Source organism: Streptomyces griseoluteus (genome assembly GCF_004784465.1).
Taxonomy (GTDB): domain Bacteria; phylum Actinomycetota; class Actinomycetes; order Streptomycetales; family Streptomycetaceae; genus Streptomyces; species Streptomyces griseoluteus.
Genome location: NZ_SRRU01000001.1, coordinates 449,203 through 675,499 on the forward strand (window position 1 = coordinate 449,203; position 226,297 = coordinate 675,499).

The window sequence follows — 226,297 nt, forward strand, 5'->3', positions numbered from 1 at the left end:
GGCCCGCACCGCGGACCAGCTCGCCACCCGAGAGGCCAGGTAGGCCCATGGATCTGTCCACCCTCGCCCAGCTCACCACCGGCATCACCCTGCTGACCTGCCTCCTCGCCGTCGCGGGTGTCCAGACCTACGCCTCGGGCCGGGCCCGGCACGCCGCCCTGGAGGACCGGCTCGCGCACGCCGACCAGGTGCCGGGAGGCGGCCGCAAGCGTCACTTCCGCGGGCTGGACCGCCGGCTGCGCCGCACCGCGCTGGGCCGCGCACTGCAACTCCGGCTCGCCGCCACCGGACTCGACCTCACCCCCGGCGAGTTCTTCGCCGGGATGCTCACCGCGGTGGCCGCGCTCTGGCTCGTCGGCCAGGCCACCCTCGCGCCCTTCTTCGGGCCCATCGCCGGACTCCTCGGCATCTGGGCGGCCGTGCAGTTCCTCAACTGGCAGCGCCAGAAACGCATCGAGCGCTTCATCAACCAACTCCCCGAACTGGCCCGCATCCTGGCCAACGCCACCCAGGCCGGGCTCGCCCTGCGCACCGCCATCGGCATGGCCGCCGAGGAACTGGAGGCCCCGGCCGGGGAGGAACTCTCGCAGGTGGCGGACCAGCTGGCGATCGGCCACTCCATGGAGGACGCGCTCGGCGAACTCGCCGCCCGGCTGCCCTCCCGCGAACTCGTCGTCCTGGTCACGACCTTGGTGCTCTCCAACCGGGCGGGCGGGCAGGTCGTCTCGGCGCTGCGCAACCTCACCGAGACGCTGGAGGAGCGCAAGGAGACCCGGCGCGAGATCCGTACCCAGCTCTCCCAGGTCACGATGACCTCGTACGCCGTCCCCGCCCTCGGCATCGGCGCGCTCTTCCTGATGAACGGCGTCAAGGACGGCGCCCTGGAACGCCTGACCGGCTCACCGGTCGGCCAGGGCTGCGTGATCGTCGCCTTCGCCCTGTACGCGGTCGGGTTCGTCCTCATCCGCCGCATGAGCCGGATCGACGTGTGAGGGGATGACGTACCGGATGGAACTCCTGCTCGCTCTGCTCGCGGCCCTCGGCGTGTGGGGCGCCTTCGCGGGCGTCCGCATGTACCGTGCCGAGACCAAGCTGCCCGGCGACCTCGCCGTCGCCCTGGAGATCGGCGCCACCCGCACCGGCGCGGTCGGCTCCGTCATCGACCGCATGGGCATGCGGTACGCGCCCCTCGTGCTGCGCCTCATGGGCCCCGGCCTGGTCGCCCGCTACCGCCGCCGCATCGACCTCGCGGGCAACCCCGGCGGCCTCACCATCGACCGCTACGCCGCCCGCCGCGCGGTCTACGGCGCCCTCGGCACCCTCGGCTTCCTGGTCTTCCTGCTGCGCGGCCAGTGGTTCGTCGCCCTCCTGCTGCTCGCCTTCGGCGCCTTCTGGACCGAGGTCGGCATCTGGTCCGCGATCCGGGTGCGCCGGGACGTCATCGAGCGCACCCTGCCGGACTTCCTCGACGTCCTCGCCGTCGTCGTCAGCGCCGGCCTCGGTTTCCGCCAGGCCCTCGACCGCGTCTCCACCCGCTACGAGGGTCCCTGGGCCGACGAACTCCGCATCACGCTCCGCCAGATGGACCTCGGCATGACCCGCCGCCAGGCCTTCACCGAGCTCCGCCGCCGCAACGACTCCGAACAGGTCGCCATGTTCGTCACCGCCCTCCAGCAGGGCGAGGAACTGGGCGCCCCCATCGTCGACACCCTGGTGTCCCTGGCCAAGGACATGCGCCGCACGGATGCCCAGAACGCCCGCCGCAAGGCCGCTCGGGCGGTTCCCAAGGCCACGCTGATGATCACGACGTTCATGGTCCCGGCGACGATGCTGCTGCTGGGCGCGGGCCTTCTGCTGGGGTCCGGGGTGGACTTCGGATCGTTGGCGGGGGAGTAGGGAGGGGAAGGGGTCTGGGGGGAGGTGGGGCCATGTCGCGGAGGTCGAGCGGGCGGGCGCTGGAGGTGCCGGAAGCGGCGGAGACCGGGGCCCCGCACGGCCCGGCGGGGGGTGCCGCCCGGGACCGGCCGGCGCAGGACGCGCACGGGACTCCGGCCGGCGGGTCGGCGGCGGGCCGGGGCGGTGATGCCGAGGGGCGCTCACTGCTCGGTGCGGAGGGCGTTTTGGCGGGCGGTGCTGAGGGGCGTTCGCCTGTGGCCGACCGGGATGGGCCCGAGGGCCGTCCCGGCTCTGCCGGTGGTGGGCCCGCCGTACCCCCCGAGGGGCTGCAGGTGCGGGCTCTACAGGCCGTCGGGCGGCAGGTGTTCGGGTTCCGGCTGGCGATGATCGTGCTGGCCGCGCCGGCCGCGTTGCTGAACGCGGCGCCGGGGCTGGGGGCGCGGCTGGTCGGGGCCGCCGTGGTCGTCACGTTCATGGTGTCGTACGTGCTGTTCCGGGACTGGGGGCGGTTCGGGCCGCTGCTGCTGCGGCATCCGAGCCTGCTCGCCGTCGACACCCTCTTCGGTTCCCTGCTGCTGATCTCCGCCGGGCCGGACACCACCCTCGCCTACGTCAGCGTCTGCACCCCGCTGCTGGCCGGACTGCTCTACGGCTGGCGCGGTGCCGCCTTCTTCGCCTCCCTCCAGTCACTGATCCTGCTCCTCGTCCACGCCACCGTGGACGCCGAACGGCACACCGGGCTCGCGGAGACCCTGCTGCTGCCCGGCCTGTGCGTCATCACCGGGGCGATGGGCTCCACCCTGCGCAACCTGATGCTCCGGCTCGGCACCGCCACCCACGCCCTGACCGCCGTACGCGCCAGGCTCGCCGCGGCGGAGGCCGTACAGTCCGAACGCGCCCGTCTCGCCCGCGAGATGCACGACTCCCTCGCCAAGACCCTGCACGGCGTGGCCCTCGCCTCCGACGCGCTCGCCGTCACCGCCTCCGCCGCCACCCCCGACCCCGCCCGCCTGCGCCGGGAGGCGGAACTGGTCGCCCGCTCGGCCCGCCGGGCGGCGGCGGAGTCCCGCGAACTCCTCTCCGATCTCCGCGAGGAGGTGCCGCAAGCTCCGCTGTGGCCACAACTCAACCTCCAGGCGGCCGACTTCACCACCCGCACCGGCCTCCCCGTCACCTGCCACCGCACCGGTGACCCGCTACCGCCGCTTCCCCCACCCACCACCCGCGCCCTCCTCGCCCTCACCGCCGAGGCCCTCGACAACGCCCACCGCCACGCGAACGCCACCCGGGTCGTCGTGACGGCGGGCGTCCAGGAGGGCCACCTCCGCCTCTCGGTCCACGACGACGGCAAGGGCCTCCCGGCGGGCGTCACCCTCCAGACCCTGCGCGCCGAAGGCCACTTCGGGCTGCTCGGCATGGTGGAGCGGGCCGCGTCGGCGGGGGCGCGTATCCGTTTCGGCCGGGGTGCGCACGCGTCCGGTACCGAGATCGGTGTTGAACTCCCCCTGCCCGGATGAACCCGCGAAAGGAGACTCCGATGCGGTTCCCACCCCCCACCGGCCCGCTGCGTCTCGTGGTCGCCGACGACAATCCCGTGGTCCGCGCCGGCCTCACCGCGCTGCTCTCCGGCCGCGAGGACACCACGGTGGTGGCCGAGGCGGCGGACGGGCGCGAGGCGTACGAGGCCGCGCTGGCGCACCGGCCGGACGTCGTCCTCCTCGACGTCCGGATGCCGGGTGTCGACGGAATCTCGGCATTGCCCCACCTGGTCCGGCTGGCGCCCGTCATGATGCTGACCTACAGCCATGAGACGGAGACCGTGCGGGAGGCTTTGCGGCTGGGGGCAGGGGGATATCTGGTGCACGGGGAATTCGACACCGAGCAGTTGGTACGGGCGGTGCGGGATGTGTGCGAGGGGCGTCCGCATGTGACGCCGGGGGCGGTGCGCGCGCTGTTGCCTCCGGCGGTCGGGCCGGGTGCGAGTGCACACGTGGAACCCGAACGTCCCACTCCCCCTTGGCAGATGTCTGCAAAAGCCCTTTCGCACATGCAATCCTCTGTGGGACAGTCATTCCGGTCGAGTTTTCAACTGAGCACCAGGGAGGCGGAGATCATGGACCTCGTCGCGTCCGGCATGACGAACCATCAGATCGCCGCCGCGTGCTTCATCAGCGAGAAAACCGTCAAGAACCACATCAACCACATCTTCGCCAAACTCCACACCACCAACAGATCCCAGGCGACCGCGAAGTGGCTGGGGGTGGGGTGAGATGGCATTGAGTCGTGCGGAATGGGCCCGGCGCTGGGCCCACGGGCCCTCCACGGGGCGGTACTTACCCCCCTATGGTTCTCGCTTCGATGACTATGGTGGAGGAGAGTTCCGTGAGCGATCTGCTGCTGAAGACGGCCGTGGCGACAAAAGTGCTGGTGAACGGCTGGAAGAACACGACGGTCGCGGCGGTTCAGCGGCGCGCCGGGGACAAGGGGCAGACCGCCGTCGAGTATCTGGGGATCATCGCCGTAGTGGTGGCGATCGTCCTGGCGATCACGGGAACGGATATCGGCAAGACGATTCTGGACAAGATCAAGTCGAAGATCACGGAAATCACCTGATCTTCCGACGCCGACGCGGCGACAGCGGGCAGGCCTTTCCCGTCTACATCACAGTGGCGGCAGGCCTGCTCTTTCTTGCGTTCGCCTACCTTGCCGTCGGGCAGGCCTCGGTCAACAGGAGCGATGCGCAGACAGCGGCGGACGCGGCCGCCCTGGCGGCGGCGCAGGAGCGTCGGGACCTGCTCGCCGGCAAATGGCTGACCGACCTCGCGGACCCCACCACGTGGGACGGCATCCTGCACGGCCTGACGGACGTGCGCCCGTCGTGCTGGAGGGCTGATGAGCTCGCCGCTCAGAACGACGCCCAGGTGCAGCAGTGCGACGAATCGCGGGCGCTCGAGGTCCGGGTCGAGGTGAGGACCAACAAGCGGGTGGGCGATTCGGTCGTTCCGGGTGTAAGCGACATCCGTTCCACCCGGTCCGCCACCGCCGTGATCAAGCCGATCTGTGACTTCGACGTCCCGGACGAGGAAGTGCCGGACGAGGGTGCCCCGCCCCCGGACGAGGAGGCCGACGCCGCGCCTCTGCCCGCGCTCCATTGCGAGGGCAAGATCTGGAAGCTGGACCCGAAGAAACTTGGCGATCTCCCCAAGCCCGAGGACTTGTTCGATGTCCATCTGGCGGATTGACGAGCGGACGATGAGCGGAAAGAGGAAGCGGGCATGAACATCGGGTCCAATGCGAAAGCCCGCACGGGCGTCGCCACCCTCGGCATCACGGTGGCGCTGATGCTCGGGGTCGCCGGCTGCGGTGGTGACGGAAACGGTGAAAAGAAACCGACGGCAGGCACGTCGGCTTCTCGTGGCGGTTCGGCGCCGAGCCCGCAGGAAGGCCAGTCCGCGGAACCGCTCGCGGAGCTGCGGGGCCCCGATGGCCTGACGTTGAAAATCACCTCGGCCGCGCGTGACTCGGGCGGCTTCCTGACGATCAACGCGGAACTCAAGAACGACGGCAGTCATGATGCGGTCCTGTCATCCCAACTGACGGGCAACGAGACCGAGATCATGAAGAACGGGCAGTCGTTCGGAGGTGCCACGCTGGTGGACCCGAAGGGCAGGAAACGCTATTACGTCCTGCGTGACACGGACGGAAGGCCGCTGACCACCGCCGGTGTGCAGAGCGTCAAGGCCGGGGACACCGTGCCGGTCTTCATGCAGTTCCCCGCACCGCCCGAGGGCACGGACGAGCTCACTTTCCAACTGCCCACCTTCCCCACCGCCCCTCTGAAAATCTCCGACTGAGGCCCCCCGTGACCACCACCCGTCTCGCCCGCCTCCTCGTGACCGCCGCCACCGCGGCCCTTCTCACCCCCCTGGCGCCCGCTCACGCGGACGGGCCCAGTGAGCCGCCCGGTGCGGAGCCGAGTGCTGCCGCGCCCGTGGAGGTGGACCCCACCGATCCGGATCTGAAGCTGCCGGAGGGGGCCACCCTCGCGGGAGCGAAGGTGCTGGACATCAAGTCGGTCGTCGAGGACCAGAGCGGGGACGAGCGCCGCGAGGACACCAACGCCGACGTCACCTTCGCCCTCCAGGCAGAAGTCCTCTTCGGCAAGGACAGCGCCAAACTGGGCCCGGAGGCCCGCGCCCGCATCACCGCGATCGCCGAGGAGATCGAGAAGCAGAAGGCCACCCGCGTACGCGTCTTCGGCTTCACCGACAACCTCGGCTCCTCCGCCCACGGCGACGTCCTTTCCAAGCGCCGGGCCAACGCCGTACAGGCCGTACTCGACCAGGACCTCAACGCCCCCGACGTCACCTTCGAGGTACGCGGCTACGGCGAGCAGTACCCCATCGCCGACAACTCCACCGAAGCGGGCCGCAAGAAGAACCGCCGCGTGGAGGTCTCCTTCCCCCGCACCGCCCAGTAGGCCCTACCCCACCGACACCGACACCCCCGCCACCAGCCCCCACCCGGCCATCACCCCGGCCCCGGCCTCCAGTACGTGCCGGGACCGGAGCCGGGGCAGGCCCAGCCGCCCCGGCACCATCGTGCGTACGGCCAGCACCCGCAGCGAACGGTCCAGGTACGCCACGTCGATGGCCATCCGCATCCCGAAGGTGTGCACACTCGCGGCCGGCGACAGCAGCAGGGCCCCCTCCACCGCGTCCCGCCCGAGCAGCCCCCGGGTCCGCGCCCGGTAGGACACCGCCAGCTCCACCGGGACACACACCTCGCCCCCCGGCCGATGCACCGTCAGCATCCCGTGCCCGTCCCGCCAGCGCGCCATCCCGCCCCACCTCCGCCGGGACCGTACCCACCGCCCACAGGCCGCACGCGATTGTCAGTGCCCCCTGCCACACTCCGGACCATGACAGCCGAGCCAGAAGACGTACGCCTGCGTGGCGTGACCGAGGACGACCTCGAGATCTTCCTCGCCTTCGAACACGACCCGGAAGCCGTCCGCAGGTCCCGGTTCACCCCGCGCCCCCGTGACGCCTTCCTCACCCACTGGCGCACCCGCATCTTCCCCGACCCCGACTGCCTGGTGCGGACGGTCACCGTGGACGGCGAGGTCGCGGGCAATGTCGTCTCCTGGACGCAAGGAGGCAGACGCTTCGTCGGCTACTGGCTGGGCCGCCCCTACTGGCGCCGGGGCGTAGGCAGCCGCGCCCTCGGCCGCTTCCTTACCGAGGAGGAGCCCGTACGCCCCCTCTACGCCGACCCCTTCGCCGGCAACACCGCCTCCGTCGCCCTGCTGGAGAAGCACGGCTTCACCCGGGTGGGGGAGCCCGACGAGGAGGGGTTCGTGCTCCTGGTCCTCGACGGCCCGGCCGCGAAAACCCCGTGACGCCCGGCCCCCGGCTCCAGGACCATGCCCTCATGGACAGGACTTTCGAGGAGCTGGTGGCCGAAGGCGCCGCCGTGCCCACCGACGGCTGGGACTTCTCCTGGTTCGCGGGCCGGGCCACGGAGGAGCGGCCGGAATGGGGCTACGCCCGATCGGCGGGGGAGCGGCTGGCGCGGGCGCGGGCGGCGCTCGACCTCCAGACCGGCGGCGGCGAGGTACTCGACTTCGCGCTGAGGCAGGCCGCCCCGGCCCGCCCCACCCTGCTCGCGGCCACCGAGGGCTGGCCCCCGAACGTGGCCAGGGCGACCGCGCTGCTCGCCCCGCACGGAGCGGTGGTCGTCGCCGCACCGGACACCGCGCCCCTGCCCTTCGCCGACGCGAGCTTCGACCTGGTCCTGAGCCGGCACCCCGTGACCCCGGTCTGGCCCGAGATCGCGCGGGTGCTCCGGCCGGGAGGCACCTACTTCGCCCAGCACGTCGGACCGGCGAGCGCGTTCGAGCTGGTCGAGCACTTCCTCGGGCCGCAGCCGGAGGCGGTGCGCGGGGGCCGGGACCCCGAACGGGAGCGGGAGGGGGCGGAGGCGGCCGGGCTGGAGGTCGAGGAGCTGCGGACGGCGCGGCTGCGGATGGAGTTCTACGACATCGCCGCGGTCGTGCACTTCCTGCGCAAGGTGATCTGGATGGTGCCGGGCTTCACCGTCGAGGCGTACGAGGAGCGGCTGCGGACGCTGCACGAGGAGGTCACGGCGGGCGGCCCGTTCGTGGCGCACAGCACCCGCCATCTGTTCGTGGCCCGGAAACCGGCCCCTGAGACCATCGCTTAGCGGAATGGTCAAGTCACCGTTCGTCGGCGGGGTCGTCCGTGGGAGGGACCCCGGACCGGGGCCGCCGGGGTCGCTGAAGTGGCGTAAAAACCTGATGATCGTTCGCTGGAAGGGTGGATCGCCTGGGAATCCGGTGTGAATCGGCCACCGCATACGCCTGAACCAAGCATTCCGCGCTCACCGGGGCGTCGCCGGACGACTCCGCAGCGTAGTTGTGGCGCGCCGGGGCACGCTTCCGCCCTCACGAAGGGTTATGGTGGAAACCCCCCCTCGGGCCGGTCCGTATCCCCCCCACGGACCGGCCCGTTTTTCTCGGGCGTGCGCGGCGCGGGTAGGCTCGGCGTCCGCGGGAACCGCAACCGCGGTGTTTTGGAGGGGCTCTCACGTGAACCTGCGCGACAAGCTGCGCGGCCTGCTGGTCAGGGTCTACGCACGCCGGGTGGAAGGTCACCTGGACCACGCGTCGGTGCCGGAGCACATCGGCGTCATCATGGACGGCAACCGCCGCTGGGCGAAGGCCGCGGGTTCCAGCACGGTCCACGGCCACCGGGCCGGCGCCGAGAAGATCGAGGAGTTCCTCGGCTGGTGCGACGAGACCGACGTCAAGGTCGTCACCCTCTGGCTGCTCTCCACGGACAACTTCGACCGGCCGCAGGACGAGCTGGGCCCCCTGCTCGACATCATCGACGGGGTCGTGCGCACCCTCGCCGAGGACGGCCGCTGGCGCGTGCACCACGTCGGCACCCGCGATCTGCTGCCCGCCGGGATGCAGCAGACCCTCAAGCAGGCCGAGGAGAGCACCGCCCACGTCGACGGCATAGTGGTCAACGTCGCCATCGGCTACGGCGGCCGCCAGGAGATCGCCGACGCCGTGCGCTCCATGCTGGCCGACGCCCAGGACAAGGGCGTCAGCATGGCCGAGCTGGCCGAGTCCGTCGACGTCGACATGATCGGCCGCCACCTCTACACCGGCGCTCAGCCCGACCCCGACCTGGTCATCCGCACCAGCGGCGAGCAGCGGCTCTCCGGGTTCATGCTCTGGCAGACCGCCCACTCGGAGTACTACTTCTGCGAGGTCTTCTGGCCGGCCTTCCGCAAGGTCGACTTCCTGCGCGCCCTGCGCGACTACGCCGCCCGGCACCGCCGCTACGGCGGCTGACGGGCGCCCCGCGCCCGCGCCGGGACACACACCGGGACACACCAGGCACCCCGTCGGCACCAGTCCGGCGGGGTGCTCCTCTGTACCCGGCCTCGCCCGGAAGTAACAAGGAGTTCACCGGCCTGCCGGTGGCCGCTTCTGCATGGTCGTATGAGATCGAGGGCATAACGCTCTCAGGCCGAAACCCGAACCACGGGCGTCGGACTCAGCGGGCGACACGGGGTCGCCCGCCCGGGAGGTCCTTTGCACCAGCCCGACCGTGCCTCGTACGCACGGCAGCAGTGGCGGAGGGCCGGTCTGCGGCCCGCCGCGCGCGGGGATCTCAGACCGGTCCAGTTCCACTTCGTCGCTCCCCGACCTCATCCGAGGGGGTACGTCCTTCCGTGGTGACCAGCACAAAGCGCCACAAGCCCGACCGGCGCACCTATGTTCTCGACACCAGCGTCCTGCTGGCCGACCCCAAGGCCGTGACCCGCTTCGAGGAGCACGAGGTAGTGCTCCCGATCGTCGTGGTCACCGAGCTGGAGGCCAAGCGGCACCATCCCGAACTCGGCTACTTCGCCCGCCAGGCCCTGCGCCTGCTGGACGACTACCGGGTCAGGTACGGCCGGCTCGACGCCCCCATCCCGATCGGGGAACTCGGCGGAACCGTCCGTGTCGAGCTCAACCACTCGGACCCCAGCGTGCTGCCCAGCGGCTACCGCCTGGGGGACAACGACTCCCGCATCCTCGCGGTGGCCCGGAATCTCCAGGCCGAGGGGTTCGACGTCACCGTCGTGTCGAAGGACCTGCCGCTCCGGATCAAGGCGTCCTCGGTCGGCCTGCTGGCCGAGGAGTACCGCGCCGAACTCGCCATCACGGACTCCTCCGGCTGGACCGGCATGTCCGAGCTGACGCTCCCCGGCGAACAGGTGGACATCCTCTTCGAGGAAGGCCATGTGTTCGTCCCCGAGGCGTCCGAGCTGCCCGTGCACACCGGACTGACCATTCAGTCCGAGCGCGGCAAGGCACTCGGCCGCGTCACCCCGGACGGCAACGTCCGGCTGGTGCGGGGCGACCGGGAGGCGTTCGGCATCAAGGGCCGCAGCGCCGAGCAGCGCATCGCGCTCGACCTGCTGCTCGATCCGGACGTCGGCATCCTCTCCATGGGCGGCCGCGCGGGCACCGGCAAGTCGGCGCTGGCGCTCTGCGCCGGCCTGGAGGCGGTCCTGGAGCGCCGCCAGCACCAGAAGGTGATGGTCTTCCGGCCGCTGTACGCGGTCGGCGGGCAGGAACTCGGCTATCTGCCGGGCAGCGAGTCGGAGAAGATGGGTCCCTGGGCCCAGGCGGTCTTCGACACGCTCTCGGCGGTCACCAGCCGGGAGGTCATCGAGGAGGTCACGGCGCGCGGGATGCTGGAGGTCCTCCCGCTCACCCATATCCGCGGCCGTTCGCTGCACGACGCCTTCGTGATCGTGGACGAGGCGCAGTCGCTGGAGCGCAACGTACTGCTGACGGTGCTCTCCCGGATCGGCGCCAACTCGCGGGTGGTGCTCACCCATGACGTGGCGCAGCGGGACAACCTGCGTGTCGGCCGCTACGACGGCGTGGTGGCCGTCGTGGAGAAGCTGAAGGGGCATCCGCTCTTCGCGCACGTCACGCTGAACCGGTCCGAAAGGTCCCAGATCGCGGCGCTGGTGACCGAAATGCTGGAGGACGGCCACATCTGACCTGTCCTCGGACCACCACAGGCGCCGCCCGGAGAAGCCGAAGAGCTTAGCCGGGCGGCGTCTGCGTGCGCGGGTATTTCCTGAATTCCCTTGGGCCAAACGAGGTGTGAGCTTTCACACGCAACTCGGAATTGCCACTCGCCGCCGGGTTACGGCAGAGTCTCAGTCCTGTCAGGCCCCGCATACGACACACCTGTACCCCGAGGCACGTTCCAGCCCCCCGGCAGGCGCGATCCACGGAGCAAGTCGCCAACTCCATAGCGTCGTCGTATGCCGCCCGAGCATCACGCGGCGCTCCCTGTGCGGGAGTTCCCACCGGGCCCGTGTCTCCTGTGACCCTTCAGTTGGGAGGCCAGTGTCGGGGGCACGATTGCGTCCGCCACGGTCACCGAAGCGGGCGATGCTGGAAGGAAACCGTGTGAGCCGGATTTCGGTCCGGGGATTCGCAGTGGCCTCCGCCACCGCGGTCACCGCCGTAGGAAGCGTCGTCGGAGTTGCCTCGGGCAGCGTCGCGCAGAACAACGACGCCGAGCCGACGGCTGCCGACACCACGCTCCTCGCTGAGCTCCCCGCGGATCAGCAGGCGCAGGTTCAGACCGCGTCCCTGACGCAGCAGGCGGACGCGCAGGCCATCGCGGCCGACGCGAGCGCCAAGAAGGACGCGGAGGCAGCGGCCCGCAAGGCCGCCGCCGAGACGGCCATCGCCAAGAAGAAGGACGCCGAGAAGGCGGCCGAGCTGGCGAAGGAGCGGGCCGAGACCAAGGCTGCCGCCGCCGCCAGCCGCAGCGATGTCCGCGACGCCTCCAGCTTCGCTCCCCAGAGCAGCTACTCCGTCGCCCAGATCCAGGCCATGGCCCGTCAGATGGTGGGCGCCGGCCAGTTCCAGTGCTTCAGCAACATCGTCGACCACGAGTCGAGCTGGAACTACCGTGCCGTGAACGCCTCCTCCGGTGCCTACGGTCTCTTCCAGGCCCTGCCCGGCTCCAAGATGTCCTCGGTGGGCGCCGACTGGCAGACCAACCCGGCCACCCAGATCAAGTGGGGCCTCAACTACATGGACAGCCGCTACGGCAGCCCGTGCGAGGCGTGGACCTTCTGGCAGGCCAACCACTGGTACTGAGCGGCTCGTGACACCCGGCCGCGCGCAGCCCCTCCCCCTTCACGGGGTGAGGGGCTTTCGCGCGGTACGGTCGTCCTCGCACGGCTCCCCCGCGTGACGAAGCACGCCGGAGTGGGCCCGGAACGCGGGGGAAGGGTACGGAACATGACGCGAATGCCAGGATGGCTCGGCCGGCTCGGTGCCGGACTGACCGAGATGAGCGAGCGCCTGGACGAGCGCCGCGCCGAGGTGCAGAAGGAGCACGCCGGCCCGGAGGGACCCCCCGAGTCGGTGGCCGTACCCGCGCCGCGCCCGGCTCCGTCCGCCTCGCGTCCCGACCCCGCGCACGCCGTGCCGTGGGGAGTGCGGGTCGCGGCCGAGGCGGGCTGGCGCCTGCTGGTGCTGGCCGGCACGGTCTGGGTGCTGATGCGGGTCATCAGCGCCGTGCAGCTCGTGGTGTTCGCGTTCGTCGTGGCCCTGCTGGTGACCGCGCTGCTCCAGCCGACCGTGGCCCGGCTGATGCGGTACGGCATGCCGCGCGGTCCGTCGACGGCGCTCACCGCCATATCGGGCTTCGTGATCATCGGGCTGCTGGGCTGGTTCGTGACCTGGCAGGTCATGGAGAACATCGACACCCTCTCCAGCCAGATCCAGAACGGCATCGACGATCTGCGCAACTGGCTGCTGAAGAGCCCGTTCCATGTCACCGACAAGCAGATCAACCAGATCGCCAAGAACCTGCGCGAGGCCGTCGGAGCCAACACCGACCAGATAACTTCGGCCGGTCTCGAGGGAGTTCAGGTCGTCGTGGAGGCGCTGACCGGCATCCTGCTGGTCTTCTTCTCCACGCTCTTCCTGCTCTACGACGGCAGGCGGATCTGGGAGTGGTTCCTGAAGCTGGTGCCCGCCGCCGCCCGTCCGGGCGTGGCCGGTGCCGGTCCGCGCGCCTGGGCCACCCTGACCGCGTATGTGCGCGGCACGGTGCTGGTCGCGCTGATCGACGCCATATTCATCGGCCTCGGCATCTACTTCCTCGATGTGCCGATGGCGGTGCCGCTGGCGGTCTTCATCTTCCTGTTCTCGTTCATCCCGCTGGTCGGCGCGGTCGCCTCCGGCGCGCTCGCCATCGTCGTCGCGCTGGTGACGCAGGGTGTGTTCACCGCCCTGATGACGCTGGTGGTGGTGCTCGCGGTCCAGCAGATCGAGGGCCATGTGCTCCAGCCGTTCATCCTGGGCCGGGCGGTGCGGGTCCACCCGCTCGCGGTGGTCCTCACGGTCGCGGCCGGCGGCATGGTGGCCGGCATCGGCGGCGCGGTGGTCGCCGTACCGCTGGTGGCCGTGACGAACACGGTGGTGGGGTATCTGCGGAAGTACTCGGCCGAGCAGGACTGGCCGGCGACGGAGATCGGGGACCCGGCGGCCGCGGCGGCCGGGGACGAGCCCGCCGTCCGGGCCGAGGCGGAGCCGGCCGGCACCGCCCCCGAGGACACCCACGAAACCACCGAAGGCCCCGCTCAGCAGGTGTGAGCGGGGCCTTCGGGCGGGGTACTACTCGGCGAGGACGGCCTCGGCGTCGAGGGTGACGCCGACCGCCTGGATCACCGAGGCGATCTTGAACGCCTCCTGGATCACCTCGCGCTCGACACCGGCCTTGCGGAGCACCTGCTCGTGCGAGTCGAGGCACATACCGCAGCCGTTGATCGCGGAGACTGCGAAGGACCACAGCTCGAAGTCGACCTTGTCGACGCCGGGGTTGCCGATGACGTTCATCCGCAGGCCGGCGCGCAGGGTGCCGTACTCGTGGTCCGACAGCAGGTGCCGGGTGCGGTAGAAGACGTTGTTCATCGCCATGATGGCGGCGGCGGACTTGGCCGCGTCGTACGCCTCGGGCGAGAGAGCCGCCTTCGCGTCCGGCTCCAGCTCACGCAGCACGATGGGGGAGCGCGAGGCGATCGCGGTCGCCAGCACGGTGCCCCAGAGCTGCTGCGCGGGGAGGTCGGAGTTGCCGATGACCGAGCCCAGGTTGAGCTTCAGGTCCTTGGCGTAGTCCGGGACGCGGGACTTCAGCGAGTCGAGCGACATGGGTCACTCACCCGCCAGCAGCGCGACCGGGTCGAGGGTCTCGTCGCCCTTGCTCCAGTTGCACGGGCACAGCTCGTCCGTCTGGAGGGCGTCGAGGACCCGCAGGACCTCCTTGGGGTTACGGCCGACGGAGCCGGCGGTCACCATGGTGAACTGGATCTCGTTGTTCTGGTCGACGATGAAGACGGCGCGCTTGGCGAAGCCGTCCTCGCCCTCGATGCCCAGGTCGCGCATCAGCTCGTGCTTGGAGTCCGCCATCATCGGGAACGGCAGGTCGGTCAGGTCCGGGTGGTCCTTGCGCCAGGCGTGGTGGACGAACTCGGAGTCACCGGAGAAGCCGAGGACCTGCGCGTCACGGTCGGCGAACTCGTCGTTCAGCTTGCCGAAGGCCGCGATCTCGGTCGGGCACACGAAGGTGAAGTCCTTGGGCCACGCGAAGACGATCTTCCACTTGCCCTCGTAGGTCTTGTGGTCGATCGTCTCGAACTCCTTGCCCTTCTCCAGCGAGACGCAGGCGGTCAGTTCGAACTCGGGGAACTTGTCACCGACAGTGAGCACGTGCTCTCCTTGCAGCGCGGGGACACCCCAGCTGGCGGGATGTCTCCCATGGGTTGGACTGGGCCGATGGTGGCACAGGGTGGATTGATTAGTGAAATAGCTACACTCGGTCTGGTTGATCGGAGGTGGCTATCAGTGACCATCAGTAGTGGCAAGCGGAAGCAGCCGACCCTGGCGCAGCTGCGGGCCTTCACCGCGGTGGCCGAGCATCTGCACTTCCGGGACGCGGCCGCCGCCATCGGGATGAGCCAGCCGGCGCTGTCCGGGGCGGTCGCCGCGCTGGAGGAGACCCTCGGCGTGGCCCTGGTGGAGCGTACGACCCGCAAGGTGCTGCTCTCGACCGCCGGGGAGCGGCTCGCGGTGCGGGCCAAGGCGGTGCTGGCCGAGATGGGCGCGCTGCTGGAGGAGGCCGAGGCGGTACGGGCGCCCTTCACCGGGGTGCTGCGGCTCGGCGCCATCCCGACCGTCGCCCCCTATCTGCTGCCGACCGTGCTGCGGCTGGTGCACGAGCGCTATCCGCAGCTCGACCTCCAGGTGCACGAGGAGCAGACCGCCAGCCTGCTGGAGGGCCTGCACTCCGGACGGCTCGACCTGCTGCTGCTCGCCGTGCCGCTCGGCGTGCCCGGTGTGAGTGAACTCCCGCTGTTCGACGAGGACTTCGTGCTCGTCACCCCGCTCGGCCATGAACTCGGCTGCCGCAGCGGCATCCCGCGCGAGGCGCTGCGCGAGCTGAACCTGCTGCTGCTGGACGAGGGGCACTGCCTGCGCGACCAGGCGCTGGAGATCTGCCGGGAAGCCGGCCGGGAGATCCGGGGCGGTGGCGCGGCCCCGGTCACCACGACCGCCGCCGGACTCTCCACCCTGGTGCAGCTGGTCGCCGGCGGCCTCGGCTGCACCCTGCTGCCGCGCACCGCGATACGGCTGGAGGCGACCCGTGGCAGCAAGGTCCTCACCAGCTCCTTCACCGGTCCGGCCCCGAGCCGCCGCATCGCCCTCGCCATGCGCACGGCCGCGGCCCGCTCCGCCGAGTACGAGGAGCTGGCCGCGGCCCTGCGCGAGGCGATGACCCCGCTGCCCGTACGGATCGTGGGCGCGACGGACTGAGCGGTTACTCGGTGCGCAGCCCGTCGGGGCGGGTCATGCGGAGCAGGGGCGGCAGGGTGAGGAGGGTGACCGCGAGGACGACGCCCGCGCCGACGCCGGTCAGCGCCAGGACGTCGGGCCAGACCACGGTCACCTCGGCCGCCGACATCCGCAGCAGCACCGCGCCGAGGCCCATGCCCACCGCCGCGGCCAGCAGCAGGCCCAGCGTGATGGGGAGGGCCGACTGCCACAGCACCGACAGGCCGAGTGTGCGGCGCCGGGTGCCGAACGCGACCAGCGCCGACAGCAGCTTGCGCCGCTCGCGCAACTGCTCCAACTGGGAGACCAGCAGGCTCGCCCCGATCAGCATCAGCACGCAGGAGGCGCCGATCAGCATGCCGGTGCGCAGCGAGGTGTACCGGGCGGACGTCTCGGTCGGCGTCACGGCCATGATGTCCGCGACCGGGTCGACCCGTGCGGCGGTGTTGCGCACGTACTCCTGCACGTCCGGCAGCGCCTGGTCCATCCGTACGAAGACCTCGCCGGACAGCGCCGGTTCGGCCGCCTTGGGCAGCGCGGCCGGGGTGACCAGCAGGCCGTTGGCGCGGGGCATCAGCGAGTCGCCGCGGGCCGTCGCCCAGCGCAGGTGCTCCGGTACCGCGACCGGCACCGAGAGGCCCTGGACGTCGGCGTACCCGGGGTCGATGTAGGCGTCATGGCCGGGACGCAGCACGGCGTCGCGGGAGGCGCGGTCGAACTCGGTGCCGTACTCCGGACCGGCGAGGGCGAAGGTGTCGCCGTCGCGGCAGGACGGCAGGTGCGCCAGCTCCCGCAGCGAGGCGCAGTCACCCACGATCACGTCGAGCGCGGCGTCCGCGTCCCGTGGCTTCTCGCCGAGTGAGGCGGTGGCCAGCCCGACCGAGGCCCGCACCCCCTTGGTCCGGGCGATCGCGGCGGCGGCCGGGCCGACGCGGCTGTGGTCGGAGAGGGCGATCTCCAGCTGGGCGCGGGAGGGGTCCTTTCCGGTGTTCTTCTCGTACTGGCCCTGCACGCCCGCGAAGAGCATCTGGAGCGCGATGGCACCGGCCACCGCGACCGCGACGCCGTTGACCGTACGCGCCGCCGTACCGCTGCTCAACTGGAGCCTGCGCACGGCCAGGTGCCAGGACAGCGGGCCCGGGTCGAGCCGGGCGACGGCGCGTTCCACCAGCCAGGGCAGCAGGGCGGTGACGCCGATCAGGAACAGCAGGACACCGGCGATGACGAGGTACTGGTTGAAGTCGCCGCCCGAGTGCCCCTGGCCGAACATCGGGTAGAGCAGCGCGAGGCCGGCCAGCGGCAGCAGCAGCCGCCACCACAGCCGGCGCCGGGCGGGCACGGCGGTGCGGACCACGCCGAGCGGCTCGATGACCACCCCGCGCATGGCCAGCAGCGTCACCAGCACCGCGCACGCCGGGACCGCGAGCGCGACCAGCAGGGCGAGCAGGGGAGAGGGGTCCAGGTAGGCGGGGTAGAAGCTCTCGCCCATGACCGTCACCGACCCGGCGATCCGGCGTCCGGCCAGGAAGAGGCCGGCCCCGACGACCAGGCCGATCAGCGAGCCGGCCAGCGCCTCGCCCGCCGCGATCCGGCGGGTGGTGCGGCCGTCGGCGCCCACCAGCCGCAGCGCGGCCAGCCTGCGGTCGCGCCGCTCGCCGCCGAAGCGCACGGCGGCGGCGATGAACACCGCGACCGGCATCAGCAGCACCACGAACACGACCAGCACCATCATCAGCAGCACCGGGTCGGCCTGCGCGGTATCCGGCTGCGGGTCGCCGAACGTGCGCAGTCGCTCGGTACGGGCACCCCCGGCCTTCGGCTTCAGTCCCTCGGCGCCCGCGTAGTAGACGAGTTCGCGCGGACCCAGCAGCCCCTTCGCGCCGATGGTCCCGGTGATCCGGTACGGCAGCCGCTCGCGCAGCAGTTGGGCGTCGCCGGAGGCGAGGAGTTCACCCAGCGCGGGGGAGACCAGCATCTCGCCCTTGGCCGGGAAGCGGTCCACGCCCGGTGGCAGCGGGGCCTTCGGGCCCTCGGGTTCGAGGAGGCGGCCGCGAACGGACTTGGTCCGCCACCAGGTGCCGGTGTCCGCCAGCAGCAGGGTGTCGTCGCCCTTGGGGAGCGGGTGCACGGCGAACGTGTAGTCGGCTCGGGCCTCCTCCACCGCGTGGCGCGCGGAGACGACACCGGGCAGCGCGGTGGTGAGCAGCAGCAGCGCCACGCCCATACCGACGCCGACCGCGGTCAGCGCCGTACGGACCCACCCCTCGCGCCCCCCGGTCACGGCGAACCGGGCCCCCATCCCCAGGTCACGGGCGTACTGCCGCGCACTCACGCGCTGCGCTCCATGTCCCGCGACCGGCCGTCGCGCACGACGATCTCGCGGTCGGACCAGGCCGCCACCCGTGCCTCGTGGGTGACGAGGACGACGGCCGCGTCGGTCGAGCGGGCGGCGTCGGTGAGCAGCTCCATCACCCGCTCGCCGTTGAGCGAGTCCAGCGCGCCGGTCGGCTCGTCCGCGAACACCACGCGGGGCCCGGTGACCAGCGCCCGCGCCACCGCGACCCGCTGGCCCTGGCCGCCGGAGACCTCGCCGGGCCGCTTGCGCCGGAGGTCGTCCACCTCAAGGCGCTCCATCCAGGTGAGCGCGGCCCGTTCCGCCTCCTTGCGCGGGGTGCCGTTGAGCCGCAGCGGCAGCGCCACGTTCTCCACGCAGGTCAACTCCGGGACGAGCTGGCCGAACTGGAAGACGAAGCCGAACTCGCCGCGCCTGAGGGCACTGCGCTCGCTGTCGCTCAGGGTGGTCAGCTCGCGTCCGGCGTAGGTGATCGAGCCGGAGTCGGGCCGGACGATCCCGGCGAGGCAGTGCAGCAGCGTGGACTTGCCGGAGCCGGAGGGGCCCATCACGGCGACGACCTCGCCGGGGTGGACGGAGAAGGCGGCGCCGTCCAGGGCCGCGGTGGGGCCGTAGGACTTGCGCAGGTCCCGGGCGACGAGCAGGGAGCCGTCGGGCGGGGTCATGCGACCACCTCCGTGCGAAGTCTGTCCAGGCGTGCCGCGGTCAGTTCCAGCCATCTGAGGTCGGCCTCCAGATGGAACAGGGCGTGGTCGCAGATCAACTGGTCGGCCAGGTCGCCCCTGCGCTTGCGGTCGGTGAGCACGCGCATGGTGCGCAGGTGCTCGGAGCGCTGGGTGTCGAGGACGTCGGCGGCGTCGCGGTGGGTCAGCAGGGCCAGCACGACCTTGGTGTACAGGGTCGAGCGGAGGTAGTCCTCCGGCTTCTCCGGGCTGGCGAGCCAGCGCTCGACGTCCGTGATGCCGGCGTCGGTGATGGCATAGCGTTTCCGGTCGGGCCCGTCGCCCGCCTCGATGCCGTCGACCTCCACGAGGCCGTTCCTGAGCAGCCGGGACATGGTCGCGTAGACCTGCCCGTAGGCGAGCGGCCGGTCGTGGCCGAAGGTGTCGTCGAAGGCCCGCTTGAGGTCGTAGCCGTGCCGGGGGCCGGACTCCAGGAGCCCTAGAAGGGTGTGACCGATGGACATGGCGAGCACACTACACACGGTGTATACCCTCGATGTATAGAGGGGCGCGGAACGGGCAACTCCACTTTTTCGGGCGTTCCCGCGGGCAACCTTGAACCCTTCCTGCCCGTCGGTTCCTTTGGGGTGGGTGCTCATTCTCACGTCCGTAAAAGAGTGGATCGGGCGCTCTTTGTCACATAGGGGGGTGTTAGCTTTCGGAGCTGACCCCGAGACGGAAGCGGAGCCAAGGGACCCATGGGACGAGCGGACGAGAGACGAGCGCGACAGCGCGGCGGCCACCGCGCGGCACCCGGACGCCGTTCGGCAGCCCCGGCCTCCAACCCCTCCGGCGGCCTGGGCGGCAAGCCCGCCAAGGGCCGAATACGCCGGCTCTTCACCTGGAAGAAGATCCTCGGCACGGTCTTCGGCTTCTGCCTGCTGTGCATGGCCGGCTTCGCCGCGCTGTACCTGTCGGTCGACGTGCCCGCGGGCAACGTCGCCGCCCAGCGGCAGAGCAACGTCTACAAGTACAGCGACGGCACGGTCCTCGCCCGCGACGGCAAGGTCAACCGCGAGATAGTCGACCTCTCCAAGGTGCCCCGCAAGGTCCAGCTCACCTTCGTCGCCGCCGAGAACAAGTCCTTCTACACCGACCCCGGCGTCGATCTGAAGGGCACCGCCCGCGGCCTGCTCAACACCCTCGCGGGACGCGGCAAGCAGGGCGGATCGACCATCACCCAGCAGTACGTCAAGAACTACTATCTGAGCCAGGACCAGACCGTCTCCCGCAAGCTCAAGGAGATGGTCATCTCGCTGAAGGTGGAGCGCGAGAAGTCCAAGGACGAGATCCTCGCCGGCTACATCAACACCAGCTACTACGGCCGCGGCGCCTACGGCATCCAGGCCGCAGCCCAGGCGTACTACCGCGTCGACGCCCAGGACCTCACGGTCCAGCAGGGGGCCTACCTCGCCGCGCTGCTCCAGGCCCCGAGCCAGTACGACTGGTCCACCGCCACGCCGACCGGCAAGCGGCTGGTCACCGACCGCTGGAACTACGTCCTGAACAACATGGTCAAGGAGCACTGGCTCGACCCGGGCAAGCGCGCCGCCCTGAAGTTCCCGGTGCCCCAGGAGCCCAAGGGCGCCCCCGGCATGGAGGGGCAGAAGGGCTATCTGGTCCAGCTCGCCAACTCCCAGCTGGAGAACCGGCTCATGAAGCAGGAGGGCATCTCCCGCTCGGAGGCCGAGGCCAAGGTCGAGGGCCAGGGCTGGACCATCACCCTCAACGTCGACCGCAAGAAGCAGGCGGCGCTGGAGAAGTCGGTCAGGACGCAGCTCACCGGCAAGCTGGAGCCGAAGCGGCGGCCCGTCGACGCCGACGTCCAGGCCGGCGCGGCCTCCGTCGATCCGAAGACCGGCCGGATCGTGGCCCTCTACGGCGGCAAGGACTACTACAGCCACTGGGTCGACAACGCGGCCCGCCGCGACTACCAGCCCGCCTCCACCTTCAAGCCGGTCATCCTCGCGGCCGCGCTGGAGCACGGCGCCACCACCCAGAGCGGCACGCTGATCGGCGCCGGCACCGTCTACGACGGCACCAGCCGCCGCCAGGTCCTCGACCACGGCTCCCGCGTCGGCTTCGCCCCGCCCAACGAGGACGACGCCGACTACGGCCCGATCAGCGTCCAGACGGCGATGAACAAGTCCGTCAACTCCGTGTTCGCGCAGATGGGCGTGGACGTCGGCATGGACAAGGTGATGGACACCGCGAAGCGGCTCGGCATGGACACCGAGGGCATGCAGGCGGTGCCCGCGCAGACCCTCGGCTCCATGGGCGCGAGCCCGCTGGAGATGGCGGGCATGTACGCCACCCTCGACAACCACGGCCGCAAGGTCACCCCGAGCATCATCAAGTCGGCCGAGCGGCAGGGCCGTACGGTGCAGCTGCCGAACCCGGTCGGCGAGCGGGTGCTCGACCGCACCACCGCCGACACCGTGACCTCCGTGCTCACCGGCGTCGTCGACGACGGCACCGCCCGGCAGTCCGTGGCCGACAACGCGCTGCGGGCGGGGCAGCAGGTGGCGGGCAAGACCGGCACCTCCGACTGTGACCGCTCGGCCTGGTTCACCGGTTACACCCCCGATCTCGTCACCTCCGTCGGCCTGTTCGGCGAGGCGCACAAGGACGGAGTCATCGGCTGCGAGGGCGAGAAGGCCAAGAAGTTCGCCCATGTCTCGCTCAAGGGCACCATGGGCGGCGGCCGCGTCAACGGCGGCGGTCCGCCGGCCCAGATCTGGGCCGCGTACACCTTCGGTGTGACCCGGCAGGCCGAGTTCGACCTCGACACCACCCAGGGTGCCGCGGTCGCCCCGACTCCGCCGCCGACCCCCAGCGAGACTCCGTCCCGGACGCCCTCCAAGACACCGAGCAGCGAACCGTCCACCTCGAAGGCCCCGTCCGAGACGCCCAGCGAGACCCCGAGCGAGACGCCGACCTCGGCGCCGCCCAGCCAGAGCCCGAGCGAGACGCCGAGCACCCAGCCGCCGTCCGGGGGCCTCACCCCGCGCAACCCGTTCGACCCCGACCAGCGGGACAACGGCCAGTAGGCGTGACACACGCGAAGGGCGCCCGGCATGATGCCGGGCGCCCTTCGCGTCGTACAGGGACGGGCGTCTGACGGCAGGTCAGCCCCCGTGCAGCTCGAACCAGACGACCTTGCCGACGCTCAGCCGGGTCGCGCCCCAGCGCCGGGCCAGCTTGTTGACCAGGTACAGGCCCCGGCCGCCCTCGTCGGTGGCTCGCGCCTGGCACAGCCGGGGGAGCTGCGGCACGTCGTCACCGACCTCGCAGCGCAGCACGTCCGTGCGCAGCAGCCGCAGGGTCACCGGGCGCGTGGTGTAGCGCACCGCGTTGGTGACCACCTCGCTGACCAGCAGCTCGACGGAGTCGGTGAGGTCCTCCAGGCCCCACTCGGCCAGTGCGGTACGCGCCAGCCGGCGGGCCTTGCCGGGCGCCGCGTCCTCCGCGTCCAGCGACCAGTACCGCACATCGCTGGACGCGATCCCGTCGAAGCGGGCCGCGAGCAGGGCGATGTCGTCGTCCCGGTCGCCGGGACCGAGCATGTCCAGCACCTCGTCGCACAGCGCCTCCAGCGGCGGCGGGTGGTCCGGGCCGGTCAGTTGCGCGGTCGCGGTCAGCCGCTCCCGCAACTGCTCTATGCCCGTCCACACGTCCCGCAGCCGGGACTCCACCAGACCGTCGGTGTACAGCAGCAGCGTGGCCCCGGCGGGCGCGTCCAGCTCGACCGCCTCGAAGTCCACCCCGCCCACGCCGATCGGCGCACCCGGCGGCACCCGCAGCACCTCGGCTTCGCCGCCCAGGTGCAGCAGCACCGGTGGCGGATGGCCCGCGTTGGCGATGGTGATGCGGTGCGCGACGGGGTCGTAGACCGCGTACATGCAGGTCGCCATGCGGTCGGTGCCCAGCCGCTGGGCCTGCTCGTCCAGGTGGTGCAGCACCTCCTGCGGGGGCAGGTCGAGACCGGCCAGGGTCTGCGCGGTGGTGCGGAGCTGGCCCATGATGGCGGCCGAGGTCATGGAGTGGCCCATCACGTCACCGACCACCAGCGCCACCCGGCTGCCGGGCAGCGGGATCGCGTCGTACCAGTCGCCGCCCACCCGCGCCGTCTCCGCCGCGGGCAGATAGCGCGAGGCCAGCCGCACACCGGTGGGGTGGGGGAGGGTCTCGGGGAGCATGGTGCGCTGCAGCTCGTCGGCGATGTAGGCCTCACGGCCGTACAGCACCGCCTTGTCGATGCCGAGCGCGCTGTGCGTGGCGAGCTGCGCCGCCACCAGCAGGTCTTCCGCCTCGAAGGCCAGCCGGTCCGGGCGGCGCAGGAACACCGCCGCGCCGATCACCCGGCGCCGTCCGCGCAGCGGCGCGAGGATCGCCCGCTGTCCGGACGGGACGAGTGCCTCGCCGTCCTCGCCGAGCAGCTCGGGCAGCGCGGCGCGGGCGGCCGGGGTGTCCGCGAACACCGGGCGCACCCCGCGCAGCACCTCGTTCAGCGCGCCGCCGGGGCGCACCTCGCACAGCTCGGCGGTCAGCGCGGCCGGGCCCGAGAGCGCGGCCAGCGCCGCCGCCTCGGCGTCCGGCTCCGGGAACGCGGGCGGCAGCAGCAGGCCCTCGGCCTCCCGCTCGTCCGGAATGCGGTCGGTGCGGCGCAGCCGCAGCACCACCGGCCCGGTGGGCCGCTCGTCGCCGACCGGCAGCGGATCGCGCAGGTAGACCAGGATCGCGTCGGAGAAGGTGGGCACGGTGGCGCGGCACAGACCCATGACGATCTCGTCCAGGTCGAGGCCGCGCGCGATGCGCCGGGTGGCCGCGCCGACGAACCGCAGCCGGTCGCCGTCGCGGCGCATCGGCATCGGGCGTCCGGGCGGGCCACCGCGGCCGGTACGCCGCTCCTGGCCGCCCGGGGCGCGCTCCTGCTCGGCGCCCGGCTGGGCGGGAATGGACTCCGGCGCGGGCCTCGGACGGTGTTCCCCCACGCTGGACTTCGCGCGCGCGGGAGGTTCCCCCATGGGCTCGGCGGCGGCAGGCTGCGAGTGCTCAGGGCCGTTGACTGGGCGCTCCTTCTTCTTGTTCTTCCCCGTGCCCGCGCCGCCCCGGGTCTGGGCCGGTGCGCCCAGCAGCGCCCCGCGCACGGCGGGGTCGACGCCCGGCTGGGGGCGTCCGCAGGAGGAAGTGGGCTGCTCCGTCACGCGTGTCGAATCCGTCCGTCCGGGGCTGCGCGCCGGGCGCGCAGGAGATGCCGCCGAAGTCCCGATACCCGGATTACGTGCCCCAGGAACGGAATTCCCGCGTGGTCAGGGGTGGTTTCCGCCGAGCGGGTGAACCCCGCGCCGGCCGCGCCGCCGCCCGCCTCGTACCCCTCGCTCACGTGCTGCCGCCCCTCGGTGACATATGGTCAGGCTCTGCGCAGACTCCGGCAGTTGTATCGCGGTGCCCTTGCGGAGGACGATCCTACGGTTGTGGTCCGGGGGCGCATCAAGGGTCTCATGAGGACACGTGCGCGGGCGTACGGTCCCAGTCCTCCGGGAGGGCGGGCACCGACCAGGACGGATCGGGCCGCCAGTGCTGCCAGCCGTCGGTGTACGGGGAGCCCCACGCCTCGATCACCTCCACCGCCCGCCGTCCCGCCGACTTCACCCGCCCCGCGGTCTCCGCGTCCATCAGGCCGTCCCGCTGAGCCTGGGCGAACTCGTCCTCGTCCCGCCAGTGCCAGGTGCGGTCCGGGTGGACGGAGATGTCCAGGAAGTGGTCCTCGGAGTCGACCCCACCGGCCCAACGGGCCAGCGGCTGCTCCAGGTTGACGTACCAGTTCTTGAAGCGCCAGCCCGGTTCCCAGAACAGCCACACCGACCAGGGCTCGCCGGGCCGGGCCAGCTTCAGCACCCCGGTGCCGAACCAGCGGTCCCGCCGCACCACGCGCGGCTTGGTGTAGCGGGACTCCAGCGGCTCCAGGTGGACCGGAGTGCCGTCGGCCAGCACCGGCTTGACGCACTCGGTGCCGGGGGCCAGCCATACGGCGAGCAGCTCGGCGTCGTCCCGGACGACGGTGACGGGACGCGCGATGTGGAACGCGTCGCCCGCGTTCTCCCGGTACCGCCACAGGATCGGGGTACCGGGGGTCCAGTACGCCGCCGTCGGGCCCGCTTCCGCTCGTCTCACCGCTTCGTCGTCCGTCATGGACAGATATTAGGTGCCGGAAGCACCCGATGCTGCGGTGCGCGTCACCCTTCCGGACAGGTGGCGGGAAATCGCCGGTGCCGTTCGCGGGACGTCACGGGCGCGTCATCCGCAGGACATCCAGCGCCTCGTCCAACTGCTCCAGCGTCAGGTCGCCGCGCTCCACATGGCCCTCCTCCAGCACCACCTCACGGATGGTCTTCCGCTCCGCGAGGGACTTCTTGGCGATCCGCGCGGCCTCCTCGTACCCCACGTAGCGGTTGAGCGGGGTCACGACCGAGGGGGAGGACTCGGCGTACTCGCGGGCGCGTTCGCGGTCGGCGGTGATGCCGTCGATGGTGCGGTCGGCCAGCAGGCGGGAGGCGTTGGCCAGCAGCCGCACCGACTCCAGCACGTTCTTCGCCATGACCGGAAGCATCACGTTCAGTTCGAAGTTCCCGGCGGCCCCGGCCGTGGCGATGGTGGCGTCATTGCCGATGACCTGGGCCGCGACCATCAGCACCGCCTCCGGGACCACCGGGTTGACCTTGCCCGGCATGATGGAGGAGCCGGGCTGGAGGTCGGGCAGGCGGATCTCGGCGAGGCCGGTGCGCGGGCCGGAGGACATCCAGCGCAGATCATTGGCGATCTTCGTCAGGCCGACCGCGATGGTCCGCAGCTGGCCGCTGGTCTCCACGATCCCGTCGCGCGCGCCCTGCGCCTCGAAGTGGTCGCGGGCCTCGGTGAAGGGCAGCCCGGTCGCCCGCGCCACCTCCTCGATCACGGCCGCCGAGAAGCCGGGCGGGGTGTTGATCCCGGTGCCCACCGCCGTGCCGCCGAGCGGGAGTTCGGCCAGCCGGGGCAGCGAGGAACGCAGCCGCTCCACGCCGTACGCCACCTGCGCCGCGTAGCCGCCGAACTCCTGACCCAGCGTCACGGGGGTCGCGTCCATCAGATGCGTGCGCCCCGCCTTCACCACGTCCGTGAACTCCTCCGCCTTGCGGGTGAGGGCAGCGGCGAGGTGCTCCAGGGCGGGGATCAGGTCGTGGACCACGGCGGCGGTGGCCGCGATGTGGATCGAGGAGGGGAAGACGTCGTTGGACGACTGGGAGGCGTTGACCTGGTCGTTGGGGTGCACGTCCCGGCCGAGGCGCTCGCCGGCGAGGGTGGCGATGACCTCGTTGGCGTTCATGTTGGAGGAGGTGCCGGAGCCGGTCTGGAAGACGTCCACCGGGAAGTGCTCGTCCCAGGTGCCGTCCGCGACCTCGGCGGCCGCCCCCTGGATCGCGTCGGCCACGTCCCGGTCCAGCACGCCGAGGTCGGCGTTCACCTTCGCCGCCGCGCCCTTGATCCGGGCCAGCGCCTCGATGTGCGCCCGCTCCAGACGCTGCCCGGAGACGGGGAAGTTCTCGACGGCGCGCTGGGTCTGCGCGCGCCACTTGGCGTGGGCGGGGACGCGGACCTCGCCCATTGAGTCGTGCTCGGTGCGGTACTCGTCGGTCATACCCGGTACAGCGAACGGGGGCGCCGTGATGTTCCTGGACTCGGCCGGACGGGCCGGCTTTTCGGCACACCTGTCCTCTCAGTGCACCGAGAACCCGCCGTCCACGAAGAGGGACTGGCCGGTGACGTAACCCGAGGCGCGGCTCGCCAGGAAGACGGCGGCGCCCGCGAAGTCCCCGGCGAGACCGTTGCGCCCCACCATCGTCCGCGCGGCCAGCGCCGCCACCTTCTCCGGGTCGGACGACAGCCGCGCGTTGAGCGGCGTCATCACGAAACCCGGCACCAGCGTGTTGACGGTCACGCCGTACGGCGACCACTCCTCGGCCTGGGAGCGCGCGAGCGACTCCAGCGCGCCCTTGGACACGCCGTACGCCCCCGAGCGGACGAAGGCGCGGTGTGCCTGCTGGGAGGAGATGTGGATGATCCGTCCGAAGCCCCGCTCGGCCATGCCGGGCCCGAAACGCCGGCTCAGCAGATGCGGGGCCCGGAGGTTCACCGCGAGGGTGAGGTCCCACTCCTCGTCGCTCAACTCGCTGAAGGGGGGCCGCAGATTGATCCCGGCGCAGTTGACGAGGATGTCGGGCTCGCCGAACACCCCGGCCGCCTCCTCGGCGGCGGCCGGCACTCCGTCCCGTGTGCTCAGGTCGGCGCTCACCCACCCGGCACGGCAGCCGAGTTCGGCGAGCTGGGCGCAGGTGGCCTCCAGCGCCTCCTTGCCCCGCGCCACGACCACCACCGAGGCCCCGGCCCGCGCCAGTGCCTCGGCGATCGCCCGCCCGATCCCGGAACTGCCCCCGGTCACGACGGCGACGCGCCCGTCCAGCGCGAACAACCCGGAGAGATAAGCCGCAGAAGTCATGCGGGCACCTTAGGGGGCCGACCGGATCGGCCCCCTGGGAGGGGCCTCAGGCGAGGCCGGGGCCCCGGACCGGGATCGAGGTGAACGTCGGCGCGGGCGCCGGGTCCTGGAAGAAGTCGTTGCCCTTGTCGTCGACCACGATGAAGGCCGGGAAGTCCTCGACCTCGATCTTCCAGACGGCCTCCATGCCCAGCTCCTCGTACTCGAGGACCTCGACCTTCTTGATGCAGTCCTGGGCGAGGCGGGCGGCGGGGCCGCCGATGGAGCCGAGGTAGAAGCCGCCGTGGGCGTCGCAGGCGTCGGTGACCTGCTTGCTGCGGTTGCCCTTGGCCAGCATCACCTTGGAGCCGCCGGCCGCCTGGAACTGCTCGACGTAGGAGTCCATCCGCCCGGCCGTGGTCGGGCCGAAGGAACCGGAGGCGTACCCCTCGGGGGTCTTGGCCGGGCCCGCGTAGTACACCGGGTGGTCCTTGAGGTACTGCGGCATGTCCTCGCCCGCGTCCAGCCGCTCCTTGATCTTGGCGTGCGCGATGTCGCGGGCCACGACCAGCGGGCCGGTCAGCGAGAGGCGGGTCTTGACCGGGTACTTGGTCAGCTCCGCGAGGATCTCGTCCATCGGCTGGTTCAGGTCGATCTTCACGACGTCCCCGGCCTCGTCCAGGTGCTCGTCGGTGGTCTCCGGCAGGAAGCGCGCCGGGTCCGTCTCCAACTGCTCCAGGAAGACGCCCTCGGCGGTGATCTTGGCGACCGCCTGGCGGTCCGCCGAGCAGGAGACCGCGATGGCGACCGGGCAGGACGCGCCGTGCCGGGGCAGGCGCACCACGCGCACGTCGTGGCAGAAGTACTTGCCGCCGAACTGCGCGCCGATGCCGATCTTCTGGGTCAGCTCGAAGACCTTCTCCTCCAGCTCCTTGTCCCGGAAGCCGTGACCGAGCGCAGAGCCCTCGGCCGGGATCTCGTCCAGGTAGTGCGCGGAGGCGTACTTGGCGGTCTTCAGCGCGAACTCGGCGCTGGTGCCGCCGACCACGATCGCCAGGTGGTACGGCGGGCAGGCGGCCGTGCCCAGCGAACGGATCTTCTCCTCCAGGAACTTCATCATGGAGGACTCGTTCAGGACGGCCTTCGTCTCCTGGTACAGGAACGACTTGTTGGCCGAGCCGCCGCCCTTCGCCATGAAGAGGAACTTGTAGGCACCGCCGTCGGTCGCGTACAGCTCGATCTGCGCGGGGAGGTTGGAGCCGGTGTTCTTCTCCTCCCACATGGTGAGCGGAGCCATCTGCGAGTAGCGCAGGTTGAGGTTCAGGTAGGCGTCGTAGATGCCGCGGCTCAGCGCCGCCTCGTCGCCGCCCTCGGTCAGCACGTTCTGGCCGCGCTTGCCCATGACGATCGCGGTGCCGGTGTCCTGGCACATGGGCAGCACGCCGGCCGCCGCGATGTTCGCGTTCTTCAGCAGGTCCAGCGCGACGAACTTGTCGTTGCCGGACGCCTCCGGGTCGTCGATGATCCGGCGGAGCTGGGCGAGGTGGGCGGGGCGCAGGTAGTGCTGGATGTCGTGGATGGCCTCCTCGGCCAGCTTGCGCAGCGCCTCCGGCTCCACCTGGAGGAACGTCCGCCCGTCCGGCCCCTCGACGGTGGACACACCCTCGGAGGTCACCAGCCGGTAGGGCGTGGTGTCCTCTCCCTGGGGGAGCAGATCGGTGTACGCGAACTCAGGCATCTCAGCCCATTCCTTCTTCGACGGACGGCGCCCGCCGACGCTGGCGAGCCTGTCCAGCGTAGAACCCGGCTCGGACAGTGCTGTGGTGAGGTAGGACTCACTTGCCGCCGAGCAGGCCGTGCGGGGCCGTCCGGCAACGTTGTCCGGGAGTCGTCCACAGGCCCTAGTCGCGATCTATCGCGTTTCGGTACTCTGCTGTCGTGGACCTTCAGAAGCACGCGCAGCCCGCGGACACCGCCCCCCGCCCGGCCGACCTGCGCGCCTCGGACGCCGACCGCGACCGGGTCGCCGACATCCTCCGTGACGCCCTGGCCGAGGGGCGGCTGACCGCCGAGGAGCACGCCGAGCGGGTGGAGGGGGTGCTGCACACCAAGACGGTCGGCGAGCTGGACGTCTTCATACGCGACCTGCCCGCCGCGCACGAGCGCCCGGCGGCGCCCGCGTACGCCTCCGTCCCGCACCGCCCGCTGCCCGGCTCGCTCCTGGCCGACGCGGACACCAGCGTGGTCGCCGTCTTCAGCAGCGCCGTGCGCCGGGGCCGCTGGCGCGCGGGGCGCCGGGTGCACGCGTTCGCGGTGTTCGGCAGCGTGGAGATAGACCTCAGCGAGGCCGTCTTCGAGTACCAGCAGGTGGTGATCAAGGCGGTCTCGGTCTTCGGGGACGTCCAGATCCGCGTCCCGGAGAACGTGTCGCTGCGCGGCACCGGCGGCAGTGTGCTGGGCAGCTTCGAGGTCAGCACGCTGGACTCGGTGGAGCCGGACGCCCCCGTGATCTACGTCGACGGCTGGTCGGTGCTGGGCAACGTGGAGGCGCGGCCCCGGCGCGGCCGGTTCGTGGCGGACATCCTCGACCGGGTGCAGGGCACGGTCGAGCGGGCCCACGGCAAGGCCGACCGGAAGCTGCGCAAGTACTTGGGGGACTGACGCCGAACAGGCCGTCGTACGCCGGTGGTTGGGAACGCAGTGCATAGGCGCGCGTACAACGGGTAGGGCTTGCTGCATCGTCTCTCGCTAGCGAATTCGTCGTCAGGAGTAGACCGTGCTGCAACCGCCGCATTCGTCCCTGCAGGTAGCCGCCGTTCCGGCCCAGCGGGGCCCGGCGCGAGACAGGGATCAGGACGCGCCCTGGCACACCGAGGCGGTGTGCCGCCGCGACGAGGCCGGTCTGTTCTTCGCCCCGTCGAAGGAGCCGACCGCCGCGCGTCTGTCCCGCGAGGAGGCGGCGAAGCGGGTGTGCGCCCGCTGTCCGGTGATGATCGAGTGCCGCGAGCACGCCCTGCTCCAGCCCGAGCCGTACGGCGTCTGGGGCGGCCTGACCGCGGCCGAGCGCCGAGTGGTCCTGGCCCGCAGGCGCAGGCGCGAGGTGGAGCTCAAGAAGGCGACGGCAGCGCGTATAGCGGGCTAGCCGAGCGTTTTTCAGGGGCGCGGGGCACTGCGCGACCGGCCACGGCGGACCGGCACCCGCAGAGTGACCCGCGCCCCCCTGGTCCGTTACTTCGCCCGGTCGAAGTCGATCGCGCTGTAGGCCCGCAGCTTGCTGAGCCGGTGCTCCGACTCGATCTTCCGCACGGTCCCCGACTTGGACCGCATCACGATGGAATCGGTGGTCGCGGTCTCCGACCGGTACCGCACCCCCCGCATCAGCTCTCCGTCGGTGATCCCGGTCGCGACGAAGAACACGTTCTCCCCGCTCACCAGGTCGTCCGTGGTGAGCACCCGGTCCAGGTCGTGGCCGGCCGCGATCGCCCGCTCCCGCTCCTCGTCGTCCTTGGGCCAGAGCTTGCCCTGGATCGTGCCGCCCAGGCACTTCACGGCACAGGCCGAGATGATCCCCTCGGGAGTGCCGCCGATGCCGAGCAGTAGGTCGATGCCGGTGCCCTCGCGCAGCGCCAGGATGGACCCCGCCACATCGCCGTCCGAGATCAGCTTGATCCGCGCGCCGGTGTCCCGGATCTCCTTGATGACGCCCTCGTGCCGGGGCCGGTCCAGGATGACGACCGTGACGTCCTCGGGCGTACGCCGCTTCGCCTTGGCGACCCGGCGGATGTTGACCGACACGGGCGCGTCGATGTCCACGAAGTCGGCCGCCTCGGGCCCGGTGACCAGCTTGTCCATGTAGAACACGGCGGACGGGTCGAACATGGCGCCCCGCTCGGCGGCGGCCAGCACGGCGATCGCGTTCGCCATGCCCTTCGCCGTCAGCGTGGTCCCGTCGATCGGGTCGACGGCGATGTCGACCTCGGGTCCCGTCCCGTCGCCGACCTGCTCCCCGTTGAAGAGCATCGGCGCCTCGTCCTTCTCGCCCTCGCCGATGACGACGACGCCGTTCATCGAGACGGTGGAGACGAGGGTCCGCATGGCGCGCACGGCGGCGCCGTCGGCGCCGTTCTTGTCGCCCCGGCCGACCCAGCGGCCCGCCGCCATGGCTGCGGCCTCGGTGACCCTGACCAGTTCCAGGGCGAGGTTGCGGTCGGGGGCCTCGGAGGGGACATCGAGTTCGGACGGCAGATGATGCTCGGTCATCGGAGCGCACCTTTCTGATACGACGACGGCCGGATGGGTATGAGGTGACTCTATCGCCGGGCTTACAAAATGAGCAGGGGGCCCCACGGATGAGCGCGGAGGGCACCTGAGACCATAGGGGACGTGGCAGGTTCGAACGGCAAGCAGAAGACGGTCCGGGACATGATCCTTTCCCTGGCCCTGATCGGTATCGCGGCGGCGGTCATCTACGTCTTCGTCCCGCACGACGACCACGAGCCAGACCTCCCGCGGGTCGACTACACGGTCGAGACGACCACGGCACGCAGGGCCGTGAGCTACCCCGTGGCGGCCCCCGAGGGGCTGCCGGACACCTGGAAGGCGACCTCCGTCCGCTTCCGGGGCGAGGAGTCCGACCGCTGGCACCTCGGCTTCCAGGACCCCGAGGGCCAGTACGTGCAGGTCGAGCAGTCCACCCAGAAGCGCTCCGACTTCATCGAGCAGGCCACCCAGGGCTCCTCGGCGACCAAGAAGACCGAGAAGATCGACGGCCGCACCTGGACCCGGTACTCCGGCGGCCGCTACGACGCCCTCGTCCTGGAGGGCACCCCCGGCTCCACCACGGTGGTCTCCGGCACCGCCTCCTTCGACCGCCTGACCACCATGGCCGCGGCGCTCAAGATGGCGTAGCTGTTTCCTCTCACGATGCGCGAAGGCCCCCGGAAGCGCATTCCGGGGGCCTTCGTGTTCGCCGTGGACCGGCGGAAGAGCGCTGCTCAGACGGTCGTGACGACGTCGTCGTAGGACAGGCGCGGGCCGCGCGGGTGCGAGGCGTCGGCGGCCGGGCGGCCGATGTTGACGATCATCAGCGGGGTGTGGTCGTCCTCCAGGAACTCCTTGCGGACCCCCTCGGCGTCGAAGCCGGTCATCGGGCCCGCGGCCAGGCCGGCGGCGCGGACGCCAACCGTCTCCGGCCCGCTACTCGCCCTCTTCCTCCTCCGCCTCCTCCGCGAGCGCCGCGTCCAGCCGCTCCCGCGCCCCCTCCAGCCAGCGCCGGCACACCTTGGCCAGCTCCTCGCCGCGCTCCCACAGCGCCAGCGACTCCTCCAGCGTCGAACCGCCCGCCTCCAGCCGCCGTACGACCTCGATCAACTCGTCCCGCGCCTGCTCGTACGAGAGCGCCTCGTCCACCTTGCTGCTCATCCGCCCACCCTATTCATCGCCGCCGACATCGACCCGTACGGCGAACTCGCCCGCCGCCACCCGGGCCCGCAGCGGCTCGCCCCCGGTCACCTCGGCCGGATCGCGGACCACATGGCCGTCCTCCTTCTGCAGGACCGCGTAGCCGCGCCGGAGGGTGGCCGCGGGGGAGAGGGCGACCACGCGCGCGTGCGTGTGGGTCAGCTCCGACTCCGCGCGGTCCAGCAGATGGCCCAGCGTGCGCCGGGCGCGGCCCAGCAGCGCCTCCACCTGCTCCTCCCGTTCGTCCAGCATCCGGTGCGGGTGCTCCATCACCGGCCGGGCCAGCGCATGCGCCAGCCCCCGCTCCTCCCGCTCCAGCAGGGAGTGGGCGCACCGCCGGCCCCGGTCGCGCAGCATCCGTACCCGCGCCAGCTCCTCGCCCACGTCCGGGACGACCTTCTTGGCCGCGTCGGTCGGGGTGGAGGCGCGCAGGTCGGCCACCAGGTCCAGCAGCGGGGTGTCCGGCTCGTGCCCGATCGCCGAGACCACCGGCGTGCGGCAGGCCGCCACCGCGCGGATCAGCTGCTCGTCGGAGAACGGCAGCAGGTCCTCCACGCTGCCCCCGCCGCGGGCCACCACGATCACGTCCACGTCGTCCCGCGCGTCCAGCTCCTTGACCGCCTGGACCACCTGCGGCACCGCGTGCACGCCCTGCACCGGCACATTGCGCACCTCGAAGCGGACGGCGGGCCAGCGGTGCCGGGCGTTCTCCAGCACGTCACGCTCCGCCGCCGAGGCGCGGCCGCACACCAGCCCGATGAGCTGCGGCAGGAACGGCAGCGGCTTCTTCCGGCCGGCCGCGAACAGCCCCTCCGCCGCCAGCGACTTCTTCAGCTGCTCCAGCCGCGCCAGCAGCTCGCCCACGCCCACCGGCCGTATCTCGGCGGCGCGCAGCGAGAGCTGGCCGCGCGGGGCGTACCACTCCGGCTTGGCGAGCACCACGACCCGCGCGCCCTCGCCGACCACGTCCGCGACCGCGTCGAACACCTGCCGGTAGCAGGTGACGCTCACCGAGATGTCGTGCGAGGGGTCGCGGAGGGTCAGAAACACCACCCCGGCGCCGGGCCGCCGCGACAACTGGGTGATCTGCCCCTCCACCCACACCGCGCCGAGCCGGTCGATCCAGCGTCCGATCAGCCGGGATACCTCCCCGACCGGGAGCGGGGTCTCGGGCGATGTGTTCACAGCCATGCGGCGAGGGTAACGGCCGCCGCCGACAACGGGGGTGCGCCGGGGACGCCCCCCGGGGGGATCTACGGGGTCCCGCACCCGGCCTTACGATGGGACGCATGACCGCTTCGCCTGGCCGCCGTGTCCTGCTCGCCGCCCCCCGTGGTTACTGCGCCGGTGTGGACCGCGCCGTGATCGCCGTCGAGAAGGCCCTCGAGCAGTACGGGGCCCCGATCTACGTCCGGCACGAGATCGTCCACAACAAGTACGTCGTGCAGACCCTGGAGAAGAAGGGCGCGATCTTCGTCGAGCGGACGGAGGAGGTGCCGCCGGGCCAGATCGTGATGTTCTCCGCGCACGGCGTCGCCCCGGCCGTGCACGAGGAGGCGAAGCGCGGCCGGCTCGCCACCATCGACGCCACGTGCCCGCTGGTCACCAAGGTCCACAAGGAAGCCGTCCGCTACGCCAAGGACGACTACGACATCCTGCTGATCGGGCACGAGGGGCACGAGGAGGTCATCGGCACCTCCGGCGAGGCTCCCGAGCACATCCAGCTCGTCGACGGTCCCGAGGACGTCGCCAAGGTCGAGGTCCGCGACCCGTCCAAGATCGTCTGGCTCTCCCAGACCACGCTCTCCGTGGACGAGACCATGGAGACCGTCGACGCCCTGAAGGCGAAGTTCCCCGGCCTGGTCTCCCCGCCCAGCGACGACATCTGCTACGCCACGCAGAACCGTCAGCTCGCGGTGAAGCAGATGGGCGCCGAGGCCGAGCTGGTCATCGTGGTCGGCTCGCGCAACTCCTCCAACTCGGTACGGCTCGTCGAGGTCGCCAAGCTCGCCGGGTCCCGCGAGGCGTACCTGGTGGACTTCGCCGGCGAGATCGACGAGGCCTGGCTGGAGGGCGTCACCACGGTCGGCGTCACCTCCGGCGCCTCGGTGCCCGAGGTCCTGGTCGAGGAGGTCCTCGAGTGGCTGGCCCAGCGCGGCTACGGCGACGTGGAGCTGGTCAAGGCGGCCGAGGAGTCCATCACCTTCTCGCTGCCCAAGGAACTCCGCCGCGACCTGCGCGAGGAAGCCGCCGCACTGGCGGCCGGGCGTGGCGGAACCGGTACGCCCGGGGCGTGACCGTCAGTCGTACGTCGTAACGTGGGGCCATGCAGATCTTCGGCGTGGACATCGGCGGGTCCGGCATCAAGGGTGCCCCGGTGGACCTGGACAAGGGCGATCTCGCCCAGGAGCGCTGCAAGGTGCTCACCCCGCATCCGGCGACCCCCGAGGGTGTCGCCGACGGCGTCAAGGAAGTGATCGACCACTTCGGCTGGACCGGCCCGGTCGGGCTCACCTTCCCCGGAGTGGTCAAGGACGGCGCGACCATCCTCACCGCGGCGAACGTCGACAAGAGCTGGGTCGGCGTGGACGCCCGCACCCTGTTCAGCGAGAAGCTGGGCGGCCTCCCGGTCACCCTGGTCAACGACGCGGACGCGGCCGGGCTGGCCGAGATGCGGTTCGGCGCCGGGCGCGGGCGGAAGGGCACGGTCATCCTGCTCACCTTCGGCACCGGCATCGGCAGCGCCGTCTTCACCGACGGCGTGCTGGTCGCCAACACCGAGCTGGGCCACGTCGAGCTGAACGGCCACGACGCGGAGAAGAAGGCGTCCAGCAAGGCCAAGGAGGACGCCGGCCTGAGCTGGGAGCACTGGGCGCGCCGGGTCGAGAAGTACCTCGCGCACCTGGAGATGCTCTTCTCGCCCGAGCTGTTCATCATCGGCGGCGGGGTGAGCCGCAAGGCCGACAAGTTCCTCCCGCACATCAAGGGGATCAAGGCCGAGATCGTCCCGGCCCAGCTTCAGAACAACGCGGGCATCGTGGGCGCGGCGATGCGCGCGGAGCAGCGGGCGGCGGCCGAGTAGCGGGACCGGGGGCCCGTCCGGCGTGGTTCGCCGTACGGGCCCCCGGTGCGCTCAGCGTTTGAGCGTGAAGGTGAAGTCGCCGGAGAGCCTCGACTCCAGCCGGACGGCCGAGACGAGGTTCCCCTCCGCGATCAGCCGCCCGACCCCGGCCCGCGACAGACCGAACCCCTCGGCGATCAGCCGCACCGGCCGGACCGGTACCGGCGCCGCGAAGCGGACCGAGACGTCGGCCTTCTCCCGGTCCAGGTGATCCGGACCGCCCGTCTGGAGACGCCAGGCGCCGTCCCAGTCGAGGGCGACACGGTTGCGCCGCCGCAGCACCGGGTCCTGGAGCAGCTCGGCCGCGAGGGCCGGGTCGTTGGCGTGCAGCCGGTCCAGCAGGCCGGGGCGTACGGAGCGGACGTTCGCCCGCTCCAGGACCGTGAGCTTGGCGGTGTCCCCGCAGCCCGTGCAGAGCACGAGCAGCCAGACGTCGATGAGCTTGTGATGGGCGTTGACGCGGAATTTTCCGTTCGCCCGGAAGCGGCCGGACGCGCACGTGTGGCAGCGGCGCCGGACCAGAGGCAGGCAGGTGGGCATGACCACCCAGTCGTGGAGCACAGAAGTACACCGGTTTCAGTGAGAAGTCCGCAGCAGGAAGCGGCGCGGCGCGAGAGCGCGACGCGCGACAGATCAGCTCTCGGGGGGTCTCACACGGTGTACAACGGCACGTCCTTGCCCAGACGACTCGGTCGGGCAGCACGGTAGCGGCGCGCCGGGGCGCCGCTCCAGTGGTTTTCGGCTCTCAGACCCGGCGTCGGCGGCTGCGTACCCAGCGCACCCGGCGTACCAGGACCATCACCCCCGCGATCAGCGTCCCGCCGTACAGCCAGCCCGCCTGGGTGGCGAGGCCGGTGAAGACGCCCATCAGGGAGCCGAGGAAGCCCGCGCTGCCGTCGGCGACGGAGAAGAGCCCGGCGCCGAAGGCGATCGGCAGGGCGACGGGGGCGGTCAGCACGTCGCCGGGGCGCACCCAGAGCGCGGTGAGCACGCACACGGGCAGGAACAGCACGCCGTAGGCGATCAGGGACGAGCCGAACAGCAGGGCGTCCAGCGCGCCGAGCAGCAGCATCACGGCCACGCAGAACAGGCCGCCGCCGAGCCCGGTGAGCCGGGGGTTCGGGAAACGGCGGCCGGTGGGCGCGGGGCCCGGCTCGGCGACGGGGCCGCGTACGGCCTCGGGCCCGCGGCGGACCGCGACGGGCATCCCGGCCGCGCCGCGCATGGCGTCCGGACCGCGCCGGGCCTGGGGCGGAAGGTGCGCGGGCGTGGGTGTGCCGCGTCGCGGCCCGTCTTTCGGAGGTCGCGTTCTGTGTTGCTCCACTGGACCAACTTAGGTCTGTTTATGTGCCGAATCGCCCTTCAGACACGCCGAAGACATGTCCGGGGGGTCAGTCCGGCCGGACGGGGGATGCTCCCGCTAATTGCCCCGCGCGGACGCCGTAAACTGGTGGATCGGCCGGTGTCCCCTGGGCCCTGGCAGCCCCTGGCCCACTCCTCTACGGGAAGTCGCAACGTGTCGCTCACGATCGGAATCGTCGGCCTGCCCAATGTCGGCAAGTCGACCCTGTTCAACGCCCTGACCAAGAACGACGTGCTGGCGGCCAACTACCCGTTCGCCACGATCGAGCCGAACGTCGGCGTGGTGGGCGTCCCCGACGGTCGCCTGGCGCAGCTCGCGTCGATCTTCTCGTCGGAGCGCATCCTCCCGGCGACGGTGGACTTCGTCGACATCGCGGGCATCGTGCGCGGCGCCTCCGAGGGTGAGGGCCTGGGCAACAAGTTCCTGGCGAACATCCGCGAGTCCGACGCGATCTGCCAGGTCATCCGCGCCTTCAAGGACGAGAACGTCGTGCACGTCGACGGCAAGGTCTCGCCGAAGGACGACATCGAGACGATCAACACCGAGCTGATCCTCGCCGACCTCCAGACCATCGAGAAGGTCCTGCCGCGCCTCCAGAAGGAGTCCCGGATCAAGAAGGACGTCGCGCCGAAGGTGAAGGCGGTCGAGGAGGCGAAGGAGATCCTGGAGAGGGGCGACACCCTGTCCTCCCAGGGCATCCTGCAGGGCTCGGAGCGGGCCGAGCTGCTGCACGACCTGCACCTGCTGACGACCAAGCCCTTCCTCTACGTCTTCAACGTGGACGAGGACGAGCTGACCGACGAGGACTTCAAGAACACCCAGCGCGCGCTGGTCGCCCCGGCCGAGGCGATCTTCCTCAACGCCAAGCTGGAGGCGGACCTCGCGGAGCTGGACGAGGAGGACGCGATGGAGCTCCTGGAGTCCGTCGGCGCCGAGGAGCCCGGTCTGGCCACCCTCGCCCGCGTGGGCTTCAACACCCTCGGCCTCCAGACCTACCTCACGGCCGGCCCCAAGGAATCCCGGGCCTGGACCATCCCCAAGGGCGCCACCGCCCCCGAGGCGGCCGGTGTCATCCACACCGACTTCCAGAAGGGCTTCATCAAGGCGGAGGTCATCTCCTTCGAGGACCTCGTCGAGACGGGGTCCGTGGCGGAGGCCCGCGCCAAGGGCAAGGCGCGCATGGAGGGCAAGGACTATGTGATGCGGGACGGGGATGTGGTGGAGTTCCGCTTCAACGTGTGATCAGTGCCGTGCTGTGAGTCGGATGCTGCATCGGATTCGCAGATGACAAGGGGCCGGCTTCCTCGGGGAGCCGGCCCCTTGTCATGTCCGTGGGTGCCTGCTCTGACTGGCGGTGACAGAAGGGTCGACCAGCGGCTCGAAGGCGGGTTCCTCCTCGTCCGGCGTGCGGGGGAGGAATCCGTCGGGGACGGTGCGGGCGGCGGTGGTGAGGAGGCGGTCCAGGACCTGCCGCTCGGTGGCCGGGGGGAGACCGAGCGCGGCGAGGAGGCGGTCCCGGACGGCGGGGTGGTCCGGGTGGTCGTCGAGGTAGTCGGCATTGAGGGCCGGGGGCCGGAACCCGGACAGTGCGTCGTGCCAGCAGGGGAGACGATGGCGAGGGTCAGTGCCTCGGCGAGGGACTCCGCGATGAGGGAGGCCCGGCCCTCGGAGTCGGTGTAGAGGACGGGACGGGCGCTGTCGGGAGCCGCCGGGCCGCAGAGATAGTGGGTTCCGCCCGCGTTGCAGCCGGCGACCGGCTCCACGGGGAGGCCGTTGGGCAGGACGATCGACTCGATGGGGTCGGTGCGGTCCAGGTCGAACTCACCGTCCCCGGCGAGGAACGCGGCTGTCTCCGGCTGGGTGGCGATGCGCTGGAGCAGTGCGTCGTCGGAGAGGGCGGCCGGGTTGAGGGCCAGGGCGGTCGCAGGGGTGAGCGGATGTCCGGCGAGCACGTGCCGGACGGCGTCGACGGGGACCGGGCGCTCGTAGTAGTCCTCGAAGTGGGCCCGGACGGTGTCCGGGGAACGGTCGATGAGGAGACGGAAGAGGAAGTCGGAGCCGTCCGGGTCCTCGGTGCCGTCGGGGAAGGCGATGGCCGATCCGGTGCGCCAGGCGGTGTCACCGGTTTCCCGCCACAGGCAGACGGTGATCCGAGGAGCGTCGATGCCCTCGTCGTAGAAGGCGGGCTCGTCCAGCAGCGGGCGCAGCGTGGCGGGCACGTCGTCGATGACACCGGGCCAGACCTGCTCGTCCTCCGTCCCGTACGGACTCATCTCGGACTCGTGGTCGAACCCGCGTATGAGCACGCCCGCCGGGGTGAAGAGGACGGAGAAATCGTCCCCCGACCCGTTGTCCATCAGGGCTGCCTCTTCTTCAGGGCCCCAGGCGGTGTCGAAGGCGTACTGGCAGAACTGCGGATCGTCGCCGATGGCCGCGTCGAGGACGGCCAGTGCACGCAGGTGCGCACGGAGCTGGGAGGGTTCGGGAAAAAGGGCGGCGATCTCGCGCACGTTGCTCATGACGCCATGAAAGCAGCCGCCTCTGACAGCCCGGCGCGGTCATGTGCCCCGGCGTCGGAGGGTGTTTCATTCGCGGCGCGGTGATCCTGCGGGCGTCGGGCGGCTCAGGCGCGAGCCAGGCTCCAGCACCTCACGCGTGCCTTCCTCAGGAGCAGCAACGCCCCGATGCTGAGGGCGCTTGCCGTCAGGTGGAGGGAGATCGGGCGCTTGGTCATGAGGGGCTCGCCGGGGTGAGGTGCATGGCCGGGTAGGGGGTGGGGGCTGTCACCCAGCCCGAAGTCAGCAGCAGGCGGGGGGAGCGGGTGGTGGTGAGGAAGGCGAAGGGGCGGTCGTAGGTGAGGGTGAGGACCGTTGTGGAGTGCGTGAGCTGGGGTGGGGCGCTGCCCGGGGTGGCCGCCACCGCCGTCACCGCTCCCGCTCTGAAGCCCCTCGCGCTGAACTGGGCCACCGCCGACTGGCGGGCCGCGCCGATCGTCAGGGGGGTGTCCGAGATGCCGGGGAAGTGGGCGTGCGGGGTGGTGGGAAGGCCGAAGAGGGGTGGGCCCGCCAGGAGGTCGTGGTCGGCGCGGACCTCGTAGGCCACCGTGCGGACGTGCAGGGCGATCGGTTCCGGGCTCGCGGACGGGCGTTGCTCCACGTGCAGGCCCGGCCCCACGTGGCCCAGGGGCAGGCGGCCGCCCTCGGTGACCGGGAGCGTGCGCTCGACCAGGCCCACGCCGGCCGTGATGACCTGACCCGGTGTCATGCCCTCCTCGCCGAGGACGAGGTGGATGTCGATGCCGTTGTCGCCGGGGACGGTGAGGGCGGTGACATGGCCGTCCGGGGTCGCGGCCACGCCCACCCGGTCCGGCCGTACCGACCTGCGGAACAGGCCCAGCAGCGTACGGCCCCGCCACGGCCCGTGCTCCGGGCGCAGCGGCATCTCGGTGAAGGGCTGGCGCCACGTCGTCCGCAGGGAGAGGGCGCTTGCCAGCACCACCTGCGCGTCTCTCGTCAGCTTCAGCGGCATCCGCTCGACCAGGCCGCCGGTGCGCTCGGCCGCCCACGCGTCGAGGCGCTCCTGGGCGGTGATCAGGTCGTCCCCGAACGTGCCGTACGTGCCCGCCGGAAGCTCCGCGCGCCAGTCGTCCCGTAGGCGCAGCGACTGCTGGGTCCACAGGCCGAGGGCCGCGTCCAGGCCGGTCACCGAGCCCACTTCGGCGAGGAGTTGACGGGCCGCCGCGGCCGCCACGTCCGCGGGGACGCCCAGTGCTTCCGAGAGTTCCGCCCGTGCCTGGCCGGCCGCGCCGTCCGCCAGGAAGGCCAGCAGTGGCCACACGCCGGCCGCCGAGAACACCGTTCCGTCGTCCGCCGCGACCGTCCGCGCCCACCGCGCGGTGAGGCGGTTGACCGCCCGTATGCCGGCGCCGCTCATTCCGTCCCCCACGCCCCGCCCCCATGTCCGTTCCGCGCGCCGCCCGTTCGGGGACCGAATCCGTTTTCCGGTCTTGTCCGGACCCGCTCACCATGCGCGCATTCGTACGGTAGCCCGCCCGAGCCGCCTCGTCCGCCCCGGCTGCCGCAACTCGTCCCAGAAACGGTACCGGTGTCCGTGTCCCGCGCCCGCGAACCCGGCGAGCCCGACGGCTCGTCAGAGGCGTCCCCGCGGTCCGCAGACGCCCCGCCCGAAGAGGCTCTGCGGGACCCGCAGGCCCGCAGGGCCCTTACGGGGGCCCCACCCCCTACGGGATGCCGCCCCTCCGGGGCCCGGGGGACCGAAGGCGCGGCGGGCGACGGCGCCAAGGTGTGATCACGGTGCAGCGGGGGAGTCATGGCCGGGGAAAGTCACCGCCCCCAGGAGAAAGTCGCTGGACGCCGGTGTGCGCCGCCCCTCGTCATCACATCGGGTGATTCTCTGGCCTTTGCTTGCATGGCACAACCCACGGTTGCCAGGCTGTTGCTGTCTGTACAACCTGATGGGAGCGGCCAGTGACATTCGGTGAGCAGCCGGCGTACCTGCGCGTGGCGGGTGATCTCCGCCAGAAGATCGTCGACGGTTCACTGCCGCCCCATACCCGCCTTCCCTCGCAGGCCCGAATCCGCGAGGAGTACGGCGTCTCGGACACGGTCGCGCTGGAGGCCCGCAAGGTGCTGATGGCCGAGGGGCTGGTCGAGGGGCGGTCCGGCTCGGGGACGTATGTGCGCGAGCGCCCGGTGCCGCGCAGTGTGGCGCGCTCGGGGTACCGCCCCTCGGGTGGCGCCACCCCTTTCCGGCAGGAGCAGGCCGACGCGTCCGCGCACGGCACCTGGGAGTCCAGCAGCGAGCGCGCCGAGGCCGGTGCCGGGGTCGCGGAGCGGCTGGGGATCGAGCCGGGCGAGCGGGTGATGCGCACGAAGTACCTGTTCCGGGACGCCGGGGAGCCGATGATGCTCTCCACCTCCTGGGAGCCGCTCGCCGTGACCGGCCGCACCCCGGTCATGCTGCCCGAGGAGGGCCCGCTGGGCGGCATGGGCGTCGTCGAGCGGATGCGCGCCATCGACGTGATCGTGGACAACGTCACCGAGGAGGTCGGCGCCCGCCCCGGCCTCGCGGAGGAACTCCTCCTGCTCGGGGGCGTTCCCGGCCATGTCGTCCTCGTCATCCAGCGCACCTACTACGCCTCGGGGCGCCCGGTGGAGACCGCCGACGTCGTCATTCCGGCCGATCGCTACCAGGTCGCGTACCACCTCTCCGTGCGCTGACGCCGCATCGTGAGGTAGCGCACAGGGGACGCGCTCCCCGGGGGCGCACCCCGGCGTACGAATCCCGCGCTTCCCGCCGTCGCCCCGCAGCACTCCGACCGTCGCCCCTGGTGGGCGACGGTCGGGCCCCTCCGTGCGGACCGCCGCCCCGTGCGGCGCGTTCGATTCCGTGCGCCCCCCTGCGTTCTGGCCGGTTGCGTACCTCTTCGTGAAAAGCCGTATCCGCTGTGTGAAGGTTGGGCGTACGCTCGGGCATATGCGTATTGCGGTTTCCTCGGGCGGGACACCTTGGAGCCCCGGAGCGGAAAGCGGGTGGGGCGGGTGCTTAGGGGCACGGGAAGGGAAACGGTGGGGGCGATGAACGAGGGTGCGGTCGTTCTGCCCTGGCTCGTCATACGGCAGGACGACAACGGCAATCGCTACCGGGTCGGCCGGTACGCGACGCGGGCGGAAGCCCAGAAGATCGCCGACAGTCTCGACGGCCGCGGGCACAGGCAGCTCTACTGCGTGGAACGCGTGAGCCAGCACGGCGAGAGCACGCGCAACTGACCACGGGCGTGCTCCCGTAGGCTCCGGACCATGACCGAACGGATCGTGGTGGTGGGGGCCGCCCTGCTCGACGGGGACCGGCTGCTCGCCGCGCGGCGCAGCGCGCCCCCGGAGCTGGCCGGGCGCTGGGAGCTGCCCGGCGGCAAGGTCGAGCCCGGCGAGCGACCCGACGACGCCCTCGTGCGCGAACTGCGCGAGGAACTCGGTATCGACGTCGAAGCGGTCGAACGCGTGCCGGGGGAGTGGCCCCTGAAAAGCCCTTATGTCCTGTGGGTGTGGACCGCCCGGCTCCGTCCGGGTTCCCCCGGACCCGAGGCCCTCCAGGACCACGACGAACTGCGCTGGCTCACCCCCGACCGCCTCTGGGACGTGCCCTGGCTCGACCAGGACGTCCCGGCCGTCCGTGAGATCGCCGCCCGCCTCGGCGCGCAGGCGCGCTGACCGGCGTACGAGGTGCGTCGCCCGGCGTACGGAGCCGAAGCCGGGCCGGCCGTACCCCGCCACGCCCCTGTGCTCCTTGGCCGAGCCCCCCGCGGGGGTGCCCGGAAGCTGTACGCCGTTCGTGCCACAGTGCCCCGCCCCGCGCGGTACTGCCTCCTACATACCGGGTATGTGGCCAGTAACCCCATGAAATCGGACATGGGTGGGCTCGCTTGCCTGGGAAGTGATCGGCGTGTTCGACACCGAGGGCGACTGCGCCGAGTGGACCTTCCCCTCGGAACCCGGTGCGGTGCGCGCGGCCCGTGCCGCTGTCCGGGGCCAGTTGGGCCGCTGGCATCTGGACTCCCTCGCCGATCTGACGGCACTGCTGGTCAGCGAGCTGGTGACCAATTCCCTGCGGCACGCGGACGGCCCGATCGGTCTGCGTCTGGTGCGCCCGGCGCGGCTCGACGGGGTGCTGCTGGTGGAGGTCTCCGACCAGGTGCCGGACCCGCCTCGCGAGCGGATCGCGCGGCCCGAGGACGAGAGCGGGCGGGGCGTGGCGCTCGTCGCGGGTTCCTCCGCCCGCTGGGGCACCCGGCCCGGCGGGAGCGGCAAGATCGTCTGGTTCGAACTGGCGATCCCCGAATGATGCCCGCCCGCGCCCCACGACCCGGAGCGTGGGCGGGTGCATCAGGGGCACGGCGGGGTGAGACGGGAGTACGGACGGGGTGCGCGCGCCCCCGCGTGGGTCGGCTCGTGCCCCGGTGCGCAAGCGCGTTGCCGGGCGCGTGGTTCGAGGCCGTGTTCGCTGGTTAGAAGACTGGAAGTGTTGTCGCAGCACGGGCCGGAAGGCACCCGTACCGAGCTGTGATCGTGAACACCGTGTTGTGCGGCGCCGTAGTGCTGGATACTGCGGGCAGCCGCCCCCGGTGACAGGTGCCGGACGCGGTGAGCTGGAGGGGACGGTTCGCGTGAGCGAGATACCAGCGAAGGCCACGGAGTCCGAGGACCCGTCGGACGCCGCGAGGGGCCGGGCCGCCGAAGAGGCGGCCCCCGTCGACATGTGGCAGAGCAGTCCGCCCGGCTCGATGTACGACTACATAAAGGTCGCCTCCTTCTCCCTCAGCCCCGGCGGGCTGATCGAGCAGTGGAGCCTGCGCGCCGAACAGCTCTTCGGCATTCCCGCCGACCGGGCCGTGGGCCTCGATCCGATCGAGGCGTTCGTCGACCCCGACCTGCGCAGTCGCGGCCAGCGCAAGATGGCCGAGATCCTGGACGGGCGGGAGTGGACCGGCGTGATCCCCTTCCGGATGCCGGACGGCGAGGACGGCTCCCGCGGCGAGGAGGGCATGGCGGAGGTCTACGTCATGCCCACCCGCACCGCCGAGGGCGACAAGGCGGCCGTCTGCATCGTGGTGGACGTGCGGACCCTGCGCAGCATCGAGACCGACCTCGCGGCTTCGCAGGCGATATTCGGCCAATCTCCTTTCGGGTTCCTGCTGATCGACACCGATCTCCGGGTGCGCCGGGCCAACAGCCGGTTCGCGTCGATCTTCGGCGGTACTCCGGACGACCACCGGGGCAAGGGCGTGCACGACTATCTGCCGCGCGCCGAGGCCGACCGGGTCTCGGCCACCCTGCGCCGGGTGATGGAGTCCGGCGACTCCATCACGGACATGCATGTCACCGGCTTCGTACCGGACTCCGAGGAGCGCCGGCACTGGTCCATCAACCTCTATCGCGTGCACAGCGGCAGCGGGCGCCCCATCGGCGTGGCCTGGCTCGGCACCGACATCACCGCACGGCGCGAGGCCGCCCGCGAGGCCGCTTCCGCGCGGCGCAACCTCGCGCTGCTCAACGAGGCCGGCGCCCGCATAGGGAACTCGCTCGACCTGGAGACCACCGCCCGCGAACTGCTCGACGTGGTCGTCCCCGGCTTCTGCGACCTGGCCACCGTCGACCTCTACCAGGCCTTGCTGACCGGTGACGAGGCCCCGCCCAAGCTGGCCGACGGCAGCGCGGAACTGCGCCGGGTCGCCTTCGCCAGCGCCGTCTCCGACGCCCCCTTCGGCGGCTCGGGGGAGCGGGTGGAGCTGGGCGCGGTGCACCGCTTCCCGTTCAACTCCCCCTGTGCGGACGCCCTGCGCACCGCCCGGCCGCAGCGGGTGCCCGCCGAGGAGGGCGGCCTGGTGCAGTCCACGCTCGCCGTGCCGATGGTCGCGCACGACACCGTGGTGGGCATCGTGCAGTTCGCCCGCACCAAGGGCAGCGAGCCGTTCGGAGACCGCGACCGCGACCTCGCGGTGGAGCTGGCCGCGCGCGCCGCCGTCTGCATCGACAACGCCCGGCTCTACCGCCGCGAGCACGAACGCGCGCTGATACTCCAGCGGTCCCTGCTCCCGCCCGGCGACCCCGAGGCGTCCGGCCTGGACATCGCCTGCCGTTATCTGCCCGGCAACGCGGCCACCGAGGTCGGCGGCGACTGGTTCGACGTCATCGAACTCCCCGGCCACCGCACGGCGTTGGTGGTCGGCGACGTGATGGGACGAGGCCTTCGCGCGGCCGTGGCGATGGGCGAACTCCGTACGGCGGTACGCACCCTGGCCCTGCTCGACCTCGAACCGGCCGAGGTGCTCTCCGCACTGGACGAGATCGCCCGCGGCCTCGGCACCCCCGGCGGCGTCCAGCAGGCCACCCGCGCCGCCCGCCAGCCGCGCGACGCCGACCTGTGCGAGGTCTACCTCGCCACCTGTGTGTACGCGGTCTACGACTCCGTCACCCGGCGCTGCACCTTCGCCAACGCGGGCCATCTGCCGCCGGTGCTGGTGGAGCCCGGTGAGGCCGCGCTGATGCTGGACGTGCCGCCCGGCATGCCGCTGGGCGTGGGCGGCGAGCCGTTCGAGGAGGTGGAGGTCGAGTTGCCGGAGGGCGCACTGCTCGCCCTCTACACCGACGGCCTGGTCGAGTCCCGCGACCATCCGCTGGACGAAGGACTCCAGGCGTTCGTGCAGGCGCTCACCGATCCCTCCCGCCCGCTGGAGGACGTCTGCGACCACGTCCTGAACAGCCTCCACACCCGGCACGGCGAGGACGACATCGCGCTGCTCATGGCCCGCGTCCAGGGCCTGCCCGCCGAGTCCGTCGGCGACTGGACGCTGCCCCGCGAACCGCGCAGCGTGGGCCGGGCCCGCGAGTACGCGCGGGCGCAGCTGCTGAGCTGGGACCTGGAGCCCCTGGTCGACACCACGGAACTCCTGGTCAGCGAGCTGGTGACCAACGCCCTGCGGTACGGCGAGGGCGAGATCAGGCTCCGGCTGCTGCTGGACCGCACCCTGGTGTGCGAGGTCTGGGACGCCGGTCTGGTCCAGCCCCGCAGGCGCCGTGCCCGCGACACCGACGAGGGTGGACGGGGCCTGCAACTGGTCGGCCTCCTCAGCGCAGCCTGGGGCTCCCGCCGCACCCCGCGCGGCAAGACGGTGTGGTTCGAGCTGCCGCTCCCCGGCGCCGACAGCCCCCTGACCGACCCGGCGGAGGCACTGCTCAGCCTGTTCTGAACCTTCCGCGGGTCTCCGGCCCGCCGAACGACACCGGGGGGCCCCCGTCCGGCTCCTCGCCGAGCAGCACCCCGCCGAGGACCGCTCCGGTCGTCCCCAGGGAGTCGGACTCCGGCAAGCCGTGCGCCCGTACGTCCCGTTCGGCCAGTTCCAGGGCCCGGCGGGCGAGGACGGCCGCTTCGACGGGGTGGGGTGCGGCGAGGGTGCGCACGGCGGCCGCGAGGAGGGAGCGGGGGTCGGCGCCGACCGCGCCCCGGTGCACCGCGACGAAGTCCTCCGCCTCGCCGACAGCCGCCCGCGCCACCAGGTCGGCGGCGGTGTCCAGCACCCCGCTCCGGGCGCCCGGCAGCCGCACCAGGGCGCGGGTGATCCGGCGCAGCGCGTCCAGCGGGTCGTACGGGCCCGCCGTCAGCTCCGTACGTACGGCGGCCAGGGTGTCGTCGGCACCCGACGGCACCGGTGTGCCCGTGGCCCGGGCCCCGGCCAGTACCGCCTCCGCCCCGGTCAGCGCGGCCGATACCAGTGCCGCCGCCTCCCCCAGCCGGCGAGCCGTGCGGTCCACACCCGCCACCAGAATCCCGGCCTGCGCCACCGAGCCCTCGGCGGCCCGGAGCTGTCGTACAGTGCGCCCCTTCTCGCCCGAGTCGGCGGCACGCCGGGCCTCGTTCAGCCGGGCGGTGGCGAACACCAGCCGGTCCATCGCCTCTTCGGCGCACCCGGCGGCCCGCGCGCCGACCGCCGGTCCGTACCGCTCGCGCAGTTCCGGCACCGTGGCCCGCGCGCCCGCCGCACGTGCCGTCAGCCGGCGGAACGCCCCCTCCGCCACGTCCAGCGCCGGTCCCACCTCGGGCCGGCGCAGCCGGTCCAGCTCCCCGGCCCGCGCGTCCAGCACGCGTCCCGCCTCCGCACACCGGCCGACGACCCCGGCCAGGGTCTGCCCGCGGTCGCCGGGATCGCGGGGTTCGCCCTCCTCGTACCGGTGCCACAGGGCGAAGGCGGCGGAGAGTTCCGTGCGGGCGGTGTGGACCGCGTGGCGGAAGGGGGCGAGGGTGCGCTCGTCCAGGAGCGCGGCCGCGAAGGGCAGCTCCTCCTCGCTCGCCCGCACGCTGTCGTCCGCCTCGACCAGGGCCGCGCGGGCCCGGCGGTCGGACCCGGCCGGGGTGGGGGCGGCCGGTAGTGAGGAGGCGGCTCCGGACGCGCGGCGGCCACGGCGTATGTAGCTGTAGGCGGCCACCACCCCGGCGGCGCCGAGCACGGCGACCGGGAGGATCAGGTCGACGGCGGAGGATTCGTCGTCCTGGGGAGCGGCGGGGGCCGCGCGGGGAGGGGACGCGGTCGCCGGTTCCTGCGCCGCGAGCACGGGGAGGGCCAGCCAGCCCGCCCCGGCGACCGCGCCGACGAGCGCGTGCGCGACCCGCACGCGTATGTGCGCCGTGGCGTGCCGGGGGCGGCCCCGGACCAGGGAAGACGTCACTTTGGGAGCGTATGGGCGGGTTCACGCCCCCGCGAGCGGGCGGGGTTGCGCCGCACGGGTGGGGTTGCCGCGCGGCGCGGTCGTGTCGCCCCGTTTCGCCGGTGCGGTCGTTTTCAGTGGGTGCATAGATGTGATCAGCTCCATATACCGCCAAAAGTGATCAAAACGCCCGCGGCCTTCCGGAGGTAGCAGAGATGTCCCACGACGGCGTCGGCTCACGCGCGGTCCTGCGCGCGACCGCCTTCCTCACCGCTGGCGCCCTCGCGGTGCCCCTCCTCGCCGGCTGCAGCTCGGACGAGAAGGCCGCCCACCCGCTGGCCGGACCGGACATCGCCCACGTCACCCGTGACAAGGTCGCCGAGGGCGGCACCGTGAAGTGGGCCGTGGACGCGCTGCCGGAGACGCTCAACGCCTACCAGGCCGACGCGGACGCGGGCACCACCCGGGTCGCCCAAGCCACCCTCCCCTCGATGTTCCAGCTCGACGCGAACGGCCGCCCGGCGGTGAACCCCGCCTACCTGGAGTCCGCCAAGGTCATCGAGACCGAGCCGCGCCAGGTCGTGCTGTACAAGCTGAACCAGCAGGCCGTGTGGAGCGACGGCCGCGAGATCGGCGCCGCCGACTTCCTCGCGCAGTGGCGCGCCCTGTCCGGCAAGGACAGCGCCTACTGGACCGCCCGCAACGCCGGATACGACCGCATCTCCAAGATCGAGCGCGGCGCCAGCGACCTCCAGGTCCGGGTCACCTTCTCCCGCCCTTACGCCGACTGGAAGTCGCTGTTCTCCCCGCTGTACCCCAAGGACGTCATGGGCACCCCGGACGCCTTCAACGACGGCGCCCGGCGGAAGCTGAAGACCAGCGCGGGCCCCTTCCGGGTGGACAAGGTCGACACCGTCGGCAAGGACGTCGTCCTCACCCGCAACCCGCGCTGGTGGGGGCAGCCCGCCAAGCTCGACCAGATCGTGCTGCACACCGTCCCGCGCGACAAGCGGGCCACCGCACTGGCCGACGGCACGGTCGACGTCGCCGACGTGGACGCCGCCACGGCCGGACGGATCAGTGGCGCCGCCGGAGGCACCGGGACCGGCAGCCCGCTCGCGGGCGGCGGCAAGACCTCCGCCAAGAAGCTCCGCTCCTGGGCGCTCGCCCACGGCCTGGAGGCGAAGAAGGTCGAGCACGCGGGCCGGAAGAAGCTGCGCAAGGCCATCACCCGCTACCTGGAGGAGCAGGACGGACTCCGCTCCTACGAGGTGCGCAAGTCCCTGGAGCCCGCCTACACCCAGCTCGCCCTGAACGGCGCCGGGGGCGTGCTCGCGGACGAGCGGGTACGCCGGGCGGTGGCCCGCGCGCTGGACCGCAAGGAGCTGGCCAAGCTGGTGCTGACCCCGCTCGGCCTGCCCGCCGTGCCGGTCGGCAGCCACCTGGCGCTGGAGGGCCAGCCCGCCTACGCCGACAACAGTGACGCCCTCGGCGGCCAGGACACCAAGGAGGCGCAGGCCCTGCTCTCGGACGCCGGGTGGGTACCGGGCGGCCCGGTCAAGGCGGAGAAGAAGGCCGAGAAGGCCGCCGGACCGGAGAGCAGCACCAAGGACGACGACGAGTCCGAGGGCGGCAAGGACGGCGAGTACGTCGTCGGCGAGGACGACCAGAACACCGACGGCAAGAACACCGATGACAAGAACACCGATGGCAAGAACACCGACGGCAAGAACGAGCACGGCGACGGCAGCGGCCGCCGCCTCGCCCAGGACGGCAAGCAGTACACCGGCCAGGGTGGTGCCCCCGGCGCCTACGCCCCCAAGGGCACGGCCGCCCCGGCCGGCGCGGTCAACGGCCCGCTCGCCAAGGACGGCCAGGCGCTCAACCTCCGCTTCGTGCTCCCCACCGGCGCGGGCTCTGAGACCCTGAACACCGTCGCCGGGCGGATCTCCGCGATGCTGGAGAAGGTCGGCATCCGCACCACCATCGTCAAGGTCCCGGACGAGAGCTATTTCAAGGACCACATCGCGGCCGGCGACTTCGACCTCGCCCTGTATTCCTGGCCCGCCTCCGCCTTCCCGGCCACCGACGCGCGCCCCATCTTCGCCAAGCCGGCGCCCGCCGCCGACGGCTCGGTGAACGTCGAGCAGAACTACACCCGCGTCGGCACCGACCAGGTGGACCAGCTCTTCGACCAGGCCGCCTCGACGCTGGACGAGGACGAGGCCCGCGACCTCATCCGCAAGGCCGACACCCGCATCTGGGCGGCGGCCGGCTCCATCCCGCTCTACCAGCGCCCCCAGCTCGTCGGCGTACGGAAGAACCTGGCCAACACGGGCGCCTTCGGCTTCCAGGCGCCGGTCTACGAGGACATGGGCTTCCTGAAGAAGGGCGCGAAGGTCTCGCCCAGCCCGACCGGGAGCTGACCCCGAACCGGGCCCCGTGGCCCTGCGGAGGCCGTTCCCCGCAGGGCCACGTACCATGGGGTGAGGCCGTGGCGTGTCCAGCCCGGCAGGTCCCGCGCAAGAGAATCCCGCGCAGGGCAGTCCGCACACTCCGGGAGTACGCCGCAATATGGCCACGCGCCACGACATCCGTAACGTCGCCATCGTCGCCCACGTCGACCATGGCAAGACCACCATCGTCGACGGCATGCTGAAGCAGGCCGGCGCGTTCGCCGCTCACCAGCTCGACTCCGTCGACGACCGGGTCATGGACTCCAATGACCTGGAGCGTGAGAAGGGCATCACGATCCTCGCCAAGAACACGGCGGTGAAGTATCACCCCAAGGCCGGCGGCGAGCCGATCACCATCAACATCATCGACACCCCCGGCCACGCCGACTTCGGTGGCGAGGTCGAGCGCGGTCTGTCGATGGTCGACGGTGTCGTCCTCCTTGTCGACGCCTCCGAGGGCCCCCTCCCGCAGACGCGCTTCGTGCTCCGCAAGGCGCTCCAGCAGCGGCTCCCCGTCATCCTGTGCATCAACAAGACGGACCGCCCCGACTCGCGCATCGACGAGGTCGTCAACGAGACCTACGACCTCTTCCTCGACCTGGACGCGGACGAGGAGCAGATCGAGTTCCCGATCGTCTACGCCTGCGGCCGTGACGGCATCGCCTCGCTGACCAAGCCGGAGAACGGCACGGTCCCGGCGGACTCCGACAGCCTGGAGCCGTTCTTCTCCACCATCCTGGAGCACATCCCGGCTCCCACGTACGAGGAGGACGCGCCGCTCCAGGCCCACGTCACCAACCTCGACGCGGACAACTTCCTCGGCCGTATCGCGCTGCTCCGCGTCGAGCAGGGCGAGCTGCGCAAGGGCCAGACCGTCGCGTGGATCAAGCGCGACGGCACCGTGTCCAACGTGCGCATCTCCGAGCTGATGATGACCGAGGCGCTCACCCGCAAGCCGGCCGAGGTGGCGGGCCCCGGTGACATCTGTGCCGTCGCCGGTATCCCGGACATCATGATCGGTGAGACCCTCGCCGACCCGGAGAACCCCGTCGCGCTCCCGCTGATCACGGTGGACGAGCCCGCGATCTCCATGGTCATCGGTACCAACACCTCGCCGCTGGTCGGCCGTGGCGGCACCGGCAAGGGCGCGGACGCCAAGTCCGCCGTCAAGGACCGCAAGGTCACCGCCCGCCAGGTCAAGGACCGCCTCGACCGCGAGCTGATCGGTAACGTCTCCCTCCGTGTGCTCGACACCGAGCGCCCGGACGCCTGGGAGGTCCAGGGCCGCGGTGAGCTGGCGCTCGCCATCCTGGTCGAGCAGATGCGCCGCGAGGGCTTCGAGCTGACCATCGGCAAGCCGCAGGTCGTCACGCAGGTGATCGACGGCAAGGTGCACGAGCCGGTCGAGCGCATGACGATCGACGTCCCCGAGGAGCACATGGGCGCGGTCACGCAGCTCATGGGCGTCCGCAAGGGCCGGATGGACAACATGTCCAACCACGGCTCCGGCTGGGTCCGTCTCGAGTTCGTCGTCCCGTCCCGCGGCCTCATCGGCTTCCGTACCGAGTTCCTGACCAACACCCGTGGTACGGGCATCGCCCACTCCATCCACGAGGGTCACGAGCCGTGGTTCGGCACCCTGACGACCCGGAACAACGGCTCGCTCGTCGCCGACCGCGCCGGTTCCGTCACCGCGTTCGCGATGACGAACCTCCAGGAGCGCGGCGTGCTCTTCACCGAGCCGGGCACCGAGGTGTACGAGGGCATGATCGTCGGCGAGAACTCGCGCTCCGACGACATGGACGTCAACATCACCAAGGAGAAGAAGCTCACGAACATGCGGTCGGCGTCGGCCGACTCGTTCGAGGCGATCGTCCCGCCGCGCAAGCTCTCCCTGGAGCAGTCCCTGGAATTCTGCCGCGACGACGAGTGCGTCGAGGTGACCCCGGAGGCGGTTCGCATCCGCAAGGTCGTCCTCGACCAGAAGGAGCGCGGCCGCACCGCGAGCCGTGCCAAGCACAGCTGACGACTGATCAAATCGGCGTGCGCGCCGGGTGACTCAAGCCCGGCCGTCCCCATCTCGGGGGCGGCCGGGCTTTTTCGCAACCGGATTTTTCCCGCCGCCGGGCCGGCCGGTGTCCGGAACGCGGAGATCCCGGACCGATAGCCATGTAACACGTCCGTTTCGCGGCCTTCAGTAGGGGAGTCGTTTGTCCGGTCTTGGGAAGTTCCGCCCGTCAGCTGTGACTGAATTGAGATTTAAAGACAGTGGTCGCCACTTGGCTCATGTCAGATAGTTAGCCGCGTACCGCTCGGGTCAAAGGGGAGCTGTTCGTCGCTTCCAGCGGTGTGATCCGGCCCTAGAACTACGCGCGTCCGACTGCGAGTTCGCGCGCTGTCCAGCAATCCCGGAACCTCCCGCACTCATATCTGCGAAACGGACGAACCGTGACAAGTCCTATCGACATCGAGGGCGGCGGGACTTCGGTCGTCGTCGACGGCGAAGCAGGGCCGTCGGCCAAGGCCGAGACCGTCCAGCTCGAAGGCCGTTCTCCCGGCCGGCTGATGTGGATGCGCTTCAAGCGCGACCGCACCGGCGTGATCTCGGCCTGTGTCGTGATCTTTTTCTTCGCGATCGGGTTGCTCGCCCCGCTGATATCCAAGCTGTACGGCAAGGACCCGTACACGGTGTACGCGGACGAGCGTCCCGAGCTGTTCGACAGTGCGGGTGTGCCGGTGCAGCCCAACGGCGGTATCAGCGGCGAGTTCTGGTTCGGCCTCGAACCCGGCAACGGCTACGACGTCTTCACCAAGCTGCTGTTCGGCATCCGTACCTCGCTGATGATCTCGCTCGCGGTCACCGTCACCGTCGTCCTCACCGGCATCCTGCTCGGCGTCGCGGCCGGATACCTGGGCGGGCGCACCGACTTCGCCATCGGCCGGGTCATCGACTTCCTGCTCGCCTTCCCGGCGCAGTTGTTCTTCATCGCCAGCATGCCGGTCGTCGTCTCGCTGTTCGTCAGCCCGCGCGACGAGACCCCCACCTACGTCCGGGTGCTGGCGCTGATCATCGTCCAGTGGTTCCTCGGCTGGATGAGCCTCGCCCGCATCCTGCGCGGCACCTCGCTCGCCCTGCGGGAGCGGGAGTTCATCGAGGCGGCCCGGGTCAGCGGGGCCTCCTCGTGGCGGATCATCCGCAAGGAGATCCTGCCGAACGTGGTCACCCCGCTACTGGTGCAGGCCACTTACCTGCTGCCCTCCTTCGTCACCGCGGAGGCCGGACTCTCCTTCCTGGGCGTGGGCATCGTCGAACCGACGCCGGACTGGGGACAGATGTTCTCCAAGGCGTCCACGGAACTGGTGATGCAGAACGACATCACCTACATGTTCTTCCCGGGCATCTCGATGATCATCTTCATCGTGGCGTTCAACCTGCTCGGGGATTCGGTCAGAGACGCGTTCGACCCCAAGACCGCACGCTGACCGGTCACTTCACAGCACCACAGCACCACAGCACCTCGCACAGCACTACCAGCAGTTTCTTTCGCACTGGTGACACAGGAACGCACTGGTGACACAGAGATGGGTGGGAACCTCGTGATGAGTAGGGGCGGACGCCACACATACGGCGCACTCTCCGTGCTCGCGGCCGGAGCGCTTGTGCTCACCGGTTGCAGCAAGGGCGGCAGCGACAGCGGCGGCGACGACAAGAAGCAGCAGCAGAACGCCCAGCGCCAGCAGGCGCTGATCAAGTTCGGTGACGAGAAGGCGTCCACCGGACCGGCGGCCGAGGTGCCCGGCGCCAAGTCCGGCGGCACCCTGGAGGTCCTCCAGCGCGACAGCTACGCGCACCTCGACCCGGCACAGATCTACGTGGCCGACGAGGGCGCGCTCGCCACCCTGCTGCACCGCGGTCTCACCGGGTACAAGGCGACCAGCAACGACGGCAGCAAGCACGAGGTCGTCGGCGACCTCGCCACCGACTCGGGCACCACCACCGACGGCGGCAAGACCTGGAAGTACACGCTCAAGGACGGCATCAAGTTCCAGGACGGCACGCCGATCACGTCCAAGGACGTCCGGCACACCGTCGAGCGGCTCTTCGCGCCCTTCATCAACCAGGGCCCGACCTTCCTCCAGCAGTGGCTCGCCGACTCGCCGGGCGCGACCTACCGCAAGCTGCTCAAGGACGGCCCCTACAAGGGCAAGCACCTGCCCGACTCGGTGCTGTCGACGCCGGACGACAAGACGATCGTCTTCCACTTCAAGACGGCCCGCCCCGACCTGCCGTACGCCCTGGCCATGGCCGGCTACGGGATCGTCTCCCAGAAGGGCGACACCAAGGAGCGCTACGACAAGGCGCCCGTGGTGAGCGGCCCGTACAAGATCCAGTCGTTCAAGTCCGGCAAGTCCATGGTGCTGGTGAAGAACACCAACTGGGACCCGAAGACGGACCCGATCCGGCACCAGTACATCGACCGGTTCAACTTCAGCTTCAACCAGCAGTACGAGGCGTCCACCAAGGCGCTGCTCGCCGACAGCGGCGCCGACCAGGCCGGCATCAGCTTCAACAACCAGGTCGACGCGGGCAACCTGTCCTCGGTGCTCCGGGACGCGAAGCTGAAGTCCCGTACGGTCTCGGGCTACCAGTCGTTCGTCGGCCAGATGAACATCAACATGAGCCACAAGCCCATGCAGGACAAGACGGTCCGTGAAGCCATCGCCTACGCCCTGCCGGTCACCCCGTTCGTCCGTGCCTACGGCGGCACCGACGCCATGGAGGTCGCGGGCGGTCTGATCTCTCCGACCGTCTCCGGCTACGACGCCGCCTTCGACCCGTGGGGCAAGAAGAAGAAGCCCGCCGGTGACGCGGCCAAGGCCAGGGAGCTGCTGAAGAAGGCCGGCAAGCTCAACATGAAGCTGACCTTCGGCTACATCAACACCCCCGAGGGCCAGCAGTACTCCACCGCCATGGCGGCGGGCCTGAAGAAGGCCGGCTTCAACGTCCAGCGCCAGGAGATCCCGGCCGAGACGTTCTACGACCAGGTCTCCAAGCTGGACAACAACTACGACATCTTCCACACCGCGTGGGGTGCCGACTGGCCGTCCGCCTCGACCGTGATCCCGCCGCTGTACGACGGCCGCGTGATCGCCGACGGCGCGCAGAACTACTCGCAGATCAACGACCCGCAGATCAACAGCGAGATCGACCGGATCAGCAAGATCACCGACCCGGCCAAGGCCGCGTCCGAGTGGGAGAAGCTCGACCAGCACATCGTGAAGGACGTCATCAACGTCGTCCCGACCGCGTACTACAAGCAGACCCAGATCGCCGGTTCCAAGGTCGGCGGACTCGTCTACGACGACGTGCTCAGCGGCGTCGACCCGCGTCGCCTCTTCATCAAGTAACCGCCCCGCGCCCGGCATCCGGCGCACCCCGTAAGGGTGCGCCGGATGCCGGGCCCCGGACCGCCGACGTCAGAGAGCTGCCCCTGTCATGCTGCGCTTCCTCGTCCGCCGGACCCTCGGTGCCGTCGTCATCCTCTTCCTGCTGAGCATGGTCACATTCGTCCTGTTCTTCGGGGTGCCCCGCGACCCGGCGCTGCTGATGTGCGGCAAGACCTGCAACGCCGACGCCATCGCGAACATCCACCATGTGCTCGGCCTGGACAAGTCCATCCCGGAGCAGTACCTGATCTTCCTGCACAACCTGGTCATGGGCAGCGACAGCTTCGCCCAGGGACCGTGCCCGGCGCCCTGCTTCGGCTACTCGTACCACTCCAACGAGCCGGTCTGGGACACGCTGATCGACCGGCTGCCCACCACCGTCTCGCTGACCATCGGCAGCGCGGTGTTCTTCCTCGTCATCGGCATCGGCGCCGGTCTGGTGGCCGCCTGGCGGCGCGGCACCGTGGTCGACAAGGTCGCGACGGCCGGCGCGATGGTCATCTCCGGGATGCAGATCTACTTCCTCGGCCCGCTGGCCCTGGCGCTGCTCGTGTACCAGACCCACTGGTTCGACAAGCCCGCCTACAACGACTTCACCGCCAACCCCCTGACCTGGTTCTCGGGTCTGCTCATCCCCTGGGTGATCCTCTCCACCATCTTCGCGGCGCAGTACACCCGTATGGCGCGCTCCTCGATGATCGAGCAGCTCCAGGAGGACCACGTCCGCACCGCCCGCGCCAAGGGCATGTCCCGGCGGTACGTGTTCTTCCGGTACGCCTGGCGCGGCTCGCTGATCCCGATCGTCACCATCTTCGGCATCGACCTCGGCTCGCTGCTCGGCGGCGCCATCATCACCGAGTGGACCTTCGGTCTGCCGGGCCTCGGCCAACTGTCCGTGCAGTCCGTGTTCTTCAGCGATCTGCCGCTGCTGCTCGGCGTGATGCTGTTCGCCGCCGCCATGATCCTGCTCTTCAACATCATCGTCGACGCCGCGTACGCCTTCATCGACCCGCGCGTGCGGCTGTCCTAGGAGCACTGTCGTGACCACTTTGACCAAGGAGGCCGGTGTTCCGGCCCCGGCGGGCGACGGTCCGCTGCTGTCCGTGCGCGACCTGCACGTCAGCTTCAAGACCGAGGACGGCGTCGTACGGGCCGTGGACGGGCTCTCCTTCGACCTGGAGCGGGGCAGAACGCTCGGCATCGTGGGGGAGTCGGGCTCGGGCAAGTCGGTCACCAACCTGACCGTCCTCGGCCTGCACAACCCGATGTTCACCACCATCGAGGGCGAGATCCTGCTGGACGGGCAGGAGCTGACGACCGCGCGCGAGTCGGAGATGGAGAAGCTGCGCGGCAACAAGGTCGCCATGATCTTCCAGGACCCGCTGACCGCGCTCTCCCCCTACTACACGGTCGGCCGGCAGATCGCCGAGCCGTACATGAAGCACACCGGCGCCTCCAAGAAGGAGGCGTGGAACCGCGCGGTGGAGATGCTGGGCAAGGTCGGCATCCCCAACCCCAAGGCACGGGCGGGGGAATACCCGCACCAGTTCTCCGGCGGCATGCGCCAGCGCGCGATGATCGCCATGGCCCTGGTCTGCGACCCCGACCTGCTGATCGCGGACGAGCCGACCACCGCGCTCGACGTGACGGTCCAGGCGCAGATCCTCGACCTGCTCAAGGACCTCCAGCAGGAATTCGGCTCGGGCATCATCTTCATCACCCACGACCTCGGGGTGATCGCGGACATGGCCGACGACATCATGGTGATGTACGCGGGCAGCGCGGTGGAGCGCGGCTCGGTCGACTCCGTCCTGCACGCGCCCGAACACCCCTACACCTGGGGCCTGTTGAACTCGATGCCGCGGCTCGACTCCGACCCGTCGATCGCGCTCACCCCCATTCCGGGCTCCCCGCCCTCCCTGCTCAACCCGCCCTCCGGCTGCCGCTTCCACCCCCGCTGCCCCTTCCAGGACCGGGTCGAGGGCAACCGGTGCGTGACCGAGCGCCCGCTGCTCGGCGCGGGGGAGTCGGCGTGCCATCTCACCCCGGCGCAGAAGCGGGACATCTTCGTGGACGAGATCAAGCCCCGGCTGGGTTAGGGCACGATCGACGAGACGCCCCCAAGGGCGCAAAGGAGAACCGTCATGACCAAGGACCTGCTCCTGCCCGCTCCGCGGGACGAGGGCGCCGACGCCGGGGGCGAACCGCTGCTGGAGGTCTCCGGGCTGACCAAGCACTTCCCGGTCAAGGGAGGCTTCCCCATCCGGCGGACCATCGGCGCGGTCCAGGCGGTGGACGGCATCGACCTGTCGGTGCGGGTGGGCGAGAGCTTCGGGCTGGTCGGTGAGTCGGGCTGCGGCAAGTCGACCACGGGCCGGCTGATCACCCGGCTGATGGAGCCGACCGCGGGCACGATCTCCTACCGGGGCAAGGACATCAGCCGGGCCTCGCGCCGGGAGCTGGCGCCGATCCGGTCCGAGATCCAGATGATCTTCCAGGACCCGTACTCCTCCCTCAATCCCCGCCAGACGGTCGGCAAGATCATCTCCGGGCCGATGGAGATCAACGGCATCGAGCCGCCCGGCGGCCGTGAGAAGCGGGTGCGCGAGCTGCTGGAGATCGTCGGTCTCAACCCCGAGCACTTCAACCGCTTCCCGCACGAGTTCTCCGGCGGCCAGCGGCAGCGCATCGGGGTGGCGCGGGCGCTCGCGCTGGAGCCCAAGCTGATCGTGGCCGACGAGCCGGTGTCCGCGCTGGACGTGTCGATCCAGGCCCAGGTGGTGAACCTGCTGCAGAAGGTGCAGCGGGAACTCGGCATCGCGTTCCTGTTCATCGCGCACGACCTGGCCATCGTGCGGCACTTCTCGCAGCGCGTCGCGGTGATGTACCTCGGCAAGATCATCGAGGTGGGCGACCGGGACTCCATCTACACCCGCCCCCGGCACCCCTACACCCACGCTCTGCTCTCCGCCGTGCCCGAGGTGAGCGTGGCGGGCGAACAGGCCCCTGCCCGCGAGCGCATCCGGCTCGCCGGTGACGTGCCCTCCCCGATCGACCCGCCCTCGGGCTGCCGCTTCCGCACCCGGTGCTGGAAGGCGCAGGACAAGTGCGCGACCGAGGAGCCGCCGCTGGTCCAGCTCTCCGGGAACCGGGCCGGTCACCTGACGGCCTGCCACTTCCCGGAGGAGCCGACGACCGAGGCCCGCGAGGAGGACATCATCCTGGACCCGGCGCTCGCGGCGCTGGAGGAGGACACCTCCAAGGACTAGAGGGTGTTTCCCCCTGGTGCGCCCCTTCGGCGATGGTGATGATCTCCGGCGAGGCCGGGCCCAGCGGACTCCGGTCCCAGTCGCCGTAGCGGGCCACCGTCCGCAGCCCGGCCTCGGCGAGGAAGCGGTCCAGCTCGCCGGGGCCGAGGAAGCGGAGGGTGTTGCGGCCGACCCTCGGGGCCGGCCAGCTCTCGCACGTGTAGGTCTCGGTGAATTCGACTCGACCGCCCGCCGGGCCGTGCGTCACCTCGTGGTGGACCCGGATCCCGGCACCGTCCGGGCCGGTGATGGTGCGTACCCGGTCCGGGGTCCAGCGCTCCCACGGGCGGACCTCGGGGTTGCGCGTCTCGAAGACGAAGCGGCCGCCCTCCGCCAGCGCCTCCCGCACCGCGCCCAGGCACTGCCGTACGTCCTCGTCCCGGACCAACTGCTGGAAGGCGTGCCCGGTCATCACCGCGAGCGCGAATTCGCCCTTCCACGGGCGGCTGCGGGTGTCACCGAGGACCCACTCGATGTCCCGGGTGCCTTCCCGGGCACGCACCAGCATCGCGGCGGCCGGGTCGAGTCCGGTCAGCCGTCCGGGGTGCCCCTCGGCGCGGGCCCGGCGGAGCAACTGGCCGGTGCCGCAGCCGATGTCCAGCACCGAGTCCGCCGCGCGGATCAGGCCGAGGTGGAAGTCGTCGCCCGGACCCCAGGGGTTGAGGGTGTCGTAATGGGCGGCGATCGAGAGGTCGTTGAACGGGTGGGTCGACACCGTGGCAGTCTCACATGGCCGTCGGAGCGCCCGTCGGCGCCGGGGAAGGGTTCCGGCCAGGACGTGAAAAGGCCCGCGTCCGGGTGGACGCGGGCCTTCAGAGGTGTGTCAGACCGCTTCCTGGGGGGTCTTGGAGAGGCCGGTGACCGGGATGATCTCCTGCGTCTCCGGATAGTGGCAGGCCGTGAGGTGGCCGGCCTTGTTGCCCTCGGCCTGCGCGAGCGGCGGGGCCTCGGTCGCGCACTTCTCCGTCGCCTTCCAGCACCGGGTGCGGAAGCGGCAGCCCGACGGCGGGTCGATGGGCGAGGGCACGTCCCCGACCAGGCGGATGCGCTCGCGCGGGGTGTCGTCCACCGTGGCCTCCGGGACGGCGGAGAGCAGGGCGCGGGTGTAGGGGTGGCGCGGGTTGTTGTAGAGGTCGTCGCGGTCGCCGATCTCCACGATCTTGCCGAGGTACATCACCGCGACGCGCTGCGAGAAGTGCCGCACGATGGCGAGGTCGTGGGCGATGAACACGAAGGCGATGCCGAGTTCGCGCTGCACCTTCTGCAGCAGGTTGACGACCTGGGCCTGGATGGAGACGTCCAGCGCGGAGACCGGCTCGTCGGCCACGATCAGCTTCGGGTTCAGGGCCAGCGCCCGCGCCACCCCGATGCGCTGCCGCTGGCCGCCGGAGAACTCGTGCGGGAAGCGGTTGAAGTGCTCGGGGTTGAGACCGACGATCTCCAGCAGCTCCCGCACCCGCTTCTCACGGCCGCCGGGCGGCTCGATGCCGTTGATCTCCATCGGCCCGGCGATGATCTTGCCGACCGTGTGCCGCGGGTTCAGCGAGGCGTACGGGTCCTGGAAGATCATCTGGATCTCGGACCGGATCGGCGCGAGGGCCTTGCGGCCGGCGTGCGTGATGTCCTGGCCCCGGTAGGAGATCGTGCCCGCGGTCGGCTCCATCAGCCGGGTGATCAGCCGGCCGGTGGTGGACTTGCCGCAGCCGGACTCGCCGACCAGACCCAGGCTCTCGCCCTCGGCGACCTGGAAGTCCAGCCCGTCCACGGCCTGGACCGCGCCGACGGTGCGCCGGATCGGGAAGCCGCCCTTGATCGGGAAGTGCTTGGTCAGCCCGGAGACGTCCAGGAGGGGAGTGGTGTCGCTCATGGTGGTGAAATCCCGTCTCGTGTACGTCAGATGGCCTTGCTGGCGGCAAGGTCGGCGAGGAACTCACGGCGCTGGCCGTCGGAAAGGTGGCAGGCGTTGCCGCGGCCGTCCTCGATCTGGAGCAGCGGGCGCTCGGTGGCGCACCGGTTGCCCTCCACCTCGGACGCGAAGGCGCAGCGCGGGTGGAAACGGCAGCCGGTGGGCGGGTTCAGCAGCGAGGGCGGGGAACCCGGGATCGGGTTGAGCGGCACGTCGACCGGGCCGTCCAGGCTCGGCATGGAACCGAGCAGACCCCAGGTGTAGGGGTGCTGCGGGGAGCGCAGCACCTCCTCCTTCGGGCCGCGCTCCACGCAGCGGCCGCCGTACATCACCAGCACGTCGTCGGCGATGTCCGCGATGACGCCCAGGTCGTGGGTGATGAAGATGATCGAGGTGCCGAACTCCTGCTGGAGGTCCTTGAGCAGGTCCATGATCTGGGCCTGCACGGTGACGTCCAGCGCGGTGGTCGGCTCGTCCGCGATCAGGAGCTTCGGGTCGCAGACCAGGGCCATGGCGATCATCGCGCGCTGGCGCATACCGCCGGAGAACTCGTGCGGGTAGTTGTCGACCCGGCGGTCCGGCTGCGGGATGCCGACCCGGCGCAGCATCTCGATCGCCCGCTCCCGCGCCGCCTTCTTCGAGGCGCCGGTGTGCTTGCGGTAGACCTCGCCGATCTGGGTCCCGATGGTGTGGTACGGCGACAGCGAGGCCAGGGCGTCCTGGAAGATCATCGCCATCTTGTTGCCGCGGAGCTTCTCCAGCGTGCGGTCGGACGCGCCGTTCAGCTCGTCGCCGTCCAGCTCGATGGAGCCCTCGATCGTGGTGGTGTCCGGGTTGTGCAGCCCGAGGATGGTCAGGTTCGTGACGGACTTGCCGGAGCCCGACTCCCCCACGATGCCGAGCGTCCTGCCGCGAGCGAGGTCGAAGGAGAGGCCGTCGACGGCCTTGACGGTGCCGTCCTCGGTCGAGAAGTGCACCTTCAGGTCCTTGATGGACAGGAAGGGCTGCGAATCGGTGCTCGTCACGGGGACGCTCCAGGAGGGGTGATGCGGGGGAAGCTGGCGGGGGCGGGCGGGGTCAGGCGAGCCGGATGCGCGGGTCGATCATCGCGTAGACCGCGTCGACGACGATGTTGGCGAGCACCACGAAGGAGGCGGTGATCACCATGACGCCGAGCAGCATCGGCAGGTCGTTGGTGAACACGGACTTCACCGCCAGCATGCCGAGGCCCTGGAGACTGAAGGTCTTCTCGGTGATCATCGCGCCACCGAGCAGTACACCCATGTCGATGCCGAAGATGGTGACGATCGGGCCCATCGCGCCGCGCCAGGCGAAGCGGAAGAAGACGTTGCGACGGGACATGCCCTTGGCGCGGGCGGTGCGGACGTAGTCCTCGCTCAGCGTCTCGACGAGCTGTGAGCGGGTCATACGCGTGTAGTTGGCGGTCCAGATCAGCGCCAGCACCAGCCAGGGAACCAGCAGTCCCGTGAACCACGCGCCCGGGTTGTCCGTGAAGGGCGTGTACGAGGGCTGCGAGAGGATGTGCGACTGGTACACGAGCAGGTACAGCGCGACCGGGCCGACGAAGTAGATCTGCATGGACGAGGCGACCAGCGAGGCCGAACTGGCGAACTTGTCCAGCATCTTGCCCTGCTTCACCGCGGCGAGCATGCCGGCGCCGATGCCGAAGAGCAGGAAGACGACCGAGGAGCCGAGGGCGAGGGAGGCCGTGGTGGGGAAGCGGTCCAGGATGGTGGCGAGGACCGGTTCGCGGTTGACGAACGAGTAGCCGAGGCAGGGTGCGTCGCAGTGGCCAAAGCCGGCGTAGTCGCGGCCCACGAAGATGGCCGACAGCCAGTGCCAGTACTGGACCGGCATCGGGTCCGAGATTCCCATGTTGTGCCGGATGACCTCCAGGGTCTCCGGCGTGCACACCTTGCCGCAGGCCAGCCGGGCCGGGTCGCGCGGTACCGCGTAGAAGAGCATGAACGTGACCGCGCTGATGATCACCAGTGTGATCACGGCGCCGAGAAGTCGGCGAACGAGGAAGCGAAGCATGGGGGTTGGCTTTCCTGGGAGGGCCGTCGTGCGGATCGGACCGGGTCGGGCTGACCGGGGCCCGGTGGACGAGCCGAGGGTGGGGCGGCGGTCGGCCGCCCCACCTTCAGGGGTGGATCACTACTTGACGAACATCTTGTAGAGCATGCAGCCGTCGAAGTTCGGGTCCATCTTCACGTTGCCGAGCTTCGAGCCGTGGATGTACAGGCGCTTCATGTACACGTCCGGGATGAAGGCGCCCAGCTCGGTGACCTGCTTGTCCAGGGCGGCCCACATGGCGTTGGCCTTGGTCTGGTCCGGCTCCGCGGTGGCGGCCTTGATGGCGGCGTCCACGTCGGGGTTCTTCAGGTGGCAGTAGTTGGTGCCCTGGTCCACCACGTTGTGGCTGTCGAACAGCGGCTGGAAGACCGAGTAGCCGGTCGGCCAGTCCGCGGACCAGCCGCCCCAGTAGATGTCGTAGCCGTTGTCCAGCTTGCCGATCTGGTCGTACCAGGTGGTGGAGTCGATGCCCTTGGAGACGACGTCGAAGCCGGCCGCCTTCAGGGCGTTCTCGATGACGACCTTCACCTTGGCGTTGACCGGGTCGTTCATGTACGCGTAGACGACCTTGGTGCCGAGCTTGCCGGCCTTCTTCAGGACCGCCTTGGCGGCCGCCGGGTCGCCCGAGGGGTTCTTCAGCTTGCCCCACACGTCCTGCGACTCGTAACCGGCGACGAGCGGGCTCATGATGCCGGTCGCGTAGTCACCACGGTGCGTGCCGCCCTGGAGCTGGCGGATGCCGGCCGTCGGCCAGGCGCGGATGATGGCCTCGCGGACCTTGATGTCGGTGACGCGGGTCTGGTTGATCCAGTAGACGCTGGAGCCGCTGCTCAGGTCCTCGAACAGCCGGTCCTTGGCCTTGACGGTCGCCTGCTGGACGCGGTCCTGCGGGACGGTGCGCCAGGACACGGCGTACTGGTCCTTGCCGGAGTCGGCGATCAGACGGTCCGCGGCGGTCTGCGCCTCGATGCCGAAGGTGAAGTCGAACTCGTCCGGGTAGGCGTTGCGGATCGGGTCGGTGGCCGCGTCCCAGTGCTCGTTGCGGACCAGGACCATCGACTTGTCCGTGACATGGGACTTGATCTTGTAGGGGCCGTTGGAGAACGGCTTCTTGTCGTAGTCCTGCTTCTTGTCGTGCTTCACCGGGGTCGGCGCGTACGACTGCATCGCCACCACGTAGTTGAAGTCCGGACGCGCCTCGGAGAGGTGGAACGTGATGGACTTGCCACTGGTCTCGATCGACTTCAGGTGCTTGCCCTTGAACGGGCCCGAGTACGACTTGCGGTACTCCTGGGAGCCCGTCAGCCAGGTCTGGGCGTAGACGGCGCCTTCGGTGATGAAGCTGGCGAAGGCACGCTCGAAGCCGTGGCGGACGTCGTCGACGGTGACGTCGGAGCCGTCCTCCCACTTGATCCCGTCCTTCAGCGTGAAGGTCCAGGTCTTGCCGCCGTCCTTCATGGTGCCCGTGTCGGTGGCGAGGTCGCCGACCAGGGTCATCGCGCCGTCGTCACCGATCTTGTAACCGGTGAGCGTGCGGGAGAGGACGACGACGGCGAGCGAGTTCCACGCGTAGTAGACGCGCTGCGGGTCGAGGTGCGAGAAGTCGTCGTCGTTCAGCAGGTAGACCGTGCCGCCCTTCTTGGCGCCGGAGACCTCCGGCGCCGGGCCCTTGGAGTCCTCCGCCGTGCCGATCTTGACCGTGCTGGCGTGGGCCTTGGCAGCTTCCTGCTGGCCGGCCTTCCCCGCGCTGCTCGTGTTACCGCTGCTGCACGCGGTGAGCACCGAGCCCGATGCGGCGGCAACACCGGTGGCTATCAGGAAGTTTCTGCGGGAGAAGGACATCGCATCCTGCCTTGAAGTGGGTTGATGAGAGAGAAGCGGCACCGCGGCGCGCTTGCCGAGGCCCTGGAAATGAGCCGGCGTCAGCGCTTGGTCTTCGGGTCGAGCGCGTCGCGCACCGAGTCACCGAGAAGGTTGAACGCCAGGACGAAGAGCACCATCGTCACGCCGGGGAACAGCAGGAACGTGAAGTCGTCCTGGTAGAACTGGGCGGCGTAGCCGATCATGATGCCCCAGTCGGGGGTCGGGTCCTGGATGCCGACACCGAGGTAGGCGAGGCCCGCTTCCGTGGTGACCATCGCCGGGAGCAGCAAGGTGCCCTGGATGAGGATGGGCGTCCAGAGGTTGGGCAGCAGCTCCTTGAAGATGATGCGCGCCGGAGAGGCACCGGTGACCTTCGCGGCCTCCACGAACTCGCGTTCCCGCAGGGCCAGCACCTGACCGCGCAGCAGCCGGGCTATGGAGGCCCAGCCGAAGATGGTCAGCAGGAGGATGAGGCAGACCACGACCAGCCAGGTCGGCGTGTTCTCGTTGTCCGCCACGAAGAGGGCCAGGACCACCGGAGTGAAGGCGACGAAGAAGAGCTGCTGCGGGAAGGCGAGCAGGATGTCGATGACCCGGCCGAGGAGCCAGTCCGTCTTGCCGCCGATGTAACCCGCGCTGATGCCGATGATCACGCCGGCGACCATGGTGAGCACCGTGATCGCGACGGAGATCAGCAGGGAGTTGCGGATCGCGTAGAGCAGGAACGTGAAGACGTCGCGGCCGAGCTGCGGGTCGATACCGAACCAGAACTCTCCGTCGATGCCGCCGTTGGGCTTCGCCGGGAATCCGTTGTCCCCCAGCAGGCCAGGGGTGTTGAGGCCGTACGTGGTGTACGGGTCCTTGCCGTAGAGGCTGGAGATGAGCGGAGCGGCCAGGCTGATCACGAAGAAGAAGATGACGATGACGGCCGAGGCGACACCGACACGGTCCCGCTTGAACCGCAGCCAGGCCAGTTGTCCGGGAGACCTGCTCTCGGGACCCTTCGCGTCAGGAGAAGCGTTCGACTTCTCGACGGGAACGTCGGTCACCTCAAGCGCGGCAGCCGCCGATGGAGTGGGGGTGGTCATTGGTGCTCCTGGCCCAAGGGAGGGTCTGAGGACTCCGCAGGGCGCTCCCCTACGGGCTACGCCGGACTTTTTCAACGCAATTCATTCAAGGTCAATAAATTCTCGGTCGACTTGGTCCTGTCTTTACCTTCTTTACCTCTGCATGATGCATCCGTAGCTACGCGTGTAGCGCGACCGTAACCAATCCGTGCTTCACTTGGGGTATTTCGGGCAAATCAACCAATGGGTTCGATATCCGGACGGCGAGGTATCGAAATGCGTACATCGACGCGTCACGATCCAACGTTTCGGCAACGTTGCGCGGCGATCCGTTGCGCCTTGTCCGCAAGATCACCGAGAGCGTGCCGGACCTGCCTGCATATGGCTGACGTGTCCCCCCAAACGCCGGGCAATCGGGCGGCGGGCATGCGGGATGTGCCGGGCGGGCCGATATTGACCGGTAACGGTGAGGTGATCCCTGAGGAGGCAGCATGCGCGGATTCACGCACGCCAGATGGCTGACCGGCGCCGCCGCGGTGATGCTCGTGGTCACCGGGTGCGGCGGCGGAGCGAGCGGGACGGCGGACGGCGGGATGCTCACCTCCTCCTGGGGCGACCCGCAGAACCCGCTGGAGCCGTCCAACACCAACGAGGTGCAGGGCGGCAAGGTGCTCGACATGGTCTTCCGGGGCCTGAAGCGGTACGACCCGAAGACCGGCGAGGCCCGGAACATGCTGGCCCGGTCGATCGAGACCACCGACTCCCGGCACTACACCGTGAAGCTCAAGGAGGGCTGGACCTTCTCCAACGGCGAGAAGGTCACCGCCCGCTCTTTCACCGACGCCTGGAACTACGGTGCGAGCCTGAAGAACAAGCAGAAGAACGCGTACTTCTTCGGCTACATCGAGGGCTACGACCAGGTGCACCCCGAGATGGGGAGCCAGCACGCGGACACCCTCTCCGGGCTCAAGGTGGTCGACGACCACACCTTCACCGTCACCCTGAACCAGAAGTTCTCCGGCTTCCCCGACACCCTCGGCTACGCCGCCTTCGCCCCGCTGCCCCGCGCCTTCTTCACCGACCACGCCGCCTGGCTGAAGACCCCGGTCGGCAACGGCCCGTACGCCATCGAGTCCTACACCAAGGGCTCCCAGATGACCCTGCGGAAGTGGAACGGCTACCCGGGCCGGGACAAGGCGCTCAACGACGGCGTGATCCTCAAGGTCTACACCGACAGCAACACCGCCTACACCGACCTGATGGCCGGCAACCTCGACCTCGCCGACGACATCCCCGCCGCCCAGCTCAAGAACGTGAAGACCGACCTCGGCGAGCGGTACATCAACACCCCGGCCGGCATCATCCAGACCCTCGCCTTCCCGTACTACGACGAGCGCTGGAACCGGCCCGGCATGGAGAAGGTCCGCACGGGACTCTCCATGGCCATCAACCGGGAACAGATCACCAAGACCATCTTCCGGCGCACCCGCACGCCCGCCACCGACTGGACCTCACCCGTCCTCGGCACCGACGGCGGCTTCAAGGCGGGCCTGTGCGGACGTGCCTGTACCTACGACCCGGCGGCCGCCAAGCGGCTGGTGCGCCAGGGCGGCGGCATCCCCGGCGGCTCCCTGAAGCTCACCTACAACGCGGACGCCGGCTCGCACCGGGAGTGGGTCGACGCGGTCTGCAACTCCATCAACCACGCCCTCGGCGACGACAACGCCTGCGTGGGCAATCCGGTCGGCACCTTCGCCGACTTCCGCAACCAGATGGGGCAGCACAAGATGAGCGGTCCCTTCCGGGCGGGCTGGCAGATGGACTACCCCCTCATCCAGAACTTCCTCCAGCCGCTCTACTTCACCGGCGCCTCCTCCAACGACGGCCAGTGGTCCAACTCCGAGTTCGACGAGCTGGTGGACCGGGCCAACGCCGAGACCGACCCGGCCAAGTCGGTCGCCACCTTCCAGCAGGCCGAGGAGGTCGTCCGGGACAACATGGCCGCCATCCCGCTCTGGTACCAGAACGGCAACGCGGGTTACTCCCAGCGGCTCACCGGCGTGCAGCTCAACCCGTTCAGCGTGCCGGTGTACAACGAGATCAAGGTGAGCTGAGCGTCATGGGACGCTACGTCGTCCGGCGACTGCTCCAGATGGTGCCGGTGTTCGTCGGGGCCACCCTGCTGATCTTCCTGATGGTCAATGTGATGGGCGACCCCATCGCGGGGCTGTGCGGGGAGCGGCAGTGCGACGCGGCCACCGCCGCCCAGCTCCGCAGCGAGTTCGGCCTCGACCAGCCGCTCTGGCAGCAGTACGCGACCTACATGGGGAACGTCTTCACCGGCGACTTCGGCACCGCGTTCAACGGACAGCCCGTCACCGAGCTGATGGCGGCCGCCTTTCCCGTCACCGTCCGGCTGACCATCGTGGCCATCCTCTTCGAACTCGTCGTCGGCATCAGCCTCGGTGTGCTCACCGGACTGAGCCGGGGCCGGCCCGTCGACACTGGGGTGCTGCTGCTCACCCTCGTGGTGATCTCCGTGCCGACCTTCGTCACCGGGCTCGTGCTCCAACTGCTGCTCGGCGTGGAGTGGGGGTGGATCAAGCCGTCCGTCTCGCCGGAGGCGCCGTACGGCGAGCTGATCGTGCCGGGGCTGGTGCTGGCCTCGGTCTCGCTCGCCTACGTCACCCGGCTGACCCGTACCTCCATCGCGGAGAACCGGCGCTCGGACTACGTCCGTACCGCCGTCGCGAAGGGGCTGCCCCGGCGCCGGGTCATCGTCCGGCACCTGCTGCGGACCTCGCTGATCCCGGTCGTCACCTTCATCGGCACCGACATCGGGGCACTGATGGGCGGCGCGATCGTCACCGAGCGGATCTTCAACATCCACGGCGTCGGCTTCCAGCTCTACCAGGGCATCCTCCGGCAGAACACCCAGACGGTGGTCGGCTTCGTCACCGTGCTGGTGCTGGTCTTCCTGGTCGCCAACCTGGTGGTGGACCTGCTCTACGCGGTACTCGACCCGAGGATTCGTTATGCCTGAGCCGTCGTCGCGGGACTCGCGGGGGGCCGTCGCCGGGACCGGCATGGGCGGGACCATGGACCTCGCGGCCGGCGAGGCCGCCACGCTGGAGCGGGTGCCGGGCGGACCGGCAAGCACCGGGCCCGACAGCAGACCGCGCTCGCTGTGGTCCGACGCCTGGCGGGACCTCAGGCGCAACCCGGTCTTCCTGCTCTCCGCGCTCGTCATCCTCTTCCTGGTCCTCATCTCCGTCTGGCCCTCGGCCATCACCTCCGGCAACCCCCTCGACTGCGACCTCGCCAAGGCCCAGGACGGCTCCTCGCCCGGCCACCCCTTCGGCTTCGACGGGCAGGGCTGCGACGTCTACACCCGGACCGTCTACGGCGCCCGGACGTCGGTCACGGTGGGCGTGTGCGCCACGCTCGGGGTGGCGGTGCTCGGGTCGGTGCTCGGGGGGCTCGCCGGGTTCTTCGGCGGGGCCTGGGACGCGGTGCTGTCCCGGATCACCGACGTCTTCTTCGCCATCCCGGTCGTCCTCGGCGGCCTGGTGCTGCTCTCGGTGGTCACCAGCAACACCGTCTGGCCGGTGATCGGCTTCATGGTGCTGCTCGGCTGGCCGCAGATCTCCCGGATCGCCCGCGGCTCCGTCATCACCGCCCGGCAGAACGACTACGTACAGGCCGCCCGCGCGCTGGGCGCCTCGCCCGCCCGGCTGCTGCTGCGGCACATCGCGCCCAACGCGGTCGCCCCCGTCATCGTCGTGGCCACCATCGCGCTCGGCACCTACATCTCGCTGGAGGCCACCCTGTCCTACCTCGGCGTCGGCCTGAAGCCGCCCAGCGTGTCCTGGGGCATCGACATCTCCGCCGCCTCCCCCTACATCCGCAACGCCCCGCACGCCCTGCTCTGGCCCTCCGGGGCGCTGGCGATCACCGTCCTGGCCTTCATCATGCTCGGCGACGCGGTACGCGACGCCCTCGACCCGAAGCTGAGGTGACGGCGCCATGCTGCTCGAAGTGCGCGACCTGCACGTGGAGTTCCGCACCCGCGACGGCGTCGCCAAGGCCGTCAACGGGGTGTCGTACGGGGTCGGCGCGGGCGAGACGCTCGCCGTGCTCGGGGAGTCCGGGTCCGGGAAGTCGGTGACCGCGCAGGCCGTGATGGGCATCCTCGACATGCCGCCCGCCCGGATCACCGGTGGCCGGATCCTCTTCCAGGGCCGCGACCTGCTTAACCTGAAGGAGGAGGAGCGGCGGCGGATCAGGGGCGCCGGAATGGCGATGATCTTCCAGGACGCGCTCTCCGCCCTCAACCCCGTGCTCTCCGTCGGCGACCAGCTCGGCGAGATGTTCACGGTGCACCGGGGGATGTCCCGCAAGGACGCCCGCAAGCGGGCCGTCGAGCTGATGGACCGGGTGCGCATCCCCGGCGCGGCCCAGCGGGTGCGGGACTATCCGCACCAGTTCTCCGGCGGCATGCGCCAGCGGATCATGATCGCCATGGCGATCGCGCTGGAACCCGCGCTCGTCATCGCCGACGAACCCACCACCGCGCTCGACGTCACCGTCCAGGCCCAGGTGATGGAGCTCCTCGCGGAGCTGCGCCGGGAGTACGACATGGGGCTGGTCCTCATCACCCACGACCTCGGCGTCGTCGCGGACGTGGCCGACCGGATCGCGGTGATGTACGCGGGCCGGATCGTGGAGTCGGCGCCCGTGCACGACATCTACAAGGCACCGGCCCATCCCTACACCCGCGGCCTGCTCGACTCCATCCCCCGCCTCGACCACAAGGGGCGGGAGCTGTACGCCATCCGCGGTCTGCCGCCCAGCCTCACCCGCATCCCGCCCGGATGCGCCTTCCACCCGCGCTGCGCGATGGCGCGGGACGTCTGCCGCACGGACGAGCCCCCGCTGTACCCGGCCGGGCCGGACCGGGTGAGCGCCTGCCACTTCTGGAGGGAGTGCCTCGATGGCCGCGACGGCTGAACCCGTGCTGGAGGCCCGCGGCCTGGTCAAGCACTACCCGCTGACCCGCGGCATCGTGCTGCGCAAGCAGATCGGCGCGGTGAAGGCCGTCGACGGGGTCGGCTTCAGCCTCGGCCGGGGCGAGACCCTCGGCATCGTGGGCGAGTCGGGGTGCGGCAAGTCCACGGTGGCCAAGCTGCTCTGCCATCTGGAGCGGCCCACCGCGGGCGAGATCCGCTTCCGGGGTGAGGACATCACCGGCGCGTCCGGGCGCCGGCTGAAGGAGGTGCGCCGGAACATCCAGATGGTGTTCCAGGACCCGTACACCTCGCTCAATCCCCGGATGACGGTGGGGGACATCGTCGGGGAGCCGTACGAGATCCATCCCGAGGTCGCGCCCAAGGGCGAACGGCGGCGCCGGGTGCAGGAGTTGCTGGAGGTCGTGGGGCTCGACCCGGAGTTCCTGGGCCGCTATCCGCACCAGTTCTCCGGCGGCCAGCGGCAGCGGATCGGCATCGCGAGGGCGCTGGCGCTGCGCCCCGAGGTGATCGTCGCGGACGAGCCGGTGTCCGCGCTGGACGTGTCGGTGCAGGCACAGGTGATCAACCTCTTGGAGCGGCTCCAGGCGGAGTTCGGGCTGAGTTACGTGTTCATCGCGCACGACCTGTCGATCGTGCGGCACATCTCGGACCGGGTCGCGGTGATGTACCTCGGCCGGATCATGGAGACCGGCACGGACGCGGAGATCTACGAGCACCCCACGCACCCCTACACCCAGGCGCTGCTGTCGGCGGTGCCGGTGCCCGATCCGGAGGCGCGGACGCGCCGGGAGCGGATCATCCTGAGCGGTGACGTGCCGTCCCCGACCGCGATCCCCTCCGGGTGCCGGTTCCGTACCCGGTGCTGGAAGGCCCAGGAGCGGTGCGCGCGGGAGGTGCCGGAGCTGGCGGTGCCGGAGGAGTTCCGGGCGGCCGGGGGGCGGGTCGCGCATCCGTCGGCGTGTCTGTTCGCGGCGGAGCGGCGGGTCGTGCCGGGGGCCATGGAGGGACACGGCAACGGGCCGGGATGACATGGCGCATCCCGGCCCGTCTCACGGCACCCGCACGGCCGTACGCGCATCAGCCTCGCGGGTGCGTATATCGGAGCGGCTTCGGCGAAGTTGCCTGTGCGTTAACGCCGTCCGGGCTGGTCCAGGGCGCGCTTGAGGAAGTCGACCTGGAGGAGGAGCAGGTTCTCCGCGACCTGCTCCTGCGGAGTCATGTGGGTGACGCCGGACAGCGGGAGCACCTCGTGCGGACGGCCGGCGGCCAGCAGGGCGGAGGAGAGCCGGAGGGTGTGCGCGGCCACCACATTGTCGTCGGCCAGACCATGGATGATCATCATGGGCCGGTGCGGTTGGGCGGGGTCGGCGAGGCCCTCGTCGGTGATCAGGGAGTTGCGGGCGTAGCTCTCCGGGTCCGCCTTCGGGTCGCCCAGGTAGCGCTCGGTGTAGTGGGTGTCGTACAGCCGCCAGTCGGTGACCGGAGCGCCCACGACGCCCGCGTGGAAGACGTCCGGGCGGCGCAGGACGGCCAGCGCGGAGAGGTAACCGCCGTACGACCAGCCCCGGATGGCGACGCGGTCGAGGTCGAGCGGGTAGCGCTTGGCGAGGTCGTGCAGGGCGTCGATCTGGTCGTCGAGGGTAACCGTGAAGTCCCGGTGGATCGACTTCTCCCACTCGGGGGAGCGGCCGGGTGTGCCCCGGCCGTCCGCGACGATCACCGCGAAGCCCTGGTCGGCGAACCACTGCGAGGTCAGATGGGCGTTGTGGGCGGCGACGACCCGCTGGCCGTGCGGGCCCCCGTAGGGGTCGAGCAGGACGGGCAGGGGAGTGTCATCGGGGTAGTCCGATGGCATAAGCACGGCGCACGGAATTCGTCGTGCGCCCCCCTCGGTCAGGGTCACGCGGGGGGACAAACCGGGGTCTTCGGCGTACGAGCGGACACCGAGCGCCGATTTCCCGTCACGCAGCACCTGGACGCGGGCGCCGGGACTGTCCAGGGTCGCGGAGACCAGGACGGTGACGTCACCAGAGCGCACCGCCGAGTGGACACCGGGCTCCCGCGACACGCGCTCCACGCCCGCTTCGCCGACCCGGTACACATGGATCTCGCCGGTCTCGGGGTCCTCGGCCGCCTCTCCGGCGGAGGCCGAGACCAGTACGTCCTCCGACGACACGTCGAGCACCGCGCGGATGTGCAACTCCGGTCCGGTCAGCGGGCGTTCGCCCACGGTCAGGACCCGCGCGCCGTCCTCGTCCGCGATGCGGACGAGCTGTCCGGAGGGGGTCCAGGCGGGCACCCCGGCGAAAAGATCCAGCCATGTTGGATCTTCGTCGGCGTGCAGCGTCCGGGTCTCGCCGGAGTCCGGGTCGAGGGTGAGGACGAGGGTGCTCCGCTGGTCCCGCGACTGCACCTGGAGAAGGGGTGCACCCGCCTGTGACCAGTGCACTCGCGCCAGATAGGGGAAACGTTCGCGGTCCCAGCGGACCTCGGTGCGGGCGCCGTCCAGGCCGATGACGAACAGGGTCACCGCCGCGTTGGCGGTGCCCGCGGCCGGGTAGCGCACGTGGTGTGGCTCACGGTCCGGGTGTGACGTGTCCGCGATCCACCAGCGCCGCACCGGCGTGTCGTCCACCCGCGCCACCAGCAGCCGGTCCGACTCCGGGGACCACCAGAAGCCCCGCGTACGGTCCATCTCCTCGGCCGCGATGAACTCCGCGAGGCCGTACGTCACTTCGTCGCTCTCGGGGGTGGCCAGCGGCCGGTCGTCCGCTCCCTCGGCGCCGACGACGCGCAGCTCGCCTCCGGCGACGTACGCGACGCGGGTGCCGTCGGGGGACGGGCGGGGGTCGATCACCGGGCCGGGGACGCGGAGTTCACGGGCGGTGCCGGCGCGCAGTTCGGCCGTGAACAGCCGCCCGGACAAGGCGAAAGACGCCATTTCGGCAGCGGTGTCGGTGGCGTACCCGACGATGCCCGCGCCGCCCTCGCGGCTGCGTTCGCGGCGGGCGCGTTCCTCGGGGGACAGCTCCTCGTCGGCACCCGCGAGCAGGGCGCGGGGGTCGGCGGCGAGGCGTTCGGTGCCGTCCGCGGTGTCCAGTACCCACAGGGAGTTGGCGCGGTCCGTGCCGGAGCCGGAGCGCAGGAACGCGACACGGGAGCCGTCGGGGGCCACGGTGAACGCGCGCGGCGCGCCGAGCGAGAAGCGCTGGGTCCGGGCGTGTCGGCGGGGGAAGGAGTCGGTGCCGGCTGTCTGGGTCGTCATGGCCCGACCATATTGGCCATGCGCCCCCTTGTGCGGCCGTGCGCCGAGCGATGCGCGAGCACACATAGTTATGATCACTGTCGCTGCGTGGGTATGAACCTGGCGGCGTCCGCGTGGACTTGGCTCTCGGGCCGGTCCGCCGGGGCTGTACCGAAGTCACAACCCCCATAGTCCGAACCCCCCGTGTCCCTGGGATTCATTGGAGGTGAGCCGCCGTGGCACTCTCGATTTCGGCGGTGGTGCTGCTGGCGATCATCGTCTTCCTGCTGATCAAGAAGTCGGGACTGAAGGGGGGACACGCGGCCATCTGCATGCTCCTCGGCTTCTATCTCGCCTCCTCGACCATCGCACCCACGATCAGCGAGCTGACCACGAACGTCGCCAGCATGATCGGCAGCATCAAGTTCTGACGACGGGCGGGGTGATGACGGTGTCGTCGCCCCTCCTGCCGCGATCAGCTCGTCGGCAGTGTGGGCTGGACGCGGCGCAGGAACGTGGCGTTGTCCGGGGTGTCCCGCAGTCGCTCCAGCAGGGTTTCCAGGGACGCGTCCCCGTGTGAGCGCAGGGCGCGGCGCAGGCCCCTGGTGATCGCCAACTCCTCCCGCGTGAAAAGGAGTTCCTCGCGGCGGGTGCCGGTGCGGTCGATGTCCACGGGCGGGAAGACGCGGCGGGACGCCAGTTCGCGGTCCAGCCGGAGTTCCATGTTGCCGGTGCTCTTCAGCTCCTCGAAGAAGTAGCCGTCGGCGCGTGAGCCGGTGTCCACGAGCGCGGTGGCGAGGATGGTCAGCGAACCGCCCTCCTCCGCCTGCCGTGCCGCCCCGAAGAACCGCTTGGGGCCCAGCAGTGCGGCCGCGTCGACGCCTCCGCTGAGGGTACGGCCGCCCGCCGCCGAGGCGTTGTTGTGCGCGCGGCAGAGCCGGGTCAGCGAGTCCAGCAGGATGACGACGTCCTCCCCGGCCTCCACCCGCCGCTTGGCCCGCTCCACGACGAGGTCCGCGAGGGCGATGTGGTCCTTGGCGGGGCGGTCGAAGGTGGAGGCGTACACCTCGCCGCGTACCGACCTGCGCATGTCGGTGACTTCCTCGGGGCGTTCGTCCAGCAGCAGCACCATCAGCCGGCACTCGGGGTGATTGCCCGCGACGGCCGCGGCGAGCTGCTGGATCAGGACGGTCTTCCCGCTCTTCGGCGGCGCGACGATGAGGCCGCGCTGGCCCTTGCCCACCGGGGCGAGCAGGTCGGTGAGGCGGCCGGCGAGGCCGGAGGCAGGGTGCTCCAGGCGGAGCCGCCGGTGGGGGTGCAGCGGGGTCAGGTCGCGGAAGTCTCCGCGTCGCCCTACGGGGGCGCGGCCGTCGACGCCGGTGACCTCGCTGAGGGCCCGCTGCGGCCCACCGACGCCTTCGACGAGGTCGCCCTTCCGCAGGCCGTGCCGGCGGATGAGTGCCGGGGAGACGTGGGGGTCGGCGGGCGAGGGCAGGAGGCTCGCGGCGGCCCGCAGGTGGCCCTTGCCGTGCGCGTCGATGTCGAGGACGCCGGTGAACGTGGTGATCTGGGTTCTGGTGGGGGATTCGAGGGTGGTGGTCACAGTGGGGGTGTCCTTTCCGGACAGAAGGGGGAAGGGCCGCGGATCACGGAGACGCCTGCCTCCGGGCGACGGGAACGCACCACGGACGGGGCGACGAAAGCCCTGGTCACAAGGTGCTGATGCGAAGAAGCCCGGCCCGGTCGAAGACCGTCGGCACGAGGGCTGAGAGAGGAATGCGACACCGGCGCCGGACATGGGGCGCGGGCATGCCGCTCATTGCACTGTACCGGTGCATGGGGTCACGTCAAGGGGGAGGCGGTCTCGGTGGGCTGTGCCGGGACTCCAGCACGCCCGCTGGAAATAACCGGTGGGCGTGCCACTCACTGTTGCTTAATCTCACGCAGATGGAGATCCGAAAGTTCGAGGAGTCTGATTGGCCGCAGGTCTGGCCGATCGCCGAGCAGATCATCCGCAAGGGTGACACCTTCTGCTACGACCCGCTGCAAACTGAGGCCCAGGCGTACGACTTGTGGGTGGTGCCGCCACCAGGGCACGTCGCAGTGGCCGTAGAGGACCAGCGGGTACTCGGCACCTCCAACATGTACGCCAACCGGCCAGGCCCGGGTTCGCACATTGCGAGCGGAAACTTCATGGTCGCGCCGGAAGCTCGCGGTCGGGGTGTCGGCCAAGCATTGGGCGAGTATCTGCTGGACTGGGCGCGAAGCAGCGGATTCGCCGGCGTGCAGTTCAACGCCGTCGCGGCCTCCAACGCACCGGCGATCAGGCTGTATGAGCGTCTCGGGTTCGCCCTGATCGGCACCGTCCCCGGCGCGTTCCGGCATCCAGTGCTGGGTCCGGTCGGCCTGCATGTCATGTACCACGACCTGGGCACGTGACGAGACGAGCATCAATCGGATCGCGGGCGACCTCACCAAATGTCCGGCCACGCGCGCTGCCTGAAACACGATCTGCGTCCGTGCCGCCGTCCGGCTTCACGTTCACCGCATCTGGGCTCGCCGCCAGGTCACAGCCTGGCGGCACCGCGCAGTCCGGACCGGCATCCGAACGGCGCGGCACGTCACTACGGGGCAAAGGCTCTCTGACGCGACCCTAGTCGCGGACGCCGGTGACGAAGGCCGTCCAGGTGTCCTGGCTGAGGGCGAGCTGGGGGCCTGCTGTGTGCTTCGAGTCCCGGACGTGGATGGTGCCGGGGGTGACGGCGAGTTCGACACAGGAGTTGCCGTCGGGGCCGTCGCTGTAGCTGCTCTTGAACCAGGCCAGTTGGGCAGTGTCCCCGGCAGAGACCTTGCGGATCATTTTTCTCCCAGCACTTGCTCGATGAAGGCATACGACTTATCCGGCGCGAGCGCCTGGGCTCGGATGGTGGCATACCGCAGATCAAGGATGCGGAGCTGCCTCGGGTCGGAGGTGGGCCGACTGTTGAACGCCCCATCCGAACGGCCCGCCGCCGTGCCGTCGGCGAACTTCAGCACCTCGATCCTGCCGTCCAGCCCAGGGTGGGCCCCTGCGGCCAGCGGCATCACTTGCAGCTTGACGTTCCGCAGACGCGCAGTGTCCAGAAGGTGCTCGAGTTGCTCACGCCACACCATTGTGCCTCCAACACGCCTACGCAGCGCCGCCTCTTCCAGGACGAAGCTCAGAGCTGGGGCGGGCACCCGCGCGAAGACCGCCTTCCGGGCCATCCGCGCGGCGACCAGATGCTCCACCTCCTCCTCCGAGTACGGCGGCTCGTAGACCTCGAACAGCGCGCGGGCATGTGCCGGAGTCTGAAGCAGTCCATGGATGCTCAGCCCTACATACACACCGATCTCGACGGCCTTGGCCTCGAACTCTGCAAGCGCTCGCACACTCTTGGGATACCGAACCCTCTTCACGTCCTCCCAGGACGCCGAGATCAGCCCGCCCGCCTCCAGAACTTCGTCCGACCTGTCCAGATACTCCTGCCGGGGAATCCGCTTGCCGGCCTCCACCTTGTAGACCAGGTCCTCCCCGTACCCGATCCGCGTGCCGAACTCCGCCGCGCGCAGCCCTGCGGCCTCGCGGCGTAGCTTCAGCTGGCGGCCCACCGTGGTGATCACCGCCGCGCCCCAGTCGTCGCGCCGCCTGGCTGGAGCGGGACGTCTCCCCGTCAGCCGTACGCCGAGCCCTCACCGCCAACCTCCCCGAGGGCACCCTCCACCGACCGGCCGCCCTCCTGGCCCACCGCCTCACGGCCCACCTCCCACCCCCGCCCCCGTTCGCCCCACCCGCCCCCGCGCCCCGTTACGCCACCCCCTCCAGAACTGCGACGGCTGCAACCGGGCCTTCCGCGCCCCCGCGCCGGGCCGCTGCCGCGACTGCTCTCCCGGAGGCCGCCTAGCATGAAAGCGACGATCCTTGCCCCGCCCGAGGACGCAGGCACCTCAGGGCCCACAGGAGGAGCGAGCGCCATGGCCACAGCACCGGACGACGCACGCCAGGGCACCCCCCACCAGTACCGGGCCATGCGGGACTTCGTTCAGTCCATGGACGACACCCTTCCGGGCAAGTTCGAGATCACCAGGGAAGGGATCGTCCACGACATGATGTCGCCCGTCAGGCAGCACGAGCTGACTGTGCTGCGTCTGCGGAAGCGCCTGGAGAAGGTCATGCCGGAGGAGCTCGTGGCCCACACGGGCGAACCCGACGTGGAGGACGCGGCCGAGGGCGTCATGCGGCACCCCGACGTGATGGTGATCGCCGAGGCGGACATGGAGGGGGAGGGCGCCTTCGACCCGCGTACGCTCGTCGCCGCCGTCGAGATCGTCTCCCGTTCCAACCCGGAGAACGACTGGGTCGGCAAGGTGCGCGACTACCCTCTGCTGGGCATCCCGGTCTACGCGATCTTCGACCCCCGCACGGCCACAGGCGCCGTCTTCACCGACATCCACCCCACCCCCGCCGGGCCGCGCTACGCCACCCGCAAGGACTTCGTCTACGGCGAGGAGGTCACCATCGCCGAGTGGACCGTCCCGACGGACGGCCTGCCTCGCTACACCGACGACGGCACCGCCCAGGGCGCGTACTGAACGCCCGCTCCCGTCCTCGTACGCTGGACCCCATGACCGAACTGCCCGCCCGGCGTCTGCTGCTCGTGCACGCGCATCCTGATGACGAGTCGATCAACAACGGCGCGACCATGGCCAAGTACGTGGCCGAGGGGGCGCACGTGACTCTGGTGACCTGCACGCTGGGGGAGCGGGGGGAGGTGATCCCGCCGGAGCTGCGGCATCTGGAGGGGGCCGCGCTCGGGGCGTACCGGAGGGGCGAGCTGGACGCCGCCCTCGGGGAACTGGGGGTTCGTGATGTGCGGGTGCTCGGGTACCAGGACTCCGGGATGATGGGGCTCGCGGACAACGACGACCCCGCCGCCTTCTGGCAGGCCGACCTCGACCAGGCAGCCGGGGCGCTCGCGGACGTGATGCTGGAGGTCCGGCCGCAGGTCGTCGTCGCGTACGACGACAACGGCGGATACGGCCACCCCGATCACATCCAGGCCCATCGCGTCACCATGCGCGCCGTCGAGCTGGCCGCCGGCCGGGGGCACCTGGTGGACAAGGTCTACTGGAACCGCATGCCCCGCTCGGTCGTCGAGGAGGCCTTCGCGCGGCTCGCCGAGGAGCTGCCCGGCCTGCCGTTCGGCAAGAGCGCCGACATCGCCGACCTGCCCGGCGTTGTCCCGGACGAGCGGATCACCACTGCCGTCGACGGCACCGCGTACGCCGCCGCCAAGGCCGCCGCGATGCGCGCCCACGCCACCCAGATCACCGTCGCGGGCGAGTACTTCGCGCTCTCCAACGACCTCGCCCAGCCGCTGTTCGGCACCGAGTACTACGAGTTGGTACGGGGCAGCGCCGAACCCGGCGAGACCGACCTCTTCGCCGGAGTGGAGGTGGCGTCGTGAGCAGCTCGATGCTCGCCCAGCCCCTGCAGCGCCCCTCCCTCGGCCGGATGGCCGCGCTGCTCGGGCTCGCCCTGCTCGGTGCGGTCGCCGGCGTCGCCGGGGCGCTGGTGCAGGCCGCCTGGTTCCCGCTCGGCCTGCTGCTCGCCCTCGCGGGCGCGGGCGGGCTGTTCCTCGGCGGCGGCTACGCGCTGCGCGGCCGCTCGGGCGCGGTCGCGCCGGTGCTCGGCTGGGTCGTCGCGGTCATCCTGCTCACCGCCAGCCGCCCGGAAGGTGACTTCCTGTTCGGTGCGGGCGGCGGCTCGTACGTCTTCCTGCTCGGCGGCATGGCCCTCGCTGTGATCTGCGCCACCTTGGCCCCGGGGCGGCAACCCGACGGCGACGCCGACCGACTTGGCAAGTGACGTACCACTTCGCGCGACTCTCGTGCGGGTCCGGTGCGGATTTCCACAGCGGTCGTGGGATTCGCGCCAGAGGTGGCCAGTATGGTGGTGCGCGCCGCCGAGATGCCCGCTGAGGTCGTGACGGGCGGCGGAGCCAACCGGGAGAACCTGCCTTGAGTCGTGAAACTGACACTCCGTCCTCCGGGCCCGACGGGCGCGGCGGAGCCGCGTACCCCTCCGGCACCCCGCCGTACGGGACCCCCATGGCTTCCGGCGACGGGGCCGGCGCGGGAAGCCCGGACGCGCGTCCCGAGGACCGCAAGACCGAGACCACGCTGACCACCCGCATCCGGATCAACATCCCCGGATCGCGGCCGATTCCGCCGGTCGTCGTGCGCAAGACCGTCGACGGCGCCCCGGCCGGTGAGAGCGGCGGCGACGAGCCGGCCGCCGACGCGCGGCCCGAGCCCGCCACGCAGCCCGCGCCGGAACCGGCCGCCGAGGCCGCCCCGCAGGCCGAGGAGAAGACCAGCGACTGGTTCGCTCCCCGCAAGGGCGGTGCTCCCAAGGGCGGTTCGGGCGGCGGCGGCACCAACGGCGCCGGAGTGCCGGGCGGTTCCGCCGCCGGTACGAGCGGTCCGCGCCCCGGCGCCCCGGCCCTCGGCCCCGGCCCCTCCGCGCAGCGGCCGGGCACCCCCGCGCCGAACGCCCCCCGCCCCGGCGGCACCAACGGCGCCGGCATGTCCGGCGCCACCGGTGGCCCCGTCGCGCCGGGCCACGGCGGCGGGACCGGCTCGTTCGACGTGACCGAGGCGCTGGCCTCGGGTCCGCGCGGCGGCACCCGCCCCGGCGAGCCCGCCCGCGACGACCTGCCGTTCTTCTCCGACAACGGCGGTGCCCCGGCGGGTGGTCCGGGTACCCCCGGCGCCAACGGCCGTGGCGGCCCCGGCGGTCCGAGCGGCTTCAACGGGCCCGGCGGCCAGGGCGCCCCCGGCCCGAACGGCCCGGCGGGTCCGACCGGCGGCCCGGTCACCGGCGACGGCCCGCTGCCGACGCGCCCGGTGCCGGGCACCGCGCCCGGTACGCCCGGTGCTCCCGGCATGCGGGGCATGGAGCCCGGTGAGCCCTTCGACGGCCCGCCGGCCTTCCGCGCGCCCGGCGGCGGCCCGCCCAAGGGTCCCCAGGGCGCCCCGCAGGCACCCCAGGCCGGCAACCCCCTCGGCGACGACACCGCGATCCTCACCCCGCAGCAGCTCGCCGCCGCCCCGGGCGCCCCCGGCCGCGCCCCGCACGGCGCCGTCTCCGGGCACACCGTCACCAGCGGCATCCCGGTCTTCCCCGGCGACGAGGCCGACCCGTTCGGGGCGGCGCCGGCCGCCGACCGCCCGGCGTACACGGCCCCCAAGCCGCCCGCGCCCCAGGCGAAGGCCGCGCAGCCCAAGAAGAAGGGCCGCAGCAAGCTGATGCTGCTGGTCGCCGGTGTGGTGGTCGTCGTGGGCGGTGCGTACGGCGCCGGGCTGCTGATGAACCGCACCGACGTGCCCAAGGGCACCACCGTGCTCGGCGTGGACATCGGCGGCGGCACCCGGGACGACGCGGTCAAGAAGCTCGACGACGCCTTCCGGGACCGGGTCAACAAGCCGCTCCAGCTCTCCGTCGGCGGCGGCAACGTGGCCCTCACCCCGGACAAGGCGGGCCTGCAGTTCGACTACCAGGCCACGGTCAGCGAGGCCGCCAAGAGCGACTACAACCCGCTCTCCGTGATCGGCTCCCTCTTCGGGCAGAAGCGGGTCGTCCAGCCGGTCACCCCGGTGGACGAGGAGAAGCTCCAGGTCGCCCTCCAGCAGGCGGGCGGCGGTGCGGGCTCGGTCGTCGAGGGCGGCATCAAGTTCGAGTCCGGCAAGGCCGTCGCCGTCTACGGCAAGCCCGGCAAGGCCATCGACGCGGCGGGCTCCACCAAGGCCGTCGAGCAGGCCTACCGCACCCTGGTGGAGACCGGCACCGCCACCCCGGTCACCGTCCCCACCACCACCAAGCAGCCGACGGTCCCGAACGCCGAGGTCGACCGCGAGATGAAGGCGTTCGCGGAACCCGCGATGTCCAACCTCGTCACCGTCCGGGTCGACGCGGCGCACAGCATCAACTTCGGGCCCCGCTCGCTGCCGAAGATCCTCGGGTTCAAGGCGGTGGGCGGCAAGCTCACCGACACCTACAACCTCGAGGCGCTCAAGGAGGCCTACGGCACCACCTTCGAGGGCGTGAAGGTGGAGAGCGCCACCGGCAAGCGGGACGTGCTTCCGCAGGACGTCGTGGCGGCCCTGCGCAAGGCCCTGGTCGGCAAGACCGCGGCGGAGCGCGTCGGCACCATCGACACCAAGCCGAACTAGCCGAGCACCGCGACGGCGAGGGCACCCGGAGCCGCTCCGGGTGCCCTCGCCGTCGTATGACATCTGTCATCCGCCACTCAGGACCGACGGCACTGCCGCCCGCACCCCCCTCCCGGCCAGCATGACGGGCATGACAACGACAACGGTGGCGACCGCGACCGACGTGCCGGTGGTGGCCGGGTTCGAGCAGGTGAGCAAGGCGTACGGGAACGTGCGGGCGGTGGACGGGCTGTCGCTCGCGCTGCGGCCGGGGGAGACGGTCGCGCTGCTCGGGCCCAATGGGGCGGGGAAGTCCACCACGCTCGATCTGCTGCTCGGGCTGAAGCAGCCGGACGAGGGGCGGGTGACCGTGTTCGGGACCGGGCCGCGCGAGGCGATCGTCGCCGGGCGGGTCGGGGCGATGCTGCAGAGCGGCGGGCTGATGGAGGACGTGACGGTCGCCGAACTGGTCGGCCTCGCCTGCTCGTTGCACCCCCGCCCGCACCCCGCCTCCGAGGTGCTCGCCCGCGCCGGGATCACGCAGATCGCCGACCGCAAGGTCAACAAGCTCTCCGGCGGCCAGGCCCAGCGCGTCCGCTTCGCCCTGGCCACCGCCGGGGACAGCGACCTGATCGTGCTGGACGAGCCCACCACCGGCATGGATGTCTCCGCCCGGCACGCGTTCTGGGCCACCATGCGCGAGCAGGCCGGCCAGGGCCGTACCGTCCTCTTCGCCACGCACTACCTCGAGGAGGCCGACGCCGTCGCGGACCGCGTGCTCGTCCTGCACCGGGGCCGGCTGCTGGCCGACGGCACCGCCGCCGAGATCAAGGCACGCGCGGGCGCCCGCCGGGTCTCCTTCGACCTGACCGGCGCCGTCGACGAGACCGTGCTGGCCGTCCTGCCCGCGCTGACCTCGCTGGACGTCTCCGGGCAGACCGTCCGCATCCAGTCCGCCGACGCCGACGCCACCGTGCACGCCGTGTACGGGCTCGGCCTCTACCCCCGCAACCTGGAAGTCGCCGGCCTCGGTCTGGAGCAGGCTTTCGTCGCCATCACCGAGGCCGAGGAGGCCAAGCGCGCATGACCGGCATCCTCGCCTCACGGGCCCTGATCAAGCTGGAGCTCGCCCGCGCCCTGCGCAACCGCAAGTTCCTGTTCTTCTCCGTGCTCTACCCCTCGGTCATCTTCCTGATCTTCGCCGGGAGTTCGGGCACCGGCGAGAAGGTGGGCGGCACCGGCCTGACCGTCGCCACCTACCTGATGGTCTCCATGGCCTCCTTCGGCGCCCTGACCGCCGTGCTGATGGGCAACAGCGAGCGCATCGCCAAGGAGCGGGAGAGCGGCTGGGTGCGCCAGCTCCGGCTGACCCCGCTCCCCGGCCACGGCTACGTCCTCGCCAAGACCGCGAGCGCCGCCGTGGTGAGCCTGCCGTCCATCGTGATGGTGTTCGTCGTCGCCGCCGTCGTGAAGGACGTACGCCTCGACGCCTGGCAGTGGCTCGCCCTCACCGGCGTCATCTGGGCCGGCAGCCTCGTCTTCGCCGCGCTCGGCGTCGCCATCGGCTACCTCGCCTCCGGGGACGCGGTACGGCCCATCACGATGATCGTCTACTTCACGCTCTCGCTCCTCGGCGGCCTGTGGATGCCCTCCGCCGGGTTCCCCCGCTGGCTCCAGGACATCGCCGAGTGGCTGCCGACGTACGCGTACGCTGCCCTGGGACGCGCGGTCGAGCAGAGCCAGGCCCCGCAGGCGCGGGACGTCGCCGTCCTCGCCGTGTACTTCGTCCTCTTCGCGGGCGGCGCGGCCTGGCTGTACCGGAAGGACACGCTGAAGGCGTGAACGCGATGACGGAGGACCGGTACGCCGGGACCGGGGCGGAGACCCCCGTGGGGCGTCCGCCGCGGGGCCGGCGCGAGCTGTGGGTGAAGCTGCTGTGGATCGGCGTCTGGCTGGTCTTCCTCAGCTCGCCCGTCCACGACCTGGTGAGCGGCGGCCACGGGGCGGCGGCCACCTGGGCCGGAGCGGTGGGACTCACGGCCTTCGTCGCGGTGTACCTGGGGCTGGTCTTCCGCAACATGGGCCGGACCTTCTCCGGGCCCGCCGTCGTCGTGCTCCTGCTGATCCTCGGCGTTCTCGCGCCGCTGCTCGCGTACACGCTGGGCAGCGCCTGGCTCGGCCTGTTCGTCTACCTCTCGGTGGCCTGCGGGGCGACCCTGCCCGCGAAGGCCACCTACTGGGCGATCCCGGCCTCGGCGGCCGTGATGTACCTCGTCGGACTGCACACCGGCGAGGAGGAGGCGCGCAACCTGATCCTGCTGGTGGTGCTGATCGGCTTCGCCATGACAGGAGTGCGACAGCTCGTCCGCACCACCGTCGAGCTGCGCAAGGCGCGGGCGACCGTGGCGCAGCTCGCCGCCAACGAGGAGCGGCTGCGGCTCGCCCGTGACCTGCACGATCTGCTGGGGCACTCGCTGTCCCTGATCACGCTCAAGAGCGAGCTGGCGGGGCGGATGCTGCCGGGCCGGCCGGAGGAGGCCGCCCAGCAGGTCGCGGACATCGAGCGGGTCAGCAGGCAGGCGCTGGTCGACGTGCGGGAGGCCGTCACGGGGTACCGGCGGCCCCGGCTCGCCGCCGAACTCGCCGGTGCGCAGGTCGCGTTGACGGCCGCCGGGGTCGTCGCCGAGATACCCGCCGAGCCCGACCTCGCCGGGCTGCCCGAGGAGGCCGAGGCCGCGCTGGCGTGGACGCTGCGGGAGGCCGTCACCAACGTGGTCCGGCACAGCGGCGCCGAGCGGTGCGCGGTCGAGCTGCTGCACCGGCACACCCTGGACGGGCCGGTGCTGGAGCTGTCCGTCGAGGACAACGGCTCGGGCGGCTCGGGGAAGGGGCCCGGCAACGGGCTCACCGGGCTCGCGGAACGGCTCCAGGGGACCGGGGGCACGCTGGAGGCGGGGCGGTCCGCCAAGGGGTTCCGGGTGGTCGCCCGCGTCCCGTCGGCCGTCGGGGCGGACGTAGTATCCGGGTCATGACGAGCACGATCAAGGTCCTCCTCGCCGAGGACCAGTCGATGGTCCGCGAGGCGCTCGCCGCGCTGCTCGGGCTGGAGGACGACATCGAGGTCGTCGCGCAGGTCGCGCGCGGGGACGAGGTGCTGGCCGCAGTGGGGGAGCACGGGGTGGACGTGGCCCTGCTCGACATCGAGATGCCCGGCTGCACCGGTATCGAGGCCGCCGCCCGGGTCCACCGGGCGCACCCCGGCGTGAAGCTCGTCGTCCTCACCACCTTCGGCCGCCCCGGCTACCTCCGCAGCGCCATGGAGGCGGGCGCCGACGCCTTCCTCGTCAAGGACGCCCCCGCCGCCCAGCTCGCAGCCGCCGTACGCAAGGTGCTCGCCGGCGAACGCGTCATCGACCCCACTCTGGCCGCGGCGGCCCTCGCCGAGGGTGCCAACCCCCTGACGGACCGCGAACGCGAGATCCTCCGCGCCGCCGCCGACGGCTCCACCAACGCCGAACTGGCCGGGGCCCTCCACCTCTCCCAGGGGACGGTCCGCAACTACCTCTCCATGGCCATCCAGAAGCTCGCGGCCCGCAACCGGGCGGAGGCCGTGCGCATCGCGCGGGAGAAGGGCTGGCTCTGAGGCCGGTCAGTTGAGCAGGGCTCTTGCCGCGTGGGCCTGGGCCCGCGCCTTTTCCTCGGCCGTCGGGTCGACCACCGAGACCAGTTCCGCGTACGCCTCCAGTTCGGCCGCGCCCTCGGTGAAGGCGCCGCGCTGGACGAGGAGGCGGCCCCGGTCGTAGCGGAGGCGGGCCGGGCGGGAGGGGAGCAGCATGGCCAGCTCGACGGCGCAGAGGGCCACGTCGGAGCGTTCGGGGCGGGCGGTGGCCCAGGCGCGGATGTTGTTGAGGATGCGCTGGATGATCTGGAGCGGGGCCGCCGGGACCAGCATCGAGGGCTCCAGGGGCGCGCCCGTCGCCCCGGCCACCAGCAGCTCGGTGTCCATGCCGCTGAGCACCCGGCCGCCCTCGAAGGGGTCCGCGAGGACCCGGTCGCCGGCCGTGCCGAAGCCGACCACGAAGTGTCCCGGCAGCGCGACCCCGTACACCGGGGCGCCCGCGCGCCGGGCGACCTCCATCCACACCACCGACAGCAGGATCGGCAGCCCGCGCCGCCGCCGCAGCACGGAGTGCAGCAGCGAGGACTCCAGCCGCTCGTACTCCCCGGCCGTGCCGCAGAACCCGTTGGCGCCGCCCAGCAGCCGGCCCACCGCCCGCGCCCAGGCCAGCGGCTCGCCCGGCCGGTACGGCAGCCGCCCGGCGAGTTCGTCCAGCTCGATCTGGGCCGCGTCCATCCCGGCCTCGTCCAGCGTGCCGTCCACCTCGGCGCCGATCATGAGGCACAGCGCGGACAGGTCGGGCCACTGCGACCGCGCCTCCTCCGCGAACCGCCGCCGCAGCTCCGCCGACCGCTCCGGCGGAGGCGGGTACGGGGGCGGGAAAGCGGGGCGCCGGGCTGGTTCTGGGGGTTCCACGACGGGCTCCTACGACCGCCCGGAGCCGGGCGCGTCCGGCTCCCGGTAGTGGTGGTACGCGTGATGCGGGGCGAAACCGAGACCGTCGTACAGCCGCCGCGCGCCCTCGTTGTCCTCCTCGACCTGGAGCCACGCCGCCGAGGCGCCCTCGTCCAGGGCGCGCCGGGCCAGCGCGGCCATCACGTCGGTGGCCAGCCCCTGACGCCGCCGGGCCGGGTCCACCTCGACCGCCGCGAAACCGGCCCAGCGGCCGTCCACCACGCACCGCCCGATCGCCGCCGGCGGCTCGCCGGCCGCGCCGGGCACACGGGCGAACCACACCGACGGTCCGCCGTGCAGCACCCGCAGGGCCACCTCGCTCACTCCCTCGCGCCCGTACCGCGCGAGCCACGCCTCGTCCGCCTCGCGGGAGAGCACCACGCCGGCGCCGCCCTCCCGGTCCGCGACCGGCGCCAGCGCGCCGGTCCACAGCTCCGCCGTGACCTCCCGCGTCCAGCCCCGCCGCGCCAGCTCCGCCGACAGCAGCTCCTGTGTGCCCTCGGCGCCGGAGGCGGTCTGGACGTAGGCGGGCAGTCCGCGCTCGCGGTACCAGCGTCTTACGGAAGCCAGGGCCACGTCGAGCGGAAGCCCCGGCTCGCCGAGCGGCAGCACGCTGTTGGCCCGCCGGGTGAAGCCGCCCGCGGCCCGCAGCTCCCACTCACCGAGCCGTTCGCTCTCCACCGGGCGCCACGCCCGCGCCGCGATCCGCGCCAGCTCCTCGTAGTCCGCCGCCGGACCCCGGCGACGCGCCGGAGCCGACGGTACGACCTTGCCCGCGACCAGTGAGGACGCCTCGGCCTTGACCACCCGGCCGTCCCGCCGTGTGATCATGAGCACGCCGTCGTCGTCCCAGGAGGTGAGAACGCCTACCGTGTCGGTGAACTTCTCGCCCGCCGCACCCGAACCCGTCAACTGCCGTACAGATACCCTTTTGCCCACGTCTGCCGGTGTGATGAGGACCTTGAGCAGTCCTGTCACCGAGAATTCCACGGGTCGCTCCACCCCTCCTGTTCGGATCACGCTCCGAAACGGAGATACTAGGTGCGGGCATCGACGACGCCGCGCTCCCGCGCGCCAGGCGGCGGAGCCTGAGGAGGCCCGCCAGCGCCCTATCGAGGAGGAACGACAGCGTGACCTACGTCATCGCGCAGCCTTGTGTCGACGTCAAGGACAAGGCGTGCATCGAGGAGTGCCCGGTCGACTGCATCTACGAGGGCCAGCGGTCCTTGTACATCCACCCGGACGAATGCGTCGACTGTGGTGCCTGTGAGCCGGTCTGCCCGGTCGAGGCGATCTTCTACGAGGACGACACTCCGGAGGAGTGGAAGGACTACTACAAGGCGAACGTCGAGTTCTTCGACGAGCTGGGCTCCCCCGGCGGCGCCAGCAAGCTGGGTCTGATCGAGCGCGACCACCCCTTCATCGCCGCGCTGCCGCCGCAGGGCGAGTAACCGGTCAGCAGGTCCGGCGGCCCGTATGAGCGTGCCGCCTCGGTCCCGTACGGCCTGGTGACCCCCGGCCGTGCGGGACCGAGGCGTTTGCGCCCCCTAGGAAAGAGAGCAAGCCCCGTGTCCGCAGTCTCCGACCGGCTCCCCGCCTTCCCCTGGGACAAGCTGGAGCCCTACAAGAAGACCGCCGCCGCGCACCCCGGCGGGATCGTCGACCTGTCGGTGGGCACCCCGGTCGACCCGGTTCCCGAGCTGATCCAGAAGGCACTGGTCGACGCGGCCGACTCGCCGGGCTATCCGACGGTCTGGGGCACGCCCGCGCTGCGCGACGCGATCACCGGCTGGCTGGAGCGCCGCCTCGGCGCCCGCGACGTCACCCACCGGCACGTCCTGCCGATCGTCGGCTCCAAGGAACTCGTCGCCTGGCTGCCGACCCAGCTCGGCCTCGGCCCCGGTGACAAGGTCGCCTACCCGCGCCTGGCCTACCCCACCTACGAGGTCGGCGCCCGCCTCGCCCGCGCCGAGTACGAGGTCTACGACGACCCGCGCGAGCTGGACCCGGCGAATCTCAGGCTGCTCTGGCTCAACTCGCCGTCCAACCCCACCGGCAAGGTCCTCTCCCAGGAGGAGCTGACCGGGATCGTGGCCTGGGCCCGCGAGCACGGCGTACTGATCGTCTCCGACGAGTGCTACCTGGAACTCGGCTGGGAGGCCGACCCGGTCTCGGTGCTGCACCCGGACGTCAACGGCGGCTCCTACGACGGCATCCTCGCCGTCCACTCCCTCTCCAAGCGGTCCAACCTGGCCGGTTACCGCGCGGCCTTCGTCGCGGGCGACCCGGCGGTGCTGATGCCGCTGCTGGAGATCCGCAAGCACGGCGGCATGATGACCTCCGCGCCGACCCAGGCAGCGGTGGTGGCCGCCCTCGGCGACGACGACCACGTACACCTCCAGCGCGAGCGCTACGCGTCCCGCCGCGCCAAGCTCCGCGCGGCCCTGCTGTCCCACGGCTTCCGCATCGACCACAGCGAGGCCAGCCTCTACCTCTGGGCGACGAAGGGCGAGTCCTGCTGGGAGACGGTCGCCGCCCTGGCCGGCCTCGGCATCCTCGTCGCACCGGGCGACTTCTACGGCGAGGCGGGCGACCAGTTCGTCCGCGTGGCGTTGACGGCTACGGACGAGCGCATCGACGCGGCGGTCGCCCGCCTGACGGCATAGCGCCAGTGCTGTGGGCAGTCGTTCCGCAGGGCCATGGGGGTCCCTCTGCTCGAGCGAAGCCGAGAGCTTGGGGGAGGGTGGGCACAGCCCGCAGCGCCGGGTGCGGCTGTCACCCCGCCCGGCAGCAGACACGCCGAGGGGGGCCAGGGAAACATCCCGGACCCCCCTCGTCACGCGACGACTAGCCGAGCGGCAGCCCCTTCATCGGGAGCCCGCCGAGCACATTCCCCGCCGCCTTGCCCGCCGCAGGCGCCGGCAGGGCCTTCTTCACAGCCTTGCTGTCCGCCAGCCCACCCACGGCCTTGTCCACGTGCGTCGCGCCGTCCAGCTTGGTCAGCCCGCCGAGATCCGGCACGGCCGGCTGGTTGGTGGCCGCACCGGCGGTACCGGCGGCGCCGACCCCGGCGGCCGCCCCCGCGGCGACGAGCAGCGCGGCACGGGCGATACGGCGGGTCAGGGGGAGGGACATGATGCTCCATTCGACAGGAGAGAACGGTGTGGTGTCCGAGCCCGGACGCACTGACTACCGCTCGAACCCGCCGAAGGTTGCGGACGCCGAAGGTAAAGACTGGATAACGCATCGCATTATCAGGTGTGGATAAAAACGGGCAAAGCCCGTGGTGAAGGCGCCGAGCAGAATCCTTCCACCCCTTGCACCGCAAGGGCCGAGGCCCACCCCGGCACCCCTGCCTCCGAACGCGCCCCCCGACAGCGCCCGCAACCCGTACGGGGCAGCCCCCGCACAAGCGTCCGGACTGTCTCAGGACCCCGTGACGATCCGTACGGCCGCCAGCGACGACTCCGCCCCGGCCGCCCCCGACGCCGGGGCCGGCACCGGATGCCAGTCCCCGCCACCGTTGGACGCGGTCCACTCCCGCCCCTCGTACGTCACACGGGTGATGCGCAGCGCCGAGGAGTTGGCCACCGCCCATTGCGCGAGCTGCCACCCCCGCTCCCGCTCGGTGCGCCCGCGGGCGTCCGTCCGGGTGCCCAGCGGCACCGGCACGGTCACCGTCCGCCCGTGCGCCGTCGCGGTCACGCTGGGCGAGGGAGAGGGCGAGGGGACGGCCGTACCGCCCACCACCGCGCCGGTCTCCTGGAGCGCGTCGCGCCCGAAGTCCCGTACCAGCGCGGTCCGTACGGCGTCCGGGCTCGCCGCCTCGGCGGTGCGCGCGGTGCGGCCGTCGCAGGTCAGGGTGGCCGCCGAGCGGCCGGTGAGGGCGGCGGCCAGCAGCTTCGCGTCCGGCTCGTGCTTGGCGTACGCCTCCGGGAAGCCGCTGCGCTGCACCTTCTGCGCGGCGACGGTGAGCGGGAGTTCGGTGTAGCCGGGCACATGGGCGAGGTGCGCGTAGAAGATGCCCGCCGAGTACGCCGGGTCCATGATCTGCCGCTGGGTGCCCCAGCCCTGCGAGGGCCGCTGCTGGAACAGGCCGAGTGAATCCCGGTCCCCGTGGCGGATGTTGCGCAGCCCCGACTCCTGGAGCGCGGTGGCGAGCGCGATGGTCACGGCACGCTCGGGCATGCCGCGCCCGGTGCCGACGGCGGCGATGGTGGCCGCGTTCACGGCCTGCTCGGGCGTGAAGGCGTACGACACCGTCCTGTCCTGCACCGAGACCACGGTGCAGCCGCGCGCGGCACCGCCTCCGGTGACGTACTGGACGACGAGGTACGCGCCGACACCGGCGAGCACGAGCAGGGCCGCACCGATCCGGAACGCACGGCCGCGACGCTTGGGGCGAGAGGGGGACGGCTCTGACACGCGTACAAGGTACTGGAGCCCGCAAGGGTCCTCGCCGCGGACCCGCGCCCCGGTGAGGCGGCGGGCCCCGCCCCGGCGGGCGTTAAGGTCACCAGCATGGCCGACACCACCCTTGACCTCACGCTGGACGCCGCCGAGCTGACCGCCCGGCTCGTGGACATCCCGTCGGAGAGCGGCACGGAGAAGCCCCTCGCGGACGCGATCGAGGCCGCGCTGCGCGCTTTGCCCCACCTCACGGTGGAGCGCTTCGGCAACAACGTCCTCGCCCGCACCGACCTGGGCCGCGCGGAACGCGTCATCCTCGCCGGGCACATCGACACCGTCCCGATCGCGGAGAACGTCCCCTCCCGCCTCGACGAGGACGGCGTGCTGTGGGGCTGCGGCACCTGTGACATGAAGGCCGGTGTCGCGGTCCAGCTCCGGATCGCGGCCACCGTGCCCGACCCCAACCGTGACCTGACCTTCGTCTTCTACGACAACGAGGAGGTTGCCGCCGAGCTGAACGGCCTCAAGCACCTCGCCGAGGCCCGCCCGGAGTGGCTCCGGGGCGACTTCGCGGTGCTGCTGGAGCCCTCCGACGGCGAGGTCGAGGGCGGCTGCCAGGGCACGCTCCGGGTGCTGCTGAGGACGAAGGGCGAGCGGGCCCACTCCGCGCGCGGCTGGATGGGCTCCAACGCCATCCACGCGGCCGCCCCGATCCTCGCCCGCCTCGCCTCCTACGAGCCCCGGTGGCCGGTGATCGACGGGCTGGAGTACCGCGAGGGCCTGAACGCCGTCCGCATCGGCGGGGGAGTGGCCGGCAACGTGATCCCGGACGAGTGCGTGGTCACCGTCAACTTCCGCTACGCCCCCGACCGCACCGAGGAGGAGGCGGTCGCGCACGTCCGTGAGGTGTTCGCGGACTGCGGTGTCGAGGAGTTCGTGATCGACGACCACAGCGGCGCCGCCCTGCCGGGCCTCTCCCACCCGGCCGCCGCGGCCTTCATCGAGGCGGTCGGCGGCACCCCGATGCCCAAGTACGGCTGGACGGACGTCTCCCGCTTCGCCTCCCTCGGCATCCCGGCGGTCAACTACGGCCCCGGTAACCCGCACTTGGCGCACAAGCGGGACGAGCGGGTCGAGGTGGCCAAGGTCCTCGCGGGCGAGGAGCGGCTGCGCGCCTGGCTCACCGCGTGAGGCCCGCACAGCGCGGCGCCGCGTTCCGGACATGCTCACGTCCCCCCTCGGTAACGGTTGCGGATCTAGGCTGAGGACGAAATACCGGCAAGCGGAGGGAGCGCACATGGCTACCGGAAACCCCGAGGGGAAGAAGAGCCCACCGGACGAGCAGCGGCTCGGCCCGGTGCTCCGGCGGCGGGGCCAGGTGCAGGCCAGCACCACGGACCAGCGGCTGCTGGACGAGCGCGCCCCCACCGACTGGGTGCACACCGACCCCTGGCGGGTGCTGCGCATCCAGTCGGAGTTCATCGAGGGCTTCGGCACCCTGGCCGAACTCCCGCCCGCGATCAGCGTGTTCGGCTCGGCACGCACCCGGGTCGACTCGCCGGAGTACGAGGCCGGTGTGCGCCTCGGGCGCGGACTGGTGGAGGCCGGCTGGGCGGTGATCACCGGGGGTGGCCCCGGTGCCATGGAGGCGGCCAACAAGGGCGCGCTGGAGGCGGGCGGCGTCTCGGTCGGCCTCGGCATCGAGCTGCCCTTCGAGCAGGGGCTGAACCCCTACGTCGACATCGGGCTCAACTTCCGGTACTTCTTTGTCCGAAAAATGATGTTTGTTAAATACGCACAAGGGTTCGTGGTGCTGCCCGGCGGGCTCGGCACGCTGGACGAGCTGTTCGAGGCGCTCACCCTGGTGCAGACCCAGAAGGTGACCCGCTTCCCGATCGTGCTGTTCGGCAGCGAGTACTGGGGCGGCCTGATGGACTGGCTGCGGAACACGCTGGTCGCGCAGGGCAAGGCCGCGGAGCAGGATCTGCTGCTGTTCCACGTGACGGACGACGTGGAAGAGGCCGTCGCGCTGGTCTCCAAGGAAGCGGCCCGCTGAGACCGGCTCGCCCCGGGTTCCCCGGGGGGACGGCCCCTGACGGCCGCCCCCTGGGGAGATCCCTGTCAGGCGAGACCCCTGCGGGCCGTCGCCGGGGGCCGGTGGCCCGCGATCGACGCCACCATGTCCAGCACCTGCCGGGTCTCCGCGACCTCGTGCACCCGGTAGACCTGCGCCCCGAGCCACGCCGAGACCGCCGTGGTCGCCAGCGTGCCGATCAGCCGCTGCTTCACCGGCCGGTCCAGCGTCTCCCCGACGAAGTCCTTGTTGGACAGCGAGACCAGCACCGGCCAGCCCGTCGCCACCATCTCGTCCAGCCGGCGCGTGGCCTCCAGGCTGTGCCGGGTGTTCTTGTTGAAGTCGTGCCCCGGATCGATCAGCACCGACTCGCGCGGCACCCCCAGCGCCACCGCCCGCTCCGCCAGCCCCACGGTCACGTCCAGGATGTCGGCCATCACGTCCTCGTACGCCACCCGGTGCGGCCGGGTACGGGGCTCCGCGCGCCCGGCGTGCGTGCACACCAGGCCCACCCGGTGGCGGGCGGCGACCTCCGCGAGACCGGGGTCCACGCCGCCCCACGCGTCGTTCAGCAGGTCCGCGCCCGCCTCGCACACCGCCTCGCCGACCTCGGCCCGCCAGGTGTCCACGCTGATGACCACGTCGGGGAAGCGGCGCCGGACCTCCGCCACGAAACCGACCGTGCGCCGGGCCTCCTCCCCGGCGGTGACCTCCTCGCCCGGCCCGGCCTTCACCCCGCCGATGTCGACGATGGCCGCGCCCTCGGCCACGGCGCGCTCCACGCGCGCGAGGGCGGCGTCGTCGGCGAACGTCGCGCCCCGGTCGTAGAAGGAGTCCGGGGTCCGGTTGACGATCGCCATGATCACCGGCTCGTGCGGCCCGAATTCCCGCTTGCCCAGCCTGAGCATCCCCTGTGACCTCTCCTCGTACCTCGGACGTCCGGCGCCTCGCGGCCCGCGCTGTCAGCGTCGCATGGCACGATCGGACCCAGACACATCCGGCTTCCGGACGCGAGGTCCGAAGGGACCCGGCGTCCGGCACATCGAGCTTGGGGAACCCTGGCGATGCTGATGTTCTTGTTCCTGGTCCTCGCGCTGGCCGTCGTGGTCGGCGCGGTGACGCTCGCCGTGGTGGGCGGCGGCGAGAGCGCCCCGCTCCCGGACGCCGCGCCCGAGCGGCTCCAGGACCCGCTGCCCGCGGACCGCCCGCTGCACGGCACCGATGTGGAGAGCCTGCGCTTCCCGGTCGCCGCGCGCGGCTACCGCATGGCCGACGTGGACGACGCGCTCAGCCGCCTCGCCGCCGAACTCGGCGAGCGGGACGCCCGGATCGCGGACCTCCAGAGCGCGCTCGCCGGTGCCCGCGCCGTGCGGCCCCGGCCGGAGGAGCCCGGCCCGGAGGACGGCCGATGAGCACCGGGCAGGCCCTCGCCGGGGCGGACGGCGCACTGCGCTGCCCCTGGGCGCTCTCCACCGACGACTACGTCTCGTACCACGACGACGAGTGGGGGCGTCCGGTGCACGGCGACGACGCCCTCTTCGAGCGGCTCAGCCTGGAGGCGTTCCAGTCCGGGCTGTCCTGGATCACGATCCTGCGGCGCCGGCTCACCTTCCGGCTCGCCTTCGCCGACTTCCGGATCGAGAAGGTCGCCGCCTTCACCGAGGCGGACCGCGAGCGTCTTCTCGCCGACCCCGGCATCATCCGCAACCGCGCCAAGGTCGATGCCACGCTCGCCAACGCGCGCGTGCTCGCGGACTGGTCCGAGGGCGAACTGGACGAGCTGATCTGGTCCCACGCCCCCGACCCGGCCGGGCGTCCCGTGCCCAAGGTGCTCGGCGACGTGGCGGCGGTGACCCCGGAGTCCACGGCCCTGTCCAAGGCGCTGAAGAAGCGGGGCCTCAGGTTCGTCGGCCCGACCACGGCGTACGCCCTGATGCAGGCGTGCGGCCTGGTCGACGATCACCTGGAAGCCTGCGTCAGCCGGGGCGCGGCCACCCGCGGCTGAGACGCCCTCCGGCCGGGGCGGGGGCCAACCGGCTTGCCCCGCCCGGCCGTTCAGGGAGATCAGCGGCCCACGTACTTGGGCTTCTCCTTCTGCACGAACGCCTGCACGGCGATGACGTGGTCCTCGGAGGCGCCCGCCCGGGTCTGCAGCTCGTCCTCCTTCTCCAGCGCCTCGTCCAGCGAGTGCGTCAGCCCGTACGCCACGGCCTCCTTGATCGCCGCGTACGCGACCGTCGGCCCCTCGGCCAGGGCACGTGCCACCTTCTCGGCCTCGGCGCGCAGCTCGGCGGCCGGGACGACCCGGTTGGCGATGCCCAGCTCCAGCGCCTCCTGGGCGCCGATGGTGCGGGGGAAGAGCAGCAGGTCGGTGGCGCGGCCGGTGCCGATCACTCGGGGCAGCGTCCAGGAGAGCCCCGAGTCCGCGCTGAGCGCCACGCCCGCGAACGAGGTGTTGAACGCGGCGGTGTCCGCCACCAGGCGGTAGTCAGCGAGCAGCGCGAAGCCGAAGCCCGCGCCGGCCGCCACGCCGTTGACCGCGGCGATCACCGGCTTCTTCGCACCCGCCAGCGCCCGCGCGATCGGGTTGTAGTGCTCCTTGACGGTGCTCATCGTCTGGCCGCCGCCCCCGCCCTCACGGTCGGCGGCGAGCAGCCCGATGTGTTCCTTGAGGTCCTGGCCCACGCAGAACGCCCGCTCGCCCGCCGCCGTCAGCAGGATCGCCCGCACCGCGTCGTCCGCCGCCGCGGCCTCGACGGCCTCGCGCAGCGCGTTCTTGGTGGCGATGTTCAGCGCGTTCATCGCCTCGGGGCGGTTCAGCGTGATCGTGGCGAGCCCGTCGTTCACCTCGTGGAGCACGGTGTCGGCCATGGCGCGTCCCCTCCGTTTCGCGTGATGACGTACCGGCCGGTACGTCGTTGTCCGGGGACAGCATGGCGGAGATCTCGGCCCCGCAGTCCCACCGGACGTGTGACCTGCGTCTAACAAAACCGCCACAGACGTGACCGGCGGGTGTGCCGAGGGTGGCGCAGTATCGCAGGCACATCCCCGAATTGAGTGGTTTTGCTCGCGCGCGTTGTGCAGCCGATGCGGACCGATGTTGGTCATCGGGTCCTGGGATGCGGGATAATGGCTGGGAAGCAATGTGTTCGATGCCGGTGTCGCGTGTCCCTCCTGGACCGCGGGTGCCCTCCGTGGGGTCGTCGGCAGACGATGAGCCTGGTTTCAGGAAGGGGTACGAGCATGGCGGCCATGAAGCCGCGGACGGGTGATGGCCCGCTCGAGGTGACCAAGGAGGGGCGGGGCATCGTCATGCGCGTTCCGCTCGAAGGCGGCGGTCGACTCGTCGTCGAGCTGACCCCCGACGAGGCAGAGGCGCTCGGCGACGCCCTCAAGAAGGTCGTCGTCTGACGCGCTGCGATCTTTTCCTCCCGACCGCCCCGGTACCCGTCAGGTGCCGGGGCGGTCGCGTTTCCGGGGGGCCGGGCCGGGGGTTCAGCGCTTGACGGCGCAGAGCAGCCCATCGCCGACCGGCAGCAGCGAGGTCACCAGCTCCGGGCTCTCGCGCACCGTGCGCAGCAGCTCGCGCAGCCGGACCACCTCGGTGGGCTGCGGACCGGAGTCGACCGTGCGGCCGCTTGCGAACACGCCCTCGAAGACCACCAGGCCACCGGGCCGCAGCAGGCGCAACGATTCAGCGAGGTAGTCCGAGTACTCCAGCCGGTCGCCGTCGCAGAAGACGAGGTCGTAGCCCGAGTCCGCGAGGCGGGGCAGCACGTCGAGGGCGGGGCCGGGGATGAACCGGGCGCGGTTGCTGGCGAAGCCGCAGGCGCGGAACGCCTGCCGCGCGAACTGCTGGTGCTCCGGCTCGGGATCGACGGTGGTCAGGACGCCGTCGGGGCGCATTCCGTGCAGCAGATGGATGCCGGACACCCCGCAGCCGGTGCCGATCTCCGCGACCGCCTTGGCGTCCACGGAGGCGGCGAGCAGACGCAGCGCGGCGCCCGTGCTGGGCGCCACCGAGCGCAGCCCCGCGTCGCGGGCACGGTCCCGGGCCCAGAGCAGCGCTTCGTCCTCGGCGACAAAGGCGTCGGCGAACGCCCAGCTCGTCTGCCGGTTGCCGGTAATGACCCTCTCCTGTCCCCGTGGTTGCCTCGGCGTGACTGTATCCGTTGCGCCGGGAACCCGCTGATGGGACCGAGCGTTCACAGGGGAGAGCCGGGGTGCGGAGAGCGCGACCGGCACGCGACGGGGGTGAGAGGTGACGGAGGGTGTGGATCACATGCTGACGCGGGTGGATGAGCCGGGTCAGCGCGTGTCAAATTTTCGTAAAACCGCTTATCCGGAGCTAACGGGCGAGGTGGCTATGGTAGGGGCTCCACTGGACACCACCAGAGCCGACAGGGGAGGTGCGGCCGCACCCGAGGACCGAGGGGGAGTGCTGCGGCGCTTTCTCGGGTCGGGCAGGCCGAAATCCGTGACCGACACCGCTGCTGACCACCACGCCGCCGGTCCCGCCCCGGGCGGGACCCAGACCGCGACCTTCGCCACCGACGCGGACGGGCAGGCGTGGACTCCGCCCACCTGGGAGGAGATCGTCAGCACGCACAGCGGCCGTGTCTACCGCCTCGCCTACCGCCTGACGGGCAACCAGCACGACGCCGAGGACCTCACGCAGGAGGTCTTCGTCCGGGTCTTCCGCTCGCTGTCGACGTACTCGCCGGGCACCTTCGAGGGCTGGCTGCACCGCATCACCACCAACCTCTTCCTGGACATGGTCCGGCGCAAGCAGCGCATCCGCTTCGACGCCCTGGGCGACGACGCGGCCGAGCGCCTGCCCAGCCGCGAGCCGTCCCCGCAGCAGGTCTTCAACGACGCCCACTTCGACGCCGACGTCCAGCAGGCGCTGGACACCCTCGCGCCGGAGTTCCGCGCGGCCGTGGTGCTGTGCGACATCGAGGGGCTGTCGTACGAGGAGATCGCCGCGACCCTCGGGGTCAAGCTGGGCACCGTCCGCTCCCGTATCCACCGGGGGCGTTCGCAGCTCCGCAAGGCCCTGGCCCACCGTTCTCCCGAGGCCCGCAAGGCCGAGCGCCGCTCGTTCATGCCCCGGGTGCCCGCGCTGGGGGGAGGGGGCACGCCCGCGTGAGTGGAACCGGTACCGATCCCGCGGAGGCGCACCTCGCGGAACAGCATCTGGGGGACCGGCTCTCCGCCCTGGTGGACGGAGAACTGGGTCATGAGTCGCGCGACCGAGTCCTCGCCCACCTGGCCACCTGCTGCCGGTGCCGGGCGGAGGCCGACGCGCAGCGCCGGCTGAAGAACGTGTTCGCGGAGGCCGCCCCGCCGCCGCCCTCCGAGTCCTTCCTCGCCCGCCTCCAGGGCCTGCCCGGCGGCGACGCCGACGGGCCCGGCGGGCGGTTCGCCTTCAGTTACGTCCCGGCCGACTCCGGGCACGCCCCCGAGCAGCGCGGCTTCCGTATCCATCCCGTCGCCGACCGGCCCTCTTCGCGCGGGCTGCGGTTCGCCGCCGCCGCCGCCGGAGCGGTGTCCCTCGCTGCCGTGGCCCTCGGCGGTGTCACCACCGCCCTTCCGGGTGACCTCGCGGCCGACGCCCGCGGTGGTCCGGGCAACGGAAGCAACGTCGCCCCCTCACGTTCGGCCGGTACGGGTGCGAGTACGGGTACGGGTGCCCCCGACACCCAGCGGCGTCGCTCTCCCGCCCCGCTGCTCGCGCAGGGCGGGGGCGCGCTCAACCGCACCCCGGCCGCGCAGGTCTCCGCCTCCGCGCCGCTGCTGCCGGGCATTCCGGCGCCGGTCGACGCGCGGGTCCAGGACACCGCGCGGGACCTCGCCATGCCGGTGATGGCCGGCGCGGCCGCCGTCTCCCCGCTGATACGTCCCCTCGGCGAGACCACCCCCTTCTCCCTGGACTCCTGGCCCCTGGCGTCCCCTTCCACCGAGACCACCACGGCAGCCGCCCCCACCAACTCCCCCTCACCCTCGGCCCCCTGACCCCCCGATCCCTGGTTGAATCCCGTAAGGCCGTCCCCGCACGGCCTCCACACCGCGACTGGGGAGAGCATGAACGAGGGTCACCCGAAGCCGCCCGCACCCAGCGACGACTTCGAACTGGCCAAGCCGGCGGCTGCCGCCGGGTTCGACGGTTCCAGGACAGGCCGCGAGCCCGGCGACCGGCACCCTGCCGAGGCGGACCGGCCCGCCGAGCCGGACGGGGACGAAGACGCTCCCGCCCGCGATCCGCTCGGCGGCCACGGCTCGCACGGAGGCGCGCCGTCGGTCGCTTCCGAGGCAGGGGACGGCGGGGACGCCGTCCGGTCGCCCGCACCCGGCGACGGCAGCGCTGCCGAGCCGCCACATGGCGACCCTCGCGGCTCACGGGACGAGCCCCGCGAGACCGCCGACGTCCGCCCGGCCGACCCGCGTGCGGACGCCGCCGTCTCCGGCCCTCCCAAGCCGTTGCACGACCCCGACCCCTACGGGACCCCTCCCTACGGCGGGCCGGGCCCCTGGGCCCCCGCGCCGCCCGTCCAGCACCCCATGGCGACCCCGGCCCCCGCCACCTGTGTGACGGCCCCGTCCGGCCCCGTGTCCCCGGCCGAGCCCGGCGCCCCCGATCTCCACGTCGAGCCGGGCCCCCGGGCCTTGGCGTCCTCGGCCCACGGCACGCCCCTCGCGGACCTGCCCGCCTCGGCCCCCACCGTCCCGGCGCCCGCCCAGTCCCCGGAAGTCGCCCCCGCCCCGGCGCCGGGTCAGGACGTCCAGGACCTGGCACCCCAGCAGGACCCCCGAGCCCCCCGCTACGACCCCTGGAACCCCGCCCCCCTCCAGCACCCCGGCGCCCCCGCGACCGACGTGCAGCGGCAGTGGCCCGGCTGGAAGAAGGTCCTCGGGGCCTTCCTCGGCATCACGCTGCTCGCCGCCGGCATCGGCGGGTTCCTCGGCGCCTGGGTCGAGCGGGAAGGGACGACGACCGTGCGGCTGCCGCGGGCCGGGGCCGTGCCGGACGGGCGGGAGCGGGACAGCGTGGCCGGGATAGCCGCGCGGGCGTTGCCCGGCGTCGTCACGCTGCATGTGCGGGGCGGGGAAGAGGGCGGGACCGGGACCGGGTTCGTGCTGGACGGGCGGGGGGACATCCTCACCAACAATCACGTCGTGGCGCCCGCGTCCGGCGGTGGGGACATCACCGTGACGTTCAGCAGCGGCGACACCGCCGAGGCGGAGGTCGTCGGGCGGGACAGCGGGTACGACCTGGCCGTCGTCCGGGTGAAGGGCGTACGGGGGCTCACCCCGCTGACCCTCGGCGACTCCGACGCGGTACGCGTGGGCGACCCGGTCGTCGCGATCGGCGCCCCCTTCGACCTGGCCAACACCGTCACCTCCGGCATCGTCAGCGCCAAGGACCGCCCCATCACGGCGGGCGGCGAGAAGGGCGACGGCACCGGCGTCAGCTATGTCGACGCGCTCCAGACCGACGCCCCGATCAACCCCGGCAACTCCGGCGGCCCCCTCCTCGACGCCCACGCCCGCGTGATCGGCGTCAACTCCGCCATCCGCTCCGCGGACCGGGACTCCGACTCCACCGAGAGCCGCTCCGGCTCGATCGGCCTCGGCTTCGCCATCCCGGCCAACCAGGCCCGCCGGGTCGCCGAGGAACTCATCAACACCGGCCATGCCACCCACCCGGTGATCGGCGTGACCCTCGACATGGACTACGCCGGGGACGGCGCCCGTATCGAAAGCGAGGCCGGCGCGAGCGGTCCCGCCGTGCTGAAGGGCGGACCGGGCGACCGGGCCGGACTGAAGCCCGGCGACCTCATCACCGGGGTCGACGGACACCCCGTCCACTCGGGTGAGGAGCTGATCGTCAAGATCCGCGCCCACCGCCCCGGCGACCGTCTCCGCCTGACCGTGGGAAGTCCCGGCGCCGAGCACACCGTCACGCTGCGCCTGGGCGCATCCGGCCGGAACTGACGCAAGTCTCACCTCGGGGCGGTACCGGTCCGGCGGGTGCGCCGGGTACCGTGGGGCGACCGAGGACACGCAAGGAGCTTTCAGGTGTTCAATGACATAGGGCCGCTTGAGCTGGTCACGCTCATCGTCCTCGCCGTGCTCGTCTTCGGTCCGGACAAGCTGCCCAAGTTCATCCAGGACGTCACGCGCACGCTCCGGAAGATCCGGGAGTTCTCGGACAACGCCAAGAACGACATCCGCAGCGAGCTGGGCCCGGAGTTCAAGGACTTCGAGTTCGAGGACCTCAATCCCAAGGCGTTCCTGCGCAAGCAGCTCGACAACGACGAGCTGGGCCTCAAGGACATCCGCAGCACCTTCGACCTGAAGCGCGAGATGGCCGAGCTGACGGACTCCGTGAACGGCCACGACACCGCCTCCGCGCTGCCCGCCCCGACCTCCTCGTCCCCCGCCTCCGCCGCGTCCGGCGGCCGCGTCGACATGACGAAGAAGCCCGAGGCCCCGAAGGACGACCGCCCGCCCTTCGACGCCGACGCCACCTGACGCCGGGGACGGCTTCACCCGGTCGGCCCCGCGCCGCCCGAACAGATCACGACACGCCACGAGACCCGCCTCACCGGGCGGGTTTCGTCGTATGCACCAGCCGGACATCCCGCGTTCGGCCACCCCCGAAGCCCCATGCGCCCGTCGCATTACGGGCAGCCCTCAGCGGTGTGGATATGCTGCCGAGTTGTTGTGCGGACCGGACGCGTACGCCCGAAGGGGGGCGGGCCCATGCCCCGGTCCGACGAGAACGAGGAGGCGTCCGGGCAGATGGAGACCACAAGTCGGGTAAGCGCGCAGACGCCGGCCACCGAGAGCGGCCGGCGCGGCCACCTCGGCGGCCGGACGGTCGACGGCTATCTGCGCGCGCCCTTCCCCTGGTACGGCCTCGACGAGGCGTTCACGGGGCACCGCTGGCTGCTCCAGGTCGGCCTGGCCGCGGACGGCGCGGTGGAGCACGGTTCGATCGGGCACGGCGACGAGCCCTCCGTACGCAACGAACACAGCGCGAACTCCTCGGACGAGCCGCGGGAGAAGTTCGCCGTCGTGGTCACCGTGCCGGTGAACCCCTCCCGCCGCAGCGCGGACGGCACCGGGCTGCTGGAGGCCACCTCGGTCTCCTCGGCCGCCTGGCTGGCGGGGGTGGGCCTGCTGTCGGTCACCTGGCCCGGCCAGATGGACCACACCCTGCGCGACGACTGGCTGGACCAGCAGACCGAGACCGCGTGGGCGCTGGCCGACGACCTCGACGGCTCGGAGTGGGCGAAGCTCTCCTTGCCTGTGGACGGCGTGGCCACGCCCTTCCACTACCGGGAGTCGGAGTTCGGCTGGGTGCTCGCCGGCGCCACCGAGGCGGGGGTCCACATCGGCGCGTACGGCCGGGGGATGAGCGCCTACGGGCTCGGCTTCGCCGTCGTCAAGGACATCGGCGCCTACGCCTGAGAACACCACGGGAGGGGGCGCCGGCGAAAGCCGCCGGCGCCCCCTCCCGTCGTGTCCGGGCTCAGAACTTGTTGCGCGGGGTGATGCCCAGCGACAGCCCCGACAGGCCGCGCTGACGGCCGCCCAGCTTGCCCGCGATGGCACGCAGGGCCGAGCCGGCCGGGGAGTCGGGGTCGGTCAGCACGACCGGCTTGCCCTCGTCGCCGCCCTCGCGCAGCCGCACGTCGATCGGGATGCTGCCGAGCACCGGCACGGTCGCGCCCGTGGTGCGGGTCAGACCGTCCGCGACGAGCTGGCCGCCGCCGGTGCCGAAGATGTCCACCATCTCGTCGCAGTGCGGGCAGGGCAGCCCGGACATGTTCTCGACCACACCGACGATCTTCTGGTGGGTCTGCACCGCGATGGAGCCCGCACGCTCGGCGACCTCGGCCGCGGCCTGCTGCGGGGTGGTGACGACCAGGATCTCCGCGTTCGGCACCAACTGGGCCACCGAGATGGCGATGTCACCGGTGCCCGGCGGCAGGTCCAGCAGCAGCACGTCCAGGTCGCCCCAGTACACGTCCGCCAGGAACTGCTGGAGCGCTCGGTGCAGCATCGGGCCGCGCCAGACGACCGGGGCGTTGCCCGGGGTGAACATGCCGATGGAGATGACCTTCACGCCGTTCGCCGACGGGGGCATGATCATGTTCTCGACCTGGGTGGGCTTGCCGTCCGCGCCCAGCATGCGCGGCACGCTGTGCCCGTAGATGTCGGCGTCCACCACGCCGACCTTCAGGCCGTCGGCGGCCAGCGCGGCCGCCAGGTTCACCGTCACCGAGGACTTGCCGACGCCGCCCTTGCCGGAGGCGACCGCGTAGACGCGGGTGAGGCTGCCGGGCTTGGCGAACGGGACCTCGCGCTCGGCCTGGCCGCCGCGGAGCGCGTTGGCCAGTTCCTTGCGCTGCTCGTCGCTCATCACGTCCAGCGCGACGTCCACCCGGGTGACCCCCTCGACGCGGGAGACCGCCTCGGTCACCCGCTGGGTGATCGTCTCGCGCATGGGGCAGCCGGAGACCGTCAGGTACACCGTGACCGCGACCGCTCCGTCCGCGCCGATCTCCACCGATTTGACCATCCCCAGTTCGGTGATGGGTCGGTTGATCTCGGGGTCGTTCACCGTCGACAGCGCCTCGCGCACCGCGTCTTCCGTAGCCATAGGACGATGGTACGGCGCCCGTGGGGGCCGACGGGTAGTGCCTCAGCGGTCGTCTGCGTCACGCCCGGCGGGGCGGCTTGTCCGTTCCGTCTCCAGTTCGCGTACCAGATCCTGCAGCTCGGACCTGATCCAGTCGCGGGTGGCGACCTCGCCGAGGCCCGCGCGCAGGGCGGCGATCTCGCGGGTCAGGTACTCGGTGTCCGCGATGGACCGCTCGTTCTGCTTGCGGTCCTGCTCCAGGTTGACCCGGTCGCGGTCGTCCTGCCGGTTCTGCGCGAGCAGGATCAGCGGGGCCGCGTAGGACGCCTGGAGGGAGAGCATCAGGGTCAGGAAGATGAAGGGGTAGGAGTCGAACCGCACCACGTCCGGCGCGGCGATGTTCCACACCACCCAGACGATGATGACGACCGTCATCCAGACGATGAAGCGTCCGGTGCCCAGGAACCGGGCGATCTTCTCCGACAGCCGGCCGAACGCCTCCGGGTCCCACTCCGGCAGCATCCGGCGCCGCGGCGGGCGCGGCTGGTCCAGGCGTGGCACGCGCGGACGGGACGCCGTGGCGCCCGCGGGGGCACGGTCGCGGCTCTCGCGGCCACCCTCGCGCTCAGCCATGCGCACCCGCTTCGCGCCCGGCGCCGGTCTCCGGCAGCTCGTCCAGGTGGAACTCCGTCTCGCGCCAGTCGTCGGGGAGCATGTGGTCCAGCACGTCGTCCACGGTCACCGCGCCCAGCAGCGACTTGGACTCGTCCACCACGGGGGCGGCGACCATGTCGTACGTGGCGAAGAACCCGGCGATGACGGGCAGCGTGGCGTCGGGAGCGAGGGGCTGCAGGTCGTCGTCGAGAAGCGAGCTGACCAGCGTGTACGGGGGGTCGCGCAGCAGCCGCTGGAAGTGCACGGTGCCCAGGTACTTGCCGGTCGGCGTCTCGTCCGGGGGGCGGCAGACGTACACCTGGGCGGCGAGCGCGGGGGAGAGGTCGGCGTTGCGGACCCGGGCGAGCGCGTCGGCGACCGTGGCGTCCGGACGCAGCACGATCGGCTCGGTGGTCATCAGCCCGCCCGCGGTGTGCTCCTCGTACGACATCAGGCGCCGCATGTCGGCCGCGTCCTCGGGTTCCATCAGGCTGAGCAGGCGCTCCTTGTCGTCCTCCGGCAGCTCGCCCAGCAGGTCGGCGGCGTCGTCGGGGTCCATGGCCTCCAGGACGTCGGCGGCGCGCTCCTCCTTCAGCTTGCCGAGGATCTCGATCTGGTCGTCCTCCGGCAGCTCCTCCAGCACGTCGGCGAGCCGGTCGTCGTCCAGGGCGGCGGCCACCTCCGCGCGCCGCTTGGGGGAGAGGTGGTGCAGGACGTTGGCGAGGTCGGCGGGGCGCAACTGCTCGAAGGTGGCGAGCAGGTTCTCCGCGCCCTGCCCGTGCTCCTCCAGGGAGAACCCGGTGACGGCCGACCACTCCACGGTCAGCGTCTCTCCCCTGGCCCGGCGGAAGGCGCCGCCCTTCTTCCCCTTGCGGACGAAGACCCGGTCCACCTCCCATTCGCGGCGGGCCGGCAACTGCTGCACGGAGAGGTCGAGGACGGTGACCTCCTCGTCGGTCTCCACCAGCTTCACCCGGCGGTCCAGCAGCTCGCCGAAGACCAGGCGCTCGGTGGGCCGCTGCTCGAAGCGGCGGACGTTGACCACCCCGGTGGAGATGACCTGGCCGGAGTCGATGCCGGTCACGCGGGTCATCGGCAGGAAGATGCGGCGCCGGGTGGACAGCTCCACGACCAGCCCGAGCACGCGGGGCGGACGGCGGCCCACACGCAGCATGACGACGATGTCGCGGACCCGGCCGACCTGGTCGCCCGCCGGGTCGAAGACGGGGACCCCGGCGAGGTGCGACACGAAGATCCGGGGGACACCGGCTGCCATCTGTGCTTCCTTTGCCGTGCTCGGGACGCGGAGAGAATTGGTTCGGATTCGCTCTGATATGGCCACGCTTGTGCGCTTCAGGCTAGCCCGTACCGATAGGAAACGCCCCGGTGGGGGGTCCGGACGGACGGGCTCCGCCCGGGGCTCGTGCCCCCGGTACGCTGCCGTACGCCCATTCGGCACCGGCAGAGAGGCAGCCCCACCTGTGACTGCGATTCCCCAGGCACGCATCCGGAGAACCGCGCGGGTGGCCGCGCTGTGCGTGCTGGCCGCGTCGGCACTGACGATGCTGACGGGATGCGGCGAGGAGGACCCGGACGCCGGGACCAACGGGGTGGGCAGGCTGCCCGCGCGGAAGATCCAGACACAGAGCCGGGCGGCGGCCGACGCGGCACCGGCGGTGCACCTGGCCGGGACCGTCGTCACCGGCGGCGTCTCCTTCAAGCTGGACATGCGGCTGAAGTCCGGGGGCGGCAGCGGCTCGGTGACCTCCAAGGGCTCCACCTTCCAACTGCTGCGCGTCGGCGACGAGCTGTACGTGAAGGCCGACGCCGCCTTCTGGAACCACGGCGGGGACACCTCCGCCGCGGGCAAGCTGGACGGCAAGTACGTGAAGGTCCCCCAGAAGGACCCGGCGTACCGGAAGTTCAGCGGCTTCACCGAGAAGGACGTGCTGCTGCCCGCTCTGCTCACCCTGCACGGCAAGCTCGCCACGGCCGGCCACCACACCCAGGCCGGCACCCGCACGATCCGGGTCACCGGCGACGGCGGCCCCGGCGGCACCCTCGACGTCTCCCTGGAGGGCAAGCCCTACCCGCTGCGGCTGGTGCGCGGCGGCGGCGCCGGCACGCTCACCTTCTCCGAGTGGGGCAAGGACTTCCCCGCCGCCGAGCCCGCCAAGTCCGAGACGGTCGACTATGGCGGCCAACTGCCCGGCTCCTGAAGGCTGTTGGTCTAACTCCGCCTGCGCCGTCCGCCCAGCAGCCTGGGCAGCGCGGCCGGTGCCGGGACGCGGGTGGTGGCCGGGGTGGGCAGCGGGGGCTCGGCCAGACTGCCGGTGGGCGAAGGCTCCACCGCCCCGGTGGGGACCAGGCGCAGCACCGTGCAGTCGCGGGCCCAGCGGGCCGGGATCTCCTCGGCGCCGGGGGCGTTGAGCCGCTTGCCCTTCAACTCCGCGACGGCCGCCTCCCATTCGGGCGAGGCCGGGTCCAGCCGGTGTGCGGTGGCCCGCCAGGTGACGAGCCGGCCGCCCTTGTCCTTGCTGCGCACCGCCACCTCGGCCGCACCGCCGTCGGTGAGACCGGGCAGCGGCTGCTCGCCCGGGCCGTCACCGACCAGCAGGGCCGCGCCCTCGTGCCAGACGTGCCAGAGCGGGCGCGCGGCGGGCGCCCCGGCGCCCCGGACCCAGATCAGGCCGGACTTCCTGGTGGCCTCCTCGATGAGGGCCTGGTCGAAAAGGGCCTGTGCGGGCGGCTCGGTGGTCATGCGCCCAGCCTATCCAGCGGTGCTCAGAGCCAGCCGTTGCGCTTCAGCGTGCGGTGGATGCCCAGACAGAGGGCGACCGTGACGCTCATGATCACCGGGTAGCCGTACTTCCAGTGCAGCTCGGGCATGTACTTGAAGTTCATGCCGTAGACCCCGCACACCATGGTGGGCACGGCGATGATCGCGGCCCAGGCGGTGATCTTGCGCATGTCCTCGTTCTGCGCGACGGACGCCTGCGCCAGGTTGGCCTGGAGGATCGAGTTCAGCAGCTCGTCGAAGCCCATGACCTGCTCGTGCACCCGGGCCACGTGGTCGGCGACGTCACGGAAGTACTTCTGGATGTCCGGGTCGACCAGCCGCATCGGCCGCTCGCTCAGCAGCTGCATCGGGCGCTGCAGCGGGGCGACCGCGCGCTTGAACTCCAGTACCTCGCGCTTGAGCTGGTAGATCCGGGCCGAGTCGACACCGCGCGAGACACCGCCGTTGCGGCCGGGGGAGAAGACCTCCGTCTCCACCTCGTCGATGTCGTCCTGCACCGAGTCCGCGACCGCGATGTAGCCGTCCACCACATGGTCGGCGATGGCGTGCAGCACCGCCGAGGGACCCTTGGCGAGCAGCTCGGGGTCCTCCTGGAGCCGGTGGCGCAGCGCCCGGAGCGAGCCCTGACCGCCGTGCCGGACGGTGATGAAGAAGTCCCGGCCGGTGAAGCACATGACCTCGCCGGTGTCGATGACCTCGCTGCTGGCGGTGAGCTGGTCGTGCTCGACGTAGTGGACGGTCTTGAACACGGTGAACAGGGAGTCGTCGTACCGCTCCAGCTTCGGGCGCTGGTGGGCCTGGACCGCGTCCTCCACGGCCAGCGGGTGGAGCCCGAAGGCGCTCGCGATGCCGGCGAACTCGGCCTCGGTCGGCTCGTGCAGGCCGATCCAGACGAACCCGCCGTCCCTGCGCGCCTCGCGCATCGCCTCCTGCGGGCTGAGGGTGCGTCCGCTCTCCACCCGGGCGCCGTCGCGGTAGACGGCGCAGTCGACCACGGCCGAGGACGTGGTGGTGTCGGGTTCGAAGGGAGCGGCCGCCTCCTTGCGCGGGACCGGGCGAGCGGACGGTCGGACCACGGCTCGCAGGTCGCGGATCATCGACATGGGCAGGCTCCTTCGCGGGCGGGCAACGAAAGTGCGCCTGCGACGGGTGGAACTACCCGGAATGGGGACGTTCGGACTGCATACGTTTGGCACGTCCACAAAGCGGGGAGCACCGCACCGTCGCGGTGGCGACTTCGCTACTGATGCAGGACTGAGTGAGATCAGGCAGATCAGGCAAAGCGAAACGAAGTGCTCTTCCGGACGGCGAAGCGAACGAAAAGGTGGCAGTCAGCCAGGAACGACATCAACAGCCGGAAGAACGAGTGGTACTGCACGGTCGACTTCGATCCATGACAGCCCCACCTCCTCCGGCCGGTCCCTCGTAAGGGAGTCTCATCGGCGTCGGGGACTCGACGGCGAGCATGTGCACGCGGCCCCGAACCACCGGCTCAGCGTAGCAGCAGCCCATCGTGTCAAGGCGCAGCTTTGCCTGCCGCTGACGAGATCTATGCTCACCGCATGGTTGATGTTCTTCCCCTGGTCGAGGCGCGGCTGAACTCGGCGCTCGGTGAACCGGATGCGCGCGCCTCGGTCACCTTCCTCGGCGCCGACCGTATCGAGGTGCTGCGCTTCCAGGAGGGGGACGTGGTCCGCTACGCCACGCTGGGCATGTCGGCGCATCCCATGAGCGACCCCACGGCCATGGTGGTCGACCCCGTTGAGGGGCCGCGTGCCGAGCTGGTCCTCTCCGTCCGGGCGGGCATCACCGACACCGGTCCCGTGCTCCGCCCGCTCGCCGTGCTCGCCGCGTCCCCGCAGGTCGAGGGCGTGATCGTGGCACCCGGTGCCTCGCTGGACGTGGGGGAACCGCTGTGGCCCGGCGCGCCCTTCACCTCGGTACTGGTGGGGGAGCCGGGCGGGCTGGTGGAGGACCTGGAGCTGGACACCCCGCTGGACCCGGTGCGCTTCCTGCCGCTGCTGCCGATGACCCCGAACGAGGCGGCGTGGAAGCGGGTGCACGGGGCCGCGGCGCTGCAGGAGCGGTGGCTCAGCCACGGCACGGATCTGCGCGACCCGAACCGTGCGTCGGTGCCGCTGGGGCCGTCGCCCGAGTGAGGCCGGGGTGCGGCCGGAGTGAGCAAGCTCACCAAGTGCCGTGCAGGGGCGCGGAGTTGGCCGGACTCCGGAATCGGGCCGGGGCCGTACGGGTGATCGTCCTTGACGTGCGGCGGCCGGGGTAGGACCGTGGGGCTCTATGAGGGGCGAACCCAGTTGCCCGAGGTGTGGTGGCCGGGTCCGGGCGCCCGGTCTCTTCGCCGACACGTGGCAGTGCGACACGCACGGCGCGGTGTACCCGCTGCAGCCCGTGATCCCGCCCAGCGTCGAGGCCCTCACCGCCGTGGTGCAGCGCACCCGCGTCCCGCTGTGGATGCCGTGGCCGCTGCCGGTCGGCTGGCTGTTCACCGGCGTCGCCTACGCGGGCGACGCCCCTGGCGGCGGCCGGGCCACCGTGGTGGCCTGCTCGGGACCCAGCCCGCTCGGCGGGCCGGGCGAGCTGATCCTCGTCGCCGAGGAACTGGGCGTCGGCCTCGGCGCGCGGTACGCGGGCCTCGACGGCCCCGACCCCGGCCCCTACCTGGACGTGGAGAAGCCGCCGCAGGCCAAGGTGCTGGCGACCGGCCGTCCCACCCCGCTCTGGCACGTCGACGGTGTCCCGGACGACCGCGCCGTCTTCGCCGGCGAGGCGCTCGGTGTCTGGCTGTGGGCGGTCACCTGGCCCGCGCAGTCCGGCCTGCTGATGTACGACGAACTGGTGCTGACCGACCTCAGGGACGCGGGCCCCGAGGTGGACCTGGTGCCCTGCGGGGTGCTCTCGCCCCGGCTGATGCGCCCCGACCTGTAGGGGGCGCCTCCGGGGAGCGGGGGTGACAGGGCATGCCGTACGCGCGGCTATCCTTAGGTGTCCTCACCGTCCCCGCGAGCCGTCTGGAGCAGCCGTGCGCATCGACCTGCACTGCCACTCCACCGCCTCCGACGGCACGGACACCCCGGCCGAGCTGATGCGCGCGGCCGCCGGCGCCGGACTGGACGTGGTCGCGCTGACCGACCACGACACCACCCGTGGATACGCCGAGGCCCTGGCCGCCCTGGCCGCATTGCCCGAGGGATTCACCCTCGTCACCGGCGCCGAGCTCTCCTGCCGGATCGACGGCGTCTCCCTGCACCTGCTGGCCTACCTCTTCGACCCCGAGGAGCCTGCCCTGCTCGCCGAGCGCGAGCTGGTCCGGGACGACCGGGTGCCGCGCGCCCACGCGATGATCGCCAAGCTGAACGCGCTCGGCGTACCGGTCACCCGGGAGCAGGTCGAGCGGATCGCCGCCGGGGGCACGGTGGGCCGGCCGCACGTCGCGTCCGCGCTGGTGGAGCTGGGTGTCGTCCCGACCGTGAGCGACGCGTTCACGCCCGAGTGGCTGGCCGACGGCGGGCGGGCCTACGTGGACAAGCACGAGACCGATCCGCTGGAGGCGATCCGGCTGGTGAAGAGCGCGGGCGGCGTGACCGTCCTCGCCCACCCGGCCGCCGCCAAGCGCGGCCGCACGGTGTCGCCGGACGCGATCGCCGCGATGGCCGCCGCCGGGCTCGACGGACTCGAAGCCGACCACACCGAGCACGACCAGGCCACCCGGACCCGCCTGCGCGGCCTGGCGAAGGACCTGGACCTGCTGGTCACCGGCTCCTCGGACTACCACGGCACCCGCAAGTCGGTCGCGCTCGGCGAGAACACCACCGACCCCGAGGTCTACGGCGAGATCATCCGCCGGGCGACCGGCGCGTTCCCCGTACCGGGGACCGGCGGGGCCTGAGCCCCGGCGCCACCCTTCTGCTTTCCCCCGCCCGATCACCCGCACGTCCGCCGTGCGCGCCCGCTTCCTGCCCCTGACGGGGCCCAGGGTGCCCTACGGCGGTGGCTCCATCATGCAAGGCACACGATGTTCGACCTCGCCGTCTTCGGCTCCCTGTTCCTGACCCTCTTCGTCATCATGGACCCGCCGGGGATCACCCCGATCTTCCTCGCCCTCACCGCGGGGCGGCCCGCCAAGGTCCAGAAGCGGATGGCCTTCCAGGCCGTCTGTGTGGCGGGCGGGGTCATCGCCGTGTTCGGCGTCCTCGGCCACCAGATCCTGAACTATCTGCACGTCTCGGTCCCCGCGCTGATGATCGCGGGCGGACTGCTGCTCCTGCTGATCGCGCTCGATCTGCTCACCGGCAAGACCGACGAGCCCAAGCAGACCAAGGACGTCAATGTCGCCCTGGTACCGCTGGGCATGCCGCTGCTCGCCGGGCCCGGCGCGATCGTCTCGGTGATCCTGGCCGTACAGAAGGCCGGAAGTGCCGCCACGCAGGTCTCGGTGTGGGCGGCGATCCTCGCCATCCATGTCGTGCTGTGGCTGGTGATGCGTTACTCGCTGCTGGTCATCAAGGTCATCAAGGACGGCGGTGTCGTCCTGGTGACACGGCTCGCGGGCATGATGCTCTCCGCGATCGCCGTGCAGCAGATCATCAACGGGGTCACTCAGGTGATCCGGGGAAGCTGAGACTCGGCCTCGGCTTCCCCGGAAGGCTTGAGTGCGTCGTGCGCCCTACGAGGCCGGGCAGCCTTCTGCGGGGCGGATCCACAGGCGCTGGCCGATGGCGGCCGCCTGCTGCACGATCCGGTTGACGGAGGCGGCGTCCACGACGGTGCTGTCCACGGTCGAGCCGTCGACCTCGTCGAGTCGCATGATTTCGAAGCGCATGAAGGCTTCTCCCTTCGTCTGGTCATCCTCCAGAGGAGAACTACTGGTGTGCGACGTGTTGTCGCGGTGTCACATGTCTAGACAACGAGCGGCCCACCGCAAACATTCCCTACGCTAAGGAAATTTTTTCACGGGCTAATTACTGTCCGGTAAAAAGACTTCGTGACGGGACTGACGGGGACCGGTTGTGTTCGCAGCGTGACGGCCGGGACAATGGACTCGATGAACGAAGACCTGGCGGCTCTGGGTGCCCGCATCGACCACACCAACGAACTGCTTCAACGCATGCTCGTCGAGGTGGCGAAGACACCCTCCACCCACGCGATCTTCGTGGACGCGGGCTATCTCTTCGCGGCCGCCGGCCGCCTGGTGGCCGGCACCGAGGACCGCCGCGCCTTCGACCTGGACGCCGAGGGTCTGATCGACGCGCTCATCGACAAGGCCCGCTCGATCTTCGCCGACAGCCGCCTGCTGCGCGTGTACTGGTACGACGGCGCCCGTCGCCGCATCCACACCGCCGAGCAGCAGTCGATCGCCGAACTGCCCGACGTCAAGGTCCGCCTCGGCAACCTCAACGCCCACAACCAGCAGAAGGGCGTCGACTCCCTGATCCGCACCGACCTGGAGTCCCTCGCCCGCCACCGCGCCATCAGCGACGCTGCGCTCCTCGGCGGCGACGAGGACCTCGTGTCGGCGGTCGAGGCGGCGCAGGGGTACGGGGCGCGGGTCCACCTGTGGGGCATCGAGGCGCCCGAGGGCCGCAACCAGGCCGAGCCGCTGCTGTGGGAGGTCGACAGCCAGCGCACCTTCGACCTGGAGTTCTGCAAGCCGTACGTCTCCCGCCGCACGGCCGCCGCCTACGAGGCCACGGGCAACCGGCCCACCCGTGAGGACGTGCGCTTCGTCGGCGCCCAGATCGCGGCGAAGTGGCTGGTCTCGCGGGGCCGGGACAGCCTGATGGAGCTTCTCCCCGGCCACCCGTACCTGCCCGGCTCGGTCGACCAGGATCTCCTGGTGGAGGCGGAGGGGCTGCTCCAGTACTCCCTGCGCGGCCAGGCCGACCTGCGCCGGTCCCTGCGGGACGGCTTCTGGGAGCACCTGCAGACGCAGTACTGACAGCGGTGAGGCCCGGCCCCCTGTCGTAGGGGGCCGGGCCTCACCCGATGCTGCTTACGCCTCGGTGGGCTCCACGGCCGCGACCTTGCGGGTACGGCGGCGCGGCTTGACCTCCGGCTCCTCGGTCGCCTGCGCCGGGATGTCCGACGCGACGGCCTTGGCGGCGGTCTTCCGGGTACGGCGGGGCTTGACCTCGGCCTCGGGGGCCTCGGCCGGCTCCGCCGCGGCCGTCTTGGCCTCGGCGGTCTTGCGGGTGCGACGCGGCTTGGCCTCGGCGGCCTCCGCGACCTCGGCGGCCTCCGCGACCTCGGCGGTTTCAACGGCCTTGGCGGCGGCGGTCTTGCGCGTGCGGCGGGGCTTGGCCTCGGCCTCGGGGGCCTCGACCGCGTCCACGGCCGTCTCCGCGGCAGCCGCCTTGCGGGTGCGGCGCTTCGGCGCCTCGGCGACCGGCGCCTCGACGGCGGCCTCGGGGGCCGCCTCCGCGGCCTTGCGTGTACGGCGACGGGGCTGCTTGGGGGCCTCGGCCACGGCGGTCTCCGCGACCGTCTCCACGACGGGCGCCTCGACGACGGCCTCGGGGGCCGCCTCCACGGCCTTGCGTGTACGGCGACGGGGCTGCTTGGGGGCCTCGGCCACGGCGGTCTCCGCGACCGTCTCCACGACGGGCGCCTCGACGACGGCCTCGGGGGCCGCCTCCACGGCCTTGCGTGTACGGCGACGGGGCTGCTTCGGGGCCTCGGCCACGGCGGCCTCGGGGGCCGCATCCACGACCGGCGCCTCGACGACGGCCTCGGTCACGGCCGGAGCCGGCTCGGCGCGCTTGCGGGTGCGGCGACGCGGCTGGGCGGGAGCCTCGGTCACGGCCTCCGGCGTCTCGACCGTCTCGACGACGGCGACGGGCGCAGCCGCCGCCTCGCCCGACCCGCCGCGCGTACGACGACGGCGGCGCGGGGTGCGGGGAGCCTGCGGCTCCTCGACGGAGGTGGTCTCCGCCGGGGCGGCACCGGCCTCCACCGGCGCACCGCCGCGCATCCGGCGGCGACGGCGCGGAGTGCGCTCGGAACGGTCCGAACGCTCGGGCTCCGGTGCGGCCTCGGGACGCCCGCCACGGCCGGGACGGCCACCGCGCGCACCGCGGCCGCCGGTCTCGCCGAGGTCCTCCACCATCTCCGCGTCGAGCCCGGCGCGCGTGCGCTCCGAGCGGGGCAGGACACCCTTGGTGCCGGCCGGGATGTCGAGGTCGGAGAAGAGGTGCGGGGACGTCGAGTACGTCTCCACCGGGTCGTTGAAGTCCAGCTCCAGCGCCTTGTTGATGAGCTGCCAGCGCGGGATGTCGTCCCAGTCGACGAACGTGACGGCCGTGCCCTTGTTGCCGGCGCGGCCGGTGCGGCCGACGCGGTGCAGGTAGGTCTTCTCGTCCTCGGGGGACTGGTAGTTGATGACGTGGGTCACGCCGCCGACGTCGATGCCGCGCGCGGCCACGTCGGTGCAGACCAGCACGTCCACCTTGCCGTTGCGGAAGGCGCGCAGCGCCTGCTCGCGGGCGCCCTGGCCGAGGTCGCCGTGGACCGCGCCGGAGGCGAAGCCCCTGCGCTGGAGCTGCTCGGCGATGTCAGCGGCCGTGCGCTTGGTACGGCAGAAGATCATCGCCAGACCGCGGCCCTCGGCCTGCAGTATGCGGGCGATCATCTCCGGCTTGTCCATGGAGTGGCCGCGGTAGACGAACTGCTTGATGTTGGCGACCGTCACGCCCTCGTCGTCCGGCGCGGTGGCGCGGATGTGCGTGGGGCGGGACATGTAGCGGCGGGCGAGACCGATGACCGCGCCCGGCATGGTGGCCGAGAACAGCATGGTCTGACGCTTGGCCGGCAGCATGTTGACGATCTTCTCGACGTCGGGCAGGAAGCCCAGGTCGAGCATCTCGTCGGCCTCGTCCAGCACCAGGCACTTGACGTGGCTGAGGTCCAGCTTCTTCTGGCCCGCGAGGTCCAGCAGCCGGCCGGGGGTGCCGACGACGATGTCGACGCCCTTGTTCAGGGCCTCGACCTGCGGCTCGTAGGCACGGCCGCCGTAGATGGCGAGGACGCGGACGTTGCGCACCTTGCCGGCGGTCAGCAGGTCGTTGGTGACCTGGGTGCACAGCTCGCGGGTGGGCACGACGATGAGCGCCTGCGGCGCGCTGGTCAGGGCCTCCGGGGCGGCACGGCCGGCCTCGACGTCGGCGGGAACGACGACGCGCTCCAGCAGCGGCAGGCCGAAACCGAGGGTCTTGCCCGTGCCGGTCTTGGCCTGGCCGATGACGTCGCTGCCCGACAGGGCGACCGGAAGGGTCAGCTCCTGGATCGGGAAGGGGTTGATGATGCCGACGGCTTCCAGGGCCTCGGCGGTCTCGGAAAGAATGCCGAGGTCACGAAATGTCGTAGTCAGGGTTTTGCCTCTTCTTGTGTGCGCGGTGCGAGGCGAGCGCGGGGATCATGTCTGACCGTGCCGGGCACGTCGGCCACCGTACGGGCGAACCAACTGGGGCAAGCCGTAAGACACGGGACCTCTGCCGACGCTCTAGCGCTCGAACCGCTAAGGATGTCCCTCCGCTCGCCGTACGCGCGGTGCCGTACGGCCCAGGAGGGCTGTCAGGTCGGAGCCGATCGGGCCACCGACCGGGCATCCTCATACGTGCGCCACTGCCACAAAGGCGTTGAGCGCACCGAACATCGTCGGCGCACTCAGCAGGCGCATTACCACCATACCCCGGATTGCCGCACACGCGATGGCCGAATTGGTCACGTAGTCGTGGTCACAGTGGTTGACCAGGGGCTTCCGGGAGGGGTCGAGCGGGCTATTGTGCGCCTCATGACTAGCTCTGACAAGCCTGAGAACCCCGAGACCGCGGGCGCCCCCACCGGTGTCGCCGCCCAGGACTGGGCGACGGCCGCGGCGGACCCGCAGTACCGCGCCGCTGTCGTGGACCTGCTCGGCGCGCTCGCGTACGGCGAGCTGGCCGCGTTCGAGCGGCTCGCGGAGGACGCCAAGCTGGCGCCGACCCTCGCGGACAAGGCGGAGCTGGCCAAGATGGCCTCGGCGGAGTTCCACCACTTCGAGCGGCTGCGCAACCGGCTGACCGAGATCGGCGCCGAGCCCGCCGCCGCGATGGACCCCTTCGTCGCCGCGCTGGAGAGCTTCCACAAGCAGACGGCGCCCTCGGACTGGCTGGAGGGCCTGGTCAAGGCCTACGTCGGCGACTCGATCGCCAGTGACTTCTACCGCGAGGTCGCGGCCCGCCTCGACACCGACACCCGGGAACTCGTCCTCGCCGTGCTGGACGACACCGGGCACGCGGAGTTCGCGGTGGAGAAGGTGCGTGCCGCCATCGACGCCGACCCGCGCGTGGGCGGGCGGCTCGCGCTGTGGGCGCGGCGGCTGATGGGCGAGGCGCTGTCGCAGTCGCAGCGGGTCGTCGCGGACCGGGACGCGCTCTCCACCATGCTGGTCGGCGGGGTCGCGGACGGCTTCGATCTCGCGGAGGTCGGACGGATGTTCACCCGGATCACCGAGGCGCACACCAAGCGGATGGCCGCGCTGGGCCTCGCGGCCTGACCGTCCGTCAGGGGCGGCTACGCGGGCGCGGATCGCCGGCGGAGCCGCCCGGCCGGGCGCAACAGCAGCGACAGGGAGGCGGCGGACACGACGGCCGCGCCGAGCAGGGTGAGCAGGACCGGGGCCGGGCCCAGGGCGCTGTGCGTGACGAAGTCCCCGAAGAGCGCACCCGCCACCGCGGTGGCGAAGACCAGCGGACGGGCGGGCAGCCGGTGCGGCAGGCGGTGCGCCGCCGCGAAGGCGAGGACGAGTCCGAGCGCGGCCGAACCGAGCACTTCGAGGATCATCGAGGAGTCCCTCCCACGTCTGCGTGCTCATGCGGTCACAGCCCGACATACCCGTGACCTGCGCGTTGCAATCCTCTCCTGGGCCCACCGGGTGCGCGAGCAGTGCGCGCCGGGGGCAGCGAAAAAGGGCCCGGTGGCGGGTGCCACCGGGCCCTTGACGGATATCGCGCCTACAGCGTGCCGAACCCGACCTTGCGCGCGGTCGGCGCGCCGATCTCGACGTACGCCAGACGGTCCGCGGGGACCACGACCTTGCGGCCGCGCTCGTCCTCCAGGCTCAGCAGCGGCGACTTGCCGGCCAGGGCGTCGGCCACGACGCGCTCGACCTCCTCGGCGCTCTGACCGCTCTCCAGAACGATCTCGCGGGGCGCGTGCTGCACGCCGATCTTGACCTCCACGGCTATGTCCCTCCGACGGTCAGTGATGTGCGCGTTCTGCCGCGCCGTACCCAGCACACATTAGCCCGGTGAGGGGACGCGCATGCTTCTGGCGGGAACGCCATCAGCGAACACGCCCCACCGGCGCGTCGGCGGGTCAGTGGTGGTCGGTGCCGTGCAGCGGGAAACCGGCGATGCCACGCCACGCCAGCGAGGCGAGCAACTGCACCGCCTGGTCGCGCGGCACGCTGCGGTCGCTGTGCAGCCAGGAACGGGCCACCACCTGGGCGAGGCCGCCGAGCCCGGAGGCCAGCAGCATCGACTCCGCGCGGGACAGGCCGGTGTCCTCCGCGATGACGTCGCAGATCGCCTCGGCGCACTCGGTGGTCACCTTGTCGACGCGCTCGCGCACGGCCGGCTCGTTCGTCAGGTCCGACTCGAAGACCAGACGGAAGGCGCCGCCGTCGTGCTCGATGTACGCGAAGTAGGCGTCCATGGTCGCCCGCACGCGCTGCTTGTTGTCGGTCGTCGAGGCGAGCGCGGCGCGCACGGCCTGGATCAGGGCCTCGCAGTGCTGGTCCAGCAGGGCCAGATAGAGGTCGAGCTTGCCGGGGAAGTGCTGGTAGAGCACCGGCTTGCTGACTCCGGCGCGCTCGGCGATGTCGTCCATCGCGGCCGCGTGATAGCCCTGGGCGACGAAAACCTCCTGGGCAGCGCCCAGCAACTGGTTGCGCCGGGCTCGGCGCGGCAGACGGGTGCCGCGCGGGCGTGCTGCCTCTGTTTGCTCGATGGCTGTCACGCCGCCTCCCAATGTCGTCCTCATGCGGTGTCGGCCGCGCCGCCATCGTACTTTTCGGTAACCCCGGCGTGCGCGGTGCGAGCGCAGAATTTCACGTACCGGACGACGGCGAAAGCCGTGGCCCCGGCCCCGGTGCGCGCCCGGTCAGCGGTAGTCCTCGTCGTCGATCCTGACCACGCGGGCCTGCTCGATGAGATCGCCCTCGCTGCCCCGGTCCGGGTCCACCTGGGTCAGCGGCTCGTCTTCGTCGGTCCTGACCACCCGGGCCTGCTCGATGAGATCACCCTCGCTTCCCCGGGCCGGGTCCAACTCGGTCAGCGGCTCGTCCCGCTCCTCCGTGAGCGGGGCGTGCTGCTCGGCGGCGTCGGGCTCGGGGGCCTCGACATCCTCGATCTCGGGCTCCGTGTCGTCGTCGGGGCTCTCGATCTCGTCCGGCTCGATGGGGTCGTGGGCCATGACGGCCTCCCTTTCTTCCAGCTTCCGCCCAGAAATCTCTTCCGGAACCTCTGGCTCGGGCGGGTACCCCGCGGCTGCGCTGTCATACGAGCCTAGGAGACCGCCCAAGGCCGCGCCACGCCGTCGGCGGTACCCGGACCGGCGCCCCGGGTGTCCCCGCCTGTGAGGGCGAACACATGAGCTGCGGTGTGATCGTCTCGTAACATTGCCGCATGTCTTCGACCGAGTCACCTTCCGTGCCGGCCGCGAGCGTGCTCCCCCGGGTCGCACCCGTAAGGGTGGGCGACGGCGAGCGGATGAGGTCGGTGCGGCTGCCGGGGGTCACCCTTACGGTGCGGTCCCGGCCGCCGACGCGGGAGGGTCTCGAGCCCGCGCTGTTCGTGCACGGGCTCGGCGGGTCCTCGCAGAACTGGTCCCTGCTGATGGCCGCGTTGGACGGTGTCGTCGACCCCGAGGCCGTCGACCTGCCGGGCTTCGGCGACTCCCCGCCGCCGGACGACGGCGACTACTCCGTCACCGGGCACGCGCGCGCGGTCATCCGCCACCTGGACGCGGCCGGACGCGGGCCGGTCCACCTGCTGGGCAACTCGCTCGGCGGCGCGGTCTCCACGCGGGTGGCCGCCGTCCGCCCGGACCTGGTGCGCACCCTGACACTGGTCTCGCCCGCCCTGCCGGAGCTGCGCATCCAGCGCAGCGCGGTCCCCACCGCCCTGCTGGGCGTGCCCGGTGTGGCCGCGCTGTTCAACCGGTTCACCCGTGAGTGGACCGCCGAGCAGCGGGTGCGCGGGGTGACGGCCCTGTGTTACGGCGATCCCACGATCGTGACGCCGGAGGCGTTCGGGTACGCGGTGGAGGAGCTGGAACGGCGCCTGAGGCTGCCGTACTTCTGGGACGCGATGACCCGCTCCGCGCGCGGGATCGTGGACGCCTACACCCTGGGCGGGCAGCAGGGGCTGTGGCGGCAGGCCGAGCGGGTACTCGCGCCGACCCTGCTGGTCTACGGTGGCCGTGACCAACTCGTCGGCTTCCGTATGGCCGCCAAGGCCGCCCGCTCCTTCAGGGACTCCCGTCTGCTGTCCCTGCCGGACGCCGGGCACGTGGCGATGATGGAATACCCGGAGCTGGTGGCCAGGGCGTTCCGCGAACTTCTCGCGGAGAGCGCCGCATCGGGCGCCACGGACGCGGAGAACTGAGGGCAGGGGTGGGACGACACAGTCGCCGAGGACCGGCTCCCAAGGGGGACGCCTCGGCCATAGAGGGCGCCGCCCCGGCGGCCGGGGGCACCCAGGACGTCGCCGGAACCGGTGACTTCGCCGCGCGCCCGAGACCGCGCCCACGGGGCGGTGAGTCGTGGAGTGCCGGATCTCAGGGTGGCTTCGGCGCGACCGTGAGCGGTGCCGGACGCCGTGTCCCGTCGGACCGGCGCGAGGAAGACCGGGCGCCGGGTGCCTTCGGTTCCGCGCGGGGCGGTCACCCCGAGCAGCGTGAAGAGGGCGGCGGCTGGGGCGAGTTCGAGAACCGGCGCGCCACGCCGACTCCCTTCCCGAGGCAGCGGCGCGCGGAGCCGGCGGACGCGGGCTCCGGCCCCCGCCGTGAGTACCTGGACGCCTTCGCCGAGGGTGCCGCACCCCAGGCGCCCCGGCGGGCCGAGGTGCCCGAGCCGAGGACCGCGCCCGCCGGGGGCGGCGCGCCTCCGGCGACCGTGCCCGCCGCCCGGCACGGCGGCAAGGGGCGGGCCTTCACCGGGGTCGCGGCCGCCGCCGTGACCACCGTGCTCGCCGTCGTCGTCGCCGGCCAGGTGGCCGACGGCCGCGCCGAGGGCGAGTCGCGGGCCCAGGCCGCGGGAGGCGCCCTGCCGCCCGCTGCCCAGGCCGTGCCCTCCAGCGCGCCGAGCGCCGTCCCGCTGACGTACGCCCAGAAGATGGGCCGGCTCTATCCCCTGGGGGCGACCCTCAAGGGTTCCGGCGAGTTCGACACCGTGCCCGGCTCGGCGAAGGCGCCCGGCAAGGGCCCGAAAATGACCTACCGGGTCGACGTCGAGCAGGGGCTCGGCCTGGACGGCGCGCTGTTCGCCGACGCCGTGCAGCGCACCCTCAACGACGACCGGAGCTGGGCGCACGGCGGTCAGCGCACTTTCGAGCGGGTCTCCACCGGCAAGCCGGACTTCGTGATCACGCTGGCCAGCCCCGGCACGACCGCCGAGTGGTGCGCCAAGTCGGGCCTGGACACCACCGAGGACAACGTCTCCTGCGACTCGGCGGCCACCGAGCGCGTGATGATCAACGCGTACCGCTGGGCGCAGGGCAGTGTCACCTACGGGGACGCCAAGATCCACGCCTACCGCCAGATGCTGATCAACCACGAGGTCGGCCACCGGCTCGGGCACGGCCACGTCACCTGCCAGAAGGACGGCGCGATCGCCCCGGTGATGCAGCAGCAGACCAAGTTCCTCGACCACGACGGAATCCACTGTCTGCCCAACGCCTGGCCCTATCCCAAGAGTTGACACAGAAACAGCCGCAGGAGTTGACGGGGCCGACTCATGTCACATTGACATGAGTCGCAAGTTCGTTCATATTTCTGCGCATGTGGTCCCGTCACTCCGTCTTCCGCAGCGCCGCCATCGAGCTGGCGCTCATCGGTGTGACCGCCCTCTGCGTGGCCGACATCGACTGTCGCTGACGCCGCCTTCCTGGCGTCCGCGTCGATACGTGCCCTTTTCATCCTGCCGCCCGTGAGCTTCCTCGCGGGATCTCTCGACGACTGACGCCGGGGCCGGCACCTGTCCGCAGGTGTCTCATTCATCGTCCCCATGTCTCACCCCTCGGACAAGCCGGGGGGTCCCCCCGAGAGGTCGTCCTTTCCGATGCGTCAATCGTCCGTCATAGCGCGCCGCGTGGCAGCGGCATCCGTCGGCCTGGTCGTGGCAGCGGGCGCCGCCGCCTGCGGCCCTGAGGACAACGATGCCAAGGGCGCCGGTGGCGACTCCACGCCCCACAAGGGCGGCACCCTCACCGTGCTGAACGCCGAGGCCCAGACCGACTTCGACCCGGCCCGCCTCTACACCTCCGGCGGCGGCAACGTCCCCTCGCTGGTCTTCCGCACCCTCACCACGCGCAACCGCGAGAACGGCGCCGAGGGCGCCAAGGTGGTCCCCGACCTCGCCACCGACACCGGCCGCCCCAACAAGGACGCGACCGTGTGGACGTACACCCTGAAGAAGGGGCTGAAGTACGAGGACGGGACGCCGATCACCTCGGCCGACATCAAGTACGGCATCGAGCGGTCCTTCGCCCCCGAACTCTCCGGTGGCGCACCCTACTTGCGGGACTGGTTGAGCGGCGCCGCCGACTACCAGGGGCCGTACAAGGACAAGAAGGGCCTTTCCGCGATCGCGACGCCGGACGCGCGCACGATCGTCTTCCACCTGAACAAGCCCGAGGGCGAGTTCCCGTTCCTCGCCACCCAGACGCAGTTCACCCCGGTGCCCAAGAGCAAGGACACCGGCACCAAGTACGAGCAGCACCCGGTCTCCTCGGGGCCGTACCGGGTGGTCAAGAACCAGAACGACGGCGAGCGTGTGCTGCTGGAGCGCAACCCGCACTGGAGCGGTGACGACGAGCGCAAGGCGTACCCGGACAAGGTCGACGTGCGCTCCGGGCTCGACTCCTCCGTCATCAACCAGCGGCTCGCCGCCTCCCAGGGCGCCGACAAGGCCGCCGTCACCACCGACACCAACCTCGGCCCGGCCGAACTCGCCCGCGTCAGCGGCGACAAGAGCCTCGCCGCCCGCGTGGGCACCGGCCACTTCGGTTACACGAACTACATCGCCTTCAACCCGAAGGTGAAGCCGTTCGACGACCCCAAGGTGCGCCAGGCGATCTCGTACGCCGTCGACCGCTCCTCGGTGATCAACGCGGCCGGCGGTTCCGCGCTCGCCGAGCCGGCCACCACCTTCCTGCCCGACCAGAAGTCCTTCGGGTACACCCCGCACGACCTGTTCCCGGCGGGCAAGTCCGGCAACGCGGCCAAGGCGAAGGAGCTGCTGAAGGAGGCCGGGCACCCGAACGGGCTGACCGTCACCCTCACGCATTCCAACAGCAAGGACTTCGAGACCAGCCCGGAGATCGCCACCGCCCTCCAGGACGCGCTGAAGAAGGCCGGGATCACGGTCCGGCTCCAGGGTCTGGAGGACAACGACTACCGGGACAAGATCCACAGCATCAAGACCGAGCCCGGCTTCTTCCTCGCCCACTGGGGTGCCGACTGGCCCTCCGGCGGCCCCTTCCTCGCCCCGATCTTCGACGGCCGCCAGATCGTCAAGGACGGCGCCAACTTCAACACCGGTCTGCTGGACGACAAGTCGGTCAACACCGAGATCGACGCCATCAACAAGCTGACCGACCTGAACGCGGCCGCCGCCCGCTGGGGCGCGCTGGACAAGAAGATCGCCGGACAGGCCCTCGTCGTCCCGCTGTTCCACCCCGTCTACAAGCGCCTGTACGGCTCGGACGTCAAGAACATCGTGATCAGCGACTGGACCGGCGTGCTGGACATCTCCCAGGTCGCGGTGAAGTGACCCGGTGAGCGAAGCACTCGTCGCCGTCGAGGCCGCCGGGGCGGACATCACCGCCCCGGCGGCCTCGGGGGCCCGTCAGTTCTGGCGGCGGCTGCGCGCGCAGCGGGCCGCCCTCGTCGCCGCGGCCGTCGTCGCGCTCCTCGTCCTGGTCGCGCTCGCCGCGCCACTGCTCACCGCCCTCGAGGGCCAGGACCCCACCACGTACCACCCCGGCCTCGTCGATTCCGCGCGCGGCGGCGTGCCCATCGGGTCGCTCGGCGGGATCAGTGCCGAGCACTGGCTGGGCGTCGAACCGCAGACCGGACGGGACCTGTTCGCCCGGCTGGTGGAGGGCGCCCGCGTCTCGCTGGGCGTCGCCTTCGCGGCCACCCTCATCCAGGTGCTCATCGGCGTCACCATCGGCGTGGCCGCCGCGATGGGCAGCCGGTGGCTGGACCAGGTCCTCAGCCGGGTCACCGACATCATCGTGGCCCTGCCGCTCATGATCATGGCGCTGGCGCTGCTGGCCGTCGTGCCCGCGAGCTTCCCCCGCCCGGTGCTGGTCGCGCTGGTCATCGGGCTGATCGCCTGGGGCAACGTCGCCAAGATCGTGCGCGCCCAGACCCTCACCCTCAAGGGGCTCGATCACGTGGCCGCCGCCCGGCTCAGTGGATGGGGCGCCGTGCGGGTGGCCCGCCGCGAGCTGCTGCCCGGCCTCGCCGCGCCCGTCATCACCTACGCCGCGCTGCTGGTGCCCACCAACATCTCCGCCGAGGCGGCCCTGTCCTTCCTCGGTGTGGGGGTGAAGCCGCCGACGCCGTCGTGGGGACAGATGATCACCGCCGCCGACGTCTGGTACCAGGCCGCGCCGCAGTATCTGCTGTTCCCGGCCGGTGCCCTGTTCACCACCGTGCTCGCCCTCACCGTCCTCGGTGACGGCGTGCGCACCGCACTCGACCCCCGCGCCGCCTCCCGGCTGCGCGTCGGCACCGGCCGCGCCCGGAAGGAGGACGCCGCGTGAACGGCTTCGGCGGATTCCTGCTGCGCCGCGCGGCGGGCACGCTCATCACCCTGCTCGCCGTCTCGGTCCTCGTCTACGTGGTCTTCTACGCCACCCCCGGCAACGTCGCCCAGATCACCTGCGGCCCGCGCTGCTCCCCGGAGCAGGTGCACCAGGTCGCCGCCCAGCTCCGCCTCGACGACCCGCTCTACCTGCGCTACTTCCACTTCCTCCAGGGGCTGTTCGTCGGCCAGGACTACTCCACCGGCACCTCGGTCGAGCACTGCGCGGCACCCTGCCTCGGGCTCTCCTACCAGAGCGACCAGCAGGTGCTCACGCTGCTGCTGGCCAAGCTGCCGGTCAGCCTCTCGCTGGTGGCCGGGGCGATGGTGCTCTGGCTGGTCATCGGCGTCGGGACCGGCGTCCTCTCCGCCTGGCGGCGCGGCCGGCTCTCCGAGCGGGTGCTCACCGTGCTGACCCTGGCCGGCTGGGCCACGCCCGTGTTCGTGCTCGGTCTGGTGCTGATGATCGTGGTCTGCGGCGAACTCCAACTGCTGCCGTTCCCGCAGTACGTGCGCTTCGGCGACGACCCCGAGCAGTGGGCGTGGAACCTGCTGCTGCCCTGGCTGTCGCTGGCCCTGATCGAGGCGGCCGCGTTCGCCCGGCTCACCCGCTCGGCCATGCTGGAGACCCTCGCCGAGGACCACATCCGCACCTTCCGCGCCTACGGCGTCGGCGAGCGGGCCATCGTCGGACGGCACGCCCTGCGCGGCGCGCTCGCCCCCGTGATCGCCCTCAACGCCAACAACGTCGGCTCCGCCATCGGCGGCGCGGTCCTCACCGAGACGCTGTTCGGGCTGCCCGGCATCGGCCAGGAGCTGGTGCACGCGGTCAAGGTGGTGGACCTGCCCGTGGTCGTCGGCATGGTCCTGGTCGTCGCCTTCTTCGTCGTCATCGCCAACGCCGTCGCGGACGTCCTGTACGCGCTGGCCGACCGCCGGGTGGTCCTCGCATGAGCCTGGTCGAAGTCACCGATCTCACCGTCGAGTTCGGCGCCCTGCACGCCGTGGACGGACTCTCCTTCACGCTGGAGAAGGGGGCCGCGCTGGCCCTGGTGGGCGAGTCGGGCTCCGGCAAGTCCACCGTCGCCGGCGCCCTGCTGGGCCTGCACCGGGACACCGGGGCACGGGTCGGCGGCTCGGTCCTGGTGGCCGGCACCGACGTGACCGCCGCCTCCGACGCCGAGCTGCGCGGGCTGCGCGGGGCCAAGGCCGCCATGGTCTTCCAGGACCCGCTGTCCTCCCTCGACCCGTACTACGCGGTGGGCGACCAGATCGCCGAGGTGTACCGCGTCCACACCCGTGCCTCCCGGCGGGCCGCACGCGCGCGTGCCGTCGAGGTGCTGGACCGGGTCGGCATCCCGGACGCGGCCCGGCGGGCGCGGTCCCGGCCGCACGAGTTCAGCGGGGGCATGCGCCAACGCGCGCTGATCGCCATGGCGTTGGCGTGCGAACCCGAGCTGCTCATCGCGGACGAGCCGACCACCGCCCTGGACGTCACCGTGCAGGCCCAGATCCTCGACCTGCTGCACACCCTGCGCCAGGAGAACGGGCTCGGCCTGCTGCTCGTCACCCATGACGTGGGCGTCGCCGCCGAGAGCGCCGACGACGTGCTCGTGATGCGGCACGGCCGCGCGGTCGAACACGGGCCGCTGCGCCGGGTGCTGGCCGCACCCGAGCAGCCCTACACCCGCGAACTCCTCGCCTCCGTACCGCGCGTGGACGCACCCCGTACCGCGCCCGCCGAGGAGGCGGGGGAGACGGTGCTCGAAGCGGTCGGCCTGCGACGGGAGTTCGGGCGCGGGCGGAGGGCGTTCACCGCCGTGGACGACGTCTCGCTGACCCTGCGCCGGGGCGAGACCCTGGGGATCGTGGGGGAGAGCGGCAGCGGCAAGACCACCCTGGGCCGCATGCTGGTCGGGCTGCTGGAGCCCACCTCGGGCACCATCCGGTACGACGGACGCGCGCACAGCGGGGTCGACCCGTCCGTGCAGATGGTGTTCCAGGACCCGGCGTCCTCCCTCAACCCCCGCCGGACGGTGGGCGAGTCGATCGCCGACCCGCTGCGCGCGAAGGGCGGACAGGACGACAGGGCCGTACGGGAGCGGGTGACCGGACTGTTGGAGCGGGTCGGTCTCGAAGCGGCCCACCACGACCGCTATCCGCACGAGTTCAGCGGCGGCCAGCGCCAGCGCATCGGCATCGCGCGGGCTCTCGCCGCCGACCCGCGCGTCATCGTCTGCGACGAACCCGTCTCCGCGCTCGACGTCACCACCCAGGCTCAAGTGGTCGCCCTGCTGGACGAGTTGCGCCGGGAACTCGGGCTCGCGCTCGTCTTCGTCGCACACGACCTCGCCGTGGTCCGCCAGGTCAGCGACCGGGTCGCCGTCATGCGCCGGGGACAGGTCGTCGAGACCGGCCCCGTCGACGAGGTGTACGAGAACCCGCGCGATCCGTACACCCGCCAGCTCCTGGCCGCCGTGCCGGCGCTGGACCCGGAGGTCGCCGCACGGCGCCGGGCGGCCCGGCGGGAGCCCGCTCCGGCGTAACGTTTCGCGTGCGGAACGTCACCACACGATCTCTTAGCGTGTCGGAACGCGGTTCGCCCGCGAAAGTTACGACCGTTCACCCCTTTTGGTGGCGCGACGGACAACCGTCCATCGCGCCACCGCCCTCTCCGCGTACGTTCGTCCCGCTGCGAGCCGCCGGGACGACGGCGGCTCCCACACACGGGAGATCGGGGGTGCACGCGTGCGCATCGGACTGCTTACCGAGGGTGGCTATCCGTATGTCGGCGGTGACACCGGGCTCTGGTGCGACCGGCTCGTGCGCGGGCTCGGGCAGCACGAGTTCGACGTCTACGCGCTGGAGAGCGGCCGGCAGCAGGAGGGCGACGGCTGGGTGCCGATCCCGCCGCAGGTCAGGCGGGTGCGTACCGCCCGGCCGTGGGCGGCCGGGGACGACGGCGCTCCGCTGGGCCGCCGCGGCCGCAGGCGATTCACCGAGTACTACGGCGAGCTGCTCGGCGCGGTCTGCGCCCCGCAGGAGGGCTCCGCCGCCGAAGTGGCGGACCGTTTCGGCAACGCGCTGTACAGCCTCGCCGAACTCGCCCGCGACACCGGCGCCCTGACCGGAGCCCTCCGCTCCGACCACGCCGTGACCGCCCTGGAACGCGCCTGCCGCGCCCCCGGCGCGCCGCGCGCGGCGCACGAGGCGCGCGTCCCCGACCTGCTGGCCGTCACCGACCACCTCGCCCGCGCCCTGTGCCCCCTCTCCCTCGGCTGGTACGGCGAGGACGCCCTCGCCGCCGTCGACCTCTGCCACGCCACCTCCGGCGGCTCCGCCGCCCTGCCCGGCCTGCTCGCCCGGCACTTCTCCGGTGTGCCCCTGCTGGTCACCGAGTACGGCGTCCAGCTCCGCGCGCACTACCTCGCGCTCGGCCCCGACAGCGCCGCCCCCGCCGTCCGCGCGCTGCTCGCCGCCTTCCACGGGCGGCTCGCCGCCGAGGTCTACCGGCGCGCCGAGATCCTCACTCCCGGCAGCAGCCACGCCCGCCGCTGGCAGGAGCGGTGCGGCGCCGACCGGGCCCGCATCCGCACCGTCCACCCGGGCATGGACGCCGACAGGTTCGCCGAGGTCGGCGAGGCGCCCGAGTGCGCCGAGGCCGGCACGCTGGTGTGGGTGGGCCGGATCGAGCCCGGCCGGGACCTGGTCGCGCTGCTGCACGCCTTCGCCGAGGTCCGCAAGGAGGAGCCGCACGCGCGGCTGCGCATCGTGGGCGTGCCCGTCGGGGCCGAGGGGGAGGCGTACCTCGCGCAGTGCCGGGCGCTGGCCGCCCAGCTCTTCCCGGACGAGGCTGAGGGGCTGCACGCCGTGGGGGACAACCCCGTGTCGTTCACCGAGGTGGGGGCGCCCGAGGCGCCGACGCTGCCGGACGCGTACGCCGCCGGTGCCGTGGTCGTGCTGTCCAGCGTGGTCGAGGGGTTCCCGGTCAGCCTGGCCGAGGCGATGTTCTGCGGCCGGGCGACGGTGTCCACGGACGTGGGCGCCGTGGTGGAGGTCATCGGGGGCACCGGGCTCGTCGTACCGCCGCGCAATCCGAGGGCGCTGGCGGAGGCGTGCGTGGCGCTGCTGCGCGATCCCGAGCGCCGGGCGCGGCTGGGGGCGGCGGCGCGGGCGCGGGCGCTGGAACTGTTCGGCGTCGAACAGAACATCGCGGCATTTCACGGCATTTACCTGGAGATCATGTCGCACTGTCCGGTGCGCCGGGTCGCCGTGGACGAGGCGGGGGAGCCCCTGCCGTTCGCCGTCCCGGCCGAGGCCCACGTACCCGGCCGCTGGACCGTCCCCACCCTGCTGCGGGGCTCACCGGCGCCGGTCCGGGCCGGGGCGGAGGGGGTGCGATGAGGGGCGTGGACAGAACGGGGGCGGGTGCGGTGGCGGCGTCCGGAGCCTCCGGGACCTCCGGAGCCGAGACCGCTCCCCGCAGGGGTGCCGTCGACCCCGTGAAGGCCCTGCTGCACCGGCACCGGGAGCTGTGCGAGCGGGCCGTGGACCCGCTGGAGATCGCGGCCGGGCTGGAGGCGCACGGCTTCACCGACCGCTCCGCCGCCCGCTACCGGCACCGGGACGTGTTCTCGCTCGCCGAGGAGCTGTACGCGCGCGTCCCCCGCGACGCCGACCCGGCCCCCGAGCCCACCTTCGGCCCCGCCCCGCGTATCCGTACCGGCTGGGTCCTGCTCACCCTGCTGCCCGGCGCGGTCGCCTCCGGGACCGTGGCGGGACTGCGGCTCGGTCCCGGCACCGCCCGCCCCCTGGTGGCCCTCGGCGGCCTCCTCGCGGTGATCCTGGCCGTACGCGCCGCCCTCGGCCGGGGCCCCCTCGCGGCCCGCCCCGGCGCCGCCCCGCGGCCGTCCGCCCCTGTGTGGACCGTCTGCCTGCTCGGGTACGCCCTCCTCGGCGACGGCCTGCTGGACGCCGTGGTGAGCGGCGGCCCCGACGCCCTGCCCACCGGTTCCCCGGACGGCCCCTGGCCCGCCGCCACCGCGCCCGTAGTGGCCCTCGCCCTGGCCTGCGCCCCCGCCGCCTGGTGCGCCCACCTGCTCGACCTCGGCGCCCGCCGCCGGCTCGCGGGCAGCCGGGGCCTGGAGGACTTCACCTCCGGGGCGCGCCCCCTGCTGCTCGGCGTCGTCGCGCTGTACCTGGCCGCTCTGACCGGCCTGCTCGCCCTCACCGGTGCCGTGCTGCACGAGGACCCGGCCTACCCGCAGGCCCTCACCCTGGGCGCCCTGCTGTTCCTCGCCCGCCTCCTCACCGCCCACCGGCACCGGCACGCGCCGGCCGTGATCCTGGGCGCGGCGGCGGCGGCCGAGGTGGCGGCGCCGGCGCTGGTGCTGAGCGGGCGGCTCCCCGACTGCGGGTTCCTCGCCGTGCCGGTGACCACGCCGGTCGACCCCCTGGGGGTGGGGGCGATCCCGACCCTGAGCTGCGGCTGCGCGGCCCTGGTCCTCCTGGCCCACGCCCTGCGCACCCTCACCCGTGCCTCGGCCCACGCGCCCGTAGGGGGCCCGGAGTGAGGCCCGCACGCCCCGCTCCACCCCCACGGCACCGGCGCCCCACCGCCGTCCCGCCCGCTCCCCCCTCCATCCCTGAGACCCGCATCCCTGAGAAGGAGAACACCAGATGACCACCTCCCGACACGGAGCCACCGCAGTGGCCGGGTCCGTGGGAGCAGCCGCGGCGCACACCTCGGGGGCCGCCCTATGAGGGTCCTGCTGATCGGAGCCAACGGGTACATCGGCCGCTTCGTCGCCGACCGCCTCCTCGCCGACCCCGCCGTGCAGCTCACCGCGCTCGGCCGGGGCGACGACGCCGACGTCCGCTTCGACCTCGCCACCGGCAGCCCCGGCGCGCTGACCCGGTTCCTGGACGCCGTGCACCCCGGTGTCGTCGTCAACTGCGCCGGTGCCACCCGGGGCGGCGCCCGCGACCTCACCCGGCACAACACCGTCGCCGTGGCCACCGTCTGCGAGGCGCTGCGGCGCAGCGGCTGCGGGGCCCGGCTGGTGCAGATCGGCTGCGGTTCCGAGTACGGGCCGAGCCAGCCCGGCTCCTCCACGGCCGAGGACGCCGTACCCCGGCCGGGCGGCCCCTACGGGGTCAGCAAGCTCGCCGCGACGGAACTGGTCCTCGGCTCCGGGCTGGACGCCGTGGTGCTGCGGGTCTTCTCGCCCGCCGGACCCGGCACCCCGGCAGGGTCGCCCCTGGGGAGGCTCGCCGAGGCCATGCGCCGGGCCATGCAGGCGGGCGACGGCGAACTCAAGCTCGCCGGGCTCGGCGTCCAGCGCGACTTCGTCGACGTACGCGATGTCGCCCGCGCCGTGCACGCCGCCTCCCTGTCCGCCGCGCAGGGTGTGATCAACATCGGCTCCGGCCGTGCCGTACGGCTGCGTGACGCGGCCACGGTCCTCGCGCGGGTCGCCGGGTACGGCGGCGCGCTCAACGAGCTCGACGCGCCTCCCGGCCCATTGCGGGGACAGCTCGGGCATCCGCGCGGTGACCTGGACCACGCGGTGCCGGTCGCGTACCCCTACCCGGACGGCTGCGGGAGCTGGCAGCAGGCCGATGTGCGCACCGCCCGCGACCGGCTCGGCTGGCGGCCCCGGATCAATCTGGAGGAGTCGCTCGCGGACATCTGGATGGAGGCGGCATGCCGCATCTGACCAGCGCGCCCACCGTCACCGGCGTACGTACCGCGATCGGCGTCCCCGACTACGCGCACCCGCTGACCGCGCCCGCCCAGTGGGCCGAACTGGCGCGTCCCGGAACGCCGCTGGACTGGGTGGTGCTCAATGTCGCCGCCGGACCGGGCGTCCGCCCCGACCCGCACTGCCTTCAGGCGGCGGGCCGGCTGCAGGGCGGCGGGGTCCGTGTGCTGGGCCACCTGGACCTCGCACACGGCATGCGCCCCTTCGCCGACCTGGTCACCGACGCGCACCGCCACCTCGACTGGTACCGCGTCGACGGCTTCCTGCTGGAACGCTGTCCCGGTGACCGGACGGAACTGCCCGATGTCCGGCGGGTGATCACCACGCTGCGCGCGCTCGCCGGGGACACCCACATCGTGCTCGGCCACGGGGAGCACCCCTGTCCGGGGTACGCGGAGAACGCCGACCAGTTGGTGACCTTCCGGGGCTCCTGGGCCGACTACCGCTGGTCGCAGGTGGCCGAGTGGACCGCCGACCATCCGGCCGACCGCTTCTGCCATTTCGTGCACGGGGTGCCGCGCGGCCATCTGGAGGAGGCACTGCGCATCGCGCGCTGGCAGGGCGCCGGGACGATCTACCTCACCGACCGCACGGACCGCGGCGGCCGGGCCAACCCCTGGGAGACCATGCCCGGCCACTGGGACGAATTCGTCTCGCGGGTCGGAACGGGTGTCTCGGAATGAAGAAGGCCGTGGCAGTGTTACGGGAAGAACAACCCGTAGTGATCGACCGACCAACGGAGTCCCCGTGTCGCTGCCACCCCTGGTCGAGCCCGCTTCCGAGCTCACCGTAGACGAGGTCCGCCGGTACTCCCGCCACCTGATCATCCCGGATGTGGGGATGGATGGGCAGAAGCGGCTGAAGAACGCCAAGGTGCTCTGTGTGGGCGCCGGCGGCCTGGGTTCACCCGCGCTGATGTACCTCGCGGCGGCCGGTGTCGGCACGCTCGGCATCGTGGAGTTCGACGAGGTCGACGAGTCCAACCTCCAGCGGCAGATCATCCACAGCCAGGCGGACATCGGCCGCTCGAAGGCGGAGTCCGCGCGGGACACGGTCAAGGGCATCAACCCGTACGTGGACGTGGTCCTGCACGAGGAACGGCTCGAGGCCGAGAACGTGATGGAGATCTTCGGCCAGTACGACCTGATCGTCGACGGCACGGACAACTTCGCCACCCGGTACCTGGTCAACGACGCGTGCGTGCTGCTGAACAAGCCGTACGTGTGGGGCTCGATCTACCGCTTCGACGGCCAGGCGTCCGTCTTCTGGTCCGAGCACGGCCCCTGCTACCGCTGCCTGTACCCGGAGCCCCCGCCGCCCGGCATGGTCCCCTCCTGCGCCGAGGGCGGCGTCCTCGGTGTGCTGTGCGCGTCGATCGGGTCGATCCAGGTCAACGAGGCGATCAAGCTGCTGGCGGGCATCGGTGACCCGCTGGTCGGCCGCCTGATGATCTACGACGCCCTGGAGATGCAGTACCGCCAGGTCAAGGTCCGCAAGGACCCCGACTGCGCGGTGTGCGGCGAGAACCCCACGGTCACCGAGCTGATCGACTACGAGGCGTTCTGCGGCGTCGTCTCCGAGGAGGCCCAGGAGGCCGCGGCCGGCTCCACGATCACTCCCAAGCAGCTCAAGGAGTGGATCGACGACGGCGAGAACATCGAGATCATCGACGTCCGCGAGCAGAACGAGTACGAGATCGTCTCCATCCCGGGCGCCAAGCTGATCCCGAAGAACGAGTTCCTCATGGGCACCGCCCTGGAGTCCCTCCCGCACGACAAGCGCATCGTCCTCCACTGCAAGACGGGCGTCCGCAGCGCGGAGGTCCTGGCCGTCCTGAAGTCCGCGGGCTTCGCGGACGCGGTCCACGTGGGCGGCGGCGTGATCGGCTGGGTCAACCAGATCGAGCCGAGCAAGCCGGTGTACTGACACCTCCCGGCCCCGAAGGCCCACCGCGCCGCTTCGCACCGGCACGGTGGGCCTTCGCCGTCTGCTGGTGACGGCGGAGGGGCAGCCCTGGACCGGAGTTGTCGGGGGACCCCGCGCCGGGCGTGCCGGAGAGTCGTGGCGAGCCGTCGTAGGGCAGCTGTCAGGTGCACACCGTGCCGGGCTTCGGGGTCCGGCCCGTCAGCAGGTAGTCGTTGACCGCCTTCTGGACGCACTTGTTCCTGCTGTCGTACGCCCCGTGTCCCTGGCCCCGGTAGGTGAGTTCGACGGCGACGCCCTTGCCGAGGGCGTCGACCATGGCGCGGGCGCCCTCGTAGGGGGTCGCGGGGTCGCCGGTGTTGCCGACGACGAGGATGGGGGCGGAGCCGGGGGCGTGGACGTCGGGGTGGTCGGCGGCGCCGGGGACGGCCCAGTCGGTGCAGCTGGCCATGCCCCAGGCGAGGTAGTCACCGAAGACGGGGGAGACCCTGCGGAAGCCGGGGAGCTTGGACTGGATGTAGGCCGGGGTGTAACGGGGCTTCTCGTCCGAGCAGTTGATGGCAAGGTTGGCCGGGACGATGTTGCTGTACTCGCCGTTCTCCGACCGCCCGTTCAGCGAGTCGGACAGCAGCATCAGCACCCTGCCGTCCCCGTAGTACGCCTGCTCGAGCCCCTCGGTGAGGTACTCCCAGAAGTCCTTGGAGTACAGCGCCTGCGCGATGCCGTTGGTCGCCTCCGTCTCGGTCAACTGGCGTGGAAAGATACCGGGGATGGGCTTCTTCTCCAGGTCCTTCAGCAGCTTGGCGATACGGTTCTTCACGTCGTCCGCGCTGTCCCCGACAGGGCAGTCCTCGACCTTGGACGTGCAGTCCTCGGCGAAGTTGTCCAGCGCCAGCTGGAACCCGCGCGCCTGGCTGAGCGCCCCCTCCTCGGTCGTCTCGGTGGGGTCCACCACCGCGTCGAAGACGGCCCGCCCCACGTGCTGGGGGAACAAGTGGGCGTACACGCCGCCGAGTTCAGTGCCGTACGAGATGCCGAAGTAGTGCAGCTTGGCGTCACCGAGCACCTGCCGCATCAGATCCATGTCGCGGGCCGCGTCCGTGGTGCGGACATGGGGCAGGATCTTCTTGGACCGCTGCTCGCACGCGTCGTTGAACTTCTTCGTGCGGGCGATGAGTTGCCTCTGCTCGGCGGTGTTCTCGGGCGTCGCGTCCTGCTGGAAGAACGTGTCGAGCTGGGAGTCGCTCTCGCACAGCACCGGCGCGCTGCGGCCGACCCCGCGCGGGTCGAAGCTGACCAGGTCGTACCGGGTGCGCAGGGCCGCGTAGTCCTCGCCGAACGCGGGCAGCGTGGTGACGCCGCTGCCGCCGGGCCCGCCGAAGTTGAAGATCAGCGAGCCGATCCGGTCCTTCGCCGGGCCGTCCGCCTTGGCGCGGATCAGGGCGATGCCGATGGTGTCGCCCTTGGGCTTGCCCCAGTCCAGAGGTGCCAGCATGGTGGCGCACTGCCACTTCGTGCCGCCGGGCAGCGGGGACGGTGCCGAGCCGCCGCCCTCCGCCTCGGAGGGGGCCGGACAGTCCTTCCACCGAAGCTTCTGCTTCGTGAGATCCCCGTGCCCCGACCCGCCGCAGGCGGCCAGCAGGGCGGCCATCAGCACGGCACTGGCCGTCAGGGCGGCCGCGCGCGGCCGGGAAGGGTTCGGCATACAGCCATCCTCACGGCGCGCCCGCGACTCCGCGCGGGGCAGGGGCCGTAAGGAGTACGGGGGCGACAGCCCCTACGGGGCCCCGTAAGGGCAGGCCGGCCGGACCGGGGCCCCCTACAGGGCTCCCTTACGGGTCAGGTGGTTGAACGCCAGCCACCCCGGCAGCACCGGCAGCCACAGCGTCAGCAGCCGGAACAGCAGCACGGCCGGAGCCGCCACCTCCTTGGGCAGTCCGACCGCGATCAGACCCACGGTCAGTGTCGCCTCCACGGCCCCGACCCCGCCCGGTGTCGGCGCCGCGGAACCGAGTGCGTTGCCCGCGAGGAAGACCACCGCGACGCTGGCGATGCTGATGTGCGCCGACTCGTCGCCGAACGCCCGGATCGAGGCGTCCAGGCACATCACGAAGCACCCGGTGAGCAGCAGCATGCCGCCGATGCCGGTGACCAGCTTCTGCGGCCGCTGGAGCACGTCCAGCATGCGCGGCACCACCCCGGCGAACAGCGACCGTACGCGCGTGACGACGAACTTCCGCAGCAGCGGTACCGACGTCACCACCAGCACCAGCACCGCGACCGTCAGCAGACCCGCGATGACCGTCCGGGACGGCGACAGCGACGGCGTCTTCTCGGTGCCGGTGAGATAGCCGAAGGACAGCAGCATCAGGATGTGGCAGCCGAGACCGAACAACTGCGACGCGCCCACACTCGCCACCGCGAGCCCCGGCCGCACTCCCTGCCGCTGCAGGAACCGCGTGTTCAGCGCGACACCACCGACCGCCGCCGGAGCGACGATCTTCACGAAGGACCCGGCGACCTGCGCGGCCACCGTCCGCACGAACGGCACCCGCTCCGGCACGAACCCGAGCAGCGCCATCGCGGCGGCCACGTAACTGAGCGCGGAGAACGCCACGGCGGCCGCCACCCAGCCCCACTGGGCCTGCGCGAACAGCTTGCCGAACTCGATGTGGGTGAGCTGGGTGAGCAGGAAGTACGCGCCGATCGCACCCGCGATGACGCTGATCAGGGTGCGCGGCCGGATGCGCTCCAGCCGGGCCGGCTCGACCGGGGCCTGCGGCCTGATTCGGAGCACCTGGTGCCGGATCTGGGTGAGCAGGTCCTCCTCGCGGGCCTCGTCGATCGCCTCGTCGATGGCCCGCTTCTCGGCCCGCTGCTCGGCGCGGACGGTCTTCTTGTCGGGCTTGCCAGGAGGCGCCGCGCCCTCCTCGGACGCCGCCTCCAGCCGGGCCTGCTTGGCCAGCCGGGACGACTCCAGCACCGCCTCCCGCTCCCGCTCCGCGCGCTCACGGCCCAGCTTGCGCAGGGTGGCGCGGGTGGAGCGGGTCAGTGCGATGGGCTGGAGCATCGGCAGGCAGTCGGCCACCGCGTCCGGGCCGAGCACCGCGACCGCCGCGGCCACGGCCCGCTCGGCGCCGACCCGCAGGCCGAGCGTGGTGAGCATCTGGGCCACGTCCATGCGCAGCAGCAGGTCGCCCGCCGCGATCTCCCCGCCGCGCAGCTCGGCGAGGATCACCTTGCCGGAACGATCCACCAGTACCGCGTCGCCCGCGAGCCTGCGGTGCGCGATGCGCCGGGACTGCAGCGCCCGCACCTGGTGCCAGACCTTGTGCAGCAGCTCGTCGGTGATCTCGTCGTCGGCCAGCGAGTCCAGCGTGCGGCCGCCGGTGTGCTCGTAGACGAGGATGACCGCGTCGGGACCCAGCTCGGAGGTGGCGATCAGCTTGGGGGCGTTGGCGCCGGCCGCGATGGCCGCGTAGGCGAGGAGCGCCTCCTGCTCCAGGGCCTGTCTGAGGGACTGGAGGCTGGAGCGGGTGGCGAAGCCGCGCAGGGTGAGGTTGCGCCAGGCCCGGTAGAAGAAGCCCTGGGCCTGCTGCTCCCGGTCGACGACCGTGACGTCCAGCGGCGGGCCGTCCTCCAGCGTGACGAAGTAGCGCCGCCCCCGGTCGCCGTTCTCCGCCTCCGGGCCCTCCTCGCGGACCGCGCTGACCGGGTGGAAGCCGACGTGGCGCAGGCCCGCCATCAGGGTGCGGCCGGTGGGGCGGACGTTGGGGGAGCCGACGGCGTAGAGGGTGCCGTAGGCGACGGTCCAGCCGATGAGCACGGTCAGGATGATGGCGAACGGCGTGGTGTAGCCGGTGACCAGCATGGAGAACGCGTCGAGCAGCAGCACGATCCACAGCACCGCGCGCCAGCGGGGTCTGCGGGACATGCCGACGGCCGTCATATAGGCGATGACGGGCGCGAGATAGCCGTGCACCGGGTCGGTCAGCGCGTGGATGTCACCGGGCGCGGGCTGGGTGAGTGCCTCCTGGATGGAGTCGGGGGCGGCGCGGGCGACCCAGAGGTCGGTGGCGAGGGTGACGCCGTGCGCGAGGACGGCCGCGAGGACACCGTCCGCGATCCGCAGCCCGTCGCGTTTGATCAGCCGCTCGATGGCGAAGGCCACGGGGACCAGCAGGATGGCGATGCTGGACGCCAGCCCCGCGATCTTGATCAGCAGGTCGGGCGCCTGGCCGGTGCCCTTGTTGATGTCCTGTTCGAGCCCCGAGGTGGTGCCGTGCGCGAACGCGGCGATGGCGAGCAGGAGGGCGATCGCCAGCACGCCCACCAGGAGCCGCATGAGGTCGGAGGGGCGGTGCACGCGCGCGGGGAGCAGCGGTTCGTCGCCCTCGACCTCCTCCAGGACGTCGTCGGAGGGACGCCTGCGGGCGTACGCCCGCGCCGGGGCGTCCGCCTCACCGCCCTCACGCGCGCGCGGACCCGCGTCCTCGGCGGGACCGTGGGAGGCGCCGGGGCGCGCGGACGCGCCGGAGGTGCCCTCCGCGTCGTCGTGCACACCCTGCTTGTTCATGGTCTCTTCTTGGTCTCGTATCACCAGTCACCGCCCGCACGATGGTGGCACGACTGAGGGGCGCGAGGGGGCATCAGGGTGTGGATGGGGATCCGAAAAGTGCGATCGGGCGGAGTGCGGGCCCGTCCGGACACCCCTGGCCGGCCTTGTCCCATTGTCGTAGGCGTACGGCAGGATGGGGTGGATGAGCGAGCAGAGCCCTGCCGGGGAGGGGCGCCCGGACGAACTTCCGGAGTACGCCGAGCGCGTGCTCGACGTGGCCGAGCGGATTCCGCCGGGCCGGGTGATGACCTACGGCGACGTCGCGGAGTGGCTGGAGGAGGGCGGGCCGCGCCAGGTGGGCCGGGTCATGGCGCTGTACGGGGGCGCGGTGCCGTGGTGGCGCGTGGTGCGGGCCGACGGCGCGCTGCTGCCCGGCCACGAGCTGCGTGCCCTCGACCGGTACCGGGCCGAGGGCACCCCGCTGAAGCAGGCGTCCCGCGGCGCGCAGGGACATCTGCCGCGCCTGGACATGAGACAGGCCCGCTGGGACGGGAGCCCGGCGGACCACAGCTGACGGCCTCCGGCAAGGGGCGCGGCCCACATCCGCTCGTACGGGGGACATCGGGCACGTCCCCGGCATGACGTACGTTCGTTGAGGCGGGAAGCCCCGGGGCGCCCGCCTCAGTACACCCCTACGACCACCTCGCACCACCACCAGGACCGGCGAACCACGTGAGCACCACCTCCTCCACCGGACGCCTGCCGCACCCCCAGGGTCGGCAGGCGCCTCGTGGTGCCTACCGGCTGCTCCGCACCCCGCCCGTCCAGGCACCGCCGCCCCGCCCGGACGCCGCCCAGCGCGCGGTGATCGAGCACCGGAGCGGTCCGCTGCTCGTCCTCGCGGGGCCCGGCACCGGCAAGACCACGACCCTGGTGGAGTCCGTCGCCGCGCGCGTGGCCCGCGGCGGCGATCCCGAGCGCATCCTGGTGCTGACCTTCAGCCGCAAGGCCGCCGTCGAGCTGCGCGACCGGATGGCCCGGCGCATGGGCGCCGCCCGCGCGCCCCGGGCCACCACCTTCCACTCCTACTGCTACGCCCTGGTCCGTGCCCACCAGGACAGCGACCGCTTCGCCGAGCCGCTGCGGCTGCTCTCCGGCCCCGAGCAGGACGTCACCGTGCGCGAGCTGCTCGCCGGGCAGCCCGAGCTGGAGCGGCTCGGGCTCACGCATGTGCGCTGGCCCGACGACCTGCGCGCCTGCCTGACCACGCGCGGCTTCGCCGACGAGGTACGCGCGGTCCTCGCGCGCAGCCGCGAGCTGGGGCTCGCGCCCGGCGCGCTGGACGCCTTCGCGCGCCGCATCGGACGCCCCGACTGGCGCGCGGCCGCCGCCTTCCTCGCCGAGTACCTCGACGTGATCGACCTCCAGGGCGTCATCGACTACGCCGAACTCGTCCACCGCGCGGTGCTCCTCGCCCACCGCCCCGAGGTCGCCGAGCGCCTCGCCGCGTCCTACGACGCCGTGTACGTCGACGAGTACCAGGACACCGACCCCGCGCAGGTACGGCTGCTGCACGCGCTGGCCGGGGGCGGGCGCACCCTGGTCGCCCTCGGCGACCCCGACCAGTCGATCTACACCTTCCGGGGCGCAGACGTGAACGGCATCCTCGACTTCCCGGCCGCCTTCCCCCGCGCGGACGGCCGCCCCGCGCCCGTCGAGGTGCTGCGCACCTCCCGCCGCTCCGGGGCCGGCCTGCTGGCCGCGACCCGCCGGATCACCCAGCGCATGCCGCTGTCCCAGCTCCCCGCCGAGAAGCTCCGCGTCCACCGGGAACCGACGGCGGTCCGCGAGGGCGGGGGCGTGGAGGTGTACACCTACCCGACCCCCGGCACCGAACTGGACAACATCGCCGACATCGTCCGCCGCGCCCACCTCGAGGACGGCGTCCCGTGGAACGAGATGGCGATCCTCGTCCGCGCGGGCTCCCTCACCATCCCCACTCTGCGCCGTGCCCTCACGGCAGCGGGCGTCCCCCTGGACATCGACGGCGACGACCTGCCCCTGCGCCACGAACCGGCTGTCGCGCCCCTGCTGACGGCGCTTCGTGCGGTGGCGGAGGCGGAGGCGGGGTCCGCCGGGGAAGCCGGCGAGGCCGAGGCACCGGAAACCCCCTGGCTGGACGCCGAGACCGCCATCACGCTCCTCTCCTCCCCCCTCGGCGGCATGGACGCCGCCGACCTCCGCAGGCTCGGCCGGGCCCTGCGCGAGGAGGAGCGGGCCGCCGGAGAGGCGCTGCCCGCCCCCTCCGACGTGCTCCTCGCGCGGGCGCTCGCGGAGCCCGAGCGGCTCGTCGCGCACGACCCCGCCTACGCGCGCGGCGCGCAGCGGCTGGGCGCGCTGCTGCGCAAGGCACGCGCGTGCCTGGCCGAGGGCGGTACCGCGGAGGAGGCGCTGTGGACGCTGTGGAACGGCACCCCCTGGCCCAGCAGGCTGGAGCGGTCCGCGCGGCGCGGGGGAGCGGCGGGCCGCAACGCCGACCGTGACCTGGACGCCGTCTGCGCCCTCTTCGCCACCGCCGCCCGCGCCGAGGAGCGCACCGGCGGACGCGGCGCCCTGAACTTCCTGGAGGAGATCGACGCCGAGGACATCGCCGCCGACACCCTCACCCGCCGCGCCGTCCGCCCCGACGCGGTGCGCCTGATGACCGCGCACCGTTCCAAGGGGCTGGAGTGGCGGCTGGTCGTCGTCGCGGGCGTGCAGGAGGGGCTCTGGCCCGACCTGCGCCGCCGGGGCTCCCTGCTGGAGGCCGACCGGATCGGCCGGGACGGCCTCGCCGAGCCGCTGACCCCGGGCGCCCTGCTCGCGGAGGAGCGCCGGCTCTTCTACGTGGCCGCCACGCGCGCCCGGGACCGTCTCGTCGTCACCGCCGTGAAGGCACCGGCCGACGACGGCGACCAGCCGTCCCGCTTCCTGACCGAGCTGGGCGTCGAGCCCCGCGACGTCACCGGCCGCCCGCGCCGCCCGCTGGCGGTCGCCGCGCTCGTCGCGGAGCTGCGCGCCACCACCGTCGACCCGGACGTCTCGGAGGCGCTGCGGGACGCCGCCGCGCGCCGGCTGGCCCGGCTCGCCGCCCTCGCCGACGAGGACGGCCGCCCGCTGGTGCCCGCCGCCCACCCCGACCGCTGGTGGGGGATGTACGAGCCCACCGCGAGCAAGGTGCCGCTGCGCGACCGGGACCAGCCCGTGGTGCTCTCCGGCAGCGCGCTGGACCAGCTCGCCAACACCTGCGCCCTCCAGTGGTTCCTGGGCCGCGAGGTGAAGGCCGACGCGCCCGCCACGGCCGCCCAGGGCTTCGGCAACGTCGTCCACGTCCTGGCCGACGAGGTCGCCTCCGGCCGTACCCCCGCCGACCTCGACGTCCTGATGGAACGCCTGGACTCCGTGTGGAACGCGCTCGCCTTCGACGCGCCCTGGAAGTCCGCCCAGGAGAAGGAGACCGCCCGCGCGGCGCTCGAACGCTTCCTGAACTGGCACGTCCTGGACCGCGCCACCCGGACGCCCATAGCCAGCGAGCGGGACTTCGACGTGACCCTGGAGGCCGGCGAGTACCAGGTCCGCATCCGGGGCCAGATGGACCGCGTCGAGACGGACGGTGACGGCCGGGCCTACGTCGTGGACTTCAAGACCGGCAAGAACGCCCCCACCGCCGCCGAGGTCGCCCGCCATCCCCAGCTCGCCGTCTACCAGCTCGCGGTGGCCGAGGGCGCGGTGGACGACGCCTTCGACGGCGAGCGCCCCGGGCCCGGCGGCGCGGAACTCGTCCAGCTCCGGCAGGGCGCGGCGAAGAAGGACGGCGGCGAGACGCTGCCCAGGGTGCAGGCCCAGGAGCCCCTGGAGGGGGAGTGGGTCGGGGACCTGCTGGCCACTGCGGCCGGAAAGGTGCTGGACGAACGGTTCACCCCCACCGCCGGCCAGCACTGCGCACACTGCTCCTTCCGCGCCTCGTGCAGCGCACGCCCCGAGGGACGGCACGTGGTGGAGTGACGTACGGCACCGCGGCACCTCGCTGACCTGCGCTTTCCACAGCCCGGGCGCCCGTTTGTCGGCGGTCGCCGCTAGCCTTCCCCGCATGCCCGCGCACCTCACCGACCCCGAGCAACTCAAAGAGCTGCTCGGCATCCCGTTCACCCCGGAGCAGACGGCCTGCATCATCGCGCCGCCCGCCCCGCAGGTGATCGTGGCCGGAGCCGGTTCGGGCAAGACCACAGTGATGGCCGCCCGCGTCGTCTGGCTGGTCGGCACCGGCCAGGTCGCCCCCGAGCAGGTGCTCGGCCTGACCTTCACCAACAAGGCGGCCGGGGAACTCGCCGAACGCGTCCGCAAGGCGCTGATCAAGGCCGGGATCACCGATCCGGACGTGATCGACCCGGACAACCCGCCCGGCGAGCCCGTCATCTCGACGTACCACGCCTTCGCCGGGCGGCTGCTCACCGACCACGGTCTGCGCCTCGGCCTGGAGCCCAGCTCGCGGCTGCTCGCGGACGCCACCCGCTTCCAGCTCGCCGCCCGGGTCCTGCGCGAGGCGCCGGGCCCCTACCCGGCGCTGACCCGCTCCTTCGCCGACCTCGTCACCGACCTGCTCGCGCTCGACTCCGAGCTGTCCGAGCACCTGGTCGACCCCGAGGAACTCCGCGTCTGGGACGCCGGCCTGCTGACCACCCTGGACGGGGTCAGGCTCAGCAACGCCGACCTGCGCAAGGTGCCCGAGACGCTCGCCGCGCGCGGGGAACTCGCCGGGCTCGTCCAGCGCTACCGGGCCGCCAAACGCGCCCGCGACCTGCTCGACTTCGGCGACCAGATCGCCCTGTCGGCCCGCCTCGCCCGCGTCCCCGAGGTGGGCCGCCTGCTGCGCGAGGAGTTCCGGGTCGTCCTGCTGGACGAGTACCAGGACACCTCCGTTGCCCAGCGCGTCCTCCTGGCGGGCCTCTTCGGCCATGGCACCGGCCACCCCGTCACCGCCGTGGGCGACCCCTGCCAGGCCATCTACGGCTGGCGGGGCGCGTCCGTCGCCAACCTGGACGACTTCCCCGAGCACTTCGCCCGCGCCGACGGCAGCCCCGCCACCCGGCAGGCGCTCAGCGAGAACCGGCGCAGCGGCGGCCGCCTCCTCGACCTCGCCAACGGCCTCGCGGAGCCCCTGCGCGCCATGCACGCGGGCGTGGAGGCGCTCCGTCCCGCCCCCGGCGCCGAGCGCGACGGCCTGGTCCGCTGCGCCCTGCTGCCCACCCACGCCGAGGAGATCGACTGGCTCGCGGACTCCCTCGCCCACCTGGTGCGCACCGGCACCCCGCCCGGCGAGATCGCCGTCCTGTGCCGTACCGCGACCGACTTCGCGGAGATCCAGGGCGCGCTGGTCGCCCGCGACGTGCCCGTGGAGGTCGTCGGGCTGTCCGGGCTGCTGCACCTGCCCGAGGTCGCGGACCTGGTCGCCGTCTGCGAGGTGCTCCAGGACCCCGGCGCCAACGCGGCCCTGGTCCGGCTGCTCACCGGCCCGCGCTGGCGCATCGGCCCGCGCGACCTGGCCCTGCTCGGCCGCCGCGCCCGGCTGCTCGTCGCCCACGCGCGCGTGGACGGCGCCGACGACCCCGACCGCAGGCTCGCCGAGGCCGTGGAGGGCGTCGACCCCTCCGAGGTCACCTCGCTCGCGGACGCCCTGGACACCTTCCTGGAGACCTCCTTCGGCAGCGAGGGGTACGACGACGACCTGCCGTTCTCCCCGGAGGCGCGCGTGCGCTTCGCCCGCCTCGCCGCCGAACTGCGCGACCTGCGCCGCAGCCTCTCCGACCCGCTGATGGACGTGCTGCACCGGGTGCTCGCCGTCACCGGCCTGGAGGTCGAGCTGTCGGCCTCCCCGCACGCGCTGGCCGCCCGCCGCCGCGAGACCCTGTCCAACTTCCTCGACGTGGCCGCCTCCTTCGCGGCCGGCGACGGCGAGGCCACCCTGCTCGCCTTCCTCGCCTTCCTGCGCACCGCCGTCCAGTACGAGAAGGGGCTCGACAACGCGCTGCCCGGCGGAGAGAACACCGTCAAGGTGCTCACCGCGCACAAGTCCAAGGGGCTGGAGTGGGACGTGGTCGCCGTCCCCGGCCTGGTCAAGGGCACCTTCCCCAGCGCCCAGGGGCGCGAGAAGTGGACCGCGCAGGCCAAGGTGCTCCCGCACGCCCTGCGTGGCGACACCGCCACGCTGCCCGACGTCGGCTTCTGGGACGCCAAGGGCATCAAGGGCTTCCACGAGGCCATGAAGGAGCACCAGCTCACCGAGGAGCTGCGCCTCGGCTACGTGACCTTCACCCGCCCCCGCTCCCTCCTGCTCGGCTCCGGCCACTGGTGGGGCCCCAGCCAGAAGAAGCCGCGCGGCCCCTCCGACTTCCTCCAGGCCCTGCACGACCACTGCGCCGCCGGGTACGGCGAGACGGAGGTGTGGGCGGACGCCCCCGAGGAGGGCGACGAGAACCCGGCCCTGCACACCGCCGGCGCCGATCAGGCATGGCCGCTGCCCCTGGACGCCACCGCCTTCGAACGCCGTCGCCGGGCCGCCCGCACCGTCCGGGCCCACCTCCAGGCCCCGCCCACCGCCGCCCCGGTCCCGTACGACGACCCCGAGTGGCCCACCGAGCCCCCGGAGGACGAGGAGCCGTACGACACCTTCGAGGAGCCCGGTGACCGGGAGCCCTGGAGCGGCGACCGCCCCGCCCTCCGCGTGCCGCACCAGGCGTCCGCCCCGGAGCCGCTCACCCCGGAGGAGGCCCGCGCGGTCGCCTCCTGGGACCGCGACCTCGACGCCCTCGCCGGGGAACTGATGCGCGCCCGGCGCGGTGTCATCGACGTACCGCTGCCCGCCGTCCTCACCGCCACCCAGATGCTCCGGCTGGCCGAGGATCCCGACGGGCTCGCGCAGGAACTCGCGCGCCCCATGCCGCGCCCCCCGCAGCCGGCCGCGCGCCGGGGCACCCGCTTCCACGCCTGGGTCGAGTCCCGCTACGAGGAGCTGATGCTGCCCCTGCTGGAACCGGACGACCTGCCCGGTACCGACGCCGACATCGCCGACGAGGCCGACCTCGAAGCCCTCAAGGAGGCCTTCGAGCGCACCGAGTACGCCCGGCGCACGCCGTACCGGGTCGAGGTCCCCGTGCAGATGACCCTCGCCGGCCGGGTGGTGCGCGGCCGGATCGACGCCGTCTACAAGGACGGCGAGGGCGCGGACGCCACGTACGAGATCCTCGACTGGAAGACCGGCCGCACGCGCGAGGCCGACCCGCTCCAGCTCGCCGTGTACCGGCTGGCCTGGGCGGAGCAGCAGGGCATCCCGCCCGAACGGGTCACGGCCGCGTTCCTGTACGTGCGCACCGGGGAGGTCGACCGTCCGGACCCGCTGCCCGGCCGGGAGGAGCTGGCGCGACTGCTCGAAGGGGAGCGAACCGGGGCGACGGGGACACCGGGGTGTGACGAACCGCCCGCCGAGGATGTCCGCGCGGGCGGATAGGCTCGTGAGCATGAGCCAGACCCCGGACAGCGCCGTCCACGCGTACATCGAACGACACCGCGCCGCCTTCCTCGACGACCTCGCCGCCTGGCTGCGCATCCCGTCCGTGTCCGCCCAGCCGGAACACGCCCCCGATGTCCGCCGCAGCGCCGACTGGCTCGCCGGGAAACTCACCGCGACCGGCTTCCCGGTGGCCGAGGTCTGGCCCACCCCCGGCGCCCCGGCCGTCTACGCCGAATGGCCCTCGGGCGACCCCGAGGCCCCCACCGTGCTGGTCTACGGCCACCACGACGTGCAGCCCGCCGCCCGCGAGGACGGCTGGGACACCGACCCCTTCGAGCCCGTCGTACGGGGAAACCGCCTTCACGCGCGCGGTGCCGCCGACGACAAGGGCCAGGTGTTCTTCCACACACTCGGCGTCCGCGCCCACCTCGCCGCGACCGGCCGTACCGCGCCCGCCGTCAACCTCAAGCTGCTGATCGAGGGCGAGGAGGAGTCCGGCTCCCCGAACTTCCGTGCCCTGGTCGAGGAGCACGCCGAGCGGCTCGCCGCCGACGCCGTGATCGTCTCCGACACCGGCATGTGGTCCGAGGACACCCCCACGGTGTGCACGGGCATGCGGGGCCTCGCCGAGTGCGAGATCCGGCTGTACGGCCCCGACCAGGACATCCACTCCGGCTCCTTCGGCGGTGCCGTGCCCAATCCGGCCACCGCCGCCGCCCGCCTGGTCGCCGCCCTGCACGACGAGCACGGGCGCGTGGCCGTCCCCGGCTTCTACGACGGCGTCGTGGAGCTGACCGAGCGCGAGCGCGCCCTCTTCGCGGAGCTGCCCTTCGACGAGGCCGAGTGGCTGCGCACCGCCAAGTCGCACGCGGCCCACGGCGAGGCCGGGTACAGCACACTGGAGCGCATCTGGGCCCGCCCGACCGCCGAGGTCAACGGCATCGGCGGCGGCTACCAGGGCGCCGGCAGCAAGACGATCATCCCTTCCTCGGCCGTGGTGAAGCTGTCCTTCCGGCTGGTCGCCGGGCAGGATCTCGGCGCCGTCGAGAAGGCCGTACAGGACTGGGCCGAGCGGCAGGCGCCCGCCGGTATCCGGCTGGAGACCGACTTCAGCCCGGGTACGCGCCCCTGCCTCACCCCGCTCGACCATCCCGCCCTGCGGTCCGTCGCCCGTGCGATGGGCCGCGCCTTCGACAAGCCCGTGCGCTTCACCCGGGAAGGAGGCTCCGGACCCGCCGCCGACCTCCAGGAGGTGCTCGGCGCACCGGTCCTCTTCCTCGGCATCTCCGTGCCCTCCGACGGCTGGCACGCCCCCAACGAGAAGGTCGAGCTGGACCTGCTCTTCAAGGGCGTCGAGACCAGCGCCCACCTGTGGAGCGACCTCGCCGAGAGCTGGCGCCCCGCACCCCGCTGAACAGCCGCCGTTCGGGAACGGCACCGCGCGCCGGGCACACTGGAAGGACCGCCCGGCCCGGCCGCCCCCGCCCGGCCGCGGTGCCCCTGACCCGTGTCCCGCCGAACCGCCCGCCGAACCAACCGTTCCATTGGGGGAGTTGGAAGCACCAGTGACCACCCGGACCGACCACACCGCTGACCGACCCATCTCGCTCACCGCCCCGAGCGGCATCGACCGAGCCGCCCACCACCGGCTCGACGAAGCCTGGCTCGCGGCGGCGTGGAGCCACCCCACGACCCGCTGCTTCGTGGTCTCCGGCGGCCAGGTGCTCATCGACGAGACGCCCGACGGGCGCACCGAACTCGTCATGACCCCTTCCTTCGAGGCTCCCCTCACCGAGGCCCACCGCTACTTCCTGGGCGAGGACGAGGACGGCGTCAGCTACTTCGCGCTCCAGAAGGACTCCCTGCCCGGCCGCATCGACCAGTCCGCACGCCCCGCCGGACTGCGCGAGGCGGGCCTGCTGCTCTCCCCGCGCGACGCCGGGCTGATGGTGCACGCGGTCGGCCTGGAGAACTGGCAGCGCACCCACCGTTTCTGCTCCCGCTGCGGCGAGCGCACCGTCATCGCCGCCGCCGGGCACATCCGGCGCTGCCCGGCGTGCGGCGCCGAGCACTACCCGCGCACCGACCCGGCGGTGATCATGGCGGTCACCGACGGCCAGGACCGCATCCTGCTCGGCCGCCAGGTGCACTGGCCCGAGGGCCGCTTCTCCACGCTGGCCGGGTTCGTCGAGCCCGGCGAGTCCATCGAGCAGTCGGTGCGCCGCGAGGTCTTCGAGGAGGCGGGCATCACGGTCGGCGAGGTCGAGTACGTCGCCAGCCAGCCCTGGCCGTTCCCGTCCAGCCTGATGCTGGGCTTCTTCGCCCACGCCACCTCCACCGAGATCGACGCCGACGGCGAGGAGATCGAGGAGGCCCGCTGGTTCTCCCGCGACGAGCTGGGCGCGGCCTTCGAGTCCGGCGAGGTGCTGCCGCCCTACGGCATCTCGATCGCCGCCCGGCTGATCGAGATGTGGTACGGCAAGCCGCTGCCGACCCGGAGCGCCTTCTAGACGCGGGAAACCCCGGCCGCCCTGTGCTCGGGCGGCCGGGGTTCCGGCGGTTTCAGGGGGTCAGGCGCCGAGCGCCTGCTTCACCTGCGCGAGGCTCGGGTTGGTCATGACGACCTCGGAGCCACCCCCGACGGGCACGACGCGCACGGTCGGCACCGTCTGGTTGCCGTCGTTCGCCTTCTCCACAAACGTGGCGGACTCCGGGTCGTGCTCGATGTTGATCTCGGTGAAGGGGATGCCCTCCCGGTCGAGCTGGCCCTTCAGCCGGCGGCAGTAACCGCACCACGTCGTGCTGTACATCGTCACAGTGCCCTGCATGTCTCGCGCTCCTCAGGCGGCCGGGGGGTACGTCCTATGTCGTGCACTGGGCAAACGCGGGAGACCCGACGTGCATTCCCACGGATGTGATGCCCGCCGCACGCGGCAGCTGTGACACCCGCCGCATTAAAACGACTATCGGGGCCCGCCTGTGGACAACCGACGCGATGGTCCCGGCCGACCTGGCAGCATGGCCATGTGACAGCAGCAACGCCCTCCCCTCTCTTCCCGCGGACCCCGGACTCGGCCGACGCGGTGCTCGAAGGGCTCGACCCCGAGCAGCGCGAGGTCGCCACCGCCCTGCACGGGCCGGTGTGCGTCCTGGCCGGAGCGGGCACGGGCAAGACCCGCGCGATCACCCACCGCATCGCGTACGGGGTGCGCTCGGGCCTCCTGACGCCCTCCAGCGTGCTCGCCGTCACCTTCACCAACCGTGCCGCGGGCGAGATGCGCGGCCGGCTCCGCCAGCTCGGCGCCCAGGGCGTGCAGGCCCGCACCTTCCACTCCGCCGCGCTCCGGCAGCTCCAGTACTTCTGGCCGAAAGCGATCGGCGGCGGGCTGCCCCGGCTGGTCGACCGCAAGATCCAGCTGGTCGCCGACGCGGCCGCCGCCTGCGGTCTCCGCCTGGACCGGGGCGAGCTGCGGGACGCCACCGCAGAGATCGAGTGGTGCAAGGTCACCCAGACCGTCCCCGCCGACTATCCGTACGCGGCCGTGAAGGCGGGCCGCGAGACCCCGCGCGACCCGGCCGAGATCTCCCACCTCTACGCGGCCTACGAGAACCTCAAGCGCGACCGCGCCGTCATCGACTTCGAGGACGTGCTGCTGCTGACCGTCGCCGTCCTCCAGGACCGGCACGACATCGCCGACCAGGTACGCGCCCAGTACCAGCACTTCGTGGTGGACGAGTACCAGGACGTCAGCCCGCTCCAGCAGCGGCTGCTCGAACTCTGGCTCGGCGACCGCGACAGCCTGTGCGTCGTCGGAGACGCCAGCCAGACCATCTACTCGTTCACGGGAGCAACCCCCGACCATCTCCTCGACTTCCGGCTCCGCCACCCCGGCGCCACCGTGGTCAAACTGGTCCGGGACTACCGCTCCACCCCCCAGGTGGTCCGCCTCGCCAACGGGCTGCTCGCCCAGGCCCACGGCCGCGCCGCCGACCACCGGCTGGAACTGGTCTCCCAGCGCGCCCAGGGCCCTGAACCCGTCTTCACCGAGTACACCGACGAGCCCGCCGAGGCCGAGGGCGCCGCCCGCCGCATCCGCGAGCTGATCGCCGCCGGGACGCCGGCCGCCGAGATCGCCGTCCTGTTCCGCACCAACTCCCAGTCCGAGACCTACGAGCAGGCCCTGGCCGACGCAGGCGTCCCCTACCAGCTGCGCGGCGCCGAGCGGTTCTTCGACCGGCCCGAGGTGCGCAAGGCGGGTGTCGCCCTGCGTGCCGCAGCCCGCTTCGGCGGCAACGACTCCCTGCTGGACGAGGCGGTCGACCTGCCCTCCCAGGTCCGTGCCGTGCTCTCCGGCGAGGGCTGGAGCAGCGAGCCCCCGGCCGGCTCCGGTGCCGTCCGCGAACGATGGGAGTCGCTGGCCGCGCTGGTCGCCCTCGCCCACGACTTCGCCGCCGCCCACCCCAAGGCCACCCTGAGCGACCTGGTCGCGGAGCTGGACGAGCGGGCCACCGCCCAGCACGCTCCGACCGTCCAGGGCGTCACCCTCGCCTCGCTGCACGCCGCCAAGGGCCTGGAGTGGGACGCCGTCTTCCTGGTCGGCGTCGCCGAGGGCATGCTGCCGATCACCTACGCCAAGACCGACGAGCAGATCGAGGAGGAACGGCGCCTCCTCTACGTCGGCGTCACCCGCGCGCGGGAACGGCTCCATCTCTCCTGGTCCCTCGCCCGCTCGCCCGGCGGCAGAGCGGGCCGCAGGCCGAGCCGCTTCCTCGACGGACTGCGGCCCGGCTCCACCGCCACCGTCGGCCGCACGGCGACCGGCACCGGCGGCGTCGAGCGCGGCACCCTCGGCGGCCTCCCGGCCGCGCCCCGGCGCGCCCAGCGATCCCCGGCCCGCTGCCGGGTCTGCGGGCGCACCCTCACCGACGCCGGCGAGATGAAACTGATGCGCTGCGAGGACTGCCCCTCCGACATGGACGAGGGCCTGTACGAGCGGCTGCGGGAGTGGCGGGCGGTGGAGGCGGGACGGAGCGGGCAGCCGGACTTCTGCGTCTTCACCGACCGCACCCTGATGGCCATCGCCGAGACCCGCCCCGACTGCGCGGCCGAACTCTCTCGCATCCCCGGCGTCCTGGACCGCAAGCTGCGCCGCTACGGCACCGACGTACTGGCCATCTGCGCAGGCCAGGAGGCCGGTGCGGACACCGTGAACGCGGCCGGGACCACTGATCGGAACTCGTCGCAAAAATAGTTTGCGCCCGCGCCAGGAATCCCCATAGGTTCTAGGCACGGAAACGGCGGCCTTCTCGAAGGCTGTGAATCCGTGCTGTACTTCCATATCCGAGGACCGATTCACACCGGTCCCCAAGACGCCGAGAGGAGGCGAGCCCAATGATCAGCATCGAGACCATCATCACCAGCCCGGTCAAAATGACCGATCGTCCGGCCGTCTCCCTGTGCATGCTCGGCGCGCCCTCCCAGGGCACCGGTCTGTCCGGCATTCGTGCCGCCCGTCCGGCCTCCTCGCTGCTCTCCGTGGATCTCCCTGTCCGCGAGCGCAATGAGCGACCGACCAAGGCACTGGCAGCGGTAGAGGCACAGGCGCAGGGCGCCTATGCCTTCGCGGCGGCCGGTGCCGGATTCCGCAAGCAGACGCAGCACCACCAGATGTGGGCCTTCCGTGGGCCAGAACCCTGGAGTGATCCAGCCTGATCGCCGATCAGGCAGGCGCCTTCAGGGCCGCGGAACCCCATCCGGGAACCGCGGCCCTTCTGTTTTCCCCGAACAGGGAGAACGCCCCGAAGACGCCTCGGGACAACAAAAGAGAACCCGGTACCCAGCCGACACCCGGTCCACCGACCGGAACGACCAGACGAGGAAAACACCCCGTGCAACTCGAAGCGCACGCCCCGTCAGTACCGCCTTCACAAGCGATCACTCAGCTCGGCTCCACGGAGGACCCCGCCTTGCTCCCCCTCACCGCGCTCACCGCGCTCGACGACGCCATCGAGAACCTCGGCGTGCCCGTCCCCTGCCGTTCCTACGACCCGGAGGTCTTCTTCGCCGAGTCGCCGGCCGATGTCGAGTACGCCAAGTCGCTCTGCCGCACCTGCCCGCTGGTCGAGGCCTGCCTCGCCGGAGCCAAGGAGCGCCGGGAGCCCTGGGGCGTCTGGGGCGGGGAGCTGTTCGTCCAGGGCGTCGTCGTCGCCCGGAAGCGGCCGCGTGGCCGCCCGCGCAAGAACCCGGTCACGGCATGAACGTCGCACGCATGCACCCCGCAGGAACGATCGACCGTCCCCTCACGCACGACCCCAAGAAGCAGGCCCCGATGAAGCCGTCCACCAGCGAGCCCACCGGCTCGGCGACCCCAGACCTCGATAACCGTGGCGTGACAGGCTCGCGCCAGACGAACAGGACCCGCGAAATGCAACTCATCCCAGAAGCCCTGGCTCGTGCGCATATGCACGAGCGCCTGCAGGACGCCCAGCGGGAGCGCCGGGCCATGAGCCTGGCCACCGCCCGGCGGATGCAGCGCCGGGCGGAGCGCGCCTCCCTGCGTGCCCGCCGTGCGCTCGCCGTCGCCGTCATGCAGTAGGCGCCGCCCTCGACGCGCACTGAGCGCACCCACCCGAAGCGGTGGCCTCCCGGCTCCGGGAGGCGAAGTCTTCCCCTCGGGGGCCGGTCCGGCCGATCGGACCGGCCCCCGAGGCATGCCCGCCCCCGCCGGGCCTACGCCTGCGCCGGACCTATGCCTCCGCCGCGGGTACCTCCGGCAGGTCCTCCTCCGCTTCCTCCGCCTCGGCCGGCAACGCCTCGGACTCCAGCGGGTCCGCGTCGGGGCCGAATCCCGGCAGCCACTCCTCCAGTTCCTCCCGGAGCCGCACCGTCGCGCCCAACTGGCACAGCACACCGATGGTGCTCAGCGTGACCCGGTGGATCAGCAGATAGGACGGCGGCAGATTGAGCTGCTTGCCGAGCTGGTACGCGGGGGAGCGGGGGTCGGCGACCCGGGCCGCCTGGCCGCGCATCCACGACCGGGTGAAGGTGAAGGTGTCCACCTGCGCGGGCTCGATGATCGGCAGCAGGTAGTCGAGGACGGCGTCGGGGTCCAGGTCCATGGACTCCTTGATGAATCCCTCCTCGCACAGCATCTCGTAGACCGGCTCGGCGTCCCCGTCCAGCGTCATCCGCAGCGCCACCCCGATGGTCGGGGGCAGTCCGCCGGGGAGCCGGTCCACCGTGCCGAAGTCCAGCACGCCCAGCCGCCAGCCGTCCTCACCGTCGGGGCCCACCGGCAGCAGCCGGAAGTTGCCCGGATGCGGGTCGGCGTGCAGCAGGCCGGTGCGGGCCGGGCCGGAGAAGAGGAAGCGCGCCAGCAGTTGCCCGGCCCGGTCGCGCTGCTCCTCGGTGCCGCCGGAGATGATCTCCGACAGCGGGATGCCGTCGATCCACTCGGTCACCAGCACCTGGTCGCACTGGTGCACCACCGCTGGGACCACTACGTCCGGGTCGTCCGTGAACTCCGCCGCGTGCGCGGCCTGTGCCTGCGCCTCCAGCTCGTAGTCCAGCTCCTCGGAGACCCGGTCCTTCAGCTCGGCGATCAGCGGCTTGATGTCCATGCCGGGGATCAGTGGGCCCAGCAGGCGGGCGAACCGGCTCAGTTGACCAAGGTCCGAGAGCAGTGCCTCGCCGGCGCCCGGATACTGGACCTTGACCGCCACCTCCCGGCCGTCGTGCCACACCGCCCGGTGCACCTGGCCGATGGAGGCCGCCGCCGACGGCTTGTCCTCGAACTCCAGGAACAGCTCCCGCCAGTCCTCGCCCATCCGCTCCGCCAGCACCGCGTGCACCGTACGGGTGGGCATCGGGGGCGCCGCCTCCTGGAGCTTGGTCAGCGCGGCACGGTAGGGCCCGGCGACCTCCTCGGGGAGCGCGGACTCGAAGACGGACAGCGCCTGCCCGAACTTCATCGCCCCGCCCTTCAGCTCGCCGAGGACCTTGAAGAGCTGCTCGGCCGTGCGCTGCTGAAGCTCCCGCCCCACCAGCTCGGCCGACTCGCCCACGATCCGCTTGCCCAGCCCCCAGGTGGCCCGGCCGGCGAAGCCGAGCGGGAGCGCGGCGAGCTTCGCGGTCCGGGTGACCGCCTTCCGGGGAAGATCAGACATGCGCCCTCCAAGTCCCTGTCGGCCGCGCCGCGCCGGACTCGCGTCGCCGCTCGGCCGACGGCCGTTGCACCGCCATTGTCGCGCGCGCCGGCCCTCGCGTTGAGAAGTGCTCCGCCTCCACCTTCTCCCCACCCCGCGCCGGGGTGCTTCCCCTCCTCCTCTCCTTGGCCCCGCAACCGCATGCCGGATGCGGGGCGACGGGATGAGCATCCCAGGTCAGAGCCGGCAGGGCAGCCTCCCAGCGGGTGCCGGTGGCCGCCGGTTCGGCCCCGTCGAGGAAGCTCAGGGCGTGCGCCGCGGCGAGTCCCGCGACCGCCGCGGCGAGGGTCAGATCACACGCGCCCACCCGGCGCGCCCGGCCCGAACGCCACTGGGTGATCAGCCGGGGCCACGCCGCGTCCTCGTCGGTGCGGTGCTGCTGAAGACAGCCGGCGCACCCCGTCCGGCCGGGCAGCACCAGCGGTCCGACGACACCGGTCCCCTCCACCACCCCCACGTAGAGATGGGGAGTACCGGAGATCATGAGGGGCTCGGCGAGGAACGGGTCCGGGGCGTGCACCGCCACCTCGTCGCGCGGGGCGAGGACCACCAGGGACAGCCCTGGCTCCTCCTCGGAGCCGGGACCGGACAGTCTGCCCTGGCGGGTCCGGCGTGGTGGGCGGTCCGGTGCCGCACGGCGCACCGCCGTCCGCGCGGCCTCGTCCCGCCGCTCGCCCACCGCCTCCGCCGGCAGCCCGCCCGGTGCCACGTCCCACGGCTGCACCCGGCCCACGTCACGCACATCGACCTCCCCCACCCCTGCCCCGGACAGCAGCGTCCCGATTGCGGACCCCACCCGGCCCGCACCGAGCACCCGCACCCGCAGGGCACGCCGGGCGGCGAGGCGGGTGAGCGCGCCGCCCGGCTCCGCCGTGGTCAGCGACAGCGAGGCGAGGTCGGGACGCAGCCGCTCCAGCGCCTCCCCCCTCTCCCGCAGCGCGGTCGCGGCGGGGGAACAGTCCCGTGTGTCGTCGAGCAGACCCGCCCGGCCCAGCCGGCTCACCAGCCGGTCGGCATGGCCGTCGGGCAGATCCAGCCGCCGGGCCTCCTCCCGCAGTAACGCCACGTCACGGGTGCCGTCGAGCAGTTCGAGGAAGCTGCCCGTGGCCAGGTCCACCGGGCCCAGAGTGATCGCGTGCGCGGGAGTCATCCCGAACTGCACGGTGCCGAGATCGCGCCAGCCGCGCCGCAGCGCCGGCTTCACCATCGGATGCATGACGGGCCCCCGTCTCCCAGGTCTCGCGCACACCCCGGCCGGGCATGCGTCCTTCTGCCTCTCGTACGTCGGCCGAGCCGGTCCTGCTCGTTCCGACGACTGCCAGCATGGCCGGGCTCCGGAATCCGTGCCGAAAGTTGTCCACAGGCACGAGGTGATCGTCGTACAAGCTGTCCATGGGTCCGGCGTCCACAGACCGCTGTCCACAGGCCCGGCCCGCTGTCCGCGCCGACGGGTACCTTCGAGACGTGCCCACGGAACCGACCGAACAGCAGCAGCCCGCCGCACACGGCCCCGTCGAGGTCAGGCGGAGCGACCGGCGCCGCCGGACCGTCTCCGCCTACCGCGAGGGCGACCGCACCATCGTGCTGATCCCCGCCCGCATGTCCAAGACGGAGGAGCGGCGCTGGGTCACCGCCATGCTCGACCGGCTCGCCGCCAAGGAGGCGAAGCGGAGCGTGCCCGGCGGTGACACCGAACTGACCGAGCGCGCCGGGCGGCTGTCCGAGCGGTACTTCGAGGGCCGGGCGCGGCCCAGCTCGGTGCGCTGGGTGACCAACCAGAACACCCGCTGGGGCTCGTGCACCCCGGCGGAGGGCACCATCCGGCTCTCGCACCGGCTGCGGGGGATGCCCGAGTACGTGGTCGACTACGTGCTCTGTCACGAGCTGGCGCATCTGCTGGTGCCCGGTCATGGCCCGGACTTCTGGCGGCTGTTGCAGGCGTACCCGCGCACCGAGCGGGCGCGTGGCTATCTGGAGGGCGTGGCCGCCACCGCGCGGATGCCGGATGTACCACCGGATGTGACGGACGACGAGGAGGTGTGAGGTCCGGGCCGCGGTTCTGTACCGGGTCTGTACCGGCTGAGGCCGATGTCGGTATTTGCGGTTAGCCTGACGCGACGTAACTGCTTTCGGGACGGGGGACGGACGTAACGCATGTCCAGGGAATTCCAACGCGGCCACAAGGCCCGGATCAGTGACCTCACCGCGGGTACGGATCTGTACGTGGGCGTGCAGATCTCCGCTCCCGGACTGACCTTCGACATAAGCTGCTTCGGCCTCGACGCCGAGGAACGGCTCTCCGACGACCGGTACTTCGTCTTCTTCAACCAGCCGAAGTCGCCCGAGGAGTCCATCCAGCTGCTGGGCCCCCAGGCGGGTGACACCGAGTCGTTCCGGGTCACGCTGGACCGGATTCCGGCCGGCATCCACAAGCTGTCCTTCACCGCGACCATCGACGGCGACGGGCAGATGTCCCGGATCGCCCCCGGCTATCTGCGGATCGTGGCGGGCGGCGAGGAGGTCGCGCGGTACTCCTTCACGGGCGCGGAGTTCACCACCGAGCGCGCCGTGATGCTCGGCGACCTCTATCTCAAGGACGTCTGGCGGTTCGCCGCGGTCGGGCAGGGCTTCGACGGCGGACTGGAGGCGCTGCTGAAGAACTTCGGCGGCGAGGTCGCCGAGGAGGAGGCGCCCGCCCCGGCCCAGCCGGAGGCCGCCGCGCCGTCCGCCGCCCCCGGTTTCGCCCCGCCCGCCTTCGCCGTCCCCGCCGGACCGCCCACGCCCTCCGCGCCCCAGGCGTTCACCCCGCCCCCGGCGCCCCGGCCCGACGTGCACGGGGCACCCACCCTGGTCGAACCCCTGACCCCGCCCCACGGCACCGTCCCGCCGCCCGGCCCGGCCCCCGCCGCCTTCGGCCACCCCGCCCCGCCGAGCGCACCCCTGCCACCGGGCTACGGCCAGCCCCCGGCCGCACCGGCCCCGCCCGGCTACGGCCAGGGTCCGGGCCAGCCCCCGGCGGCCCCCGCACCGCCCGGCCACAACTCCCCGCCCTCCCACGGCGGTCCGCCGTCCGCCCCCATGCCCCCCGGCTACGGCCAGGTCCCCGGCCAGGGCACCCCCTCCTACGGCGTCCCGCAGGGCGCGCCCCAGGGAGCGGCCGGAGTGGGCGCCGCGCTCCAGAAGTTCAAGGAGGCGCCCACCGGGCAGCGCTGGACCCAGCAGAACCACAAGCTGATCCGCGTCGACCTGGGCGCCGGCGGCCAGCCGGTACTGGCCCGGCAGGGCAGCATGGTGCTCTACCAGGGCAAGGTCGACTTCAGCTACAAGGGCGCTGGAATCACCGGCCGGCTCGTGGGCAACGCCACCGGCCAGGAGATGCAGTTGATGCGCTGCACCGGCCAGGGACAGGTGTTCCTCGCCGACGACTCCACCCACCTCCACCCCGTCGAGCTGCAGGGCGACGCGATCTGCGTCTCCGCCGAGAACGTGCTCGCCTTCGACGAGAGCCTGCAGTACGAAGTTCGCCGCATCGAGGGCCACGGCATTCCCGGCGGCGCGCTGTTCACCATGCAGTTCCAGGGCACCGGCACGCTCGTCGTCAAGACCCACGGCACGCCCGTCGTGCTGCCGGTGACGCCGACGACCTTCGCCGACTGCCACGCGGTCGTCGCCTGGTCGGCCGCCTCACAGGTGATCGTCTCCAGCCAGGTCCGGATGCGCCGCAACGCCTACGCGGGCGACACGGGGGAGAGCGTGAATCTCCAGTTCCGGGGCGCACCCGGCAACTTCATCGTCGTCCAGCCGTACGAGGTCTGAGGGAGCCCGTCATGAACCAGCCGCTCGCGGGCTTCGCCCCCGCACCCGTCACCGCCCGCATGGAGAACCACGGCAGCCACATGCTGAAGGTCGCCATGCAGACGGGCAACGACCTCCTCGCCCGCGTGGGCTCGATGATCGCCTATGAGGGCTTCATCCAGTACGAGCCCAACCCGCCCGCCGTCCGCCAGATCGCCCGCGACTGGATGACCGGCGAGGGCGCCCCGCTGATGAAGTGCTCCGGCGACGGCCTGCTCTACCTCGCCGACTACGGCGCCGACGTGGTCGTGATCAACCTGAACGGCGACGGCATCTCCGTCAACGCCACCAACCTGCTCGCCTTCGACGCGGGCCTCACCTGGGGCGTGGAGCGGGTGAAGGGCCTCGCCAAGTTCGCCGGACAGGGCCTGTGGAACACCAGGATCTCCGGACAGGGCTGGGTTGCGCTGACCTCGCGCGGCACCCCGATCGTGGTGGACTGCGGGGGCGGCGAGGACGAGACGTACGTCGACCCGGACGCGCTGGTGGCGTGGTCCCCGAACCTGAAGGTGAAGGGCAAGCGCAGCTTCAAGGCGCAGTCGCTGATCGGCCGGGGCAGCGGCGAGGCATACCAGATGGCGTTCTCCGGGACGGGCATCGTCGTCGTCCAGCCCAGCGAGGACAGCACCGACCGCCTCCGGTTCCGGGGCTGAGGGGGAGCACAGACACCATGCAGAGCCCGCTTTTCGCGCACAACGACTCCCAGACCCAGGAGCGCTGGAGCCTGCAGAACGCGCAGATGCTCCGCGTCGCCCTGGAGGGCCACGACGACCTGCTGGCCCGCAAGGGCGCCATGGTCGCCTACCAGGGCCTGGTCGAGTTCGACGCCGAGTACCGCAGCCAGGGCCAGCGTCGGGCGCGAGCCCACACCGGCGAAGGCCTGGACCTGATGCGCTGTCACGGCCAGGGCACCGTCTACCTTGCCAACCTCGCCCAGCACGTCCATCTGCTGGACGTGGAGCAGGAGGGCCTGACCGTCGACAGCTCCTACGTCCTCGCCATGGACTCCTCGCTGCACCACGAGGTCATCGCGGTGGACAGCCTCTACGGCATCTCCGGCTCGGGTAAGTACCAGCTGAACATCACCGGCCGCGGCAAGGTCGCCCTGATGACCTCCGGCACGCCCCTGCTGATGCAGGTCACGCCGGACCGGTACGTCAACTGCGACGCGGACGCCATCGTCGCCTGGTCCACCTCGCTGCGGGTGCAGATGCAGGCCCAGACCCACTCGTCCGGGGTGTGGCGGCGGCGCGGCAGCACGGGCGAGGGCTGGGAGCTGAGCTTCATGGGTTCCGGCTTCGCCCTGGTCCAGCCCAGCGAGCTGCTGCCGCCCCAGCACGCGCAGATCGGCGGCGGGGTCGCGGCCCAGTTCGGCATGGGCCAGCAGGGCGCACGCGGGCAGAACCAGGGCAACGTCTGGAGCTGAGGGCGCGTGCGCCGGACGTGAAGCGGCGGATGTGACGAGGCGAACGTAAGGGGCGCCCACAGCGAAGGGCGCCCCTGGCACGTGCAGAGCCGGACCGGTGCGGCGCCGAGTCCCCTTCAGATCCAGGCACTCCGCACCGCACCCCGCCTCACAGCCGTGCCCGTGTAGCCTCCAGCAGCCGTACCACCGACTCATCCGCGACGTCGGCGACCTCGTCGTAGCCGAACCAGCGCAGGTCCAGCGACTCGTCGCTGATCGCCTGCTCGGCGCCGGGCGGGGCCAGCACCGCGTACTGCACGTCGAGGTGCCAGTTGCAGGGGGCCGGGATCGAGTGCCGGTCCAGCCGGACCGGGCCTCCGGGGAGCAGGGTCAGCCCGGCGATGCCGGACTCCTCCGTCGCCTCGCGCAGGGCCGCGCCCGCCATGGAGATGTCGCCCGGCTCGCAGTGGCCGCCCATCTGGAGCCACATCCGGAGCTTCCTGTGCAGGGTGAGCAGCACCCGGCCGCGCTCCGGGTCGATCACCAGCGCGCTGGCCGTGAGGTGCCCCGCGTCGCAGGACCGCCAGATGCCGTCCGGGTGGGCGGCGAGGTGGGCCTGGTACGCGTCGCGCAACTCGGGCTGGTCCTCGTACCCCTTGAGCACGAGGACCGCGTCGTCGTACAGGCTCACTCGCTCTTGTCGCCCTTGCCCTCGTCGCCCTCGTCCTTCTTCAGGCCGGGCTTCTCCGCGCCACCGCCCGCCGCCTCGCCGAGCATCTTGTCCAGCTCGGAGAAGTCCATCTGCTCGCGGTGGACGAAGCCGTCCGGGTCGTCCAGGTCGGTGGCCGTCGGCAGCATGTCCGGGTGGTGCCACAGGTCGTCCCTGCCGTCGACCCCGCGCGCGTCGGTGAGCGAGGCCCACAGGCGGGAGGCGTCGCGCAGCCGGCGCGGGCGCAGCTCCAGACCGATCAGCGTGGCGAAGGTCTGCTCCGCCGGACCGCCGCTCGCGCGACGGCGGCGCAGCGTCTCGCGCAGCGCGTCGGCGGAGGACAGGCGCGGCTTCGCGGCCGCGTGGACGACCGCGTCCACCCAGCCCTCGACCAGCGCGAGCGCCGTCTCCAGCCGGGCCAGGGCCGCCTTCTGCTCGGGCGTGTCCTCGGGCTGGAACATGCCCTGCTGGAGCGCGTCCTGAAGCTGCTCGGGGTTCTGCGGGTCGAACTGGCCGACCACGTCCTCCAGCTTGGCGGTGTCGACCTTGATACCGCGCGCGTACCCCTCGACCGCGCCGAACAGGTGCGAGCGCAGCCACGGCACGTGGGCGAAGAGGCGCTGGTGGGCCGCCTCGCGCAGAGCGAGGTACAGACGCACCTCCTCCATGGGGATGCCCAGGTCCTTGCCGAACGCCTCCATGTTGACCGGGAGCAGCGCCGCCTTGCCCACCGGTCCCAGCGGCAGACCGATGTCGGTGGAGCCGACGACCTCGCCCGCGAGCACGCCCACGGCCTGCCCGATCTGGGTGCCGAACATGGCGCCGCCCATCGAGCGCATCATGCCGATCAGCGGGCCCGCCATGGCCTGCATCTCCTCCGGCAGGACGTCGCCCATGGCCGCGCCGACCCGCTCGGCGACCGGGTCGACCAGTTCCTTCCAGGCCGGGAGGGTCGCCTCGACCCACTCCGCGCGCGACCAGGCCACAGAGGTGCTGGCGCCGGAGGGCAGCGAAGTGGCGTCGTCCAGCCACAGGTCGGCCAGGCGCACCGCCTCCTGGACCGCGGAGCGCTCGGACGGGCCGACGCTCGCGTCCTTGACGCCGTCCTGGGTCCCCTGGGCGACCGTCTGGCGGGCGATCTGCTTGGCCATGTCCCAGTTCACCGGGCCGCCCTCGTAGGAGAGCATCTGGCCGAGCTGCTGGAACGCCGCGCCCAGGTCATTGGGGTTCAGGGAGCCGAACATCGCGGCGAGCGGATTGTCGGCACCGGGACCGCCAAAACCCCCGGCTCCCGGCAGACCGCCGAAACCGAACGGGTTGGCCGGCCCCTGCCCACCACCGCTCTGCTGGTCCTTCTTCTTGCCCTCGTCGCCGTCGTCCGGCTCCTCCGGCGGAAGGCCGAATCCGAATGGGGTGTCACTCACGGGGTTCCTCGGCTGGTAAGGCCACCGGTTCTCTCCGGCGGCGCGGCTGCCCGACTTCACCACCCAGCGTAGACACCCGGACCGGATAGGGCCTCGGTGCTTCGCCCACAGATGGGCTGCGGCAGGATGGATGCACCTGGTACGCGCGCGTCGTCCGCGCTCGTACTGAAGACAACCGCTGGAGACGCCCGGTGAGTTCCCCAGATCCGCAGGTTCGCGCAGCGCGAAACCCCTCATCTCCGCCCGCATCGCCCCCGCCCGCGGTGCGCGGGCCCGTCGTCGCGGTCACCGGCGCCGCCACCGGGATCGGCGCGCTGCTCACCGAGCGGCTCGCGGCGTCCGAGGAGATCCGGCAGGTGGTGGCCATCGACGAGCGGCGCGGGGAGTGCGCCGAGGCCGAGTGGCACATCCTCGACGTGCGGGACCCGGCCATCGCGGAGAAGCTGCGCGGCGCCGACGTCGTGGTGCACCTCGCGCTCGACCTGGACCTGGGCAGCGACGCGGCCGCCCGCACCGCGTACAACGTGCGGGGCACCCAGACCGTGCTCACCGCCGCGGCGGCCGCCGGGGTGCACCGGGTCGTGCTGTGCACGTCGGCCATGGTCTACGGCGCGCTGCCCGACAACGAGCTGCCGCTGTCGGAGGACGCCGAGCTGCGCGCCACCGCCGAGGCCACCGGGGTCGCCGACCTGCTGGAGATCGAGCGCCTGGCCCGCCGCGCGCCCCGCGCGCACCCCGGCCTCAACGTCACCGTCGTACGCCCCGCTCTGCTGGTCGGCGGCACCGACACCGCGCTGACCCGGTACTTCGAGTCGCCCCGGCTGCTGGTGGTCGCGGACTCCCGCCCCGCCTGGCAGTTCTGCCACGTCGACGACCTGTGCACGGCGCTGGAGTACGCCGTGCTGGAGAAGGTCGACGGGGAACTCGCCGTCGGCTGCGACGGCTGGCTGGAGCAGGAGGAGGTCGAGGAGCTGAGCGGCATCCGGCGCATGGAGCTGCCCTCCGCGGTCGCCCTCGGCGCGGCCGCCCGGCTGCACCGGATCGGGCTCACCCCGTCCCCGGCGGGCGACCTGGCGTACACGATGTACCCCTGGGTGGTCAGCGGCAGCCGGCTGCACTCGGCCGGGTGGCGCCCCCGCTGGACCAATGAGGAAGTGCTCGCGGAACTGCTGGAAGAGGTCTCCGGCCGGCACACCGTCGCCGGGCGCAGGCTCGGCCGCAAGGACGCCACGGCGGCCGGCGCGGCGGGCGCGACCGTGGCGCTGCTCGGCGCGGCCGCGGTGGTCCGCCGGGCCCGCAAGGCGCGGCGCCGCATCTGAGCGCCGGAACGCCCCCGCCCGGCCGGGCGCCGCATTCCGCGCCCTCCCCGGTGTGCGGCACCATGGACACATGGCACCCATGAACGAACACCCCGGTGAGCAGGCGGCCCCCAGTCCCATCAGGCTGATCGGCATCCGGGACACGCCCCTCTCGGTGGACGAGGTGTTCGCCGCGCTCGGAGACGAGGCGGCGGGCGGGATCTCGCTGTTCGTGGGCACCGTGCGCAACCATGACGGGGGCGCGGACGTCGACGCCCTCGGCTACTCCTGCCACCCCTCCGCCGCCGACGAGATGCGGCGGGTCGCGGAGAAGGTCGTCGCGGAGTACCCGGTGCGTGCCCTGGCGGCCGTCCACCGGGTGGGTGACCTGGCCGTCGGCGACCTCGCCGTGGTCGTCGGCGTGGCGTGCCCGCACCGGGCCGAGGCGTTCGAGGCCTGCCGGAAGCTCATCGACGACATCAAGCACGAGGTGCCCATCTGGAAGCACCAGCGCTTCTCCGACGGCACCGAGGAATGGGTCGGCGCCTGCTGACGGCGGTGACCGGAGCGGTGACGTTCGGCCCATCGGGTGCTCCGGTTGCGTAACCGCCCCCCGCGCGTGAGCGTTGTCCCTGCGGATGGTTAATCTGCTGATCACTCAGTTCGCAGCGGACACTCATGGGGTTGGGAGGTCGGCATGGCGGTGCTCGTCTGGTTGCTGATTCCGTTCATCGCCGCGGTCGCGGCCGGTCTGTGGGGAAGCTGGGCCAACCGGACCCGCAGGACCCGCGGCGACGGGCCGGAGCTCGACGGTTACGCGCGCTTCCGCGAGGCCATGGAGCGGTCCCACACGGGCGCTCCGGGCGCCTGACGGGGGTGCCCTGACGGGGCGCCGACACACGTGTCCCGTACTGTCGTGCCATGCCACGCCGTACCGCGACGATGCTCGCGTCCACCCTGATGCTGATCGCGCTGCTCTGCGCGGGAGTGCTCATCCCCGTGCCGTACGCGGAGATGTCGCCGGGGCCGACCGTGAACACGCTCGGGGAGCACGACGGCGAGCCGGTGCTCCAGGTCTCGGGTCACCGCACCTATCCGGCCGCCGGTCACCTGAACATGACCACCGTCCGGGTGACCAGCGCGGACTTCCGGATGAACCTGGTCGAGGCGGTCTACGGCTGGCTGGCGCACGACACCAAGGTCGTCCCGCACGACACGCTCTACCCGGACGGCAAGACCGAGGAGCAGTCCACCCAGGAGAACGCCGAGGAGTTCAGCCAGTCCCAGGAGAGCGCCAAGGTCGCCGCCCTGAAGGAGCTGCACATCCCGGTGACGTCCTGGGTGATCGTCTCCACGGTGATCAAGGACTCCCCGGCCGAGGGCCGGCTGCACGCGGGCGACGTGATCAAGGCCGTGGACGGCACCCGGGTCAAGCAGCCGTCCGACGTGGCGAAGCTGGTGACCAGGCACAAGCCGGGCCAGAAGGTGGTCTTCACCGTCGTTCCCGCCAAGGAGCAGGCCGCCGCCGAGAAGGCGCACCGGACGGCGACCAAGACGCGGGACGTGACGATCACGACCACCGGCTCCGACGACAAGGGCGCCCACCGGGCCATCGTCGGGATCTCCGCCGGGACCGACCACACCTTCCCGTTCACCATCGACATCAAGCTCGCCGACGTCGGCGGCCCCAGCGCCGGCCTGATGTTCTCGCTCGGCATCTACGACAAGCTCACCCCGGGCAGTCTCACCGGCGGCAAGTTCGTCGCGGGCACCGGCACCATCGACGACGACGGCACGGTCGGCCCCATCGGCGGCATCGAGATGAAGACGGTCGGCGCGCGCGCCAAGGGCGCCCAGTACTTCCTGACCCCGGCCGACAACTGCGCCTCCGCCGCCAAGGACACCCCGAGCGGCCTCACCCTGGTCAAGGTGAAGAAGATCGGCGACGCCCTGGACGCGCTCAAGGACATCCGCGAAGGCCGCACCGCCGACCTGCCGAAGTGCACCACCAAGGGCTGAGACACCGGCAGACAACCCGACCGTCACACCCGTCACGCGCGCGGGGGCGCCCCCGGAGATCCGGTGGGCGCCCCCGCACGCGTAAGCGGTACGCGAATCGGGCGGCTCAGTCGGCGAACGTCGCCGCCAGCGCCTCCGCCAGCCCCGGCACCAGGTCCGGACCGGTCAGCACCTCGGTCGCCGCATCCTTCTCCCGCAGCCTGATCGCCGACTCGCGGTTGCCGTCGCGCAGCACCGCCACCGTCATCCGCACCTCCTGGCGCTCCGGACGCGCGGCCACCCACTTGGCCAGCTCGGCGTCGCTGAGCCCCTGCGGGACCTGAGTGTCGACGGACGAGGGGAGCATCAGGCGCTCCACGGTGAGCGCGCAGCCGACCACCGCGTCCGGCCAGGCGATGGTGGCCAGGAACTCGTCGAGCGCCTTGTCGGCAGGCACCTCGTCCTGCTCGATCGGGGTGAAGCCGGTGGCGCCGGTCTCCTCGTCCAGGCCGAGCTGGGCCGCGAGAGAGGGTTCCTGGGTGCGCAGACGCGCGGTGTCGACGAGGGCGAAGAGGCGGGCCGGCTGGTCCCAGCCGAGGCCGGACGCGTACTCGTCGATCTCGAGTACGGCCCGGGTGAGCGGGCTCGCCGCCATGGGAGTGTTGGACATGGTCACAATCCTGCCTCGTTCCTGGCCGAAATCGGGAACCGAGTAAACCGTGAGTAAGTTGCATAGGTGGGGGCCCACGATCACAGGGGGCCACCAAGGACCCGCGAACACGAGGGTCTGACGGATCGACAGCGACTTCGAGGTGCGCACCTTGGCTTTCCAGATGCCGGACCGCGGCGGAGGCCCGACGGGGCCACGGATCAGGGCGGGCCGTCCGTCCCGGCGGGTGAGGACCCTGCTCGTGACCCTGGGCGTCCTGGCCGCCCTCGGCATGGCCTTCACCATGTTCGCCGGCTTCTGGACGGACTGGCTCTGGTACCGGTCGGTGCACTACTCGTCGGTCTTCACCACCACCCTGTGGACGAAGATCGGGCTGTTCTTCGTCTTCGGTCTGCTGATGGCCCTCGCGGTGGGCTTCAACATCTGGCTCGCGCACCGGATGCGGCCCCCGCTGAGCGCCATGTCGATGGAGCAGCAGAGCCTCGACCGGTACCGGATGGGGATCGCGCCGTACAAGACCTGGCTGCTGCTCGCCGTCACCGCGCTGGTCGGCCTCATCGCCGGCGCCTCGGCGGCCGGGCAGTGGCGGGTCTGGCTGATGTGGGTCAACGGCGTGCCGTTCCACCAGAAGGACCCCCAGTTCCACCGGGACGTCTCCTTCTACGCCTTCGACCTGCCCTGGTACCGCTTCCTGCTGGCCTTCGGCTTCGCCACGGCCATCCTGTCGCTGATCGCCGCCGCGCTCACCCACTACCTGTACGGCGGACTGCGCGTCACCAGCCCCGGCTCGCGCGCCTCGGCCGCCGCGACCGGTCATCTCTCAGTGCTGCTCGGCGTCTTCGTCTCCCTGAAGGCCGTCGCCTACTGGCTCGACCGGTACGGACTCGCCGTGAAGTCCAGCGACTTCCGGGCGACCGGCAACTGGACGGGTCTGCGCTATGTGGACGCCAACGCCTATCTGCCCGCCAAGAACATCCTGTTCTTCATCGCCGTCATCTGCGCGCTGCTGTTCTTCGCCACCCTGTGGCGGCGCACCTGGCAGCTCCCCGTCATCGGCTTCGGCCTGATGGTGCTCTCCGCGGTCCTGATCGGCGGCCTCTACCCGGCCATCGTGCAGAAGTTCCAGGTCCAGCCCAACGAGCAGGCCAAGGAAGCCCCGTACGTCCAGAAGAACCTCAAGGCGACCCGCGAGGCGTACGGCATCGACCACACCCAGGTCAGCGAGTACTCCGGCAGGGCGGCGACGGACGACAAGACCAAGCTGCGCGACCAGGTCGGCCAGACCGCCAGCATCCGCATCATGGACCCGAACGTGGTCTCGCCCACCTTCCAGCAGCTCCAGCAGATCCGGAACTACTACGGCTTCCCGACCAACCTGGACGTCGACCGGTACCCCACCAAGGACGGCAAGGAGCAGGACACCGTCCTCGGCCTGCGTGAGCTGAACCTCGACGGCATCCCGAAGAACAACTGGATCAACGACCACTTCCGCTACACCCACGGCTACGGCGTGGTCGCCGCCAAGGGCACCGAGTCCGACGACAAGGGCCGCCCGGTCTTCACCGAGAAGAACCTGCCCTCCAAGGGCGACCTCGGCGAGTACCAGCAGCAGGTCTACTACGGCGAGAAGACCACCACGTACTCCATCGTCGGCGGCCCCCAGAAGGAGATCGACTACTCCGACGACCAGGGCGAGAAGACCACCAGCTACCAGGGAAAGAGCGGCGTCAACCTCGACAACCCGCTCAACCGGGCGGCGTACGCGGTGGCGTTCAACGAGCCGCAGATCCTCTACTCCGGGGCGATCGGCGACGGTTCGCGCATCCTGTACAACCGCACCCCCAAGGACCGCGTCGAGTCCGTCGCGCCCTGGCTGACCATCGACGGCGACGCCTACCCGGCCGTGGTGGACGGGCGCATCCAGTGGATCGTCGACGCCTACACGACCAGCAACGGCTACCCGTACGCCTCGCGCACCACGCTCGGGGACACCACGGCCGACTCGCTGACCGCGACCAACAACTCCCGTGCGGTGGTGGCCCAGCAGAACCAGGTCAACTACATCCGCAACTCCGTCAAGGCGACCGTCGACGCCTACACCGGTGACGTGAAGCTCTACCAGTGGGACTCCGCCGACCCGGTGCTCAAGACGTGGATGAAGGCGTTCCCGGACACGGTGAAGCCCCGCTCGGACATCAGCCCGGAGCTGATGGCCCATCTGCGCTACCCCCAGGACCTGTTCAAGGTCCAGCGCGAGCTGCTCACCCGCTACCACGTGACCAACGCGCAGACGTTCCTCAGCGGCAGCGAGGTGTGGCAGGTCCCGGACGACCCGTCCAACGACTCGCGCGACTCGGTCCCGCCGTACTACCTGAGCATGAAGATGCCGGACCAGAAGCAGCAGGTCTTCTCGCTGACGACGACCTTCACGCCGAACGGCCGGGACAACCTGAGCGCGTTCATGGCCGTCGACTCCGATCCGCGCGCCAGCGACTACGGCAAGATCAGAATCCTGAAGCTGCCGACGAGCACCACGGTCGACGGCCCCAAGCAGGTGCAGAGCCAGTTCAACTCCGAACCGTCCATCGCCGAGACGATCAGCCTGCTGAGCCGGGGTCACTCCCAGGTGGAGTACGGCAACCTGCTCACCGTCCCGCTGGACGGCGGCCTGCTGTACGCGGAGCCGGTGTATGTGCGCGGCGGCACGCTGAAGTACCCGCTGCTGCGCAAGGTGCTGGTGACCTACGAGGGCCGGACCGCCTTCGAGGACACCCTGGACCAGGCGCTGGACAAGGTCTTCGGGGTCAAGGGCTCCAAGCCGCCGGAGTCCGGCACCACCGAGCCGCCGGCATCCACCAGCCCGACGGTCCGCCAGGCCCTCCAGGACGCCCAGAAGGCGTACGACGCGGGCCAGGAAGCCCTGAAGTCCGGCCCGGACTGGGACGCCTACGCCAAGGCCCAGAAGGACCTCCAGGACGCGCTCCGGAAGGCCGAGGACGCCCAGTCCGCGGCGGACAAGCCCCGGACCAGCGGCGACTGACCGGACCCGCCCCCGCGCCGTGCTAGGGTTGTACACACAACGGCGCGGGGTGGAGCAGCTCGGTAGCTCGCTGGGCTCATAACCCAGAGGTCGCAGGTTCAAATCCTGTCCCCGCTACTGAAAACGAAGGCCCGGATCTCATCGAGATCCGGGCCTTCGTGATGTACGAACTCATGTGCTGCGTGTTTCATCGGCCGCGCCGCCGCCCGGAGTTGGGCCAACTGTGTTTGACTTGTCTCTCTGTGGGCATGTCGACAAAACGCTGAAGTGACCTCACGGGCTGCGGTACACCGGGTGTACCCAGGTTGCAGGTGGTGCGACGATGGACGTTATGGGGGACAAGGCAACTCTGTTCGAGACAGGGCGATTTGTGCAGCCTTCGGGTGAGGAACCGTCCCGCGACGTGGACGAGGTGGGGGAGGACGCCGAGGAGGTGCGCCTCGGAATGGCGGCGCGCACCGGCGACGCCGAGGCCGCCAGCATCCTCGGGGCCATGCTGCTGCGCCGCGGCGACCTCGACGCCGCCGAACCCCAGCTCCGTGCCGCCGCGTCCGCCGGCGACCGGCCCGCCGCCAACAACCTGGGCGTCCTGCTGCACCAGCGCGGGTACGCCGACGAGGCCGCCGACTGGTGGCGGATCGCTGCCGTCGCCGGCTCGGCTGCCGCCGCGCACGCGCTCGGCCGCCACCACCGCGAGCGCGGCGACGAACCCGCCGCCGAGTACTGGCTGCGCCAGTCCGCCGAGCAGGGCCATGTGCTCGGCGCCTACGCCCTCGCCGACCTGCTGGAGCACCGCGGCGACTCCCGCTCCGCGTACTGGATGCGCGCCGCCGCCGAGCGCGGCCACCGCGAGGCCGCCTACCGGCTCGCCCGCTCCCTGGACGGCGGCGACGCCGAGCCCGGCATGGGGCGCGCGGAGGAGCCCGGCACCACGGAGGCGTCCACCGAGGCGGAGCAGTGGTACCGCCAGGCCGCCGCACGCGGCCACCGCCGGGCCGCGCTGCACCTGGGCGCCATCCTGGAGAAGCGCGGCGAGCTGAAGGAGGCCGGGCGCTGGTACCTCACCTCGGCCAAGGACGGCGAGGCCCGCGCCGCCTGCGCGCTCGGCTTCCTGCTGCGCGACGCCGGGGACATCGAGAGCGCGGCCGTGTGGTGGCTGCGCGCCGCCCAGGACGGCGACGGCAACGCGGCCAACGCGCTGGGCGCCCTGCACGCCGAGCGCGGCGAGACCCAGACCGCCGAGCGCTGGTACCGGGCCGCGCTGGACGCCGGGGACGACAACGGCGCCTACAACCTCGGGCTGCTCTGCGCCGAGCAGGGCCGTACCGCCCAGGCCGAGCAGTGGTACCGGCGCGCCGCCTACGCCGGGCACCGGGAGGCGGCGAACGCGCTGGCCATCCTGCTGCTGCGGGGCGGCGACACCAGCGGCGCCGAGCCCTGGTTCTCCAAGGCCGCCGAGGCCGGCAGCGTGGACGCCGCGTTCAACCTGGGCATCCTGCACGCCGGCCGCGACACCGAGCGGGACAACGAGGCCGCGGTGCGCTGGTACGAGCGGGCGGCGGCCGCCGGGCACACCGAGGCCGCCCTCCAGGTCGGCATCGCCCGGCTGCGCGAGGGCGACGAGCAGACCGCCGAGCGCCATCTGCGGTGCGCGGCCGGGGGCGGCAGCGCGGAGGCCGCGTACCGGCTGGCCACCGTGCTGGACGCCCGCCGCCCGCCGGAGCCCGCGCACGAGCTGGGCGAGAGCGTGCACGACAAGACCGAGTGCGAGGAGTGGTACGAGCGGGCCGCCGGCCAGGGCCACCGGCGCGCCCAGGTGCGGGTCGGGATGCTGGCGGCGGCGCGCGGTGACGTGGTCGAGGCGGCGCGCTGGTACCGGGCGGCCGCCGAGGCCGGGTCCCGCAACGGCGCCTTCAACCTGGGGCTGCTGCTGGCCCGCGAGGGCAGCGAGCCCGAGGCCGCCGTGTGGTGGACCCGGGCAGCCGACGCCGGGCACGGCCGGGCCGCGCTGCGCCTGGCCCTGGTGTACGCGCGCCGGGGCGAGCTGGCCGAGGGGCAGCGCTGGGCGGCCCGCGCGGTGGAGCTGGGCCCCAAGGAGGTCGGCGAGCGGGCGGCCAGGCTGCGGGACGCGCTGCGCGAGGAGCTGTCGGCCTGAGCTGGGCGGACGGGGCGCGGGAGAATGGATTTGCCTCGGCGGCCGTGGGTCCCGTAGTGTCGTGTTCACCGACGCGGGGTGGAGCAGCTCGGTAGCTCGCTGGGCTCATAACCCAGAGGTCGCAGGTTCAAATCCTGTCCCCGCTACTGAAGGCCGAGGGCCGGAATCCGATTGGATTCCGGCCCTCAGTCGTGTGCGGGGGGGGCTTCGTCAGGCGGCGGCGCACTCCGGGCACAGGCCCCGGTAGGTCACCTCGACGTCCGAGACGGCGAAGCCGAAGCGCTCGGTGTCGGGGAGGTCGGTGAGCGGGTCGCCGGTGGGGTGCACGTCGCGGATCGCGCCGCAGCGGGAGCAGACCAGGTGATGGTGCGGGTGGTGCGCGTTGGGGTCGTACCGCTTGGCGCGGTGGTCCGTGCTGACCTCCAGCACCTCGCCGAGCGAGACCAGCTCGCCCAGGGTGTTGTAGACGGTCGCGCGGGAGATCTCCGGCAGCTTCGCCACGGCGCGCGCGTGAACCTCGTCGGCCGTGAGGTGGACGTGCTCGCCGTCCAGCACCTCGGCCACCACTCGGCGCTGCGAGGTCAGCCGCCATCCGCGTCCACGCAGCCGGTCCAGAAGGTCACTCATGGCAGCCAGCGTAACAGCAGGCCGAACAGATCCCGAACAAGTGTGAGTTTGGAATCCCAGCAGGGTTGGACACAGTCCAACCCTGCTGGAGGGCTTCAGAGAGCTGGTTCGGGGGCGCGGGCCGGGGCCCAGCAGCGGATGATGTCGCGGACCGAGACGATGCCCGCGGGCTCGCCCCGGTCCAGCACGACCAGGTGCCGGAAGCCGCCGTGCGTCATGGCGCTCGCGGCCTCGCGCAGGGTCCACGCCGGGGTGGCGAAGACCACGGACGTGGTGGTGTGGGCCTGGGCGGACTCCGCGTCCGGGTCCTGGCCGAGGCCGACGGAGTTGAGGATGTCCCGCTCGGTGAGGATGCCGATGCCGCCCGCGTCCGGGTCGAGCACCACGGCGGCGCCGACCCGGCGGGCGGACATCAGGGCGGCGGCCTGGCGGAGGGTGTGGGCGGGGCCGATGGTGAGGACCACCGTGCTCATGGCGTCTTTGACGAGCGTGGGGGGTGATGCGGGGGCGGGAACGAGCATGGGCTTCAGCCACCTCCTGCGGAACCCGTGCCGCACAAGCACGGATTCACGAATTCACAAGTGAGGGAGGCTTCAGAGTGACAGGTAAAAGGGAGGTCAACAAGAGGGCGCGCGTGGCCCGTCGAGGGCGCGCGGTGCCGGCGGGTGCGCTCAGTCGCCGAGGCGTCCCAGCAGCGCGTCGTGCAGCAGGCCGTTGGAGGCCGCCGCGTTGCCGCTGTGCGGGCCCGGACGGCCGTCGAGGCCGGTGAAGGTGCCGCCCGCCTCGGTGACGATGATCGCGTTGGCCGCCATGTCCCACAGCGAGAGTTCCGGCTCCGCGCACATGTCCACCGAGCCCTCCGCCACCATCATGTAGGGCCAGAAGTCGCCGTACGCGCGCGTGCGCCACACCTCGCGGGACAGCTCCAGGAAGCCGTCGAGCCGGCCGCGCTCCTCCCAGCCGGTGAGCGAGGAGTAGGCGAAGGAGGCGTCGGCCAGGTCGCTCACCCCGGAGGCGTGGATACGGCTCGCCGAGGTCAGGCTGCGTCCGGTGAACGCGCCGTGGTCCTTGGCGGCCCACCAGCGGCGGCCCAGCGCGGGCGCCGAGACCAGGCCCACGACCGGGTGGAACCCGCCGGGACCCGCCTCCATCAGCGAGATCAGGGTCGCCCACACCGGGACCCCGCGCACGTAGTTCTTGGTGCCGTCGATCGGGTCGATCACCCAGCGGCGCGGGCCCGAGCCCTCGGCGCCGTACTCCTCGCCGAGCACCGAGTCACGGGGGCGGGCGCGCTGGAGGTGGTTGCGGATCAGCTCCTCGGCGGCCTTGTCCGCCTCGCTGACCGGCGTCATGTCCGGTTTCGTCTCGACCTTCAGGTCGAGGGCCTTGAAGCGCTCCATGGTGGTCGCGTCGGCGGCGTCGGCGAGGACATGGGCGAGGCGCAGATCGTCGAGATAGTCCGGCATGTCACGACCGTATCGGCCGCCGGTGTCCGGAAGCCACCGGGGGGAGCGCGGGCGCGGCGTACGGCGCGCCGGCCGAACCACGCCCCCGGTACGCCCCCGGACCCTTGACAGCGCCGGCGGGCGAGTCAAATCTAAGCGCCACAGCTCGCCCCAGGGAGGCGAAGATGCCCGCAGCCCGCGAATCGCTGCTGGACGCCGCAGGCAGAGCACTCGCCCAGCGGCCGTGGTCGACGGTACGGATGGTCGACGTGGCGGCGGCCGCCGGAGTGTCCCGGCAGACGCTCTACAACGAGTTCGGCAGCAAGGACGGCCTGGCCCGGGCCCTGATGCGGCGCGAGGCCGACGGCTACCTCGCCGGAGTGGACCGCGCCCTCGCCACCCACGCCGGCCCCCGCGACCGGCTCGCCGCCATCGCCGAATGGACCGCCACCGCCGCCCGCGGCAACGCGCTGCTACGGGCCATGCTCACCGGAAGCTGGACCGAGCGGCTCCCCGAGCCCGCCCGCCCCGGCCTGCCCTCCACCTCCACCGTGCCCGCGCAGCGCCGGGCCGACGGGCCGCTGCCCGCACCCGGAGACTTCCTGCGGATGGTGCGCGAGAGGGCCGTGGCCGTCCTCGCCGCACCCGGCACCCCCGCGTCCGACACCGCCCGGCTGGCCTTCGCCTGCGAACTCGCCATCCGCCTCGGCCTGTCCTGCGTGGCGGCCCCGCCCGACGAGGGCGGCACGACGGCGCTCGTCCACCACGCCCTGCACCGGGACTTCGACGGCTAGTGCGCCGACCCTGACAGCTGGAGACCGATCACCCCGACGATCACCAGGGAGATGGAGACGATCTTCAGGGTGGAGACCAGGTCGCCGAGGAAGACCATGCCGTAGATCGCCGTGCCCGCCGCGCCGATGCCGGTCCACACCGCGTAGGCCGGGCCGACGTCGAGCTTCTTCAGGGCGAGGGTCAGCAGGCCGAAGCTGCCGAGGGCGAAGGAGGCGAAGGCGATGGTCGGCCAGAGCCGGGTGAATCCGTGGGACAGCTTCAGGCACACGGCGAAACCGGTCTCCAGAAGCCCGGCGACGATGACCAGCAGCCACGCCATGCGCTGTCCTCCCCTAAGGTCTGTCTTCCGGATCTTGCCGGGGTCGCGGGCCCTGGCACGCACATCTGCGGCGTTGTCGTCGGTTGCCGACGCTCCGCGTCGACGCCCTCCTCCGCCTTGCAGCCGCACGCACCAGACCCCGCTCGGGTCAGCCGAGAGGCGCCCTCGGCCCGAGCCGGCCTGATCCGGAAGAAAGACCCTTGGTCCGGATCCCCGGCTCGGTGCGATTATGCACTTACCGAACACGCACCCCGGCAAACCACGCGAGCCTCAGTCGCCCTCCCTGCGCTCCCTGGTCGCCAGCAGCCGGCGCAGCGAGTACAGCCGGGCCTGGCGCGCGTGCCCCTCGGCCACCCAGGCGTCCAGCGCGCAGTCCGGTTCGTCGTGGCTGCACGCGCGCGGGCAGCCGGCCGTCCCCGGCACCAGGTCCGGGAAGGCGTTGATCACCCGCGAGGGGTCGATGTGCGCCAGCCCGAAGGACCGCACGCCCGGTGTGTCGACCACCCAGCCGCTGCCGTCGCCGAGGGGGAGCGCCAGCGCGGACGTCGTGGTGTGCCGGCCTCGGCCGGTCACCGCGTTGACGTGTCCCGTCGTACGCCGGAGATCCTCCGGCACCAGCGCGTTGACCAGGGTGGTCTTGCCGACGCCCGAGTGGCCGACGAACGCCGTTGTCTTCCCGTCCAGCTGCTCGCGGACCCGGTCGGCCGCGTCGCCGTTCTCCAGCTCCTCGCGGCTGGTCACCACATAGGGGATCTCCAGGTCGCCGTACAGCTCCAGCAGCTTGTCCGGGGAGGCCAGGTCCGACTTGGTCATGACCAGCAGGGGCTCCAGGCCGCCGTCGAAGGCCGCGACCAGACAGCGGTCGATCAGCCGGGGGCGCGGCTCGGGGTCCGCGAGGGCGGTGACGATGGCGAGCTGGTCGGCGTTGGCCACCACCACACGCTCGTAGGGGTCGTCGTCGTCGGCGGTGCGGCGCAGCAGGGAGGAGCGCTCCCCGATGCGCACGATCCGCGCGAGGGTGTCCTTCTGGCCCGACAGGTCACCGACCAGCGAGACCCGGTCGCCCACCACGGCCGCCTTGCGGCCCAGCTCGCGGGCCTTCATGGCGGTGATCGTCCGCCCCTCGACCAGGCAGGTCAGCCGGCCCCGGTCGACGGTGAGGACCATGCCCTCCGCCGCGTCCTCGTGCTTGGGCCGGATGTTCGTCCGCGGGCGGTTGCCCTTGCGGTTGGGACGCGTGCGGATGTCGTCCTCGTCGGTGTGCTTGCCGTAGCGGCGCATGATCTCGTCCCGCCCGTCAGTTACCGAGCATCCCGGCCCACAGCTCGGGGAAGTCCGGGAGGGTCTTCGCCGTCGTCGCCACGTTCTCGATCCGCACCCCCGGCACGGCCAGGCCGATGATCGCGCCCGCCGTCGCCATCCGGTGGTCGTCGTAGGTGTGGAACACACCGCCGTGCAGCGGGCGCGGGCGGATGTGCAGGCCGTCGGCGGTCTCGGTGACATCGCCGCCGAGTTCGTTGATCTCCTTGGTGAGCGCGGCCAGCCGGTCCGTCTCGTGCAGCCGGAGGTGGGCCACACCCCGCAGGGTGGAGGGGGAGTCGGCTAGGGCGGCGACCGCCGCGATGCCGGGGGTCAGCTCGCCGACGTCGCCCAGGTCCACGTCGATGCCGTGCACCGCGCCGGAACCGGAGAACACCAGCCCGTACTCGGTCAGCTCGCAGGAGCCACCCATCTCGGTGAAGATCTCCCGCAGCCGGTCACCCGGCTGGGTGGTGCGCTCCGGCCAGTCCGGGATGGTCACCTTGCCGCCGGTGACCAGGGCGGCCGCCAGGAACGGCTGGGCGTTGGACAGGTCCGGCTCGACCGTCAGGTCCCGGCCCAGCAGCGCGCCCGGCGTCACCCGCCACACGTTCGGCTCCCCGCCGGACTCCGGGGTGTCCACCTGGGCGCCGACCGCGCGCAGCATGTCCACCGTCATCCGGATGTGGGGGAGCGAAGGCAGGGTCGCGCCGGTGTGGCGGACCTCCACACCCTGGTTGAAGCGCGGCGCGGACAGCAGCAGCGCCGAGACGAACTGGGAGGACGAGGACGCGTCCACCGACACCGGGCCGCCCTCCAGCGCCCCGCCGCCGTGCACGGTCAGCGGCAGCGCGCCGCGGCCGTCGTCGTCGATCCGGGCGCCCAGGACCCTGAGCGCGTCGATGACGCCGTGCAGCGGGCGCTCGTAGGAGCGGGGGTCGCCGTCGAAGCGGACCGGCCCGTCGGCCAGCGCGGCGACCGGCGGCAGGAAGCGCATGACCGTGCCCGCGTTGCCCACGTCCACCGTGGCCGGACCGCGCAGCTCCGTCGGCAGCACCCGCCACGCCTCGCCGGAGCCGTCCGGGCCGACGCCCTCCTCGATCTCCACGCCCATCGCGCGCAGCGCCCCCGCCATCAGCAGGGTGTCCCGCGACCGCAGCGGACGGCGCAGCCAGCCCGGCTCGGAGGCGAGGGCGGCCAGCACCAGGGCCCGGTTGGTGACCGATTTGGAACCGGGCACGTGGACCGTCGCGTCGACGGCCCCGGTCGCGTGCGGGGCGGGCCAGAGGGCGGTGTGAGCGGGGTTCACGGTCATGCGCCCCACTTTAGTGGCTGGGACCGCACCCAGATCTTGATCGAACCCGCCCGGCGGCGGCTCAGAGCCGCAGCAGCCACTGCCCGCCGCCGATCAGCGAGCACAGCGACACCGCGTGGAACAGGAACAGCCACAGCCCGGCCGGCACATGGGTGAGCCGGGACAGCTGGTCCGCGTCCGAGTCCCCGGCGCCGCCCCGCCTGCGCTTGGCCTGCAGCTCGAAGGGCGGACGCACCCCGCCCAGCAGCAGGAACCACACCACCGCGTACGCGAACGCCGCCTGCACCTGCGGTCCGGCCAGCCACGACACCAGCAGGAAGGCCCCGCCGGTCAGCACCACGGTCAGCACCCCGTAGGCGTTGCGGATCATCACCAGCATCGCCAGCAGCAGGGCGGTCGCCACCCACAGCAGCAGGGTGATGCGCCCGGCGGCCAGCAGCGCGGCCCCGCCGAGCCCGAGCAGCGAGGGCGCGGTGTAGCCCGCGGCGGCCGTCAGGATCATGCCGAGCCCGTACGGCTTGCCCCGGCTGACCGTGAGGCCGCTGGTGTCGGAGTGCAGCCGTATCCCGGTCAGCTTCCGGCCGGTGACGAGCGCGATCAGTCCGTGGCCGCCCTCGTGCGCGATGGTGATCGCGTTCCGGGCCACCCGCCACACCGGGTGCGGGGCGACCACGGCGAGCGCGGCGGCCAGGGTGGCGAGGACCACCCACAGGTCGGGACCGGGCTGGGTGCCGCTGAGCCGGTCCCAGAGGTCGGGCAGCGCGGTGGTGGTGTTGCTGTCCATGTCTGCGGGTGGCTCCCTGTCGTCGGACGGACTCTGGCACTGTGGCTGGTATGTGCGGAAGGTATGCGGCCAGTCGTAGCCCAGAGGATCTCGCGGGAGTCTTCGACATCGAGGCGGGGGTCCCCCCTGCCCCCGCGGAAGGGGGTGACCGTACCCCGGAACCCGAGGAGACCCTGGCACCGGACTACAACGTGGCCCCGACCAAAGAGGTCTACGCGGTCCTGGACCGTCCGCTGAAAGACGCCGCCGACCGGCGTCCGGTTCGCCAGCTGCGCCGGCTGAAGTGGGGACTGGTGCCGTCCTGGGCCAAGACCCCCGAGGGCGCCGCCCGGATGATCAACGCCCGCGCGGAGACCGTGCACGAGAAGCCGGCCTACCGCCGCGCCTTCGCCGCCCGCCGCTGCATCCTGCCCGCCGACGGCTACTACGAGTGGGTCACCGGGGAGCAGGAGCGCGATCTTGAGGTCGAGGGCAAGAAGAAGAGGGCGCGCAAGCAGCCGTACTTCGTGACCCCCGCCGACGGCTCGGTGTTCGCCATGGCCGGGCTGTACGAGTTCTGGCGCGACCGGACCCTGCCCGACGACCACCCCGGCGCCTGGTGGGCGACCTGCTCGGTGATCACCACCGAGGCCGAGCAGGGCCCGCTGGCTGTCGCCCCCGCCGAGGGCCCCGGCTCGCTCGCCGACATCCACCCCCGGATGCCCCTGATGCTGACCCCGGACCGCTGGGACGCCTGGCTGGACCCCGCCCGCACCGACCCCGAGGAGCTGCGGGAGCTGCTGGCCCCGCCGCCCGGGGGTCTGATGCGGGCCTACCCGGTGTCGACGGCCGTCAGCAATGTCCGCAACAACGGCCCGGAGCTGCTGAAGGAGCTGGAGGGGCCGGAGGAGGGCACACTCTTCTGATGTGAGCCCCACTTCCGCCGATGTGACCGAGACCGTAGAGACCGAGGCTGGGACCGCGCGTGTCACCTGGCACCACGCGCCCGACCCCCGTCTCGTCCTGGCCGTCGGCCACGGCGCCGGGGGCGGCATCGAGGCCCGCGACCTCCAGGCGCTCGCCGCGGCCCTGCCCGCGCACGGGGTGAGCGTCGCCCTGGTCGAACAGCCCTGGCGGGTGGCGGGGCGCAAGGTCGCCCCGGCCCCGAAGACGCTGGACACCGGCTGGCGGGGCCTGTGGCCCGCGCTGACCCGGCCCGGCCTGCCGGTGATCTCCGGCGGCCGCAGCGCGGGCGCCCGCGTCGCCTGCCGCACCGCCACCGGGCTGGGCGCCCACGCGGTGCTCGCGCTGAGCTTCCCGCTGCACCCGCCGGGCAGGCCGGAGAAGTCCCGCGCCGGGGAACTGCTCGGCGCGGGCGTGCCCACGCTCGTCGTCCAGGGCGGGAACGACCCCTTCGGCCGCCCCGAGGAGTTCCCCGAGGGCGGCTTCGAGATGGTCGGGGTGGACTACGGGGACCACTCTTTCGCGGTGCCGAAGCGGGCCCCCGTGACGCGAGAGGCCGCGCTGGAGACCGTGACGGACGCCGTCACCAGGTGGGCCGCGTCACTCGGGTGACTGTCGGGAATGCCGGACGGGGCATCGCTGTTGTGCCGGACAGAAGTACTGGAGCGCCGGTGAGGCGTCGTCGCGGGAGAGGGAGTCAGCCGCATGGGTTCGACCGCATGTCCGAGTCGCAGCAGCCGTACTGACCTGGACTGGACGGTGCTGCACGCGGCCAAGACCGCTCCGATTCGAGCGGCGGCGGGTACGGGTCGTGTTCTATCCTCCGAAACGAGTGGGGTCGGTCTCGGCCTCGCGCGGGAACTTGAGGAGGTGGGTCCGGTCACCGGTACCGACGCAGGGGCCGGCAACGGCCAGGCGGAGCAGCCCGAGGGCCAGGGCGTGAGCGCGGGGACGGGCGCGGAGAGCAGCACGGAGCGCAGCGCGCGCTTCGAGCGGGACGCGCTCGAATTCCTCGATCAGATGTATTCGGCAGCGCTGCGCATGACGCGCAACCCGGCCGACGCCGAGGACCTGGTGCAGGAGACGTATGCCAAGGCGTACGCCTCGTTCCACCAGTTCCGCGAAGGCACCAACCTCAAGGCGTGGCTGTACCGGATTCTCACCAACACCTTCATCAACTCGTACCGCAAGAAGCAGCGGGAACCGCAGCGCAGCGCGGCCGAGGAGATCGAGGACTGGCAGCTGGCGCGCGCCGAGTCGCACATGTCGACGGGGCTGCGCTCAGCCGAGTCCCAGGCGCTGGACCACCTCCCGGACTCGGACGTGAAGTCCGCGCTCCAGTCGATCCCGGAGGAGTTCCGCATCGCGGTCTACCTCGCGGACGTAGAGGGCTTTGCGTACAAGGAGATCGCGGACATCATGGGGACACCCATCGGTACGGTGATGTCCCGGCTGCACCGGGGCCGCCGTCAACTGCGCGGCATGCTGGAGGACTACGCGCGCGAGCGCGGCCTGGTCCCCGCGGGCGCCGGAGAGTCGAACGAAGCGAAAGGCTCGGGCTCATGAGCTGCGGAGAGCCGCACGAGACGAACTGCAGTGAGGTCCTCGACCATCTGTACGAGTTCCTCGACAGCGAGATGCCGGACGTCGATCGCGACAAGTTCCAGCACCACTTCGAGGAATGCCATCCGTGCCTGGAGAAGTACGGTCTGGAGCAGGCCGTCAAGAAGCTGGTCAAGCGGTGCTGCGGACACGACGACGTCCCGGCCGACCTGCGCGCCAAGGTCATGGGCCGGATCGAGCTGATCCGCTCCGGCGGCACCGTCCCCGAGCATGACGTGACCGCGGCCACCCGGGAGAGCTGACCGCCGCTTCCGTCACCCGAACGTGCTAATCCCACCGGACCAGCCCCCGCCCTCCCCGTACCCCGTCCTACGCTCCACCCCGGACGGGGCACGGTCGGGGAGGGCGTCATGGAGGCGGTTCCGGCAAGGGCACAGGTCTGCGTGGCCGGTGCCGCCCTGCTCGCCGCCCTCTGCGCCCTGCCCGCACTCACCGGCCCCACGGCCTGGGGCGCCCTCGGACTCCTCGCCGCGCTCTACGCGCTCTGCGACCAGGTCGTCCGCCGCCGCTTCGGCGGCACCTTCTACCCCGTCCTGCTCGCCGGGGCCTTCCTGCTGACCCCGGCCGCCGCCGCGCTCGTCCCGCTGCCCGCCGCCCTGCTCTCCCCGGTCGAGCACGCCCCGGCCCTCCCGCGCCGCGTCTGGCGCGCCGCCCGGCCCGCGCTCGCCGTCTGGGCCGCCGCCCGGACGCACCACGCGCTCGACGGCAGCGCGGCCGTCGAGGACTCCGTCTTCCCGTACGCGCTGCTGCCCGCCGGGGCCGCCGTGCTCGCCTTCTGCCTGGTGCTCACGCTGCTCGACGGCGCCATGCACGCGGCCGCCGACCGGGTCCCGCCGGGGCGGGCCTGGCGCGGGCTGTTCACCCGCTCCCTCGCCCCCGTCGCCGTGCACGGCTTGGCCGGACTGATGACCGCGGTGCTGTGGCGCAGCCCCTACGGGCCCGTCGCCGCCCTGCTGGTGCTGCTGCCGATGGGCGTCTCCTGCTGGGTGTTCGCCCAGTACCACCGTGAACGCGCCGCCCACCAGGCCACCATCCGCGCCCTCGTCCAGGCCGTCGACATCAAGGACGGGTACACGAGGGGTCACAGCGAGCGCGTCGGCCAGGCGTCCGTCATGATCGCCCGCCAGCTCGGTCTGGACGACGAACGCGTGGAGGTGCTGCGCTTCGCGGGCATCCTGCACGACGTCGGCAAGCTCGGCGTCCCCACCCGGCTGCTGCGCAAGGACGGCCCGCTCACCCCCGAGGAACGCCGGATCATCGAGCTCCACCCGGAGTACGGCCACGAGATGACCCGTGGCATCTCCTTCCTCGGGGAGGCCCGCGCGGCGATCCTGCACCACCACGAACGCCTCGACGGCAGCGGCTACCCCTACGGGCTCGCCGGCACCCAGATCCCCGAGTGCGCCCGTGTGGTCGCCGTCGCCGATGCCTTCGACGCCATGACCTCCACCCGCTCCTACAGCCGGGCCCGCCCGGTCGAGGTCGCCGTCGCCGAGCTGGAGCGGTGCGCGGGCGCCCAGTTCGACCCTCGGATGGTCGGCGCGCTCGCCGCCGCCCTGCGCCGCCACGGCTGGCGCCCCGAGGTCACCGCCGACGAACCCGCCCCCGGTGTCCCGCCGCGCCAGCGCACCCACGGCCGGACCACCGGGGCCCATCGGTGACCGCCCGCCCGAGGGCCCGCCGTCTGATCCACGGCGCCGCCGCGCTCGTCGCCGTCCTCGCGTTCGGCGCCACCCTGTGGACCGGTGTCGACGGCAGGGGCACCGCGCTCGCCTTCGGTGTCCTCATAGCCGTCGGCGAACTCACCCGCTGGAAGGGCGGCGGCTCCCGCCGCGCCGCACCGCTCGGCACCGCGGGCTCCCTCTCGTACGCCCTGCTCGGTGCCGACGCCGGACACCCCGCCCGGCACGGCGCCGGTCAGATCCTCACCGTGGTGCTCGTCGCCTCGCTGCTTGGCGGGGTTCCGCACATCTGGCGCGGCAGCAGCCCCACCCTGGACCATCTCGCCCGCCGCGTCCTCACCGTTGGCTTCGCCGCCGTCTGCTTCCAACCCCTCTACAGCCGGGGCGTGTTCGAGCAGTGGGACGGCTCCGCCTACGCCCTGCTGCTCGTCGCGCTGCTCGTCCTGACCGCGCTGTGCGACGCCGTACTGGCCGCCGCGCTCGCCCGCTCCCGCACCGGCTGGCCCTTCGGCCCGCTGCTGCGCGAGGAACTGCGCGGGCTGCTCGGCATCGGGTCCGCCGTCTGCGCCACCGGCGCGGTGATGGCGCTCGCGGTCGCCGTCGCCGGACTCTGGGCGCTCCCGGTGTTCTGCCTCCCGCTGCTGCTCACCCAGTTGTCGCTGCGCCGGTACGCGGCCGTGCGCGCCACCTACCGGCAGACCATCACCTCCCTGGCCCGCGCCACCGAGATCGCCGGGTACACCCCGGCCGGCCACGCCCGCCGGGTCGCCGCCCTCAGCCTCGCGGTGGGCCGGGACCTCGGGCTCACCGGCACCGAGCTGACCGTGCTGGAGCACGCGGCGCTGATGCACGACATCGGCCAGCTCAGCCTGGTCGACCCGGTCCCCGCGGGCGCCACCGCCGGGCTGCCCGGCGAGGAGCAGCGCCGTATCGCCCTGCTCGGCGGGGCCGTGGTCCGGCAGACCGGGGTGGCGGCGGCCGTCGCCGTGGTCGTGGAACGGCAGGCCGACCCCTACCGGGACCAGCCGGTCGCCGCCCGCATCGTGCGCGCGGTCAACGCCTACGAGGAGAAGTCCCGCGACGCCGGGGTGGAGGGCCCCTTGCGCGCACTGGAGGAACTGCGGCTGGCCACCGCCGGGGACTACGCCCCCGAGGTCGTGGAATCACTGGCGCGGGTCCTGTCCCGCGACTGTCTGACCTTGCCGGTTGCTGGGTAACCGATGGGTAATGAGCGCCTCTCCCGCGTGACGTGGTTGGATGCGAGGGAGAGGCAGTCCGGGGGCAAGAGCCAGCCCACTGAGCGGAACGGAACTGGCAGGCGGGAATCGTGAGGATCTTCGGCAAGGTACGGAACCGGCCCTCCGCCTCCTGGCGGCAGGCCACCGACCGGGCGTTCACGCTCATCGGCGACGGCCGGTACGAGGACGCGGGCGAACTGCTGACCCGCGCCGCCGATCTGGAGCCCTGGCTCGCCGAGTCCTGGTTCAACCTGGCCCTGCTGCACAAGTTCCGGCACGACTGGGAGCAGGCCCGTGCCGCCGGGCTGCGCGCGGTCGCCCTGCTGGACCGGGAGACCGGCGCGCCCGACTGGTGGAACGTCGGCATCGCCGCCACCGCGCTCCAGGACTGGCCGCTGGCCCGCCGCGCCTGGCAGGCGTACGGGCTGAAGGTGCCCGGCGGCGCCACCGCGCTCGGCGAGCCGCTCGGCATGGAGCTGGGCAGCGCGGCCGTACGGCTCTCCCCGGAGGGCGAGGCCGAGGTGGTCTGGGGACGCCGGCTGGACCCGGCGCGGATCGAGGTGCTGTCCATCCCGCTGCCGTCCTCGGGGCGGCGCTGGGGCGAGGTCGTGCTGCACGACGGTGTCCCGCACGGTGAGCGCACCACGTCCACCGGGCACTCCTATCCGGTCTTCGACGAGATCGAGCTGTGGGCGCCGTCGCCCGTGCCGACCTGGGTGGTGCTGCTGGAGGCGGCGACCGAGGCGGACCGGGACGCGCTGGAGCAGCTGGCCGCCGACGCGGGGTTCGCGGCCGAGGACTGGTCCTCTTCCGTGCGGCTGCTGTGCCGGATGTGTTCGGAGTCGCGGATGCCGTCCGACGAGGGGGAGGGCGTGCATCTCGATCCCCACGACCACAGTGAGCCGGGTCATCCCGGTCCGCTCGGGCACCGGACGGACGGCCAGCTGTGGGTGCCGGAGCGGGAGTGCGGGATCGCCGCGCCGGCTTCGCTGGTCCGGGGGTTGCTGGACGGCTGGGTCGCGGACAGTCCGGACTCGCGGGACTGGCGGGATCTGGAAGAGGTCTGCTGACCGGCGCTGCCCGTGGCGGTCCGTCGTGGTTGACCGCGCCCACGCGCCGGGGCCGCACAAAGGACACGGACCCGCGCCCCTTCGGGGCGCGTCCACGTACCCTGTATCCGCTAGTCCCCCCATGTTTGTTTTGAGGAAGGCGTCACTCGGTCATGGCTCAGCAGGACACCGATCAGCAGCACGCGGGCGTGCTCCCCGTCGATGACGAGGGCTATGTCGTCGACACGGAGGACTGCGAGGAGCGCGAGACCGGCTGGCGCGAGCGCGGGACCTCGCGGCCGATCACGGTCGTCGGGAACCCGGTGCTGCACAAGGAGTGCGCGGACGTCACCGAGTTCGGCCCCGAGCTGGAAGAACTGATCGCGGACATGTTCGCCAGCCAGCGCACCGCCGAGGGCGTGGGCCTGGCCGCCAACCAGATCGGCGTGAGCCGGAAGGTCTTCGTCTACGACTGCCCCGACGACGACGGTGTCCGCCACACCGGTGTGGTCGTCAACCCCAGGCTGGTCGAACTCCCCGCCGCCGCCCGCCGCCTGGACGACAGCAACGAGGGCTGCCTGTCCGTGCCCACCGCGTACGCGCCGCTCGCGCGCCCCGACTACGCCGAGGTGACCGGGCAGGACGAGAAGGGCAACCCCATCAAGGTGCGCGGCACCGGCTACTTCGCCCGCTGCCTCCAGCACGAGACCGACCACCTGTACGGCTACCTCTACATCGACCGTCTCTCCAAGCGGGACCGCAAGGACGCGCTGCGGCAGATGGCCGAGAACGAACCGCGCTACGACGTGGTCGCCAACGACTGACGGGAGCGCGCGGAACCAGCGCCACCGCCCCGAACAGCCACGACGCCCGGCCGGAGACCATTCCGGCCGGGCGTCACGGCTGTTCGTTCATCTGTTCGCCGAAAGAAACCCGGCGACTTGGGGTAGTGAAAGGAGCAAATCCGTTCCCCAGACGGTCAGTTGTAGTGCTGAATAGGGGTGCGGGGATACGCACCGGCGCACGCCCGGCACGGCAGGGAGGGGCGTGTGCTCCTGGCGGTCGAGAGGGGAATGTTCGTGCATGCTTTCTCAGGCGGCGCCACATCGGCGACAGCGGTCGCGGTACCACCGTCCCTCGCGCTCCCGGTGATCGAGGACGCCTTTCCCCGTCGGCTGCATCCGTATTGGCCGCGGCTCCAGGAGAACACCCGGCGGTGGCTGCTGGAAAAACGGCTGATGCCCCCGGACAAGGTCCGCGAGTACGCCGACAACCTGTGCTACACGGACCTGATGGCCGGCTACTACCTGGGCGCCCCCGACGACGTCCTGCAGGCCATAGCCGACTACAGCGCGTGGTTCTTCGTCTGGGACGACCGGCACGACCGTGACATCGTGCACGGCCGGCCCGAGGACTGGCGGCGGCTGCGGCAGCGTCTCCATACGGCGCTCGACGCACCCGAGGACCATCTGCACCACAAGGACGCGCTGGTGGCCGCTTTCGCGGACAGCGTGCTGCGGCTCTACGCGTTCCTGCCGGCCGCCTGGAACCAGCGGTTCGCCCGGCACTTCCACGAGGTGATCGAGGCGTACGACCGGGAGTTCGCCAACCGGGTCGCGGGCCGGGTGCCCGGTGTCGAGGAGTACCTCGCGCTACGGCGGCTCACCTTCGCCCACTGGATATGGACCGACCTCCTGGAACCGAGCGCCGGATGCCAACTCCCGGACGCGGTGAGGAAGAACCCGGCTTTTCGGCGCGCGGCCCTGCTGAGCCAGGAATTCGCCGCCTGGTACAACGACCTCTGCTCGCTGCCTAAGGAGATAGCGGGCGACGAGGTGCACAATCTCGGAATAAGTCTCATCACCCATTCCGGGCTCACTCTCGAAGAAGCCGTCGAAGAACTCAGGCGGCGCATCGAGAACTGCATCGCGGAATTCATCGAGGCCGAGCGCGAAGCGATGGAGTTCGCCGGAGAACTCGACGACGGCAGCGTGCGCGGAAAGGAACTGAGCGCCGCCGTACGGACCTGCGTCGGCAATATGCGGAACTGGTTCAGCACCGTCTACTGGTTCCACCACGAGTCCGGCCGCTACATGGTCGACACCTGGGAGGACCGGTCCACACCCCCGTACGTCAACAACGAAGCGGCAGGTGAGAAATGACCGTCGACGCCGTCAATCCCGAGACGCGGGAAGTGGCCGATCTGAAGGAGCCGCCCCTCGCCGGGGGCGCCGTCCCGGTGTTCGGGCACGGCCTGAAACTGGCCCGCGACCCGCTCGCGTTCATGTCCCAACTGCGCGACCACGGCGAGGTGGTGCGCCTGAAGCTCGGCCCCAAGACGGTGTACGCCGTCACCGCGCCGGCGCTCACCGGCGCACTCGCGCTGAGCCCCGACTACAAGATCGACGGACCGGTGTGGGAGTCGCTGGAGGGGCTCCTCGGCAAGCAGGGTGTGGCCACCGCCAACGGCCCGCTGCACCGGCGGCAGCGCCGCACCATCCAGCCCGCGTTCCGGCTCGCCGCGATCCCCGCCTACGGGCCGATCATGGAGGAGGAGGCGCACGCCCTCACCGAGCGCTGGCGGCCCGGCGTGCCCGTCGACGCGACCGCCGAGTCCTTCCGGGTCGCGGTGCGCATCGCGGCCCGCTGCCTGCTGCGCGGCCAGTACATGGACGAGCGCGCGGAACGGCTCAGCACCGACCTCGCCACCGTCTTCCGGGGCATGTACCGGCGCATGGTGCTGCCGCTGGGACCGTTGTACCGGCTGCCGTTCCCGTCCAACCTCCAATTCAACCGGGCGCTGGCCGATCTGCATCTGCTGGTGGACGAGATCGTCACCGAGCGGAGGGCGTCCGGTCAAAAGCCGGACGATTTGCTGACGGCTTTGCTGGAGGCGAAGGACGACAATGGCGACCCCATCAGCGAACAGGAGATCCACGACCAGGTAGTCGCCATACTCACCCCCGGAAGCGAGACAATCGCCTCCACGATCATGTGGCTCCTGCAGATCCTCGCGGACCATCCCGAGCACGCGGAGAAGGTGCGCGCGGAAGTTGAATCGGTAACCGGTGGCGCGCTGGTCGGATTCGAGCACGTACGCAGGCTGAGTCACACCAACAATGTCGTCGTCGAGGCCCTCCGACTCCGGCCCGCCGTATGGATATTGACGCGTCGCGCGCTCACCGACACGGCACTCGGTGTCTATCGCATTCCGGCCGGGGCGGACATCATCTACAGCCCCTACGCCATTCAGCGCGACGCCCGCTCCTACGCCCGCCACCTCGACTTCGACCCCGACCGGTGGCTGCCGGAGCGGGCCGAGGAGGTGCCGAAGTACGCCATGAGTCCCTTCAGCGTCGGCAACCGCAAGTGCCCCAGCGACCACTTCTCCATGGCCCAGCTGAGCCTGATCGTCGCGGCGATATCGGCGAAGTACCGGTTCCGTCAGGTCGAGGACTCGGACGCCACGACCCGCGTGGGCATCACCCTGCGTCCGCACCGGCTGCTGGTCGAGCCCGTGGAGTGGTGAGGAGCGAAGCGCCCGGACCGGCGTGCGTTCAGGCGGCCTGCGGGCCCCGGAACGCACGCCGGTAGGCGTTCGGGGTGGTGCCGAGCGCCCGGACGAACTGATGGCGCAGCGCGGCCGCGTTGCCGAATCCGGTCCGCCAGGCGATCGAGTCCACCGTCTCGTCGGTCCCCTCCAGCAACCGCTGGGCCAGCAGCACTCGTTGGCGCAGAATCCAGCGGTACGGGGTGGTGCCGGTCTCCTGCTGGAAGCGGCGGGCGAAGGTGCGCGGGGACATGTGGGCGAGGGCGGCGAGCTGCTCGACGGTGACCTCCTGGTCGAGGTGCTCCTCCATCCACACCAGCACCTCGCCCACGGTGTCGCAGGGCCCCTTGGGCAGCGGGCGCTCGATGTACTGGGCCTGGCCGCCGTCCCGGTGCGGGGGCACTACCATCCGGCGGGCGATCTTGTTGGCGACCTCGGGCCCCTGCTCCTTGCGTACCAGGTGCAGGCAGGCGTCGATCCCGGCCGCCGTGCCGGCCGAGGTGATCACCTGGCCCTCGTCGACGTAGAGCACGTCCGGCTCCACCGTGACGCGCGGGTGGCGCCGGCTCAGTTCCCCCGCGTTGTGCCAGTGCACCGCGCACCGGCGTCCGTCCAGCAGCCCGGCCTCGGCCAGCACGAACACCCCGGTGCACACGCTGAGCACCCGTGCGCCGCGGGCCACGGCCCGGCGCAGGGCGTCCAGCAGGGCGGGGGGATAGTCGCGGGAGGTGTAGGAGTCGCCGGCCGGGACGGCGATCAGATCGGCCTCCTCCAGCCGCTCCAGACCGTGCGGGGTGGAGACGGTGAAGCCGCAGTGGGTGCGCAGGGTGGGCCCCTCCGCCGAGGCCACGGCGAAGTCGTAGACCGGGAGTCCGTCGTCACTGCGGTCGATGCCGAACACCTCGCACACCACCCCCAGCTCGAAGGGGTGCACTCCGTCCAGCAGGACCGCGACCACGTTCTTCAGCATGCTGCCAGTGTGCCCCGGCGCTGGCAGGAATTCGAGGGCCTGCGGCAGTCCTGCCAGTGTTGGACAGGAGCGTTCAGCGCGAGGCTGATGACATGAACGGAAACCAGATCGAAGGTCTCATCGGAATGGTCGCCACTCTCGGCATCCTGGTCCTCCTGGCCCTGCCCTCGGTGATCGGCATCGTGCGCGAACGGCGCGTCGACCGACAGCTCGGGCAGGCCCGGGAGGACCGCGGAAAGGAGACTCGGACGGCTCAGAAGTCCTCGTCCAGGTCCACGGTGCCCTCCACCGCGACCTGGTACGCCGACGGACGGCGCTCGAAGAAGTTCGTCAGCTCCTGAACACCCTGCAGCTCCATGAAGGAGAAGGGGTTCTCCGAGCCGTACACCGGGGCGAAGCCGAGGCGCGTGAGGCGCTGGTCGGCGACGCACTCCAGGTACTGCCGCATCGACTCGGTGTTCATGCCGGGCAGGCCGTCACCGCACAGGTCGCGCGCGAACTGCAGCTCGGCCTCGACGGCCTCCCGGAGCATGTCCTTCACCTGCTGCTCGAGCTGGTCGTCGAACAGCTCCGGCTCCTCCTTGCGGACGGTGTCGACCACGTCGAAGGCGAACGACATGTGCATCGTCTCGTCGCGGAACACCCAGTTGGTGCCGGTGGCCAGGCCGTGCAGCAGACCCCGGCTGCGGAACCAGTAGACGTACGCGAAGGCGCCGTAGAAGAACAGGCCCTCGATGCACGCGGCGAAGCAGATCAGGTTCAGCAGGAACTTGCGGCGGTCCGCCTTGGTCTCCAGCCGGTCCAGCTTGTCGACCGAGTCGATCCACTTGAAGCAGAACTCGGCCTTCTCCCGGATGGAGGGGATGTTCTCCACCGCCGCGAAGGCGTCCGCGCGGTCCTCCGGATCGGGCAGGTAGGTGTCGAGCAGCGTCAGATAGAACTGGACGTGCACGGCCTCCTCGAAGAGCTGCCGGCTCAGGTAGAGCCGCGCCTCGGGGGAGTTGATGTGCTTGTACAGCGTCAGCACCAGGTTGTTCGCCACGATCGAGTCACCTGTGGCGAAGAACGCCACCAGGCGGCCGATCAGGTGCTGCTCCTCGGGGGAGAGCTTCGCCAGGTCGGCGACGTCCGAGTGGAGGTCGACCTCCTCGACGGTCCAGGTGTTCTTGATCGCGTCCCGGTAGCGCTCGTAGAAGTCCGGGTAGCGCATGGGGCGGAGAGTCAGCTCGAAGCCGGGGTCGAGCAGGTTCTTCTCGGTCATCACTGGCAGGCCTCGCAGGACTCGGGGTTTTCCAGGGAGCAGGCGACGGCGTCGGGGTCGGCCGCCTGCTGGACGGGGATGGTCTTGGTCTCCTGGGCGCGGCCCGCCGCGCGGGCGATCCGGGTCGCCGGGCGCGAACGCAGGTAGTACGTGGTCTTCAGACCCGACTTCCAGGCGTAGGAGTACATCGAGGAGAGCTTGCCGATGGTCGGCGTCTCCAGGAACAGGTTCAGCGACTGCGCCTGGTCGAGGAACGGGGTACGGGCGGCGGCCATGTCGATCAGACCGCGCTGCGGGATCTCCCACGCCGTGCGGTACAGGTTCCGCACGTCCTCGGGAATCCAGGCGAAGCCCTGCACCGAGCCGTTGGCCTCGCGCAGCTCCTCACGGGTGCGGGCGTCCCACACGCCGAGGTTCTTCAGCTCCTGCACCAGGTACGCGTTGACCTGGAGGAACTCGCCCGACAGCGTCTCCCGCTTGAACAGGTTGGACACCTGCGGCTCGATGCACTCGTACACGCCCGCGATGGAGGCGATGGTGGCCGTCGGCGCGATCGCCAGCAGCAGCGAGTTGCGCATGCCGACCTCGGCGATCCGGGCGCGCAGCGCGGCCCAGCGCTCCGGCCAGGTCAGCTCGACGCCGTAGTGGTCGGGGTGCAGCACGCCCCGGGCGGTACGGGTCTGCTCCCAGGCGGGGAGCGGGCCGTTGCGCTCGGCGAGGTCGGCGGAGGCCTCGTAGGAGGCCAGCATGATGCGCTCGGCGATCCGCGTGGACAGCGCCTTCGCCTCGGGGGAGTCGAAGGGGATGCGCAGCTTGAAGAAGACGTCCTGGAGGCCCATCGCGCCGAGGCCCACCGGGCGCCACTTGGCGTTGGAACGGCCCGCCTGCTCGGTCGGGTAGAAGTTGATGTCCACGACCCGGTCGAGGAAGGTCACGGCGGTGCGGACGGTCTCGTCCAGCCGCTCCCAGTCGATGTCCCCGTCGGCCACGAAGGCGCCCAGGTTCACCGAGCCGAGGTTGCAGACCGCGGTCTCCCCGTCGTCGGTGACCTCCAGGATCTCCGTGCACAGGTTGGAGGAGTGGACCACGTTGCCCGGCAGTGCCGTCTGGTTGGCGGTGCGGTTGGCGGCGTCCTTGAAGGTCATCCAGCCGTTGCCGGTCTGCGCGAGGGTGCGCATCATGCGGCCGTACAGCTCGCGGGCCGGCATGGACTTCTTCGCCAGGCCCGCCTCCTCCGCCTTGCGGTAGGCCGCGTCGAACTCCGGGCCCCACAGGTCGACCAGCTCGGGCACGTCCGCCGGGGAGAACAGCGACCAGGACTCGTCGGCGTTGACCCGGCGCATGAACTCGTCCGGAATCCAGTGCGCGAGGTTCAGGTTGTGCGTACGGCGCGCGTCCTCACCGGTGTTGTCGCGCAGCTCCAGGAACTCCTCGATGTCGGAGTGCCAGGTCTCCAGGTACACCGCGGCCGCGCCCTTGCGCCGGCCGCCCTGGTTCACCGCGGCCACCGAGGCGTCCAGCGTCTTCAGGAACGGGACGATGCCGTTGGAGTGGCCGTTGGTGCCCCGGATCAGCGAACCCCGGCTGCGGATGCGGGAGTACGAGAGGCCGATGCCGCCGGCGTGCTTGGAGAGGCGGGCGACCTGGTGGTAGCGGTCGTAGATCGAGTCCAGCTCGTCCAGCGGGGAGTCCAGCAGGTAGCAGGACGACATCTGGGGGTGCCGCGTACCGGAGTTGAACAGGGTGGGGGAGGAGGGCAGGTAGTCCAGGCGGCTCATCAGGCCGTACAGCGCGGCCACTTCGTCCACGGCGGGGGCGCTGTCGTTCTCGGCCAGACCGCTCGCCACGCGCAGCATGAAGTGCTGCGGGGTCTCGACCACCTTGCGGGTGATGGGGTGGCGGAGCAGGTAGCGGCTGTACAGGGTGCGCAGGCCGAAGTAGCCGAAGCGGTCGTCGGCGCCGGTGTCGATCATGGCGTCCAGCCGGGCGGCGTGCAGCGCCACGAAGCCGGCGGTGCGGTCGGCGACCAGGCCCTCGCGGTGGCCCACGGCCACCGACTCGGTGAAGCGGGTCACGCCCTGCGAGGCGGCCTCGGCGCGGATGGAGAGCGTGAGCAGCCGGGCGGCCAGCCGGGAGTACGCGGGGTCCTCCGAGATCAGACCGGCGGCGGCCTCGGTGGCCAGCTCGCGCAGCTCCGCCTCGTCGGCGCGCGCCGACCGGCCGCGCAGCGCGGCGGCCGCGACCCGGCCGGGGTCCGCGTCGGGGAGGTCGGCGGTCAGCTCGGTCAGGGTCCGCAGCAGCGCGGCACCGGGGCCGTCGTTCTCCACAGGGGCCTCGGTCGCCGGGGTGGCTGAAGCCGGATCGGCAGGCGCGATGGTCACGTGGGGCTCTCCCTCGCTGGGCACGGGGGCCTGGCGGAGGGTAGGGGAGGGCACGAGCGCACACGGCGTCGCGTCCACCGGCCCACTCCACGAGGCCCGGACGTCTTCGAGCACCCGGACCGGACGGCCGGGCGCCGCTGTCGACAGGTCCTCGGACTGACGCTGGCATGCACGAAGCACGCGAGTACACCGTTGCGGGACAGTTCCGGATTCGCACCGGATTCCCCTGCGACGACAGCGAGCATGAGCATACATCTAGTGCCGCCCTGTCACGTCACCCCCAGATGTTGTGTCTGTTGTGTGTCTCGGCGGCTTCAGAGGGTCAACTCGTAGGTGAGCAGAGCGAGGTCCAGGACGCCCGGCAACGGGTTCCAGTCCCGGTGCGGGGTGCGGTGGAAACCGAGGCGTTCGTAGATGCGGTGGGCGGCGTGCATCGTGGGCTGGGTGGAGAGGACGAGGCTGTGGCAGCCCGCCAGGGCCCGTGCCCGGTCCGCACAGGTCCGTACGAGGGCCTCCCCGGCTCCCTGGCCCCGGCCGGCCCGCGCGACCGCCAGCATCCGGATCTCGGCCTCGCCCGGGCCCGCGATGTCGGCCATGGGACCGCCGGCCGGGACGAAGGTGACCCCGCCCAGCAGGACGTCCCCGCACACGGCCACGAGGATCTCCGCGTGCGCCGCCCGCCGGGCCACGTCCCGCAGCTCACCCAGGTACGCGTCGCTCTCCCCGAAGTCCAGCAGGCCGTCCTGGAGGTACGCCTGCGCGGTGAGCTCGCCCAGGGCGGTGTACTCGGCCGGGTCGGCGGGTCTGATGAGGAGGTCCATGCCCGGCAGTGTGTACGACGACGGGCCGCCGTCGCTTGCGCGTTACGGCGGCCCGTGGCCACAAGGTGCGGACTTCTAGTGGCTGGTGCCCGCTGTCGCCGGGGGGAGTTCGACCTCCACGCCGGGGTCGCCGGCGTCGGCGGTGTAGTCGGCGGGGGTGGTCTCGTCGATGCCGTCGGGGGCCTTCACGGCCTTGAGGACGAAGGTGAGGACCACCGTGACGACGACGTTCAGGACGAAGGCCGTCAGGCCGATGTAGCCGATCTCACCGATGCCGGGGATCTCCTTGGCGGAGCCGCCGAAGTGCTTCTGGGTGGGGGAGGCGACGCCGTAGGCGGCGAGGGTGCCGTAGACCATGCCGACCGCCCAGCCGGCCAGCAGGGCCCAGCGGTGGAACCAGCGGGTGAAGAGGCCGCCGACCAGGGCGGGGAAGGTCTGGAGAATCCAGATGCCGCCCAGGAGCTGGAAGTTGATGGCGACCGTCTTGTCCATGGTGAGAACGAAGACCAGCGCGCCCACCTTCACCAGCAGCGAGACCAGCTTGGAGACCTTGGTCTCCTGCTCGGGCGTCGCGTCGGGCTTGATGAAGTCCTTGTAGATGTTGCGGGTGAACAGGTTCGCGGCCGCGATCGACATGATCGCCGCCGGGACGAGCGCGCCGATACCGATCGCGGCGAACGCCACGCCCGCGAACCAGTCCGGGAACATGTCCTCGAACAACTGCGGGATGGCGAGTTGCCCGTTGGTGACCTTCACCCCGGCCGCGATGGCCATGAAGCCCAGCAGCGCCAGCAGCCCCAGCATCAGGGAGTACAGCGGCAGGATCGTGGTGTTGCGCCGGATGACCTCGCGGCTCTTGGAGGAGAGGGTCGCGGTGATCGAGTGCGGGTACATGAACAGCGCGAGCGCCGATCCCAACGCCAGCGTCGCGTACGTCCACTGGCCCGCCGGGGCCGGGACGAGGCCGCCCGCACCGGCGGCGGTGTACTTCTCGCCCGCCTTGGCGAAGATCTCGTCGAACCCGCCCAGCTTGATCGGGATGTAGATGATCGCCACCGCGATGACGATGTAGATCAGCGTGTCCTTCACGAACGCGATCATCGCCGGGGCCCGCAGACCCGCGGAGTACGTGTACGCCGCGAGCACGCCGAAGGCGATCAGCAGCGGCAGGTCCTTCACGAACCAGTTGGTGTCCTCACCGCCGCCCACGCCCATCACGTCCAGCACCGCCTGGATGCCGACCAGTTGGAGCGCGATGTACGGCATGGTCGCCAGGATGCCGGTGACCGCCACCGCCAGCGAAAGACCCTTGGAGCCGAAGCGCCCGCGCACGAAGTCGGAGGTGGTGACGTACCCGTGCCGGTGCGAGACCGACCACAGCCGGGGCAGGAAGGTGAAGATCAGTGGGTACACCAGGATCGTGTACGGCACCGCGAAGAACCCGGCCGCGCCGGCCGCGTAGATCGCCGCCGGCACGGCGACGAAGGTGTACGCCGTGTACAGGTCGCCGCCGAGCAGGAACCACGTGATCCAGGTGCCGAACGACCGGCCGCCAAGGCCCCATTCGTCCAGCGAGTGCTCGTTCTCGGCCTTGCGCCAGCGCGAGGCGAGGAAGCCCAGGACCGTGACCGCGAGGAAGAAGAAGACGAAGACGCCGAGCGCCACGCCGTTGACGCCGTCCTTCACTTCGGGACACCCCCGCTCCGGGCCTTGCGGGAGCGCTGGTCGCGCTGCCAGAGCTGGTACGCGGTCATGGTGAGCGAGGTGGAGACCAGCACCCACAGCATCTGGTACCAGTAGAAGAACGGGATGCCGATGAACGTCGGGTCCACCTTGGAGAACGAACCCACCCACAGCATCGCCACGAACGGCGCCACGAGACACAGCCCGATGACCACTCGGACCGGTGTCACCACCGGTTGCCTCACTTCAGAATCTTCGGGCATGCCGGACTCCGTCCCCTCGTTGATCACGCGTAATGCGCACGCAATCTAGGTGACGGCACGGCGGAGCGGAAGCCCTCGTCCGGGTATCGATATGGCGATGTGAGCTGGTGGGGCCCGAGAAGCGGGGGAAACGGAGCCGGTCAGTCCTGCGGACGCCGGAGCCGCGCCACGAACTTGTACCGGTCGCCCCGGTACACCGAGCGCACCCACTCCACCGGGCGGCCCTCCCGGTCCACCGAGTGCCGGGACAGCAGCAGCATCGGCAGGCCCACGTCGGTGCCGAGCAGGCTCGCCTCCCGCGGGGTCGCCAGCGAGGTCTCGATGGTCTCCTCGGCCTCGGCCAGGTGGACGTCGTAGACCTCGGCGAGCGCGGTGTACAGCGAGGTGTACTTCACCAGCGAGCGGCGCAGCGCGGGAAAGCGCTTGGCGGAGAGGTGGGTGGTCTCTATGGCCATCGGCTCGGCGTTGGCCATGCGCAGCCGCTCGATGCGCAGCACCCGGCCGCCGGCGCTTATGTCCAGCAGCCCGGCCAGCCGGTCGTCGGCCGTGATGTAGCCGATGTCCAGCAGCTGCGAGGTGGGTTCGAGCCCCTGGGCCCGCATGTCCTCGGTGTAGGAGGTCAGTTGGAGCGCCTGGGCGACCTTGGGCTTGGCGACGAAGGTGCCCTTGCCCTGGATGCGCTCCAGCCGCCCCTCGACCACCAGCTCCTGGAGGGCCTGGCGGACGGTGGTGCGGGAGGTGTCGAACTCGGCGGCCAGCGTGCGCTCGGGCGGCACCGGCGTGCCCGGCGGAAGCGTCTCCGTCATCTCCTGGAGGTGCTTCTTCAGGCGGTAGTACTTGGGCACGCGCGCGGTACGGACGGTCGCGCCGGCCTCGTTCTCCGCCCTGCTGACGTCGGTGCTCATGGCTGCCTTCCCGGCTCCGGATGCCGATGGCGACCGACGTCGCCATCGGTCACGGCTCACATCGTGACACGGCCGCGCGCGGCCGGTTCACCCGCACGTTCCGTGATCTCCCTGTATACCGCCGCACCCCCGGTTGGTCTAGTCCACCCGTGGCCGACGGGGCAGTGGTCCACCGGAACTGGTCCGTCCGATCTGTCGGTTGCGCAATGAAAGGTCCCTGCATATCTCGGTCGCGTCACGGACGCCCGGACCCCACATGAACACCCTTGACAGCCCTTTTGGTCTGGGCCAAGCTCCCCGTGCTGGTCTACACCATTGGTCCAGTCCCGGCTCCGAGGGCGGTACGACGCGCAAGTGTGACACCGCGGGGAGGCAGGGGGGTTGTGGGCATCCCTGAGGAGGATGGCGTGAAGCGCAGACTGATAGCCGCGATCGGCGTCGCGGGCATGATCGTCTCCATCGCCGCGTGCGGCAGCGACGACGGCAAGGGGGGCGACAGTGACGCGCTGACCGTCTGGCTCACCGTGGACGCGCAGAACAACTGGCCGAACCTGGTCGAGGCCGCCGACGCGGCCGTGATGAAGAAGCACCCGGGCCTGAAGATCAAGCACGAGTTCTACGGCTGGCCGGACAAGAACACCAAGCTGGACGCCGTCCTCGCCACCGACAAGGCCCCCGACGTGGTCGAGATGGGCAACACCGAGATGCTCGGCTACATGGTGAAGGGCGCCTTCGCCCCCCTGGAGCCCGGCAAGTTCGAGGGCTCGGACGCCTGGCTGGACGGCCTGAAGGCGTCGGTGACCTACGACGGCAAGACCTACGGCGTGCCGTACTACGCCGGTGGCCGCGTCGCCAACTGGCGCAAGGACGTCGCCGCTTCCGTCGGCGTCAAGACCCCGCCGAAGACCTACCCCGAGCTGACCTCCGCCCTGGACAAGATCCAGAAGAAGGAGGGCGACAAGTTCAACGCCTGGTACCAGCCCACCCGTGACTGGTACGCGGCCATGTCCTTCGTCTACGACGCGGGCGGCGCCATCGCCAAGGAGGAGGGCGGCCGGTGGAAGGCGTCCCTCTCCTCGCCGGAGTCGGTCAAGGGCCTCACCGCCTTCAAGCAGGTCGTCGACAAGTACATGCACGGCGACAAGACCAAGGACGAGTCCGACCGTTACCTCGTGTACGGCCAGGGCAAGTCGGCCATGATCTTCGGCGCGGCCTGGGAGGGCGCGACCTCCGCCGACCCGAAGAACGACAAGACCGGCAAGCTCAAGGACAACCTCGAGAACTTCGTGATGCCCGGTCCCTCTGGCAAGAACATGCCGGTGTTCCTGGGCGGTTCCGACCTCGCCGTCCCGGTGAAGTCGCACAACCAGGACATCGCCGCCGAGTGGATCAACGCCTTCACCGGTCCCGAGGGCCAGAAGGGTCTGATCGCCAAGGGCAACCTGCCCAACAACAAGACCGACCTGGCCACCCTGAAGAACGACCCGGCGACCGCCGTGCCGGCCACCGCGGCCGAGTCCAACTGGTTCGTGCCGATGGCGCCGGGCTGGGGCCAGGTGGAGAAGGCGCAGGTCCTCCAGACCATGCTCCAGCAGATCGGCACCGGCAAGAAGTCGGTCCAGGACGCCGCCAAGGCGGCGGACGCCGCGATCGACAAGGTCATCAACACCAAGTGACCCCGGTGCGCCGCGCGGGCCGCAAAAGCCCGCGCGGCGCCCGCCGTACCGCTCGCACAGGTTTTAAGGGATCGCCGAGGAGCGCGATGAGTGCCGCAGACACGACCACGCCTGCAAAGGTGCCGCCGCAGCGGCAGGCGCCCCCGCCCGGCCCGCCGCCCCGGCCCCGCCGCCCGGCCTCCGCCAAGGGCGGCGCCACCACTCCCTGGCTGCTCCTCGCGCCCTGTCTGCTGATCCTCGCCGGTGTCATGGGCTACCCCCTGGTCCGGCTGGTCACCCTGTCGTTCCAGAAGTTCGGCCAGTCCCAGCTCTGGGGCTTTAAGGAGCCGGAGTCCGTCGGCTTCGACAACTTCTCCAAGGTGCTGGGCGACGGCGACTTCTGGCAGGTCGTGCTGCGCACCGTCGTCTTCACCGCGGGCGCCGTCGTCTTCACGATGGTCCTCGGCATGCTGATCGCCCTGCTGCTCCAGCGGGTCTCCGGCTGGGTGAAGACCCTCATCAACATCGCGCTGGTGGCGAGTTGGGGCATGCCCGTCATCGTCGCCACCACCGTCTTCAAGTGGCTCTTCGACGCCGACTACGGCATCCTCAACGCCCTCATCAGCAAGCTGCCCGGCGTCGACCTGATCGGCCACAACTGGTTCGCCAGCGGCCCCGAGGGCCTCGCGGTGATCATGCTGCTGGTGGTCTGGGGCGCGGTGCCCTTCGTGGTCATCACCCTCAGCGCCGGACTCACCCAGGTCCCCGCCGAGCTGGAGGAGGCCGCCCGGCTGGACGGCGCGGGTTCCTGGGGCGTCTTCCGGTACGTCACCCTGCCGGTGCTCAAGCCGGTGATCGTCATGCTGACGACCCTCTCGGTCATCTGGGACATGGGTGTCTTCCCGCAGGTCTTCGTGATGCGCAACGGCCACCCCGAGGCCCAGTTCCAGCTCCTCACCACCTACTCCTACGACCGCGCCTTCGTGGTCAACGACTACGCCCAGGGCTCCGCCATCGCCCTCATCACCGTGGTGCTGCTGCTCGGCGTCGTCGCCGTCTACATGCGCCAGATGCTCAAGATCGGAGAGGTCGAGTGACCAGCACGGCTTCCCCCGCCCGCCGGACCTCCAAGGCCGGCTGGAACATCCTCGGTCTCCTCGTCGCCGCCACCGCGGGCTTCCCCGTCTACTGGATGCTCGACACCGCGATCAAGCCGGCCAAGGACGCCATCGACCCCGACCCGAGCCTGCTGCCCACCGGGTTCACCCTGGACAACTTCAGCCGGGCCTTCGACATCGCCGACTTCTGGGGGCCGGTCGGCCGCAGCCTGGTCGTCTCGCTGTCCGTGGTCCTCATCGGCGTCGTCGTCGGCATGCTCGCCGCGCTCGCCATCTCCCGGTTCGCCTTCCGGGGCCGGAAGATCGTGATCGTCGGCATCCTCGCGGTGCAGATGGTCCCGCTCGTCGCCATGATCATCCCGGTCTTCCTGCTGCTGAACGACCTGCATCAGTACGACAAGCTCACCGGCCTGATCATCACCTATCTGACCTTCATCCTGCCGTTCACGGTGTGGACCCTGCGCGGCTTCATCGTCAACATCCCGCGCGAGCTGGAGGAGGCGGCCATGGTCGACGGCTGCTCCCGCACCGGCGCCTTCGTCCGCGTGGTCTTCCCGCTGCTCGCCCCCGGCATGGTCGCCACCTCGGTCTACGGCTTCATCCAGGCGTGGAACGAGTACCTCTACGCCCTGATGCTGCTCAGCCAGGAGAACCAGACGGCCACCGTCTGGCTCGGCAACTTCACCACCAAGCACGGCACCGAATACGCCCCGATGATGGCCGGCGCCACCATGATGGCCGTGCCGATCGTCGTGCTGTTCCTCCTCGTCCAGCGCAAGATGGCCGCGGGGCTGACCGCGGGCGCCGTGAAGGGATAACGCCACCCGATGACGACAATCGCCCGCGGTACGGACACCCTGACGCGCGACGCGCTCACCGTCCTCCAGCCCGGCTTCACCGGCACCACCGCCCCCGACTGGCTGCTGCGCCGGCTCGGCGAGGGCCTCACCTCGGTCGGCCTGTTCGGCCGCAACATCGTCTCCCCCGAGCAACTGTCGGCGCTGACCGCCCAGTTGCGTACCGAGCGGCCCGACGTACTGGTGGCCATCGACGAGGAGGGCGGGGACGTCACCCGCCTTGAGGCCCGTACCGGCTCCTCCTTCCCCGGCAACCACGCCCTCGGGGCGGTGGACGACGTGGAGCTGACCCAGGCCGTCGCCCGGGAACTCGGCCGCCGTCTCGCCGCCTGCGGGGTGCACCTCAACTGGGCGCCCTCCGCCGACGTCAACTCCAACCCCGACAACCCGGTCATCGGCGTCCGCTCCTTCGGCGCCGACACCGGCCTGGTCGCCCGGCACACCGCCGCCTATGTCACCGGCCTGCAGTCCGCCGGGGTCGCGGCCTGCACCAAGCACTTCCCGGGCCACGGCGACACCGCCGTCGACTCCCATCACGCGCTGCCCCGCATCGACGTGGCCGCCGACGTGCTCCAGGCCCGTGAACTCGCGCCCTTCCGGGCCGCCCTCGCGGCGGGCACCCGCGCGGTGATGAGCGCCCACATCCTGGTCCCCGCGCTGGACCCGGACCGCCCCGCGACCCTCTCCCGGCCGGTCCTCACCGACCTGCTGCGCGGCGAACTCGGCTACCAGGGGCTGATCGTCACCGACGGCATGGAGATGCGCGCCGTCTCCGGCACCTACGGCATCGAGCACGGCAGCGTCCTCGCCGTCGCGGCGGGCGCCGACGCCATCTGTGTGGGCGGCGGCCTCGCCGACGACGAGACGGTACGGCGGCTGCGCGACGCCCTGGTGGGCGCCGTGCGCTCCGGCGAACTCTCCGAGGAGCGCCTCGCGGACGCGGCCCGCCGGGTGCGCGAACTGGCCGCCTGGACGGCGAACGGGACCACCGGGGAGACCGCCCCCGACCCCGGGGCCGGACTGCGCGCGGCCCGCCGGGCCCTGACGGTGACCGGCGGCGAGTCCTTCATCCCGCTCACCGAGGCGCCCTACGTCGCCGCCTTCACCCCGGTCGCCAACATCGCGGTGGGTGACGAGACCCCCTGGGGCGTGGCCGCGGAGCTGTCCAGGCTGCTGCCGGGCACCGGCACCGGAAGCTTCACCGGCGACTCGGCCGGCACCGACGCCCTCGCGGCGGCGGGGGAGCGCCGACTGGTCGCGGTGGTCCGCGACGAACACCGCCACCCCTGGATGGCCAAGGCCCTGACCACCCTCCTGACCGCCCGCCCGGACACCGTGGTCGTCGAGATGGGCGTCCCCCAGTCCCCGCCCCGAGGCCACCTCCACCTCGCCACCCACGGCGCGGCCCGCGTCTGCGGCCGGGCCGCGGCGGAGGTCATCGCGGGGGCGTGAGCCCGCACCCGGTCCCCGTGGTGCGCCCACGGGGACCGGGGTGTCTCTACAGGCCCTGCCACTCCGGCTTGTGGGTGTAGGTGTGGCGGAAGTAGTCCGCGAGCTTCAGCTTGGAGGCGGCGGCCTCGTCGGCGACGACCGTGGCGTGCGGATGGAGCTGGAGGGCGGAGGCGGGGCAGACCGCCGCGACCGGGCCCTCGACGGTGGCGGCGACCGCGTCCGCCTTGCCCTCGCCGGTGGCGAGCAGCACCAGGTGGCGGGCCTCCAGGATGGTGCCGATGCCCTGGGTGATCACGTGGTGCGGTACCTGGTCGATGTCGCCGTCGAAGAAGCGGGCGTTGTCGATCCGGGTCTGCTCGGTCAGCGTCTTGATCCGGGTGCGCGAGGCGAGCGAGGAGCACGGTTCGTTGAACCCGATGTGCCCGTCCGTGCCGATGCCGAGGAGCTGGAGGTCCACGCCTCCGGCCGCGGCGAGCGCCCGGTCGTACTCCTCGCACGCCGCCTGCACGTCGTCGGCGGTGCCGTCCGGGCCGGTGAACGCGTCCATGGGGATGCCGAGCGGCTCCAGCACCTCGCGGCGCAGCACCGAGCGGTAGGACTCGGGGTGGTCGGCGGGCAGCCCCACGTATTCGTCGAGCTGGGCGATCCTGGCCCGGTGGGTGTCCACCTCGCCCGCGCGCACCTTGGCCGCGAGGGCCTGGTAGACGGGCAGCGGGGTGGAGCCGGTGGCCACCCCGAGCAGGGCGTCGGGCTTGCGGCGAAGCAACTGGGCCATGGATTCGGCTATCAGCTCGCCGCCCGCCGCGGCGTCCGGGACGATGACAACTTCCACGCTGGGCCTGCCGATCTGGAAGAGGGCCGACGGTCGCTGGGGACCGGGGGAGCGCTGGCTGTGTGGTTTAGACCAATCTAGCAGAGCGGCCCCCGCCGTACGTGGCGGAAATCGCCAGGCCGACGACCTCCCGCAGGCCCTTCGGCCGGGCTAGGCTGCCGGTACGGTGCGGCCCGCCGCCCACGGGTTCGGGGCCCCAAGGCCATGGACACGCCCGCGTGGTCTAGTCCAGAATGCGGGAGAGGCTCCACGCAGGACGACAAGCTGACAAGCCTCCGTCTTCCCCGCACAGGAAGGCGGATCGAGGAACCGGCGCTCTCTGCCCTGACTGCTCCGGCTCCTCGGCCTTCGGCCGACCGGGACCGCACACCCCACGGCCGATGATGCTCCGGGCTGCGGCGCGGAGAGGGCTGAGGGTCCCTCTCAGGCGCCGCGGCCCGCGGGTGTCTTTTCGGCCAGTGACGCGGCCCCGGTACGCTCGCAGCGTGCCCTCCATGAACGAACTCGTCCGCCAGCACACCGCCCTCGGGGACACCGACCTCGAGTGGCTCCATCTGCTGGTCTCGGAGTGGCAACTGCTCTCCGACCTCTCCTTCGCCGATCTCGTCCTGTGGGTCCCCACCAGCGACGGCACCCGGTACGTCTCGGTCGCCCAGATGCGCCCGAACACCGGCCCGACCTCCTACCAGGACGACATGGTCGGCCACCTGGTCCCGCGCGGCCGCCGCCCCATGCTGGACGCGGCCCTGGACGAGGGCCGGATCGTGCGCGAGGGCGACCCGGAATGGCGCGAAGAGGTTCCCGTACGGGTCGAGTCCATCCCGGTCCGGCGCGAGGGCCGGGTCCTCGGGGTCATCGCCCGCAACACCAACCTGCTGACCGTGCGCACCCCGAGCCGGCTGGAACTCACCTACCTCCAGAGCGCCTCGGACCTCGCGCAGATGATCGCGGCCGGTTCCTTCCCGTTCCCCGACCAGCAGGTCGACATGGACGCCTCCCCGCGCGCGGGCGACGGCCTGATCCGGGTGGACGCCGACGGCATCGTCCAGTACGCCTCCCCGAACGCCCTCTCCGCCTACCACCGGCTCGGTCTCGCCGCCGACCTGGTCGGCCACCACCTCGGCCGCACCACCGCCGAACTCGCCCCGACGAGGGGCCCGGTGGACGAGGCGCTCGCCAAGGCGGCCAGCGGCTACGCGCCCCGCGAGTTCGAGATCGAGGCGAACGACGGGGTCATCCAGTTCCGGTCCATCCCGCTCAAGCCCAAGGGCACGCGCATCGGTTCCCTGGTGCTCTGCCGGGACGTCACCGAACTCCGGCGCCGCGAACGGGAGCTGATCACCAAGGACGCCACCATCCGGGAGATCCACCACCGGGTGAAGAACAACCTCCAGACGGTCGCCGCCCTGCTGCGGCTCCAGGCCCGGCGCATCGACTCCGAGCGAGGCCGGGAGGCGCTGGAGGAGGCCGTGCGCCGGGTCGGCTCCATCGCCATCGTGCACGAGACGCTGTCTCAGAACCTGGACGAGCGCGTGGAGTTCGACGACATCGCCGACCGGGTGCTGGCGATGGTCGCGGAGATCTCGCCGGGCAAGGTGACCGGCCGGCGCAGCGGCCGCTTCGGCTGGCTGGACGCCGAGGTCGCCACCCCGCTGTCGATGGTGCTGACCGAGGTGCTGCAGAACGCCCTGGAACACGGCTTCCGCGAGGGCGACACCGGCACGGTCGAGGTCTCGGCGGTGCGCGGCGGCACCACCAAGGAGGCCCGGCTGCTGGTCACCGTCCAGGACGACGGGGTCGGTCTGCCCGAGGGCTTCGACCCGCACACCGCGGGCAACCTCGGCCTCCAGATCGTGCGGACGCTGGTGGAGGGCGAGCTGGGCGGCACCTTCGACATGATCCCGGCACCGGAGCGCGGCACCCGGGTCATCCTCGACATCCCGGTGCGGCCGCAGAAGTGAGGCGCCGCCAGATGGGCGCGGGCAAGCGAAAAGCCCCGGACCAGTGATGGTCCGAGGCTGGTGCTCGTTGCTGAGCTGCTCCGCTGAGGCGGAGCCCCCCTGGTCCGGCGGAGCCGGGACCAGGGGAAAGCATCGGTGTGGTACTGCGCGCTGCGGCTCGGGGCGGGAGAAGCGTGGTGCCCGGTACGGGAGTTCCCGTCGGGCACCACGCGCCGCCAAGCTCAGGCTGTCAGCAGGGGTGACTCGTCAGGCAGAAGCCTGGCGAGCACGGTTGCGGGCGGCGCGGCGCTTCATCGCGCGACGCTCGTCCTCGCTCAGACCACCCCAGACGCCGGAGTCCTGACCGGACTCGAGCGCCCACTGCAGACACTGCTCGATCACCGGGCAGCGACGGCAGACGGCCTTGGCTTCCTCGATCTGCAGCAGCGCGGGACCGGTGTTGCCGATGGGGAAGAACAGCTCGGGGTCTTCCTCGCGGCAAACGGCGTTGTGACGCCAGTCCATGGCTGCTACCTCTCCTTGGTATTACATGCAGATTGCTTGTGAATGTGAACGCTTTCACGAGTCCCTCAACAAGTGAAGGGCCGATCACCGGGTCTCCCCGGCGTGGTCCTTTGTTTTGAAGAGGGGTTCTGGCGACCACTGGAAGCCGGTCTTGCGGGCCGTCCCGATCGCCATGTAGAGACTCGCAAACCTCGGCGGCGGATACAACCCCTTCCCGAAGATTTTTTTTGATTCCTCGGTGTCGACTAGGTCACAGCCGTACTTCCATGGGGTGGACGGTGGCCTAAACGTTCGAGTGAAAGGACTTTGGCCTGTTCCGCTCACACAATCACACGCAGTGCACGGCGAACGCCTGTGAACGTCACGCTCGTCCGCAGCCCCAGGTGGTCACCGTCCATCTGAAGGGGCAGAGGGACCTTCGAATGCAAGGTGAAGCGGTCCAGGTCGTGCAGCGAGACCGCGTGTCTTCCATGGGGTCCCCGCTCGGGGGACGAAGTGAGCAACTGGGTCGCATACCGGGCAACCGCGGCCGTGGAGAGCCGCTTCAGGCCGAGCACGTCGATGCCTTTATCGAACGACGCCTTAGGTGATGTGTACATCGGGCGATTGCCGAGATACGTCCACGGCGATGTGTTCGAGACTATGGCGACGGCGAGATCCGACACCGGTTCCGCACCCGGTCGTTGCAGGGTGATGGTGCCGTGCCTGCGATTCGGTTCACCCATGAACTGCCTTGCTACTTGGCGGACATAGAGCGCGTGCGTCGACTTCTTGCCGCGCTCCCGTTCCCTTTCGACTCTGCCCACAACTCCGGCATCGAAGCCGAGTCCGGCGTTGAAAGTGAACCAGCGCTCCGGCACCGCCTCGTCCGCGGTGCCCGGCGTACCCGAGGTGAGTCCGAGGCCCACCACGCGTTCCCGGCGCTCGCGCAGGGCGTCCAGCAGGGCGCCGGTCGCCTCGACGGGATCGTTGGGCAGGCCGAGCGCGCGGGCGAAGACATTGGTCGAGCCGCCGGGGACCACCGCGAGACCGGGCAGCCGCTCGGGGTCCGGGCCGGCGTGCAGCAGGCCGTTGACCACCTCGTTCACGGTCCCGTCGCCGCCGAGGGCCACCACCATGTCGATGTCGTCACTCTCCGCAGCCGACCGCCCCAGATCGCGCGCGTGACCGCGGTACTCGGTGTTGACGACATCCAGCTTCATCTCGCTGGCGAGGGCGTGGATCAGTACGTCGCGTCTGCGGGCGCTTGTGGTGGTTGCCGCCGGATTGACCACGAGAAGTGCACGCATGCATGGCAGCGTACCTACTGGGGGGTATCCGGCCCAGGGAGAGCCGGAGATCCATGGACGAAGAGGGCGTGAGCCTCACCACGCACCCTCCGGGGTCCGTCGCGCACGGGGGCTACCCTTCTCGGGTGAGCAGTGAGCAGACCCCCGCGCAGACCTCCGTGCCGGAGACCGACGGCACCGCCCCGGCCGCCGGAGAGCGCCCGCGCCGCCTGACGTACGCCGCCGCGCTGGCCGCGCTGGAGGGGATCGCCCTCGTCGTGGCGGGCGGGTGGATTCTCGCGCTCGGTCTGGCCGGCGCCCCCGAGAGCCGTCAGCAGGCGGTCACGGGCGGGATCACCCTGCTGGTGCTCGCGCTGCTGCCGCTGCTCGCCGCGCGGGGGCTGTGGCAGGTGCGCCGCTGGAGCCGGGGCCCCGCCGTCATCACCCAGATCCTCGCGCTGCCGGTCGCCTACAACCTGCTCCAGGCCGACAGCATCGCCATCGGGGCGGGCATCGCCCTCGCCGTGGTCTCGGTGACCGCGCTGGTGCTGCTGGTCAACCCGGCCACGACCCGCGCCCTGGGGATCACCGGGCCGGGCCGCACCGAATAACACCCCGCCCGGGCGCCTCTACTCCTCCACCAGGAGCTTCTCCCGCAACTGGGCCAGGGTGCGGGCCAGCAGCCGGGAGACGTGCATCTGCGAGATGCCGACCTCCTGCGCGATCTGCGACTGGGTCATGTTGCCGAAGAAGCGCAGCAGCAGGATGCGCTTCTCGCGCGGCGGGAGGTCCTCCAGCAGCGGCTTGAGCGACTCCCGGTACTCCACACCCTCCAGCGCCTCGTCCTCCGCGCCGAGGGTGTCGGCGACCGCCGGGGACTCGTCGTCGGTGTCGGGGACGTCCAGCGACAGCGTCGAGTACGCGTTCGCCGACTCCAGCCCCTCCAGCACCTCCTCCTCGGAGATCGCCAGCTTCTGGGCCAGCTCGTGCACCGTGGGGGAGCGGCCGTGCAGCTGCGACAGCTCGGCCGTCGCCGTGGTCAGCGCGAGCCGCAGCTCCTGGAGCCGGCGCGGCACCCGCACTGCCCAGCCCTTGTCCCGGAAGTGCCGCTTGATCTCACCGACGACCGTGGGGGTGGCGTACGTGGAGAACTCCACGCCCCGCTCCGGGTCGAACCGGTCCACCGACTTGATCAGTCCGATGGTGGCGACCTGGGTGAGGTCGTCCAGGGGCTCGCCCCGGTTGCGGAAGCGGCGCGCCAGATGCTCGACGAGCGGCAGATGCATGCGGACCAGCCGGTTGCGCAGCTCCGCGTACTCCGGGCTGCCGTCCTTCAGGCCGCGCAGCTCCACGAAGAGCGCCCGCGCCCCGCTGCGGTCGTGCGGGTCGTGCCGTGCCGCCCGGACGGTCTCCGCGCCCGGCGCGGTGTCCTCGGCGTATCGCTCGTGCTCGCTCATCGTCCCGCCCGTAGCCCTTCCCCGACCCCTCGCCCCCGCGCGGTCGGCGGGCCGCTCCCCGCCGCGCTCCCCCGGAGGCGCGCTCCGCACGGCACCCTCGCCGCCGGCCCGCGCGGAGTCTTCCTCCGGGTGGGGCCGGGCCTGCTCGGGGATGCCGTCGACGCCGTCGGCCATGTGCCGGGGGCCGTCCTGGGGGACCGCCCGCAGGCTCTCGGCCTGCTTGGCCGGCAGTTCTCGCGCGCCGCGCTCTTCGTCCCGCACCGGACCGTCCCCGTTCCTCACGCCGGGCCGGGGCCCGCGCCGCGCTGTTTGTAGAGACTGATCGACACGGTCCGGTCCTCGTCGACGGCGGACGACACCTTGCCCGCCAGGGCCGACAGCACGGTCCAGGCGAACGTGTCGCGCGACGGGGCGTGGCCGTCGGTGGTCGGAGCGGACACCGTGACCTCCAGCGAGTCGTCGACGAGGCGGAAGACGCAGCTCAGCACGGAGCCGGGCACGGCCTGCTGGAGCAGGATCGCGCAGGCCTCGTCGACCGCGATGCGCAGGTCCTCGATCTCGTCCAGGGTGAAGTCCAAGCGGGCCGCCAGACCGGCCGTGGCCGTCCGCAGCACCGACAGGTAGGCACCCGCGGCCGGAAGCCGGACTTCCACGAAGTCCTGGTTCGCCGTGGGCTCGCCTGCGATCTGGGACACCCTCACCTCCATGGTGGTACAAGCTTCACGGGGCCGAGGGTCGCCCCCCGGGGTAACGCATACGTGGTTCCGCGGTGACGCTATCGCGCTCGGAACGTTCCTGTCCCCGCACCCCCGGCCCCCTGGCGTTACTCACAGTAAAGCTCCGTATACGCTCCGTGTCTAGGGGGTGGGGCGGATTCAAATGGGAAGAGCGCGCGCCGGATTGACGTACCCAGGCATCGGGCGCTCGAACCACCGGGAACACCGCCGTGCCGTCCACTGTCACACGAGTACGTGGTCCACGAAACACCACCGCCAGTCGTCTCCGGGTTCGAACGTCCGCATCACCGGGTGACCCGAGTCCGCGTGGTGCTTCGTGGCGTGCCGGTTGGGCGAGGAGTCGCAGCAGGCGACATGTCCACAGCTGAGGCAGAGCCGCAACTGCACCGGGTCGGTCCCGTCCGCGAGACACTCCAGGCACGTCTCGCTCAGCGGGCCGGGTTCCGGGAGCGGCAGCACGGCGACGTGCGTGCACTGTTTCATGATTGCCAGATTACGTCGGGAGCGCGGAAATCCGCGCGGAGAATGAGGGTGGGCGAGGACATGGACGTGATGCCGCTCCTGCTGCTGATCGCCGGGAGCGCGGCCATCGCGGGGATCGCCCGGCGCGGGCCGGTACCCGCGCCCCTGCTGTTGGTCGCCGCCGGCCTCGTCGCTTCCTATCTGCCGGGAGTGCCGGACTACACCCTCGACCCCAAGGTGGTCCTCCCGCTGCTGCTGCCCCCGCTGCTCTACACCTCGGCGACCGACAGCTCCTACCTGGACCTGCGCGCCCAGGCGCGGCCGGTGGCGCTGCTGTCGGTGGGCTACGTCCTGTTCGCCACGGTCGTCGTGGGCTGGGTCGCCCATCTGATCGTGCCCGGCCTGCCGCTGACCGCCGCGCTGGTGCTGGGGGCGGTGGTGGCGCCGCCCGACGCGGTCGCGGCCACCGCGGTCGCCCGCCGGCTCGGGCTGCCGTCCCGGATCACCACGATCCTCCAGGGCGAGTCCCTGCTGAACGACGCCACCGCCATCACCGCGTACAAGGTCGCGCTCGCCGCCGCCATCGGGGAGGGCGCCACCTGGGCGGGCGGGCTGGTCGAGTTCCTGATCGCCGCGGTCGGGGGTGTCGGGGTCGGGCTCGTGCTGATGGCACCGCTGCACTGGCTGCGCACGCATCTGCGTGAGCCGCTCCTGCAGAACACCTTGTCGCTGCTGATCCCGTTCGTCGCCTACAGCGTCGCCGAGCAGTTCCACGCCTCCGGGGTGCTCGCGGTCGTGGTCGTCGCGCTCTACCTCGGGCACCGTGCGTGGGAGGTCGACTTCGCCACCCGGCTCCAGGAGGAGGCGGTGTGGAAGATGGTCGCCTTCATCCTGGAGTCCGCCGTCTTCGCCCTGATCGGGCTCCAGCTGCGGGTCGTCGTCGAGGGGCTGGGCCCCAACGAGGGCACACGGGCGGTCGTTTACGCCGCGGTCCTCTTCGTGGTGGTCGTCGTGGCCCGGCTCGTGTGGGTCTACCCGGCCGCATTCCTGCCCCGCCTGCTGTCCGCCCGCATCCGGGAACGCGAGGAGAACCCCACCTGGCAGGGCGCCCTGGTCACCGGCTGGGCCGGGATGCGGGGCGTGGTCTCGCTCGCCATCGCCTTCTCCATCCCGGTCACCGTGCACGGGGGGCACCCCTTCCCGCAGCGCAACCTGATCCTCTTCCTGACGTTCACCACGGTCATCGGCACCCTGGTCATCCAGGGCCTGAGCCTGCCCCCGCTGATCCGGGCCCTGCGCTTCCCGCCCCGCGACCCGCGCGCGGACACCCTCGCCGAGGCCAACGCCCAGGCCCAGGCGTCCCGCGCGGCCGAGAACCGGCTCGAAGAACTCCTCAACGACGAGCGCAACGCCCTGCCCGAACCGCTCGCCGAACGGCTGCGCGCGGCGCTGGAGCGTCGCCGCAACGCGGTCTGGGAACGCCTGGGCCAGACCAACCCCGTCACCGGCGAGTCCGTGGACGACACCTACCGCCGGCTGTCCCGCGAGATGATCAGCGCCGAGCGCGACGTCTTCGTACGCCTGCGCGACCACCGCTACATCGACGACGAGATGCTCCGTGCCCTGCTGCGCCGGCTCGACCTGGAGGAGGCGGCCGCGGACCGGGAAGTGGCCTAAAACGTACTGTCCGGGAAGGGCCGTCCGGTGATCACCGCGGCCACGGCGGTCCCGCGCGGGAAGGCGCCCTCCTCGGCCAGTGCGGTGAGCGCGTACAGCAACTTGGCGACATACAGCCGCTCCACGGGCACCCCGTGCCGGTCCTCGAAGTCGGCCGCGAAGGCGTCCAGTTCCGGGGTCGTACGGGCGTAGCCGCCGAAGTGGAAGCGCTCCTCCAGCGACCAGTCGCCGGTGCGGGCGCCGAAGGCCCGCTCCTGGAGCGCGGCCACCTCGGCCGCCAGGAAGCCGCCCTTGAGCACGGGCACGCCGAGCGCGCGCTGTCCGGGGGCGAGACCGGCGGCCAGTCCGGCGAGCGTGCCACCGGTGCCGCAGGCCACCGCGACGACCTCCGCGCGGCCCGCCAGCTCCTCGCCCAGCGCCACGCAGCCGCGTACCGCCTCGGCATTGCTGCCGCCCTCGGGGACGACATACGCGCCCTCCGCCCGGGCCGCGTGCAGGAGCGCCGCCAGGGTCTCCGGCTCGCCCTTGCGCCGGTACGTGGCCCGGTCGGTGAAGTGCAGCCGCATGCCGTCGGCCGCGCACCCGGCCAGGGACGGGTTCAGCGGGCGGCCGGCCAGTTCGTCGCCGCGCACCACGCCGATGGTGGGCAGCCCGAGCAGCCGCCCGGCGGCCGCGGTGGCGCGCAGATGGTTGGAATACGCGCCACCGAAGGTGACCAGCGCCCGGCCCCGCGCCGCCTCGATGTTCGGTACGAGCTTGCGCCACTTGTTGCCGATCAGCTCCGGGTGGATCAGATCGTCCCGCTTGAGCAGCAGCCGCACGCCGTGCCGGGAGAAGCGGTCGTCCCGCACCTCCGTGAGGGGGGAGGGGAGTGCCGGAGCGAGGGGGTCGGCGCTGGTCATCCGGCCATTGTCGCCCCTTCGGCAGGGGGCTCAGTCCTTGAGCCGGGCCTTGATCCGTGAGCGGAGCGAGGACATGGTGAAGCCGCGCGGGTCCACCTTGCCGGGCTGCCACTCCAGGTGGCCGATGACCGAACGTTCCGACCAGCCGTGGTGGCGGCAGATCGCGGCGGCGGCCCGCACGATCGCGTCCATCTGGGCCTCGGGCCAGGGGTCCTCGCCGTCGCCGAGGTTCTCGCACTCGAAGCCGTAGAAGTACCGGTTGCCGTCGGTGTTGGACTCGTTGTCGGGCGGCAGGCCCTTCTCGGCGATGACCGCGCGGAGCACCTCGTCGTCACCGAGACCGGCGTGGTTGGCGCGGCCGTAGCCGACCAGGTGGACCTTGCCGTCCTTGGTGATCACGCCGTGGCAGAGCGGGCCGGGAAGCTCGTCGTAGCCGTCGCGGCACAGCTCCACGGTGCGGGCGCTGCCGCTGGTCACCGTGTGGTGGATCATGACGCCGTGCATCGGACCCCAGGGGCCCTTGTGGTTGCGGTTGTGGGTCCGCCAGTTGCCGACCTCCACGACCTTGAGGCCCTCGGCCTTCAGCGCGCTCAGAAAACCGCTCGCGGACATGGGTGGGGACATGGCCGCCTCCTTCGTACCGTTCGGGAAGTTCTGGGCGGACCGGCCGTCCCGGCCCACCCGTCACGGTGCTTGTACCGACGCACGGGGGTGGGAACCACATCGGTCGCTCGCTGTACGAGTCGATCCGGCCATTTTCCTCGGCCGGGTCGCCCAGTCTGCCCAGTAGTCCGATGATCCATTCCCCTCCTTTCGGGTAATGGTGCGGGCACGCTCCGTGATGGAAAGCTCGGCCCCGAGACCGGTGGCCGGCGAGATCCGGCACGGGATACATGGGAGGGCAATTCCTTATGTCGGTAGGCGAAGAGGTCCGCACGGAGCAGGGCAAGCCGCAGCAGTCCCTGGGCACGGCGGCCGCGCGGAACCTGGCCACCACCACCAAGTCCGCACCCCAGATGCAGGAGATCAGCTCCCGCTGGCTGCTGCGCAACCTGCCCTGGGTCGACGTCCAGGGCGGCGCGTACCGGGTGAACCGGAGGCTGACGTACGCCGTGGGGGACGGCCGCATCACCTTCGTGAAGACGGGGGACCAGGTCGAGGTCATCCCGGCCGAGCTGGGCGAACTGCCCGCGCTGCGCTCGTACGAGGACGAAGAGGTGCTCACCGAGCTGGCCCGGCGCTGCCGGCAGCGCGACATCGCCGCGGGCGACGTGATCAGCTCCTTCGGCACCCGCACCGAGAAGGTGTACCTGCTCGCCCATGGCCGCGTGGAGAAGATCGGCACCGGTCCGTACGGCGACGACGCGGTGCTCGGAGTCCTCGCCGACGGCGCCTACTTCGGCGAACAGGCGCTGCTCGACCCCGACGCCATCTGGGAGTACACCGCCCGCGCCGCCACCGCGTGCACGGTGCTCGTGCTCAGCCGCTCGGACTTCGAGCAGGTCGCCGAGCGTTCCGACTCCCTGAGCGAGCACGTCGCCCGGCTGCGCGCGCTCCCGGACCAGCGGACCAACAAGTACGGCGAGAAGGAGGTCGAGCTGGCGGCCGGCCACTCCGGCGAGCCCGACATCCCGCACACCTTCGTGGACTACGAGGCGCGGCCGCGCGAGTACGAACTCAGCATCGCCCAGACCGTGCTGCGCATCCACTCCCGCGTGGCCGACCTCTACAACCAGCCGATGAACCAGACCGAGCAGCAGTTGCGGCTCACGGTCGAGGCGCTGAAGGAGCGCCAAGAGCACGAGCTGGTCAACAACCGCGAGTTCGGTCTCCTGCACAACTGCGAGTACGACCAGCGGCTCCAGCCGCACGACGGCGTCCCCGGCCCGGACGACCTGGACGAGCTGCTCAGCCGCCGCCGGGGCACCAAGTTCCTGCTCGCCCACCCGCGCGCCATCGCGGCGATCGGGCGCGAGCTGAACAAGCGCGGACTGGTCCCGGAGACCATCGACGTGGGCGGCAACCGCATCCCCACCTGGCGCGGGGTGCCGATCTACCCGTGCAACAAGATCCCGGTCAGCGAGGCCCGCACCACCTCGATCATCGCGCTGCGCACCGGCGAGGCCGAGCAGGGTGTCATCGGCCTCCGCCAGTCCGGCCTGCCGGACGAGATCGAGCCCAGCCTGTCGGTGCGCTTCATGGGCATCAACGAGCAGGCCGTCATCAACTACCTGGTGACCGCCTACTACTCGGCCGCCGTCCTGGTGCCGGACGCGCTGGGCGTGCTGGAGAACGTGGAGATCGGCCGGTGGCGGTGACGCGATCACCTGCTTCCCGCCCCGGCGGCCGAGGCCGGGGCGGGGGTCCCACCGTGTTCGCCGGGGAGGGGGAACCATGAGCGAATCCACCGTGGAGACCGGGGAGTACCCGGCGCCATTGTCGTCGGACGGGGTACCCAGGCCGCGCCGGGCGGCGGAGGACACGCCGGGGCACGACGCGGTCGTCCTGCTGGAGCGCACCCGGGGTGTCGTGGACCCCGAACTGCGCGCCGCCGTCCAGTCGTTGCCGGTGCAGTTACGCCGGATCGCGCTCTACCACTTCGGCTGGAGCCACGCGGACGGCACCCCGGCGGCGGGCAACGCGGGCAAGGCGATCCGCCCCGCCCTCGTCCTCGCGGCGGCGTCCGCGCTGGGCGGTGCAAATGCGCGGGCGGCGGCCGTGCGGGCCGCCGCGGCGGTCGAACTGGTCCACAACTTCACGCTGATGCACGACGACGTGATGGATCGCGACACCACCCGCAGACACCGGCCCACGGCCTGGGCCGTGTTCGGCGTCCCCGACGCGATCCTCACCGGGGACGCCCTCCAGGCCCTGGCGGTGCGACTGCTCGCCGTTGATCCGCACCCGGCCGCCGGCCGGGCGGCGGCCCGGCTCGCGGAGTGCGTGATCGAACTGTGCGCCGGACAGCAGACCGACACGGCCCTGGAACAGCGCGCGCCCGGCGAGGTCGCCCTCGACGAGGTGCTCGCCATGGCCGAGGCGAAGACCGGCGCCCTGCTGGGCTGCGCCTGCGCCCTGGGCGCGCTGTACGCGGGCGCGGAGGACGAGGTGGTGGCGGCGCTGGACACCTTCGGCCGGGAGGCCGGGCTGGCGTTCCAGCTCATCGACGACGTGATCGGCATATGGGGCGATCCCCGCCGCACGGGCAAGCCGGCCGGTGCCGACCTCGCCGTCCGCAAGAAGTCCCTGCCCGTGGTCGCCGCGCTGACCTCCGGCACCCCGGCGGGTGCCGAACTGGCCGCGCTGTACACCCGCCCGCACACGGCGGGGGACGGCGCCGAGATCGCCCGGGCGACGGTCGCGGTGGAGCAGGCGGGCGGCCGGGACTGGGCCCAGGCGGAGGCGGCGGACCGGATGGCCCGCGCGGTGCAGGAACTGGCCCGTGCGGTCCCGGCTCCGGAGGCGGCGGGGGGTCTGCTGGCCCTGGCGGAGTTCGTCACCCGGCGCAGTAGCTGAGCCGCCTTTGCACCCTTGGGCCCTTGGCCCGCTTGGGTCCCGCGCATCCCCACGGTGCGCGGGACCCATCCGGCCTACCCTGGACTTATGGACAGGGAAGCCCACGTCTGCCCCACCTGTGGCGAGTCCGTCGACATGGTCGCCGGCCGCCGCAAGACCCTCGGCGCGTGGGTGCCGGTGTGGAAACCGGGCCCGTGCCACAACCCGGCCTGCGCCCGTAGCGTGACCCCCATGCCCCGGCACCCGGATGCTCAGCACCCCGCGATCCTCCACATCACCGAACGCGCCCTCTGGGAAGCAGCCCGCGAGCAGGGCTCGTACGAGTTCTCCACCCGAGGCCGCACCCTCCAGGAGGTCGGCTACATCCACTTCTCCACCCGCGCCCAACTCCCGCGCGTGGCCGCCTTCCTGTACGGCGAGGACCCCGGCCGGGACGACCTGGTGGTCCTGGTGGTCGACCCCGCCCTGCTGGACGCCCCGCTGAAGTACGAGGCGATGCCACCGGCGGGGGAGGAGTTCCCGCACGTGTACGGGGCGCTGCCGGTGTCGGCGGTGGTGGACGTGGAGGAGTGGAAGGCGGCCGGCTGAGCCCCCGGGGTCAGCCGAGGCGCTTGCGGTCCTCCTCGTCCCAGGTGCGGGTGTCGCGGGGCTCGACGTAGGGCTCCTCGTCGGCCGGGTGACCACCGGCGATGGCGCGGTGGCGGCTCATCTCCGCGTCGAACTCCAGGCCGAGCAGGATGGCCAGGTTGGTGAGCCACAGCCACACCAGGAAGACGATCACGCCCGCGATGGCGCCGTAGGTCTTGTTGTAGGAGGAGAAGTTCGCCACGTACAGCGCGAAGGCCGCCGAGGCGATCAGCCAGACGACCAGGGCGAGGAAGCTGCCCGGAGTGATCCAGCGGATGCTGCGGATCTTGGCGTTCGGGGTCGCCCAGAACAGGATCGCGATCATGATCGTGACCAGGACGGCGAGCACGGGCCACTTGGCGATCGACCACACCGTCAGGAACGTGTCGCCGATGCCCAGCGTGGTGCCGACCTGCCGGGCCACGCTGCCGGTGAGGACGACGATCAGCGCGCTGATCACGGCGATGACCATGAGCACCACGGTCACCCCCAGCCGCACGGGCAGCAGCTTCCACACCGGACGGCCCTCGGGCACGTCGTACACGGCGTTGGCGCTGCGGATGAAGGCGGCCACGTAACCGGAGGCCGACCACACCGCGAGCGCCAGACCCACGAGCGCCATGACCGAGCCGACCCCGCCCTTGCCCTGCATCTGCTGCACGGCGGCACGCAGGACCTCGCGGGCGGGCCCGGGGGCGAGCTGCTGGATGTTGGTCAGCACCTTCTGGGTCGTGGACCGGCCGGCCAGCCCGAGCAGAGAGACCAGCGCGAGCAGTGCCGGGAAGAGCGCGAGAACACCGTAGTAGGTCAGCGACGCCGCCCGGTCGACCAGCTCGTCCTTCTGGAACTCCTTCACGGTGCCCTTGAGCACCGCACCCCAGGAACGCGCGGGCATATCCGTCGGCGAGTCCGGCGCCCGCCGCTCCACCTGCTCCGTCGGGCCGAGGCCCGTGTCCTGCCCGGCCGACTCGTCCTCGTCACGGGACCCGAATCCCCTCAGCGATTTCTCCATGCCTGCCGGATGTCCCGTGAGCGGCCGCCTATGTCGGCGCGGTTCAGCCCAGCACGGTCTCCAGCGGTCCCCGACCTTCTGCGGCTGCGTCGGCACCGACCCCCTCCTCCCGGTCGACGTCGGCCTTCAAGGACAATCACGTCCTGAAGGCCGACGTCACGCCGAAAACCGGATGAGGAAACGACGCCCGAATCCGGACCGGGACCCCGGGAGTTACCGCTCGGACCGCGCCTTACGTGCCCTGCGCACACGGGCGGGGTCGAAGGCGTCAATGGCCCCCGCGCCCTGGCCTGGCGTCGCGTCCCAGCCGATGATGCGACGGGCGAGGCGCTCCAGCCGCGGGTCACCGGGGCGTACACCGATGTGGAAGTGGGACTCCTTGACCGGCGTCAGCTCGCCACCCCAGGCGACGACACCTTCGCAGTCCGCGAGGATGTCCTGGACGATGGTCTTCTCCCGTTCGGTCAACCCTGTACCCGGCTGCGCTCCGAGGGGGTAGAAGAGCGGCCGGATGGCCAGGGCCGTTCCCGAGAGGTGGTTGCTCTCGAAGGGGGCCCCGACACTGCGGTCGGTGGTGTGCCCTTGGAGGTCACCGACGCGCAGCGTGTCGATCTCGTAGGAGAAGCGGCGCGCGACGTACAGGAGGACGGTGGCGACGTCGCCATCCAGAAGGGGGACTTCCGCCTTCTCGGCGCCCTCCACACGGTGGCGGGTGGCCTGCTCCACGACGGGCCACCCGTTGGCGGAGGTGGATCTGTTCCATCTCCCGGCGGCCGCTGCGGGTGCAGCGGCGGTGGCGGTTCCGGTGCCCGAGAGCACCACTCCGGCCGTCAGGCCGGTGCCGAGCAGGAGGGCCTGCCGACGGGTCAGACGGAGTGTCGACGCCTCGTTCACGATGTGTGTCCGTTCCTGTATTGGTCGCGGATGGCCATGGCGGCACAGATGAGGGTGATGGCGATGCAGGCGTAGATCAGCGGGTTGGCGAAGGCCGGGACGAAGCTGTAGCTGTGCCCGTCGTCCCAGTGGCAGGTGGCGGTCAGCGGAAAGGCGCTCTGCTCGAACCAGTCCGCGTTGCGCGGAGGCTGGACCGCTTCCCGGCCGCACCCCTTGGCGAAGTCGACGGGGACGACGAACCAGAGGAGGGTGGCCGCGTAGACGAGCACCGAGCCCGTCGTGGAGAAGAGCAAGCCGGCCGGCCAGCGACTCCCACGGCGCCACAGGGTGATTCCACGCCCGACGAGGAAGACGGGTGCGAGAAGGGCCACGAGGATCACCATGGCGATGACAGTCAGCATCACATCTCCAGGCCGGGACGCCTCATGCGCTCTCCAACGCGGCCCGTGAAACGAGCACATCGGCGAATCCCTGGCAGAACTCGGTCAACTTGTCGGCGGGGAGGGTGGCGGGCGGCATGAAGAACGCCGTGCCGGACGTGCTCTTGATGAGCCACAGGCGGCCCCCGTCGATGGTGGGGTCGTAGTCCATCACGAGCGCGGTGCGCGCGATGTCGGTGGCACTGTTACGGGAGCCACCGAACCGGCTGCTCAGGTAGTGGGTGAAACGGGACTTGCCGCCGTCCTCCAGGTAATGCTCGCGCACCGCGGTGGTGAGCGGCACACCGGCCAGGACACGCTCGGCGATGAGGTAGGCGTCCGCGTCGACCAGCATGTCGCTGAAGCCGAAGCTCGAAGCGACGCCGATTTTGGCCAGGCGGTCCTGGCAGTAGGTGTAGCCGGAGGAATAGCGGTCGCTTGCCCGGACGGTGGGCGTCGGCGTCCAGAGCGAAGGAGTCGGAGCCGTTGCTCACCGTGTACTCCTTGACCTGGTTGAAGGCCCAGTTCTGCGGCAGCGGGAAGGGGAACGGGGCTTGGGAGGCATTCCGGGGGGGCGAGGAAGACGACCGCACCCGGGCCGCCATGGACGCCGTGCTCGGCGGCCTGCGGACCGGGTGCGGTCACGTAGTCACAAAAGCTGGACCCGAAGGATCAGGCCTTCTTCGTCTCCCAGAAGATCTTGTCGATCTGGGCGATGTAGTCCAGGGCCTTCTGGCCCGTCGCCGGGTCGGTGGAGGCCTTGGCGGCGGAGAGGGACTTGACCGCCTCGTTGATGAGCGTGTGCAGCTCGGGGTAGCTCTCGAAGTGCGGCGGCTTGAAGTAGTCGCTCCAGAGCACGTCCAGGTGGTGCTTGGCCAGCTCGGCGCGCTGCTCCTTGATCACCGTGGCACGGATCTGGAAGTGCAGGTCGTCGTTGGCGGCCATCTTCTCCTGGATGGCCTTCACCGACTCCGCCTCGATGCGGGCCTGGGCGGGGTCGTACACACCGCAGGGCAGGTCGCAGTGGGCGCTGACCTTGACCTTGGGGGCAAACAGGCGGGAAAGCATGGAGCGTTCCTTCCTCGTGATCGTCTTCTCAGGTGGGACATTACTCCCTGAGGGACTGGTTTTCCCGAGTGCCCCCCAGGGCTTAGGACAAAAGTCCGGGGTCAGACTGGGACTGTGGAGGAACGGACCGGGGAGGTGCCGGGGATGCCGGAGCTGCCGCAGGAGACCGAGCGGGGCAGAGCGCTGCCGCCCTTCGGGCTCGCCGAGGTCACGGGCCCCTCCATGGTGCCCACGCTCCACCACGGGGACCGCCTGCTGCTGCGGTACGGCGCTCCCGTCCGGCCGGGACAGATCGTCGTCCTGCGCCACCCCTTCCAGCAGGACCTGCTGGTCGTCAAGCGGGCGGTGGAGCGGCGCGAGGGCGGCTGGTGGGTGCTCGGCGACAACCCGTACGCCGGCGGGGACAGCACCGACTACGGGGTCGTGCCCGAGGAGCTGATCCTGGGGCGGGCCTGGCTGCGCTACCGCCCGCCGGCCGGGCGGCGCTCGCCGCTGGCGGTGGTGCGCTGGGCGCTCTCCGCGGCCAGACCGCTGCTGTCGGACCGGTCGGCGGCCAGGCGCTTCCGGGCGCGGTAGGCGGCGACGTTCGCGCGGGTCGCGCAGCGGTCGGAGCAGTAGCGGCGGGAGCGGTTGGTGGAGGTGTCCAGGTAGGCGTTCCGGCAGGGGGCGGCCTGGCACAGGCCCAGCCGGTCGACGCCGTACTCGGTCAGATGGAACGCCAGCCCCATGGCGGCGATGGCCGCGTAGCCCGCGGTCGCGTTCGACGGGTGATCGGCCAGGTGCATGTGCCACAGCGGGCGGCCGTCGTCGTCGCGGTGGTCGTGGCCGGAGATCTGCGGGCTGACCGGGAACTCCAGCAGCAGGGAGTTCAGCAGGTCCACGGCCAGCGTCTCGTCCCCCTCGTCCGCCGCCTCGAACACCGCGCGCAGCCTGCCGCGGACCGAACGGAAGCGCGTGACATCGGCGTCGGTGGCGCGGCGCGCCGCCGACGCGTTCCCGCCGAAGAGGTCGCGCACGGCCTCCACCGAGGTCAGGGAGTCCTTGCCCTGGCCCGGCTCCTCGCTGTTGACGAGGCGTACGGCGTAGTCCGAGTAATGGGCCAGTTCCACTTGTAGTCCTTACGGGAGCGCTCTATGGTCGTGTCTGCGGTCGAGTAATGGCCGGACGCACTTCCAGGGTATTACGCGTGCGCGGGAGGGGATGGGGAATCGTGACCACCATAGGTACGGGGACGGACTGGGCCGCCTGGCAGGAGAGCTGGGACCGCCAGCAGGAGTGGTACATGCCCGACCGCGAGGAGCGGTTCCGGGTCATGCTCGACATGGTGGAGGCGTTCGCCGGCACGGCCCCGCGCGTGCTCGACCTCGCGTGCGGTACGGGCACGATCACCGCGCGGCTGCTGGCCCGGTTCCCGGAGGCGACCAGCACCGGGGTCGACCTCGATCCGGCCCTGCTCGCCATCGCCCGCGGCACGTTCGCGGGCGACGACCGGGTGACCTTGGTCGAGGCCGACCTCAAGGACGCCGACTGGCCGGCGGCGCTGCCGTACGACTCCTACGACGCCGTGCTCACCGCCACCGCCCTGCACTGGCTGCGCACCGAGCCGCTCACCGTGCTGTACGGGCAGCTCGCGGGGCTGGTGCGGGAGGGTGGGGTGTTCATGAACGCCGATCACATGACCGACGAGTCCACGCCCCGCATCAACGCCGCCGAACGCGCCCAGCGGCACGCCCAGATGGACCGGGCCAAGCGGGACGGGGCCCTCGACTGGGCCGAATGGTGGCAGCTCGCCGGCCAGGACCCGGTCCTCGCCGGCCCCACCGCCCGCCGCTTCGAGATCTACGGCGAACACGCCGACGGCGACACCCCGTCCGCCTCCTGGCACGCCTTTGCCCTCCGCGAGCAGGGCTTCGGCGAGGCCCGGCCGGTGTGGTGCTCGCCCTCGGACTCGCTGGTGCTGGCGCTGAAGTGACGCACGGAAGAGGGGCGGTACGGGGTGACCCGTACCGCCCCTCGGTGTGTCCGTGACGGCTACAGCACCTTCGACAGGAACGACTGGGTGCGTTCGTGCCGGGGGTTGGTGAGGACGTCCCGGGGGTGGCCGGACTCGACGACCACTCCGCCGTCCATGAAGACCAGGCTGTCGCCGACCTCGCGGGCGAAGCCCATCTCGTGGGTGACGACGACCATCGTCATGCCGGACTCGGCGAGGTCGCGCATGACGTCGAGGACGTCACCGACCAGCTCCGGGTCGAGCGCCGAGGTGGGCTCGTCGAAGAGCATCAGCTTGGGCTCCATGGCGAGGGCCCGGGCGATCGCCACGCGCTGCTGCTGGCCGCCGGAGAGCTGCGAGGGGTAGTTGCCGGCCTTGTCGCCGAGGCCCACCCGCTCCAGGAGCTGCATCGCCTGCTCCTGCGCCGCCCGCTTGGAGACGCCCTTGACCTGCACGGGTGCCTCGGCGACGTTCTCCGCGGCCGTCATGTGCGGGAAGAGGTTGAAGCGCTGGAAGACCATGCCGATGTCCCGGCGCTTCAGCGCGACCTCGCTGTCCCGCAGCTCGTACAGCTTGTCGCCCTTCTGGCGGTAGCCGACCAGCTCGCCGTCGACGTACAGGCGGCCGGCGTTGACCTTCTCCAGGTGGTTGATGCACCTCAGGAATGTCGACTTGCCGGAGCCCGAGGGGCCGATGAGGCAGAACACCTCGCCCGGCTTCACCTCCAGGTCGATGCCCTTGAGCACCTCGACCGCGCCGAAGGACTTGTGCACACCCTCGGACTTCACCATCGGCACGACCGCCTTCGGCGGGGTGTCGTTCTTGCTCAGCTTGTCGCTCATGCCGCGCCTCCCTTCGGACGGCCCAGGGAGAACATGTTCGCCTTCACCTTCTGCCAGGGAGTGGCAGGCAGTTGACGGCTGGAGCCTCGGGCGTAGTAGCGCTCGATGTAGAACTGGCCGACGCTCAGGATCGAGGTCATGATCAGGTACCAGGCGGCGGCGAGGAAGTACATCTCCACCGGTGCGCCGGAGTTCTGGCCGATGTCCTGGGCGTAGCGGAAGAGTTCGGGATACTGGACGGCCGCCACGAGCGAGGTCGTCTTCAGCATGTTGATCACTTCGTTGCCCGTGGGCGGCACGATCACGCGCATCGCCTGCGGGATCACGACCCGGCGCAGCGTCTTGGCGTGGCTCATGCCCAGCGCGTGGGACGCCTCGGTCTGGCCCTCGTCCACGGCGAGCAGACCGGCACGGCAGATCTCCGCCATGTACGCGGCCTCGTTGAGGCCGAGGCCGAGCAGCGCCGTCAGCAGCGGCGTCATGAAGTCCGACCAGTAGTTCTTGTAGATCGGGCCCAGGTTGATGTACTCGAAGACGAGTCCCAGGTTGAACCACAGGAACAGCTGCACCAGCACCGGGGTGCCACGGAAGAACCAGATGTAGAACCAGGCGATCGACGAGGTCACCGGGTTCTTCGACAGCCGCATCACCGCGAGGACGATGCCGCCCACGATGCCGATCACCATCGACAGGACCGTCAGCAGCAGGGTCTTGCCGACGCCGGTCAGGATGCGGTCGTCGAAGAAGTAGTCCGGGATCGCGTGCCAGTTGATCTTGCCCTGGCTGAAGGCGTACACGATCGCCGCGAGCAGCGCGATGGCGATGACGGCGGACACGTACCGCCCGTAGTGCTTGACCGGGATGGCCTTGATGGCCTCCGGCGCGGCCGGGGGAGCGCTCTGGCCCCCGGCCGTCTTCTCGATCTCAGTCACAGGTATTGCCTCTCGGTGGCCGCTGAGGTTCCGCGGATCACTTGCCGCCGTTGATCGCGGCTTCCTTGACGGCGCCGTCCTGCGCGCCCCACTTCTGGAGGATCTTCGCGTACTCGCCGTTCTTGATGATCGCGTTCAGCGCGGCCTTCAGGGCGTCACGCAACTGCGTGTCCTTCTTGGCGACCGCGATGCCGTACGGGGCCGCCTCGACCTGGTCGCCCACGACCTCGAAGTCCTTGCCGCCGCCGGAGGTCTTCACCGCGTAGGCGGCGACCGGGAAGTCGGAGGAGGCGGCGTCCACACCGCCGGAGCGCAGCCGGGTCTGGGACTGCTGGTCGTCGTCGAACGGCTCGATGCTGATTTTCTTGCCGGCCGGACACTTCTTGGTCTCCTGCTTGGCCAGGTCCTCCGAGACCGTGCCGCGCTGGACGGCGAGCTTCTTGCCGCACAGGTCCGACCAGTCGGTGATGCCCTTGGTCTCGCCCTTGCGCGTGTAGATGGAGACGCCGGCCGTCAGGTAGTCGACGAAGTCGACGCCCTCGCCGACCTTCTTGCCCGTGTCGGGGTCGACGCCCTCCTGACGGTTCTTGTTGTCGGTCATCGCGGACATGGCCATGTTGAACCGGCCGGAGCGCAGACCGGTGAGCAGTCCGTCGAACGTGCCGTCCTCGAAGCTGAACTTCACACCGAGCTGGTCACCGAGGGCGGTGGCGAGGTCCGGGTCGATGCCGACGACCTTGCCGGAGGAGTCCTTGAACTCGACCGGGGCGTAGTGGATGTCGGAACCGACCTTGATCTCGCCCTTGTCCCGGATGTCGGAGGGCAGCAGCTTGGCGAGGGGCGCGGTGGAGGAGGCGCTGCCGGAGCCGGAGTCCTTGGCCTTCGTCTGGTCACCGCAGCCGGTGAGGAGCAGGGTGCCTGCGACCGCGATCGCACCGGCCGCTGCGATCCGGGACCGTGCGGTCGTACGACGGGTGGAGCTTGCGGTCATCGTGGTTCCTCCGGCGGATGGGAAGAGAAGACGTACCGATGGGGTCGACGAGAACACACACCTTCGGGTGCCGCGACCTCGTGGGTTTACGGCATCCTGCCATTCGGACTACGCCATTCAGGGTCGTCACAATGTCAAAATCGGATAACGGGTGACCGAGAACCGCATCAGGTCGGTACATCCGCGCTCCATTCAGACCGGATGATCTGCGGAAATACGCTGTTCACACCGGAAGATCCACAGGGGGTCTCACGATCCGGACGGCCGGTGTGCGGTGATTGAGGGGATTCGCGCGGCGGTTGAGGTTCCTCTGAGGTGCGCCCGCGGGCCCTCTGTGCGAGGGGTGTGCGGAGGCGTGGGAGGGCCGGGCGGCTTTCCGGGGCGACATGTGACCTTGCGCCTAATGGACTCGTGGTCCGCCCGTCCGTCCGGTATGAAGGTTCTTTACACCCCTCATCCGGGGCTCAGGGCGCGTGTGCGGCGCGCCCGTCGCGTATGTGCTCGTACGTATCCGTCAATCGAGCCGTGCGCGGTGCCCGCCCACTCCTCACCCGGAGTGGTCGACCCTCAACCATGCATACCTAAGGGGTAAGACAAAGTGGCAGCGGAGATCGTCAATCCTCGCAGCGACAGCGGTGCCGGACCGGAGGGCGGGGCCGAGCCCCTGGACTCCTTCGACCCCGCCTTCGCCCTGCACCGCGGCGGCAAGATGGCCGTGCGGGCCACCGTGCCGATCCGGGACACGGAAGACCTTTCCCTCGCGTACACCCCCGGCGTCGCGCGCGTGTGCACCGCGATCGCGGAAACGCCGGAGCTGGTCAACGACTACACCTGGAAGTCCTCGGTCGTCGCCGTCGTGACCGACGGCACGGCCGTGCTCGGTCTCGGGGACATCGGTCCCGAGGCGTCCCTCCCCGTGATGGAGGGCAAGGCGATCCTGTTCAAGCAGTTCGGCGGGGTCGACGCGGTGCCGATCGCCCTCGACTGCACCGGAGTCGACGAGATCGTGGAGACCGTCGTCCGGCTCGCCCCCTCCTTCGGCGGGGTGAACCTGGAGGACATCTCCGCGCCGCGCTGCTTCGAGATCGAGCGGCGCCTGCAGGAGCGGCTGGACATCCCGGTCTTCCACGACGACCAGCACGGCACCGCCGTCGTCACGCTGGCGGCGCTGCGCAACGCGGCCCGGCTCAGCGGGCGCGAGATCGGGCAGCTCCGCGTCGTCATCTCCGGGGCCGGGGCGGCCGGGGTCGCCATCGCCCGGATGCTGATCGAGGCCGGCATCGGGGACGTGGCGGTCGCCGACCGCAAGGGCGTCGTCTCCGCCGACCGGACCGATCTGACCGACGTCAAGCGGGAGTTGGCCTCCTTCACCAACAAGGCCAAGCTCACCGGCACGCTGGAGGACGCGCTGGCCGGCGCCGATGTGTTCATCGGCGTCTCGGGCGGCACGGTCTCGGAGGAGGCGGTCGCCTCCATGGCGAAGGGCGCCTTCGTCTTCGCCATGGCCAACCCCAACCCCGAGGTGCACCCGGAGGTCGCGCACAAGTACGCGGCCGTCGTCGCCACCGGGCGCTCGGACTTCCCGAACCAGATCAACAACGTGCTCGCCTTCCCCGGCATCTTCGCCGGTGCGCTCCAGGTGCGGGCCTCCCGGATCACCGAGGGCATGAAGATCGCCGCCGCCGAGGCGCTCGCCGCCGTCGTCGGCGACGACCTCTCCGCCGACTACGTGATCCCCTCCCCGTTCGACGAGCGGGTCGCCCCCGCGGTCACGGCCGCCGTCGCGGCCGCGGCCCGCGCGGAGGGCGTCGCCCGCCGCTGACGCCTGCGCGCGAGCGTTCGCCGGGAACGGCCTCGCCCCCTGGGGGCGGGGCCGTTCGTGCGTGCCGCGGACTCGCCCGGCCGGACCCGGTGGGTGGCCTCGCGCAAGAGGGTGTGTGTCACACCGTCGGGCGGTTCCTTCGCGGCGGGGCGGAATCTATCGTCGACGGCATGTTCGCCGCCTATGCCGCCCGGATCGACCGTGACCAGCCGCTCTCCGGCCTGGAGTTGGGGGAGCGTCCGGCCCCCGAGGCCCGGCCGGGCTGGAGCACCGTCGACGTCCGTGCCGCCTCCCTCAACCACCACGACCTCTGGTCCCTGCGGGGTGTCGGACTCCCCGAGGACCGGCTGCCGATGATCCTCGGCTGCGATGCCGCCGGGATCGACGAGGACGGCAACGAGGTCGTCCTGCACTCCGTCATCGGCCAGAGCGGTCACGGGGTCGGCCCCCGCGAGCCCCGCTCCATCCTCACCGAGCGCTACCAGGGCACCTTCGCCGAACAGGTCGCCGTCCCCGCCTGGAACGTGCTGCCCAAGCCGAAGGAACTCTCCTTCGCCGAGGCCGCCTGTCTGCCCACCGCCTGGCTGACCGCGTACCGGATGCTGTTCACCAACGCCGGGGTACGGCCCGGTGACTCGGTGCTGGTCCAGGGCGCGGGCGGGGGCGTCGCCACGGCCGCCATCGTGCTCGGCCGGGCCGCCGGGCTGCGGGTCTTCGCCACCAGCCGGGACGAGGCCAAGCGGAAGCGGGCGCTGGAACTGGGCGCCGTCGAGGCCGTGGAGCCGGGGGCGCGGCTGCCGCAGCGGGTGGACGCCGTCATCGAGACCGTGGGTGCCGCGACCTGGTCGCACTCCATCAAGTCCCTGCGCCCCGGCGGCACCGTCGTGATCTCCGGCGCCACCAGCGGCGACCGCCCCTCGCACGCCGAGCTGACCCGGATCTTCTTCCTCGAACTCAAGGTCGTCGGCTCCACCATGGGCACCAAGGACGAGCTGGAGGACCTGCTCGCCTTCTGCGCCACGACCGGGGTACGTCCCGTCATCGACGAGATCCTCCCGCTGGACCGTGCCCGTGAGGGTTTCCAACGGCTTGAGTCCGGCGAGCACTTCGGGAAGATCGTGCTGAGCAACTCCTGAACTCCTCAGCGGAGCGGGCGGGTCCGGGGCGCCGGGCCCGCCTTTTCGCGCACCTTCTTGTCAACTTGGGTTGACGCCCTGGGTGATGTCAACCTAGGTTGACATCATGACGGATGCAACGGATCTCGCCCAGCGGGCCGGTGACCGCGATCCGCG

The 226,297-nt window shown here is 71.6% G+C and carries 212 protein-coding genes, 2 tRNA genes, 2 pseudogenes and 1 riboswitch (2 of these 217 running past the window's edge); of the genes and pseudogenes, 129 read left to right on the forward strand and 87 right to left on the reverse strand.

Features of this window, described 5'->3' with window-relative positions:
• The 9 genes from E5082_RS02230 to E5082_RS02270 form a co-directional block, all read left to right on the forward strand.
• Nucleotides 1-43, forward strand: partial view of a TadA family conjugal transfer-associated ATPase gene (locus E5082_RS02230; RefSeq protein ID WP_135789596.1) — the 3' end only. The gene continues 1,295 nt to the left of window position 1, outside the view; 43 of the gene's 1,338 nt are visible here — the last part of the coding sequence; its start codon lies beyond the left edge, outside the window; it ends in the stop codon at nt 41-43.
• A 4-nt stretch (nt 44-47) separates the two neighbouring features.
• Complete coding sequence (locus E5082_RS02235) at nt 48-992, forward strand: type II secretion system F family protein (protein WP_135789597.1); 945 nt, start codon at nt 48-50, stop codon at nt 990-992.
• 16 nt (nt 993-1,008) lie between these two features.
• Nucleotides 1,009-1,896: a DUF5936 domain-containing protein gene (locus E5082_RS02240; protein WP_086691898.1), complete on the forward strand. Its 888-nt coding sequence runs from the start codon at nt 1,009-1,011 to the stop codon at nt 1,894-1,896.
• 32 nt (nt 1,897-1,928) lie between these two features.
• Nucleotides 1,929-3,413 (forward strand): sensor histidine kinase, encoded by a 1,485-nt coding sequence (locus E5082_RS02245; RefSeq protein WP_167513964.1) that lies wholly within the window; start codon nt 1,929-1,931, stop codon nt 3,411-3,413.
• A 20-nt stretch (nt 3,414-3,433) separates the two neighbouring features.
• Entirely contained in the window at nt 3,434-4,165 is a 732-nt protein-coding gene (locus E5082_RS02250; protein ID WP_229918894.1) for a response regulator, read from the forward strand.
• 113 nt (nt 4,166-4,278) lie between these two features.
• Complete coding sequence (locus E5082_RS02255; protein WP_135790104.1) at nt 4,279-4,509, forward strand: hypothetical protein; 231 nt, start codon at nt 4,279-4,281, stop codon at nt 4,507-4,509.
• Nucleotides 4,506-5,138, forward strand: coding sequence for a pilus assembly protein TadG-related protein (locus E5082_RS02260; protein WP_135790105.1), 633 nt, complete (start codon nt 4,506-4,508; stop codon nt 5,136-5,138). The genes E5082_RS02255 and E5082_RS02260 overlap by 4 nt, the downstream gene beginning before the upstream one ends.
• Nucleotides 5,139-5,171: 33 nt before the next feature.
• Nucleotides 5,172-5,750: a hypothetical protein gene (locus E5082_RS02265; RefSeq protein WP_135789599.1), complete on the forward strand. Its 579-nt coding sequence runs from the start codon at nt 5,172-5,174 to the stop codon at nt 5,748-5,750.
• A gap of 8 nt (nt 5,751-5,758) precedes the next feature.
• Nucleotides 5,759-6,376, forward strand: coding sequence for an OmpA family protein (locus E5082_RS02270; RefSeq protein ID WP_135789600.1), 618 nt, complete (start codon nt 5,759-5,761; stop codon nt 6,374-6,376).
• A 3-nt stretch (nt 6,377-6,379) separates the two neighbouring features.
• On the opposite strand, the gene E5082_RS02275 is transcribed toward E5082_RS02270, so the two are convergent.
• Nucleotides 6,380-6,736: a DUF192 domain-containing protein gene (locus E5082_RS02275; protein WP_135789601.1), complete on the reverse strand. Its 357-nt coding sequence runs from the start codon at nt 6,734-6,736 to the stop codon at nt 6,380-6,382.
• 81 nt (nt 6,737-6,817) lie between these two features.
• Here E5082_RS02275 and E5082_RS02280 point away from each other — a divergent pair, with 81 nt between their 5' ends.
• From E5082_RS02280 to E5082_RS02310, 6 genes are all read left to right on the forward strand, one after another.
• Nucleotides 6,818-7,297, forward strand: coding sequence for a GNAT family N-acetyltransferase (locus E5082_RS02280; protein WP_135789602.1), 480 nt, complete (start codon nt 6,818-6,820; stop codon nt 7,295-7,297).
• 32 nt (nt 7,298-7,329) lie between these two features.
• Nucleotides 7,330-8,121, forward strand: coding sequence for a class I SAM-dependent methyltransferase (locus tag E5082_RS02285; protein ID WP_135789603.1), 792 nt, complete (start codon nt 7,330-7,332; stop codon nt 8,119-8,121).
• A 385-nt stretch (nt 8,122-8,506) separates the two neighbouring features.
• Nucleotides 8,507-9,280, forward strand: coding sequence for an isoprenyl transferase (locus tag E5082_RS02290; RefSeq protein WP_135789604.1), 774 nt, complete (start codon nt 8,507-8,509; stop codon nt 9,278-9,280).
• A gap of 383 nt (nt 9,281-9,663) precedes the next feature.
• Nucleotides 9,664-10,989, forward strand: coding sequence for an RNA 5'-3' helicase PhoH2 (phoH2, locus tag E5082_RS02300; protein WP_135789606.1), 1,326 nt, complete (start codon nt 9,664-9,666; stop codon nt 10,987-10,989).
• Nucleotides 10,990-11,389: 400 nt separating this feature from the next.
• Complete coding sequence (locus tag E5082_RS02305; protein WP_086694281.1) at nt 11,390-12,109, forward strand: aggregation-promoting factor C-terminal-like domain-containing protein; 720 nt, start codon at nt 11,390-11,392, stop codon at nt 12,107-12,109.
• Between the two features lie 153 nt (nt 12,110-12,262).
• Nucleotides 12,263-13,615 (forward strand): AI-2E family transporter, encoded by a 1,353-nt coding sequence (locus E5082_RS02310; protein ID WP_373310068.1) that lies wholly within the window; start codon nt 12,263-12,265, stop codon nt 13,613-13,615.
• Between the two features lie 21 nt (nt 13,616-13,636).
• Here the strand turns inward: E5082_RS02310 and E5082_RS02315 are convergent, their stop codons facing one another.
• The gene (locus E5082_RS02315; protein WP_135789608.1) at nt 13,637-14,170 is read right to left on the reverse strand and encodes an alkyl hydroperoxide reductase; all 534 of its coding nucleotides are present in this window, start codon (nt 14,168-14,170) and stop codon (nt 13,637-13,639) included.
• Nucleotides 14,171-14,173: 3 nt separating this feature from the next.
• Nucleotides 14,174-14,728: a peroxiredoxin gene (locus E5082_RS02320; protein WP_030806994.1), complete on the reverse strand. Its 555-nt coding sequence runs from the start codon at nt 14,726-14,728 to the stop codon at nt 14,174-14,176.
• A 135-nt stretch (nt 14,729-14,863) separates the two neighbouring features.
• Between E5082_RS02320 and E5082_RS02325 the strand changes: the two genes are divergently transcribed.
• Nucleotides 14,864-15,832, forward strand: a complete 969-nt coding sequence (locus E5082_RS02325; RefSeq protein ID WP_229918893.1) for a hydrogen peroxide-inducible genes activator — start codon at nt 14,864-14,866, stop codon at nt 15,830-15,832.
• Between the two features lie 4 nt (nt 15,833-15,836).
• Here the strand turns inward: E5082_RS02325 and E5082_RS02330 are convergent, their stop codons facing one another.
• Genes E5082_RS02330 through E5082_RS02340 form a run of 3 tightly spaced genes read right to left on the reverse strand, consistent with a single transcriptional unit; the run spans nt 15,837 to nt 19,389 of the window.
• Nucleotides 15,837-18,182, reverse strand: a complete 2,346-nt coding sequence (locus E5082_RS02330) for an ABC transporter permease (RefSeq protein ID WP_135789610.1) — start codon at nt 18,180-18,182, stop codon at nt 15,837-15,839.
• A complete protein-coding gene (locus E5082_RS02335; RefSeq protein WP_135789611.1) occupies nt 18,179-18,868 on the reverse strand; it encodes an ABC transporter ATP-binding protein in 690 nt (229 codons plus the stop codon). Before E5082_RS02335 ends, E5082_RS02330 begins: the two co-directional genes overlap by 4 nt.
• Nucleotides 18,865-19,389 carry a PadR family transcriptional regulator gene (locus tag E5082_RS02340; RefSeq protein ID WP_135789612.1) on the reverse strand — a complete coding sequence of 175 codons (525 nt, stop codon included), beginning with the start codon at nt 19,387-19,389 and terminating at the stop codon, nt 18,865-18,867. Before E5082_RS02340 ends, E5082_RS02335 begins: the two co-directional genes overlap by 4 nt.
• A 234-nt stretch (nt 19,390-19,623) precedes the next feature.
• Here E5082_RS02340 and E5082_RS02345 point away from each other — a divergent pair, with 234 nt between their 5' ends.
• On the forward strand, nt 19,624-21,975 hold the full coding sequence (locus E5082_RS02345) for a transglycosylase domain-containing protein (RefSeq protein WP_135789613.1): 2,352 nt from the start codon (nt 19,624-19,626) through the stop codon (nt 21,973-21,975).
• 78 nt (nt 21,976-22,053) lie between these two features.
• Here E5082_RS02345 and E5082_RS02350 read toward each other — a convergent pair whose 3' ends face one another.
• The 5 genes from E5082_RS02350 to E5082_RS02370 all read right to left on the reverse strand — a co-directional run bounded on the left by E5082_RS02350 (nt 22,054) and on the right by E5082_RS02370 (nt 29,178).
• Complete coding sequence (locus tag E5082_RS02350; RefSeq protein ID WP_135789614.1) at nt 22,054-24,132, reverse strand: SpoIIE family protein phosphatase; 2,079 nt, start codon at nt 24,130-24,132, stop codon at nt 22,054-22,056.
• Nucleotides 24,133-24,427: 295 nt separating this feature from the next.
• On the reverse strand, nt 24,428-25,120 hold the full coding sequence (fomD, locus tag E5082_RS02355; protein WP_086690939.1) for a cytidylyl-2-hydroxypropylphosphonate hydrolase: 693 nt from the start codon (nt 25,118-25,120) through the stop codon (nt 24,428-24,430).
• 94 nt (nt 25,121-25,214) lie between these two features.
• The gene (locus E5082_RS02360) at nt 25,215-26,603 is read right to left on the reverse strand and encodes a class II fumarate hydratase (protein ID WP_135789615.1); all 1,389 of its coding nucleotides are present in this window, start codon (nt 26,601-26,603) and stop codon (nt 25,215-25,217) included.
• Between the two features lie 78 nt (nt 26,604-26,681).
• Nucleotides 26,682-27,461 (reverse strand): SDR family NAD(P)-dependent oxidoreductase, encoded by a 780-nt coding sequence (locus tag E5082_RS02365; protein ID WP_135789616.1) that lies wholly within the window; start codon nt 27,459-27,461, stop codon nt 26,682-26,684.
• Between the two features lie 46 nt (nt 27,462-27,507).
• Nucleotides 27,508-29,178 (reverse strand): fumarate hydratase, encoded by a 1,671-nt coding sequence (locus E5082_RS02370; protein ID WP_135789617.1) that lies wholly within the window; start codon nt 29,176-29,178, stop codon nt 27,508-27,510.
• A 200-nt stretch (nt 29,179-29,378) separates the two neighbouring features.
• Here E5082_RS02370 and E5082_RS02375 point away from each other — a divergent pair, with 200 nt between their 5' ends.
• Both E5082_RS02375 and E5082_RS02380 read left to right on the forward strand, forming a co-directional pair.
• Nucleotides 29,379-30,101, forward strand: coding sequence for a DUF1707 SHOCT-like domain-containing protein (locus E5082_RS02375; protein WP_135789618.1), 723 nt, complete (start codon nt 29,379-29,381; stop codon nt 30,099-30,101).
• Nucleotides 30,102-30,216: 115 nt separating this feature from the next.
• Nucleotides 30,217-30,582 (forward strand): WhiB family transcriptional regulator, encoded by a 366-nt coding sequence (locus tag E5082_RS02380; RefSeq protein ID WP_030807025.1) that lies wholly within the window; start codon nt 30,217-30,219, stop codon nt 30,580-30,582.
• 86 nt (nt 30,583-30,668) lie between these two features.
• On the opposite strand, the gene glpX is transcribed toward E5082_RS02380, so the two are convergent.
• Nucleotides 30,669-31,700, reverse strand: coding sequence for a class II fructose-bisphosphatase (gene glpX, locus E5082_RS02385; protein ID WP_030807028.1), 1,032 nt, complete (start codon nt 31,698-31,700; stop codon nt 30,669-30,671).
• Nucleotides 31,701-31,823: 123 nt separating this feature from the next.
• Between glpX and E5082_RS02390 the strand changes: the two genes are divergently transcribed.
• The gene (locus E5082_RS02390; protein WP_135789619.1) at nt 31,824-32,348 is read left to right on the forward strand and encodes a DUF4245 domain-containing protein; all 525 of its coding nucleotides are present in this window, start codon (nt 31,824-31,826) and stop codon (nt 32,346-32,348) included.
• Between the two features lie 86 nt (nt 32,349-32,434).
• On the opposite strand, the pseudogene E5082_RS02395 reads toward E5082_RS02390, so the two are convergent.
• The 3 genes and pseudogenes from E5082_RS02395 to xseA form a co-directional block, all read right to left on the reverse strand.
• Nucleotides 32,435-32,623: pseudogene (locus E5082_RS02395) on the reverse strand (malonic semialdehyde reductase); the annotation flags it as partial.
• Between the two features lie 13 nt (nt 32,624-32,636).
• Complete coding sequence (locus tag E5082_RS02400) at nt 32,637-32,861, reverse strand: exodeoxyribonuclease VII small subunit (protein ID WP_030807037.1); 225 nt, start codon at nt 32,859-32,861, stop codon at nt 32,637-32,639.
• 9 nt (nt 32,862-32,870) lie between these two features.
• Nucleotides 32,871-34,091, reverse strand: coding sequence for an exodeoxyribonuclease VII large subunit (gene xseA, locus E5082_RS02405; RefSeq protein WP_135789620.1), 1,221 nt, complete (start codon nt 34,089-34,091; stop codon nt 32,871-32,873).
• A gap of 89 nt (nt 34,092-34,180) precedes the next feature.
• Between xseA and E5082_RS02410 the strand changes: the two genes are divergently transcribed.
• Together E5082_RS02410 and ppgK are read left to right on the forward strand one after the other, a co-directional pair.
• Nucleotides 34,181-35,197, forward strand: coding sequence for a 4-hydroxy-3-methylbut-2-enyl diphosphate reductase (locus E5082_RS02410; RefSeq protein WP_135789621.1), 1,017 nt, complete (start codon nt 34,181-34,183; stop codon nt 35,195-35,197).
• Between the two features lie 29 nt (nt 35,198-35,226).
• Nucleotides 35,227-35,982 (forward strand): polyphosphate--glucose phosphotransferase, encoded by a 756-nt coding sequence (gene ppgK, locus E5082_RS02415; protein WP_135789622.1) that lies wholly within the window; start codon nt 35,227-35,229, stop codon nt 35,980-35,982.
• A 51-nt stretch (nt 35,983-36,033) separates the two neighbouring features.
• Here ppgK and E5082_RS02420 read toward each other — a convergent pair whose 3' ends face one another.
• Nucleotides 36,034-36,582, reverse strand: coding sequence for a DUF1062 domain-containing protein (locus E5082_RS02420; RefSeq protein ID WP_135789623.1), 549 nt, complete (start codon nt 36,580-36,582; stop codon nt 36,034-36,036).
• 184 nt (nt 36,583-36,766) lie between these two features.
• On the reverse strand, nt 36,767-37,246 hold the full coding sequence (locus E5082_RS02425) for a DUF6542 domain-containing protein (protein ID WP_373310063.1): 480 nt from the start codon (nt 37,244-37,246) through the stop codon (nt 36,767-36,769).
• Nucleotides 37,247-37,537: 291 nt separating this feature from the next.
• On the opposite strand from E5082_RS02425, the gene ychF reads away from it, so the two are divergent.
• Nucleotides 37,538-38,626 (forward strand): redox-regulated ATPase YchF, encoded by a 1,089-nt coding sequence (gene ychF, locus E5082_RS02430; protein WP_135789625.1) that lies wholly within the window; start codon nt 37,538-37,540, stop codon nt 38,624-38,626.
• Here ychF and E5082_RS02435 read toward each other — a convergent pair.
• Together E5082_RS02435 and E5082_RS02440 are read right to left on the reverse strand one after the other, a co-directional pair.
• Nucleotides 38,578-39,903 carry a hypothetical protein gene (locus E5082_RS02435; RefSeq protein ID WP_229918892.1) on the reverse strand — a complete coding sequence of 442 codons (1,326 nt, stop codon included), beginning with the start codon at nt 39,901-39,903 and terminating at the stop codon, nt 38,578-38,580. The genes ychF and E5082_RS02435 overlap by 49 nt on opposite strands.
• A 211-nt stretch (nt 39,904-40,114) precedes the next feature.
• A complete protein-coding gene (locus E5082_RS02440) occupies nt 40,115-41,317 on the reverse strand; it encodes a serpin family protein (protein ID WP_135789626.1) in 1,203 nt (400 codons plus the stop codon).
• Nucleotides 41,318-41,871: 554 nt separating this feature from the next.
• Here E5082_RS02440 and E5082_RS02445 point away from each other — a divergent pair.
• The 5 genes from E5082_RS02445 to E5082_RS02465 all read left to right on the forward strand — a co-directional run bounded on the left by E5082_RS02445 (nt 41,872) and on the right by E5082_RS02465 (nt 47,150).
• The gene (locus E5082_RS02445; protein WP_135789627.1) at nt 41,872-42,624 is read left to right on the forward strand and encodes a GntR family transcriptional regulator; all 753 of its coding nucleotides are present in this window, start codon (nt 41,872-41,874) and stop codon (nt 42,622-42,624) included.
• A gap of 357 nt (nt 42,625-42,981) precedes the next feature.
• Nucleotides 42,982-43,173 (forward strand): SPOR domain-containing protein, encoded by a 192-nt coding sequence (locus E5082_RS02450; protein WP_030807072.1) that lies wholly within the window; start codon nt 42,982-42,984, stop codon nt 43,171-43,173.
• Between the two features lie 30 nt (nt 43,174-43,203).
• Entirely contained in the window at nt 43,204-43,614 is a 411-nt protein-coding gene (locus E5082_RS02455; RefSeq protein WP_135789628.1) for a (deoxy)nucleoside triphosphate pyrophosphohydrolase, read from the forward strand.
• Nucleotides 43,615-43,816: 202 nt separating this feature from the next.
• Nucleotides 43,817-44,245: an ATP-binding protein gene (locus tag E5082_RS02460; protein ID WP_135789629.1), complete on the forward strand. Its 429-nt coding sequence runs from the start codon at nt 43,817-43,819 to the stop codon at nt 44,243-44,245.
• A gap of 322 nt (nt 44,246-44,567) precedes the next feature.
• Nucleotides 44,568-47,150, forward strand: coding sequence for a SpoIIE family protein phosphatase (locus E5082_RS02465; RefSeq protein WP_135789630.1), 2,583 nt, complete (start codon nt 44,568-44,570; stop codon nt 47,148-47,150).
• Here E5082_RS02465 and E5082_RS02470 read toward each other — a convergent pair.
• Nucleotides 47,137-48,624, reverse strand: coding sequence for a hypothetical protein (locus tag E5082_RS02470; RefSeq protein ID WP_135789631.1), 1,488 nt, complete (start codon nt 48,622-48,624; stop codon nt 47,137-47,139). The two genes, E5082_RS02465 and E5082_RS02470, sit on opposite strands and share 14 nt — an antisense overlap.
• Nucleotides 48,625-48,818: 194 nt before the next feature.
• On the opposite strand from E5082_RS02470, the gene E5082_RS02475 reads away from it, so the two are divergent.
• The 7 genes from E5082_RS02475 (at nt 48,819) to E5082_RS02505 (ending at nt 59,776) form a co-directional block, all read left to right on the forward strand.
• Complete coding sequence (locus E5082_RS02475) at nt 48,819-51,029, forward strand: ABC transporter family substrate-binding protein (RefSeq protein ID WP_135789632.1); 2,211 nt, start codon at nt 48,819-48,821, stop codon at nt 51,027-51,029.
• A 148-nt stretch (nt 51,030-51,177) separates the two neighbouring features.
• Entirely contained in the window at nt 51,178-53,085 is a 1,908-nt protein-coding gene (gene typA / locus E5082_RS02480; protein ID WP_135789633.1) for a translational GTPase TypA, read from the forward strand.
• Between the two features lie 422 nt (nt 53,086-53,507).
• Entirely contained in the window at nt 53,508-54,542 is a 1,035-nt protein-coding gene (locus E5082_RS02485; protein ID WP_135789634.1) for an ABC transporter permease, read from the forward strand.
• 117 nt (nt 54,543-54,659) lie between these two features.
• Entirely contained in the window at nt 54,660-56,468 is a 1,809-nt protein-coding gene (locus E5082_RS02490; RefSeq protein WP_135789635.1) for an ABC transporter substrate-binding protein, read from the forward strand.
• Between the two features lie 88 nt (nt 56,469-56,556).
• Complete coding sequence (locus E5082_RS02495; protein ID WP_135789636.1) at nt 56,557-57,537, forward strand: ABC transporter permease; 981 nt, start codon at nt 56,557-56,559, stop codon at nt 57,535-57,537.
• Between the two features lie 10 nt (nt 57,538-57,547).
• Complete coding sequence (locus E5082_RS02500) at nt 57,548-58,606, forward strand: ABC transporter ATP-binding protein (protein WP_135789637.1); 1,059 nt, start codon at nt 57,548-57,550, stop codon at nt 58,604-58,606.
• Nucleotides 58,607-58,651: 45 nt separating this feature from the next.
• Entirely contained in the window at nt 58,652-59,776 is a 1,125-nt protein-coding gene (locus E5082_RS02505) for an ABC transporter ATP-binding protein (protein WP_135789638.1), read from the forward strand.
• On the opposite strand, the gene E5082_RS02510 is transcribed toward E5082_RS02505, so the two are convergent.
• From E5082_RS02510 to E5082_RS02535, 6 genes are all read right to left on the reverse strand, one after another.
• The gene (locus E5082_RS02510) at nt 59,724-60,530 is read right to left on the reverse strand and encodes a class I SAM-dependent methyltransferase (RefSeq protein WP_135789639.1); all 807 of its coding nucleotides are present in this window, start codon (nt 60,528-60,530) and stop codon (nt 59,724-59,726) included. The two genes, E5082_RS02505 and E5082_RS02510, sit on opposite strands and share 53 nt — an antisense overlap.
• Before the next feature lie 108 nt (nt 60,531-60,638).
• Complete coding sequence (locus tag E5082_RS02515) at nt 60,639-61,682, reverse strand: ABC transporter ATP-binding protein (protein ID WP_135789640.1); 1,044 nt, start codon at nt 61,680-61,682, stop codon at nt 60,639-60,641.
• Nucleotides 61,683-61,708: 26 nt separating this feature from the next.
• On the reverse strand, nt 61,709-62,746 hold the full coding sequence (locus E5082_RS02520; RefSeq protein ID WP_135789641.1) for an ABC transporter ATP-binding protein: 1,038 nt from the start codon (nt 62,744-62,746) through the stop codon (nt 61,709-61,711).
• 52 nt (nt 62,747-62,798) lie between these two features.
• Nucleotides 62,799-63,779 carry an ABC transporter permease gene (locus E5082_RS02525; RefSeq protein ID WP_135789642.1) on the reverse strand — a complete coding sequence of 327 codons (981 nt, stop codon included), beginning with the start codon at nt 63,777-63,779 and terminating at the stop codon, nt 62,799-62,801.
• A gap of 120 nt (nt 63,780-63,899) precedes the next feature.
• Nucleotides 63,900-65,660 (reverse strand): ABC transporter substrate-binding protein, encoded by a 1,761-nt coding sequence (locus E5082_RS02530; protein WP_135789643.1) that lies wholly within the window; start codon nt 65,658-65,660, stop codon nt 63,900-63,902.
• An 80-nt stretch (nt 65,661-65,740) separates the two neighbouring features.
• Nucleotides 65,741-66,769, reverse strand: coding sequence for an ABC transporter permease (locus E5082_RS02535; protein WP_167513966.1), 1,029 nt, complete (start codon nt 66,767-66,769; stop codon nt 65,741-65,743).
• A gap of 470 nt (nt 66,770-67,239) precedes the next feature.
• Here E5082_RS02535 and E5082_RS02540 point away from each other — a divergent pair, with 470 nt between their 5' ends.
• The 5 genes from E5082_RS02540 to E5082_RS02560 are packed head-to-tail and all read left to right on the forward strand — an operon-like array spanning nt 67,240 to nt 72,806.
• Entirely contained in the window at nt 67,240-68,862 is a 1,623-nt protein-coding gene (locus E5082_RS02540; RefSeq protein ID WP_135789644.1) for a peptide ABC transporter substrate-binding protein, read from the forward strand.
• A gap of 5 nt (nt 68,863-68,867) precedes the next feature.
• Complete coding sequence (locus E5082_RS02545) at nt 68,868-69,791, forward strand: ABC transporter permease (protein ID WP_135789645.1); 924 nt, start codon at nt 68,868-68,870, stop codon at nt 69,789-69,791.
• On the forward strand, nt 69,784-70,767 hold the full coding sequence (locus E5082_RS02550) for an ABC transporter permease (protein WP_135789646.1): 984 nt from the start codon (nt 69,784-69,786) through the stop codon (nt 70,765-70,767). Before E5082_RS02545 ends, E5082_RS02550 begins: the two co-directional genes overlap by 8 nt.
• Nucleotides 70,768-70,774: 7 nt before the next feature.
• Nucleotides 70,775-71,758, forward strand: a complete 984-nt coding sequence (locus E5082_RS02555) for an ABC transporter ATP-binding protein (protein WP_135789647.1) — start codon at nt 70,775-70,777, stop codon at nt 71,756-71,758.
• Nucleotides 71,742-72,806, forward strand: coding sequence for an ABC transporter ATP-binding protein (locus tag E5082_RS02560; RefSeq protein ID WP_135789648.1), 1,065 nt, complete (start codon nt 71,742-71,744; stop codon nt 72,804-72,806). The genes E5082_RS02555 and E5082_RS02560 overlap by 17 nt, the downstream gene beginning before the upstream one ends.
• A gap of 101 nt (nt 72,807-72,907) precedes the next feature.
• Here the strand turns inward: E5082_RS02560 and E5082_RS02565 are convergent, their stop codons facing one another.
• Nucleotides 72,908-75,043, reverse strand: a complete 2,136-nt coding sequence (locus E5082_RS02565; protein WP_135789649.1) for a S9 family peptidase — start codon at nt 75,041-75,043, stop codon at nt 72,908-72,910.
• A gap of 215 nt (nt 75,044-75,258) precedes the next feature.
• On the opposite strand from E5082_RS02565, the gene E5082_RS02570 reads away from it, so the two are divergent.
• Nucleotides 75,259-75,453 (forward strand): hypothetical protein, encoded by a 195-nt coding sequence (locus tag E5082_RS02570; protein WP_018544306.1) that lies wholly within the window; start codon nt 75,259-75,261, stop codon nt 75,451-75,453.
• 44 nt (nt 75,454-75,497) lie between these two features.
• Here the strand turns inward: E5082_RS02570 and rho are convergent, their stop codons facing one another.
• The gene (rho, locus tag E5082_RS02575; protein WP_135789650.1) at nt 75,498-76,625 is read right to left on the reverse strand and encodes a transcription termination factor Rho; all 1,128 of its coding nucleotides are present in this window, start codon (nt 76,623-76,625) and stop codon (nt 75,498-75,500) included.
• 344 nt (nt 76,626-76,969) lie between these two features.
• Here rho and E5082_RS02580 point away from each other — a divergent pair, with 344 nt between their 5' ends.
• Nucleotides 76,970-77,461, forward strand: a complete 492-nt coding sequence (locus E5082_RS02580; protein WP_135789651.1) for a GNAT family N-acetyltransferase — start codon at nt 76,970-76,972, stop codon at nt 77,459-77,461.
• 214 nt (nt 77,462-77,675) lie between these two features.
• Here E5082_RS02580 and E5082_RS02585 read toward each other — a convergent pair whose 3' ends face one another.
• Both E5082_RS02585 and E5082_RS02590 read right to left on the reverse strand, forming a co-directional pair.
• Nucleotides 77,676-77,882 (reverse strand): DUF397 domain-containing protein, encoded by a 207-nt coding sequence (locus E5082_RS02585; RefSeq protein WP_135789652.1) that lies wholly within the window; start codon nt 77,880-77,882, stop codon nt 77,676-77,678.
• Nucleotides 77,879-78,718 (reverse strand): helix-turn-helix domain-containing protein, encoded by an 840-nt coding sequence (locus E5082_RS02590; RefSeq protein WP_135789653.1) that lies wholly within the window; start codon nt 78,716-78,718, stop codon nt 77,879-77,881. Before E5082_RS02590 ends, E5082_RS02585 begins: the two co-directional genes overlap by 4 nt.
• Here E5082_RS02590 and E5082_RS32770 point away from each other — a divergent pair.
• From E5082_RS32770 to E5082_RS02635, 9 genes and pseudogenes are all read left to right on the forward strand, one after another.
• Nucleotides 78,685-78,950: pseudogene (locus tag E5082_RS32770) on the forward strand (helix-turn-helix domain-containing protein); the annotation flags it as partial. The gene E5082_RS02590 and the pseudogene E5082_RS32770 overlap by 34 nt on opposite strands.
• Nucleotides 78,951-79,015: 65 nt before the next feature.
• Nucleotides 79,016-79,633 (forward strand): Uma2 family endonuclease, encoded by a 618-nt coding sequence (locus E5082_RS02600; RefSeq protein WP_135789654.1) that lies wholly within the window; start codon nt 79,016-79,018, stop codon nt 79,631-79,633.
• A gap of 32 nt (nt 79,634-79,665) precedes the next feature.
• Nucleotides 79,666-80,508, forward strand: a complete 843-nt coding sequence (gene mshB / locus E5082_RS02605) for an N-acetyl-1-D-myo-inositol-2-amino-2-deoxy-alpha-D-glucopyranoside deacetylase (RefSeq protein WP_135789655.1) — start codon at nt 79,666-79,668, stop codon at nt 80,506-80,508.
• Nucleotides 80,509-80,516: 8 nt separating this feature from the next.
• A complete protein-coding gene (locus tag E5082_RS02610) occupies nt 80,517-80,909 on the forward strand; it encodes a DUF6113 family protein (RefSeq protein ID WP_135790107.1) in 393 nt (130 codons plus the stop codon).
• Nucleotides 80,910-81,061: 152 nt separating this feature from the next.
• Nucleotides 81,062-83,275 (forward strand): hypothetical protein, encoded by a 2,214-nt coding sequence (locus E5082_RS02615; protein WP_135789656.1) that lies wholly within the window; start codon nt 81,062-81,064, stop codon nt 83,273-83,275.
• Between the two features lie 121 nt (nt 83,276-83,396).
• Complete coding sequence (locus tag E5082_RS02620) at nt 83,397-84,341, forward strand: ABC transporter ATP-binding protein (RefSeq protein WP_373310062.1); 945 nt, start codon at nt 83,397-83,399, stop codon at nt 84,339-84,341.
• Nucleotides 84,338-85,096 carry an ABC transporter permease gene (locus E5082_RS02625; protein WP_135789658.1) on the forward strand — a complete coding sequence of 253 codons (759 nt, stop codon included), beginning with the start codon at nt 84,338-84,340 and terminating at the stop codon, nt 85,094-85,096. The genes E5082_RS02620 and E5082_RS02625 overlap by 4 nt, the downstream gene beginning before the upstream one ends.
• 5 nt (nt 85,097-85,101) lie before the next feature.
• Nucleotides 85,102-86,286, forward strand: coding sequence for a sensor histidine kinase (locus tag E5082_RS02630; RefSeq protein WP_135790108.1), 1,185 nt, complete (start codon nt 85,102-85,104; stop codon nt 86,284-86,286).
• A complete protein-coding gene (locus E5082_RS02635; RefSeq protein WP_135789659.1) occupies nt 86,283-86,897 on the forward strand; it encodes a response regulator transcription factor in 615 nt (204 codons plus the stop codon). The genes E5082_RS02630 and E5082_RS02635 overlap by 4 nt, the downstream gene beginning before the upstream one ends.
• A gap of 6 nt (nt 86,898-86,903) precedes the next feature.
• Here the strand turns inward: E5082_RS02635 and E5082_RS02640 are convergent, their stop codons facing one another.
• Together E5082_RS02640 and E5082_RS02645 are read right to left on the reverse strand one after the other, a co-directional pair.
• On the reverse strand, nt 86,904-87,788 hold the full coding sequence (locus E5082_RS02640) for a transglutaminase family protein (protein WP_135789660.1): 885 nt from the start codon (nt 87,786-87,788) through the stop codon (nt 86,904-86,906).
• 9 nt (nt 87,789-87,797) lie between these two features.
• Nucleotides 87,798-88,817, reverse strand: coding sequence for a GNAT family N-acetyltransferase (locus E5082_RS02645; protein WP_135789661.1), 1,020 nt, complete (start codon nt 88,815-88,817; stop codon nt 87,798-87,800).
• A gap of 140 nt (nt 88,818-88,957) precedes the next feature.
• Here E5082_RS02645 and fdxA point away from each other — a divergent pair, with 140 nt between their 5' ends.
• Together fdxA and E5082_RS02655 are read left to right on the forward strand one after the other, a co-directional pair.
• Nucleotides 88,958-89,278 (forward strand): ferredoxin, encoded by a 321-nt coding sequence (fdxA, locus tag E5082_RS02650; protein WP_018561461.1) that lies wholly within the window; start codon nt 88,958-88,960, stop codon nt 89,276-89,278.
• 117 nt (nt 89,279-89,395) lie between these two features.
• A complete protein-coding gene (locus tag E5082_RS02655) occupies nt 89,396-90,493 on the forward strand; it encodes a bifunctional succinyldiaminopimelate transaminase/glutamate-prephenate aminotransferase (protein ID WP_135789662.1) in 1,098 nt (365 codons plus the stop codon).
• A gap of 181 nt (nt 90,494-90,674) precedes the next feature.
• On the opposite strand, the gene E5082_RS33640 is transcribed toward E5082_RS02655, so the two are convergent.
• The gene (locus tag E5082_RS33640; RefSeq protein WP_373310061.1) at nt 90,675-90,962 is read right to left on the reverse strand and encodes an ATP-binding protein; all 288 of its coding nucleotides are present in this window, start codon (nt 90,960-90,962) and stop codon (nt 90,675-90,677) included.
• Between the two features lie 291 nt (nt 90,963-91,253).
• The gene (locus E5082_RS02665) at nt 91,254-92,252 is read right to left on the reverse strand and encodes a VldE C-terminal domain-containing protein (RefSeq protein ID WP_190045323.1); all 999 of its coding nucleotides are present in this window, start codon (nt 92,250-92,252) and stop codon (nt 91,254-91,256) included.
• A gap of 96 nt (nt 92,253-92,348) precedes the next feature.
• Between E5082_RS02665 and dapE the strand changes: the two genes are divergently transcribed.
• Together dapE and E5082_RS02675 are read left to right on the forward strand one after the other, a co-directional pair.
• Entirely contained in the window at nt 92,349-93,428 is a 1,080-nt protein-coding gene (gene dapE, locus E5082_RS02670) for a succinyl-diaminopimelate desuccinylase (protein WP_135789663.1), read from the forward strand.
• A gap of 106 nt (nt 93,429-93,534) precedes the next feature.
• Nucleotides 93,535-94,293 carry an LOG family protein gene (locus E5082_RS02675; RefSeq protein WP_135789664.1) on the forward strand — a complete coding sequence of 253 codons (759 nt, stop codon included), beginning with the start codon at nt 93,535-93,537 and terminating at the stop codon, nt 94,291-94,293.
• A gap of 65 nt (nt 94,294-94,358) precedes the next feature.
• Here the strand turns inward: E5082_RS02675 and folP are convergent, their stop codons facing one another.
• Entirely contained in the window at nt 94,359-95,219 is an 861-nt protein-coding gene (gene folP / locus E5082_RS02680; protein ID WP_135789665.1) for a dihydropteroate synthase, read from the reverse strand.
• Between the two features lie 156 nt (nt 95,220-95,375).
• Between folP and E5082_RS02685 the strand changes: the two genes are divergently transcribed.
• Both E5082_RS02685 and E5082_RS02690 read left to right on the forward strand, forming a co-directional pair.
• Nucleotides 95,376-95,723, forward strand: coding sequence for a DivIVA domain-containing protein (locus E5082_RS02685; protein WP_135789666.1), 348 nt, complete (start codon nt 95,376-95,378; stop codon nt 95,721-95,723).
• Complete coding sequence (locus tag E5082_RS02690; protein ID WP_135789667.1) at nt 95,720-96,316, forward strand: DNA-3-methyladenine glycosylase I; 597 nt, start codon at nt 95,720-95,722, stop codon at nt 96,314-96,316. The genes E5082_RS02685 and E5082_RS02690 overlap by 4 nt, the downstream gene beginning before the upstream one ends.
• Nucleotides 96,317-96,375: 59 nt before the next feature.
• Here the strand turns inward: E5082_RS02690 and chcB are convergent, their stop codons facing one another.
• Nucleotides 96,376-97,182: a 2-cyclohexenylcarbonyl CoA isomerase gene (gene chcB, locus E5082_RS02695; RefSeq protein WP_135789668.1), complete on the reverse strand. Its 807-nt coding sequence runs from the start codon at nt 97,180-97,182 to the stop codon at nt 96,376-96,378.
• A 372-nt stretch (nt 97,183-97,554) separates the two neighbouring features.
• On the opposite strand from chcB, the gene E5082_RS02700 reads away from it, so the two are divergent.
• Nucleotides 97,555-97,722: a DUF3117 domain-containing protein gene (locus E5082_RS02700; RefSeq protein ID WP_018544333.1), complete on the forward strand. Its 168-nt coding sequence runs from the start codon at nt 97,555-97,557 to the stop codon at nt 97,720-97,722.
• 84 nt (nt 97,723-97,806) lie between these two features.
• On the opposite strand, the gene E5082_RS02705 is transcribed toward E5082_RS02700, so the two are convergent.
• The gene (locus E5082_RS02705; RefSeq protein ID WP_078858418.1) at nt 97,807-98,520 is read right to left on the reverse strand and encodes an O-methyltransferase; all 714 of its coding nucleotides are present in this window, start codon (nt 98,518-98,520) and stop codon (nt 97,807-97,809) included.
• 229 nt (nt 98,521-98,749) lie between these two features.
• Here E5082_RS02705 and sigE point away from each other — a divergent pair, with 229 nt between their 5' ends.
• The 5 genes from sigE to E5082_RS02730 all read left to right on the forward strand — a co-directional run bounded on the left by sigE (nt 98,750) and on the right by E5082_RS02730 (nt 103,788).
• Nucleotides 98,750-99,460 carry an RNA polymerase sigma factor SigE gene (gene sigE, locus E5082_RS02710; RefSeq protein ID WP_135789669.1) on the forward strand — a complete coding sequence of 237 codons (711 nt, stop codon included), beginning with the start codon at nt 98,750-98,752 and terminating at the stop codon, nt 99,458-99,460.
• Nucleotides 99,457-100,326, forward strand: a complete 870-nt coding sequence (locus E5082_RS02715) for an anti-sigma factor family protein (protein WP_135789670.1) — start codon at nt 99,457-99,459, stop codon at nt 100,324-100,326. The genes sigE and E5082_RS02715 overlap by 4 nt, the downstream gene beginning before the upstream one ends.
• A 69-nt stretch (nt 100,327-100,395) precedes the next feature.
• Nucleotides 100,396-102,306, forward strand: a complete 1,911-nt coding sequence (locus E5082_RS02720) for a S1C family serine protease (RefSeq protein ID WP_135789671.1) — start codon at nt 100,396-100,398, stop codon at nt 102,304-102,306.
• Between the two features lie 84 nt (nt 102,307-102,390).
• On the forward strand, nt 102,391-102,846 hold the full coding sequence (locus E5082_RS02725; protein WP_135789672.1) for a sec-independent translocase: 456 nt from the start codon (nt 102,391-102,393) through the stop codon (nt 102,844-102,846).
• A 270-nt stretch (nt 102,847-103,116) separates the two neighbouring features.
• On the forward strand, nt 103,117-103,788 hold the full coding sequence (locus E5082_RS02730; RefSeq protein ID WP_167513994.1) for a hypothetical protein: 672 nt from the start codon (nt 103,117-103,119) through the stop codon (nt 103,786-103,788).
• 61 nt (nt 103,789-103,849) lie between these two features.
• Here the strand turns inward: E5082_RS02730 and E5082_RS02735 are convergent, their stop codons facing one another.
• The 3 genes from E5082_RS02735 to E5082_RS02745 are packed head-to-tail and all read right to left on the reverse strand — an operon-like array spanning nt 103,850 to nt 106,892.
• Nucleotides 103,850-104,983 (reverse strand): Mrp/NBP35 family ATP-binding protein, encoded by a 1,134-nt coding sequence (locus E5082_RS02735; protein WP_135789674.1) that lies wholly within the window; start codon nt 104,981-104,983, stop codon nt 103,850-103,852.
• A gap of 42 nt (nt 104,984-105,025) precedes the next feature.
• Nucleotides 105,026-105,595, reverse strand: coding sequence for a DUF1003 domain-containing protein (locus tag E5082_RS02740; protein ID WP_135789675.1), 570 nt, complete (start codon nt 105,593-105,595; stop codon nt 105,026-105,028).
• Nucleotides 105,588-106,892 carry a magnesium transporter MgtE N-terminal domain-containing protein gene (locus E5082_RS02745; RefSeq protein ID WP_135789676.1) on the reverse strand — a complete coding sequence of 435 codons (1,305 nt, stop codon included), beginning with the start codon at nt 106,890-106,892 and terminating at the stop codon, nt 105,588-105,590. The genes E5082_RS02740 and E5082_RS02745 overlap by 8 nt, the downstream gene beginning before the upstream one ends.
• 205 nt (nt 106,893-107,097) lie before the next feature.
• On the opposite strand from E5082_RS02745, the gene E5082_RS02750 reads away from it, so the two are divergent.
• On the forward strand, nt 107,098-107,835 hold the full coding sequence (locus tag E5082_RS02750) for a hypothetical protein (RefSeq protein WP_190045322.1): 738 nt from the start codon (nt 107,098-107,100) through the stop codon (nt 107,833-107,835).
• A gap of 11 nt (nt 107,836-107,846) precedes the next feature.
• On the opposite strand, the gene E5082_RS02755 is transcribed toward E5082_RS02750, so the two are convergent.
• A complete protein-coding gene (locus E5082_RS02755) occupies nt 107,847-108,377 on the reverse strand; it encodes a hypothetical protein (RefSeq protein ID WP_135789677.1) in 531 nt (176 codons plus the stop codon).
• A 23-nt stretch (nt 108,378-108,400) separates the two neighbouring features.
• Nucleotides 108,401-109,519 carry a magnesium and cobalt transport protein CorA gene (locus E5082_RS02760; protein ID WP_135789678.1) on the reverse strand — a complete coding sequence of 373 codons (1,119 nt, stop codon included), beginning with the start codon at nt 109,517-109,519 and terminating at the stop codon, nt 108,401-108,403.
• Nucleotides 109,520-109,978: 459 nt separating this feature from the next.
• On the opposite strand from E5082_RS02760, the gene E5082_RS02765 reads away from it, so the two are divergent.
• The 4 genes from E5082_RS02765 (at nt 109,979) to E5082_RS02780 (ending at nt 113,055) form a co-directional block, all read left to right on the forward strand.
• Nucleotides 109,979-110,575: a suppressor of fused domain protein gene (locus E5082_RS02765; protein ID WP_135789679.1), complete on the forward strand. Its 597-nt coding sequence runs from the start codon at nt 109,979-109,981 to the stop codon at nt 110,573-110,575.
• Nucleotides 110,576-110,714: 139 nt separating this feature from the next.
• Nucleotides 110,715-111,362: a DUF6758 family protein gene (locus E5082_RS02770; RefSeq protein WP_135789680.1), complete on the forward strand. Its 648-nt coding sequence runs from the start codon at nt 110,715-110,717 to the stop codon at nt 111,360-111,362.
• 94 nt (nt 111,363-111,456) lie between these two features.
• Nucleotides 111,457-112,323, forward strand: a complete 867-nt coding sequence (locus E5082_RS02775; RefSeq protein WP_135789681.1) for a PHP domain-containing protein — start codon at nt 111,457-111,459, stop codon at nt 112,321-112,323.
• Nucleotides 112,324-112,449: 126 nt separating this feature from the next.
• Nucleotides 112,450-113,055: a MarC family protein gene (locus E5082_RS02780; RefSeq protein ID WP_135789682.1), complete on the forward strand. Its 606-nt coding sequence runs from the start codon at nt 112,450-112,452 to the stop codon at nt 113,053-113,055.
• 45 nt (nt 113,056-113,100) lie between these two features.
• Here E5082_RS02780 and E5082_RS32250 read toward each other — a convergent pair whose 3' ends face one another.
• Nucleotides 113,101-113,256 carry a hypothetical protein gene (locus E5082_RS32250; protein WP_086693633.1) on the reverse strand — a complete coding sequence of 52 codons (156 nt, stop codon included), beginning with the start codon at nt 113,254-113,256 and terminating at the stop codon, nt 113,101-113,103.
• A gap of 213 nt (nt 113,257-113,469) precedes the next feature.
• On the opposite strand from E5082_RS32250, the gene E5082_RS02785 reads away from it, so the two are divergent.
• Nucleotides 113,470-114,372 (forward strand): NYN domain-containing protein, encoded by a 903-nt coding sequence (locus E5082_RS02785; protein ID WP_135790111.1) that lies wholly within the window; start codon nt 113,470-113,472, stop codon nt 114,370-114,372.
• Nucleotides 114,373-114,426: 54 nt separating this feature from the next.
• On the opposite strand, the gene E5082_RS02790 is transcribed toward E5082_RS02785, so the two are convergent.
• Nucleotides 114,427-116,799 carry a DEAD/DEAH box helicase gene (locus tag E5082_RS02790; RefSeq protein ID WP_244321571.1) on the reverse strand — a complete coding sequence of 791 codons (2,373 nt, stop codon included), beginning with the start codon at nt 116,797-116,799 and terminating at the stop codon, nt 114,427-114,429.
• 423 nt (nt 116,800-117,222) lie between these two features.
• Between E5082_RS02790 and E5082_RS02795 the strand changes: the two genes are divergently transcribed.
• Nucleotides 117,223-117,966 carry a ferritin-like fold-containing protein gene (locus E5082_RS02795; protein WP_190045321.1) on the forward strand — a complete coding sequence of 248 codons (744 nt, stop codon included), beginning with the start codon at nt 117,223-117,225 and terminating at the stop codon, nt 117,964-117,966.
• A gap of 17 nt (nt 117,967-117,983) precedes the next feature.
• On the opposite strand, the gene E5082_RS02800 is transcribed toward E5082_RS02795, so the two are convergent.
• The 4 genes from E5082_RS02800 to E5082_RS02815 form a co-directional block, all read right to left on the reverse strand.
• Entirely contained in the window at nt 117,984-118,253 is a 270-nt protein-coding gene (locus E5082_RS02800; protein ID WP_135789684.1) for a hypothetical protein, read from the reverse strand.
• Nucleotides 118,254-118,423: 170 nt separating this feature from the next.
• Nucleotides 118,424-118,651 (reverse strand): DUF3107 domain-containing protein, encoded by a 228-nt coding sequence (locus tag E5082_RS02805; protein ID WP_030807269.1) that lies wholly within the window; start codon nt 118,649-118,651, stop codon nt 118,424-118,426.
• 136 nt (nt 118,652-118,787) lie between these two features.
• The gene (locus tag E5082_RS02810) at nt 118,788-119,429 is read right to left on the reverse strand and encodes a TetR/AcrR family transcriptional regulator (RefSeq protein ID WP_086693636.1); all 642 of its coding nucleotides are present in this window, start codon (nt 119,427-119,429) and stop codon (nt 118,788-118,790) included.
• A gap of 144 nt (nt 119,430-119,573) precedes the next feature.
• A complete protein-coding gene (locus tag E5082_RS02815; RefSeq protein ID WP_373310060.1) occupies nt 119,574-119,885 on the reverse strand; it encodes a hypothetical protein in 312 nt (103 codons plus the stop codon).
• A gap of 212 nt (nt 119,886-120,097) precedes the next feature.
• Here E5082_RS02815 and E5082_RS02820 point away from each other — a divergent pair, with 212 nt between their 5' ends.
• The 12 genes from E5082_RS02820 to moeZ all read left to right on the forward strand — a co-directional run bounded on the left by E5082_RS02820 (nt 120,098) and on the right by moeZ (nt 134,195).
• The gene (locus E5082_RS02820) at nt 120,098-121,078 is read left to right on the forward strand and encodes an alpha/beta fold hydrolase (protein WP_135789685.1); all 981 of its coding nucleotides are present in this window, start codon (nt 120,098-120,100) and stop codon (nt 121,076-121,078) included.
• An 8-nt stretch (nt 121,079-121,086) separates the two neighbouring features.
• Complete coding sequence (locus E5082_RS02825; protein ID WP_190045320.1) at nt 121,087-122,391, forward strand: DUF3152 domain-containing protein; 1,305 nt, start codon at nt 121,087-121,089, stop codon at nt 122,389-122,391.
• Nucleotides 122,392-122,471: 80 nt separating this feature from the next.
• On the forward strand, nt 122,472-122,567 hold the full coding sequence (locus E5082_RS33530) for an Ms4533A family Cys-rich leader peptide (RefSeq protein WP_341866572.1): 96 nt from the start codon (nt 122,472-122,474) through the stop codon (nt 122,565-122,567).
• Nucleotides 122,568-122,751: 184 nt separating this feature from the next.
• Complete coding sequence (locus E5082_RS02830; RefSeq protein ID WP_135789686.1) at nt 122,752-124,464, forward strand: ABC transporter substrate-binding protein; 1,713 nt, start codon at nt 122,752-122,754, stop codon at nt 124,462-124,464.
• Nucleotides 124,465-124,468: 4 nt separating this feature from the next.
• A complete protein-coding gene (locus tag E5082_RS02835; RefSeq protein ID WP_135789687.1) occupies nt 124,469-125,464 on the forward strand; it encodes an ABC transporter permease in 996 nt (331 codons plus the stop codon).
• Nucleotides 125,461-126,459: an ABC transporter permease gene (locus E5082_RS02840; RefSeq protein WP_135789688.1), complete on the forward strand. Its 999-nt coding sequence runs from the start codon at nt 125,461-125,463 to the stop codon at nt 126,457-126,459. Before E5082_RS02835 ends, E5082_RS02840 begins: the two co-directional genes overlap by 4 nt.
• On the forward strand, nt 126,456-128,051 hold the full coding sequence (locus tag E5082_RS02845) for a dipeptide ABC transporter ATP-binding protein (protein WP_135789689.1): 1,596 nt from the start codon (nt 126,456-126,458) through the stop codon (nt 128,049-128,051). The genes E5082_RS02840 and E5082_RS02845 overlap by 4 nt, the downstream gene beginning before the upstream one ends.
• A gap of 202 nt (nt 128,052-128,253) precedes the next feature.
• On the forward strand, nt 128,254-129,909 hold the full coding sequence (locus E5082_RS02850) for a DUF3492 domain-containing protein (RefSeq protein ID WP_135789690.1): 1,656 nt from the start codon (nt 128,254-128,256) through the stop codon (nt 129,907-129,909).
• Nucleotides 129,906-131,078 (forward strand): hypothetical protein, encoded by a 1,173-nt coding sequence (locus tag E5082_RS02855; protein ID WP_229918891.1) that lies wholly within the window; start codon nt 129,906-129,908, stop codon nt 131,076-131,078. The genes E5082_RS02850 and E5082_RS02855 overlap by 4 nt, the downstream gene beginning before the upstream one ends.
• A gap of 186 nt (nt 131,079-131,264) precedes the next feature.
• On the forward strand, nt 131,265-132,224 hold the full coding sequence (locus tag E5082_RS02860; protein ID WP_135789691.1) for an NAD-dependent epimerase/dehydratase family protein: 960 nt from the start codon (nt 131,265-131,267) through the stop codon (nt 132,222-132,224).
• On the forward strand, nt 132,212-132,952 hold the full coding sequence (locus E5082_RS02865) for a spherulation-specific family 4 protein (protein ID WP_135789692.1): 741 nt from the start codon (nt 132,212-132,214) through the stop codon (nt 132,950-132,952). The genes E5082_RS02860 and E5082_RS02865 overlap by 13 nt, the downstream gene beginning before the upstream one ends.
• A gap of 64 nt (nt 132,953-133,016) precedes the next feature.
• Nucleotides 133,017-134,195: an adenylyltransferase/sulfurtransferase MoeZ gene (gene moeZ, locus E5082_RS02870; RefSeq protein WP_135789693.1), complete on the forward strand. Its 1,179-nt coding sequence runs from the start codon at nt 133,017-133,019 to the stop codon at nt 134,193-134,195.
• 160 nt (nt 134,196-134,355) lie between these two features.
• Here moeZ and E5082_RS02875 read toward each other — a convergent pair whose 3' ends face one another.
• Both E5082_RS02875 and E5082_RS02880 read right to left on the reverse strand, forming a co-directional pair.
• On the reverse strand, nt 134,356-135,897 hold the full coding sequence (locus E5082_RS02875; protein ID WP_135789694.1) for an alpha/beta hydrolase: 1,542 nt from the start codon (nt 135,895-135,897) through the stop codon (nt 134,356-134,358).
• A gap of 114 nt (nt 135,898-136,011) precedes the next feature.
• On the reverse strand, nt 136,012-138,768 hold the full coding sequence (locus E5082_RS02880) for a lysylphosphatidylglycerol synthase transmembrane domain-containing protein (protein ID WP_135789695.1): 2,757 nt from the start codon (nt 138,766-138,768) through the stop codon (nt 136,012-136,014).
• 184 nt (nt 138,769-138,952) lie between these two features.
• On the opposite strand from E5082_RS02880, the gene E5082_RS02885 reads away from it, so the two are divergent.
• The 5 genes from E5082_RS02885 to nudC all read left to right on the forward strand — a co-directional run bounded on the left by E5082_RS02885 (nt 138,953) and on the right by nudC (nt 148,806).
• Entirely contained in the window at nt 138,953-139,324 is a 372-nt protein-coding gene (locus E5082_RS02885) for an MGMT family protein (protein WP_229918890.1), read from the forward strand.
• A gap of 158 nt (nt 139,325-139,482) precedes the next feature.
• Entirely contained in the window at nt 139,483-142,794 is a 3,312-nt protein-coding gene (locus E5082_RS02890; protein WP_135789697.1) for an ATP-dependent helicase, read from the forward strand.
• Between the two features lie 85 nt (nt 142,795-142,879).
• The gene (locus E5082_RS02895; RefSeq protein ID WP_135789698.1) at nt 142,880-146,293 is read left to right on the forward strand and encodes an ATP-dependent helicase; all 3,414 of its coding nucleotides are present in this window, start codon (nt 142,880-142,882) and stop codon (nt 146,291-146,293) included.
• Between the two features lie 10 nt (nt 146,294-146,303).
• Nucleotides 146,304-147,710, forward strand: coding sequence for a dipeptidase (locus tag E5082_RS02900; protein WP_135789699.1), 1,407 nt, complete (start codon nt 146,304-146,306; stop codon nt 147,708-147,710).
• A 151-nt stretch (nt 147,711-147,861) separates the two neighbouring features.
• A complete protein-coding gene (nudC, locus tag E5082_RS02905) occupies nt 147,862-148,806 on the forward strand; it encodes an NAD(+) diphosphatase (protein WP_031181100.1) in 945 nt (314 codons plus the stop codon).
• A 60-nt stretch (nt 148,807-148,866) separates the two neighbouring features.
• Here nudC and E5082_RS02910 read toward each other — a convergent pair whose 3' ends face one another.
• Nucleotides 148,867-149,124, reverse strand: a complete 258-nt coding sequence (locus E5082_RS02910; protein WP_086695487.1) for a mycoredoxin — start codon at nt 149,122-149,124, stop codon at nt 148,867-148,869.
• 111 nt (nt 149,125-149,235) lie between these two features.
• Here E5082_RS02910 and E5082_RS02915 point away from each other — a divergent pair, with 111 nt between their 5' ends.
• The 4 genes from E5082_RS02915 (at nt 149,236) to E5082_RS02930 (ending at nt 152,892) form a co-directional block, all read left to right on the forward strand.
• Nucleotides 149,236-151,548, forward strand: coding sequence for an ATP-dependent DNA helicase UvrD2 (locus tag E5082_RS02915; RefSeq protein ID WP_279638093.1), 2,313 nt, complete (start codon nt 149,236-149,238; stop codon nt 151,546-151,548).
• Nucleotides 151,549-151,688: 140 nt separating this feature from the next.
• Nucleotides 151,689-152,009 carry a hypothetical protein gene (locus tag E5082_RS02920; RefSeq protein WP_086695485.1) on the forward strand — a complete coding sequence of 107 codons (321 nt, stop codon included), beginning with the start codon at nt 151,689-151,691 and terminating at the stop codon, nt 152,007-152,009.
• Between the two features lie 176 nt (nt 152,010-152,185).
• Entirely contained in the window at nt 152,186-152,554 is a 369-nt protein-coding gene (locus E5082_RS02925; RefSeq protein ID WP_030807350.1) for a WhiB family transcriptional regulator, read from the forward strand.
• Nucleotides 152,555-152,565: 11 nt separating this feature from the next.
• A complete protein-coding gene (locus E5082_RS02930) occupies nt 152,566-152,892 on the forward strand; it encodes a hypothetical protein (protein ID WP_135790115.1) in 327 nt (108 codons plus the stop codon).
• 151 nt (nt 152,893-153,043) lie between these two features.
• Here E5082_RS02930 and E5082_RS02935 read toward each other — a convergent pair whose 3' ends face one another.
• Together E5082_RS02935 and E5082_RS02940 are read right to left on the reverse strand one after the other, a co-directional pair.
• Nucleotides 153,044-154,462 (reverse strand): ABC1 kinase family protein, encoded by a 1,419-nt coding sequence (locus E5082_RS02935; RefSeq protein WP_135789700.1) that lies wholly within the window; start codon nt 154,460-154,462, stop codon nt 153,044-153,046.
• A complete protein-coding gene (locus tag E5082_RS02940; protein WP_135789701.1) occupies nt 154,455-155,717 on the reverse strand; it encodes a TOMM precursor leader peptide-binding protein in 1,263 nt (420 codons plus the stop codon). Before E5082_RS02940 ends, E5082_RS02935 begins: the two co-directional genes overlap by 8 nt.
• 176 nt (nt 155,718-155,893) lie before the next feature.
• Between E5082_RS02940 and E5082_RS02945 the strand changes: the two genes are divergently transcribed.
• From E5082_RS02945 to E5082_RS02960, 4 genes are all read left to right on the forward strand, one after another.
• Nucleotides 155,894-156,544: a M48 metallopeptidase family protein gene (locus E5082_RS02945; RefSeq protein ID WP_135789702.1), complete on the forward strand. Its 651-nt coding sequence runs from the start codon at nt 155,894-155,896 to the stop codon at nt 156,542-156,544.
• Between the two features lie 111 nt (nt 156,545-156,655).
• Nucleotides 156,656-158,317 (forward strand): TerD family protein, encoded by a 1,662-nt coding sequence (locus E5082_RS02950; protein WP_135789703.1) that lies wholly within the window; start codon nt 156,656-156,658, stop codon nt 158,315-158,317.
• Between the two features lie 11 nt (nt 158,318-158,328).
• A complete protein-coding gene (locus tag E5082_RS02955) occupies nt 158,329-159,009 on the forward strand; it encodes an AIM24 family protein (RefSeq protein WP_135789704.1) in 681 nt (226 codons plus the stop codon).
• 17 nt (nt 159,010-159,026) lie between these two features.
• Entirely contained in the window at nt 159,027-159,782 is a 756-nt protein-coding gene (locus tag E5082_RS02960) for an AIM24 family protein (protein ID WP_086694704.1), read from the forward strand.
• Between the two features lie 148 nt (nt 159,783-159,930).
• Here the strand turns inward: E5082_RS02960 and E5082_RS02965 are convergent, their stop codons facing one another.
• Together E5082_RS02965 and E5082_RS02970 are read right to left on the reverse strand one after the other, a co-directional pair.
• Nucleotides 159,931-160,452 (reverse strand): NUDIX hydrolase, encoded by a 522-nt coding sequence (locus E5082_RS02965; RefSeq protein WP_135789705.1) that lies wholly within the window; start codon nt 160,450-160,452, stop codon nt 159,931-159,933.
• On the reverse strand, nt 160,449-161,894 hold the full coding sequence (locus E5082_RS02970; protein ID WP_135789706.1) for a zinc-dependent metalloprotease: 1,446 nt from the start codon (nt 161,892-161,894) through the stop codon (nt 160,449-160,451). Before E5082_RS02970 ends, E5082_RS02965 begins: the two co-directional genes overlap by 4 nt.
• A 191-nt stretch (nt 161,895-162,085) precedes the next feature.
• Between E5082_RS02970 and E5082_RS02975 the strand changes: the two genes are divergently transcribed.
• The 4 genes from E5082_RS02975 (at nt 162,086) to E5082_RS02985 (ending at nt 165,211) form a co-directional block, all read left to right on the forward strand.
• Nucleotides 162,086-163,213, forward strand: a complete 1,128-nt coding sequence (locus tag E5082_RS02975) for an SDR family oxidoreductase (RefSeq protein ID WP_135789707.1) — start codon at nt 162,086-162,088, stop codon at nt 163,211-163,213.
• Between the two features lie 70 nt (nt 163,214-163,283).
• On the forward strand, nt 163,284-163,745 hold the full coding sequence (locus E5082_RS02980; RefSeq protein WP_135789708.1) for a molybdenum cofactor biosynthesis protein MoaE: 462 nt from the start codon (nt 163,284-163,286) through the stop codon (nt 163,743-163,745).
• 144 nt (nt 163,746-163,889) lie between these two features.
• Nucleotides 163,890-164,063: a hypothetical protein gene (locus E5082_RS32255; RefSeq protein WP_167387891.1), complete on the forward strand. Its 174-nt coding sequence runs from the start codon at nt 163,890-163,892 to the stop codon at nt 164,061-164,063.
• A 50-nt stretch (nt 164,064-164,113) separates the two neighbouring features.
• Nucleotides 164,114-165,211, forward strand: a complete 1,098-nt coding sequence (locus E5082_RS02985; protein ID WP_135789709.1) for a YlbL family protein — start codon at nt 164,114-164,116, stop codon at nt 165,209-165,211.
• A gap of 106 nt (nt 165,212-165,317) precedes the next feature.
• On the opposite strand, the gene E5082_RS02990 is transcribed toward E5082_RS02985, so the two are convergent.
• Nucleotides 165,318-165,866, reverse strand: coding sequence for a PPA1309 family protein (locus E5082_RS02990; RefSeq protein WP_135789710.1), 549 nt, complete (start codon nt 165,864-165,866; stop codon nt 165,318-165,320).
• A 157-nt stretch (nt 165,867-166,023) separates the two neighbouring features.
• On the opposite strand from E5082_RS02990, the gene E5082_RS02995 reads away from it, so the two are divergent.
• The 4 genes from E5082_RS02995 to E5082_RS03010 all read left to right on the forward strand — a co-directional run bounded on the left by E5082_RS02995 (nt 166,024) and on the right by E5082_RS03010 (nt 171,201).
• Nucleotides 166,024-168,900: a UPF0182 family membrane protein gene (locus E5082_RS02995; protein WP_229918902.1), complete on the forward strand. Its 2,877-nt coding sequence runs from the start codon at nt 166,024-166,026 to the stop codon at nt 168,898-168,900.
• A gap of 43 nt (nt 168,901-168,943) precedes the next feature.
• Nucleotides 168,944-169,017: transfer RNA gene (locus E5082_RS03000), tRNA-Met, on the forward strand.
• A 205-nt stretch (nt 169,018-169,222) separates the two neighbouring features.
• Nucleotides 169,223-171,055 carry a tetratricopeptide repeat protein gene (locus tag E5082_RS03005; protein ID WP_190045317.1) on the forward strand — a complete coding sequence of 611 codons (1,833 nt, stop codon included), beginning with the start codon at nt 169,223-169,225 and terminating at the stop codon, nt 171,053-171,055.
• Between the two features lie 72 nt (nt 171,056-171,127).
• Nucleotides 171,128-171,201 (forward strand) — tRNA-Met (locus tag E5082_RS03010).
• A 64-nt stretch (nt 171,202-171,265) separates the two neighbouring features.
• Here E5082_RS03010 and E5082_RS03015 read toward each other — a convergent pair.
• The 3 genes from E5082_RS03015 to hisN form a co-directional block, all read right to left on the reverse strand.
• Nucleotides 171,266-171,682, reverse strand: coding sequence for a Fur family transcriptional regulator (locus E5082_RS03015; protein ID WP_135789712.1), 417 nt, complete (start codon nt 171,680-171,682; stop codon nt 171,266-171,268).
• Between the two features lie 95 nt (nt 171,683-171,777).
• Nucleotides 171,778-172,155: a CBS domain-containing protein gene (locus E5082_RS03020; protein WP_229918888.1), complete on the reverse strand. Its 378-nt coding sequence runs from the start codon at nt 172,153-172,155 to the stop codon at nt 171,778-171,780.
• 198 nt (nt 172,156-172,353) lie between these two features.
• Nucleotides 172,354-173,148, reverse strand: a complete 795-nt coding sequence (gene hisN, locus E5082_RS03025) for a histidinol-phosphatase (protein ID WP_135789714.1) — start codon at nt 173,146-173,148, stop codon at nt 172,354-172,356.
• 164 nt (nt 173,149-173,312) lie between these two features.
• Here hisN and E5082_RS03030 point away from each other — a divergent pair, with 164 nt between their 5' ends.
• Nucleotides 173,313-173,921, forward strand: coding sequence for a TetR/AcrR family transcriptional regulator (locus tag E5082_RS03030; RefSeq protein ID WP_135789715.1), 609 nt, complete (start codon nt 173,313-173,315; stop codon nt 173,919-173,921).
• On the opposite strand, the gene E5082_RS03035 is transcribed toward E5082_RS03030, so the two are convergent.
• The 4 genes from E5082_RS03035 to E5082_RS03055 form a co-directional block, all read right to left on the reverse strand.
• Nucleotides 173,918-174,241 carry a DMT family transporter gene (locus tag E5082_RS03035; protein WP_086693118.1) on the reverse strand — a complete coding sequence of 108 codons (324 nt, stop codon included), beginning with the start codon at nt 174,239-174,241 and terminating at the stop codon, nt 173,918-173,920. The genes E5082_RS03030 and E5082_RS03035 overlap by 4 nt on opposite strands.
• Nucleotides 174,242-174,511: 270 nt before the next feature.
• Nucleotides 174,512-175,522, reverse strand: coding sequence for a ribosome small subunit-dependent GTPase A (gene rsgA, locus E5082_RS03045; protein WP_135789716.1), 1,011 nt, complete (start codon nt 175,520-175,522; stop codon nt 174,512-174,514).
• A gap of 16 nt (nt 175,523-175,538) precedes the next feature.
• Complete coding sequence (gene aroA, locus E5082_RS03050; protein ID WP_135789717.1) at nt 175,539-176,855, reverse strand: 3-phosphoshikimate 1-carboxyvinyltransferase; 1,317 nt, start codon at nt 176,853-176,855, stop codon at nt 175,539-175,541.
• Between the two features lie 61 nt (nt 176,856-176,916).
• Nucleotides 176,917-177,639, reverse strand: a complete 723-nt coding sequence (locus E5082_RS03055; RefSeq protein WP_030807418.1) for a M50 family metallopeptidase — start codon at nt 177,637-177,639, stop codon at nt 176,917-176,919.
• A 50-nt stretch (nt 177,640-177,689) separates the two neighbouring features.
• Here E5082_RS03055 and E5082_RS03060 point away from each other — a divergent pair, with 50 nt between their 5' ends.
• The 10 genes from E5082_RS03060 to E5082_RS03105 all read left to right on the forward strand — a co-directional run bounded on the left by E5082_RS03060 (nt 177,690) and on the right by E5082_RS03105 (nt 187,702).
• Nucleotides 177,690-178,544 (forward strand): SOS response-associated peptidase, encoded by an 855-nt coding sequence (locus tag E5082_RS03060; RefSeq protein ID WP_135789718.1) that lies wholly within the window; start codon nt 177,690-177,692, stop codon nt 178,542-178,544.
• 22 nt (nt 178,545-178,566) lie between these two features.
• Entirely contained in the window at nt 178,567-179,193 is a 627-nt protein-coding gene (locus E5082_RS03065) for an alpha/beta hydrolase family protein (protein WP_135790117.1), read from the forward strand.
• Between the two features lie 258 nt (nt 179,194-179,451).
• Complete coding sequence (gene sigR, locus E5082_RS03070; RefSeq protein ID WP_190045316.1) at nt 179,452-180,147, forward strand: RNA polymerase sigma factor SigR; 696 nt, start codon at nt 179,452-179,454, stop codon at nt 180,145-180,147.
• A complete protein-coding gene (gene rsrA, locus E5082_RS03075) occupies nt 180,144-180,446 on the forward strand; it encodes a mycothiol system anti-sigma-R factor (RefSeq protein WP_135789720.1) in 303 nt (100 codons plus the stop codon). Before sigR ends, rsrA begins: the two co-directional genes overlap by 4 nt.
• A 108-nt stretch (nt 180,447-180,554) precedes the next feature.
• On the forward strand, nt 180,555-181,865 hold the full coding sequence (locus E5082_RS03080) for an HD-GYP domain-containing protein (RefSeq protein ID WP_135789721.1): 1,311 nt from the start codon (nt 180,555-180,557) through the stop codon (nt 181,863-181,865).
• Nucleotides 181,862-183,103, forward strand: coding sequence for an HD-GYP domain-containing protein (locus E5082_RS03085; protein ID WP_135789722.1), 1,242 nt, complete (start codon nt 181,862-181,864; stop codon nt 183,101-183,103). The genes E5082_RS03080 and E5082_RS03085 overlap by 4 nt, the downstream gene beginning before the upstream one ends.
• 110 nt (nt 183,104-183,213) lie before the next feature.
• On the forward strand, nt 183,214-184,194 hold the full coding sequence (locus E5082_RS03090) for a hypothetical protein (RefSeq protein WP_030807439.1): 981 nt from the start codon (nt 183,214-183,216) through the stop codon (nt 184,192-184,194).
• Nucleotides 184,195-184,346: 152 nt separating this feature from the next.
• Nucleotides 184,347-184,997, forward strand: a complete 651-nt coding sequence (gene def, locus E5082_RS03095; RefSeq protein WP_135789723.1) for a peptide deformylase — start codon at nt 184,347-184,349, stop codon at nt 184,995-184,997.
• Between the two features lie 255 nt (nt 184,998-185,252).
• Nucleotides 185,253-186,335, forward strand: coding sequence for an epi-isozizaene synthase (gene cyc1 / locus E5082_RS03100; protein WP_135789724.1), 1,083 nt, complete (start codon nt 185,253-185,255; stop codon nt 186,333-186,335).
• Nucleotides 186,332-187,702, forward strand: a complete 1,371-nt coding sequence (locus E5082_RS03105; RefSeq protein WP_135789725.1) for a bifunctional albaflavenone monooxygenase/terpene synthase — start codon at nt 186,332-186,334, stop codon at nt 187,700-187,702. The genes cyc1 and E5082_RS03105 overlap by 4 nt, the downstream gene beginning before the upstream one ends.
• A gap of 28 nt (nt 187,703-187,730) precedes the next feature.
• Here the strand turns inward: E5082_RS03105 and E5082_RS03110 are convergent, their stop codons facing one another.
• From E5082_RS03110 to E5082_RS03145, 7 genes are all read right to left on the reverse strand, one after another.
• Nucleotides 187,731-188,693, reverse strand: a complete 963-nt coding sequence (locus E5082_RS03110; protein WP_135789726.1) for a GlxA family transcriptional regulator — start codon at nt 188,691-188,693, stop codon at nt 187,731-187,733.
• A 253-nt stretch (nt 188,694-188,946) separates the two neighbouring features.
• A complete protein-coding gene (locus tag E5082_RS03120) occupies nt 188,947-189,954 on the reverse strand; it encodes a ribonucleotide-diphosphate reductase subunit beta (protein ID WP_135789728.1) in 1,008 nt (335 codons plus the stop codon).
• The gene (locus E5082_RS03125; protein ID WP_135789729.1) at nt 189,954-192,335 is read right to left on the reverse strand and encodes a ribonucleoside-diphosphate reductase subunit alpha; all 2,382 of its coding nucleotides are present in this window, start codon (nt 192,333-192,335) and stop codon (nt 189,954-189,956) included. Before E5082_RS03125 ends, E5082_RS03120 begins: the two co-directional genes overlap by 1 nt.
• 125 nt (nt 192,336-192,460) lie before the next feature.
• Nucleotides 192,461-192,586, reverse strand: a riboswitch (cobalamin riboswitch).
• Between the two features lie 63 nt (nt 192,587-192,649).
• Nucleotides 192,650-193,156: a GNAT family N-acetyltransferase gene (locus E5082_RS03130; protein ID WP_135789730.1), complete on the reverse strand. Its 507-nt coding sequence runs from the start codon at nt 193,154-193,156 to the stop codon at nt 192,650-192,652.
• Nucleotides 193,157-193,231: 75 nt separating this feature from the next.
• Entirely contained in the window at nt 193,232-194,842 is a 1,611-nt protein-coding gene (gene mctP / locus E5082_RS03135) for a monocarboxylate uptake permease MctP (protein ID WP_135789731.1), read from the reverse strand.
• Nucleotides 194,839-195,102, reverse strand: coding sequence for a DUF3311 domain-containing protein (locus tag E5082_RS03140; RefSeq protein WP_167513969.1), 264 nt, complete (start codon nt 195,100-195,102; stop codon nt 194,839-194,841). Before E5082_RS03140 ends, mctP begins: the two co-directional genes overlap by 4 nt.
• Before the next feature lie 140 nt (nt 195,103-195,242).
• Entirely contained in the window at nt 195,243-196,007 is a 765-nt protein-coding gene (locus E5082_RS03145; protein WP_030807463.1) for a GntR family transcriptional regulator, read from the reverse strand.
• Nucleotides 196,008-196,414: 407 nt separating this feature from the next.
• Here E5082_RS03145 and E5082_RS03150 point away from each other — a divergent pair, with 407 nt between their 5' ends.
• The 4 genes from E5082_RS03150 (at nt 196,415) to E5082_RS03165 (ending at nt 201,089) form a co-directional block, all read left to right on the forward strand.
• Nucleotides 196,415-197,683, forward strand: a complete 1,269-nt coding sequence (locus E5082_RS03150) for an extracellular solute-binding protein (protein ID WP_135789733.1) — start codon at nt 196,415-196,417, stop codon at nt 197,681-197,683.
• An 86-nt stretch (nt 197,684-197,769) separates the two neighbouring features.
• A complete protein-coding gene (locus E5082_RS03155; protein ID WP_135789734.1) occupies nt 197,770-198,759 on the forward strand; it encodes a carbohydrate ABC transporter permease in 990 nt (329 codons plus the stop codon).
• Nucleotides 198,756-199,598, forward strand: coding sequence for a carbohydrate ABC transporter permease (locus E5082_RS03160; RefSeq protein WP_135789735.1), 843 nt, complete (start codon nt 198,756-198,758; stop codon nt 199,596-199,598). The genes E5082_RS03155 and E5082_RS03160 overlap by 4 nt, the downstream gene beginning before the upstream one ends.
• A gap of 9 nt (nt 199,599-199,607) precedes the next feature.
• A complete protein-coding gene (locus E5082_RS03165) occupies nt 199,608-201,089 on the forward strand; it encodes a glycoside hydrolase family 3 protein (protein WP_135789736.1) in 1,482 nt (493 codons plus the stop codon).
• Between the two features lie 46 nt (nt 201,090-201,135).
• Here the strand turns inward: E5082_RS03165 and nagB are convergent, their stop codons facing one another.
• The gene (nagB, locus tag E5082_RS03170) at nt 201,136-201,921 is read right to left on the reverse strand and encodes a glucosamine-6-phosphate deaminase (RefSeq protein ID WP_135789737.1); all 786 of its coding nucleotides are present in this window, start codon (nt 201,919-201,921) and stop codon (nt 201,136-201,138) included.
• Between the two features lie 494 nt (nt 201,922-202,415).
• Here nagB and E5082_RS03175 point away from each other — a divergent pair, with 494 nt between their 5' ends.
• A complete protein-coding gene (locus tag E5082_RS03175; RefSeq protein ID WP_107483892.1) occupies nt 202,416-203,882 on the forward strand; it encodes a sensor histidine kinase in 1,467 nt (488 codons plus the stop codon).
• Between the two features lie 246 nt (nt 203,883-204,128).
• Here the strand turns inward: E5082_RS03175 and E5082_RS03180 are convergent, their stop codons facing one another.
• Both E5082_RS03180 and E5082_RS03185 read right to left on the reverse strand, forming a co-directional pair.
• Nucleotides 204,129-204,386, reverse strand: coding sequence for a WhiB family transcriptional regulator (locus E5082_RS03180; RefSeq protein WP_003992873.1), 258 nt, complete (start codon nt 204,384-204,386; stop codon nt 204,129-204,131).
• A 320-nt stretch (nt 204,387-204,706) separates the two neighbouring features.
• Complete coding sequence (locus tag E5082_RS03185; RefSeq protein WP_135789738.1) at nt 204,707-205,675, reverse strand: diacylglycerol/lipid kinase family protein; 969 nt, start codon at nt 205,673-205,675, stop codon at nt 204,707-204,709.
• A gap of 125 nt (nt 205,676-205,800) precedes the next feature.
• On the opposite strand from E5082_RS03185, the gene E5082_RS03190 reads away from it, so the two are divergent.
• On the forward strand, nt 205,801-206,265 hold the full coding sequence (locus tag E5082_RS03190; protein WP_135789739.1) for a hypothetical protein: 465 nt from the start codon (nt 205,801-205,803) through the stop codon (nt 206,263-206,265).
• Between the two features lie 18 nt (nt 206,266-206,283).
• Here the strand turns inward: E5082_RS03190 and E5082_RS03195 are convergent, their stop codons facing one another.
• The 3 genes from E5082_RS03195 to E5082_RS03205 all read right to left on the reverse strand — a co-directional run bounded on the left by E5082_RS03195 (nt 206,284) and on the right by E5082_RS03205 (nt 208,331).
• Complete coding sequence (locus E5082_RS03195; RefSeq protein WP_135789740.1) at nt 206,284-207,393, reverse strand: RNA polymerase sigma factor SigF; 1,110 nt, start codon at nt 207,391-207,393, stop codon at nt 206,284-206,286.
• The gene (locus E5082_RS03200; protein WP_018544439.1) at nt 207,390-207,806 is read right to left on the reverse strand and encodes an ATP-binding protein; all 417 of its coding nucleotides are present in this window, start codon (nt 207,804-207,806) and stop codon (nt 207,390-207,392) included. Before E5082_RS03200 ends, E5082_RS03195 begins: the two co-directional genes overlap by 4 nt.
• 264 nt (nt 207,807-208,070) lie before the next feature.
• Nucleotides 208,071-208,331, reverse strand: coding sequence for a UBP-type zinc finger domain-containing protein (locus E5082_RS03205; RefSeq protein WP_135789741.1), 261 nt, complete (start codon nt 208,329-208,331; stop codon nt 208,071-208,073).
• Between the two features lie 60 nt (nt 208,332-208,391).
• Between E5082_RS03205 and E5082_RS03210 the strand changes: the two genes are divergently transcribed.
• Nucleotides 208,392-209,987 carry a Na+/H+ antiporter gene (locus E5082_RS03210; RefSeq protein WP_135790118.1) on the forward strand — a complete coding sequence of 532 codons (1,596 nt, stop codon included), beginning with the start codon at nt 208,392-208,394 and terminating at the stop codon, nt 209,985-209,987.
• Here E5082_RS03210 and E5082_RS03215 read toward each other — a convergent pair.
• Both E5082_RS03215 and E5082_RS03220 read right to left on the reverse strand, forming a co-directional pair.
• The gene (locus E5082_RS03215) at nt 209,984-210,889 is read right to left on the reverse strand and encodes a 1-aminocyclopropane-1-carboxylate deaminase/D-cysteine desulfhydrase (RefSeq protein ID WP_135789742.1); all 906 of its coding nucleotides are present in this window, start codon (nt 210,887-210,889) and stop codon (nt 209,984-209,986) included. The genes E5082_RS03210 and E5082_RS03215 overlap by 4 nt on opposite strands.
• A gap of 30 nt (nt 210,890-210,919) precedes the next feature.
• Complete coding sequence (locus tag E5082_RS03220) at nt 210,920-211,513, reverse strand: N-acetylmuramoyl-L-alanine amidase (protein ID WP_190045315.1); 594 nt, start codon at nt 211,511-211,513, stop codon at nt 210,920-210,922.
• Nucleotides 211,514-211,800: 287 nt separating this feature from the next.
• On the opposite strand from E5082_RS03220, the gene E5082_RS03225 reads away from it, so the two are divergent.
• The 3 genes from E5082_RS03225 to E5082_RS03235 all read left to right on the forward strand — a co-directional run bounded on the left by E5082_RS03225 (nt 211,801) and on the right by E5082_RS03235 (nt 214,993).
• Nucleotides 211,801-213,207, forward strand: coding sequence for a family 2B encapsulin nanocompartment shell protein (locus E5082_RS03225; protein ID WP_135789743.1), 1,407 nt, complete (start codon nt 211,801-211,803; stop codon nt 213,205-213,207).
• A 76-nt stretch (nt 213,208-213,283) separates the two neighbouring features.
• Complete coding sequence (locus E5082_RS03230; protein ID WP_135789744.1) at nt 213,284-214,405, forward strand: family 2 encapsulin nanocompartment cargo protein polyprenyl transferase; 1,122 nt, start codon at nt 213,284-213,286, stop codon at nt 214,403-214,405.
• 231 nt (nt 214,406-214,636) lie between these two features.
• Nucleotides 214,637-214,993 (forward strand): DUF952 domain-containing protein, encoded by a 357-nt coding sequence (locus tag E5082_RS03235; RefSeq protein WP_135790120.1) that lies wholly within the window; start codon nt 214,637-214,639, stop codon nt 214,991-214,993.
• Between the two features lie 10 nt (nt 214,994-215,003).
• Here the strand turns inward: E5082_RS03235 and E5082_RS03240 are convergent, their stop codons facing one another.
• The 5 genes from E5082_RS03240 to sodN form a co-directional block, all read right to left on the reverse strand.
• Nucleotides 215,004-216,044: a YihY/virulence factor BrkB family protein gene (locus tag E5082_RS03240; RefSeq protein ID WP_135789745.1), complete on the reverse strand. Its 1,041-nt coding sequence runs from the start codon at nt 216,042-216,044 to the stop codon at nt 215,004-215,006.
• Nucleotides 216,045-216,257: 213 nt separating this feature from the next.
• Nucleotides 216,258-216,938, reverse strand: coding sequence for a hypothetical protein (locus tag E5082_RS03245; RefSeq protein WP_229918887.1), 681 nt, complete (start codon nt 216,936-216,938; stop codon nt 216,258-216,260).
• Nucleotides 216,935-217,339, reverse strand: a complete 405-nt coding sequence (locus tag E5082_RS03250; RefSeq protein ID WP_135789746.1) for a hypothetical protein — start codon at nt 217,337-217,339, stop codon at nt 216,935-216,937. Before E5082_RS03250 ends, E5082_RS03245 begins: the two co-directional genes overlap by 4 nt.
• 22 nt (nt 217,340-217,361) lie before the next feature.
• Nucleotides 217,362-217,712: a hypothetical protein gene (locus tag E5082_RS03255; protein WP_135789747.1), complete on the reverse strand. Its 351-nt coding sequence runs from the start codon at nt 217,710-217,712 to the stop codon at nt 217,362-217,364.
• Nucleotides 217,713-218,029: 317 nt separating this feature from the next.
• The gene (sodN, locus tag E5082_RS03260) at nt 218,030-218,425 is read right to left on the reverse strand and encodes a superoxide dismutase, Ni (RefSeq protein WP_030807512.1); all 396 of its coding nucleotides are present in this window, start codon (nt 218,423-218,425) and stop codon (nt 218,030-218,032) included.
• 144 nt (nt 218,426-218,569) lie between these two features.
• On the opposite strand from sodN, the gene sodX reads away from it, so the two are divergent.
• Nucleotides 218,570-219,001 carry a nickel-type superoxide dismutase maturation protease gene (gene sodX / locus E5082_RS03265; protein ID WP_135790122.1) on the forward strand — a complete coding sequence of 144 codons (432 nt, stop codon included), beginning with the start codon at nt 218,570-218,572 and terminating at the stop codon, nt 218,999-219,001.
• Here the strand turns inward: sodX and E5082_RS03270 are convergent.
• Nucleotides 218,887-219,534: a CGNR zinc finger domain-containing protein gene (locus E5082_RS03270; RefSeq protein ID WP_135789748.1), complete on the reverse strand. Its 648-nt coding sequence runs from the start codon at nt 219,532-219,534 to the stop codon at nt 218,887-218,889. The two genes, sodX and E5082_RS03270, sit on opposite strands and share 115 nt — an antisense overlap.
• A 47-nt stretch (nt 219,535-219,581) precedes the next feature.
• Between E5082_RS03270 and E5082_RS03275 the strand changes: the two genes are divergently transcribed.
• Entirely contained in the window at nt 219,582-220,397 is an 816-nt protein-coding gene (locus E5082_RS03275) for a class I SAM-dependent methyltransferase (RefSeq protein WP_135789749.1), read from the forward strand.
• Between the two features lie 59 nt (nt 220,398-220,456).
• Here E5082_RS03275 and E5082_RS03280 read toward each other — a convergent pair whose 3' ends face one another.
• Genes E5082_RS03280 through E5082_RS03290 form a run of 3 tightly spaced genes read right to left on the reverse strand, consistent with a single transcriptional unit; the run spans nt 220,457 to nt 223,183 of the window.
• Nucleotides 220,457-221,209, reverse strand: a complete 753-nt coding sequence (locus E5082_RS03280; RefSeq protein WP_086691651.1) for an amino acid ABC transporter ATP-binding protein — start codon at nt 221,207-221,209, stop codon at nt 220,457-220,459.
• Nucleotides 221,210-221,256: 47 nt separating this feature from the next.
• Nucleotides 221,257-222,192, reverse strand: coding sequence for an amino acid ABC transporter permease (locus tag E5082_RS03285; RefSeq protein WP_135789750.1), 936 nt, complete (start codon nt 222,190-222,192; stop codon nt 221,257-221,259).
• Between the two features lie 37 nt (nt 222,193-222,229).
• Complete coding sequence (locus tag E5082_RS03290; RefSeq protein WP_135789751.1) at nt 222,230-223,183, reverse strand: ABC transporter substrate-binding protein; 954 nt, start codon at nt 223,181-223,183, stop codon at nt 222,230-222,232.
• 598 nt (nt 223,184-223,781) lie between these two features.
• On the opposite strand from E5082_RS03290, the gene E5082_RS03295 reads away from it, so the two are divergent.
• From E5082_RS03295 to E5082_RS03305, 3 genes are all read left to right on the forward strand, one after another.
• Complete coding sequence (locus E5082_RS03295) at nt 223,782-225,005, forward strand: NAD(P)-dependent malic enzyme (RefSeq protein WP_130332249.1); 1,224 nt, start codon at nt 223,782-223,784, stop codon at nt 225,003-225,005.
• A 170-nt stretch (nt 225,006-225,175) separates the two neighbouring features.
• Nucleotides 225,176-226,141: a zinc-binding dehydrogenase gene (locus tag E5082_RS03300; RefSeq protein ID WP_135789752.1), complete on the forward strand. Its 966-nt coding sequence runs from the start codon at nt 225,176-225,178 to the stop codon at nt 226,139-226,141.
• Between the two features lie 106 nt (nt 226,142-226,247).
• A protein-coding gene (locus tag E5082_RS03305; RefSeq protein WP_030807538.1) for a helix-turn-helix domain-containing protein crosses the window boundary here: on the forward strand, nt 226,248-226,297 show its start. Its footprint extends 160 nt past the window's final position; 50 of the gene's 210 nt are visible here — the first part of the coding sequence; it begins with the start codon at nt 226,248-226,250; its stop codon lies beyond the right edge, outside the window.

Excerpts from the sequence above, each read along its gene's own strand:
- E5082_RS02235 (WP_135789597.1), top strand. The coding sequence starts at position 48 with ATGGATCTGTCCACCCTCGCCCAGCTCACCACCGGCATCACCCTGCTG.
- E5082_RS02240 (WP_086691898.1), top strand. The coding sequence starts at position 1,009 with ATGGAACTCCTGCTCGCTCTGCTCGCGGCCCTCGGCGTGTGGGGCGCC.
- E5082_RS02245 (WP_167513964.1), top strand. The coding sequence starts at position 1,929 with ATGTCGCGGAGGTCGAGCGGGCGGGCGCTGGAGGTGCCGGAAGCGGCG.
- E5082_RS02250 (WP_229918894.1), top strand. The coding sequence starts at position 3,434 with ATGCGGTTCCCACCCCCCACCGGCCCGCTGCGTCTCGTGGTCGCCGAC.
- E5082_RS02265 (WP_135789599.1), top strand. The coding sequence starts at position 5,172 with ATGAACATCGGGTCCAATGCGAAAGCCCGCACGGGCGTCGCCACCCTC.
- E5082_RS02275 (WP_135789601.1), bottom strand. The coding sequence starts at position 6,736 with ATGGCGCGCTGGCGGGACGGGCACGGGATGCTGACGGTGCATCGGCCG.
- E5082_RS02280 (WP_135789602.1), top strand. The coding sequence starts at position 6,818 with ATGACAGCCGAGCCAGAAGACGTACGCCTGCGTGGCGTGACCGAGGAC.
- E5082_RS02285 (WP_135789603.1), top strand. The coding sequence starts at position 7,330 with ATGGACAGGACTTTCGAGGAGCTGGTGGCCGAAGGCGCCGCCGTGCCC.
- E5082_RS02305 (WP_086694281.1), top strand. The coding sequence starts at position 11,390 with ATGCTGGAAGGAAACCGTGTGAGCCGGATTTCGGTCCGGGGATTCGCA.
- E5082_RS02310 (WP_373310068.1), top strand. The coding sequence starts at position 12,263 with ATGCCAGGATGGCTCGGCCGGCTCGGTGCCGGACTGACCGAGATGAGC.
- E5082_RS02315 (WP_135789608.1), bottom strand. The coding sequence starts at position 14,170 with ATGTCGCTCGACTCGCTGAAGTCCCGCGTCCCGGACTACGCCAAGGAC.
- E5082_RS02335 (WP_135789611.1), bottom strand. The coding sequence starts at position 18,868 with ATGACCCCGCCCGACGGCTCCCTGCTCGTCGCCCGGGACCTGCGCAAG.
- E5082_RS02340 (WP_135789612.1), bottom strand. The coding sequence starts at position 19,389 with ATGTCCATCGGTCACACCCTTCTAGGGCTCCTGGAGTCCGGCCCCCGG.
- E5082_RS02345 (WP_135789613.1), top strand. The coding sequence starts at position 19,624 with ATGGGACGAGCGGACGAGAGACGAGCGCGACAGCGCGGCGGCCACCGC.
- fomD (WP_086690939.1), bottom strand. The coding sequence starts at position 25,120 with ATGACGGACGACGAAGCGGTGAGACGAGCGGAAGCGGGCCCGACGGCG.
- E5082_RS02360 (WP_135789615.1), bottom strand. The coding sequence starts at position 26,603 with ATGACCGACGAGTACCGCACCGAGCACGACTCAATGGGCGAGGTCCGC.
- E5082_RS02365 (WP_135789616.1), bottom strand. The coding sequence starts at position 27,461 with ATGACTTCTGCGGCTTATCTCTCCGGGTTGTTCGCGCTGGACGGGCGC.
- E5082_RS02370 (WP_135789617.1), bottom strand. The coding sequence starts at position 29,178 with ATGCCTGAGTTCGCGTACACCGATCTGCTCCCCCAGGGAGAGGACACC.
- glpX (WP_030807028.1), bottom strand. The coding sequence starts at position 31,700 with ATGACCGAGCATCATCTGCCGTCCGAACTCGATGTCCCCTCCGAGGCC.
- E5082_RS02400 (WP_030807037.1), bottom strand. The coding sequence starts at position 32,861 with ATGAGCAGCAAGGTGGACGAGGCGCTCTCGTACGAGCAGGCGCGGGAC.
- xseA (WP_135789620.1), bottom strand. The coding sequence starts at position 34,091 with ATGGCTGTGAACACATCGCCCGAGACCCCGCTCCCGGTCGGGGAGGTA.
- E5082_RS02410 (WP_135789621.1), top strand. The coding sequence starts at position 34,181 with ATGGGACGCATGACCGCTTCGCCTGGCCGCCGTGTCCTGCTCGCCGCC.
- ppgK (WP_135789622.1), top strand. The coding sequence starts at position 35,227 with ATGCAGATCTTCGGCGTGGACATCGGCGGGTCCGGCATCAAGGGTGCC.
- E5082_RS02425 (WP_373310063.1), bottom strand. The coding sequence starts at position 37,246 with ATGCGCGGCGCGGCCGGGATGCCCGTCGCGGTCCGCCGCGGGCCCGAG.
- E5082_RS02435 (WP_229918892.1), bottom strand. The coding sequence starts at position 39,903 with ATGAGCAACGTGCGCGAGATCGCCGCCCTTTTTCCCGAACCCTCCCAG.
- E5082_RS02440 (WP_135789626.1), bottom strand. The coding sequence starts at position 41,317 with ATGAGCGGCGCCGGCATACGGGCGGTCAACCGCCTCACCGCGCGGTGG.
- E5082_RS02450 (WP_030807072.1), top strand. The coding sequence starts at position 42,982 with ATGAACGAGGGTGCGGTCGTTCTGCCCTGGCTCGTCATACGGCAGGAC.
- E5082_RS02455 (WP_135789628.1), top strand. The coding sequence starts at position 43,204 with ATGACCGAACGGATCGTGGTGGTGGGGGCCGCCCTGCTCGACGGGGAC.
- E5082_RS02475 (WP_135789632.1), top strand. The coding sequence starts at position 48,819 with ATGTCCCACGACGGCGTCGGCTCACGCGCGGTCCTGCGCGCGACCGCC.
- typA (WP_135789633.1), top strand. The coding sequence starts at position 51,178 with ATGGCCACGCGCCACGACATCCGTAACGTCGCCATCGTCGCCCACGTC.
- E5082_RS02490 (WP_135789635.1), top strand. The coding sequence starts at position 54,660 with ATGAGTAGGGGCGGACGCCACACATACGGCGCACTCTCCGTGCTCGCG.
- E5082_RS02495 (WP_135789636.1), top strand. The coding sequence starts at position 56,557 with ATGCTGCGCTTCCTCGTCCGCCGGACCCTCGGTGCCGTCGTCATCCTC.
- E5082_RS02505 (WP_135789638.1), top strand. The coding sequence starts at position 58,652 with ATGACCAAGGACCTGCTCCTGCCCGCTCCGCGGGACGAGGGCGCCGAC.
- E5082_RS02515 (WP_135789640.1), bottom strand. The coding sequence starts at position 61,682 with ATGAGCGACACCACTCCCCTCCTGGACGTCTCCGGGCTGACCAAGCAC.
- E5082_RS02525 (WP_135789642.1), bottom strand. The coding sequence starts at position 63,779 with ATGCTTCGCTTCCTCGTTCGCCGACTTCTCGGCGCCGTGATCACACTG.
- E5082_RS02530 (WP_135789643.1), bottom strand. The coding sequence starts at position 65,660 with ATGTCCTTCTCCCGCAGAAACTTCCTGATAGCCACCGGTGTTGCCGCC.
- E5082_RS02535 (WP_167513966.1), bottom strand. The coding sequence starts at position 66,769 with ATGACCACCCCCACTCCATCGGCGGCTGCCGCGCTTGAGGTGACCGAC.
- E5082_RS02540 (WP_135789644.1), top strand. The coding sequence starts at position 67,240 with ATGCGCGGATTCACGCACGCCAGATGGCTGACCGGCGCCGCCGCGGTG.
- E5082_RS02545 (WP_135789645.1), top strand. The coding sequence starts at position 68,868 with ATGGGACGCTACGTCGTCCGGCGACTGCTCCAGATGGTGCCGGTGTTC.
- E5082_RS02550 (WP_135789646.1), top strand. The coding sequence starts at position 69,784 with ATGCCTGAGCCGTCGTCGCGGGACTCGCGGGGGGCCGTCGCCGGGACC.
- E5082_RS02555 (WP_135789647.1), top strand. The coding sequence starts at position 70,775 with ATGCTGCTCGAAGTGCGCGACCTGCACGTGGAGTTCCGCACCCGCGAC.
- E5082_RS02560 (WP_135789648.1), top strand. The coding sequence starts at position 71,742 with ATGGCCGCGACGGCTGAACCCGTGCTGGAGGCCCGCGGCCTGGTCAAG.
- E5082_RS02565 (WP_135789649.1), bottom strand. The coding sequence starts at position 75,043 with ATGACGACCCAGACAGCCGGCACCGACTCCTTCCCCCGCCGACACGCC.
- E5082_RS02580 (WP_135789651.1), top strand. The coding sequence starts at position 76,970 with ATGGAGATCCGAAAGTTCGAGGAGTCTGATTGGCCGCAGGTCTGGCCG.
- E5082_RS02585 (WP_135789652.1), bottom strand. The coding sequence starts at position 77,882 with ATGATCCGCAAGGTCTCTGCCGGGGACACTGCCCAACTGGCCTGGTTC.
- E5082_RS02600 (WP_135789654.1), top strand. The coding sequence starts at position 79,016 with ATGGCCACAGCACCGGACGACGCACGCCAGGGCACCCCCCACCAGTAC.
- mshB (WP_135789655.1), top strand. The coding sequence starts at position 79,666 with ATGACCGAACTGCCCGCCCGGCGTCTGCTGCTCGTGCACGCGCATCCT.
- E5082_RS02610 (WP_135790107.1), top strand. The coding sequence starts at position 80,517 with ATGCTCGCCCAGCCCCTGCAGCGCCCCTCCCTCGGCCGGATGGCCGCG.
- E5082_RS02620 (WP_373310062.1), top strand. The coding sequence starts at position 83,397 with ATGACGGGCATGACAACGACAACGGTGGCGACCGCGACCGACGTGCCG.
- E5082_RS02625 (WP_135789658.1), top strand. The coding sequence starts at position 84,338 with ATGACCGGCATCCTCGCCTCACGGGCCCTGATCAAGCTGGAGCTCGCC.
- E5082_RS02630 (WP_135790108.1), top strand. The coding sequence starts at position 85,102 with ATGACGGAGGACCGGTACGCCGGGACCGGGGCGGAGACCCCCGTGGGG.
- E5082_RS02635 (WP_135789659.1), top strand. The coding sequence starts at position 86,283 with ATGACGAGCACGATCAAGGTCCTCCTCGCCGAGGACCAGTCGATGGTC.
- E5082_RS33640 (WP_373310061.1), bottom strand. The coding sequence starts at position 90,962 with ATGTCCCTCCCCCTGACCCGCCGTATCGCCCGTGCCGCGCTGCTCGTC.
- dapE (WP_135789663.1), top strand. The coding sequence starts at position 92,349 with ATGGCCGACACCACCCTTGACCTCACGCTGGACGCCGCCGAGCTGACC.
- E5082_RS02675 (WP_135789664.1), top strand. The coding sequence starts at position 93,535 with ATGGCTACCGGAAACCCCGAGGGGAAGAAGAGCCCACCGGACGAGCAG.
- folP (WP_135789665.1), bottom strand. The coding sequence starts at position 95,219 with ATGCTCAGGCTGGGCAAGCGGGAATTCGGGCCGCACGAGCCGGTGATC.
- E5082_RS02685 (WP_135789666.1), top strand. The coding sequence starts at position 95,376 with ATGCTGATGTTCTTGTTCCTGGTCCTCGCGCTGGCCGTCGTGGTCGGC.
- E5082_RS02690 (WP_135789667.1), top strand. The coding sequence starts at position 95,720 with ATGAGCACCGGGCAGGCCCTCGCCGGGGCGGACGGCGCACTGCGCTGC.
- chcB (WP_135789668.1), bottom strand. The coding sequence starts at position 97,182 with ATGGCCGACACCGTGCTCCACGAGGTGAACGACGGGCTCGCCACGATC.
- E5082_RS02700 (WP_018544333.1), top strand. The coding sequence starts at position 97,555 with ATGGCGGCCATGAAGCCGCGGACGGGTGATGGCCCGCTCGAGGTGACC.
- E5082_RS02720 (WP_135789671.1), top strand. The coding sequence starts at position 100,396 with ATGAACGAGGGTCACCCGAAGCCGCCCGCACCCAGCGACGACTTCGAA.
- E5082_RS02730 (WP_167513994.1), top strand. The coding sequence starts at position 103,117 with ATGGAGACCACAAGTCGGGTAAGCGCGCAGACGCCGGCCACCGAGAGC.
- E5082_RS02735 (WP_135789674.1), bottom strand. The coding sequence starts at position 104,983 with ATGGCTACGGAAGACGCGGTGCGCGAGGCGCTGTCGACGGTGAACGAC.
- E5082_RS02740 (WP_135789675.1), bottom strand. The coding sequence starts at position 105,595 with ATGGCTGAGCGCGAGGGTGGCCGCGAGAGCCGCGACCGTGCCCCCGCG.
- E5082_RS02745 (WP_135789676.1), bottom strand. The coding sequence starts at position 106,892 with ATGGCAGCCGGTGTCCCCCGGATCTTCGTGTCGCACCTCGCCGGGGTC.
- E5082_RS02755 (WP_135789677.1), bottom strand. The coding sequence starts at position 108,377 with ATGACCACCGAGCCGCCCGCACAGGCCCTTTTCGACCAGGCCCTCATC.
- E5082_RS02760 (WP_135789678.1), bottom strand. The coding sequence starts at position 109,519 with ATGTCGATGATCCGCGACCTGCGAGCCGTGGTCCGACCGTCCGCTCGC.
- E5082_RS02765 (WP_135789679.1), top strand. The coding sequence starts at position 109,979 with ATGGTTGATGTTCTTCCCCTGGTCGAGGCGCGGCTGAACTCGGCGCTC.
- E5082_RS02770 (WP_135789680.1), top strand. The coding sequence starts at position 110,715 with ATGAGGGGCGAACCCAGTTGCCCGAGGTGTGGTGGCCGGGTCCGGGCG.
- E5082_RS02780 (WP_135789682.1), top strand. The coding sequence starts at position 112,450 with ATGTTCGACCTCGCCGTCTTCGGCTCCCTGTTCCTGACCCTCTTCGTC.
- E5082_RS32250 (WP_086693633.1), bottom strand. The coding sequence starts at position 113,256 with ATGCGCTTCGAAATCATGCGACTCGACGAGGTCGACGGCTCGACCGTG.
- E5082_RS02785 (WP_135790111.1), top strand. The coding sequence starts at position 113,470 with ATGGACTCGATGAACGAAGACCTGGCGGCTCTGGGTGCCCGCATCGAC.
- E5082_RS02795 (WP_190045321.1), top strand. The coding sequence starts at position 117,223 with ATGACTAGCTCTGACAAGCCTGAGAACCCCGAGACCGCGGGCGCCCCC.
- E5082_RS02800 (WP_135789684.1), bottom strand. The coding sequence starts at position 118,253 with ATGATCCTCGAAGTGCTCGGTTCGGCCGCGCTCGGACTCGTCCTCGCC.
- E5082_RS02815 (WP_373310060.1), bottom strand. The coding sequence starts at position 119,885 with ATGGCCCACGACCCCATCGAGCCGGACGAGATCGAGAGCCCCGACGAC.
- E5082_RS02820 (WP_135789685.1), top strand. The coding sequence starts at position 120,098 with ATGTCTTCGACCGAGTCACCTTCCGTGCCGGCCGCGAGCGTGCTCCCC.
- E5082_RS33530 (WP_341866572.1), top strand. The coding sequence starts at position 122,472 with ATGTGGTCCCGTCACTCCGTCTTCCGCAGCGCCGCCATCGAGCTGGCG.
- E5082_RS02830 (WP_135789686.1), top strand. The coding sequence starts at position 122,752 with ATGCGTCAATCGTCCGTCATAGCGCGCCGCGTGGCAGCGGCATCCGTC.
- E5082_RS02845 (WP_135789689.1), top strand. The coding sequence starts at position 126,456 with ATGAGCCTGGTCGAAGTCACCGATCTCACCGTCGAGTTCGGCGCCCTG.
- E5082_RS02855 (WP_229918891.1), top strand. The coding sequence starts at position 129,906 with ATGAGGGGCGTGGACAGAACGGGGGCGGGTGCGGTGGCGGCGTCCGGA.
- E5082_RS02860 (WP_135789691.1), top strand. The coding sequence starts at position 131,265 with ATGAGGGTCCTGCTGATCGGAGCCAACGGGTACATCGGCCGCTTCGTC.
- E5082_RS02865 (WP_135789692.1), top strand. The coding sequence starts at position 132,212 with ATGCCGCATCTGACCAGCGCGCCCACCGTCACCGGCGTACGTACCGCG.
- E5082_RS02875 (WP_135789694.1), bottom strand. The coding sequence starts at position 135,897 with ATGCCGAACCCTTCCCGGCCGCGCGCGGCCGCCCTGACGGCCAGTGCC.
- E5082_RS02880 (WP_135789695.1), bottom strand. The coding sequence starts at position 138,768 with ATGAACAAGCAGGGTGTGCACGACGACGCGGAGGGCACCTCCGGCGCG.
- E5082_RS02885 (WP_229918890.1), top strand. The coding sequence starts at position 138,953 with ATGAGCGAGCAGAGCCCTGCCGGGGAGGGGCGCCCGGACGAACTTCCG.
- E5082_RS02895 (WP_135789698.1), top strand. The coding sequence starts at position 142,880 with ATGCCCGCGCACCTCACCGACCCCGAGCAACTCAAAGAGCTGCTCGGC.
- E5082_RS02900 (WP_135789699.1), top strand. The coding sequence starts at position 146,304 with ATGAGCCAGACCCCGGACAGCGCCGTCCACGCGTACATCGAACGACAC.
- E5082_RS02910 (WP_086695487.1), bottom strand. The coding sequence starts at position 149,124 with ATGCAGGGCACTGTGACGATGTACAGCACGACGTGGTGCGGTTACTGC.
- E5082_RS02920 (WP_086695485.1), top strand. The coding sequence starts at position 151,689 with ATGATCAGCATCGAGACCATCATCACCAGCCCGGTCAAAATGACCGAT.
- E5082_RS02930 (WP_135790115.1), top strand. The coding sequence starts at position 152,566 with ATGCACCCCGCAGGAACGATCGACCGTCCCCTCACGCACGACCCCAAG.
- E5082_RS02935 (WP_135789700.1), bottom strand. The coding sequence starts at position 154,462 with ATGTCTGATCTTCCCCGGAAGGCGGTCACCCGGACCGCGAAGCTCGCC.
- E5082_RS02940 (WP_135789701.1), bottom strand. The coding sequence starts at position 155,717 with ATGCATCCGATGGTGAAGCCGGCGCTGCGGCGCGGCTGGCGCGATCTC.
- E5082_RS02945 (WP_135789702.1), top strand. The coding sequence starts at position 155,894 with ATGGGTCCGGCGTCCACAGACCGCTGTCCACAGGCCCGGCCCGCTGTC.
- E5082_RS02950 (WP_135789703.1), top strand. The coding sequence starts at position 156,656 with ATGTCCAGGGAATTCCAACGCGGCCACAAGGCCCGGATCAGTGACCTC.
- E5082_RS02955 (WP_135789704.1), top strand. The coding sequence starts at position 158,329 with ATGAACCAGCCGCTCGCGGGCTTCGCCCCCGCACCCGTCACCGCCCGC.
- E5082_RS02960 (WP_086694704.1), top strand. The coding sequence starts at position 159,027 with ATGCAGAGCCCGCTTTTCGCGCACAACGACTCCCAGACCCAGGAGCGC.
- E5082_RS02980 (WP_135789708.1), top strand. The coding sequence starts at position 163,284 with ATGGCACCCATGAACGAACACCCCGGTGAGCAGGCGGCCCCCAGTCCC.
- E5082_RS32255 (WP_167387891.1), top strand. The coding sequence starts at position 163,890 with ATGGCGGTGCTCGTCTGGTTGCTGATTCCGTTCATCGCCGCGGTCGCG.
- E5082_RS02985 (WP_135789709.1), top strand. The coding sequence starts at position 164,114 with ATGCCACGCCGTACCGCGACGATGCTCGCGTCCACCCTGATGCTGATC.
- E5082_RS02995 (WP_229918902.1), top strand. The coding sequence starts at position 166,024 with ATGCCGGACCGCGGCGGAGGCCCGACGGGGCCACGGATCAGGGCGGGC.
- E5082_RS03005 (WP_190045317.1), top strand. The coding sequence starts at position 169,223 with ATGGACGTTATGGGGGACAAGGCAACTCTGTTCGAGACAGGGCGATTT.
- E5082_RS03015 (WP_135789712.1), bottom strand. The coding sequence starts at position 171,682 with ATGAGTGACCTTCTGGACCGGCTGCGTGGACGCGGATGGCGGCTGACC.
- E5082_RS03020 (WP_229918888.1), bottom strand. The coding sequence starts at position 172,155 with ATGAGCACGGTGGTCCTCACCATCGGCCCCGCCCACACCCTCCGCCAG.
- hisN (WP_135789714.1), bottom strand. The coding sequence starts at position 173,148 with ATGCCGGACTATCTCGACGATCTGCGCCTCGCCCATGTCCTCGCCGAC.
- E5082_RS03030 (WP_135789715.1), top strand. The coding sequence starts at position 173,313 with ATGCCCGCAGCCCGCGAATCGCTGCTGGACGCCGCAGGCAGAGCACTC.
- E5082_RS03035 (WP_086693118.1), bottom strand. The coding sequence starts at position 174,241 with ATGGCGTGGCTGCTGGTCATCGTCGCCGGGCTTCTGGAGACCGGTTTC.
- rsgA (WP_135789716.1), bottom strand. The coding sequence starts at position 175,522 with ATGCGCCGCTACGGCAAGCACACCGACGAGGACGACATCCGCACGCGT.
- aroA (WP_135789717.1), bottom strand. The coding sequence starts at position 176,855 with ATGACCGTGAACCCCGCTCACACCGCCCTCTGGCCCGCCCCGCACGCG.
- E5082_RS03055 (WP_030807418.1), bottom strand. The coding sequence starts at position 177,639 with ATGGACAGCAACACCACCACCGCGCTGCCCGACCTCTGGGACCGGCTC.
- E5082_RS03060 (WP_135789718.1), top strand. The coding sequence starts at position 177,690 with ATGTGCGGAAGGTATGCGGCCAGTCGTAGCCCAGAGGATCTCGCGGGA.
- rsrA (WP_135789720.1), top strand. The coding sequence starts at position 180,144 with ATGAGCTGCGGAGAGCCGCACGAGACGAACTGCAGTGAGGTCCTCGAC.
- E5082_RS03080 (WP_135789721.1), top strand. The coding sequence starts at position 180,555 with ATGGAGGCGGTTCCGGCAAGGGCACAGGTCTGCGTGGCCGGTGCCGCC.
- def (WP_135789723.1), top strand. The coding sequence starts at position 184,347 with ATGGCTCAGCAGGACACCGATCAGCAGCACGCGGGCGTGCTCCCCGTC.
- E5082_RS03105 (WP_135789725.1), top strand. The coding sequence starts at position 186,332 with ATGACCGTCGACGCCGTCAATCCCGAGACGCGGGAAGTGGCCGATCTG.
- E5082_RS03110 (WP_135789726.1), bottom strand. The coding sequence starts at position 188,693 with ATGCTGAAGAACGTGGTCGCGGTCCTGCTGGACGGAGTGCACCCCTTC.
- E5082_RS03120 (WP_135789728.1), bottom strand. The coding sequence starts at position 189,954 with ATGACCGAGAAGAACCTGCTCGACCCCGGCTTCGAGCTGACTCTCCGC.
- E5082_RS03130 (WP_135789730.1), bottom strand. The coding sequence starts at position 193,156 with ATGGACCTCCTCATCAGACCCGCCGACCCGGCCGAGTACACCGCCCTG.
- E5082_RS03140 (WP_167513969.1), bottom strand. The coding sequence starts at position 195,102 with ATGCCCGAAGATTCTGAAGTGAGGCAACCGGTGGTGACACCGGTCCGA.
- E5082_RS03145 (WP_030807463.1), bottom strand. The coding sequence starts at position 196,007 with ATGAGCACCGACGTCAGCAGGGCGGAGAACGAGGCCGGCGCGACCGTC.
- E5082_RS03155 (WP_135789734.1), top strand. The coding sequence starts at position 197,770 with ATGAGTGCCGCAGACACGACCACGCCTGCAAAGGTGCCGCCGCAGCGG.
- E5082_RS03165 (WP_135789736.1), top strand. The coding sequence starts at position 199,608 with ATGACGACAATCGCCCGCGGTACGGACACCCTGACGCGCGACGCGCTC.
- E5082_RS03175 (WP_107483892.1), top strand. The coding sequence starts at position 202,416 with ATGAACGAACTCGTCCGCCAGCACACCGCCCTCGGGGACACCGACCTC.
- E5082_RS03180 (WP_003992873.1), bottom strand. The coding sequence starts at position 204,386 with ATGGACTGGCGTCACAACGCCGTTTGCCGCGAGGAAGACCCCGAGCTG.
- E5082_RS03185 (WP_135789738.1), bottom strand. The coding sequence starts at position 205,675 with ATGCGTGCACTTCTCGTGGTCAATCCGGCGGCAACCACCACAAGCGCC.
- E5082_RS03205 (WP_135789741.1), bottom strand. The coding sequence starts at position 208,331 with ATGAAACAGTGCACGCACGTCGCCGTGCTGCCGCTCCCGGAACCCGGC.
- E5082_RS03210 (WP_135790118.1), top strand. The coding sequence starts at position 208,392 with ATGGACGTGATGCCGCTCCTGCTGCTGATCGCCGGGAGCGCGGCCATC.
- E5082_RS03215 (WP_135789742.1), bottom strand. The coding sequence starts at position 210,889 with ATGACCAGCGCCGACCCCCTCGCTCCGGCACTCCCCTCCCCCCTCACG.
- E5082_RS03220 (WP_190045315.1), bottom strand. The coding sequence starts at position 211,513 with ATGTCCCCACCCATGTCCGCGAGCGGTTTTCTGAGCGCGCTGAAGGCC.
- E5082_RS03225 (WP_135789743.1), top strand. The coding sequence starts at position 211,801 with ATGTCGGTAGGCGAAGAGGTCCGCACGGAGCAGGGCAAGCCGCAGCAG.
- E5082_RS03230 (WP_135789744.1), top strand. The coding sequence starts at position 213,284 with ATGAGCGAATCCACCGTGGAGACCGGGGAGTACCCGGCGCCATTGTCG.
- E5082_RS03235 (WP_135790120.1), top strand. The coding sequence starts at position 214,637 with ATGCCCCGGCACCCGGATGCTCAGCACCCCGCGATCCTCCACATCACC.
- E5082_RS03240 (WP_135789745.1), bottom strand. The coding sequence starts at position 216,044 with ATGGAGAAATCGCTGAGGGGATTCGGGTCCCGTGACGAGGACGAGTCG.
- E5082_RS03250 (WP_135789746.1), bottom strand. The coding sequence starts at position 217,339 with ATGCTGACTGTCATCGCCATGGTGATCCTCGTGGCCCTTCTCGCACCC.
- E5082_RS03255 (WP_135789747.1), bottom strand. The coding sequence starts at position 217,712 with ATGCTGGTCGACGCGGACGCCTACCTCATCGCCGAGCGTGTCCTGGCC.
- sodN (WP_030807512.1), bottom strand. The coding sequence starts at position 218,425 with ATGCTTTCCCGCCTGTTTGCCCCCAAGGTCAAGGTCAGCGCCCACTGC.
- sodX (WP_135790122.1), top strand. The coding sequence starts at position 218,570 with ATGCCGGAGCTGCCGCAGGAGACCGAGCGGGGCAGAGCGCTGCCGCCC.
- E5082_RS03275 (WP_135789749.1), top strand. The coding sequence starts at position 219,582 with ATGGCCGGACGCACTTCCAGGGTATTACGCGTGCGCGGGAGGGGATGG.
- E5082_RS03280 (WP_086691651.1), bottom strand. The coding sequence starts at position 221,209 with ATGGTGAAGTCCGAGGGTGTGCACAAGTCCTTCGGCGCGGTCGAGGTG.
- E5082_RS03290 (WP_135789751.1), bottom strand. The coding sequence starts at position 223,183 with ATGACCGCAAGCTCCACCCGTCGTACGACCGCACGGTCCCGGATCGCA.
- E5082_RS03300 (WP_135789752.1), top strand. The coding sequence starts at position 225,176 with ATGTTCGCCGCCTATGCCGCCCGGATCGACCGTGACCAGCCGCTCTCC.